Annotated in this window: 146 protein-coding genes, 1 tRNA gene and 1 rRNA gene (1 of these 148 cut by a window edge); 74 read left to right on the top strand and 74 right to left on the bottom strand. The window is 50.5% G+C overall.

Annotated features, from left to right (window positions below; all coding sequences use genetic code 11):
• Both BW972_RS06140 and BW972_RS06135 read right to left on the bottom strand, forming a co-directional pair.
• Nucleotides 1-88 (bottom strand): 16S ribosomal RNA (locus BW972_RS06140); the annotation flags it as partial.
• 946 nt (nucleotides 89-1,034) lie between these two features.
• Complete coding sequence (locus BW972_RS06135) at nucleotides 1,035-2,255, bottom strand: NAD(P)-dependent oxidoreductase (protein ID WP_076421439.1); 1,221 nt, start codon at nucleotides 2,253-2,255, stop codon at nucleotides 1,035-1,037.
• Between the two features lie 256 nt (nucleotides 2,256-2,511).
• Here BW972_RS06135 and gcvP point away from each other — a divergent pair, with 256 nt between their 5' ends.
• Together gcvP and BW972_RS06125 are read left to right on the top strand one after the other, a co-directional pair.
• A complete protein-coding gene (gcvP, locus tag BW972_RS06130; protein ID WP_076421438.1) occupies nucleotides 2,512-5,430 on the top strand; it encodes an aminomethyl-transferring glycine dehydrogenase in 2,919 nt (972 codons plus the stop codon).
• 215 nt (nucleotides 5,431-5,645) lie between these two features.
• On the top strand, nucleotides 5,646-6,248 hold the full coding sequence (locus tag BW972_RS06125; protein ID WP_076421437.1) for a DUF4136 domain-containing protein: 603 nt from the start codon (nucleotides 5,646-5,648) through the stop codon (nucleotides 6,246-6,248).
• Between the two features lies 1 nt (nucleotide 6,249).
• Here the strand turns inward: BW972_RS06125 and BW972_RS06120 are convergent, their stop codons facing one another.
• Nucleotides 6,250-8,550 (bottom strand): TonB-dependent receptor domain-containing protein, encoded by a 2,301-nt coding sequence (locus BW972_RS06120; protein ID WP_234986307.1) that lies wholly within the window; start codon nucleotides 8,548-8,550, stop codon nucleotides 6,250-6,252.
• Nucleotides 8,551-8,705: 155 nt separating this feature from the next.
• Between BW972_RS06120 and BW972_RS06115 the strand changes: the two genes are divergently transcribed.
• Nucleotides 8,706-9,929 (top strand): PQQ-dependent sugar dehydrogenase, encoded by a 1,224-nt coding sequence (locus tag BW972_RS06115; RefSeq protein ID WP_007659106.1) that lies wholly within the window; start codon nucleotides 8,706-8,708, stop codon nucleotides 9,927-9,929.
• Between the two features lie 99 nt (nucleotides 9,930-10,028).
• On the opposite strand, the gene BW972_RS20160 is transcribed toward BW972_RS06115, so the two are convergent.
• The 9 genes from BW972_RS20160 to BW972_RS06070 form a co-directional block, all read right to left on the bottom strand.
• Nucleotides 10,029-12,011, bottom strand: coding sequence for an OmpA family protein (locus tag BW972_RS20160; protein ID WP_317042626.1), 1,983 nt, complete (start codon nucleotides 12,009-12,011; stop codon nucleotides 10,029-10,031).
• Between the two features lie 18 nt (nucleotides 12,012-12,029).
• Nucleotides 12,030-12,965: a PorP/SprF family type IX secretion system membrane protein gene (locus tag BW972_RS06105; protein ID WP_076421435.1), complete on the bottom strand. Its 936-nt coding sequence runs from the start codon at nucleotides 12,963-12,965 to the stop codon at nucleotides 12,030-12,032.
• A 31-nt stretch (nucleotides 12,966-12,996) separates the two neighbouring features.
• Nucleotides 12,997-17,058, bottom strand: coding sequence for an ice-binding family protein (locus BW972_RS06100; RefSeq protein ID WP_076421434.1), 4,062 nt, complete (start codon nucleotides 17,056-17,058; stop codon nucleotides 12,997-12,999).
• Between the two features lie 496 nt (nucleotides 17,059-17,554).
• The gene (gene lipA, locus BW972_RS06095) at nucleotides 17,555-18,457 is read right to left on the bottom strand and encodes a lipoyl synthase (RefSeq protein ID WP_076421504.1); all 903 of its coding nucleotides are present in this window, start codon (nucleotides 18,455-18,457) and stop codon (nucleotides 17,555-17,557) included.
• A 133-nt stretch (nucleotides 18,458-18,590) separates the two neighbouring features.
• Nucleotides 18,591-19,319: a hypothetical protein gene (locus tag BW972_RS06090; RefSeq protein WP_234986306.1), complete on the bottom strand. Its 729-nt coding sequence runs from the start codon at nucleotides 19,317-19,319 to the stop codon at nucleotides 18,591-18,593.
• Between the two features lie 163 nt (nucleotides 19,320-19,482).
• Nucleotides 19,483-19,824: a bacillithiol system redox-active protein YtxJ gene (ytxJ, locus tag BW972_RS06085; protein WP_007658546.1), complete on the bottom strand. Its 342-nt coding sequence runs from the start codon at nucleotides 19,822-19,824 to the stop codon at nucleotides 19,483-19,485.
• A gap of 16 nt (nucleotides 19,825-19,840) precedes the next feature.
• Entirely contained in the window at nucleotides 19,841-20,197 is a 357-nt protein-coding gene (locus BW972_RS06080; protein ID WP_007658545.1) for a hypothetical protein, read from the bottom strand.
• A 54-nt stretch (nucleotides 20,198-20,251) separates the two neighbouring features.
• On the bottom strand, nucleotides 20,252-20,458 hold the full coding sequence (locus BW972_RS06075) for a hypothetical protein (protein WP_007658543.1): 207 nt from the start codon (nucleotides 20,456-20,458) through the stop codon (nucleotides 20,252-20,254).
• A gap of 35 nt (nucleotides 20,459-20,493) precedes the next feature.
• Nucleotides 20,494-22,473, bottom strand: a complete 1,980-nt coding sequence (locus tag BW972_RS06070) for an alpha-ketoacid dehydrogenase subunit alpha/beta (RefSeq protein ID WP_076421433.1) — start codon at nucleotides 22,471-22,473, stop codon at nucleotides 20,494-20,496.
• Between the two features lie 297 nt (nucleotides 22,474-22,770).
• Here BW972_RS06070 and BW972_RS06065 point away from each other — a divergent pair, with 297 nt between their 5' ends.
• The 9 genes from BW972_RS06065 (at nucleotide 22,771) to BW972_RS06025 (ending at nucleotide 31,879) form a co-directional block, all read left to right on the top strand.
• Nucleotides 22,771-24,036 (top strand): M16 family metallopeptidase, encoded by a 1,266-nt coding sequence (locus tag BW972_RS06065; RefSeq protein WP_076421432.1) that lies wholly within the window; start codon nucleotides 22,771-22,773, stop codon nucleotides 24,034-24,036.
• Nucleotides 24,037-24,184: 148 nt separating this feature from the next.
• On the top strand, nucleotides 24,185-24,634 hold the full coding sequence (locus BW972_RS06060) for a PepSY-like domain-containing protein (RefSeq protein WP_234986305.1): 450 nt from the start codon (nucleotides 24,185-24,187) through the stop codon (nucleotides 24,632-24,634).
• Between the two features lie 230 nt (nucleotides 24,635-24,864).
• Nucleotides 24,865-25,305 carry a PepSY-like domain-containing protein gene (locus tag BW972_RS06055; RefSeq protein WP_040574407.1) on the top strand — a complete coding sequence of 147 codons (441 nt, stop codon included), beginning with the start codon at nucleotides 24,865-24,867 and terminating at the stop codon, nucleotides 25,303-25,305.
• A gap of 108 nt (nucleotides 25,306-25,413) precedes the next feature.
• Entirely contained in the window at nucleotides 25,414-25,863 is a 450-nt protein-coding gene (locus BW972_RS06050; protein ID WP_007658524.1) for a MarR family winged helix-turn-helix transcriptional regulator, read from the top strand.
• A 59-nt stretch (nucleotides 25,864-25,922) separates the two neighbouring features.
• A complete protein-coding gene (locus BW972_RS06045; protein WP_076421431.1) occupies nucleotides 25,923-26,741 on the top strand; it encodes an aldo/keto reductase in 819 nt (272 codons plus the stop codon).
• Nucleotides 26,742-26,879: 138 nt separating this feature from the next.
• A complete protein-coding gene (locus BW972_RS06040) occupies nucleotides 26,880-27,980 on the top strand; it encodes an alkene reductase (protein WP_076421430.1) in 1,101 nt (366 codons plus the stop codon).
• A 203-nt stretch (nucleotides 27,981-28,183) separates the two neighbouring features.
• A complete protein-coding gene (gene ispF / locus BW972_RS06035; protein WP_076421429.1) occupies nucleotides 28,184-28,669 on the top strand; it encodes a 2-C-methyl-D-erythritol 2,4-cyclodiphosphate synthase in 486 nt (161 codons plus the stop codon).
• A 33-nt stretch (nucleotides 28,670-28,702) separates the two neighbouring features.
• Nucleotides 28,703-30,352 carry a M28 family peptidase gene (locus tag BW972_RS06030; protein ID WP_076421428.1) on the top strand — a complete coding sequence of 550 codons (1,650 nt, stop codon included), beginning with the start codon at nucleotides 28,703-28,705 and terminating at the stop codon, nucleotides 30,350-30,352.
• A 150-nt stretch (nucleotides 30,353-30,502) separates the two neighbouring features.
• Nucleotides 30,503-31,879 (top strand): LutB/LldF family L-lactate oxidation iron-sulfur protein, encoded by a 1,377-nt coding sequence (locus BW972_RS06025; RefSeq protein WP_076421427.1) that lies wholly within the window; start codon nucleotides 30,503-30,505, stop codon nucleotides 31,877-31,879.
• 353 nt (nucleotides 31,880-32,232) lie between these two features.
• On the opposite strand, the gene BW972_RS06020 is transcribed toward BW972_RS06025, so the two are convergent.
• Nucleotides 32,233-33,186 carry an asparagine synthetase A gene (locus tag BW972_RS06020; protein ID WP_076421426.1) on the bottom strand — a complete coding sequence of 318 codons (954 nt, stop codon included), beginning with the start codon at nucleotides 33,184-33,186 and terminating at the stop codon, nucleotides 32,233-32,235.
• A gap of 154 nt (nucleotides 33,187-33,340) precedes the next feature.
• Between BW972_RS06020 and BW972_RS06015 the strand changes: the two genes are divergently transcribed.
• Entirely contained in the window at nucleotides 33,341-33,805 is a 465-nt protein-coding gene (locus BW972_RS06015) for an Lrp/AsnC ligand binding domain-containing protein (RefSeq protein ID WP_007658349.1), read from the top strand.
• Nucleotides 33,806-33,899: 94 nt separating this feature from the next.
• On the opposite strand, the gene BW972_RS06010 is transcribed toward BW972_RS06015, so the two are convergent.
• The 3 genes from BW972_RS06010 to sdaAA all read right to left on the bottom strand — a co-directional run bounded on the left by BW972_RS06010 (nucleotide 33,900) and on the right by sdaAA (nucleotide 37,603).
• Nucleotides 33,900-35,156 (bottom strand): pyridoxal phosphate-dependent aminotransferase, encoded by a 1,257-nt coding sequence (locus BW972_RS06010; protein WP_076421425.1) that lies wholly within the window; start codon nucleotides 35,154-35,156, stop codon nucleotides 33,900-33,902.
• A 73-nt stretch (nucleotides 35,157-35,229) separates the two neighbouring features.
• Entirely contained in the window at nucleotides 35,230-36,405 is a 1,176-nt protein-coding gene (locus BW972_RS06005; RefSeq protein ID WP_076421424.1) for a DUF4407 domain-containing protein, read from the bottom strand.
• A 280-nt stretch (nucleotides 36,406-36,685) separates the two neighbouring features.
• A complete protein-coding gene (sdaAA, locus tag BW972_RS06000) occupies nucleotides 36,686-37,603 on the bottom strand; it encodes an L-serine ammonia-lyase, iron-sulfur-dependent, subunit alpha (RefSeq protein ID WP_076421423.1) in 918 nt (305 codons plus the stop codon).
• A gap of 204 nt (nucleotides 37,604-37,807) precedes the next feature.
• On the opposite strand from sdaAA, the gene BW972_RS05995 reads away from it, so the two are divergent.
• The 4 genes from BW972_RS05995 (at nucleotide 37,808) to BW972_RS05980 (ending at nucleotide 40,358) form a co-directional block, all read left to right on the top strand.
• Nucleotides 37,808-38,095, top strand: coding sequence for an acylphosphatase (locus BW972_RS05995; RefSeq protein WP_007658346.1), 288 nt, complete (start codon nucleotides 37,808-37,810; stop codon nucleotides 38,093-38,095).
• A gap of 66 nt (nucleotides 38,096-38,161) precedes the next feature.
• Nucleotides 38,162-39,154, top strand: a complete 993-nt coding sequence (locus tag BW972_RS05990) for a hypothetical protein (RefSeq protein ID WP_040574379.1) — start codon at nucleotides 38,162-38,164, stop codon at nucleotides 39,152-39,154.
• 8 nt (nucleotides 39,155-39,162) lie between these two features.
• Nucleotides 39,163-39,714, top strand: a complete 552-nt coding sequence (locus BW972_RS05985) for a Crp/Fnr family transcriptional regulator (RefSeq protein WP_083674084.1) — start codon at nucleotides 39,163-39,165, stop codon at nucleotides 39,712-39,714.
• Nucleotides 39,715-39,800: 86 nt separating this feature from the next.
• The gene (locus BW972_RS05980) at nucleotides 39,801-40,358 is read left to right on the top strand and encodes a DinB family protein (protein ID WP_143731879.1); all 558 of its coding nucleotides are present in this window, start codon (nucleotides 39,801-39,803) and stop codon (nucleotides 40,356-40,358) included.
• A gap of 26 nt (nucleotides 40,359-40,384) precedes the next feature.
• Here the strand turns inward: BW972_RS05980 and BW972_RS05975 are convergent, their stop codons facing one another.
• On the bottom strand, nucleotides 40,385-41,065 hold the full coding sequence (locus tag BW972_RS05975) for a hypothetical protein (protein ID WP_007658038.1): 681 nt from the start codon (nucleotides 41,063-41,065) through the stop codon (nucleotides 40,385-40,387).
• Between the two features lie 30 nt (nucleotides 41,066-41,095).
• Nucleotides 41,096-41,647: a hypothetical protein gene (locus BW972_RS05970; protein WP_143731877.1), complete on the bottom strand. Its 552-nt coding sequence runs from the start codon at nucleotides 41,645-41,647 to the stop codon at nucleotides 41,096-41,098.
• A gap of 285 nt (nucleotides 41,648-41,932) precedes the next feature.
• Here BW972_RS05970 and BW972_RS05965 point away from each other — a divergent pair, with 285 nt between their 5' ends.
• A complete protein-coding gene (locus BW972_RS05965; protein ID WP_007658040.1) occupies nucleotides 41,933-42,565 on the top strand; it encodes a YczE/YyaS/YitT family protein in 633 nt (210 codons plus the stop codon).
• 66 nt (nucleotides 42,566-42,631) lie between these two features.
• Here BW972_RS05965 and BW972_RS05960 read toward each other — a convergent pair whose 3' ends face one another.
• Nucleotides 42,632-44,056 carry a thioredoxin-like domain-containing protein gene (locus BW972_RS05960; RefSeq protein ID WP_076421422.1) on the bottom strand — a complete coding sequence of 475 codons (1,425 nt, stop codon included), beginning with the start codon at nucleotides 44,054-44,056 and terminating at the stop codon, nucleotides 42,632-42,634.
• A 200-nt stretch (nucleotides 44,057-44,256) separates the two neighbouring features.
• Between BW972_RS05960 and BW972_RS05955 the strand changes: the two genes are divergently transcribed.
• The 3 genes from BW972_RS05955 to BW972_RS05945 are packed head-to-tail and all read left to right on the top strand — an operon-like array spanning nucleotide 44,257 to nucleotide 46,071.
• Entirely contained in the window at nucleotides 44,257-44,769 is a 513-nt protein-coding gene (locus BW972_RS05955) for an NADH-quinone oxidoreductase subunit A (RefSeq protein WP_076421421.1), read from the top strand.
• A gap of 49 nt (nucleotides 44,770-44,818) precedes the next feature.
• Entirely contained in the window at nucleotides 44,819-45,442 is a 624-nt protein-coding gene (gene nuoB / locus BW972_RS05950) for an NADH-quinone oxidoreductase subunit NuoB (RefSeq protein ID WP_007658043.1), read from the top strand.
• A 29-nt stretch (nucleotides 45,443-45,471) separates the two neighbouring features.
• Complete coding sequence (locus tag BW972_RS05945) at nucleotides 45,472-46,071, top strand: NADH-quinone oxidoreductase subunit C (protein WP_007658044.1); 600 nt, start codon at nucleotides 45,472-45,474, stop codon at nucleotides 46,069-46,071.
• 12 nt (nucleotides 46,072-46,083) lie between these two features.
• Here the strand turns inward: BW972_RS05945 and BW972_RS05940 are convergent, their stop codons facing one another.
• The 3 genes from BW972_RS05940 to BW972_RS05930 form a co-directional block, all read right to left on the bottom strand.
• Nucleotides 46,084-46,536, bottom strand: coding sequence for a GNAT family N-acetyltransferase (locus tag BW972_RS05940; protein ID WP_076421420.1), 453 nt, complete (start codon nucleotides 46,534-46,536; stop codon nucleotides 46,084-46,086).
• A 46-nt stretch (nucleotides 46,537-46,582) separates the two neighbouring features.
• Nucleotides 46,583-47,263, bottom strand: a complete 681-nt coding sequence (locus BW972_RS05935) for a 2'-5' RNA ligase family protein (protein WP_076421419.1) — start codon at nucleotides 47,261-47,263, stop codon at nucleotides 46,583-46,585.
• 127 nt (nucleotides 47,264-47,390) lie between these two features.
• Nucleotides 47,391-47,723 carry a hypothetical protein gene (locus BW972_RS05930; RefSeq protein WP_076421418.1) on the bottom strand — a complete coding sequence of 111 codons (333 nt, stop codon included), beginning with the start codon at nucleotides 47,721-47,723 and terminating at the stop codon, nucleotides 47,391-47,393.
• A gap of 217 nt (nucleotides 47,724-47,940) precedes the next feature.
• On the opposite strand from BW972_RS05930, the gene BW972_RS05925 reads away from it, so the two are divergent.
• The 4 genes from BW972_RS05925 to BW972_RS05910 all read left to right on the top strand — a co-directional run bounded on the left by BW972_RS05925 (nucleotide 47,941) and on the right by BW972_RS05910 (nucleotide 54,300).
• The gene (locus BW972_RS05925; RefSeq protein WP_007653318.1) at nucleotides 47,941-49,146 is read left to right on the top strand and encodes an NADH-quinone oxidoreductase subunit D; all 1,206 of its coding nucleotides are present in this window, start codon (nucleotides 47,941-47,943) and stop codon (nucleotides 49,144-49,146) included.
• 146 nt (nucleotides 49,147-49,292) lie between these two features.
• Nucleotides 49,293-50,150 carry a phosphatase PAP2 family protein gene (locus BW972_RS05920; RefSeq protein WP_076421417.1) on the top strand — a complete coding sequence of 286 codons (858 nt, stop codon included), beginning with the start codon at nucleotides 49,293-49,295 and terminating at the stop codon, nucleotides 50,148-50,150.
• 78 nt (nucleotides 50,151-50,228) lie between these two features.
• A complete protein-coding gene (locus tag BW972_RS05915) occupies nucleotides 50,229-52,643 on the top strand; it encodes a DUF5686 and carboxypeptidase-like regulatory domain-containing protein (protein ID WP_076421416.1) in 2,415 nt (804 codons plus the stop codon).
• 145 nt (nucleotides 52,644-52,788) lie between these two features.
• Nucleotides 52,789-54,300, top strand: coding sequence for a bifunctional ADP-dependent NAD(P)H-hydrate dehydratase/NAD(P)H-hydrate epimerase (locus BW972_RS05910; protein ID WP_076421415.1), 1,512 nt, complete (start codon nucleotides 52,789-52,791; stop codon nucleotides 54,298-54,300).
• Here the strand turns inward: BW972_RS05910 and BW972_RS05905 are convergent.
• The 11 genes from BW972_RS05905 to BW972_RS05855 all read right to left on the bottom strand — a co-directional run bounded on the left by BW972_RS05905 (nucleotide 54,297) and on the right by BW972_RS05855 (nucleotide 63,567).
• Nucleotides 54,297-55,181 carry a UbiA prenyltransferase family protein gene (locus BW972_RS05905; protein WP_007653326.1) on the bottom strand — a complete coding sequence of 295 codons (885 nt, stop codon included), beginning with the start codon at nucleotides 55,179-55,181 and terminating at the stop codon, nucleotides 54,297-54,299. The genes BW972_RS05910 and BW972_RS05905 overlap by 4 nt on opposite strands.
• Before the next feature lie 113 nt (nucleotides 55,182-55,294).
• Nucleotides 55,295-55,867 (bottom strand): inorganic diphosphatase, encoded by a 573-nt coding sequence (locus BW972_RS05900; RefSeq protein WP_007653328.1) that lies wholly within the window; start codon nucleotides 55,865-55,867, stop codon nucleotides 55,295-55,297.
• Between the two features lie 47 nt (nucleotides 55,868-55,914).
• Entirely contained in the window at nucleotides 55,915-57,618 is a 1,704-nt protein-coding gene (gene pafA / locus BW972_RS05895) for an alkaline phosphatase PafA (protein ID WP_076421414.1), read from the bottom strand.
• 169 nt (nucleotides 57,619-57,787) lie between these two features.
• Complete coding sequence (gene atpG, locus BW972_RS05890) at nucleotides 57,788-58,675, bottom strand: ATP synthase F1 subunit gamma (protein ID WP_076421413.1); 888 nt, start codon at nucleotides 58,673-58,675, stop codon at nucleotides 57,788-57,790.
• A 68-nt stretch (nucleotides 58,676-58,743) separates the two neighbouring features.
• Nucleotides 58,744-60,324: a F0F1 ATP synthase subunit alpha gene (atpA, locus tag BW972_RS05885; RefSeq protein WP_007653339.1), complete on the bottom strand. Its 1,581-nt coding sequence runs from the start codon at nucleotides 60,322-60,324 to the stop codon at nucleotides 58,744-58,746.
• Between the two features lie 2 nt (nucleotides 60,325-60,326).
• Complete coding sequence (gene atpH, locus BW972_RS05880) at nucleotides 60,327-60,884, bottom strand: ATP synthase F1 subunit delta (RefSeq protein WP_076421412.1); 558 nt, start codon at nucleotides 60,882-60,884, stop codon at nucleotides 60,327-60,329.
• A gap of 53 nt (nucleotides 60,885-60,937) precedes the next feature.
• Nucleotides 60,938-61,432 (bottom strand): F0F1 ATP synthase subunit B, encoded by a 495-nt coding sequence (locus tag BW972_RS05875; RefSeq protein ID WP_007653343.1) that lies wholly within the window; start codon nucleotides 61,430-61,432, stop codon nucleotides 60,938-60,940.
• Between the two features lie 133 nt (nucleotides 61,433-61,565).
• Nucleotides 61,566-61,829 carry an ATP synthase F0 subunit C gene (gene atpE / locus BW972_RS05870; protein ID WP_007653345.1) on the bottom strand — a complete coding sequence of 88 codons (264 nt, stop codon included), beginning with the start codon at nucleotides 61,827-61,829 and terminating at the stop codon, nucleotides 61,566-61,568.
• Nucleotides 61,830-61,866: 37 nt separating this feature from the next.
• The gene (gene atpB, locus BW972_RS05865; protein WP_007653346.1) at nucleotides 61,867-62,904 is read right to left on the bottom strand and encodes a F0F1 ATP synthase subunit A; all 1,038 of its coding nucleotides are present in this window, start codon (nucleotides 62,902-62,904) and stop codon (nucleotides 61,867-61,869) included.
• 44 nt (nucleotides 62,905-62,948) lie between these two features.
• Nucleotides 62,949-63,332 (bottom strand): hypothetical protein, encoded by a 384-nt coding sequence (locus BW972_RS05860; protein WP_007653347.1) that lies wholly within the window; start codon nucleotides 63,330-63,332, stop codon nucleotides 62,949-62,951.
• Nucleotides 63,333-63,336: 4 nt separating this feature from the next.
• Nucleotides 63,337-63,567: an AtpZ/AtpI family protein gene (locus BW972_RS05855; protein ID WP_007653348.1), complete on the bottom strand. Its 231-nt coding sequence runs from the start codon at nucleotides 63,565-63,567 to the stop codon at nucleotides 63,337-63,339.
• Between the two features lie 296 nt (nucleotides 63,568-63,863).
• Between BW972_RS05855 and porW the strand changes: the two genes are divergently transcribed.
• Genes porW through uvrC form a run of 3 tightly spaced genes read left to right on the top strand, consistent with a single transcriptional unit; the run spans nucleotide 63,864 to nucleotide 70,908 of the window.
• The gene (gene porW / locus BW972_RS05850) at nucleotides 63,864-66,767 is read left to right on the top strand and encodes a type IX secretion system periplasmic lipoprotein PorW/SprE (RefSeq protein ID WP_076421411.1); all 2,904 of its coding nucleotides are present in this window, start codon (nucleotides 63,864-63,866) and stop codon (nucleotides 66,765-66,767) included.
• A gap of 1 nt (nucleotide 66,768) precedes the next feature.
• Nucleotides 66,769-69,075: a penicillin-binding protein 1A gene (locus BW972_RS05845; protein ID WP_076421410.1), complete on the top strand. Its 2,307-nt coding sequence runs from the start codon at nucleotides 66,769-66,771 to the stop codon at nucleotides 69,073-69,075.
• Between the two features lie 12 nt (nucleotides 69,076-69,087).
• A complete protein-coding gene (uvrC, locus tag BW972_RS05840; protein WP_076421409.1) occupies nucleotides 69,088-70,908 on the top strand; it encodes an excinuclease ABC subunit UvrC in 1,821 nt (606 codons plus the stop codon).
• A 217-nt stretch (nucleotides 70,909-71,125) separates the two neighbouring features.
• Here uvrC and porN read toward each other — a convergent pair whose 3' ends face one another.
• The 9 genes from porN to lipB form a co-directional block, all read right to left on the bottom strand.
• Complete coding sequence (gene porN / locus BW972_RS05835; RefSeq protein ID WP_007658785.1) at nucleotides 71,126-71,983, bottom strand: type IX secretion system ring subunit PorN/GldN; 858 nt, start codon at nucleotides 71,981-71,983, stop codon at nucleotides 71,126-71,128.
• Between the two features lie 25 nt (nucleotides 71,984-72,008).
• Nucleotides 72,009-73,607, bottom strand: a complete 1,599-nt coding sequence (gene porM, locus BW972_RS05830) for a type IX secretion system motor protein PorM/GldM (protein ID WP_076421408.1) — start codon at nucleotides 73,605-73,607, stop codon at nucleotides 72,009-72,011.
• A 51-nt stretch (nucleotides 73,608-73,658) separates the two neighbouring features.
• The gene (gene porL / locus BW972_RS05825; protein WP_007658787.1) at nucleotides 73,659-74,459 is read right to left on the bottom strand and encodes a type IX secretion system motor protein PorL/GldL; all 801 of its coding nucleotides are present in this window, start codon (nucleotides 74,457-74,459) and stop codon (nucleotides 73,659-73,661) included.
• Between the two features lie 77 nt (nucleotides 74,460-74,536).
• Nucleotides 74,537-75,556 carry a T9SS ring complex lipoprotein PorK/GldK gene (gene porK / locus BW972_RS05820; protein WP_007658788.1) on the bottom strand — a complete coding sequence of 340 codons (1,020 nt, stop codon included), beginning with the start codon at nucleotides 75,554-75,556 and terminating at the stop codon, nucleotides 74,537-74,539.
• A gap of 225 nt (nucleotides 75,557-75,781) precedes the next feature.
• Nucleotides 75,782-76,741: a PorP/SprF family type IX secretion system membrane protein gene (locus BW972_RS05815; RefSeq protein WP_076421407.1), complete on the bottom strand. Its 960-nt coding sequence runs from the start codon at nucleotides 76,739-76,741 to the stop codon at nucleotides 75,782-75,784.
• A 156-nt stretch (nucleotides 76,742-76,897) separates the two neighbouring features.
• A complete protein-coding gene (locus tag BW972_RS05810) occupies nucleotides 76,898-77,689 on the bottom strand; it encodes a uroporphyrinogen-III synthase (protein WP_007656327.1) in 792 nt (263 codons plus the stop codon).
• A gap of 61 nt (nucleotides 77,690-77,750) precedes the next feature.
• Nucleotides 77,751-78,878: a DUF4271 domain-containing protein gene (locus BW972_RS05805; RefSeq protein WP_234986304.1), complete on the bottom strand. Its 1,128-nt coding sequence runs from the start codon at nucleotides 78,876-78,878 to the stop codon at nucleotides 77,751-77,753.
• Between the two features lie 71 nt (nucleotides 78,879-78,949).
• The gene (locus tag BW972_RS05800; RefSeq protein WP_076421406.1) at nucleotides 78,950-79,354 is read right to left on the bottom strand and encodes a hypothetical protein; all 405 of its coding nucleotides are present in this window, start codon (nucleotides 79,352-79,354) and stop codon (nucleotides 78,950-78,952) included.
• Complete coding sequence (lipB, locus tag BW972_RS05795; RefSeq protein ID WP_040574151.1) at nucleotides 79,355-80,071, bottom strand: lipoyl(octanoyl) transferase LipB; 717 nt, start codon at nucleotides 80,069-80,071, stop codon at nucleotides 79,355-79,357. It abuts the gene before it with no gap.
• Nucleotides 80,072-80,239: 168 nt separating this feature from the next.
• Between lipB and BW972_RS05790 the strand changes: the two genes are divergently transcribed.
• Nucleotides 80,240-80,602 (top strand): YraN family protein, encoded by a 363-nt coding sequence (locus BW972_RS05790; protein WP_076421405.1) that lies wholly within the window; start codon nucleotides 80,240-80,242, stop codon nucleotides 80,600-80,602.
• On the opposite strand, the gene BW972_RS05785 is transcribed toward BW972_RS05790, so the two are convergent.
• Together BW972_RS05785 and htpG are read right to left on the bottom strand one after the other, a co-directional pair.
• Nucleotides 80,599-81,501 (bottom strand): toxin-antitoxin system YwqK family antitoxin, encoded by a 903-nt coding sequence (locus tag BW972_RS05785; RefSeq protein WP_076421404.1) that lies wholly within the window; start codon nucleotides 81,499-81,501, stop codon nucleotides 80,599-80,601. The two genes, BW972_RS05790 and BW972_RS05785, sit on opposite strands and share 4 nt — an antisense overlap.
• 226 nt (nucleotides 81,502-81,727) lie before the next feature.
• Nucleotides 81,728-83,551: a molecular chaperone HtpG gene (gene htpG / locus BW972_RS05780; RefSeq protein ID WP_076421403.1), complete on the bottom strand. Its 1,824-nt coding sequence runs from the start codon at nucleotides 83,549-83,551 to the stop codon at nucleotides 81,728-81,730.
• A gap of 298 nt (nucleotides 83,552-83,849) precedes the next feature.
• Here htpG and BW972_RS05775 point away from each other — a divergent pair, with 298 nt between their 5' ends.
• From BW972_RS05775 to BW972_RS05760, 4 genes are all read left to right on the top strand, one after another.
• Entirely contained in the window at nucleotides 83,850-84,176 is a 327-nt protein-coding gene (locus tag BW972_RS05775; RefSeq protein WP_007656335.1) for a hypothetical protein, read from the top strand.
• Between the two features lie 147 nt (nucleotides 84,177-84,323).
• Nucleotides 84,324-86,780, top strand: a complete 2,457-nt coding sequence (locus BW972_RS05770; RefSeq protein ID WP_083674083.1) for a TonB-dependent receptor — start codon at nucleotides 84,324-84,326, stop codon at nucleotides 86,778-86,780.
• A 55-nt stretch (nucleotides 86,781-86,835) separates the two neighbouring features.
• Nucleotides 86,836-87,402, top strand: coding sequence for a hypothetical protein (locus tag BW972_RS05765; protein WP_007656337.1), 567 nt, complete (start codon nucleotides 86,836-86,838; stop codon nucleotides 87,400-87,402).
• A 231-nt stretch (nucleotides 87,403-87,633) separates the two neighbouring features.
• On the top strand, nucleotides 87,634-88,200 hold the full coding sequence (locus BW972_RS05760) for a hypothetical protein (RefSeq protein ID WP_071530872.1): 567 nt from the start codon (nucleotides 87,634-87,636) through the stop codon (nucleotides 88,198-88,200).
• Between the two features lie 139 nt (nucleotides 88,201-88,339).
• On the opposite strand, the gene BW972_RS05755 is transcribed toward BW972_RS05760, so the two are convergent.
• Nucleotides 88,340-88,972, bottom strand: coding sequence for a YdeI/OmpD-associated family protein (locus BW972_RS05755; protein WP_076421402.1), 633 nt, complete (start codon nucleotides 88,970-88,972; stop codon nucleotides 88,340-88,342).
• Nucleotides 88,973-89,098: 126 nt separating this feature from the next.
• Between BW972_RS05755 and BW972_RS05750 the strand changes: the two genes are divergently transcribed.
• Both BW972_RS05750 and BW972_RS05745 read left to right on the top strand, forming a co-directional pair.
• Nucleotides 89,099-90,340, top strand: coding sequence for an MFS transporter (locus tag BW972_RS05750; protein WP_007656344.1), 1,242 nt, complete (start codon nucleotides 89,099-89,101; stop codon nucleotides 90,338-90,340).
• Between the two features lie 162 nt (nucleotides 90,341-90,502).
• Nucleotides 90,503-90,829 (top strand): DUF4286 family protein, encoded by a 327-nt coding sequence (locus BW972_RS05745; protein ID WP_040574153.1) that lies wholly within the window; start codon nucleotides 90,503-90,505, stop codon nucleotides 90,827-90,829.
• Between the two features lie 152 nt (nucleotides 90,830-90,981).
• Here BW972_RS05745 and BW972_RS05740 read toward each other — a convergent pair whose 3' ends face one another.
• The 4 genes from BW972_RS05740 to BW972_RS05725 form a co-directional block, all read right to left on the bottom strand.
• Nucleotides 90,982-91,455 (bottom strand): GNAT family N-acetyltransferase, encoded by a 474-nt coding sequence (locus tag BW972_RS05740; RefSeq protein WP_076421401.1) that lies wholly within the window; start codon nucleotides 91,453-91,455, stop codon nucleotides 90,982-90,984.
• A 298-nt stretch (nucleotides 91,456-91,753) separates the two neighbouring features.
• Nucleotides 91,754-92,497 carry an acyl-[acyl-carrier-protein] thioesterase gene (locus BW972_RS05735; RefSeq protein ID WP_076421400.1) on the bottom strand — a complete coding sequence of 248 codons (744 nt, stop codon included), beginning with the start codon at nucleotides 92,495-92,497 and terminating at the stop codon, nucleotides 91,754-91,756.
• 119 nt (nucleotides 92,498-92,616) lie between these two features.
• On the bottom strand, nucleotides 92,617-93,060 hold the full coding sequence (locus BW972_RS05730; protein WP_007656352.1) for a hypothetical protein: 444 nt from the start codon (nucleotides 93,058-93,060) through the stop codon (nucleotides 92,617-92,619).
• A 149-nt stretch (nucleotides 93,061-93,209) separates the two neighbouring features.
• Complete coding sequence (locus tag BW972_RS05725) at nucleotides 93,210-95,405, bottom strand: prolyl oligopeptidase family serine peptidase (RefSeq protein WP_040574155.1); 2,196 nt, start codon at nucleotides 95,403-95,405, stop codon at nucleotides 93,210-93,212.
• A 437-nt stretch (nucleotides 95,406-95,842) separates the two neighbouring features.
• Here BW972_RS05725 and BW972_RS05720 point away from each other — a divergent pair, with 437 nt between their 5' ends.
• The gene (locus tag BW972_RS05720; RefSeq protein WP_076421399.1) at nucleotides 95,843-96,499 is read left to right on the top strand and encodes a 2OG-Fe(II) oxygenase; all 657 of its coding nucleotides are present in this window, start codon (nucleotides 95,843-95,845) and stop codon (nucleotides 96,497-96,499) included.
• A gap of 100 nt (nucleotides 96,500-96,599) precedes the next feature.
• Here the strand turns inward: BW972_RS05720 and BW972_RS05715 are convergent, their stop codons facing one another.
• Nucleotides 96,600-97,601: a sugar phosphate nucleotidyltransferase gene (locus BW972_RS05715; RefSeq protein WP_007656357.1), complete on the bottom strand. Its 1,002-nt coding sequence runs from the start codon at nucleotides 97,599-97,601 to the stop codon at nucleotides 96,600-96,602.
• A gap of 164 nt (nucleotides 97,602-97,765) precedes the next feature.
• On the opposite strand from BW972_RS05715, the gene BW972_RS05710 reads away from it, so the two are divergent.
• From BW972_RS05710 to BW972_RS05695, 4 genes are all read left to right on the top strand, one after another.
• Nucleotides 97,766-98,344, top strand: coding sequence for a LemA family protein (locus BW972_RS05710; RefSeq protein WP_076421398.1), 579 nt, complete (start codon nucleotides 97,766-97,768; stop codon nucleotides 98,342-98,344).
• A gap of 92 nt (nucleotides 98,345-98,436) precedes the next feature.
• Nucleotides 98,437-98,874: a TPM domain-containing protein gene (locus tag BW972_RS05705; protein ID WP_076421397.1), complete on the top strand. Its 438-nt coding sequence runs from the start codon at nucleotides 98,437-98,439 to the stop codon at nucleotides 98,872-98,874.
• A 6-nt stretch (nucleotides 98,875-98,880) separates the two neighbouring features.
• Nucleotides 98,881-99,663, top strand: a complete 783-nt coding sequence (locus BW972_RS05700) for a TPM domain-containing protein (protein ID WP_040574157.1) — start codon at nucleotides 98,881-98,883, stop codon at nucleotides 99,661-99,663.
• Between the two features lie 166 nt (nucleotides 99,664-99,829).
• Nucleotides 99,830-102,562: an ATP-binding protein gene (locus tag BW972_RS05695; protein ID WP_076421396.1), complete on the top strand. Its 2,733-nt coding sequence runs from the start codon at nucleotides 99,830-99,832 to the stop codon at nucleotides 102,560-102,562.
• On the opposite strand, the gene BW972_RS05690 is transcribed toward BW972_RS05695, so the two are convergent.
• From BW972_RS05690 to BW972_RS05680, 3 genes are all read right to left on the bottom strand, one after another.
• A complete protein-coding gene (locus tag BW972_RS05690; protein ID WP_076421395.1) occupies nucleotides 102,559-103,938 on the bottom strand; it encodes a sigma-54-dependent transcriptional regulator in 1,380 nt (459 codons plus the stop codon). The two genes, BW972_RS05695 and BW972_RS05690, sit on opposite strands and share 4 nt — an antisense overlap.
• A 184-nt stretch (nucleotides 103,939-104,122) precedes the next feature.
• Nucleotides 104,123-104,698: a hypothetical protein gene (locus tag BW972_RS05685; RefSeq protein WP_076421394.1), complete on the bottom strand. Its 576-nt coding sequence runs from the start codon at nucleotides 104,696-104,698 to the stop codon at nucleotides 104,123-104,125.
• Between the two features lie 205 nt (nucleotides 104,699-104,903).
• Complete coding sequence (locus tag BW972_RS05680; protein ID WP_234986303.1) at nucleotides 104,904-105,482, bottom strand: hypothetical protein; 579 nt, start codon at nucleotides 105,480-105,482, stop codon at nucleotides 104,904-104,906.
• 281 nt (nucleotides 105,483-105,763) lie between these two features.
• On the opposite strand from BW972_RS05680, the gene polA reads away from it, so the two are divergent.
• Nucleotides 105,764-108,610, top strand: coding sequence for a DNA polymerase I (polA, locus tag BW972_RS05675; protein WP_076421393.1), 2,847 nt, complete (start codon nucleotides 105,764-105,766; stop codon nucleotides 108,608-108,610).
• A gap of 106 nt (nucleotides 108,611-108,716) precedes the next feature.
• On the opposite strand, the gene BW972_RS05670 is transcribed toward polA, so the two are convergent.
• Both BW972_RS05670 and BW972_RS05665 read right to left on the bottom strand, forming a co-directional pair.
• Nucleotides 108,717-110,156 (bottom strand): SGNH/GDSL hydrolase family protein, encoded by a 1,440-nt coding sequence (locus tag BW972_RS05670; protein ID WP_076421392.1) that lies wholly within the window; start codon nucleotides 110,154-110,156, stop codon nucleotides 108,717-108,719.
• A 19-nt stretch (nucleotides 110,157-110,175) separates the two neighbouring features.
• Nucleotides 110,176-111,414, bottom strand: coding sequence for an OmpP1/FadL family transporter (locus BW972_RS05665; protein ID WP_076421391.1), 1,239 nt, complete (start codon nucleotides 111,412-111,414; stop codon nucleotides 110,176-110,178).
• Between the two features lie 234 nt (nucleotides 111,415-111,648).
• On the opposite strand from BW972_RS05665, the gene BW972_RS05660 reads away from it, so the two are divergent.
• Nucleotides 111,649-112,557 (top strand): NAD(P)/FAD-dependent oxidoreductase, encoded by a 909-nt coding sequence (locus BW972_RS05660; RefSeq protein WP_007655492.1) that lies wholly within the window; start codon nucleotides 111,649-111,651, stop codon nucleotides 112,555-112,557.
• On the opposite strand, the gene BW972_RS05655 is transcribed toward BW972_RS05660, so the two are convergent.
• A complete protein-coding gene (locus BW972_RS05655) occupies nucleotides 112,554-113,399 on the bottom strand; it encodes a cyanophycinase (RefSeq protein ID WP_076421390.1) in 846 nt (281 codons plus the stop codon). The two genes, BW972_RS05660 and BW972_RS05655, sit on opposite strands and share 4 nt — an antisense overlap.
• Before the next feature lie 343 nt (nucleotides 113,400-113,742).
• On the opposite strand from BW972_RS05655, the gene BW972_RS19860 reads away from it, so the two are divergent.
• The 3 genes from BW972_RS19860 to BW972_RS19850 are packed head-to-tail and all read left to right on the top strand — an operon-like array spanning nucleotide 113,743 to nucleotide 114,365.
• Nucleotides 113,743-113,919 (top strand): hypothetical protein, encoded by a 177-nt coding sequence (locus tag BW972_RS19860; protein WP_155800719.1) that lies wholly within the window; start codon nucleotides 113,743-113,745, stop codon nucleotides 113,917-113,919.
• A 52-nt stretch (nucleotides 113,920-113,971) separates the two neighbouring features.
• Nucleotides 113,972-114,148, top strand: a complete 177-nt coding sequence (locus tag BW972_RS19855; RefSeq protein ID WP_155800721.1) for a hypothetical protein — start codon at nucleotides 113,972-113,974, stop codon at nucleotides 114,146-114,148.
• 52 nt (nucleotides 114,149-114,200) lie between these two features.
• Entirely contained in the window at nucleotides 114,201-114,365 is a 165-nt protein-coding gene (locus BW972_RS19850; RefSeq protein WP_159439848.1) for a hypothetical protein, read from the top strand.
• A gap of 178 nt (nucleotides 114,366-114,543) precedes the next feature.
• Here the strand turns inward: BW972_RS19850 and BW972_RS05650 are convergent, their stop codons facing one another.
• On the bottom strand, nucleotides 114,544-115,191 hold the full coding sequence (locus tag BW972_RS05650; protein WP_076421389.1) for a hypothetical protein: 648 nt from the start codon (nucleotides 115,189-115,191) through the stop codon (nucleotides 114,544-114,546).
• A gap of 204 nt (nucleotides 115,192-115,395) precedes the next feature.
• On the bottom strand, nucleotides 115,396-115,812 hold the full coding sequence (gene arfB, locus BW972_RS05645; protein ID WP_007655499.1) for an alternative ribosome rescue aminoacyl-tRNA hydrolase ArfB: 417 nt from the start codon (nucleotides 115,810-115,812) through the stop codon (nucleotides 115,396-115,398).
• Nucleotides 115,813-115,947: 135 nt separating this feature from the next.
• Between arfB and BW972_RS05640 the strand changes: the two genes are divergently transcribed.
• From BW972_RS05640 to BW972_RS05625, 4 genes are all read left to right on the top strand, one after another.
• The gene (locus tag BW972_RS05640) at nucleotides 115,948-116,856 is read left to right on the top strand and encodes an alpha/beta fold hydrolase (protein ID WP_076421388.1); all 909 of its coding nucleotides are present in this window, start codon (nucleotides 115,948-115,950) and stop codon (nucleotides 116,854-116,856) included.
• Nucleotides 116,857-116,988: 132 nt separating this feature from the next.
• Nucleotides 116,989-117,969: a TIGR03885 family FMN-dependent LLM class oxidoreductase gene (locus tag BW972_RS05635; protein ID WP_076421387.1), complete on the top strand. Its 981-nt coding sequence runs from the start codon at nucleotides 116,989-116,991 to the stop codon at nucleotides 117,967-117,969.
• An 88-nt stretch (nucleotides 117,970-118,057) separates the two neighbouring features.
• Nucleotides 118,058-119,137 carry a site-2 protease family protein gene (locus BW972_RS05630; protein ID WP_076421386.1) on the top strand — a complete coding sequence of 360 codons (1,080 nt, stop codon included), beginning with the start codon at nucleotides 118,058-118,060 and terminating at the stop codon, nucleotides 119,135-119,137.
• Between the two features lie 136 nt (nucleotides 119,138-119,273).
• The gene (locus BW972_RS05625) at nucleotides 119,274-121,496 is read left to right on the top strand and encodes a T9SS type A sorting domain-containing protein (protein WP_083674082.1); all 2,223 of its coding nucleotides are present in this window, start codon (nucleotides 119,274-119,276) and stop codon (nucleotides 121,494-121,496) included.
• A 49-nt stretch (nucleotides 121,497-121,545) separates the two neighbouring features.
• Here BW972_RS05625 and BW972_RS05620 read toward each other — a convergent pair whose 3' ends face one another.
• On the bottom strand, nucleotides 121,546-122,010 hold the full coding sequence (locus tag BW972_RS05620) for an Hsp20/alpha crystallin family protein (RefSeq protein WP_007652092.1): 465 nt from the start codon (nucleotides 122,008-122,010) through the stop codon (nucleotides 121,546-121,548).
• A 612-nt stretch (nucleotides 122,011-122,622) separates the two neighbouring features.
• Here BW972_RS05620 and BW972_RS05615 point away from each other — a divergent pair.
• The 5 genes from BW972_RS05615 (at nucleotide 122,623) to BW972_RS05595 (ending at nucleotide 129,807) form a co-directional block, all read left to right on the top strand.
• Entirely contained in the window at nucleotides 122,623-123,540 is a 918-nt protein-coding gene (locus BW972_RS05615) for a DUF3667 domain-containing protein (RefSeq protein ID WP_071530808.1), read from the top strand.
• Between the two features lie 18 nt (nucleotides 123,541-123,558).
• Nucleotides 123,559-124,941 (top strand): dGTP triphosphohydrolase, encoded by a 1,383-nt coding sequence (dgt, locus tag BW972_RS05610; protein ID WP_076421385.1) that lies wholly within the window; start codon nucleotides 123,559-123,561, stop codon nucleotides 124,939-124,941.
• 249 nt (nucleotides 124,942-125,190) lie between these two features.
• The gene (locus BW972_RS05605) at nucleotides 125,191-126,153 is read left to right on the top strand and encodes a hypothetical protein (protein WP_143731873.1); all 963 of its coding nucleotides are present in this window, start codon (nucleotides 125,191-125,193) and stop codon (nucleotides 126,151-126,153) included.
• 220 nt (nucleotides 126,154-126,373) lie between these two features.
• Nucleotides 126,374-127,711 (top strand): M16 family metallopeptidase, encoded by a 1,338-nt coding sequence (locus BW972_RS05600; RefSeq protein WP_076421383.1) that lies wholly within the window; start codon nucleotides 126,374-126,376, stop codon nucleotides 127,709-127,711.
• A gap of 11 nt (nucleotides 127,712-127,722) precedes the next feature.
• Nucleotides 127,723-129,807, top strand: a complete 2,085-nt coding sequence (locus tag BW972_RS05595; RefSeq protein ID WP_076421500.1) for an insulinase family protein — start codon at nucleotides 127,723-127,725, stop codon at nucleotides 129,805-129,807.
• An 86-nt stretch (nucleotides 129,808-129,893) separates the two neighbouring features.
• Here the strand turns inward: BW972_RS05595 and BW972_RS05590 are convergent, their stop codons facing one another.
• On the bottom strand, nucleotides 129,894-130,808 hold the full coding sequence (locus BW972_RS05590; protein WP_007652614.1) for a DUF72 domain-containing protein: 915 nt from the start codon (nucleotides 130,806-130,808) through the stop codon (nucleotides 129,894-129,896).
• 318 nt (nucleotides 130,809-131,126) lie between these two features.
• Between BW972_RS05590 and BW972_RS05585 the strand changes: the two genes are divergently transcribed.
• Nucleotides 131,127-131,771 (top strand): septal ring lytic transglycosylase RlpA family protein, encoded by a 645-nt coding sequence (locus tag BW972_RS05585; protein ID WP_007652616.1) that lies wholly within the window; start codon nucleotides 131,127-131,129, stop codon nucleotides 131,769-131,771.
• Between the two features lie 99 nt (nucleotides 131,772-131,870).
• Here BW972_RS05585 and BW972_RS05580 read toward each other — a convergent pair whose 3' ends face one another.
• The 5 genes from BW972_RS05580 to BW972_RS05560 all read right to left on the bottom strand — a co-directional run bounded on the left by BW972_RS05580 (nucleotide 131,871) and on the right by BW972_RS05560 (nucleotide 136,543).
• Nucleotides 131,871-132,578 (bottom strand): DUF4097 family beta strand repeat-containing protein, encoded by a 708-nt coding sequence (locus BW972_RS05580; protein ID WP_076421382.1) that lies wholly within the window; start codon nucleotides 132,576-132,578, stop codon nucleotides 131,871-131,873.
• Between the two features lie 26 nt (nucleotides 132,579-132,604).
• Nucleotides 132,605-133,462 (bottom strand): DUF4097 family beta strand repeat-containing protein, encoded by an 858-nt coding sequence (locus tag BW972_RS05575; RefSeq protein WP_234986302.1) that lies wholly within the window; start codon nucleotides 133,460-133,462, stop codon nucleotides 132,605-132,607.
• A 50-nt stretch (nucleotides 133,463-133,512) separates the two neighbouring features.
• The gene (locus BW972_RS05570; RefSeq protein WP_076421381.1) at nucleotides 133,513-134,301 is read right to left on the bottom strand and encodes a HEAT repeat domain-containing protein; all 789 of its coding nucleotides are present in this window, start codon (nucleotides 134,299-134,301) and stop codon (nucleotides 133,513-133,515) included.
• Nucleotides 134,288-134,800 carry an RNA polymerase sigma factor gene (locus BW972_RS05565; protein WP_076421380.1) on the bottom strand — a complete coding sequence of 171 codons (513 nt, stop codon included), beginning with the start codon at nucleotides 134,798-134,800 and terminating at the stop codon, nucleotides 134,288-134,290. Before BW972_RS05565 ends, BW972_RS05570 begins: the two co-directional genes overlap by 14 nt.
• 114 nt (nucleotides 134,801-134,914) lie before the next feature.
• Complete coding sequence (locus BW972_RS05560; protein WP_143731870.1) at nucleotides 134,915-136,543, bottom strand: hypothetical protein; 1,629 nt, start codon at nucleotides 136,541-136,543, stop codon at nucleotides 134,915-134,917.
• A gap of 389 nt (nucleotides 136,544-136,932) precedes the next feature.
• Between BW972_RS05560 and BW972_RS05555 the strand changes: the two genes are divergently transcribed.
• From BW972_RS05555 to BW972_RS05495, 13 genes are all read left to right on the top strand, one after another.
• The gene (locus BW972_RS05555) at nucleotides 136,933-138,579 is read left to right on the top strand and encodes a TldD/PmbA family protein (RefSeq protein WP_040573421.1); all 1,647 of its coding nucleotides are present in this window, start codon (nucleotides 136,933-136,935) and stop codon (nucleotides 138,577-138,579) included.
• A gap of 140 nt (nucleotides 138,580-138,719) precedes the next feature.
• On the top strand, nucleotides 138,720-140,036 hold the full coding sequence (locus BW972_RS05550; RefSeq protein ID WP_007652633.1) for a TldD/PmbA family protein: 1,317 nt from the start codon (nucleotides 138,720-138,722) through the stop codon (nucleotides 140,034-140,036).
• A gap of 69 nt (nucleotides 140,037-140,105) precedes the next feature.
• Entirely contained in the window at nucleotides 140,106-140,339 is a 234-nt protein-coding gene (locus BW972_RS05545) for a DUF4160 domain-containing protein (protein WP_040573425.1), read from the top strand.
• Nucleotides 140,323-140,556: a DUF2442 domain-containing protein gene (locus BW972_RS05540; protein ID WP_007652636.1), complete on the top strand. Its 234-nt coding sequence runs from the start codon at nucleotides 140,323-140,325 to the stop codon at nucleotides 140,554-140,556. Before BW972_RS05545 ends, BW972_RS05540 begins: the two co-directional genes overlap by 17 nt.
• Nucleotides 140,557-140,580: 24 nt before the next feature.
• Nucleotides 140,581-141,198 carry a DUF4159 domain-containing protein gene (locus BW972_RS05535; protein WP_007652638.1) on the top strand — a complete coding sequence of 206 codons (618 nt, stop codon included), beginning with the start codon at nucleotides 140,581-140,583 and terminating at the stop codon, nucleotides 141,196-141,198.
• A 42-nt stretch (nucleotides 141,199-141,240) separates the two neighbouring features.
• Complete coding sequence (locus BW972_RS05530) at nucleotides 141,241-143,535, top strand: S41 family peptidase (protein ID WP_076421378.1); 2,295 nt, start codon at nucleotides 141,241-141,243, stop codon at nucleotides 143,533-143,535.
• A 6-nt stretch (nucleotides 143,536-143,541) separates the two neighbouring features.
• Nucleotides 143,542-144,537, top strand: a complete 996-nt coding sequence (locus BW972_RS05525) for an AAA family ATPase (protein WP_007652642.1) — start codon at nucleotides 143,542-143,544, stop codon at nucleotides 144,535-144,537.
• 89 nt (nucleotides 144,538-144,626) lie between these two features.
• On the top strand, nucleotides 144,627-145,166 hold the full coding sequence (locus BW972_RS05520; RefSeq protein WP_007652644.1) for a hypothetical protein: 540 nt from the start codon (nucleotides 144,627-144,629) through the stop codon (nucleotides 145,164-145,166).
• 11 nt (nucleotides 145,167-145,177) lie between these two features.
• On the top strand, nucleotides 145,178-146,077 hold the full coding sequence (locus tag BW972_RS05515; protein ID WP_007652646.1) for a DUF58 domain-containing protein: 900 nt from the start codon (nucleotides 145,178-145,180) through the stop codon (nucleotides 146,075-146,077).
• Between the two features lie 42 nt (nucleotides 146,078-146,119).
• Nucleotides 146,120-146,860, top strand: a complete 741-nt coding sequence (locus tag BW972_RS05510) for a class I SAM-dependent methyltransferase (protein WP_007652649.1) — start codon at nucleotides 146,120-146,122, stop codon at nucleotides 146,858-146,860.
• Between the two features lie 30 nt (nucleotides 146,861-146,890).
• On the top strand, nucleotides 146,891-148,408 hold the full coding sequence (locus BW972_RS05505) for a BatA domain-containing protein (RefSeq protein ID WP_083674079.1): 1,518 nt from the start codon (nucleotides 146,891-146,893) through the stop codon (nucleotides 148,406-148,408).
• Nucleotides 148,408-150,594: a DUF4175 family protein gene (locus BW972_RS05500; RefSeq protein ID WP_076421376.1), complete on the top strand. Its 2,187-nt coding sequence runs from the start codon at nucleotides 148,408-148,410 to the stop codon at nucleotides 150,592-150,594. Before BW972_RS05505 ends, BW972_RS05500 begins: the two co-directional genes overlap by 1 nt.
• Nucleotides 150,595-150,640: 46 nt before the next feature.
• Nucleotides 150,641-152,446 carry a hypothetical protein gene (locus BW972_RS05495; protein ID WP_076421375.1) on the top strand — a complete coding sequence of 602 codons (1,806 nt, stop codon included), beginning with the start codon at nucleotides 150,641-150,643 and terminating at the stop codon, nucleotides 152,444-152,446.
• 97 nt (nucleotides 152,447-152,543) lie between these two features.
• Here BW972_RS05495 and BW972_RS05490 read toward each other — a convergent pair whose 3' ends face one another.
• Both BW972_RS05490 and BW972_RS05485 read right to left on the bottom strand, forming a co-directional pair.
• On the bottom strand, nucleotides 152,544-153,368 hold the full coding sequence (locus BW972_RS05490) for an alpha/beta fold hydrolase (RefSeq protein WP_076421374.1): 825 nt from the start codon (nucleotides 153,366-153,368) through the stop codon (nucleotides 152,544-152,546).
• A 366-nt stretch (nucleotides 153,369-153,734) separates the two neighbouring features.
• On the bottom strand, nucleotides 153,735-155,900 hold the full coding sequence (locus BW972_RS05485) for a sensor histidine kinase (RefSeq protein ID WP_076421373.1): 2,166 nt from the start codon (nucleotides 155,898-155,900) through the stop codon (nucleotides 153,735-153,737).
• Nucleotides 155,901-156,020: 120 nt separating this feature from the next.
• On the opposite strand from BW972_RS05485, the gene BW972_RS05480 reads away from it, so the two are divergent.
• The 5 genes from BW972_RS05480 to BW972_RS05460 all read left to right on the top strand — a co-directional run bounded on the left by BW972_RS05480 (nucleotide 156,021) and on the right by BW972_RS05460 (nucleotide 162,892).
• Nucleotides 156,021-156,785 carry a LytR/AlgR family response regulator transcription factor gene (locus BW972_RS05480; protein WP_007659889.1) on the top strand — a complete coding sequence of 255 codons (765 nt, stop codon included), beginning with the start codon at nucleotides 156,021-156,023 and terminating at the stop codon, nucleotides 156,783-156,785.
• 128 nt (nucleotides 156,786-156,913) lie between these two features.
• Nucleotides 156,914-158,470: a sodium:solute symporter family transporter gene (locus BW972_RS05475; RefSeq protein WP_076421372.1), complete on the top strand. Its 1,557-nt coding sequence runs from the start codon at nucleotides 156,914-156,916 to the stop codon at nucleotides 158,468-158,470.
• Nucleotides 158,448-159,500 (top strand): alpha/beta fold hydrolase, encoded by a 1,053-nt coding sequence (locus BW972_RS05470; protein ID WP_076421371.1) that lies wholly within the window; start codon nucleotides 158,448-158,450, stop codon nucleotides 159,498-159,500. Before BW972_RS05475 ends, BW972_RS05470 begins: the two co-directional genes overlap by 23 nt.
• Nucleotides 159,501-159,539: 39 nt before the next feature.
• Nucleotides 159,540-162,041: a TonB-dependent receptor gene (locus BW972_RS05465; RefSeq protein WP_076421370.1), complete on the top strand. Its 2,502-nt coding sequence runs from the start codon at nucleotides 159,540-159,542 to the stop codon at nucleotides 162,039-162,041.
• Between the two features lie 83 nt (nucleotides 162,042-162,124).
• The gene (locus tag BW972_RS05460) at nucleotides 162,125-162,892 is read left to right on the top strand and encodes a 3-hydroxybutyrate dehydrogenase (protein ID WP_007655102.1); all 768 of its coding nucleotides are present in this window, start codon (nucleotides 162,125-162,127) and stop codon (nucleotides 162,890-162,892) included.
• An 87-nt stretch (nucleotides 162,893-162,979) separates the two neighbouring features.
• Here the strand turns inward: BW972_RS05460 and BW972_RS05455 are convergent, their stop codons facing one another.
• The 7 genes from BW972_RS05455 to BW972_RS05425 all read right to left on the bottom strand — a co-directional run bounded on the left by BW972_RS05455 (nucleotide 162,980) and on the right by BW972_RS05425 (nucleotide 177,638).
• On the bottom strand, nucleotides 162,980-164,974 hold the full coding sequence (locus BW972_RS05455; RefSeq protein ID WP_143731868.1) for an OmpA family protein: 1,995 nt from the start codon (nucleotides 164,972-164,974) through the stop codon (nucleotides 162,980-162,982).
• Nucleotides 164,975-164,993: 19 nt separating this feature from the next.
• A complete protein-coding gene (locus BW972_RS05450; RefSeq protein ID WP_040573989.1) occupies nucleotides 164,994-165,947 on the bottom strand; it encodes a PorP/SprF family type IX secretion system membrane protein in 954 nt (317 codons plus the stop codon).
• Between the two features lie 26 nt (nucleotides 165,948-165,973).
• Nucleotides 165,974-170,170 carry an ice-binding family protein gene (locus tag BW972_RS05445; RefSeq protein ID WP_076421369.1) on the bottom strand — a complete coding sequence of 1,399 codons (4,197 nt, stop codon included), beginning with the start codon at nucleotides 170,168-170,170 and terminating at the stop codon, nucleotides 165,974-165,976.
• A 465-nt stretch (nucleotides 170,171-170,635) separates the two neighbouring features.
• Complete coding sequence (locus BW972_RS05440; protein ID WP_076421498.1) at nucleotides 170,636-171,595, bottom strand: PorP/SprF family type IX secretion system membrane protein; 960 nt, start codon at nucleotides 171,593-171,595, stop codon at nucleotides 170,636-170,638.
• Between the two features lie 5 nt (nucleotides 171,596-171,600).
• Entirely contained in the window at nucleotides 171,601-175,116 is a 3,516-nt protein-coding gene (locus tag BW972_RS05435) for an Ig-like domain-containing protein (RefSeq protein WP_159439847.1), read from the bottom strand.
• Between the two features lie 559 nt (nucleotides 175,117-175,675).
• Nucleotides 175,676-175,752 (bottom strand) — tRNA-Met (locus BW972_RS05430).
• 83 nt (nucleotides 175,753-175,835) lie between these two features.
• Nucleotides 175,836-177,638, bottom strand: a complete 1,803-nt coding sequence (locus BW972_RS05425; protein WP_234986301.1) for a BamA/TamA family outer membrane protein — start codon at nucleotides 177,636-177,638, stop codon at nucleotides 175,836-175,838.
• Nucleotides 177,639-177,816: 178 nt separating this feature from the next.
• Here BW972_RS05425 and hemW point away from each other — a divergent pair, with 178 nt between their 5' ends.
• A protein-coding gene (hemW, locus tag BW972_RS05420; protein ID WP_076421367.1) for a radical SAM family heme chaperone HemW crosses the window boundary here: on the top strand, nucleotides 177,817-178,684 show its 5' portion. The gene runs 260 nt beyond the window's last position; 868 of the gene's 1,128 nt are visible here — the first part of the coding sequence; the start codon lies at nucleotides 177,817-177,819; its stop codon lies beyond the right edge, outside the window.

Raw genomic sequence — 178,684 nt, 5'->3', positions numbered from 1 at the left:
ATTCCCGAAGGAATCAGATCCGTTCGACTTGCATGTATTAGGCCTGCCGCTAGCGTTCATCCTGAGCCAGGATCAAACTCTCCATTGTAGTGTTTACTTTTCAGACTGCCCAAGGCAGCCAATGTGTCCGTTCGACCCGCGGCCCTTTCCTTTTAATTCCGTGAACAAGTCACGTGCTTGAATTGACGCGGTGGGAATCCGAAGATTCGCCCGCGCGGATGTACCTATCTTAATTTTTCTTTTTCTGTCTCAACAATCTCTCAAAGAACTTTTCGGAAGACTTTTTCTTCCGTTAGACGCTTTACTGTTTAAAGCGCGTGTTGCTTGTGTCTCCGCTTCGAGCTTTCCTCGTTTTCGGTGTGCAAAGGTCGGAAAAATTTTCCAACTTCCAAGCAATTTTTCAATCTTTTTTTTCCTCTTCTTTTCGGCTCGTTTAACCGATCAGCACTCCTCGCTTTCGCCTTCCGAAACCCTCGCTTCGGAGCGGGTTGCAAAGGTAGGAAGACTTTTTAAATCCGCAATAACCTGGCAAAACTTTTTTTCCTTTTTCCTGCGGCCCCTGTTAGGAGCCTTCCGGAATCCGTTTCATTTCGAAGCGGGCTGCAAAGGTAAGCAGATCTTTTCAACCTGCAAGCACCAAGGCAAAGTTTTTTTTCAGTCTTTATTTCCAGTGCGTCGCCTCTCAACTTTGACACCGGTGGCCGCCCTGCCGGCCGCCTCTCACTCTCGTTTCCCGACCCGTTGTACCGTGTTGGGAGTGCAAAGGTCAGAAAAAAATCCGATTGCGCAAGGGGTATGTTATAACATTAGCTAGCGCGTCAAGACGGTTCCGTTTAACTGTCTGAGTTGCACCATCAAAATTTTAAAAATAACTTCAAAGTTTCTAAGTATTTCTTCTCAAGCAATTATATTTCCCTTCTTTTAGCTCTATTTCCTTTACCAGTGCCCTTACATTACACTCTTATATAATAGGAGAGGTATAGCTAAACTAATGGCTATACCTCTCCTATTATATTATTAAAGTCGTTTGTTCTTTACACCGCCGCTGCCTCGGCATACTCCTGCAGGTACTTATACCTTTCGGTCAGTTCTCCCCCTTTTGTAATGGTAGCTCGCTCCAGCATACCTCCTTCATCGTTATTAAAGAACTGCGGGAATACATTGTCTATAAGATGGCGGCCGAAATCCCGGGAAGCGTTGCGGGGTAGTTCACAAGGCAGGTTGTCGACAGCCATTATGGTGATGTTGTCCTTTTTATTATAAGGAGGTTCGAGCTCGCCCGTCTCTGGATTGTAGTCGTAGGCAGGTTGCGTAATTGTGGTAGCACGTTTGGTGGTAGGTATAGAGCCATCCACATCGCAGGTGATGTCGGCGATGGTGTCAATTTTGAAGTCGGGCTGACGGGTGTCCTCTTCGGAGAACAGTTTTGGGGCACGTGGGTCCCAATAGGCGCATGCCATCAGCAAATCGGTTACCTTAGTGAACTTGCGGAACGTGGATTGGTATAACTCAGGGTGCGCATAGAAGTCTGGCGAGTCCCATACCTCTACATCAGGGCGGTTGTTGTAATCGCCGGAATGCAGTTGGGCATACACGGGTTCTTTGAACTGCTTATATAAGTAGTCGAATACGCTCACTTTTTTGATGCCCATCTTATCGAGCACTTCCATGGCGCCGCTTGCCACGCGGCCACCGCCTGTCACAGCAATTTTGATCGGCGGCAGCTTCACTTTAAAGTACTCCTCCTGCATGTCTTCCATCTCGTGGCAGAGGTAGGCGGGCTTCAGGTCGAAGAGCTTCCACTTCTTGCCGTAGGTTAATATACCGTTGTAGGCACCCACTATACCTGCATACCTGCCAAAAGCCACTACCCGCTGCCCCTGTGCATTGGTCAGGAGTTCGTAATCTATTAAAGTAATGTTCTTGTCGAGCACAGCCCGCAGAAGTTTGGCGTTGTGCGGCTGCTTCTTTATCGTGTGGGAGAAAAAGAAATACGTTTTGTTTGGAATCAGTAGGTCGATGGGCACTTCCTTTACGCCCATCAGCACATCGCAATCGTTCAGATCCTGCTGCAGGCTTATACCTAGCTCGGCATATTCTTCGTCGGTAAAACAGCGCACGTCGCTGGGCTGCACCACCACCTCCGCTCCCGGAAACTCCTGCATGGCCTCCACACATTTTTTCGGGGTGAGCGGTACGCGCTTGTCAACTGGTATTTTGCCTTCCTTGATGATACCGATCTTAACTTTTTCCATAGGTGCGTGTTTCTGAATTGTTCTGCTGCAATTTATGTTTGTCAGTCTGGGGAAAGCCAGGCGCTACACCTTATATAGAGGTACACTATATAATATAGTGTGAAAGGCCAGTCGCCACACCCCGAACTATTTAGCTTTCATGCTTCAATATAATAAACAATTACTATTACTTTTGTAGAAAATATTGAAAGAGAGCCTTTGGCTTGTCTTCCACTGGAAAGTAAAAACCCAAATTCCCAATCAATACTTCATCGTTATGATACTTAAAACAAAACCTGCTGACACTTTTAAGGAGCGCCACAACGGTCCGGACAAAGAGCAAATGCAGGACATGCTTAAAACCATCGGGGTAGACTCGCTGGATCAACTGATTGAGGAGACCGTACCGGCCGCCATTAGACTAAAAAAGCCGCTGAACCTGCCAAAGGCTCTTTCTGAAACAAACTTCCTGAAGCAATTCGGACAGATCGCCAGAAAGAACAAGGTATACAAATCGTATATCGGTCTGGGTTACAACGACACCATCATGCCTCCTGTGATTCTTCGCAACATTATGGAGAACCCGGGTTGGTATACCGCTTATACCCCATACCAGGCTGAGATCGCGCAGGGCCGTTTGGAGGCGCTGATCAACTACCAGACCATGGTAATGGACCTGACCGGTATGGAGATCGCCAACGCATCGCTGCTCGACGAGGGCACTGCCGCTGCCGAGGCTATGGGTATGTTCTTTGCCCAGCGCAAAGGTGCACGCAAGAATGCCAACCGCTTCTTCGTATCCAACCTGGTGCTGCCGCAGACACTGGACATTCTTACTTCACGCGCTATACCTATCGGCATTGAGCTGGTAATCGGTGATCACCGCGAAGTAGACTTCAATGACGAGACATTGTTTGGCGCCCTGGTGCAGTATCCTGCCGCCGACGGTGCCATTTTCGATTATACTGACTTCATCAGCAAAGCACACGCCCAGGACATCCTGGTAGCTGTAGCTGCTGACATTCTTTCTTTGACGCTGCTAACACCTCCAGGTGAAATGGGCGCCGACGTAGTGGTAGGTACTACCCAGCGTTTCGGCGTGCCGATGGGCTTTGGTGGTCCGCATGCGGCTTACTTTGCTACAAAAGACGCCTTCAAGCGTGTAATCCCGGGCCGTATTATCGGTATTTCGGTGGATGCCGCCGGTGACAGAGCCTACCGCATGGCCCTGCAGACACGCGAGCAGCACATCCGCCGCGAGAAAGCGACTTCTAACATCTGTACTGCGCAGGTACTGCTGGCGGTAATCGCAGGTATGTATACTGTGTACCATGGCCCACGTCGCCTGAAGTACATCGGTTTGAACACACACTCGCTGGCGCAGCAGCTTGAGAAAGGCCTGAAGGCACTTGGCTTCGAACAGCTGAACGAGCAATACTTCGACACGCTGAAAATTGCGGTGGAGAGCGCTGACATGAAGAACGCCATCCGCACCGAGGCGGAAGCGGCGGGTATTAACTTCCGTTATTTCGAAGAAAACTTCATTGGCATTTCCCTGCACCAGAACACTGAGCTGGAAGATGTGAAAGACATCCTGGCGGTGTTCGCGAAAGTAGCTGGCAAGTCGGCTGACGTGCTGGGTATAGACGAACTGCCAGAGGAGACTGAAATCACTTGGTCAGATAAACTGATCCGTACAAGCGAGTACCTGACGCACGAGGTGTTTAACAAGCACCACTCCGAGCACGAGATCCTGCGTTACATGAAGCACTTGGAGAACAAAGACATTTCTTTGGTTCACTCGATGATCTCGTTGGGCTCTTGCACCATGAAACTGAACGCCACAGCCGAGATGATTCCGGTAACCTGGCCAGAAATCGGGCAGTTGCACCCGTTCGCTCCTGCCGACCAGACACAGGGTTATGCCGAGATCTTCAAGAACCTGGAGGCCTGGCTGTGTGAGATCACCCGTTTCGACGCGATGTCGCTGCAGCCAAACTCAGGTGCTCAGGGCGAGTACGCTGGTCTGATGGTGATTCGTGCTTACCACGAGTCACGTGGCGACCATCATCGTAACGTAGCACTTATACCTTCTTCTGCACACGGTACCAACCCAGCCTCTGCTGTAATGGCCGGCATGAAAGTGGTGATCGTGAAGTGCGACGAGAAAGGTAACATCGACGTAGCCGACCTGCGTGCGAAAGCAGAGCAATATAAGAATGAACTGTCTTGCCTGATGGTGACTTACCCATCTACACACGGTGTATATGAGGAGTCTATCATCGAGATCTGCCAGGTAATTCACGACAACGGTGGCCGTGTATACATGGACGGTGCCAACATGAACGCCCAGGTAGGCCTTACTTCGCCAGCGCACATCGGTGCTGACGTGTGCCACCTGAACCTGCACAAGACCTTCTGTATCCCTCACGGTGGCGGTGGTCCTGGCATGGGCCCGATCGGTGTGGTAAAAGATCTTGCTCCGTTCCTGCCGGGTCACGCTGTGGTTGACCTGGGTCGTCCGGAAGCGATCAACGCTATTTCAGCTGCTCCTTGGGGTTCTGCTTCTATCCTGCCTATCTCTTATGCCTACATCGCGATGATGGGCGGCGAAGGTCTGACAGAGGCTACTAAAGTGGCGATCCTGAACGCGAACTACATCAAGGCGCGCCTGGAGAAACACTATCCGGTGCTGTATGTAGGCAAGAACGGTCGCTGCGCACACGAGATGATTCTCGACTGCCGCGAGTTCAAGAAGTATGGCGTGGAGGTAGAGGATATCGCGAAGCGTCTGATGGACTACGGTTTCCATGCGCCAACTGTATCGTTCCCGGTAGCGGGTACGCTGATGGTGGAGCCAACCGAGTCGGAGGCACAGGAAGAACTGGACAGATTCTGCGACGTGATGATCTCGATTCGTGAGGAAATCCGTGAGATCGAAGCGGGCAAGGCTGACCAAAAGAACAACGTGCTGAAGAATGCACCGCATACCTTGAAAGTGGCGATGGTGGAGAACTGGGAGCGCCCTTACTCTCGCGAGAAGGCGGTATTCCCGATGGCTTACCTACGCGACAACAAGGTATGGCCAACCGTGAGCCGCATCGACAGCGCTTACGGCGACCGTAACCTGGTTTGCTCTTGCGCTCCGATCGAAGCCTACAACGAGAATGAAAATGAGATGGTAGCCATCGGCTAATCTATCTTAAGCTTATACCTGAAAAGCCTGGCCACATCGGTCAGGCTTTTTTGTTTTTAGGCCGTGCAAATCGCCTTCGCCTGTACCTCTTCATACCTTGACTTAGCTGTACCATTTTAGCGTGCACCTGGCAACAATCTCCACAGCTATACCTACTAATTATCCAGCACCGTATACCTGTTTTAGAAATGTCCTGTACTTAAACCAACAGCTCTATGCGAAACGCTTTACCTCACTTCAAACACTGGTTATACCTGATCCCTGCCTTCCTGATCGGCCTGAGCGGCTGCATACCTTCTATAGTAGCTGACAGCACCTACGACCGCAGCGTGGATTTCCAGATATACCGCACTTTTGCTTTGATGGAACCCGAGATGGCCAACACCTCCGCAGATCCCAATCTGTACGAGCCGCTGCTGGACAGACGGGTGCGCGATGCTATCGCAGCTGAGTTGGTTAAGAAAGGTATGCTGCTTGACGTCGAAAATCCAGACCTGCTGGTTGCTTATGATGTGTCAGTAGCACAGGATGCCGCTACTGCTTCCCCTGATTTTGGCTACGCTTACTGGTTTGGCTATCGTTTCAATTATAACTCTGCCGATTTTCCGGGATACAGACCAGTCGCACAATATATACCTGGAACCATGCTGATCGACCTGATATCGTCCAGTACCAACGAGTTAGTGTGGCGCGGCGTGGCAGAAGGCGATATTAATGTGACACAGACAGACGAGAGCAGGATCAGAAGGTCCATTATCAGTATCCTATCACAATATCCACCTAACAGACCCGCATCCAGCAGGCCAAGTTCACGATAACTTACAGGCGATAAGACAGACTGAAGCCGCCGTAGTAGTTGCGCGGTGATGCCGGTTGGAAGTAGCGGCCGCCAAATGCGTTAAGGTCATTACCCAGACTATACTTCTGATCCGTCAGGTTTTCAGAGCCTGCAAATATGTCCAGCACAAACTGTCTTCCCAATTCCCTTCTCAACCCTAAACGAGCACCTGCTACGAGGTAAGCATCGGCGTACACTGTGTTTTCATCCGTAAGCGGGATCTCGTCTACATAGTTGGCCGTCAGGTGCAGGTATAGGCCGATGCGGGTAGCCAGGTCGAGGCCGGCGGTTAAGGTATGCGGGGCTACGCCGGTGAGTTGGTTCCCACTCAGGTCGGTGTCATCTTTCTGATAATCACGGAAACGGAAGTGGCTGTAGGTATAACTGCCCCAGACTTTGAGCAAAGTCACTGGCTGGGTGATGTCCTCCAGCAAGGTATAGCCCAGCGCAGTTTCGAGTCCGCTTTGCGAGGTAGCCCCCACATTTTGGAACACGGCTATGCTCGACAAATCCTGTCGACTCACGATCGTTTCGCGCAACCTGAAATGAAAAGCCACTACATCAAAGCTGAGTTTTCTGCCCAAGGTATAGCCGCGTATACCTGCTTCGTAGTTTATACCTTTCTCTGCTTCCAGCTCTTGGTTAAGGGCACCGTCGGAGGTCAGCAACTCCTCCTCGGAAGGTGGCGAGAAGCCTGCACTCACACTGCCATGTACCGATACCTGATCAGTTAAGCGTTTCAATAAAGCCACTCGTGGCGAAAGCACTGCACTGAAATCCCGAGTATACAAATAAGGACCGCCGCTCGGAGCCTGGTGCAGGCGTGTGATCTCATACCTGGTATCGTTTAGGCTTAGTGCGGCAGTTGCGATCCAGTTGCCGGGCAGTTCGAACTCAGCCTGCGTGAACAGCAAGCCGGTCTTGGCCAGCACTTCGTCGTCGGTGCGCAGCGAGTCTGTTCTGCCTTGGTTATTGTCGTAGGTGCGGGCCGCTTCGAAGCCGCGCTGGTATTCGCCACCAAAAGTGATTGTAGTAGCTGCAGGGCCGAGCTGTGTATTGTATACAAAACGGCTTCGGCCTCCATATTCCTGGTTGGTGTTGCGTTCATAGTCGGTGTTAAACGGATGGTCCCTATACCGGAACAAGCCATATAGAGCAGTCATGTTTTTCCAGCTGTCGCTGAAGCGGTATTCCTGTGACAAACCGATGTTGACACCTTGCTGGTTCATCGAAGCATTTTGAGTGACGCTCCCAAACATTCCACCCCGTGCCTGCCGCGGATCCTGCTCATACTGCTCCTGTGTAAGCCCGCCGGGCAACTGGTAAAACAGGTCGGAGTAAATCAGGTTGGCTTGGATGGTGCTCTTGCGGGATGGATTGAAGGTAGAGGTGAGCAGGAGCGTTTCGCGGTCCATGCCGGACTGCTCCCGGTAGCCGTCGAGTTGCTGGCGGGTATACTGCAGGTATAGGCTCTGTTTCTCGCCGCCCACACTGGCACTGGCGGTATAGCGCTGTAAGCCAAACGAGCCAAAGGTAGCACCTGCCTGAAATTGCTTCTCTCCGGGAGCTGCTCTGCGGGGTTCCAACAAAACTGTTCCGCCTGTACCTGCTCCGTAAATACTGCCTGCCGGACCTTTCAGTATTTCCATACTGTTGAAGTTGGAAGCATCATACAGGTTCAGGTTGGTGATGCCATTTGACTCGGTGAGGGGAATTTCACCCAGGTATAGCTTCACGTTGCGTATACCATAGGGTGAGCGCAAACTGCTGCCCCTGATGGAAAGCCGGTAGCTGGCTGTGGCCCGTTCCTCCATTCGCACCCCCGGTACTGTATTTACGGCACGCACCAGCGAGCTTTCGTCAAAGCGCTGAATCACTTCCCGGCCTACTACGCTCAAGGCTCCGGCTGTTTCCAGCAAAGGCCGGTTGCTTTCATAGCCAGTCACCACTACCTCTGAAAGACTAGCCGTCAGAGGCTGTAGGTACACCCGAAGAGCCGTACCTGGCTGGATGCGCTGTAAGAAAATAGTATCGGCCTTATACCCAATGTGCGAGATCAGCAGGAAAGTCGCTTGGTCTGCAACCGACAAATCAAAGCGCCCGGAATTATTGGTTAGCGCCTGTTCGCCTGTGTTGACTGTCACCGTCACACCTTCCAGCGCCTGGCGGGTCTTGGCGTGCAGTACCTGGCCGTTGACCTGTTGCTGAGCGTAACTCAGAAAAGGCAGCAGCATGAGGGTAGTCAGAAAAAGGGATCGGAGCAGGAGTAGTGATTGATTCATGTATGCAAGTTAACTGCTAACAAAACGGGTTATACCTTTTGAGGTTTAGATTTATGCAGGAATTGCTATGTTCTGCCCGTTTGTAACAATCAGAGCTGGCATTCGGTTAAATCAAAATACAAACCATATCTGTGAAATTAAACCTACCCATAACTATGAAAAAACTACTTACAACTACTGCTTCGCTAGCTTTGGCACTGACGCTTATTGGTGCGCCAGCCCTTGCGCAGGGAGGTGAAAAACCAGTGAGTGCTTCCGTGGAAGGCCATATCTTTAAACCTGCCCGGGTAGATGCTACCGACGCCCGCGTGAAGCAGCTAAAAGTTCCAGCCGGTTTCCAGATCACGAAGTTTGCCGAAAACCTCAACAAGCCCCGCATGATTGCCGTGAGCAACGACGGTGTGGTGTATGTGACTGACCGTGACAAGGGCACCGTGACCATGATCCGCGACTCGAACAAAGACGGGAAGGCTGACGAGCAGAAAGTAGTGGCCACCAAAGAGCACATGCACGGCATTGTGATAAAAGACAATCAAGTGTGGCTGGCTACTATAAAGGAATTATACACCGCTAACATCAACAAAGACGGGTCGCTATCTGAACTACAAATGCTCCTGGATGACCTACCCGATGGCGGCCAGCACCCGAACCGTACGCTGCGCATCGGCCGCGACAACAAGCTTTACATTTCTATCGGTAGTACCTGCAACTCCTGCGATGAGCCAAACAAGGAGCACGCCACTATTCTGCAAGCTGACCTTGACGGCAAAAACCGCAAGGTATATGCCAAGGGTCTCCGCAACACACTTGGCTTTGACTGGCACCCGCAAACAGGGGAAATGTTTGGTATGGACCATGGCATAGACTGGCTGGGTGATGATGAGCAGCGCGAAGAGCTGAACAAAATCGAGGAAGGCGCTGACTATGGCTGGCCCTACATATACGGTGAAGGAAAAGAAAACCCCGGCGACCAGCCCGATGATATGAGCTATGAAGAGTATAAAAAGAAAACCAAGTATCCACTGCTCACCTATACCGCCCACGCCTCGGGCCTTGATATGATTTTCTATAAAGGCACTCAGTTTCCGAAAGAATATACCGGCGATGCCTTTGTAGCTTTCCACGGATCATGGAATCGCTCTAAACCAGCCGGCTACAAAGTGTCTCGTATTCGCTTCGAGAATGGTCAGCCAAAAGAGTTTGTGGACTTCGTGACAGGCTTTCTGGTAGATGACAACAAGTCGCAGTTTGGCCGAGTGGTAGGTGTCGCCACGCACACTGATGGCTCACTACTGGTAACTGATGACTCAAATGGAGTAGTGTACCGCATTGCCTATACTGGCGGTAAACAGCAACAAAACCAGCGCAACAAACGCTAAGGCTCGCAGCTGAAAAATAAAAAAAGGCTCCGTAGAATCTACGGAGCCTTTCCAAACTATGAAAGCTAATGAAATTTTTAAATCCTGTTAAAGGAGCTCTTACTTGATTCGGAACTCGGTTCTTCTGTTTTGCTGGTGCATTTCCTCCGGACAAGACACCCCATCGGTACACTTGTTCACCAACCTTGTCTTACCATAGCCTTTGGCAGTCAGCCTGTCTTTGGCTATACCTTTCTCAATCAGGTAATCCACGGCGGCCTGGGCTCTGCGCTCAGAAAGCACCTGGTTATACTTCAGACTTTCACGGCTATCGGTATGCGAACTCAGCTCAATCTTGATCGTAGGGTTTGCCACCAGTACTTCAGCCAGCTTATCAAGCTCTTTGGCAGCATCCGAGCGGATATCCCACTTGTCAAGGTCGTAGTAGATGTTCTCCAGCACAATGGCTACGTTCTTCTCGTCGCGGTCGAACACCATCGCTACCTGTAGGGTATCCGGAGCGGTTTTTGGAACCACCACCAACGAATGCTGATTCAGATAGCCTTGCTTAGAGCCCTGCATGACATAGGAATTTCCTTTACGGCCATCCATAAAGTACTGCCCTTTTGTGTTTGTCAGAGCTGTACTGCTATCATTCTGGTTCTGCTGTGCGATCAGGAGCTGCACCTGCGGCAATGGAAGCTGCACGTTCTTTTTCTGCTCGTTCTGCTTGCGCTCCAGCGTAGTCACAGCTATCACAACAGGCTTTTGCAGTACTTTGAAGCTGTAGATATCGTCAGTTCCGTTGCTGCTTTCGCGGTTAGACGACAGCAGACCAGTTTCTTCGTCTTCATTGAACATGATACCATAATCGTGCTTCGAAGAGTTGATCGGGTGGCCCATGTTGTTCACGGCCGTCCAGGCAGCGTGCTTGCCCTCGGCTGCAAAAATATCCAGACCGCCCATTCCCATGTGTCCATCGGATGAGAAATACAGCTTGCCATTCTGATCCACATAAGGGAAGCTCTCACGACCCGATGTGTTGATCAGTATACCGGCATTGACAGGCTCTCCCCAGCTACCATCAGGCTGACGCAGGGTATAGTAGATGTCCGTCTCGCCCATACCACCCGGCATATCTGACACGAAGTACATGATCTTACCGTCAGGTGACAGGGCCGGATGACCAACGGAGTATTCTGCTACATTGTTAAAAGCAAACGGCTTTATATCTGTCCAGGTAGCACCTTGTTTTTTGGATGAGTAAATCTCCAATCGGTTGATGTATTCGTTCACCTGCGACTTGTCTACCCAACTAGTCGGGTCAGCATTGCCAGACTTACGCTGCTGCACCAGTTGCGTACGGGTGAAGTAAAGTGTCTGCCCGTCTTCGGTAGCCGAGGCTGTGGCATTGTGGTACTGGTCGTTGATCATTTCGTGCAGCGCAGTGGGTTTGCCCCAGTTGCCATTGCCATCGCGGCTGGCCATAAAGAGCTGCAGGTACGGGCGACCGGTCCAGCCATAGGTGCCGGCTGATATTCCTTCCTGATCCACACCACGGTCTGATGTAAAGATGATCGCGTCTTTGCCATAATTCATCGGGCTGAAGTCAGAGAAACCCTGAACGTTCAGTCCGCTCAGGCGCTGCACCTCGGCCAGCGGCATTTTCTGGTTGGTCCAGCTTATTGCCTTGTCGCAAGACGCCATCAGGTGCTGGGCACGCTCATCCATTTGCGGTACTTCCTCAGCCCACTGCATGTACTGTTGCTTGGCCTCTTCGTACTTGCCGTTACTGCGCAGCGCTTCAGCATAGTGGTAAATGTTCTGCGGGTCACGACCTGGCATGGCCACTACCTGTGCATACCAACGCTCTGCCTCCACGGTCTGACGTGTCAGGCGGTAGGAGTCGGCAATGCGCTCAGCCGTTTTCACATCCGGCTTGCGCTTCTCAGATGCTTTCTTGTACTGCTCTAAAGCCAGCGCAAATTCAAACTTTTCGTAGTGCTTGTTTGCCTTGCGAAGCTCCTGCTGCGCTTCGGCTACAGGGGCAGCGCCCAGCATCAGGGCAGCGGTGAGGTATAAGGGTATATGTCTGAAATTCATATGCGGTAAGAGCTAATATTAAAAGTATTGCGGCGTCAGCATTTTCGTGTCCTGCTTCTTGAAGAAGTAGTAACCTACCGATATCTCGTGCGATTGAAAACCGCTCAGGTCGTTGAGCATGCGGTCGTAAGAGTAACCCAGGCGTAAGGCGTTGGTTACCTGTAGTTCGGCGATTAGGGCCAGCGCAGTGCGCTTGTTCACCGGATCAGCCACTTCATTCTTATTGAAGAGGTTCATGCTCGTACGGTAGGAGCTACCCAGCCACAGACGGTCACCCAGCAGCACGAAACCATTCAGGTCCACATTGGCCGGTGCGTTGAAGTCTTCTTTTACCAATATGCTTGGTTTCAGCTTCACGAAGTTGCTAACTTCAAACACGTAGCCCGTCGTGAAGTAATAGTGACGGATCGGCTCGATCTGGAAAACATCTTTGTATTGGATCAGGTCAGAGGCAGACAAACCTGCGTAGAAACGCGGTGTGTTAAAGTAGATACCCAGTTTCACATCCGGACGGTAAAACACATCTCTGCCCGCAGGGATGCTTGGATCATCCGGCACACCAAGTTCCGAACCGTCCAGCACACTCTGTACTACGCCAGCCGCTATACCTAGGCTTAGTGTTCCGCGGGCACTCACGGATATACGTGCAGCGGCATTAGCATAAGCCGAGGTGGTAGAGTAGGCACCGATCTTATCGCGGGTAAAGTTCAGGCCCAGGCCCAATCGCTCGTGGCTGGTCAGGCCGTCTACGCTCAGCGCCTGTGTAGTAGGCGCTCCGTCTATACCTGTCCACTGCGAACGGTGGAAGGCGTTGATGTTGAGTACACCTTTAGTACCGGTATAGGCCGGGTTGATGGCCATACTGTTGAAGATGTACTGCGAGTACTGCGGGTTTTGCTGGGCATTAGCTGCAAAGGTGAAGAGCAGCGCCAGCAGGGTATAAAGTATTCTCATGGTAATAAAATTTTCAAATGAATGCACTCGCTTATCGGAAGATGGTCACGTAGCCGCTGTAGTCCTGGTACTTGCCATCGCATAGCTTCACCCTTACTTTGTAGAAGTAAGTACCTTGTTCCAGCCCTTTGGCGGCCCAATCGTTCTTGTAGTTCTTCTGCTTGAATACCTCTGATCCCCAACGGTTAAACATCACCATTTCATTGTCAGGGAACTTGTCCAGGTTCTTCACCAGCCAGGTATCGTTCTTGCCGTCACCGTTCGGGCTAAAGGCTTTCGGGAACTCCAGTTGGCCGTCAGCTACCCTGGCGTCCATGTCGATGCTGTATTCAGCAGAGCCAACGCAGCTGCCATTGTAGGCGATCACACTCACGCGGCCCATGGCAGTCGGGCTATTGGCTTTCACCTTGATAGTAGTTGTGCCCTGTCCAGACTCGATCGTGAAGCCTTCTGTTACCGTCCAGGTATATGAAGTAGCTCCTTCTACCGGATCGGCAGTATAGATCAGGCCTTCGCAGACGCTGCTATTATCTGTGATGCGGGTAACTGGAGCAGGAGGCATGGTAATATCAACCTGAAGTACTGACCAGTCGCTGTTACCGCAACCGTTAACGGCGCGTACACGCACGGTACCGCCAGTCTCTGCAGCAGCCACTGTAATGCTCGTGCCGTTGCTGGCCCCTTCGATCGTCAGACCACCGGTAGTTTCCCACTCGTATGAGGTAGCGCCAGTTACAGCCTCGATGCTGAAGGAGTTGCCTGTACTGTTGAGGCACACATTCATGTTGCTGTTAATTGCTCCCGGAGTTGCCGGCTTCAGTGTTGGCGAAACAGCTACTTTGGATACAGCACCCGCACCGCAGTTTTTCACCATGTTGGTAGCGTATACCTCTATGTCACCGCTTGTCTCACCTACTGTTACGATTATGCTGGTACCAGTCAGTGTGTTGGCGCTCCAGCCCTGCGGCACTGCCCAGGTATAAGTCATGCCTGCTTCCGGAGATTGTATGCTGAACGTAAGCGTAGCCCCGATACATCCCGTCGTAGCTGTGCTGGCGATGGATGGCGCTGTTGGTTTGTTGGTTACTTTTACTTCCCGGCTGAAGGCAGCGCTTGCGTTACAATCGTTGCCGGCTTTTACGCTGATCTGTCCGCCAGTCTTGCCAGCTTTCACGCGGATGATTCTGCCGTTTTCCTCTTCGCTCACGATGGTCCAGTCAGCTGCCGGCAAGGTCCAGGTATAGCTGGTCGCTCCTGCCACTACCGGTGTGCTGAAGATTGTCTCCTCTTCCTCGCACAGATCCACGTTGCCGATGATGGCAGTTGGCACCGCCGGAGTTGGCGTCACAATGATGGTGGCTTCAGTTGTTGTGCTGAATCCGCAGGCGTTGGTCACTGTCAGGTATACCTTGCCACCTACCAGGCTCTGGCCCTTAGGTCGAACACTTACGCTTGTGCCGGCATCGTTTGTGCCTTCCACAAACTCAAGGTTGCTACCTAGTGTCCACTTATAAGTGAGGCCTTCTACAGAAGCGGCGCTCAGGGCTATACCTGTATTGCTGTTGAAGCACACGGCACCAGCTCCGGTGATAGCTACTTCAGTTGGTTCGCCGATCACATTCACCGTTGTTTCAGCCGTCTTGTTAACGTCCTTGCACTGCGTGTTCACAGTTACTTCAACTTTCTGGTTGCCCAATGCGGTGCCAGCCTGAACCGTTATGGTGCTGCCGTCCTCTGACTCACTTACAGTTCTCCAGCCTTCTGGGAATTTCCATTTGTAAGTGCCACCAATCACATCCGATGTTACTTTGAACGTAAGCTCACCTCCACGGCAAACCGAAGTTGGCGCTTCTACAAATAACAGCTCAATGTTCGGATTACATTTCACATCCGGAATCACTACAACGTCCTCGTCATTGTCAGGATCAGAATCCTCATGGTCGCCTGGATCTCCTGGGTTATTTGGATCGCCTGGGTTATTCGGGTCACCCGGATTGTTCGGGTCGGTCGTATCTCTGCTGATGATGCGAGCTATGTTGCGTACAAGGCCTGCTTTCACAAGCTGAGCATTGATAACAAGCTCAGCAGTAGCCTTTGCCTCCAGTGCAGGGATTTTGAATGCTCCGGTAGCCGGATCGTAGGAAGCACCATTGCTTACAGTGAAGTCTACCAACAGAAGACTTTCTGGCAGTTTCTCACCTACGACAATGTTCTTCTCTGATGCTGCGCCATGGTTTGTTACCACAATGCGGTACTGCACCATCTCGCCGACCATGTATTCAGCCTTGGCATTTACCAGTTCTTTTGTTACGCCTAAGTCTGGCAGCAGAATTATTACTTCTTCCTCGTTGTTATCCGGATCCTTATCATTGTCCGGTGTGCGGTCGATGATCGTGGCTACGTTGCGGATGGCACCCGTACGAACGATCTTCGCATACACAATCAGTGTAACAGAAGTGTTTCCTGCCAACGTCGGGATGTTGAATATACCTGTCGAGGCGTCGTAAGTCGTTCCTTGAGTAGCAGTATGACGCACATACTCCAGCTCCTGTGGCAACTGCTCACGCACATTAATATTTGTCTGAGGCGTAGAGGCGTTGTTTGAAACCTTGATTTCGTAGGCTACCACATCGTTTATCTTATACTCCTCCTTCGGATCAACGATTTTCTTGGTTATTCCCAGGTCAGGCAGGATGATCTCTACCTCTTCCTCATTGTCATCCGGGTCTTTATCATCAGGGCGGTCGATGATCGTGGCCACGTTGCGGATGTTGCCCGTGCTTACAATCTCAGCATATACGATTAGCGTAGCTGATGTATTACCGGCAAGTGCAGGAATGTTGTAGATGCCTGTCGTTGGATTATAGGTACTGCCAGGCGTCTCCTCGTGACGCACATATTTCAGCCCATTCGCCAGCTGCTCACTGACATTGATGTTCTTTTCTTCTTTTGAAGATGTGTTTATGATCTTGATTTCGTAGGCAATCACATCGCCCAGATTATAGCTTGATTTCTGATCAATGATGCGTTTGGTCAAGCTCAGGTTTGGAAGCACAATTTCTTCATCGTCTTCTTCATCACCTGGTTCCGGATCTGGGTTATCACCAATAATAATGACTTCGTTTCGGATATTACCTGTACCAATCACTTCAAATACCAGGCGAATGCTCTGCGTTTCATACACATCCATATCGCCAATTACCCATTCGTTTTTCTCCCGGTCGTAGCTTCCCTTTGTAGCGGGCTTTACTTCTACCAGCTTCAATCCGGTTGGGATGCGCTCTATTACAGTCACGTTGCGGGCAACACCCGGACCATTATTCTTGGCAGTAATGGTATAGGTCACGCGCGAACCCAGCGATACGTCTTTGTTATCTACATTTTTCTCTACTGTCAGGTCGGCATTCGTCACGTTCTGAAGTACAGTAGGGTTGTTTTCGAAATAAATAGTGCCCCCTATGGAGATGGCTCTGCCGTACAGGGATACACCTTTCCCGAATGTGATATCACCTGTAGCGATGATATTGCCATAAAGACTACTAGGAGCCAGGATCTCTACGTCACCGTCAACTACCCAGTAGATGTTCTTCGTCTCTACACCTACACCGGACAAGCTAAGCGCTCCCGGATTCACTCTCAGGTTACCGTCGATTTTGAAAACAAAGACTGGTGAGCTGCCACCCTGTGACACGAGTAGCGAGATACCATTGATTGTGGCATCGCCCGTGATGCTGTATACTCCAGGATAGATTTCACGCCCATTACCTAAATTGGGGTTCAGGTTTTCCACTTCCTGAAAGGCCATCAGTTCCTGGTACAGTCTGTTTGCATCGACCATTGCCTCAGCAGCCAGTTCTGTTCCTTTCTCTTTCTTGCCTGTTACTTCAAGAAATTCCTCCCCGATAATTACTTTGCCAGGGCTGATGCCGATATCACCGCGGATCCATGTTTTGTCAGGGCCTTTAACGACGATTTGCTCATTGGCTAAAGCAATGAACCTGTTCACGCGGCCCAGGTTGATTTCCGTCTGCCCAAAACTAAGGGTGGTAGTGGCAGTCAGAAAAAGGGTGAGAAGCAGTAAAATTCTACTCATAGGGAATATGTAAAAAAGCGTAATAAATCAGGCATAAATATAAATGTATTTTCATAATCTTTTACTATATCCTGATACTTATATATTCAAGATAAGTTTAATACAATATAAAAAATACAATATATATCTTTAAATAAAATGTTATAACAGTAATCTTGTAAGACTATTCTAATATGACTCCTGTGAATATTTTTTTCAAGAATCTACTTTTCCAGTACAATGTTCAGAATATGGGCATATATAAGTGTATTAGTAGCTAAATATTCGAATATACTAATTCAACAACCTTTAAGTTGCCAAAATGCTGCATTTATACACCTTTTGTTATATGGGCGGACAAAGGAAATGAAAATTATTTAAATAGAATAGGGAAATTTAGGGAAGGAAAGTAGTGCAATAAAAAAGTGCTCTATCAGAATTCACTTTCCGATAGAGCACTTTTTATATTAAATTAAACTTTCTAAAAAATCTTTGAAAGTTAATAACTTAACAGAGCCTATACATGCACGTGACGCTCAGCATGGTAGGAAGAGCGAACCAGCGGACCAGACTCCACATATTTAATTCCACGCTTTAGTCCTTCTTCTCTGTAATGATCAAATAAATCCGGGTGAATGAACTCAGCCACCTCGATATGGAGCTTGGTTGGCTGCAAATACTGGCCCAGCGTCAGAATGTCGCAACCATTGGCAGCAAGGTCGTCCATGGCCTGGTATACCTGCTCGCGGGTTTCGCCCAGCCCCAGCATGATACCGGTTTTGGTACGCTTGCCATACTCCTTAGTGCGGCGAATCTGCTCCAGGCTGCGGTCATACTTAGCTTGTGGTCGCACACGGCGGTACAGCTCTTTCACCGTCTCCATGTTGTGCGATACCACTTCCTGGCCCGGCGAGATCATCGTAATCAGGGCATCCCAGCTAGCTTTCACATCTGGGATGAGAGTTTCAATCGTAGTGGCAGGAGAAAGCTCTTTTACCATCCGTACAGTTTCATGCCAGATGGCGGCACCGCGGTCTTTGAGTTCATCGCGGTTCACAGAAGTAATTACAGCGTGCTTCACGCCCATTAGCTGAATCGCTTCAGCCACACGGCGCGGCTCGTCTTGGTCGTATTCGTTAGGGCGGCCCGTGGCCACGGCACAGAAAGAGCAGCTGCGTGTACACACATTGCCCAGAATCATGAAAGTAGCTGTACCAGCTCCCCAGCACTCACCCATGTTAGGGCAGTTACCACTCTCACAGATGGTATGCAGCTTATATTCGTCTACGATGTTTCTTACCTTCGCATACTCTTTCCCTACCGGCAGCTTTACGCGCAGCCAGTTTGGCTTGCGTGGCTGACCCAAAGCATTGAGCCCCTCGGGCTTCACGTTAGGTTGTATTACCGGAAGTGTCATCATTTCATCCATGCTGCAAAGATAGGTATAATGCGTTAAGACTTCAGCAAAAGCATCCGGAAATTAAGGCTATGCCGCCCATCATCAGGTGCTTTCCTCTCAACAAGCAATTGCAGGAAATTGTTCTCGGCCCCTCTTACTTGCGGCGGCCGTAGTAGATGTTCAGGTACACGGAGGTAAACAGGCTGTAGTTCTCTGTCTGCGGGATCATGACCATGTCTTTGAAGAACTTCTCGACCATAAAACCGACTTCCACACCTGTAATGCTCTCGCGGTAGCGACCATACTCAAAGCTCAGGCCTGCTTTGGCGTGCACACCTAGATTGATGTTCGTCTCGCCCAGGCCGGTAAGCACGTTTGCATTGCCCAGCGTGTTTTCGAAGCTCAGGTGCTTATTCGGGTCATAGGCCTCGGTGCGAATGTCACTTCCAAGGCCACCGGCATAGTCGTAGCGGATGTAGTAAGGTATGAGCAGTCCCAGCGAAGGACCTATTGCGCCCAGTGCATTCACCTGCACGCCACTTTCGGCAGCTTTACGGAACAGTACATGCTCCAGCCCATAATGCGGGCGCACCGAAAAGAAATGGTTTTGCTTGCCTGCTATGAAATGATCACCTGACCCTGGGTTGTAAAGCCTGTTTTCCTTCGGGTGCTTGATCTCCACGATCTCGAGGCCACCGAAACGGTAGAGCCGCTCTTTCATGAACCAGGAGCTACGCACAAACACGCCACCCAGCAGGCCGCCGTTCGAATTCAGGTTGATGCCGTAGCTGAGTTCATTGCTAAAGTCATCGTCAGACTGAGCTGTAGCCGGCAAAACCAGCACCAGTGTCATAGCAATTGTGAGTAACAGGTTTCTTGCCACCTTTATACAATTTGGGTTAGGTATGTTCTATCCAAAGGCCGGAACCAAAAGCAGGCGGTATCAGGCATCCGAAGCCATACAGCCCAGCTTAGAACTCTGGTCAGGATGGCTACTATCAAGGAATACAGGTTATCGATGGGGCTGGATTAACGGCTCTGAATTATCAGGCCACCAAGCTCTTCTTCATCGAGTCAATGCTGATGCTCAAATGTGAGGCATCATATGCGCACATACCATCCTGGATAAGCAGCAGTTGGGGCGACTGGTGCTGTACCTGAAACACTTCCGCTATTTCATTCGAAACCGGTCGGTAGCGTAACAGGTCAAGATAATAAGGCTTAATATGGTCTACACCGGCACCATCCCACTGGCGCTCCAGTCTGCTTTTGGCAGTGGAGCTGATAGAACATGATGTACTATGCTTAAATATTACCACCGGGGTGTGCTTCGACTCTTCAATTATGGTATCTAATTGCTCTACGCTTGTAAGCGGATGCCAATTCATAGCTATCTGGTTAGGTTTACTTTTCCTTCTTCCGGAAAAGCCTGAATTTCTTTTTCTCGCGGACAGCCGGGTCACGCTGCACGGCTTCTTTCGTGCCATCGTGCTTTGCTTTGAATAACCCCAGCATCGGGCGCTGTCTCACTTTGCCAGACTCGCCCTTTTTCAAGGTATAGGCGTCCATGTTCAGGTGGGTTTCCTTATAGGTGGTTGCCTCTACCTGGTTGGCTTCCCGCAGCGACTGACGCAGCAAGCGACCGTGCTTATCTGTCATGGTATAACTGATCTGACCAAATGCAGGCCATGCCGCTAGAAACAGCATACCTGTCATTACCACCAAACGTTTCGTTTGCTTTTCAAATCCCAACTTTTCCATAACAGCTTTCCATCTACAGTTGTTATACTGAATTCGGGAATAGGAGTTGCTCCCCTAAAAAATTCCCATTCGCTTCTTCTTCACACGGCCGTTTTTGTCCATGTCCACCCGCACGGCTTCCAGTCCGGAGGCGTTTTTACCCGACACTTTACTCGTCTTGCCAGGCTTCGGGCAAGGTATAATTCCCTTGCGCTGACAGCCCGACCCGAACAGCAGTGCCATGCACAGCAGGCCTAACACCCAATATCTACTTTTCTGCATCACAAGCAATATACGTTTATTTCCTCTATTTTCCGCTAAAATGCCATAGTGCTCTCCACCTTCTCGCGCAGGCGCTGCTTCGGCAGGAACTCCTGCTCCAACGGCGGCGCAAATGGCACGGCTGTATCCAGACTGGCAACACGTGTTACTGGCCCGTCGAGCAGCTCAAAGCAATTCTCCCCGATCCAGGCCGCTATCTCGCCGCCTATACCGCCCGTCATGGTGTCTTCGTGCAGAATGATCACGCGGCCGGTGCGGGCCACAGTATCGCGTACAGCTTCTTTGTCCCAAGGCAGCAGCGAGCGCAGGTCCAGTATATCGAAGCTGATGTCCGTCATCTCCTGCTGCAGTTGCTTGGCCCAGTGCACACCCATACCATAGGTGATGATCGAAATATCCGACCCTTCGGCCACCAGTTTGGCCTTGCCGATCTCGATAGTATAGTAATCGTCTGGAATCTCCTGCGAGATGGAGCGGTACAGCAGCTTGTGCTCAAAGTACATAACCGGGTTCGGGTCTTCGATGGCGGCGTTCAGCAAACCTTTGGCATCGTAAGGCGAGGATGGGTAAACGATTTTAAGCCCCGGTGTGTGGAAGAACCACGCCTCGTTGCTCTGGGAGTGGAAAGGACCGGCGGCTGTACCGGCACCCGTTGGCATGCGTACCACCACATCGGCGTTCTGCCCCCAGCGGTAATGGCTCTTGGCGAGGTTGTTTACGATCTGGTTAAAGCCACAGCTCACGAAGTCCGCAAACTGCATCTCGACCATGCTCTTCTTGCCCTTCACGGACATACCCAAACCTATACCTAGAATAGCCGATTCACAAAGCGGGGTGTTGCGCACGCGGTCTTTGCCAAACTGATCAACAAAGCCTTCTGTGATCTTGAACACACCGCCGTACTCGGCAATATCCTGTCCCATCAGCACCAGTTCCGGATAGCGCTCCATGCTCTGGCGCAGTCCGTCCGAAATAGCGTCTACATAGCGTCTTTCAGTTTTGGCATCCGAAGCAGGCTTGATCACTTCTTGCTCGAACGGGCGGTACATATCCTCCAGTTCCTCCTCGCGGTTAACTTCCGGCATCGGCGTGGCAAAGGCCGTCTGCAGCCCTTCCTCGATTTCGGCCTTTATCTCCTCGCGAATGCTGTCAATAGCTTTCTGCGTCAGGATCACTTCATCGAGCAGGTATTTCTCAAAGTTTTCCACCGGATCCTTCTTGGCCCACTTCTCAAACAACTCCTGCGGCACATACTTCGTACCGCTGGCCTCTTCGTGACCGCGCATGCGGAAGGTGATGGCCTCGATCAGCATCGGGCGCGGGTTCTTACGCATGCTGTAGGCAGCTTGGCGCACCGTGTCGTATACCTCCACAATGTTGTTCCCGTCGATCTGCAGGGCGTCAATCCCATAGGCCGGGCCTTTGTCAATGAAGTGCTTGAACTTAAATTGCTCGTTGCTCGGCGTAGACAAACCGTAGCCGTTGTTCTCAATCATAAAGATGACCGGCAGGTTCCAGACAGCCGCCACGTTGAGCGCCTCGTGGAAGTCGCCTTCCGAAGCACCACCGTCGCCGCTGAACACCAGCGCCACTTTTTCTTTGTTATCGAGCAGGTCGGCCAAGGCTATACCGTCGGCCACCGCCAACTGCGGACCCAGGTGCGAGATCATGCCCACGATGTGGTGCTCGTTGGAGCCGAAGTGGAAAGAGCGGTCGCGGCCCTTCGTAAAGCCGGTCTTCTTGCCCTGAAACTGCGCAAAGAGTCTGTCAAGCGGCACTTCGCGGCTCGTAAACACACCCAAGTTGCGGTGCAGCGGCAGGATGTACTCGTCTGACTCCAGCGCCATGGCCGAGCCTACTGAGATAGCCTCCTGCCCTATACCTGAGAACCACTTGCTCACCTTGCCCTGGCGCAGCAACACCAGCATGCGCTCCTCGATCATGCGGGGTTTCAGTATGCCTTTATATAAGGCGATCAGTTCGTCGTCAGAGTATTCTTTGCGGTTATAGTTCATCTTGTGATGCGGAAAATTCGTTGTGGTATGGCAGCATAACGTTTGCTTTAGCCGCCGATTATGGTGCTAATTTATAAATTTGTTCGGTACTTCGTGTCTTACCGGCTCCGGCACACGCAACAAGCGGCGTCCGAAAACCCGTAAAGAAAGCAAAAGCTACAGAAAACCTGTCAGGCCTGCAAGTATTTGCCGGTTTTGGTTGAACAGGCTACAAGGTATACCTGTTGAAAAAGAAAAGACAGGAAAGAAATCAGGCAAAGGTAACATCAGTTGCCGCCCTTTAAAGAGAAGAAAATTATGATACAGTTCGAGGAATTTACGCTGGATAACGGCCTCCGTGTGATCGTGCACGAAGACCATACCTCTCCCATGGCCGTGCTGAACGTGCTCTACGACGTGGGCTCCCGCGACGAGGTAGAGCAGCACACCGGCTTCGCGCATTTATTCGAGCACCTGATGTTCAGCGGCTCCAAAAATATACCAGTTTACGACGAGCCCCTGCAGCGGGTAGGTGGCGAGAATAACGCCTTCACCAGCCCCGACATCACCAACTATTACCTCTCGCTGCCGGCTCAGAACATCGAAACCGGCTTTTGGCTAGAGTCGGACCGCATGCTGGACCTGGCTTTTAGCGATCACGGACTGGAAGTGCAGCGCAAGGTGGTGGTAGAGGAGTTTAAGCAGAACTACCTGAACCAGCCCTACGGCGATGTGTGGCTGAAACTGCGACCGCTGGCCTATGAGCAGCACCCTTATAAATGGGCGACCATCGGCAAGGAGATCGCCCACATCGAAGACGCGACCATGGACATCGTGAAAGCGTTCCACAGGAAACATTACTCGCCAAGCAATGCCATATTGGTGGTGGCCGGCAATGTGACGTTTGACAAGGCGAAGGAGCTGACCGAAAAATGGTTCGGCCCTATACCTGCCGGCGAGAAGTACGAGCGCGCTATACCTAACGAGCCCAAGCAGCAGGGGCCGCGTGTGCTCGAAACCAGTGCCGACGTGCCCTTGAGCGCCATCTACAAGGCTTACCACATGCCACACCGCACCCACGAAGACTACTATGCCGTCGACCTGATCAGCGATATACTGGGCCGGGGCAAATCGTCGCGCCTATATGAGCAACTGGTGAAGGAGCAGAAGCTGTTCAACTCCATCTCCGCCTCCGTGACCGGCTCCATCGAACCGGGCTTGCTGATCATCCAGGGCAAACTCAACGAAGGTGTGGACCTGCAGGAAGCCAATGCTGCCATTGAGGCTATCAACAAAGAGTTGATGGAAAAGCTGGTAGACGAGGAAGAACTGAACAAAGTAAAAAACCAGGCGGAGACCTCTATTGTGTTCTCGGAGATCGAGCTGCTGAACCGGGCCATGAACCTGGCCTACGGCAAGCTACTCGGCGACGCGAACTTCGTGAACACGGAGGGCGAAAGGATACAGGCCGTGACGCCGCAGGACATCCTGCGCTGCGCCAAGCAGGTGCTTGATCCTAACAATTGCTCTACTTTGCTTTACAAGGCGGAAAAGAAAGCTCAACCAGTAGCACATGAGGCCTAGGCAAGTATAGCTTATATAAATAGGAGCGGCTGTGGTGAAAATTGCAGCCGCTTTTTCTTTTTCAAAAATACCCCTCTTCTTCAGAATTCCTCCAAAATCGATCCGTAAGATGCTATACAACCGATTTGTAAAACCTAAATTGAAGAAAATGAAAAAGACTGCATTTGCTATGCTTTTTATGGCAAGCACCCTGTTTGCTTGTGATAATAACTCAAATGACGTAAATCCTGATGACGTACCTGCCGCCGTAAAAGAAACATTACTCAGTAGTTTCCCTGATGCCGCCGACATTGATTGGGAGCAAAAAGGAGATAATTACGAAGCAGATTTCGATGTAAACAAAGTAGATTATAGTGCACTGTTTAATGCCTCGGGGGGCCTGATAAAGCATAAGCAGGATATACCTGAGTCTGAATTACCGGACGCTGTGCGAGCAGCCATCAACACAGACTATGCTGCCTATCGCCTGGATGACATCGAGCGACTGGAGGAAGGACAGACAATGCTGTACCAGGTTGAACTGGACAACAATACCAAAGACGAGAAACTGGTTTACTCCGCCGACGGCCAGCAGGTACAGCAGGCATACTGGGATTAAGGAATGACAAAGCTCAATTAATCAGAAGCCTGGGGTCCTATACCTCAGGCTTTTAAATTCCATGCAAGGCCGCTCAACTACCAAACAGCCTTCCCTGGCCCCTCCCGACAAATAATAGTCCCTGTGCTTCTTTACTGGGGTGATCATTAATAACCTATTCTACAAAGTTTCTTCAGATTTGCATGCTAAGCTTAGGACCAATTCATCAGGTTACCTTTCATTACATAATCATGAAGCTACGATTCGCCACCGTCACACTTTTTGCAGGACTTCTGGTTTCCTGTGACGATGATGTGTTGCCAGAGAAAGTGCCACTGGAGGTACGGCAAAACCTACTGAACACATTTCCACTTGCCTTTGATATTGAGTGGGAAAGGAGCGGTAAAGATTATGAGGCTGACTTCAACATGCATGCGGTAGCACATAGCGCACTTTTTCGACAATCGGGTGAGCTTATGCAGTACAAGCGTAACTTGCAATCCTCAGAATTACCAGAAGCTGTCGCCAGATCCATCGCCCAAAGCTACCCCAATTACAAAACCGAAGAGGCTGAAGTTGTTGTAAAAGGCGACACTACCACGTATCAGGTAGTGCTTAAGGGCAAATCAGGAGAACTTGAGCTAGCCTTCTCTGCAGAAGGCCAGCAGCTCCCCCAAGCATACTGGGACTAATCCTGCTAAAGTTTCGCTTCAGTCTGACAGATATGTGGCGTGCAACTTTTTAGGCATAACATTTGTATATACAAACAACAACACTACCTTTGTACCCATATTCAGCCTATGCGCATAGAAGACGAAATACAGCAGAAAGACTTCAAGGACGATCATCGTCGGATGGTCGTTAACCTGTTGTTTACAAACAATTGGCTGAATCAGCAGTTTATACCTTTCTTTAAGCAATTTGGACTTACGCTGCAGCAGCACAATGTACTGAGCATCGTGCGCGGTCAGCAACCAAAGCCCGTTTGCTTTGGAGAAGTGCAGGAGCGCATGGTGGATCGCAACTCCAACGTGACTCGACTGGTCGATAAACTGATTGAGAAAGGCTATGTAACCCGTGATATTTGCCAGGCAAACCGCCGCATGATCGAGCTAAGGCTTACTCCAAAAGGCACGGAACTACTTAGTCAGATAGACGAGCAGATGCCCACCTTTTTCCATCGCTTCCATAACCTGACGCAGGAGGAGGCCGTTTTAGTGAGCAAATTACTCGACAAGCTCAGAGGCTGAGCTATTTTTTTATACTAATATTTGTATACACAAATAATGTACAAACTGAAATATATTTTATGAAGCATATACAGATAAAAGATGCATCTATCCCTGCACTTGGGTTGGGCACTTTTCAATTGTCTGATGATCAGGCACGCGAAATCACAGCCGCTGCTATCTCTGAAGGTTACCGCCACATCGACACCGCACAGATCTACCAGAATGAGGCGGGTGTGGGCTCGGCCATCAAAAACGCAGGTATAGCACGCGACAAGATTTTCCTGACCACGAAGGTTTTTAGGGAGAGTCTGTACAAGAAAGACTTTATGCCGTCGGTAGAGGAAAGTTTGCGCAAGCTCAAAACCGACTATGTGGACCTCTTGCTGATTCACTGGCCTAACCGCAATGTGCCCGTGGCTGAGTACATGGACCAATTGATGGAAGCACAGCAAAAAGGCTATGCGAAGTACATTGGCGTAAGCAACCACCCCACTGCCCTGCTCGAAGAGGTATTGGCAACCGGCGCTGACATCATCACCAATCAGGTAGAGTACCACCCGCTGATTAACCAGACCAAGCTGTATACCTACCTGCGTGAGCACGGCATTTCACTGACAGCCTATAGTCCGATCGCGCAAGGCAAAGTGCTCGGCAACCCGGTTCTCAAAGGTATAGGCGAAAAATATGGCAAGAGTGAAGTGCAGGTATCGTTGCGCTGGCTGATTCAGCAAGAAGGCGTTATGGCTATACCTAGAACCTCCAAAGTAGACCGCTTAGCTGACAACCTAAACATTTTTGATTTTGAGCTGTCTGCAGAAGACGTATCTCAGATTGATCAACTTAAGAAGGATAACCAGCGAGTAGTCAATCCGCCTTTCGCTCCGGATTGGGATTAGTGAGTTTAGGAGTTATAAATCCATCAAACCTACCCTCGCTCGCGTCCCGCGAATGAGGGCAGAATGTAAGTCGACGATCAATCAACCCGAATCGCACACCAAACAATTTAACAATCAGCAATTTATCAATTGAAACATATGTCACAACCACTTTTAAGACCAATAAAACTACACGATTTAGAACTGAACAACCGCGTGATCATGGCACCCATGACACGCAGCCGTGCAGCTAACGAAGGCAATGTGGCCAACGACCTGATGGCAACTTATTATGCACAACGCGCAAGTGCCGGCCTGATCATTTCGGAAGGAACTCAGATCTCGGAGCAGGCTGTGGGCTACATCAACACGCCGGGTATGTATAGCCAAGAACAGGTGGCCGGCTGGAAGAAAGTAACCGACGCGGTGCATGCCGAGGGAGGCAGGATTTTCGCGCAGCTCTGGCATGTGGGCCGTATGTCGCACCCGGATTTTCACAATGGCGAATACCCGGTAGCCCCTTCCGCTATCAACCCGAATGCACAGGCCTACACTCCTGAAGGCTTCAAAAACACCGTTACTCCACGTGAGTTGACTATACCTGAGATCAAGCAGATCGTGCAGGACTACAAAGCGGCTGCCAAGAACGCGATGGACGCCGGCTTCGATGGCGTGGAGATCCACTCGTCGAATGGCTATCTGCTGCACCAGTTCTTTAATGGCACGTCTAATATCCGCACCGACGAGTATGGCGGTTCCAAGGAAAACAGAGCCCGTATTCTGTTCGAAGTTATCGAGGCAATTCAGGAAGTAATGCCAGTAGAGCGTGTGGGTGTTCGTCTGAACCCGAGCCTGCACGGTATTTTTGGAATGACGCTGGACGAGGAGACCATCCCGACCTTCGACTACATCATCGAAAAACTGAATAACTACAAGCTGTCGTACCTGCACCTGTCGGAGCCGTTCAACGACGTGAGTAACGTGCCGCATGCTGAGCAGAACGTAGCCAAGCGCTACCGCCCGATTTACAAAGGCAATCTGATCATCAATGCGGGCTTTACGCAGGAAAAAGGCAACGCCGTGATTGAAGCTGGCGAGGCAGATATGGTAGCCTTCGGGGTGCCCTTCATCTCTAACCCGGACCTGCCGGAGCGTTTCCGCCAAAATGAAAAATTGCAGGAAGCCGACAAAAACACATTTTACTCTCCTGGTGCCGAAGGCTACATCGATTACCCTTCTCTTGCGGAAGCAAAGGCCTAAGCCAAAGGCGCTTTTTCATATATAGTCTGTCAAAAGCCAGCTGCCCTAACCGGTGGCTGGCTTTTGCTTTTTAAACCTTTCCGTTCAATTTGAGTCTATACCCTTTAAAAATGCACCTGCTGCATCATGACAAAAGGGTAAAAGCACTATATTTACTTTTTATACCTGCCGTATAAGGCAGTGCTATACCTACAAAGCTTACTATGAAATTTAAAATAAGAACCGGTTTCGGCTACGACGTGCACCAACTGCAGGAAGGGCTGGACTTCTGGCTGGGCGGTATTAAGATTCCGCATACACACGGCGCACTGGGTCACTCTGATGCCGATGTATTGATCCATGTGATCTGCGATGCCCTGTTGGGTGCTGCCAACATGCGTGACATCGGCTTCCACTTTTCTGACAGAGACCCGCAGTATAAAGGCATCGACAGCAAGATCCTACTCAAAGAGGTTGTGCACCTGCTTTCCCGCGAAGGCTACGAGATCGGCAACATCGACTCGACCATCTGCCTGCAGGAGCCGAAAGTGAACCCGCACATACCGGAGATGAAAGCCTGCCTATCCAAAGTAATGGGCATACCTGAGCATGATCTTTCTATCAAAGCCACCACCACGGAGCATCTGGGCTTTGTGGGCAAAAAAGAAGGTGTAGCTGCTTTTGCAACCGTCCTGATCTATAAACAATAACAATCCATAACCTTACCTTCACCTTACACAGACATGAAGTATAACAAGTTTTATGTGTATGCGCTGGCAGCCTTCCTGACCACAGGTTGCGCCACCACGCCTACTACCACCAGCACCACTGCTGAGGCTCCCGTAACGGAAGCTGAGCGACTGCGCGAAGCCGCACCAAAGTATGCCTCCACCATCACGGCTGCTGACCTGTCCAAGCACCTGCACATACTCGCATCGGATGAGTACGAAGGGCGCGACACGGGTTCTAAAGGCCTGCAGATGGCTGCCGAGTACATCTCCCGCGAGTTTAAGGAAGATGGTCTGGTTGGACCAGTAAAGAACAATGCCAACCCTTACTACCAGCCTGTAGCGCTGGAGCGCAGCCAGTGGGGCGACGGCTACATCATGGTCGGCAAGCAAAAGTTCATGATGGGCCAGGACTTCTTCGTGTTGGGTGCCTCACCATACCAGACCGAACAAACTGCTGAAGTAGTATTTGCCGGCTACGGTATTGATGCTGACAACTACTCTGACTACGCCAACATCGATGTGACCGGCAAAATGGTTGTGGTGCTGGGCGGTGAGCCAAAAGGTGCCGACGGCAAGTTCCTCTTGAGTGGTACTGACAAGGCTTCCGATTGGGGCAATGACTTCCGTACCAAGCGCAATGCCGCCACCAAGCGTGGTGCCAAGAGTGTACTAGTAGTTACAGGCACCAATGCTGATGAATTTACCACCATGACGCAGCGCTACCGCAATTACCTGACGCGTCCGTCTATTGGCCTGAAGGGCAATGGCGCACAGGGCGGAGCTACAGCAGCCATGATGGTATCGCCACAGGTAGGCGCCTCTTTGCTGGGCACAACGCCAGAGAAAATGCTGGCCTACGCCAACGCCGTAGCGAAAGCAGGCAAGCCGACACCAGGTACTTTCACAGCCGTGAAAGATGTAAAGGTGAAGACAGAGCGTAAGAGCGAAGCACTTCCATCTGACAACGTACTGGGCTACATCGAAGGAACTGACAAGAAGGACGAAGTAATCGTAGTAACCGCTCACTACGACCACGTAGGTATAGAGGATGGTGAGATCTTCAACGGAGCCAACGACGACGGCTCTGGCACAGTAGCTGTCGTTGAACTGGCTGAGGCTTTTGCGCAGGCCAAGAAAGATGGCATGGGTCCACGCCGCAGCATTCTGTTTATGCTGGTAACGGCTGAAGAAAAAGGCCTGCTGGGTTCTGAATACTACGCCAATAACCCGATCTTCCCGCTGGAGAACACAGTAGCGAACATCAACATCGACATGATCGGCCGTATGGACTTCGACGCTGAGAAGACCAACGACCAGAACTACATCTATGTGATCGGCGCCGACAAGCTTTCTTCGGAGCTGCACCAGATCAACGAAGAGGTAAACCAGAAGCACGTAGGTCTACGTCTGGACTATAAGTTCAACGACGAGAACGATCCGAACCGTTTCTACTATCGTTCTGACCACTATAACTTCGCTAAGCACGGTATTCCGATTGTGTTCTACTTCAACGGTGTTCACGCCGACTACCACAAGGCAACTGACACGGTAGACAAGATCCTCTTCGAGAAAGCCGAGAAAGCGGCCCGTTTGGCGTTCCACGTGACATGGGAGCTGGCTAACCGCGACAACCGCATTGTAGTGGACAGCAACAAAAAGTAATACACTAAACCCGCACAAGCGGCCGTTTAACATAAAAACATTCCGCTTTTATTAGCTTTGAGGAAAACACCCTAACTTTAAGGGTGTTTTTCTTTTAATAGCACTTCCTGATCTCTAGCCGTTTTCGGGAAAACCGCAGGGTTTATTTATATGAGTAGACTAAAACAGTTTCTGCTGGACGCGGAGACGAAATCATTTGACCTGGGGCACCGCTCGACAATCAAGTTCAACATCGGCAAGTATAACGCCGCTGTGCAGCGTGGCCTTACCCAATACAGCGATCACGAGCTCGCCCGCGAACGGGCTTCTTTTATAAAAACAAACGCCATCAACAACCTGGACAAGTACCTGATGGAGTTTGAGTCGAATTTCACGGCCCGTGGTGGCAAAGTGATCTGGGCTCGTAATGCAGAGGAGGCATTGAAAGAGATCGGCCAGATTATGAAGCGCAAGCGTGCCCGTTCGGTGGTGAAGTCGAAGTCGATGACGACGGAGGAGATTCACCTGAACAACTTTTTGGAGAAGAACGGCGTGGAGACCGTGGAAACGGACCTGGGCGAGTACATTGTGCAGCTGGCCGAGCAACGGCCATACCACATCGTGACGCCCGCCATGCACATGTCTAAAAAGGACATTGCCGACCTGTTTGTAAAGAAGCTCAAGATCGCCCCAACCGATAGCGCCGAAGAACTGGTAGCCACTGCCCGCCGCTTGCTTCGTGCCAAGTATACAGAAGCCGAGGTAGGTATAACCGGCGGCAACTTCCTGCTGGCTGATATTGGAGGTGTGGCCGTAACCGAGAACGAAGGCAACGGCCGCTTGTCCACCGCTTTCCCGAAGACACATATTGCCATCGTAGGTATAGAGAAGATCCTGCCATCAGTGATGGACCTGGATCTGTTCTGGCCTTTGCTAAGCACGAGCGGAACCGGACAGCAAGTGACTATTTACAATACGATATTCACGGGCCCGCGCCAGCCAAACGAAAAGGACGGTCCGGAAGAGATGTACGTGGTGCTGCTCGACAATGGCCGTACGGAGCTACTGGCCCTACCAGAGAAGCGTGAAGCACTCAACTGCATCCGCTGCGGCGCCTGCCTGAATGTGTGCCCGGTATACAAGAACATCGGCGGCCATACCTACGAGAGCACCTACAGCGGCCCGATCGGTTCGGTAATTACGCCGCACTACAACGGCATGGCCGAAAACAAGCACCTGAGCTTTGCCAGCTCCCTTTGCGGCGCCTGCACCTCGGTATGTCCTGTCAAGATCAACATCCACAACCTGCTGCTGCTTAACCGCCGCCAGAGTGTGGAGCAGGGCTACACCGAAAAGAGCGAACGCACCACCTTCAAGCTGTGGCTGAAGGCCATGAAAAGCCGCAAACTGCTGAACATGGCGCCGGCCGGAGTGAAAAACTTCGTGCTGAAGCAAGTACTGAAAGACACATGGAGCAAGCGCAGAGAACCGCTGCAAGTAGCACCGAAGTCGTTCAACCAACTTTGGAAAGAGCGGGAGGGGAAGTAATAGTTGTCTGAATCAGGATTTTCAGGATTAAAAGATTTACAGGATTTCCGTGCATGATTGTCATCCCCCTGCCCCCTTCAAAGGGGGACTTTTCTGCTCCTACAAATTCGCGCATGTAAGCTCTATGGTGACTGTTACACACCACTGGCACACATTGAAAGAGTAATTTGAACTTAAGCAATGAAACAGATCACACCTGCCATGTGCACTTGAATGACGCTCGCGCCATAATAGCATGAACGCCATACCTTAATAAACGTAAAAGGCCTGCAAACTATAATTGCAGGCCTTTTACGTTCCATTCAGTGCCTGATCCCTCAGGCAATTATTACCATCATCCATATCTTATACCTTTAAAAAATTGCAGGAGTGCAGGGCTTACGCGAAAACACCGTTACTGCATCCACATCCTTCAAGCGACAAATAAACCGCGTCATACGCTCCACACCGAAACCAGCACCGGCGGTTTTAGGTAATAACCCAGCTTTGGCAACTTCCAGGTAGTGCTTGAACGTCTCTTGACTGGTTCCCACTTCATCCATGCGCTTCAGAATCTGATGATATTCGTGCTCACGTTCTGCACCTGACAAGCCTTCTCCAAAGCCTTCCGGCCAGATCACATCATAGTTCAGGTAGGTACCGCGGCGGCTTGGGTCTTCTTTGTCGTAAAACTCACGCTTGTGGTTGATCAGCCAGAACGGTTCCGTCGCTTCTTCCGACTTGATCTTTTCATAGTCCGGGCCAAGGGCAGCTTCCAGCTTTTCGGTGCGGTATACCGGCCACTTCTCGTACTGCGGCAATAGCTCACCGCGCAACTCGATCAGGAGTTCGGGAATCTCTTTGTTCAGACGGGCAAAGATGTAGTTCACCAGTTCCTCCATGAACTCCATCACGAAAAAGCGGTCCTTGCCTCGGAATTCAAAATCAACCTGAGTGAACTCGAAAAGGTGGCGCCCTGTGTCGGCACGGTCTGAGAACTCGAGGCGCACGTTTGGCGACACGATGTAGAGACTATCCAGTTCTTGGTTTACCAAAGCCAGCTGCTTGTGAAAGATCATCGACTTCGTGAGGCTCCAGCGTTGGTCAGCATAACCAATAGAGGCATCTACCACGCCATGGTTGAGTGGGTCCGTAATGGGCGAGAGCATGAGCGGCATCAGCTGCGTCAGACCTTTTTTGAACATAAAGTCGTGCGTGGCACGGATGATTCCCTGTTGTACCTGTAGTACTTTAGGCAGGGATGTACGGCTCAGGTGCTTCATCGTAGCTTCCAGTGCCGTCGGTTCTGTGAGTGTTTGCAATTCCATTTTATCTGATTATTAATGAATTGATGTATTACAAACATAACTATAGGTAATTTTTATTGAAAATTATTTAACATTTAAATATATTTGTTAAAAATTAAATAATATATAGTTTATATTTTTGACAAATCATTAAAACACAGGATAGATATCGGGAATGGATTTAAAAATTGATAAACTTGATCGTCAGATTCTGCACCTGTTGATGCAGAATGTCAACCGTGCATACACTGATATTGCCAAAGAACTCGGTGTTTCGGGTGGTACCATACACGTGCGCCTGAAAAAAATGACTGAGATGGGCATCGTGCAGGGAGCACAGTTACTGATCAATCCGGCTGCCATCGGTTATGACATCTGTGCCTTTATCGGGGTATTTTTGGAAAAGGGTTCGGCTTATAAAGAGGTGGTAGAGAAGATGCGCGTCATCCCTGAGATCGTAGAACTGCATTACACTACGGGCTCCTACAGTATGTTTGTCAAGATCATCTGCCGCGACACGAAGCACCTGCGCGAAGTGCTCAATGAGAAAATGCAAGGTATAGCAGGCGTGCACCGCACCGAAACGTTCATCTCGCTGGAGGAAAGTATAAGCCGACAGATATCGGTGGGAGTTGAGTAAGGTATAGAAACAGCAAAGCCGCCTCAAACTAATTTAAGGCGGCTCTGCTGTTATAAAGGTATAAATAATGGAGTGCCCTGCGGCATCAATCATCTTATTTCAACTTCCTCAATGCCTCTCTCAACCTGCCCAGCGAGTCTTTGATGCTCTCCAGCGAGGCACCGCCTACCGACAAGCGGAACCAGCCCAGTTCTGGCGCAGAGCCGAAGGCGGAGAACGGCACTACGGCTAATTTAGCTTCTTCAAGTATGTAGAAGCTGATGTCTTTGCTGGTTTGCAGCACCTGGCCTGATGGCGTGGTTTTGCCAGCTAAGTCCAGTTTGGCGGACAGGTAAATGGCTCCCATCGGTTCAATGGCATCTACGTTATACCCTTCTTTTTTCAGGTCTTTGAACGCGTGGTAGAGCAGATCCAGACTCTCGCGCACATTGTGCTTGAACTCGTCCATGAACACATCTACCGCATCCGTCTGGTGCAGGAATCGGGCTGTGGCCATTTGCTCAGCTTTTGGCGCCCAGGCACCTACGTGTCCAAGAATTGCCTTCATCTTATTAATCACCACCGTAGGACCGAATGCATAACCGACACGCACACCGGTAGCGGCGAAGCATTTAGACGTGCCGTCGATGTAAATGGTATAGTCGCGTAGTTCGGGGCGCAGGTTAACCGGATCATAATGCTGGTGCTCCCCGAAGGTCAGCATCCAGTAGATCTGGTCGTAAAGAATGTATAGCGGCTTCTCGCCTGCTCCACGGCTCTTGTTTTCGGCGATCACCAGGTCACAGATGTCTTCCAGGTCTTTTTTGGAAAACATAGTACCCGTCGGGTTGAGCGGCGAGCAGAGGGCCAGCATGGTAGCACCTTTCAGTTGAGAAGCTACATCGGCCGCAGTTGGCATGAAATTGTTGTCCGGACTCGTTTCCACCATCACTGGCGTGGCACTGGAAAGATGGCAATAGTGGTTGTTGTTCCACGACGGCGTCGGGAAGACTACTTTGTCGCCTGGGTCTACAAGGGCCAGGTAAGTCGCGTAAATCAGCGGTCGCGAGCCGCCGGCTACCAGAATATCGTTTTCGGAGTAAGTCAAACCTAATCGGTCGCGGGTGAAGTCGGCTACGGCTTTGCGCAGCACGGCCATCCCATTGGCCGGCGGGTAATTCGTATGTCCTTCGGCGTAGGCCTCGGCAATGCCGGCCCGCAGTTCGCCAGGTATAGGAAAAATCTTTGGGTCGAAGTCACCGATGGTAAGGTTGCAGATTTGCTCGCCTTTCGCAATCATTGCGTTCACTTCACCGGCCAGCTTGATAATCTCGGAGCCGATGAGGTTTTGGGCCATTCTTGAAACGGTCATGCGCCTGTGTGTTAGTACGCAACAAGATACTAACTTCTGGAAAAAGTACGTCGCTTGCTGAGCACAAAAAAGCTTACCACTTATAATAGCTGCTTTCCTCGCCATCATTCAGGATGTCGGCGGCGGTGTTTGGGCTGCGGCTGATATCGGCCAGTTTGCGTTCGCGCCACACGGCTGCTGATTCGCGGACTACATCCAGATGTGCATCCGACTTTATGCGCTCTTCTTCACGCTTGGCTTCGATCTCAAACTCCTGACGGGCTGCAAACTTTGCTTCGGCTACAGCCTGGCGGGTGTCGTACTGCTTTTGGCGCTCCTTTACCCGATGCATTTCCTGCGTCGTGCGCTCGTGTTCCAGACCTTTCAAAATGTCATCATAAGGACCTTTACTGGTAATCAGTTTGGTGAAGATCGGTGCCGTTTCCAGACAGATAAACAGCAAAGTGATAAAGAACACCGGCAACCATGGCAATTGGTTCAGGGCATCAATTCGGGCCATCAGGCCGTCGTAATTCGAGAAGCTTTCCTGCCCTTCTGCCACGGTGCTGTCATACTGCTTCATCAGGTCGGCAATACGCTGTTCCTTCACCAGAATCCGGTCGGCGGCGCTAGCCTGCAAAAGCTTCAGCTCTTCGTCTACTTTATCATACTGTTGCTTTTTCTCTTCATAGATGGGGCCCCTGCCTATTTTGCCGGTACCACCAGTACCATCGGCCTCTGCCGCTACCATCTCGTAGAGCTTGTTCCGCTCCTGCACTTTGGATTCCACCTCGGCCCGTATACCTGCAATCTCCGACTTCACCGAGTCCACCTCAGCAAACTGCTTGTTCACCAGGGCTTTGTGCTGAATCGCCAACTCTGCCTGCTTTTCTTTCAGGACAGCCTGTATCTCTTTGTCGAAAATCTTCAGCTCCAGTGGTTTGGAAATAACCACGGCTAGTACCAGGGCCAGCAGGATACGCGGCGTCACCATCAGCAGCTCTCGCCAGAACTTGCCTTCTTTGCGGATAGTGGAAACGATAAAACGGTCGAGGTTGAAGATAACGGCACCCCACAGCAAGCCAAAGGCCACCGCCATGGGCACCGCATCGAACACCGTGTAGAGGGCATAACCACCCGATATGCTGGCCAGCACACCCGTAAATAAAACAGTGGCGCCGACACCAGCATATTTTATGTGCTCCGACTTAGAGCATTTTTCAAGAATCGTATCATCGGCACCGGCGCACCACCAAAAAAATTTCTTCATGTAAAATCCTGTACAGGTTAAAGCTGACGCATGGACAGCTTGCAATTACAACGTGCAACCTACTGACTTCTATACATTTGCGCCTTAAAATGTGACGAAACACCGGCAAAATGTGATGAACTGGGTCACTTAAGCGGCAACAGCGATTTGAACGGCTTAAGTTCAACTGCTTTCGGCTACTCCAGGCTTCTGTTAGGTATATAGCAACAAAAAAGGCAGCGACCTCTCCAGTCACTGCCTTCTTCTATTGATCGAGCTACAAAAGAGTCCCCTATAGCTCTTAAACTCCTTCGCTGTTTTCGTCTTCATCCGGCAGAATCTCCACATCCTGCACCAACACGAACTTCTCTATTTCACGTGCTCTTGGGGTGTTGGCTAGTCCGCCGAGGGCTGTTTCTTTATACTTGCGCTCCATGCTCTCGCCTACTTCGCCGAGGGCTGCCACGCACTGGTCAACCGGAATAACGGCATTTACACCAGCAATGGCTAGCTGTGACGAAGAATAAGCGATAGCGGCTGCGCTGGCGTTTCGCACAATACACGGCACTTCCACCAGTCCCGCTACCGGGTCGCATACCAGGCCCAGCATACACTGTATGGTAATGGCCACTGCTGTAAACACCTGCTCCACGTTACCGCCGAGGCAGTACACAATAGCACCTGCCGCCATGGCGGCCGCACTACCTGTTTCGGCCTGGCAACCGCCTACGGCTCCGGCCAATGAGGCATTCTGTTCGATGATGAGGGCTATACCTGCTGCTACGAGCAAACCTTCGTGTATTTTTCGGTCTTCAAGTCCGTGTAGTTCCTGCAGCGTGGTCAAAGTACCGGGCAGTATACCCGAGGCACCCGCCGTTGGAGCGGCCACTACGCGGCCCATGCACGAGTTCACCTCTTTGGCGCCCAGCGCACGCGACACCAGCATCTGAAACTCCGGTGACAGCACTGTTACCGGCGACTTTGCTACTTTCTTGGCGCTGTTGTTCACCATGCCTGAGCGGGAAGTCATGTCTTCGGTGAGGCCGGTTTGCACGGCATCCTTCATCACCTCGTATGCCTTGGCGATGTTCTCCCATATAAAATCTTCGGTGCGGCCTTTCTGTTCTACTTCGTACTCCAGCACAGGCTGGTATAGTGGTTCGCCGGTTTCAGCGCAATGCTTTTCCCAGCTCTTAAAATCATTGAATAGTAATGACATATCGTATGGCTTAAATCTGCCCTGCGGCTTACCGCGAGGGGGCGTTAAAGATACTTTAAATTTCAGGAATCAGCTAAAACTCCTGCTCCATTTGATAACACGGCTTCCGGGGTTAATCGTTCTGTTTCGACTGTTACACCTGCTTACCTCAACCTATACCTGTCTGCCCCGTTTTTCTGAGTGAACAAGCGATATCTATACCTGATGGAAAACAAAGACAAGAAGCGTGTGGCCATGCGCATACATGGCCGGGTACAAGGCGTATTTTTCAGAGCCAGCACCCAAGGCAAAGCATTGGAGCTAGGCCTGTACGGCTTTGTGCAGAACGAACCCGACGGCACCGTATACCTGGAGGCTGAGGGAAAGTCCGAAGCACTGAAACAACTGGAGGAATGGGCACACCAAGGCCCGGATCGGGCAAGGGTAGAGAAAGTGGAGGTAGAGGAGAAGGAGGGGCTGAGGGGGTTTGATCGGTTTGAGCAGAGGAGGTGAAAGAGTTGGATGATGTGTAATTATACATTAACTTTATCCTATACATATCAGCCTTAATCCACGACTATGAGCACACGAATTCTCCATTGCTCAACATCTGTTGAAAACTACAATATCTGCATTGAGCATAATGTAGCAGGCTTTTCGCACCGAGGGCCTCAACAAAACGACGTGGTATACCTGGCTGTTAAAGTCGGAAAGAGAACTTTGTGTGGTGCACGCTTTAAACTAGATCAATTAACAAACCACAAGCCTTGGCAAGATGGTCAGCGGTATGTGCATACTCTAAGCATCAAGGAAGTTGAGTTTTGCAAGCCTTTTGACATGGCTGTACTATCAGAAACGGGAGGAAAGTATTGGAGTATCAAGTATGTGCAGTCCTCAAAACCTATCACTGATCAAGCTGCCTGTGATTTGTTAGACAGGCAGTTCAAGACCAATAAAATTGATCATTTCATTCCGTTGGAGGTTGCTCCGGCTGAAAACACTCCACCTGCAGTAGGTCCTGAGCCTGGCCCTACAGTCGACCCTGCACCACTTTCGCGTGACTCATTCAGAATTCAGGCATTACTTGCAGATATTGGTGACCGCATGGGGTATAGCATTTGGCTTCCGAAAAACGACAGAACCAGAGTTTTGGAGATATGGCAGCCAAAGAAGAGTTCTGTATTAAATGATTTGCCTCTCAATTATGACCTTGATACCATCCGAACGATAGAGAACATCGATGTGCTCTGGATAAAAGGTCGCACCATTGTTCGTGCGTATGAAGTGGAGCATACTACTTCAATCTACTCTGGCATACTCAGGATGGCTGATTTGATGGCGCTACAGCCGAACTTAAATATAAAAGCACACATCGTTGCTCCGGAAGAGAGAAGAGGTAAAGTAATGCAGGAGCTATCCAGACCTGTATTCCGGTTACTTTTGTCCCACTCGTGTTCTTTTATCTCTTACAATGCAGTCGAGGATCTGGCAAAAGAAAAAAGATTGAAGTTTATGACTGATGCTGTGATCGAAGACATTTCTGAGTCAGCCAAGGAGACCTTAGTTTTTTAACCTCCCCCATGCCCCTTTCCCTCCTCAACCAAATCCCTTACCTCACCCCCGACGACATAGCTGCTTTCCTGCCACTTTGGAAGAAGAAGATGCTGCTGAATAGGTATGACTTCCTGATACGGCAGGGGCAGGTGGAGCAGGGGCTATACCTGGTGACGAGCGGGGCGCTGCGCATTTACTACCCCTTGCCTGACGAAGAGATCTGCGTAGGCTTTGGCTACCCCCATACCTTGCTGGTGTCGTTTCCCTCTTTTGTCGATGGCAAACCATCTGACTACTACATACAGGCCCTCAAAAAAAGTGAACTGCTAGGTATAAGCAAAGCCGATTTTATGCGGTTGATGGAGGAGCGACCAAACATCAAGCGCTTCTGGTATGAGCAGCTCGAAAAGGCATTGGTTGGCAAGATAGAGCGGGAAGTGGATCTGCTATTGCCTGAGCCTGAGCAGCGCCTGCAGCGTGTCATGCAGCGGAGTCCCCACCTGTTTCAGCACATCCCCAAAAAGTACATCGCCTCATACCTGCGCATGTCCCCCGAAACACTAAGCCGGATCAAGTAGTCGCTTCGTAAATCTTGACGCTCATCAAGGATTGGACTTAGGCCACACTGTACCTTTGATGCGTACAATATAAAACGATGAACGCTATGAATACCCTAGACCAAATCTCCCGCACTGTCGAAAATCAGAAGCACACTGTTATCTCAGCTTTAGTGCCACTGGAGCTTGCCCTCCTCAACTTCAAACCAGCTTCGGATAGCTGGAGCATACTTGAGTGCCTCGAGCACCTGAACCGTTACAGCCGTTATTACAACCCGGCACTGGCAAAGGCCATTACGGCAAATTCCGGCAACAACTCCCAGCAGAGCATCAGCTATAGCTGGCTTGGCAAGAAATCGCTGGATATGGTGCGACCGGACAACAGCAAGAAAAGCAAAACCGTGCGCCACATGAACCCTAACAACAGCCAATTGAGTCGCCAAACGCTGGAGGAGTTTCTGGACCACCAGACCGAACTGCTACAGCTCCTCAACAAAGCCAAAAACACCAACCTGAATAAAAAGGCCATACCTGTCGAGTTCTTTAAGCTGCTGAAACTGCGCATTGGGGAGGCGTTGGAATTTATGGCGCTGCACCAGGAGCGGCACCTGCAGCAAGCCCTGCAAGTAAAAAAGCAGCTACCCGTCAACCAGGCAGCTGCTTAAATATCTTTAACAAACTTTACGAAAGCCTACAGCGAATTATAGTAGGCAACCAGTTTGGCCATGTCGCTGTCGTTGCGCAGGTTCAGCGCATTCGATTTGATGTAGGTTTCCAGGTAGTCTTTTTTGTCAGGTATAGCAGAGAGCAGGGAGCTTTTCGATTTCTTCACTTTTACTGCCTTGTCGCCCACTGCAATGTAATAATCCTCGCTTTCCTGCACCTCCCTGTCGATGGTGGCGGAGCTGTAGTGCTTGCGGTCGAAAATCTTTTTGGAAGTTCGTTTCAGGAGCGACACCTGCCCGTCAGCCAGCACTTCCATAAAAGCATTGGCCGAGATGCCGTCGCCGCTATATCCTGATCGGAAAGTGCGCTCTACGGGTTGGTTGTTTTCGATATACCCTATCTTAAACTCCTGCACCGGCTCCAGCAGCTCCTTCACGTCTCCGTTCTTCGCCTTGAAGATGATGGCGTCCTTCACCTGGTCATACATCAGATCGATGCCCTGATAAACGGTGCCGCTCTTGAGTGTCAGGGAACCTTTCGCCCATTCTTTGTGCAGGTACGGTGACCCTATCATGGTGATGGTGTTGTACTCGTGTACCGGACGGGCCTCCATGTCGTTGGTATGCGTGAACTGCGCATGCGCCTGAAGGCTAAAGCAGCAGCCAACCAGCATCACTAAACCGAATCGTAAGAAGACAGCTTTCATAGGGCGTTTGTTTTTAAGTTGAAAATAAGATTACAGGTTATTATAGTACGTTACCAGCCTGGTCATGTCCTGCTCCTGCCTCAGGTCCAGGCGATTGGCTTTGACGTACGCTTCAAGTTCAGTCTGCCTGTTGCCTATGGCCTTGATCAGCGACTTTTTGTCCTTTTTCAGCTTCGTCAGTTTACCCTCCCTATCGGCCAGGTAGTAGCTTTGCTGCTCTATAATGCTTCTTACTTTTGTAGCTGAGCTATAAGGTACCTCCTCATGCACCGTTTTAGTTGTTCGCTTCAAAAGCTGTGTGGGGCCATCGGCCAGTACTTCATAAAATGCATCTAAAGGCGTAGCATCTACGGGTTCATACCCTCTCATGAACAAGCGCTTCATCAGCTCAAATTCCACGACAGGCTGCACAAACAACTGCGCCTCCCCTTTCTTGTTGCTAAACATAAGCTCATCCGCAACCTGGTCGTACTTTAGCCGAACGCCGATGTACTCTTTCCCGTCCTCCAGCTTAACCCAGCCCTCCTGCCATTCGTCATCCAGATAAGGCGAGCCCTTCACGTCCAGGTACTGCTTTGCCATAATGGGGCGGCCCATGTAGTCGACTATCTCAGTTTGAGCAAATGCTCCGGAACCAAGCAGCAGACAAAAGCAACAAGTATACGCCCACCTCAACATCATAATTGCTCTATCAACTTAATAAGACTTTTCAGTCTTTGAATATAATACTTATTTGTTAAATCTGGTAACCACCCACTAGAATATGTATTTGGCTCCCTGGCTTCGTTCTTATTGCGGCCAAAATTAACTTTCTTGCGCCTGATTTTGTTCTAACCCGGCTCCTGCTGTAAACAGGGCCACCGTATTATGCGCGAAAAAGTAGTTAGCTATAGTTTTTTCTTCCTTGGATTGCTGCTGTTCGGCTTTGCCAATGCCATTGCCGTGAAGGTGAAGTACCTGGGGCTGCACCCCTGGGAGGTGCTCAATGTAGCGCTGTTTCAACATCTGGGCTTTACGATCGGAACCTGGAGCGTGATGGTGGGGCTGTTTTTTGTGGCTATCTCCTGGTTTATCAACCGAAAGTATATCAACATAGGCACCTTCCTTAATGCAATGCTTGTCGGGCCGTTCATGGACATGTTCCTCTGGCTCGACATCCTGCCATCGGCTACCAATACGCCACTCGACTACCTGAACCTGGCTGTTTCAGTGGTGATAGCAGGTATAGCCGGCGGAATGTATGTTGCAGGTGGTGTGGGCGCCGGTCCGCGCGACGGTTTCATGCTGGCATTGTCGGAGCGGCTGAACGCGTCTGTGAGTCGTACCCGCATTGTGGTGGAGTGTGTGATCCTGGGTATAGGCTATGTGCTGGGAGGACCGATCTTCATCGCTACCTTCTTCTATACCTTCATCATGAGCCCGATCTTCCAGGTGACGCTCCGCTTCTTCCAGAGAATGCGCAACAACCTGATTGAGGCTGAAGTTAGGGTAAAAGTATAGCTGTCCGTACAAATGCGCCCAAACAGGAAACGTCGCTATATTTTAACTCCTAAACTCCCAAACCCCTCAACTCTCTAACTCCTTTACTTTCACCTCTTCCTTTGCTCCTGTGTGCAGGTCGATCTGGTAGAGCTGGTGGCTGTTGGTGCTGGTGACCCAGAGGCGGCCGTTCAGGTATAGCAGGTCGTTGGGTTCGTGCAGGCCGTCAGCAAGGGTGCGCACACGGTGGCGCTCCATGTCGAGCACTTTGACCTTGCCGTTGTAAGTATCGGCAATATACACGTCGCTGTCGATCACCTCTACCCCCACGCAGTGCTGCAGCAGGGCGTCGTCCACATGACCGTCCTCATCGCCAAAGTCGAACAGACCGCGACCCAGCGGAGTGAGCACCATACCTGTTTTGAGGTTGACAGTGCGGATAGCACTGGCCTCAGCGTCGGCTACGTAGAGCACCTCTCCCCGGATGGAGAGTCCGCTGGGCTGGTTAAAGGCAGCTTCGTCCAGCAGACCATCGGTGAGAGCTTCACGACCACTTCCAGCAAATCGGTATACCTGCTCAGTTTCCAAATCCATGCGCAGGATCTGGTGGTTGCCCGCATTGGCGATGAACATGCTGCGCCCGTGTATGAGCAGGTCCCATGGGCTATTGGGGTTCACAGGCTCGCGTCGCTTATCGTCATGGAAGTAGTACTCCAGTTCACCGGTGCCGGCGGCTGTGCTCACCATTCGATGCTGCAGGTCTACTTTGCGAATGGCGTTGTTCTTGGCATCTGCCACATAGAGCGTACTACCATGCAGGGCAAGCCCGTGCGGTTCGTTAAAGGTCGCATCGGCATAGCCGCCATTGTTAAAGCCCCGTTCGCCACTGCCGATCACTTCGAGCACCTGCCCCTGCTGGCTCAGCTTCAGGATGCGGTTGTGCCCGCTGTCCGACAGGTATAGATTACCCGCTGCGTCGCTGATCAATTTGGAGGGAAAGGACAAGACACCTGCTTCTTTAACCTCAGTCTGCACAGGTATAGGCGTTTGGTTTAGCTCGTTTATAAACTCTTCTTTCATGCGCTGGATGTAAGGCCGCACCGTATCGTACACGCCTTCTCCGGCATGCTGCCCCACCACCTTTCCGTTCGGGTCGATGAGCACCGTAGTAGGCCATGCCCGCACACCGTACTGGTTCCAGATGGCAAAGTCAGCATCGTTTACCACCGGATGCTCCACCCCGAATTTCTGGATAGCCTGCCGGATGGTTTCGGTCTGCTTTTCGGCGTCGAACTTAGCAGAGTGTATACCAATCACCACCAGCACATCGGCAAACTCATCCTCCAGCCGCTTCAGGTCCGGCACAATGTGCTGACAGTTGATGCAGCCAAAGGTCCAGAAGTCCAGCAACACGATCTTGCCTCTGAAGTCTTTAATAGACCAGCTCCGGTCGGTGTTGAGCCAGCCATGCGGGGTGTTGATTTCTGGTGCATTGACGCGTCCGGTGAGCATTTGCAGTTTCGTTAAGTGTGGATTATCTCGTACAGGTATAGATGAGGAAAGGTTGTTTGTTTAACGCTGTCAGGGAGCATTTGTGTATGTGTGCTGAAGTCGTCTTGCTATACCTGTGCGTGGCCTTTGCCTGCAGCTAAAACAGCACTTATGCCAAGAAGTTATTTTATCGTAAATTTGTGTAAAACTGCTGCGGCGCTATGGAGGAAACCTACCTTTCTGATTTCGGAACGATCCTGCTTTTCCTGATTGGGGGAGCGATCTTTGTGGTGATCGGTCTGTTTACCGCCCGGCTTATCCGCCCCAGCCGACCCAATCCGGAGAAGCTGACCACTTACGAGTCAGGTGAAGAGCCGATCGGCAACTCCTGGGTACAGTTCAACCCGCGGTTTTATGTGGTGGCGCTTATCTTCATCATTTTTGATGTGGAGCTCGCTTTCCTGTTTCCGTGGGCTACCGTGTTTGGCCGCCGCGACCTGATCGAGGCTACTGACGGTGTGTGGGGCTGGTTTGCGCTGATCGAGATGTTCATTTTCATCGGTGTGCTGGCGCTTGGCCTGGCTTATGCCTGGGTAAAAGGCCACCTCGACTGGATCAGGCCGAAACCAGTGGTGCCGCAAAGCCGCTCCCGTATACCTAAGAAGATATACCAGCAAGTAAACGAGCGGAAGTACGAGGTAAGAAATACCTCTCCAGGAGAGCAGACCTCTTGACAAAAGAGTTTGTGACAAAGGAGAAAAACATTTAATTCATCATTCAGATTTGAATATACCACAGGACAAGACGGGAGAAGGCGGTGTGATCATCACCAAACTGGACGATCTGCTCAACTGGGCGCGACTCACATCTCTGTTCCCAATGGGCTTTGGTCTGGCCTGCTGCGCCATCGAGATGATGGGGGCCTATGCTTCCGGCTACGACCTCGATCGCTTCGGCATTATACCCCGTGCCTCGCCTCGTCAGTCGGATGTGATGATTGTGGCCGGCACCGTTACCTTCAAGATGGCTGACCGCGTGCGTCGCCTCTATGAGCAGATGCCGGAGCCGCGCTACGTGATTTCGATGGGCAGCTGCTCCAACTGCGGCGGCCCCTACTGGGAGCACGGTTACCACGTAGTGAAGGGGGTAGATCGCATTATACCTGTGGATGTGTATGTACCCGGATGCCCTCCAAGGCCAGAGGCGCTGATCGGTGGCTTCCTGCGCCTACAGGAGATCATCCGCCAGGAAACCATCCGCGAACCAAGAGCTGTGCAGCAGATCATGGCGAGGAGAACGAATAATACGGGAGCTAAGAAGGAGGAAACAAGAGCAACGAATGAGGCGTTAGCTGTAGATAACCAAGCAGGGTCAGGAACGAACGATCAGCAAATTCCAACCGCTTAATTCCAACATTCACTCAATCACTCAATACTATGACCTTCGGAGAGATAAAGGACTTTGTAGCAGCGCATTTTGGTGCGGAGGTGATCGTTTCGGAGCATGCCAATAACCTGCAGCCCTATCTGGTGCTTCAAACGAAGCGACTGGCGGAGGTATGCCTGGAGTTGCACGACAACGAGGCGACTTATTTCGACTTTCTCTCCAGCGTGACAGGTATAGACAACGGTCCCGAGGCCGGCACCATGGAAGTGGTGTATAATCTTTACTCTATACCTTACGACCACCACCTGATGCTCAAAGTGATCGTGCCGCGCAACAATACTTCGGAGCAGCCTATACCTACCGTGCCGACCGTGAGCCACATCTGGCGCACCGCCGACTGGCAGGAGCGTGAGATCTTCGACCTGGTGGGTATCCTCTTTAAAGATCACCCGGACATGCGCCGCATCCTCTGTGCCGCCGATTGGGAAGGCCACCCCCTCCGCAAAGATTACAAGCTACAGGACTACTACCACGGAATCAAAGTGCCTTACGACAACCACAACGAGTACAGCGGTTTCCGGGGTGAGCCAGTACAGCTGATTTCTTCAGAAGATCCGTTTGGTGATAAGCGAGAGAAGCCAGAGGCGTAGCAGGGTAAAAACTTAGTTCACCATCTTCTCAAAACACACACTATTCTCTACCCCGGCATACTGCCCGTAATTTGGGAATAGCTGATAGCCGTTCTTTTTGTAGAGGCTGATGGCTTCCGGCTGCTTCAGGCCGGTTTCTAGAATGCATCGGGTATAGGAAAGCTCCCGTGCCCACCCTTCTAATTCGGCCAATACCTGACTGGCTATACCTTTGCCTCGGCTGTCTGGCAGCACATACATGCGCTTCACTTCCATAGTACCCGGCTCGTACTCTTTAATGGCGCCGCAGCCCAGGGCTTTCCCGTCCTCGTAAGCCAGCACGACATACTTTATCTTGTCGATCTTGTTGTACTGTGCATAAAAGGCGTGCTCTTCTCCATCCCGAATAGCCAGGTCTGCATCGAGCAATCTGACGAACGCTACAAAGTCGGGATCATCCGAATCGGTTCTTTTCAGGTATAGCATGGGTATGTTGAAGAGTTTACTACGATCGAAGTTCGGCAGTATGCTATTACAGCTCAAATTTGCATAATGTTTTCACAAATTCCTTCCGCTGATACCAGTCATTGTATACTAACTCAATTGTATTGACAATAGATGTCCCAAAGGAATGCTCTCTGTGCTTCGCTATCATCCCTAAAAATTCGTTTCTATTTCTGAGTTCTTCCTTAAACCTGACGACTGTCGAGTGGGCTGTTTGTATGCTATAGCGTTTGTCAATGGACTGCTCTAAACCTGAATCCCGGAAGTTACTTCTCAGGTTATCACGAAGCCGACTAAGCGTATTATCCGCTAAAAACCCCTGCACCATCAGACAGGACGGAGAAGCAGTAAGCCCCCTGAATTCTACTTCAAAAGGACCCAGCCCATGTATACTTTTTCTGACAGTCTTTACGTAGTCTTCCACCCGAATCTGCCCCAGGTCGAAGCCATCATAACATGAAATGATCGACATCACGGTCACATGCAGATCTGAATTCCGATAAAAGTACTGGTTTGGTTCGATCAGCTTAAGCTTGTAGAGCAGCTTCTGAATTTCTCCTTTTACAACATCATCTGGCCGCAGCAATAGGGTGATCCCAAATCTGTTATCACTGGCAGCATCAATCAACTCGTCAATCTGATAAGCACCTGATTGTATCCTGCGAATCGAATCCTGATACAGTCGATCATAGTGCTCTTGTAAATGCATGCAGCTAATTGTTGTAGTAACTAGTGATAAGTTTTATCATGAGTGATTTGTAACCGATTAGGATAGGCTACGAACAAGGTGTAGCTAAGCATAGAGGCTGTACCTTGATTTATGAAGTACTTTTTTATTATTGATAGAAGTTTAGCTTTTTCATTAATTGTTCGTCCGACCCTGCTACTTTAACTACAATGACTCTTCCTGTTGTGCAGTTGCATGCATAACAAAACTGTTGTTTGGCCTGATCAAATTCAAACTCAATATTCTTAACATTCACGTTACGATTCTCTAAATATCTTTTTATTTCAACTTTTCTCTTCTCCTCAGTATCATCGCTGTTCTGTTTCCATGGATCAGCACACCCAGTTTCATCCCAATAGAAAATTGTTGATGCATCGTCCTTTTTACAAGAGGGAAGCACACCAAATAGAATCAGAATAATAATGATTAGTTGATTTTTCATGTATGTATATTTTGTACAACTAGTGCATAAACGGAATAAACATCCCGTTTTTGTCGTTTTCTACAAATAAACCAAACCGGATTACCGAATATACTATATATCCAGTAAACTATACTTTTCTTTCCTATTGTCTTCCGCAAAACTCTCCCTTCATAATTCACCCATTTTTCCGAACTTTGCTTAACTCATAACTATAACCTCTTAAGTAATTTCTCCCTTGTCTACCACGCACAAAGAATACCTGCTGCAGTCGGAGCCGAACAAGTTCAGCCTAGATAATCTGCGGGCGGGCGAGATGATCGTGAACATGGGGCCGCAGCACCCGAGCACGCACGGTGTCCTGCGCCTCGAGGTAGTCACAGACGGGGAGATCATTACCAATGTAGCGCCACACATCGGCTACCTGCACCGCTGCTTCGAAAAGCACGCCGAGAGTATGGCCTACAACCAGACCATCCCCTACGTGGACCGCATGGATTACCTGGCTGCCATGAACTCGGAGCATGTGTGGTGCATGGGCGTCGAGAAGCTGTTGGGTATAACCGACCAGATTCCGAAGCGGGTAGAGTACATCCGGGTGCTGGTAACGGAGCTCAACCGGCTGGCCTCGCACTTTTTGGCCATCGGTACCTACGCCATCGACATCGGGGCTTTCACACCATTTCTGTGGCTGCTGCGCGACCGGGAACACATCCAGCGCCTGCTGGAGTGGACCTCTGGAGCCCGCATGCTTTACAACTACATTTGGGTAGGTGGCCTGTACTATGACCTGCCTATCGGCTTTGAAGAGCGCTGCCGTGAGTTTATCAACTACCTACAGCCCAAGCTCGACGAACTCGATACCATCCTGCTAACTAATAAGATTTTCATTGACCGCACTGCCAATGTAGGTGTGCTGCCACTGGATGTGGCCATTAACTACGGCTGCTCCGGCCCGATGCTGCGTGGCTCTGGCTTGCGCCACGACCTACGTCGCGTCGATGGGTATAGCGTATACCCGGAACTGGAATTTGAAGTACCGATCGGTGAAGGCATCATGGGCAGTACTGGCGACTGCTGGGATCGCAACTACGTGCGGGCGCTCGAGTGCCGCGAGTCAGTCAAAATCATCAGCCAGTGCCTTGATGCGCTGCTCGGCGAGCACAAGCGCACCCCGGACTTTGATCCGCAGGCGGCTTGCCCCAAGAAGATGCGTATGACCGGCACACAGGAACTTTACTTCCGGGGCGAAACACCTCGTGGCGAGCTGGGCTACTTTTTCCGCACCACCGACCGAAGCGACGTACCTTTCCGCTGCCATGGCCGCTCTCCCTGCTTTGTGAACCTGTCTGTACTACCCGAAATAAGCCGCGGCTGCATGGTAGCCGACCTGATTGCTATTGTGGGCTCCGTGGATATCGTGCTGGGCGAAGTGGACAGGTAAACTACTTGCTGCTTCGGGCTGAAGTACATGCTACGGCGTGCTATGTACCCCCTTCTTAAAACTCATGCTACTCTTAATCGTTAAAAATTAGAGAGGCGTTGATTTATGCACTTCTGAATACCAGATGTATTTCCTATAGCAAGTATATGAGATTAAACCAGCTATTCACTGTACACTTACTTTGGCTCACAATCCTGCTAGGTCCTACCGTGGCAACTGCCCAGGTAAAACCTTCCAAAAAGCCCGGTCCTGATACGCTCCGGTCTATCTCCGTAGACCCACGTTTCTTCGTACCGCCTGGCGACACGGTACTCCCCGGTCAGAAAAAGCCTTTCACAGAGTCACAGCGACTGGAGGGTGACAACAAGCGTTACCTCAAGCGAGCCGTTATACCTGCCGTCGCGCTGATCGGTGCCGGTATCTATACCATGGGAGGAGATGGTATCCTGAACAGCGATGATGTCTTTAACTACCGGCACAGAGTATTCCCTAAGTTTGCAACCAACGCCGATGATTTTGCCATGCTGGCCCCTTTGGTAGGCCTCTATGGCTTCAACATTATTTCGTCTCAGAACAGGCACGAACTCGGGCGCCAAACGCTGCTGCTCCTTTCTTCCGGAGCATTGGCATCGGCTATCGTATGGCCCACCAAGAAACTTACTGACAGAGACAGACCTAACGGTAAGCCCTATGCCTTCCCCTCGGGTCACACGGCCTATGCGTTCACAATCGCCACTTTTATGGACAAGGAGTTTCGGCACAAGAGCCCTTGGGTAAGTGTGGTGAGCTATGGTATAGCTGGTGGTACCGGTGTGCTGCGTGTGCTGAACGATGCCCACTGGCTATCTGATGTACTGGCCGGTGCAGGTGTGGGCATTATATCCGTCAACACGGTCTACTGGGTACAGGCCAAACTCACCAAGGGTGGCGGTCTGAACACGGCCATGTACCCTACTGTGCTGCCAAATGGGCAAATGGGCATGGCCATGTCCGTGACTTTCTAAACATTCATCCTGTACATCAGGTATAGTTTGGCGTCTCTCTGTCTATGGGGAGGCGTCAATTCTTTTTATATTTACTGCATGCCAACACTCCGACTGCTCCTGCTACTGCAACTTCTGCTCTGTACCGTCACCTCCCTGGCGCAGGTATACAATGTGCAGGGCACCGTACGCGATGCCAACACCCGGGAGCGGCTTCCATTTGTGAGCATCGTAGTCAATGGAGGCGAAACAGGCACCACCTCAAACCTGGATGGCCAGTACCAGCTCCGGCACAACCGCCCCATCACCAGTCTGCGTTTCAGTTATGTGGGCTATAACCCGCAAACGGTACCGGTTGATTCGCTGTCACAGCTCGATATTCTCCTTCGCCCTTCAGCAGCCCAACTGCGGGAAGTCGTGATCCGGTCAGGTATAAACCCGGCGCACCGCATCATACAGCTGGCCAACCAGAACCGTGACCGCCACCGCCTCGAAAACATTCCGGCTTATACCTACCGCACCTATAACAAGTTTATCCTGACTGCCAACGCACCGGATGATCTCGACCTGCGCGATACGCTGCGCCTGGCAGAGCAGGACTCTTCTTTTTTGCGCATGCGTAACCTACTGACCAGGCAACACCTCTTCCTGATGGAGAGCATCACCGATTATGCGCAGCTAGGCAAGAACCTTTCAAAGGAAACCATCCTGGCAACCCGGGTGTCAGGGCTGCAGCAGCCTAGCTTTGGCGTTGTGGCCGCTGAGGCACGGGAGTTTTCAGTGTATGATGACATGCCGGTGTTCTTCGGGAAGCGCTACCTGAGCCCCCTGAGCAATGGCAGCACCAAGCGCTATGACTTTGTGCTCCAGGAAACGGCTGTGGTGGGAGCGGACACTGTTTTTATCATCTCCTATGCACCCCAACCCGGCAAGAACTTCAACGGCCTCAAAGGTCTGCTCTACATCAACAGCGATGGCTGGGCTGTGCAGAACGTGCTAGCCGAGTCGCACGCGGATGACAAACGGGGCTTGAAGCTGCAGCAGCAATTTGTGAAAGTCGATAACCGGCAGTGGTTTCCTGCGGAGCTGGATGTAGAGATTACCGTGCAGCAGATCTACATGCGGGGGCACCAGCCGTACGGGCACATCCGCACTTACATCACCAACGTAAACCTGGGCCCACCCCTGCGCCGGAGCGATTTTGGGGTAATTGCCCTGGAGCAGCGCCCGGATGCCTGGCGACAGCCGGAGCAACTCTGGCAGCAGTATCGCCCTGATTCGCTCTCCTCAAAAGAGCAGACCACTTACCAGCGCCTCGACAGTGTGGGGCAGGCGCAAAAGCTGGACCGCACCATCCGCACCATGGAGTATCTGATGGCCAAGCAGCTCCCCATCGGTCCTATTAGTCTGGACATGAACCGCTTGCTTAAGGTGAGTCGGTTTGAAGGCCTCCGGCTAGGTATAGGCGCCCATACCAACAGCCTGCTTTCAGAGCGCTTCACGGTGGGTGGCTACTGGGGCTACGGCCTGCGCGACATGGAGCACAAATATGGGGCTGATGCGGCCGTTAAACTGCACAAACCTTCTGAACTCACGCTTTCAGTTGCTTATGCTGAAGACGTAGAAGAGCCAGGAGGCCGTCGCATACCTTTCCGGGAACGTAGTCTGCTCAGCGACCTGCGTCCTGTTTTGTTGCCAAATCTGGACTATACCACCCAACGGAGCGCCGGTTTGAGTGGGCGTATGCTGCGCTATGTACAGTGGCAGGCAGGTATACGGCAGGAGCAGCGCCGGCCTACTTTACCACTTTTCACGCCCGAGTCAGGTATAGCCGCGCCGGAATTCAACCTGGCCGAAGCGAGGGCAGGCTTGCGCTTTGCCTATGGCGAGCAGTACATGCAGCTCTTCAACCGCACAATGCCCATGCCAAGCCGCTATCCTGTGCTCTGGCTGCAATACACCAAAGGCATTGATGCCCTTGAAAGTGACGGTTACACCTACAACAAGTTCGATTTGCGTGCTGAAGGATCCTTCCGGCAGCGTAGCCTCGGCGAGACCAGTTTTGTGCTGGCAGGCGGTTTCGTGCAGGGCGATGCCCCTTTTGTGACCCTATACAATGGCTATGGCAGCTATAGCTCCAGCTACAATGTGTATGCCGGCGAGGGCTTTGAGACGATGCGCCCTTACGAGTTCTTTTCTGATCGCTACGTAGCCCTGTTCCTGCGTCAGGACTTGGGCAAGCGCCTGCTCAACACCAAACTCTTCAAGCCAGACTTGGTGCTCGTGCAGAACATGGGCATTGGCGACCTGCGCCAGTCTATACCTGATTTGGAGCCGCTCGAGTACAGCAACATGCGCAAAGGCTTTTTTGAATCAGGTTTGATGCTCAACAATATCATCAGCTCTGCCTTCTCGGGTGTCGGGGTAGGCGCTTTTTACCGCTACGGCCCTTACGCCCTCCCTCAGGCTAAGGATAACCTGAAGCTGAAGCTCACAGCGACGCTGGCATTTTGATATTAAAAGCTTTGTTAGCTTTAAGCCTGCTTTCCGACGCTATACCTGTCGGCCTTCGCTGCTCACCTCACAAAGGTGTGCCGTCAGGTATAGGAACATAAAATGCGTACAACTATCTACTGATTCAGAAGTATAAAAATAACGTATGAAAATCCTATCCGCTCAACAAACCCGTGAAGCTGATGCACAGACCATCAGCGAGGAAGGTATTGCTTCAGATGAATTGATGGAACGGGCAGCAAGGGCTTTTGCAGGCTGGCTGGAAAACAAGTTTACGCCGGAGCGCCCTGTCTGTATCTTCTGCGGCCCCGGCAACAATGGCGGCGATGGCCTGGTAGTGGCCCGCCTGCTACACCAGCGCCTCTATGATGTGCAGCTATACCTGGTTAACGATGGCCAGGAGACATCCCGGGATTTTCAGATCAACCTGGAGCGACTGCCGCACGAGGTACCACCACACCACATTACGAGAAAAGATGACCTGCCTACCATACCTGACAAAGCCTGTGTGATCGATGCCCTGTTCGGTACCGGTCTTTCCAGACCTGTTACCGGACTTTATGCTGATGTGATCAAGTGGCTCAATAAGCATAGTAACTGCACTGTTGCTATCGATATACCTTCAGGTTTGTACACCGATAAGCAGACACCATCCGAGGGAGCCATCGTACAGGCAGATTATACAGTGAGCTTTGAGTTGCCGAAACTCGCTTTTTTTCTGCCACAGCATGAGCAGTACGTGGGAGAATGGCACACTGTACCCATTGGTTTGAGCCCGTCGTACCTGGCAGAGGCTAGCTCGAACTTCCACTACATCATACAAAAAGAGATTCAGCAGCTGATAAAGCCACGTACCAGGTTTTCGCACAAAGGTACCTACGGACATGCCCTGCTGCTTTGCGGAGGTTATGGCAAAATAGGAGCGGCTGTGCTCGCGGCCAGGGCTTGCCTGCGTAGCGGAGTAGGCTTGCTCACTGTACAGGCTCCCGCTATTGGTTATGACGTTCTGCAGACGGCCGTGCCCGAAGCCATGCTTATCCCTGACAACAACCGCAAGCACCTGTCCAGGCTGCCGGAGTCCATGGAGAAGTTTAATGCCGTAGGTATAGGTCCGGGTATAGGGACTGAGCGTGTCACCAAAACCATGCTGGGCCAACTACTGGCTACCACTGATCTGCCCCTGGTCATCGACGCTGACGCCATCAACCTGATCGCCAGCAGCGACAAACTCAAGGCGCAGCTTCCAAAAGAGAAGGTCATCTTCACGCCGCACCCCAAAGAGTTTGAGCGCCTTGTCTGCAAAAGCAACAATGAATATGAAAGGCTGGAGGAGCTGCGGGAATTCTGCCGGGTATACCAATGCTATATGGTGCTCAAAGGAAGCCATTCGGCCATTGCCACGCCTGAAGGAGACATTTACTTCAACACTTCAGGCAACGCAGGTATGGCCACAGGTGGTACAGGCGATGTGCTGACCGGCATTCTGACAGCCCTGGTAGCGCAGGGCTATACCCTGAAGGAGGCTTGCCTGCTGGGCGTATACCTGCACGGGCTGGCCGGTGATCTGGCCAAGGGAACGGTAGGAGAGATCGCTATGATCGCCTCCGATGTCATACAGCATTTGCCACAAGCCTATCAGCACCTGAGCCGCTCTTAGCTCACAGCCAGGTATACGAAGGCAAAATGTACCAGCATGGCACCATCGGCTAATAAGGCATAGTAGATTCGGGGCTTTTCTTCCGAGGCATTCCACACGATCAGTCCGGCTACCAGAGCAGCACTCATTAAGCTGATCAAGATTGCTCCTTGCTCAGTCAACAGTACCAGCAGCAGATATAGCAGGAGGAGCCCGAGGGACAAATACCGCGTATAGTGCTCCCCTAGCAAACCTGGAAAGGTGAGGGTGCGGGTGCGGCGGTCGTAGGTATAGTCGCGGATGTCGAACAGCAAGGCCAGCGCCAGTATAAACAGGAAGCGCCGTAGCCATATAAGTATTACCTGGCTGCCCAACTGCACAGCAGCATCGATCAGAGGAAACAGCACCGTAACGGCAGACCAGACCAGAGCGATCAAGAACACCTTCAGCAGCGGCACGCTCCGGAAAGGCTTTATCCGGTTACTCCCCAACGGCACAGTATAACCTATTGAGATAAGTGCCAGCGTCAGCACAAACCACAGGTTGATCCGGAGTTGGTACATGAAGAACAGGACTACCGCCCCTGCTAAACTAAGCAATGCCAGCATGGTCAATTCCCGCTGATGCCGTATGCTCCAGGATTGCCCCGCTATACTTGTCCCCCACCCGCGCCAGGTGCGCTGCAGGCTGCTGGTGTTGTAGGTGAAGAGCGTTGCCAGAAACACAAAGCCCGCCATTGGGAGTGATACTTCATTACCTGTCAGCAGATAGGTTTCTACTGTCAACCCGAAAGCGCAGAGTGAAATGAACACACTGCTGTAGAGAAAGGCTTCTATACCTGCTCTAAGCCAACTTGCCAGTGGCTGTTGGCGCCTTATCCCGCTGTGTTCTTTTTCTGGCATTCTTCTCTGCAAGTTCGCAATTCAGGTACGGCTTTCAAATGCTGAACGGCTGTAAATAAAAAAGCCTGACACAGGTTTTATCCCACATCAGGCTTTACAGGAAAAGTAAAAGTCTAGATTGTGCTCTTTGGTGCAGCTTCACCGAAGGTAGCGTCATACAGTCTGATGCTTTCTTTGATGATCTCGTAAGCTGGCTCGCGGCCCAGGAACTGCTCCACGATCACTTCTTTGTGCTCCAGCTTCTTGTAGTCTTCAAAGAAACGGCGCATCTCCAGCAGAGTGTGTGGAGGAAGCTCAGAAATATCGTTGATGTGACGCACAGACATATCGTTATTAGCCACAGCGATGATCTTGTCGTCTTCTTCGTTGTTATCGATCATACGCATCACACCGATCACCTTCGCATCGATCAGGCACATGGGCACTACGTCAAGCGAACAGATCACCAGGATATCAAGCGGGTCTTTATCGTCGCAGTAAGTTTTAGGTATAAAGCCGTAGTTGGCTGGGTAGTTCACCGAAGAGAAAAGTACGCGGTCCAGTTTCAGCATACCACTTTCCTTGTCCAGCTCGTACTTTGCTTTCGAACCTTTCGGGATTTCAATAATAGCAGTAACGACTGCCGGGGCCTCTTCACCATAGCTCACACTATGCCATGGGTTATTTTTTTCTAAATTCTCCATCATATATTCTTTCTTAAAAGCTGTCGTCTACTTCGTCCCGACAGGTATTGTTACTTCATAAATTCTTGTAAGGGGCGCCCCACACTGCCATTTGGCTCCTGTATGTATAGCCATGAGGCAATCGTAGGGGCGATATCCGCTACCGCTGTTTCAACTGAGCTTTCGCCCGGCTTTACTTTCCAGCCGTACCATACCAGCGGCACGTGGGTGTCATAGTTACTGTAAGAACCGTGCGTAGTGCCTTTCTGCGGACCGCTGCCATAGCCTTCAAACCAACCTGGCTGTAGTACTACGATCACGTCGCCGGAGCGCTGTGCATTGTAGCCGCTCTCCAGGCGTGACATCATACCGCCAGCCCAGCCAGCACGCTGTATGGCTTCGCCTGTTATAGCTCTCGCCACACCATCAAAACGCATCACATAGTTGGCCGCCGCCTCCTGTACTTCTATTCTTGTCAGCTTTTTGCCTTCTATTGTCTTACGGTCCAGGTATACCTGCTGGTTAGTGTAGCGTTCCACCCAGCGGCCTTTGCCAAACAGTTTGGTCAGGTGCTGCTCCAAAGAATCGCGCATGATACCGGAAGTAGCTATACCCGCCGGGATATTAAGCGACTCCATGTAAGCCGGCACATGGGCTGCTCCGTGGTCTGCTGTCAGGAAAATCAGGACGTTGTCTTTGCCTATTTCATTTTCAAGCAGGTTAATCAGTTCTTCTATTTCGCGGTCGAGGCGCAGGTATACATCCTGCACTTCAATGGAATTAGGGCCAAAGGAGTGACCGGTATAGTCAGGTGTGGAGTAGCTCAGCGCCAGGAAATCGGTGAAATTGCCTTTGCCTAAGTTCTCGCCACGTAAGGCTGCCTTGGCAAACTCGGTTGTCAATGTATTGCCTGCAGGTATAGAACGGATCAGCTCGTAATCCTTGCCACGAATGGCCGGGATGTTATGCGGGAACACCGGTCTTTCTTCACCTGGCAATGCACGCTCCCAGTCCATATCATCTGCTGTGCTCTCGGTGTACTGCTCTATTGGCAGCAGTGTGTTCCATACCTCACTCAAGAGCTTATCCGGATGCTTTTGATTATTAAACTCCTGTACCCAGTTAGGCAGGGCATCCGCATAGAAGGTACTTGTAATCCAGTTGCCGGAAGGAGAGTCAAACCAGTAAGCTCCATTTGCGGTATGGCCAGCCGGTAGAATCGATCCTCTGTCTTTCAGCGCTACACCGATTACCTTTGACTGCATGTTGTTTGATAGTCGCAATTCGTCGGTTATGGTGGTGGTCAACAGATTTCGAGGTGACATCAGTCCAGCATCAGACGTACTGCCAACTGTTTTCACGCTCCTGTCTTCCACGCAGTACATGGATTTACCTGTTGTTCTATCATACCAGGAGTTTCCAATAATGCCGTTAAGGGCGGGTACGCTGCCGGTATATACCGAAGCATGGCCTGGCCCCGTGTAAGTGGGCACATAACTGTACTGGTTGTTCTTGAAGTTAAAGCCCTGCCTTACCAGTCTTTTGAAACCGCCTTCGCTGTACTTGTCCCAGTAGCGGTACAGAAAATCGTAGCGCATCTGGTCCACCACAATACCTACGATCAGTTTTGGGCGGCCTTCGACGCCTATCACAGGTTGGTTTCCCTGCTCCCTTGCTACGCTTGGGCTGTTAGTTGTCGTGCAAGCCTGCACAGCAATTAATAGTACTGCTGCAACTAATGTCTGTATGCCGGATTTAAAACCGCTTAACTTCATGTGTATGTTGTTGAGTTTCTCAAATATAGGGAACACTTTCCATCTAATCGGCTAGCATACATTCCTGTACTCGATGTTTTAACAAAAATATAACACACTGTATTATATCCCCAAAAAAAGAACGCCCACCTGGTGTGATGGGCGTTGCTTCAATATTTGGTATTTGCTTTTATTTTGCTGCAAGCGCCTCTGCACCACCCACGATCTCGAGAATCTCTTTGGTGATGGCCGCCTGACGCGTCCTGTTGTAAGTAAGCTTCAGCTCTTTCAGCAGTTCGCCTGCGTTTTCCGTTGCTTTGTCCATGGCAGTCATACGGGCGCCATGTTCTGAAGCGTTTGACTCCAACACCGCTTTGTATACCTGTATCTTAAGCGACTTAGGGATAAGCTCCTCAATGATCTGCTCTTTAGACGGCTCAAAGGTATAATCAGATACCATGCTGCTGGCGGTTTCCTCTACTGGCTTGTCTTCAATAGGCAGAAACTGCTCGTTACGTACGATCTGAGTCGCTACGTTTTTGAACTCGTTATAAATGATGTCTACCTGATCAAACTCACGTGCCACAAAACCATCCATGGCACGTTCCGCGGCAAGGCGTACGGTGTCAAAAGAAAGGTTTGCGAAAGTGCCGGTGAAGTCACCAATCACTTTGTAACCACGCTTGCTCAATGCTTCAGCACCTTTACGGCCAATCGTCAGGAAAGTAAGGTTACCTGACTCCAGTTGGTTACGGTATTTGCCTTGGGCCAGTGTATTGGCTGCCTTGATGATGTTTGAGTTAAAAGCGCCAGCCAAACCACGGTCAGATGTTACCACGATTACAAGTACTCTGTTTGCCTCACGCTTTTCAGAGTAAATGTTCGATACAGAGCCTTCCGTCAGCTGAGAAAGATTGGTCAGGATGCCGCTCAAACGCTGCGCATAAGGGCGCATACGTAGGATGTTGTCCTGAGCACGTCTCAACTTGGCAGCCGCCACCATTTTCATGGCCTTGGTGATCTGCTGTGTTGACTGTACCGATGTGATGCGGCTTCTAACCTCTTTTAAACTTGCCATATTATGTATGTTATGAGCATAAAGTTAGAGACCGCCTTTATCAGCAGTCTCTAACTCATAACCAACTATTACTTTTTGTAACGGGCAGAAAGCTCTCTGGCTACCTGCTTGATAACACCTGTTGTCTCGTCGTCCAGCTTACCAGCCAGCAGCGCGTTCAGTGTGTCCTGATGCTGAGCACGCATGGTGCGCAGGAAGTCTTTCTCGAAAGTTCTAACTTCAGATACAGGCACGTTGTCCAACAGACCATTCGTTGCGCAGTAGATGATGGCTACCTGCTCAGAAACTGATACTGGAGAGAACTGTGGCTGCTTCAGGATCTCGAGGTTACGACGACCACGCTCAATTGTCAGCTTAGTCGCAGCATCCAGGTCAGAACCGAATTTCGCAAACGCTTCCAGTTCACGGAACTGCGCCTGATCCAGCTTCAACGTACCAGATACTTTCTTCATCGCCTTGATCTGAGCGTTACCACCCACACGCGATACTGAGATACCTACGTTGATCGCAGGACGGATACCTGAGTTGAACAGGTTGGTCTCGAGGAAGATCTGACCGTCAGTGATCGAAATTACGTTTGTTGGGATATAGGCAGAAACGTCACCAGCCTGTGTTTCGATGATTGGAAGAGCAGTCAATGAACCACCACCTTTCACGAGGTGCTTGATAGACTCTGGCAAGTCGTTCATGTTACGAGCGATCTCATCAGATGCGTTCACCTTAGCGGCACGCTCCAGAAGGCGCGAGTGCAGGTAGAATACGTCACCAGGATAAGCTTCACGCCCTGGAGGACGACGAAGAAGCAGAGACACTTCGCGGTAAGCAACGGCCTGCTTGGAAAGGTCGTCATAAACAACCAGTGCAGGACGGCCGGTATCGCGGAAGAACTCACCTATGGCAGCACCAGTAAATGGAGCAAAGAACTGCATTGGAGCCGGATCAGAAGCAGAAGCCGAAACTACCACTGTGTAATCCATTGCGCCACCTTCAGTCAGTGACTTTACTACCTGTGCTACTGTAGATGCTTTCTGACCTACGGCTACATATATACAGAATACAGGCTGTCCTTTTTCGAAGAACTCGCGCTGGTTCAGGATCGTGTCAATCGCAACGGCAGACTTACCTGTCTGACGGTCACCGATGATCAACTCACGCTGGCCACGGCCGATTGGAATCATGGAGTCGATCGCCTTGATACCAGTCTGCATTGGCTCGTTTACTGGCTGACGGAATACCACACCAGGTGCTTTACGCTCCAGTGGCATTTCGTACAGGTCACCAGCAATCGGACCTCTACCGTCGATTGGCTGGCCCAGTGTGTTTACCACACGGCCGATGATGCCATCACCTACTTTTACAGAGGCGATACGGTTCGTTCTTCTTACAGTGGCACCCTCTTTGATTTCGCTGTAGTCGCCAAGCATTACGGCACCTACGTTGTCTTCTTCCAGGTTCAGAACAAGCGCCTGAAGTCCGTTCTCAAACTCTAATAGCTCACCAGACTGTGCTTTGGAAAGGCCATAGATACGAGCGACACCGTCACCCACTTGCAGTACTGTACCTACTTCTTCCAATTCTGCCTCAGAACGGAAGCCAGATAGCTGCTCTCTTAGTATGGCTGATACTTCGTCAGGTCTTACTTCTGCCATGATTATAATTTATTGATATAGGGGTTGTCTTTAAATTTATTTCTCAGCTTGTTCAGGTTATACTTCACAGAGCTGTCAATCTGCTGATCGCCAACACGGAGCACGAAGCCACCGATCAAGGACGGATCAATTTTTTCTTCTAATTCTACGCGCTGGCCGGTCTGGGCTACCAGACGCTTACCTAGTTCGTTGCGCAGTTCTTCTGTCAATGGCACCGCTGTGGTTACGCTGGCAGTTGTAATGCCTTTGTACACATTGTACTGACTCACGAACTCCGACGCGATAAACTCCAGCACTGACTCACGGCCTTTGCGGGCCACAATGCTGAAGAAAGCCAGGGTCAGGTCATTTACCTTGCCTTTGAACAGTGCATTGATCACTGCCAGCTTCTTGTCTGATTTCACAACCGGGTTGCGCATCAGGAGTCTCAGATCTCTGCTCTGGTCAAGCACTTTGGCGAACATATCCATGTCCTCCTTCACTTGCTCCAGAACACCTTTCTCCTGTGCCAGTTCAATCAGTGACTTTGCGTATCTCGAAGCAACTCTTATTTCTGACATATTGCTTTATTATGGCCTTCGCACTTAAATAGTGACAGGGCTATGTGATACGATTAGTTAAGCGTTACTTCGTTGATATAATCTTTAGCCAGCTCTTGCTGTGCCTGTGGGTTGCTCAGTTCTTTGCGCAGGATACGCTCAGCGATATCCACAGAAAGAGCAGCAGCCATGTTCTTCACTTCTGTGATAGCGGCACGCTTCTCATTCTCGATAGACTCACGGGCTTGTGCGATCATGCGTGAACCTTCTTCGTTTGCCTTCTGTCTTGCAGTTTCCACTAGGGCGTTACCAGCATCAGAAGCTTCTTTCAGGATCTTGTCACGCTCCATACGGGCTTCAGCCAGCAGTTTTTCGTTCTCTGCCTTCAGACCCTGCATCTCCAGCTTTGCTTTTTCAGCAGCGCTCAGTGCATTTTCAATAGAAGTCTCACGCTCGTGCAGGGCGTTCATGATCGGCTTCCAGGCGAACTTGGAAAGCAGGAACAGCACGATGATAAACGTCACCGTCTGCCAGAAAATTAAACCTATACCTGGGGTTACTAATTCCATTGTGTATGAATTTGAATAATTAGGTTCTAATCAGTTCACCGGTTCTACACCGGCATTGCTTTTAACTATTTAACTATTTTGGACCTCTCCGTCCGGACCATGCGTCCGGACGAGAGACCAATTACAAAGGATATTAGCCTTTGAAAGAGATTAGCAAGCAAACTACCACACCGAACAGTGCAACACCTTCGATAAGGGCAGCCGCGATAATCATAGCAGTCTGGATCTTACCACCAGCTTCTGGCTGACGCGCGATAGACTCCATGGCTGAACCACCGATTCTACCGATACCCAAACCAGCGCCAAGGGCAACCAGACCAGCACCGATACCGGCACCCATGATAGCCAAACCGAAATCGGTTGTAGCTGCTACTGCTTGAAGCAAAATTGCTAACATAATTATAGTTATATATAGTTAAAAAATAAAAAACAGATTAATGATGCGCACCATCTCCATGACCGTGGTCACCTACATGGTCATGCTCTTCCACTGCGCCACCGAAATACATCGCTGACAGCAGCGTGAAGATATACGCTTGAAGCAATGCCACGAACAGCTCAAGGAAGTTCATGAAAGTAGCAAACGCCACACTCAAAGGACCTACTGCAATGCTCTGGAAAATAAAGATCAAGCTAAACAGCGACAGGATGATAATGTGACCTGCCGTGATGTTGGCAAAAAGACGAACCATCAGGGAGAATGGCTTGGTAATGATACCAATCAATTCAACCGGGATCATGATCGGAGCCAGCCACACAGGAACACCTGGTGTAGCGAAGATGTGCTTCCAGTAGTTTTTGTTGCCGCTAAATACGGTGATCAAAAGTGTCAGTGTAGCCAGTACCAGTGTAACTGCGATGTTACCAGTCAAGTTAGCGCCACCTGGCATCAAACCAAGCAGGTTGTTGAACCAGATAAAGAAGAAAACTGTCAGCAGGTATGGCATGTAGCGCTCATACTTCGGACCGATGTTCGCCTTGGCAATCTCGTCACGGATAAAGATGATGATTGGCTCAAAGAAAGACTGAATGCCTCTTGGCGCTTTGCCGTTGTTTTTCTTATAGCTTCCAGCGATTGTGAAGAAAACTGCAAAAAGCAGGGCCACACTAAGGAAAAGAGAAGCAACGTTCTTTGTAATAGATATGTCAATCAGAGAAGACTGGTCCGCGGCTGGCTGTCCGTTGGCATCAGCACGATAGATGTGACCATGACTCACCATGTAACCTTCATAAGGCACCAACTCGTGATTCTCGTCATAGAAGTTACTTGATGAAAACACCTTTGGTGTACCGTTATCGATCAGGATAACAGGAAGGTAGAGCGTTACACCATCGGCAAAATGCCAGTTGTAATCATCCGCGATGTGATGGGTGATCATATCGCCTGGCTTGAACTCGCCGCCTTCAACCGGAGCCTCTGCAGAAGCAGTGATCGTCAGGAAGGAAAACAGTAAAATAAATAACTTCTTCATTAAGAGAGATTTAGAAGCAAATTTAAAATCCGCAAATGCTATTCTTAGTTTTGCTTTTTCAATTGCGGTGCGAAGTTAGTTATTAAGCTGTAGATTTCAAACCCGGTAAATAGAAAATATAAGGCAAAGAAGTTGAAAACGAACTGCAGCTCATTTTCAGAGTACATGAACACATAAATAAAAATAACCGCTATACTGAGGATCATCCGGAAACCCATCGAGCCAAAGTAATACAACTGAAAGTTATCGGGGTCGTAGCCAACGCCCAGTCGCGACACATAAAAGGCCAGCGCCGTAACTACCACCATAAAGCCTAATATAAACCAGATCAGTGGGTGCAATAGCGCCGTGCCGGTATAAAAGGAGAGCAAGCCAATACCGATGCTCACGACACCAGTAAAAATGAGGAGGTTTTTGAAGAATTTCACTGCTTTACTTTTTACTTAATGAGATAATTACCAATACCATAGAGGCTACTACGGCCACTACGAGCAGCACAATCGTCATCCAGGGGTTCTCGTTGCCCATGTAGTCGTCCAGCTTGGAGCCTGCCCAGGCGGCCAGCACCATCGCCCCGATCATCTGAAAGGCCAGCCCCGAGTACTTCAGGTACGATTTAAACGATTCTTCGCCCTTTGGCTTTTGATCATCTGCCTGTGACATGCGCTGCTTTGTTTTTCAAGGATTTGTAAAATTACGCTTTTTTCATGGGCTTCTCTGCAAATCAGTTTTATTTCGCCAGCTTTTTAAGGTGCCTCAAATGCCTTCTGAGGGCTGAAACCATTTCTTATTTTCTATAGTTCAATACCGGGCTTCAGGCTTTATCCACAGCCCCTTACATAATTGGCATATTATTGTATTTTTGTAGATGGCTTGAGGCTTAAGCCTCATCCTGGCCCAGATACTTTCAGGTATAGCCAGGCCGTTATAATGGAATAGGCGGCCGGACTGCCTTATATATGCTGCACACGATCGATACTTTGAGCAAAAACCCATCATATATTCTCTTCTTGCTGTCCTGCCTTATACTGGCTGGCTGTTCTGCTGAGCGCAATAATCCGCTCAGTAAGGCCTATCATAACACAACAGCCCGCTACAATGGCTATTTTCTGGCTAAAGAGAAACTCGAGGCGATTGAAAAGAGCATACAGGACCAGACCGTGTATGATTACAACCGCCCACTGCCCATCTTCCCGCCCATCGACTCCGCTACTTATAAAGCACACGCCGCCGACCTGGAGGATGTGATCAAAAAGGCCTCTTTCCCGATCCAATACCACCCGAACAGCAAATGGATCGACGACAGCTACCTGGTCATCGGCAAGGTGCGCTTTTACGAGCTTAATTTCCCGGAGGCCGCACAGACCTTCCGCTATGTAAACTCCACAGGCAAAGACCGCCACGTTAAACACGAGGCGCTGGTATGGCTGATGCGTGCTTTCCTGAAGCTTGGTGAGACGGACAATGCCTGGCAGGTGTCAGAATTTCTGCGCAAAGAGCGCTTGAACCGTGACAATGCCCGCGAGCTATACCTGGCCCGCGCTGAGTACCACCTGATGCAGGGCGATACCGCCGCCGTGATCGAGAACCTGGACCTGTCCCTGCCGAACTTCACGGAGCGGGATGACCAGTCGCGCGTACGTTTCTCACTGGCACGCCTCTACCAGGACCGTGGCCAAAGCAAGGAAGCCTACCAGCAGTACAGCCGTATTCTGCGTCGCAATCCGCCTTACGACCTAGGCTTCTTCAGCCGTCTATACCTGGGCCAGGTATCGGAACTGGACGATGCGCAAGACCTGAACCGCATCGCTGGCTACTATCAGAAAATGCTGCGCGACGAGAAGAACACCGAGTACCGCGATAAGATCTACTACGAAATGGCCGTGTTCGAGCGTCGCCAGCAACACTACGACAAAGCGCTGCAGAACATTGAGCAATCTCTGAAAACTCCGGGCTCTATACCTAACCAGAAAGCCTATACCTACCTGCTGGCTGGTCAGATCTATTTTGAGAACCTGAACAAATATGACCTGGCTCAGGCTTACTATGATAGTGCCGTGCAGGTATACCCGCAACAGGCTATAGAATATGAGCAAGTACTCGAGCGCCGCAATGTGCTGGCAGATTTCACGAAGCAGTATAACACGATACAGTTACAGGACAGCCTGCAGCAGTTAGCCGCAATGAGCGAAGGTGAACGCCTGGCCTTTGTGCAAAACATAGTGCAGCAGGAAGAGGAAATGCGACAGCAGGAGCAGGCTCGCCAGTTGGAACAGGATAAGCAACGCAAAGCCCGACGGGCTCAGGAGCAGCAGGCAGCCGTAACAGTCGGAGGCCGCAATAATCCCAATGCAGCCTTAGGCGCCGGCAATACAGGAGGTGTATTTTATTTCGATAACCCGGCGGCGATGGCTACTGCCCGCTCTGAATTCGTAAGGCGCTGGGGCGACCGACCGTTGCAGGACAACTGGCGACTCCTGAGCCGTGGCGAAATAGAAGGTGGCCAGGATGAAGCCGTTGCAATGGAGGCCCCTGTTGAATCCGCAGCAGAAGCTGAAACAGAAGAAAGTCGTTCTGCCCGCCTGCAGACGCAGGTGGAAACATATTTGCAGAATATCCCGACCACGACACTGGCCATACAGCAGTCAGAGAAACTGCTGGAGGATGCCATGTTCCGCCTGGCCAACATCTACTCACAAAAGCTCAACTCACCTGATCAGGCCACTGCTACCTATGAGAAGTTCCTGCAACGCTTCCCGCAATCCGAACATGCAGCCGAGGCGCACTACAGCCTATACCTGATCTACAGTCGGGCAGGCAGCGAACAGAAGGAAACTTATTACGCTAAGATCAAGCAGCAATACCCCAACACAATCTATGCGAAGCTGGTAGACGACCCGAACTACATGAGCCAGAACGCACTTGACAACATCAAGGCACATGCGCTCTATGATTCTGCTTATGCACAATACGAACTAGGCGAATACCAGCAGGCAACTACCCTGCTCAAAGAACTGAGCCAGGTATACCCGCTCAACGACATACCTGATAAAGTGGCTTTCCTGCATGTCATGATCACCGCACGCTCCGAAAGGCCCGAATTGCTGCAACAGCAGCTGCTGGCATTTAAGCAGCAGCACCCATCCAGTCCGCTAACCCCGCGTGCCGACGAGTTGCTTAAGCGCTACCAGGACCTGGAGAGCAAGCAACAGCTCCGCCAGGAAGCTCCCGCTCCCCCTACAGCACAGCTAACCGACGAGCGCACACCGGAGCAGCGGGTCAACAACAGCATCGCACTGGCATCTGCACGTGAGCGCAATGCGGCCCTGCAACAGCAGCGTCCCGCCACGGCGCTTCCTATACCAGATACCACGGCAACCAACCGGCCTGACACGACAGCCACTACTCAGGTTGGCACGCCTTTGGATGTAGCTGCAGTAGCACAGGATACAGCAACGGCTCAGGCTCCAGCGGTACAGCCACCAGCCGCTGATCCGCTGGCTTATACCAATGCTCCCGATTCGGCATATTATTTTGTGATGCTATACCCGACAGAGCATGCTGCTTTTAAAGATATTGAGGCAAAATATGAGAAGTATAACAACACCTATTTCCGTAATCAGAAGCTAATGCTGGACCAGCAGCCTTTCGACGTCAACAGAGGTGTACTGCTATTGCGCGCCTTTCCTAACATGAAAGAGGCGCAGGCTTATAACATCAAACAAAAAGCACCTCAATCCCCGATTGGCAAGATTAGAGGCGTAGAATTCATTACCTTTGCAATATCATCCGACAACTGGCAGAAGTTGCTTCAGAAGAAGGATGTAGAAGAATATCTGAATTACTTCAGAACGAATAATTAACATGGCAACAACCACCCGCCCAAAACCAAAAACGGTATTCCCCAAGGTCATTTCCACACTGTGGCTTCTCTTCCTGAGTGGCCTGGCTATGTTCATCCTGTATATTTATGCGGTCAGCGTCAATTTCCTGAACCTTTTCGGAGATCTGCCCAACATGCGCACACTCGAGAACCCGAAGAGTGCTCTTTCCTCTGTGCTTTATTCCGCCGATAACAAAGAGCTAGGCAAATATTTCCGCGAAAACCGCACCCCGATCGAGTACGCTGACCTGCCCGAAAACTTTGTGCATGCCTTGATGGCAACAGAGGATATCCGTTTTGAAGAGCACTCAGGTATAGACCCGGAGGCCATGGCCCGTGTTGCCGGAGGTATACTGATAGGCAGTTCCAAAGGTGGTGGCAGTACCCTGACACAGCAGCTTGCCAAAAACCTGTTCCGCACCCGTGGTGAAGAGCTGAACAACGGCTACCTGAATGACAAGCCAGGCTTCCGTACGCTTATCCACAAAACAAAGGAGTGGATCATGTCGGTGAAGCTGGAGCAGTCCTATACCAAGCAGGAGATCATGATCATGTACCTGAACATCTTCGAGTTTGGTAGCAATGCCTTCGGATTGCAGTCTGCTGCCAAGACCTTTTTTGGTAAAGATGCGAAGGACCTGGAGGTACAGGAGTCAGCTGTGCTGGTAGGTTTGTTTAAGAACCCGAACCACTATAGCCCGAAGTTTAATCCGGAAAATTCGAAGCATCGCCGCAACGTAGTTTTGTCGCAGATGGTGAAGTACGGCTACATGACACAGGCCGAGTACGACAGCCTGAAAGAAACTGATATCAAGCTCAAATACCGTGTCGAGAACCAAAACATTGGTCTTGCACCCTATTTCCGTACCGAAGCCAGTAAGTTTTTGCTGAAGTGGTGCCGCGAGAATGGCTACGACCTGTATGCCGACGGTCTGAAGATCTACACCACCATCGACTCACGCATGCAGACTTATGCAGAGCAGGCAGTGGAGGAGCATATGAAAGATCGCCAGAAAGAGTTTTTTGCACACTGGAAAGGCCGAAACCCCTGGATCGATCGCCAGGGCAAAGAAATCCCGAATTACCTGGAGAACGCTATTAAGCGTACCGACCGCTACCGCAACCTGAACAGACGCTTCGATGGCAACCAGGATTCTATTAACTACTACCTGAACAAGAAAATCCCGATGACCATCTTTACTTATGATGGAGAAAAGGAAGTTCAGATGAGTCCGCTTGACTCGCTCAAGCATTACAAACATTATCTGCAAACTGGTTTCATGGCTATGGAGCCGCAGACGGGGCACATCAAAGCTTGGGTAGGTGGCATCAATTACAAGCACTTCAAGTATGACCACGTGAAGCAGGGTGCTCGTCAGCCGGGCTCTACGTTCAAACCGTTCCTGTACACTGCCGCTATCGAGAATGGCTATTATCCTTGCTACGAGGTACTCGACACGCAGGTATGTATACCTTTGGGTGACGGCACTATGTGGTGTCCTAACAATGCCGATAATAAATTCTCCGGCGAGAAGTTCACGCTGCGCAATGCCATGGCAAAGTCCGTTAACTCGATCTCTGCTTTCCTGGTGAACAAACTTGGAGCAGAAACGTTGGTTAAGACCGCCAAACGTATGGGCATCTCAACACCACTGGAGGCTAATCCATCGTTGGCGCTTGGTGTAAATGACGTAACACTTTATGACATGGTGGGTGCGTATGGCACCTTTGTGAACAGTGGAACTTGGGTAGAGCCAAACTTTATCACCCGTATTGAAGACAAGCATGGCAATGTGCTGCACGAATTTGTGCCGAAGACGGTAGATGCCCTGAGTGAAGAAACTGCTTATATGATGGTGCACATGCTCAAGGCTGCGGCAGAGCCTGGCGGTACTGCTTACTACGGCCTGCGCCACCGCAACGGACTTAAGAACGAGATTGGCGGTAAGACTGGTACAACCCAAAACTACTCTGATGCCTGGTTCATGGGTATAACGCCGGACCTGGTAGCTGGTGCCTGGGTTGGTGGTGACGACCGTTCTATTCACTTCCGTACCATTGCGTTGGGTCAGGGCAATAAACTGGCCATGCCGATCTATGGAAACTTCCTTCAGAAGGTATACGCCGACAAGACCTTAGAAGCTACAAGAGATCCTTTCCCTAAACCTTCTACGCCTTTATCGGTAGAATTAGATTGTTCTAAGTATAACAACGGCATGTCAGTAGACTCCGTTCAGCAGGATCAGTTTTATCAAACACCTGCCCCGATCGACTTAGATGCTTTCTAATGAAATTTGAGCATGGCTGCAAACGAGAAGCTACGGGAGAAGATTTCCCATTTACCACATAAACCGGGCATTTATAAGTTCTTCGATGATGAAGGCATCATCTATGTAGGCAAAGCGATTGATATCAGGAAGCGTGTCAGCTCCTATTTCAATCGCTCTGCCCAGCATAATAAAAAGACGCTGAAGCTTATCTCCAAGATCAAGGACATCGAATTCACGATTGTGGATACGGAAGCTGATGCCTTTTTGCTGGAAAACAACCTCATCAAGCAGTACCAGCCCAAGTATAACATCCTGCTTAAGGATGGAAAAACTTACCCTTACATTTGCATTGTAAATGAGCGCTTCCCCCGTGTCATCAGCACGCGTAATAAGATCAATGATGGTTCCCGCTACTTTGGCCCATACCCTAGCGGCACCACCATGCATATTGTACTGGACCTGATTCGGACTTTATATCCACTCCGTACCTGCACCTATAACCTGTCTCCAGAAAACATTGCTGCTGGTAAGTTTAAGGTTTGCCTGGAGTATCACATCGGTAACTGTAAAGGCCCTTGTGAAGATTTGGTAGATGAAACAACTTACAACCAGTACATTGCTCAGATCAAGAACATTCTCTCGGGTAATCTTTCGATAGCGAAAAATTACTTTAAAGAGCGAATGGCAGAAGCAGCAGCTGATTACCAATATGAGCAGGCCCATCGCTACAAGCAGAAGCTCGATCTCCTGGAAGACTATCAGGCGAAGTCAACTGTTGTTAGCAACACACTCTCCAACATCGATGTCTTTTCGATTACATCAAACGAGAAGTGTGCTTTTGTGAACTACCTGAAGGTAATGAACGGCTCTATTATACAGACACAGTCCCTGGAGCTACACAAAAAACTGGATGAGTCTGATGAAGAGCTATTGGCTTCTGTGATTGTACAGCTGCGTCATGAGTTTGAAAGCACTTCCCGAGAGATTATCACCAATATTGAGCTTTCCCTGCCGCTCGATAACATCACCATCACGCAGCCACAGATAGGCGATAAGCGCAAGCTCTTGAACCTTTCGATGAAGAATGCCATGTACCTTCGTAAAGAGCGTGAAGGACGTCAGGAGCAGAATAAGAGCCTTGGCGAGCAACGTGAACTCCGTGTGCTGGAAACTTTGAAGAAAGACCTCCGGTTAACTGAGCTTCCTCGCCAGATCGAGTGTTTCGACAACTCCAACTTTCAGGGTGATAATCCGGTTGCATCGATGGTATGCTTCAAAAACGGCAAACCAAGCAAAAAAGACTATCGTCACTTTCATATCAAATCTGTCGTTGGCCCAAATGACTTTGAGTCGATGTACGAGGTGGTGACACGTCGTTACCGCCGTCTAATTGAAGAGAAGCAGCCTCTACCGCAGCTAATTATCATCGATGGTGGCAAAGGGCAGCTGAGTTTTGCTGTGCAAGCCCTTAAGGATCTTAATTTATGGGGACAGATCGCTATTGTAGGTATAGCAAAGCGGCTCGAAGAGATTTTCTACCCGGGTGATAAGCTTCCGCTTTACATCGATAAGAAGTCAGAGTCATTGAAACTTATTCAACGCTTACGCAACGAGGCACACCGTTTTGCGATTACCTTCCATCGCTCACGCCGTGATGCTGGTACCTTGAAGACCGAATTAACAGAAGTGAAAGGAATAGGTCCGAGCACGGCTGATGCATTACTTCAGAAATTCAGGTCAGTAAAGAAGCTCAAAGAACTTACTTTGACGGAATTAACTGCTGAGGTGGGTCAGCGTAAGGCCCAGATTCTTTACGATTATTTTCATAATGCCGAAGGCCCTTCTTCTTAATTAGTTTTTCCAATTTTTAATCTTCCATTGATCTTGCAGTTATTCCATACTGTATGGTTTTTACTGGAAGTGCCTACTGCTCCCATAAAATAATCTATACTATTAATACGAACGCAGCCAGCTATATTCTGCCTTTCCAACCTCCAATAGGTTTTTTATAAACAAAAAAAGGGGGAGATCTGAAAAGATCTCCCCCTTTTTTATGATTGTCTTACAATTAGTAGCTCCAGAGGCTGTATTCGTACTCGATCAACGCTTCAAGCGCTTCCTGAGCAGCTAACAGTCCTTTCTTACCACCACCGTAGATATCGCCCAGAGCTCTGTCGTTCGGGTTAGATATTTTGGTGATATAAGAGCTGAACAGCCACAGATCAAATGCATCAGCCAGGTTCTTGTGCTGTGCATCGTTCTGAGCGTTGTACCAGATAGCAGTTTCAGGATTGTTTCTGAACACCTTTACCAGATCACTCATTTTAAAGCTGCCTACTGTCTGCTCGAAACCAAGTGGGTTAAGTGTAGATGGCACTTTAATGCTAATTGTCTGAATATCGTGGTACATACGAGAGCGTTTCTTGTCGAACACTACGTTCTCTTTCAGCTCCAACAGGTATAGCTGCTTTGCAAAGTACTCGTTGCTTACAGGACCAGTCTCTTGAGTAGCAGTTGTACCCAGGGCAGCGCCCCAAGCATCATCATCTTCCTCTTCCTGACCGAAACCAGCTGCGATTTCTTCCTCAGTTAATCCACCGCCCATATCTTTGGCAGTCATGTTAGCCAGGAATTCCTCTCTGGTTAGCGGTACATTTACAGAGTCTGTCTTATAGGCCACCAACTCGCCGCTTTTTACAGCATCGATCAAAACTTTGGTGATCTCTCTGTTTTCAGAAAACAAAGGTCTGTTTTGCTTTTCGCGCAAGTCGATCTTACGCCAAACCGTTTTCTTGAACAACACATCAGACTCCGGAATAGGTCTTGCTGATGGATTACTGGACTGCGTGGTAGACACTTGCTGTGCTACTGCTCCGTAAGAGAGCATCATACCAGCTGCTACACCTATTACTTTGATAAGTTTCATACTCCTTGTAAGCTTCTAATCTTAATTAGTTAAGTGGGATAGTGAAGATACCGTCGCCTGTTGGTTTCGCGTCTACCGGATTGCCCTGGTAGTTCAGACGCTTCACTTCCATTACTTCGATCGTAACACGGTCGCCTTTGGCAGCTTTAGAGGCAAAACGGCTCAGGTCACCTGTTGGGCTAGAAAACTCAGCCTGATCAACTGGGTTAGAACCTCTTACCAGGAATGCTCTCCACTTCGTTACCCTATAACGTGCTTCCTGTGGCAAAAATTGCTTGAAACCTTCGTCAGCGATCGCCTGTATCTCTACAGCTCTGATGCCTTGTGCTGGCAAACCTCTCTTCTGGTCTACTGGTCTTCCGTTCACTACAGTTTGTAGAGATGGTCTTGGCACTGGACGAACTTTGAAAGTTTCTGTACCAATGGCGTTACCACCGCTGCTCACGTTAAGCTTCACTTCAGTAGTAGTAGGGATTACGGTTACCTGGCCTTTCTTAGCACCTTTGATGGCAGAACCACCTGAAGCAGAGAAGCTAGGATCGTAAACCGCACCAAGAGCTGGTACCTGTACGTTCAGTTCGTTAGCACAACCCAGGTATAGGGCCTGTACTGCTGCAGATTGTACCTGAATTACTGGCTTTGCTACGATGTACTCTTCTGTTACGTCAAGTACTTCCTGCTCACCATTTTTGTCGATGATCACCTGACCTTTCCAAGTCTGCTTTGAGTTACCATCAGCGTCGTAGTTTGAGGCAGCAGCCGTGAATTCAATCTGACCTTTACCGTCTACTACGTTGATTGGCTTACCCTGGAACGTCATCTTTGGTGTGATCGCATCAGAAGAAGCGGCAATAAACATGTCAGCCTTATACTTAGTACCAGCGGCTACTGTTTTAGACTCAGCACGAGCCATCGCGAAGATCTTCTCAAACTTGATGATGTCAGCACCTACTCTTTGAGCAAGGTTCTGCAGGGCATCAGCCTCGTACTTCAGAATCTCTGCTTCTTTCTGAGAAAGTGTTGCTAGGGCAGCTACCAGTGGAGTAGCTTCGAAGTTCAGCTGTGCAAAATCTTTGTTGCGCTGGCTACGATCTTTGGCAGCCATTGGGTCAGTCTTACCATCACGTGCCAGGATGTCCGGCATGCTTGGGTTATACTGCTTCATGAACTTTGCGTAGTTGTTCAAACGCTGCTCCAGCTCGTAAGCGGCACCGTTCTTAGCACTAGCAGGCCCAATCATAGTCATAGCAACCTGATCTTCTGCACTAGGGTTTGAATATCCGGTTTTCTCCTCATTCTCACCACCTGTTCTTTCGATCAGAGTCGCGCGAAGGCCACGGATATACTCTACCAGTTCACCTGTTTCTTTTCTAACAGCATTGGCGCTCTCGAGTACAGTTCTGTCTTTGTCTCGGTTACCACCTTCGCTGACCTTGGATTTAATATTCGTTACAACTCCGCTATTGTCAGTCTGCGTTTTATTGTTGACGTCCATAAGACTCTCATCAATAAACTGAAACTTTAACAGGATAGCAGAGTTCACTTGCAGGGCGAGAAGTGCGGTCAGTACCAGGTACATCATACCGATCATCTTCTGCCGTGGTGTCTCTTTTCCTCCAGCCATTTTCTACTTAGTTACTGTTGTTTTCTTGTTGATTTAGGAAATGTTGCGCAATTAGCCTTTCATAGCTGTCAGCATGTTACCATACACTGTGTTCAGTGAGTGTAGGTTATGCGTCAGTTTAGAAACTTCTTGCTTGAACTGCTCTGTGTCCTTGCTTGCATCGGTCAGGTTCTCCATGGCCATGCTCAGGTTTCCGTAGAACTTGTTCATTGCTTTCAGGTGGTTGTTGGCATCCTGAAGCTCCATTTCGTAAACAGCATTTAAAGCACCTAAGTTTCTTGTCATGCTCTGTACTTGCGTATGATACTCCTGCGCATCGTTAGTAGCAACAGCCATTTTAGACAGTGCATCTGCTGTTGTAGCATAAGCTTCTGTAATGCGGCCCAGCTGGTCACCGGCAGCTTTAACGCGTACACCGTACTCGTTTGTAGCAGCAGTAGCCTGGCTCAGGTCAGCCATTTGAGCGGCTGTTTCGCTCAGTCTGTTCAGACCAAGACCCAGTGAATTGATTGTAGCAGGCGTAATGTCTGCATCACGCATCATTTTGTCAAGTTCCTTCGTTGCAGAAGGACCGTTGTTTGAAGCTGTGGTTGGGATAAGCGCCTCACCTGCATAGTCATCAGCCAGCTGTGGGTATACTCTTGCCCAGTCTGGATCGTGTGGCTGTGGTTGGAATGCACTCAGGGCAAAGATTACGGCCTCTGTACCAAGACCAACAATCAGCATGATGTCGGCACCTGGCCAGTGCTGAATTTTAAACAATGCTCCGATAATTACGACTGCGGCACCAAGACCATACACTTTGGGCATCAACACGTCGTACAAGAAACTGCGACCTCTAGCTTTGCTCATTTTGTTTTCAAAAATTAAATGTGAACGATTGGGTATTAAATTGTTTAGTTTTTAACTGTAAAGAACACTTCTATTGACTATCTGAACTCTCTTCCTGAAGAACGTCCCAGGTAGATCATCGCGTTACGGAAACCGATATACGATCTGGCTGAGTCCTGATATTCGAAGTTACGGGTGCCAGTTTCAAGGAAGTATGCAATATCTTTCCAAGAGCCGCCTCTTACTACTTTGCGAGGCTCGTTATCATCATAGTAAACCGGGTTCAAGTCCCAGGTAATCGGAACTGTAGCATCAGCGTAGGCATCTTCGCACCACTCCGCTACGTTACCAGCCATGTCATACAGACCAAAGTCGTTCGGGAAGAACTGGGCTACAGGAGCTGTATAGGTAAAGCCATCGCTGTAGTAATCACCACGACCCGGCTTAAAGTTAGCTAGCAAACAGCCTTTGGCATTGCGCAGGTATGGACCACCCCAAGGGTATGTCGCCATATCACGGCCGCCTCTGGCAGCGTATTCCCACTCAGCCTCAGATGGCAGACGGAATTTAGGCATTGGGGCCATTCCGTTGTCAGCGTTGGCCTGGTTCTTATGCTTCGTTCTCCAGTCAGAGAAGTACTTGGCAGCAAACCAGTTCACACCCACCACCGGATACTCGTCAAACGCTGGATGAGAAAAATAGTATTCCATCAAGGGGTCACCCATATGGTAAGTGAAGTCACGCACCCAAACAGTTGTGTCCGGATACAGGCTTGTCATCACAAAGTCTTCGCCCAGAATATCGATTGAGTCATTGACCATTACTTCAATGAACTGACGGTATTCGTTATTCGTAATCTCGGTTTCGTCCATATAGAAGCCGCCTATTGTTACCTGCTTGTTCAGGTTCGCCATAGTGGCCGCTATGTCCTGATCAGCCTGGCCCATATGGAAAGTTCCGCCCGGGCAGGCGACCATGCCGTAAGGTACAGCTTGTGGATTGTAGTCTGGTCGATCCTCTGCGCCTACTAGGTCGCCTTGCGGTCCTCTTCTTAACCCACAACTCGCAAGCAGTACCACCGCCAAAGCGAAGGAAGACAGCTTTAATAGTTTGTTCATGATGACTTTGGAAAAAGTAAATTTTTTAGCAATGATTTATGCACACTATTTCTGGTGTAGCAAATATATTGAGAATTAGAAATAAAACAAAAACAATTAAAATTCTCACTTATTAATAATTTTCAAACGGTACAATATCAAGATTATTATACCATAGAAGAATTATTTTAACTGTATTTTTTCAAGAATACAGCTTTTCAGTGATAAATACAATATCATGAAAATTTATTTAGTGAAATTATAGCGTGGGGTTCGCACTGGCGGTCTGAACCGAACAACTGGCTCAGGTAATCGGTAGGAAACCATCACTTCATGTGATGTTGGGGCCTTGGCCACTTTATTAAATGTTGTGAGATCTAATGCATATCCTACCCGCAGCGCGTTGTCCTGCAACATCGCTATACCCACAAGCGCACTAACAGCTTCCTGATGCCGAAAATTCAATCCGCCCCAATATTTTTCATCAAATGTTACGCGGGCGCCTGCATCAAACGAAAATGTCTCTGTATCATGCTTTAAGAGGGCTGTAGGAGTAAGTACCAGCTGGTTGCTAAGCGGCAAATGGTAGCCGCCTGTCAGGTAGATGTGGTTCTCGCCGACTACGCGGCCGCCTCCTGTGTTATCGACGTCCATAAACTGGTAGCTGGAGCGCAGTAGACTGGTCACACCACCGCCTGCATAGAAGCGCTCTGATTCATACCAAAGTCCCGCGCCCATGTCAAACTTGGAATCGGAGCTATTGAATGGGATGTTTGGGTCGCCTTCGTCGATAAATCGGTAGCTGCCCTTTCTTATATTATTTATATTGCCCTGAACACCGATCCCTAACTTGCCTTCGCCCACATTCAGGTGAAAGGAGTAGGAGATGGCGGCTTGCTGAATGCGGGTGTTAGCGATCTGGTCCTGCACAAGCGTTATACCTACACCGCCCTTCAAAAGCCGCACCGGGGTATGAGCCGTCAGGAGCAATGTGCGTGGCGAACCGCCATCGTCAAAGGAGGCATCATAGTTCAGCCACTGGTAGCGGTAGATGGATTGTATTTCTGGGCGGTTGGTTATACCTGCGTAAGCCGGGCTGATATACATGCCGTTGAATCCGTAGTGGGTAAACTGGGGCTGCTGCTGCGCCCAGGAGTTGAGGTGGCAGAAAAACAGCAACAAAACGGCAGGTATAATCTTTTTCATAGAATGTTGCAGCTAAGCATGCGTTAACTGGACGTTAAAGAGCCAGAGTTGAACCAAATATATATATTAAACAGTAAAACGCAAAAGCAAGCAGATGGTTGATTCTACTTGCCTTTGCGTTTTACTGTTTTAATCCTGCCTGTTTAAAAGCCTGATTTATTTCTTTTGGTTCTGGATGTACACCTCAATCGCTCCCGTCATGGATGGTGCGTTTGGCATCGGTGCCTCAATGTCTAGCTCCAGCCCTGCATCGCGCACTGCCTTGGCCGTGGTTGGACCAAAAGCTGCTATGCGGGTATTATTCTGCTTAAAGTCAGGGAAGTTGATAAACAGCGAGCTGATGCCTGATGGACTGAAGAAAGCGATGCAGTCGTAGGTTACATCGTCCAGATCCGACAGGTCGGCTGCCACTGTCTTATAGATAACCGCCTCCGTGTGCTTGATCTTATTTGTCTTCAGGAATCCCGGGATGTCGTCTTTGCGGATGTTAGAGCAAGGGTACAGGAACTTCTCGTTCTTGTGCTTCTTGATCACCTCAAAGAGATCTTTGGCTGTTTTCTCACCTACAAACAATTTACGCTTACGCAGGGTGATGTATTTCTGCAGGTAGTATGCCGTCTGGTCTGAAATACAGAAATACTTCATATCCGCAGGCATTTCTATCTTGCTCTCCTGGCATATTCTGAAAAAGTGGTCTACTGCGTTGCGGCTGGTAAAAATAACAGCCGTGTGCGACAGAATGTCCACCTTATCCTTGCGGAATTCTTTGTAGGAAACAGGCTCTACCTCAATAAACGCCCTGAAATCAACCTTAATGCCGTACTTTTCTGCTATCGAGAGATAGGGAGAGTTGTCAGTGGTTGGCTGTGGTTGCGTTACGAGTATACTCTTGATCGGAATACTGTGTCTTTCAGGATTTGCCCAAGCCTTTTCTTTACTTTCAGCCATAGAGTATGGAAGTCTGTTTTTATAATATAAGCCGCCCGCCGAAACCGTTGATTTTGTGTTTTTAAAAGTTAAACACGATAAACTTCAGCATAATGGCTAACGGAATCACTTCTGTGGCGCAAAGGTAAGAAAATAAATGCAAATTTATCACAGAAGTCTGCTTATTTACTGTCACAAACACACGAATAATCGTGATTACCAGCAACAAGAGTACCGCCATGCTCGAAACAGTGAGCACTGTGTCGGGAGCCACCTGGTTAAGCGAAAGGTATAGCAGCATCACCACTGGCAGAAAAAGGCCCAGAAACAACAGAGAACGCAGAAACTCACTGAATTGAACCTGCACGATCTGCTCCAACCCAAAAATATAACCCATCACTTTCAGGAAAAGGTACTTTAGCAGGATGACGGCAAAAATCAGGAAGGTATAGAACAGGATCTTGGTCGTGATATCGGACTCAGACACCGGAAAAAGACGGTTAAAGATCCGCACATGCTGCACATTGGTATGAATAGCTGCTATCAGAAGCGCCATGGACATCGAAAAAGCAACAATAAACAACACACCTGACCATGTACCAAGCGGCTTGGTCAGGATTCCCTCATCCAGAGACCTAGTGCGCCAGAAGGATTGCACCCCAAATACTGCCTGAAAATCGGAAGGGAAAGTCGTTTTAAGGCTACCGTACAGCAACCCGATCAGCAGCATGAAAATGATAAAGGCATTCTGATTCACATACTCCCGCAGCCGCACTGAGAAACTCCCCTGCATTGTTTCGTTATCGTTTCGCTCTGCCTGCACCCGGTTGCGAAAAGACCCGACATTGGGATGCTGCGACGGATGCCACACTGACAAAAGATAGCGACCATTTACAGGCTTCACCCGTTTATTCCACGTGGCCAGGTCGAAGGTATAGTTGGAAGTGGAATCTGCCGTGAAGATCAACTGATTGTTCAGAAACAGGCACAGGTCCTTTTGGGCTGTAAATTCTATCACAAACGGCTTTGAGGGGGCCATAGTCACCCACTGGTGAACGGCACTGTAGCCGCCATGCAGAGCGGTGGCATAGGGCACCAGGTCACTGGATCCGGCATCGTATACCTGCCAGTTCCCGTTCAGGGTGTTCTTCTGCTCCAACGGCAGTACCTGTGCCTGCAATGGCCAGGTTAGCACAATTAACAGCAGCACGAGCCCTAAGCTATACCTTATGCGGTTTGTGAAATACACAGTCTGAATGAAAAAATTAGGGAAGCTATACCTTAAGAATGTAGCACACCCTGCATTTGCAGCATGCTGATGTCAATAAGATGCTCATCAGTGATGGAATCGGGCACGAACACAAAGCGCTTGTCATAGATCTTGCCGTCGATGTAGTAGCTCACCCAGTATTCGTTGTTAAGCTTGAACACGGACGGGTCGATCACCTCTACCTGCACAAAGCTCTTGGCCTCTACACGCTCAAACATGTGCCGCAGCACAGAGGTTTTTACTTCTTCGTCTTCTATGGTGCCATAGCCTTTGGATGTGACAAACACATTTTCGAGCGCCACATTATTGTTGTTGATCAGGTACACGTTCCAGGTGCGCTCTTCTGGCAACTCGCCTGTGAAAGCAATGGCCACGGCCACCCCCTGAACCGGAGTGAAATCAATATCCTTCTTCATTTAATCTTTTGTAATGCTTGCCTCGAACAGGTTTGCCAGGTGGCCTTTGAGTTTCTCTTCTACTTCTGCCATTGGCAATTCGTGGCCCAGTTCCTTTGCCAGCGACGTTACCTGCTTATCGGTGATGCCGCAAGGTACGATGTTATTAAAATAATCTAAATCGGTGTTGATGTTAAAAGCAAAACCATGCATGGTCACCCATCGACTGCACTTCACACCCATGGCGCAGATCTTGCGCGGGTTTTTCTGCTCCACATGGTCCAGCCATACGCCGGTGAGGCCAGGTATACGGCCCGCTTCTATCCCGTAATCTTTCAAAGTCAGGATAATCGACTCTTCCAGAAAGCGCAGGTACTTGTGTATGTCTGTAAAGAAGTTGTCGAGGTCCAGAATAGGATAGCCCACGATCTGCCCCGGGCCATGGTAAGTGATGTCGCCGCCCCGATTGATCTTATAGAAAGTGGCACCCTTTGCCTTCAGGCCTTCTTCGTTGATGAGCAGGTTGGACTCGTGGCCGCTTTTGCCCAGGGTATAGACGTGCGGATGCGAGCAGAACAAGAGATAGTTAGGCGTGACTTCTTGTGCCTCGGGAGCCGCATGGCGGTTGCGGGCCTTCATATCCAGTATACCTGTAAAGAGCTTGTCCTGATAATCCCAGGCTTCCTTATAGTCAATTAGCCCCAAGTGCTCAAATTGTATAGTCTTATTCTGTGACACAGTTTTCCCCCTTATATTAAAGTATAGCCTAACAGTTGGCAACAGTGCCGGACAGGCGTCTATACCCTTAATTTTCAGCAAAGATACGGCCGCCCGGGGGCATACGCAAACAGCATCTTGACTGCTGCTAATAAAACCACCCGGTACAATTATAAGTTTAAAGCTCTTATGATGACTCCGCAAGCACCCCATCTCTCTACCGGCGCCAACGGCGAAGACCTGGCCTGCGACCTGCTGCACCAGAAAGGCTACCGTATTCTGCAGCGCAACCTGCGCATGGGCAAAGCCGAGATCGACATTATTGCCCGCCAGAACGATACATTGGTGTTTGTAGAAGTGAAAACGCGGACGAATGATGATTTTGGCTATCCGGAGGAGTTTGTGAACCGGCGAAAGCAACGGATGATCCTAAATGCGGCAGACTCTTATATCCTGAAAACCGGCTGGCAGGAAGATATTCGTTTTGATATTATCGCCATCACAATGAGCAACCCGCCGGAGCTGTTTCATATTGAGGATGCCTTTCACTAACGGGCTGAAGCCCGCTTGTCCAGCTTATCTTTCTCAAATATAAGTGTGCCGTGGCGATCGTATTGCTTGACCAGGTATGGCTCTGCTTGTGGTTCGTAAGGGGTTTTGGGATACTGGTACTCATATTGGCGACGGGCTCTAAAGTCGAAGTGCTTCACCCAGAGGCCTACTTTGCGACCCTTCTGGTACTGCCCCATCCATTCTAACTGACCATTTTCGTAGAAGCGGTAATAAGTGCCCTGCACCTCGCCATAGGCATAAGGGATTACTTCTTTTATCTTTTTGGTGCCTTCGTAGTATTTCACCACGGCATCACGCAGGAAGCCTTTTTCAAAATGCTCTTTTGCTAATAGTATACCGTCACGGTTGTAGCGCTCCCAGCGCAGGTGCTTGGTACCGACATAAAAGTAACCTTCTTCCACCACTTCACCGCCCTGCTCTTTTTTGTAAGGTCCGTGGAGTACTTTGTGCTGCTCAGGATTCAGTTCGCCGCGCGTCTTGTAGAGTTTGCGTCGTTTGGTATCGTAATAGTATTTTTCGGGCGCATAAGGGTCAGGCTGCTGGAATTCGGCCAGGTAACTGAAAGACTCGATCACCTCCCGGTCGCCCCGTCCGCCTGACTTCACGAAGCCACGGGCTACTCTGTCGCCCATGAAATAGCGCTTGTCAGCTTTCTTCTTACGCTTTTTCGGCTGCTTTTCCTCTGCGTTTGCCAGCGAATCGCCTATCTGCACAGAAGGCCTGGCGGTATCGGCCAGAGCGATGGCTTCGGCTTTGGCACTCTGCTTCAGGGCTGCGCGGCTCAGGTTGTAGTCGCTGTTATAGGCTCTTGGCTTACAGCCTGCAAGTCCCACAACCAGCAACAAACTAAGCCAGACAAGTTGAAGAATGTGCTTCATGGTATACGTTTGAGTTAATGCGCTTTGGATAGGTGAATGTATAGAGTCTTATCTAAGCAACGTAAATATGCGGATAAATCATATACCTGCCAACCCACTATCAAGTTTAGCTCCTATAACTTTTCGTCGGGCGGCTTAGTTCACAAATTAAGCTACTACAAAACAAAAGCGGCGCCCAGTTGGGAGCCGCTTTTATACTGCTAAGTGTAATTATGAAAAGGTAATCTTATTCTTTATCAATCAGGTCCACACTGCGCTTCACGAAGGCAGTCAGGGCCGAGCCGGAAAGCATGTTCTGAGACAGCAACGCCAGGTCAAAGGCCTGACGGGCGATGCGCTCCTTGTTGTCGTCTTTCGCCTTCAGGATGCGCTGGTTGATGCTGTGGTTGGCATTGATGGTTACGTTGTAGGTGTCCGGCATGTTGCCCATGAACATCATACCGCCTCCGCCACTCTTGCTCATGTCCTTCATGCGGCGCATAAACTCAGGCAAGGTAATGATTACTGGTGCATCATCCGTAGCCATCGGCGCTACTTCTACCTGCATGTTCTGGTTGTTGATAGCCGTTTCGTAGATCTTCTTCAAGTCCTCCTTCTCGGTATCGTTTAGCACGCTATCGCTTGCTTCGTCTTTCTCAATCAGCTTGCCGATCGTCTCAGAGTCCACACGCTTGAGTGAGGTTTTCTCCAGCTTCTGCTCCAGCATACCGATAAAGTGACTGTCGATGATCGAGTCCAGCTTAAGTACGTCGTAGCTACGGTTCTGAGCGGCCTCTACGAAAGCATGCTGTTTGTCGGCGTCGGTAGTATAGAGTAATACCAGCTGACCGTTTTTGTCGGTCTGGTTTGCCTGTGTCAGCGCCTTGTACTCCTCCAGGGTATAGTACTTGCCTTCAGTGTTCTGCAATAGTACAAAGTCTTTGGCTTTTTCATAGAACTTGTCGTCGCTCAGCATGCCGTACTTCACGAACACGTTAATGTCTTCCCAGTTCTTCTCAAAGGTCTCTCTGTCCTTCTTAAAGATGTCGTTCAGCTTATCGGCTACCTTCTTCGTGATGTAGGTATTGATCTTCTTCACGTTCGAATCAGCCTGCAGGAACGAGCGGCTCACGTTCAACGGAATGTCCGGCGAGTCGATCACACCGTGCAGCAACATCAGGAACTCCGGCACTACGTCTTTTACCTCGTCAGTAATGAACACCTGCTTCGAGTAAAGCTGAATCTTGTTACGCTGAATCTCGAAGTCGTTCTTCAGTTTCGGGAAGTAAAGGATACCGGTCAGGTTGAACGGATAGTCCACGTTCAGGTGAATCCAGAACAGCGGCGCCTCCGAGAATGGGTATAGTTCCTTGTAGAAGTTCTTGTAGTCCTCATCGGTCAGCTCCGAAGGCTGTTTCGTCCAGATCGGGTTCGGATTGTTAATGATCTCTCCCTCAAACTCCACAGGCACCGGCAGGAACTTGCAGTATTTATCAAGAATGTTACGGATACGGGCTGTCTCCAAGAACTCCTCAGAGTCAGATGCCACGTTCAGAATCACGTTCGTGCCGCGGTCTTCTTTATGCGCTGGGGCAATAGCAAACTCAGTGCTGCCGTCGCAGGTCCAGTGCGCTGACTCGGTTTCGTCTTTGTAGGATTTGGTAACGATCTCCACACGGTCGGCCACCATAAAGGCAGAGTAGAAGCCCAGACCGAACTGACCGATGATCTGGTTCTGCTCGCCGGCGTCTTTGTAGCGCTCCACAAATTCGGTAGCTCCAGAGAAGGCAATCTGGTTGATGTACTTCTTGATCTCCTCGGCCGTCATCCCGATACCGTTGTCTGATATGGTGATGGTGCGGGCATCTTTGTCCACTTTCACGACTACTTTCAGCTCGCCCAGATCGCCTTTGTACTCGCCGATGGCGGACAGGCGCTTCATTTTTTGGGTGGCATCTACGGCGTTACTCACGAGCTCACGCAGAAAAATCTCGTGGTCTGAGTACAGGAACTTCTTAATGATCGGGAAAATGTTTTCGGTGTGAATCGAAATATTACCTCTTTCTTCCATGTGCTATACTTTTAAAATCTATATTTTAATAAGTGATGTCTTCTGAATCGATGCCTTTGAAAAAGGAAACCGGTGTTTCTGCTCAAGCGCTTTCAAATCCTGTTCCACAGAAAACTTCGCCGCTCAATTGTGACATGATGGCAGAAAACTGGCTCTGTGAAACTGTTTCGGGTATAGCCTTGGGCTGTTTTGGCATATTTTTCGTGATAGTCCGGGCATAACTTAACAAGCAGTGCGTTTGTGCGTACATGCAACATTGGCAAAAAAGTCCTATCTTTGTTTTAAAGCCATGCTTTAGGTGTACCGTTTCACAACATATATCGCCCTCTTTCTGCTGCTGCTGTTCACGCGCGCCATGGTGCCGGATCAGTTGCTGCTGAGCCTGCACAGCCATGCCCACACCGAGCATGCGCATCCAGGCGATCAGAAAAATGCGCATGTTGAGAAAAAGCACAGCCACTGCCCGGTAGAAGATCTGTTTGGGGCGCCCTATCAGAGCGCTGCCATCGTCTATACCTTCAAGGCTCCTGTTATGCTGCCGGAGTATACAGCTCGGTATACCCACCATTCGGCTTTTGATTCTTTTGCCCGCCTCAAACTTCGCGGCCCGCCCGCACTCGGCTAAACCTTCCGCTCCCTTTCCAGTCTTACGGCGTGTCGCCTCTCCCGACATCTGTTTTCAGACTGGCTTATCAGTATAGCATACCTGCTGTTTTCTTATCGGCATCAGGTACTGTCTCCTGGTATTCCTATTATTTATTTTCCTGGCATTATGGCTGTACCTATACCTGTGGCTGCTTTTCAGTTGGCGGGTTATCGGCAGGCTGTAGCCAACACCTTATACCTAAACTTTACACAAACTGTGTATAGATCCAAATTCATAATCGTGCTCTTGTGGCAGCTACTCCTCATAGTTCCTATGGCGGTAGCGCAGGGGCAGATGTACCTCGACGGCGACGACCCGGAGCAGGACTGCGGCCTTACCCTTTCGGGCAAGGTGCTGGACCATGACACCCGGGAGCCTCTCATTGGCGCTACTATTTACATAGAAGAGCTGCAGCGTGGCACTTTGTCCGATGAGTATGGCAATTACCATTTTCATCACCTGTGCCGGGGTAGCTATACCCTCAAGGTCACTTATATCGGCTATGTGATGGAGCGGCCTACGCTCCGCATGACCACTTCTACAGTGCGAAACCTCACGCTGCACGTAGATGCGCGGCAGCTCAAGCAGGTCGTGATCACGGGCGAGCGCCTGACCGAGGAGGTACAGTCTGCGGGCACACTTTCCGGGCGGGAACTGGAGACGACACGCGGCCTTTCACTGGCCGAGTCGTTGCAAAACCTCTCGGGGGTGTCTACTATGCAAACCGGCCCAACTATCTCAAAGCCTGTTATCCACGGCTTGCACAGCAACCGCATTCTGCTGCTCAACAATGGCGTACGCCACGAGGGGCAGCAGTGGGGGGCAGAGCATGCACCAGAGATCGACCCGTTTGTGGCCTCTGAGCTGAAGGTGGTGAAGGGAGCTGCCGGCGTGCGCTACGGTGCCGATGCCATCGGCGGAGTGGTGCTCGTGGAGCCAAAGGCGCTGCCTGACACAGCCGGCGTGAGCGGCGAACTGAACCTGCTGGGGTCCACCAACAACCGGCAGGGGGCTGTTTCGGCCACTGTAGAAGGTAAACCCGCCAGTATACCTGCACTTAGCTGGCGCCTGCAGGGTACTGCCAAGCGTGCCGGAAATGCCCGCACAGCCGATTATTATATGCAGAACACAGGCTTCCAGGAACTCAATTTCTCGGGAACGCTAGGGTATAAGAAGGAAAATTACGGGGCGGAAGTGTTTTACAGCCAGTTCAACACGAAGCTGGGTATTCTGAAGGCTTCGCACATCGGCAACCTGACTGATTTAGAGAATGCCATCGGGCGGGAGCGGCCCGAGCAGACCAGCTACGACTTTACCTATACCATCGATCGCCCATACCAGGACGTGAGCCACCATTTGCTCAAAACAAAAGCTTATTGGGACACCGGCAATGCAGGCAGACTGGAGTTTGTCTACGGTCTGCAGCGCAACATCCGGCAGGAGTACGACTTGCACCGGGCATCGAGCGCTGACCCTGAGCTGACACTGGACATTACCACGCATACGACCGAAGCGGTTTGGGAGCATGCGCCAGTAGGCAATCTTACGGGTTCGGCGGGTGTGAGTACCATTTACCAGAACAATACCTACCAGGGGCGCTACTTCATTCCGTTCTTCCGCAATTTCACGGCGGGGGCTTTTGTGAGTGAGAAGTGGCGCAAAGACAGACTGCAACTCGAAGGCGGTGTACGCTACGACTACAAAAAACTCAACATCACGAAGCGGGAGCGAAACTCTGACATTATCCGGCCGGAGTACCAGTTTCACAACGTTTCGGGTACCCTGGGTGCTTTGTATGACGTGGGCTACCACCTCACATTTGGCTTGAGCGCTACCTCAGCCTGGCGGGCGCCGGGGGCGAACGAACTGTTCAGTGACGGTGTGCACCATGGCTCAGCCAGTTACGAGCGCGGCAATCGCGACTTGAACTCTGAGCAGGCTTACAACTTCGAGGCTTCGGTTACCTACTATGGCAACCAGCGCCTGAACGGCAAGCTGAGTGTGTACAACAACTTCATCAACGACTATATCTACCTGGCACCGGTGCAGCCGCCGACACTCACCATTCGAGGGGCTTTCCCGACGTTTGAGTACAAGCAGGCAGATGCCATCTTCAGAGGTATAGATCTGGACCTGGAGTATCGCTTTACACCGCAGCTATACCTGGAGTCGCGCACTTCTATAGTACGTGCGCGCAACCTGGACCTGAACGACCACCTGGTGGGTGTGCCAGCGGACAGGTATAATAACATGCTGCGCTTCGACACGGATCGCCTGGCAGGTATAGGCACCAGCGACACATACTTTGCGCTGGGTGGCACCTATGTGGCTGAGCAAACCCGCGTGCCTACCGTGGCCGAACAGGATTACATGGCCCCGCCAGCGGGTTACTTCCTGCTTAACCTGGAGGCAGGCACTACGGTACAGCTCGGGCGACAGCCGGTGGAGTTGGGTATTACGGGCAGCAACCTGCTCAACACCGCTTACCGCGATTACCTGAACCGCTTCAGGTACTTTACTGACGATATGGGACGCATGCTGCTGTTCCGCGTGAAACTTCCGCTCAACTTCAGCGGTCGCTAGCCTATTTCGGCTTTATCGTTCAAATTTCATTTCAAACCAAAAAAGACTTTTTATCATGAACAAAATATTCAGACCATACCTGACACTAGCACTTTTCGGATCACTTGTAGCTTTTACCTCTTGCGACGACCATGATCATGAACCGCATGACCACGAGGAGGAGCTGATCACGACCGTGATGCTCACCATGACGCCGCAGGATGGCGGCCAGGCCATCACTGCCACTTACCGTGACCTAGATGGTGACGGTGGACAAGCCCCTGTGTACACTCCGGAAAACGTGGTACTACAGGCAGGTAAGGTATACAACACCACCATCACGCTGATGGACGAGTCGCACCACGAAGAAGATTTGACAGCAGAGATCAGGGAGAAAGGCAGCGAGCACCAGTTCTTTTTTGAGCCATCACCGGCTACACTGCTTACCGTGACAACTACAGACCGCGACAGCAATGGCCGCCCGATTGGCCTGGAGAACACTATCCAGACATCTTCAAATCCGCAAGCAGGTAAACTGAGGGTAGTGCTCAAGCACCAACCAGGCGGCTTAAAGACGGATAACAGCAACATCAGCACAGGTGGCACCGATGCGGATGTGCAATTCAACATTACATTACAGTAAGAAGAATCTATTTAGAACAGGCATTCAGATGGATGCCTGTTCTTATTTTCCCTTGATTTGCCACATATTTTGCCATCACAGCACCAGCAATAACAAGCTAAGCTGAATTGGCGTAATCGGGGTATTAGGCATAGACCAACAAGGCTATTCTTACAAAACTGTCGTATATTTGGCCAAAAGGCTATATATTTAAGTTCTAATTTATATCTATTACAACGAAATTCATTACTTATGAACAAGCTATTGAGGCCGTACATGGCTTTTCTGTTAATGGGGACCTTATTATTTACCACTTCATGCAAAGACGATGACCAACCAGGTCCGGATGAAGAAGAAGAGGTGATCACTGCTGTCACGATCTCGCTAACGCCAACAGGCAAAGGCCAGGATGCAGAAGCTACTATCAGCACGATAACAGGCACCCAGGTTCAGAATGCTCCCCTTACGCTAAGACCGGGCACAGAGTATACTGCCGTGGTGACATTAACTGATGAAAGCAAGACGCCAGTAGCTGATATGACTGCCGAAATCCGCAATGAGCGTGACGAGCACCTGCTTGTGTATACCTTTACGCCTGATGCAGGCAGCAATGCCACTGTGAACGTAACCATCACGGACATGGACCAAAACAACCGTCCTGTAGGGCTGGAGTCAACTGTGACAACTGGCGCAGGTACTGGCAACGGCAAACTGAAAGTAGTACTGAAGCACCAACCGGGTGGACTGAAGACAGGCACAAACACCACCGCTGGCAGCACAGACATTGATGTTGATTTTAATGTGATCGTGGCAAACTAAGCTACTTCGATTAAAAGCATAAAAAAGACCGCAACAGGTATAGCCTGCTGCGGTCTTTTGTTTTCTGGCTCTTTTTAAGCTACGCAGGTAATCCGCAGCGAAGCTCACCATTGTCGTACACAGGACTGCTATACCTGCTTTAACGGCCGAGCAGTTGTTGTCCCATCAGCATCTGAATGGTTTTGCCGATACGGTTGGCTCTTGTCTCGGGGCGCTTGGCTTCCTGTATGGCCAGCACATGCTCCTTGCGGTGCGTAAAGGCCAGCTTTTCAAAAGTCTCCAGCAACCCGGCTGACTCCAGTGCCTCACGCAGGTCCTGCGGAACTTCCACTGTTCTGCTCTTGCGGTCTATACCTGGGGCGTCTACTCCAAATTTAGAGGGAGCACTTCGTTCCGACTCGTGCTTAAAACGCAGCGAAGACCAGGTATCGTCCACCGCCACCTGCCGGACAGGAGCGTACCCCAGCCCCGACACAGCCTCCCAGCCATTGTCGCGGTTCAGATCCGACTTTACCCCCGGCGATTTCTTTGGATAAGCCACCCACAGCATGCCATTGCGCTTGAGCGATGGTACAGCCAAGGGTACATAGTAATTTAACTCCTTACTATTGGTAGCAAAAACCTGCACGGCATCATACTCCACACCTTTTTCAGGAGAAGTATGGGTGGTAATACCCTGGCTATGCAATGCTTCAGCTATACCTGCCTGCGCATTGAGCACCAGCACCTGCCATTCTGGTTTTAAATTTAATTTCCTGGCTATATCCTGCATGTTGGTTTCTGTTTGGATCGAACACACTAATCTAAGGGAAATCGTCAAAAGATTACACCTCCACGGCCAGGTCTTTCACAATTATCATCAAAACGCTATATTTAAAGCAGTCCTAACCTGCACCTTATGCCCACCCTGCAATCATCTCCTCAAAAGCACTACCTTTTTAACACAGCCGTAATCGTAGCGGCCCTGGGCTACTTTGTCGACATATACGACCTGGTGCTTTTCAGCATCGTGCGAATACCCAGCCTGCAGTCGCTGGGTGTAACGGATCCTACCGCCCTACTGGAAGACGGTGTGATGCTGCTGAACATGCAAATGGCCGGTATGCTGCTGGGCGGTATAGCCTGGGGTGTGCTGGGCGACAAGAAGGGAAGGCTATCGGTGCTTTTCGGCTCAATCTTTCTTTATTCCATTGCCAATATCCTCAACGGCTTTGTAACCACTATACCCATGTATGCGGTGCTGCGATTTGTAGCGGGCGTTGGCCTGGCCGGAGAGTTGGGCGCAGGTATAACCTTGGTATCAGAGGTGCTGCCGAAGGAGAAGCGCGGCTATGGCACCATGGTAGTAGCCACCATTGGCATATCGGGGGCCATACTGGCAGGTATAGTCGGCGAGTACTTTGGCTGGCGCACGGCTTACTTCATCGGCGGCGGACTGGGCATGCTGCTGCTCCTGCTGAGGGTGGGGGTTTACGAATCAGGCATGTTCAACAACCTGAAGCAGACCAATGTGACACGTGGCAATTTTCTGTCACTCTTTACCAATGCCAGGCGTTTCTGGAAGTACCTTAAGTGTATTCTGATCGGGGTGCCGATCTGGTATGTGGTAGGCATCCTCATTACCTTCTCGCCTGAGTTTGGCGTGGCCTTGGGTGTGAAAGACACGGTATCGGCGGCGCGGGCTGTTTCCTTCTGCTACCTTGGCCTCGTGTTCGGCGATTTTGCCAGCGGTTTCCTGAGCCAGCGCTTCCAGAGCCGACGAAACATTGTGCTGGCATTCCTGCTGCTTACGGGCATTTTCGTCGGCGTGTACCTGTTGGGCAGGGAGTTCAGCCTGACAGCCTTCTATACCTTGTGTGTGGCACTGGGTTTTGCCGGGGGATACTGGGCCGTGTTTGTGACCATAGCAGCAGAGCAGTTCGGTACCAATATCCGTGCTACGGTTACCACCACGGTGCCTAACTTTGTGCGGGGAGCAGTCGTGCCACTCACCATTGCCTTTACTTATCTAAAAGACGGTGTCGGGCTGGTACCAGGTGCCATACTACTGGCCGTGCTCTGCCTGGCCATTGCCATCTACTCTATCCTGACGCTGGACGAAACCTATGGCAAAGACCTGAATTACATGGAGCCGTTGTAATCGCTGGCAGTATCAAACATTGAGCTATAGCACATCGGAGATTGCATGTATACCTTGCCACATGCGTTACTGCTTGCCTATTGCCGCATTCACAGGTTAAGCATTTCAGCAAATTTTCAGCGCTATACCTTACAAAAAGCTGCCGAAATCGTAATTTTGAGTATGATTATATACAACGTAACTATTAACATCGACAACAGTGTGGCCGAAGAGTGGCTGGACTGGATGAAGAGCACGCACATACCGGAAGTGATGGCAACAGGCTATTTCCTGAACAATCAAATTGCCCGCCTGCTGCACGAGGAGGACAATGGCGGCACTACCTATGCCGTGCAGTATACCTGCCGTAACCTGGAAGACCTGGAGGAATACCAGCGCGAACATGCCCCGGAGCTGCAAGCCAAGGTGCTGGAGCGCTATCCGGAAAAATTTGTGGCCTTCCGCTCTTTGCTGGAGATTGTAGGCCGGGATGTGGAGAAAGATCAGTAAATCAACCTCTCCTATCAGCAAAAAGGCCCGTGCTATACCTGAGCACGGGCCTGTTCTTATTTAGCTGCGTTGGTAAGTGTCCGCGCAGGGTATAGCTATTACCAGATTCGCTGCATTTATGCTTCTGCAGGCCGCCTGAATCATGCCATACCTTAGTCCGCGGTGTAAGTTTTGATCTGCTCTTCGGTCATGTTGCAGTTTATCCACTCGCCGTCAAGGTTGGCACCTATTTTCCTATAGAAAGCAATTGCTGGTTCGTTCCAGTCCAGCACCTGCCACTTCATGCGCTTGGCACCTATCTCCTTCGCCTCGCGGGCCACGGCATTGAACAGCATTTTGCCAATGCCACTGCGGCGCAGGCGCTCGGTCACGATCAAGTCCTCCAGAAACAGCATCTTGCCTTTCCACGTGGAATAGGCAATATAATAAAGTGCTATACCTACAATGCCCTCTTCCGTTTCGGCCACAAAGAATCTAAAGATCGGATTCTCCCCAAAGCCGTCCCAATGCATATCCTCCAGCGTGTTGGTCACTTCGTCTGGCGCTTTTTCATATACCGCCAGCTCTTTAATTAAACTGTGTACCTCTGGCAGGTCATCTATGGTTCCTTTTCTGATGTTTAGCATTTGTCTGAATCAGGATTTTGAGGATTAGTGAAGATTTTCAGGATTAATCATGCTGTAGTTAAGCGCTGACCTCACAGTGTCTTTCAGATCTGTGAGTGTCTTGTTCCGACGAAGAGATTCCGTTCGGAACAAGTATACCAAACTGCCATACCCAGGCAGCCACTACATAAACCCAGGTATAGCGCTACAGCTAGCACAGACACTCACAGGTTTGGGAAACACTGTGAGGTCTTTTGCGCAACGGCTGTTGCAATTTAGTCGAAATTTTAACTTTATACCTCCCCAACCCTCAAACTCCTCAACTCCCAAACTTAGTTCTCGCCTGCACCAGTTCTTTGCCCGACTCGATACTCGTGAGTTTATGCAGAAACATATCGGCCTCCTCCGCTGGTCCTGCCGTGGCAAGCACAGTATCGCCGAGCGTACTTTCTGCTTTGAAGATAATATCTATTTCCCGTAGCTGCTGCGTTGTGAGTATTTCAGTTGATAAGGTTTCCAGCGCCCATTGCAGGTAGCGGGTGTTGGTGACGTGGCGGTTCAGGTCGATGTCGTGCCAGCGGACAGGCATTTGCTCCTCATACCTGATCTCTTCCAACTGCGGCAGTTTCCCTTTGGCAAAAGGCAATGGCTCCTCACCGGGCACTACTTCCACAGCTGTGATGAAATCGGGGACAGACACCATCTGGCGCTTCACCACATCCATCACCAGCCACACACTTGTCGCCTGCCCCAGCAGCTCCCGGTCGGCGCTGTATACCCTGAAGTCGCGGTGCAGGAACACCCGCTCCCGGCCAGAGGCCCAGGTTTCGACCGTAATCTTTTCGCGGTGCCGGGGGTAGCGAAACATCTCGACGCGCATGCGCTGCAGCACCCAGGTCAGGCCTTGTTCCAGCAGCTCGTACATGGAGATGCCCATGGTGGCTGTGTTGTCCCAGGCGGCTTCCTGCATGTACCCGACCAGTGCTGGTAAAGTCGCCTGCCCGTTTTGATCGGTTTCGGTGGAGCGCACGGTAAACTCGCTTTGCCCGGTTACTGATTTCATAGCGTGTAGAATGGTTCGTGTTGCAAGGTACGCAAGAATCAGGGAGGGGGCCAGGAGGTAGCGGTATAAAAAAAGCACATCGGAAGGATGTGCTTTTCTATTTTAGCATAAAGGCTGATTTAAATGGAAGAGCCAATAGCGACACCAAAGAACATAGCCAGCAGCGCCAGCGCATAAAATCCAAGGAAGACGATTGTAAGAACACCCATAAATTTGAAGAGGGACTTTAAATTCTTGAATGACGCTGCAATTGTCTCTTCGTCTCCAGTCATAAGACCTGTCTGCATATTGCTCGAAAACCTGTACAGGTATAAAACTGGCAACAAATAAAGCGCAGCAAACAAAAGATAGAACAGGCTCAGGAAGGTGCCACTAATGGCTCCACCGCCAAGGCTAGCTCCCATAGTTAAGGCTATTACCCCGAACAGGACCATGATGCCAACGCCTACAAAACCAATTATCGCTAAGAACTTGCCCCACTTTGCCGTGTTCTGCAAGAAATCTCTTGATTCTAAATTAATGCTTAACCCTTGAGGCTGCTCGTTGTAAAATTCTGTGTCCATTCAATTATTGTTTAAGGTTAATTGATTATCTAAATATAAGGATACAGCTATAGAAATCAAATGGAACAGAGGTGTGGCGCGAAACAAAAAAGCCAGCACCGCATTTCTGCAGCACTGGCTTTTCGTGATTCAGTTATCAGCTATACCTGTTATGGTTGCTGGTTTGCATACGGGTTCACACCCATGTTCTTGTACAGGAAGGCCCATGTATCAGCCCACTCCTGAATTACGAGTGACGTAGGCTTGCCGGCACCATGACCTGCACGCACATCGATGCGAATCAGGTATGGGTTGCCCGGAGCACCTTTATCCTGCAGTTCAGAGATGAACTTGAAGGAGTGCGCTGGCACTACACGGTCGTCATGGTCAGCGGTTTTCACCAGCGTGGCTGGGTACTTCACGCCTTCTTTGAGGTTATGCAGCGGCGAGAAGGTATACAGGTTCTTGAACTGTGCCTCGTCTTCTGATGAGCCGTACTCCGGTACCCAGGCCCAACCGATCGTGAACTTGTGGAAACGCAGCATGTCCATTACACCCACGGCAGGCACGGCTACTTTGGCCAGCTCAGGACGCTGTGTCATGAAGGCACCTACCAGCAGACCACCGTTTGAGCCACCGCCCACGGCCAGTTTCTCGCTGGAGGTATACTTGTTGTCGATCAGGTACTCGGCTGCCGCAATGAAGTCGTCAAATACGTTCTGCTTGTTCGGCGTCATACCAGCCTTGTGCCAGTCTTCGCCGTACTCACCGCCACCGCGCAAGTTTGGCATGGCGTATACGCCGCCGTTCTCCAGCCACAGCATGTTAGCGATGCTAAAGCTTGGCGTAAGCGAGATGTTGAAACCGCCGTAAGCGTACAGGTAGGTCGGGTTGTTGCCATCCAGCTTCAAACCTTTCTTGTGCACGATGAACATCGGCACTTTGGTACCGTCCTTCGAGGTATAGAACACCTGCTTGGTTTCGTAAGCTTCGGTGTCCACGTCCACTTCGGTCTTGCGGAACAGCGTTACTTTGTTGCTGGCCACTTCGTAACGGAAGATGGTTGGCGGGTACGTGAATGACGTGAAGGTAAAGAAGGTTTCTTTGTCGTCTTTCTCGCCGCTGAAGCCACCTACTGTACCAATGGCTGGCAGTTCTACTTTGTTCATTTGCTTGCCGTTGGTGTCGTACACCACCACTTCGCTGGCAGCATCTTTCATATAAGAAGCAATGATGCGACCGCCTACTAATGACACGCCTGTCATCACGTTCTCGTTCTGCGGTACCACTACTTTCCAGTTCTGCTCCTGCGGCTTTTTCGGGTCGATAAGCACCAAACGGTAGCGTGGGGCATTTTTGTTAGTGCGTACCAACAGCTTGTCGCCTACGTTGTCCACCACGTTGTATTCTGACTCAAAGCTATCTACAATCGGCTTTATAGTAGACTTCGCATCTGTCAGGTCACGGTAGTACAGGGCGTTGGCGCCAGCTGCACCTTCCGACACGTTCAGAATCAGGAAGCGCTCGTCGTCGGTGGTCTGACCATAGTAGTTGCGGAGCGGCTTGGTTTTGTCTTCATACACCAGTTGGTCCTGGCTCTGCGGTGTGCCTATTTTGTGGTAATACACCTTGTGGTACTCGTTCTTATTGGCCAGTTTGTTGCCTTCGGTCGGGGCGTCGTAGCGGCTGTAGAAGAAGCCGTCTTTATGCCAGCTTGGCCCCGAAAACTTCACCCACTCCACTTTGTCGTCGAGCTTCTTGCCTGTAGCCACCTCCATCACCTCGTAGGTGTTCCAGTCAGAGCCACCGCTTGAGGTGCCATAAGCCACATACTTGGCATCTTTGTCAAAAGAAAGCGCTGTAAGAGCAACCGTGCCGTCGTTAGAGAATTTGTTCGGATCGAGGAACACTTTCGGTTCGCTCTCCAGGGAATTCTGCACGTATAGCACGCTCTGGTTCTGCAGACCGTCGTTCTTATAGAAGTAGTATTTTCCGCCTTTCTTGAATGGTGCGCCATACTTCGGGTAGTTCCAGATCTTAGTCAGACGTTCTTTGATCTGGTCGCGGAACTCGATGTCTTCGAGGTAATCAAAGGTAACTTTGTTTTGTGCCTCTACCCACTGGTCCACTTCTTCGTTATGGGTTTCGAGCCAGCGATACGGGTCGGCTACCTTCGTGCCGAAATAATCATCTACATGGTCTACTTTCTTAGTTTCCGGGTAATTCAGTTGGGTTGCAGCCGTTGCAGGGGCTGTAGTCGTGGTTTCGGTATTCATGCCAGTGGCGGTATTCTCGGTTTGGGTGGATTTGCAGGCCGAGACAGCGGTCAGGCCGCCTGCCAGCAATAGAACAGTTGATTTTTTCATTGTTTAGAACCGTCAATTTTAAGGTTGAGTTACGGAAAAGCTAAGATAGGCAATTAACCTGAATCAGGCTATATCTGTCGTTTAACAGTGCTTATACCTATAAAGTTGCCTTGGTAGACGTAGCAGCTTTTGAGTTTAAGGTCAGTACCACATCTGACAAGCCTGTGTTATGGTTGAGTTCGCAGCGTCGGGCGCTATACCCTGATCTTGTATGGATGCTGCCACAAGTAGCCGTCAAAAGGATGAAACAGCACCAGTATAACAGCGATCATGCCTCCTGAAAGCAATGCTTGCACCACAGTGAAGGGGGTACTTTCCTTTTTGCTTTATTATCAGTTGGTTCCAGCCGAAAAATCTTTGTGGGCAGCATGTACAAGCGATGCATCTGCGCATTACATTTGCTGGCTTTTTATACAAAGGTTTTTATTCAGATTTAGATGATGGAAGAAGTAGAAGAGGAGAAGTTTTTACAGAAGTTCGAACAGATAGCCGATCGCTTATCTGATAAGGGCTATGCGATCATCGACAATTTTCTGGAGCCCGACGAGGTACGCAATCTGCTGGAGGTACTGCAACACCATCAGGAACAGGGCACTTTCAAAAAAGCAGGCATCGGCACGGCAGACCAGTTTACAGTGGACAGGCAGGTACGCGGCGACTATATCCGTTGGATTGAGCCATCGCAGGCGCTGCCGCCAACGCAGGTATTCCTGGACCGCATGCACGAGGTGATGCGCTACATCAACCGCACCTGCTTTCTGGGACTAAAGGATTTTGAATTCCACTTCACGGTATACCCGCCAGGCACCGTGTACCAGCGCCACCTTGACCAGTTCCAGACAAATGACCACCGGCGTCTGTCGTTTATCTGCTACCTCAACGAGAACTGGCAACCTGAGAACGGCGGTAATCTGCGCCTATACCTGCCTAAAGAAGATGGCTCGGAAGAAGAGGTGGATGTGCTGCCCATTGCCGGTCGTCTGGCCTGTTTTCGCGCCGACATCATCCCGCACGAGGTACTCGCCGCTAACCGTCACCGCTACAGCCTGACTGGCTGGATGCTGGATCAGTTGAACGAGCTGACATTTTTGTAGAATCGGCGCTTTGAAGAACACAAAGGCCAGTCGGCGAAGGGCAAAGTATTGTTGAAAGTTTTTTATCCTTTGCTGCACGGTCTTCCGTGGAGTAGCGCGGCTACTGCGCAAAGTTAATTTCTGTACTGTCCCCAATGTTGAGGCTATGGCTTAGTCCTTTAAAACTGGCATCGGAGCCAATGATGGAGTCGTGCATCACGGCGTTTTGCAGTTCAGAGTAAGCCCCAATGATAGAGTTGCTCAGTGAGGAGCGCGAGATGGTGGTATTATCGCCGATCGCTACATTGGGACCGATGATGGAATGTGTGATGTTACAGTTAGAACCGATGCTCACAGGCGGAATGATGATGTTGCCGGGATACTCGCTTGAGTAATCCAGCTCCCGGAAGCGGGAGTGCCGCAGCAGTTTCGCATTGGCTTCCAATAGCGTCTCTTTGCGGCCGCAGTCAAACCAGTTGTCCACGTTCCAGGTCACCATTCTCTCTCCCTGCCGGATCATGTGCATCAAGGCATCGGTGAGGTGATATTCGTTATGGGTGCGTATGTTTTCGGTGATGATATGCTCGAGCGAGCGCACCAGTTTTTCAGGCTGCATGATCTTATAGAGCCCCACCAGCGCAAAATTTGACTTCGGAATTTTTGGCTTTTCGACCACCTTCACAATGTACTCGTCCATACCCACCTCCGTCACCCCAAAAAGCGAGGGCTTGGCCACTTTCTTGACGCCGAGTACCGACTTAGGAGAAGCAATAATAGCAGGCAGATCCGCCTCTACGATGTTGTCGCCCAGCATAATGAGCACACTGTCTTCATGGCGATACGTTTCACGGGCGATCCAAAGCGCATGTCCCAAACCCTCCCGCGGCTCCTGCACCACAAACTCTGCACTGATCTGAGGATACTTCTGACGCACGTAGTTTTCGACCTTGTCACCAAGGTAGCCGATGATGAACACATAGTCTTGTACACCCGCCTGTATCAGTCGCTCCACAATGTGCCCCAGTATCGTATTGTCCGCCACCGGCACCAGCGATTTAGGCTGTGTGTGCGTGTGCGGACGGAGTTTAGAACCAACACCAGCGACAGGAATAACGACTTTCATATACCACACTTTTTCAGCAATATAGTAATTTTTGATTAGAGTTTTGAGGATTAGGGGGAGTAGTATAGTGTTTTAGCAATTTCACAACGTCATACTATGTTTTCCGTAATCATATCGCTTAGCTTTGTACTTATATCGTATACAAACTATACCCTCCCATAAACATGAAAAAAATCTTCTTTTACCTGATCGGATTTGTCATTCTGGCCTCTCAATCTTCTTGCGGTTACAACACCATGGTGCAGAAAGATGAGACCGTAGAAACCGCATGGGCCAACGTTCAGAATGCCTACCAGCGCCGTGCTGACTTGATACCAAACCTAGTGAATACTGTAAAGGGTGCTGCCAATTTTGAGCGCGAAACCCTCGAGAGCGTGATCAATGCCCGCGCCAAAGCAACCAGCGTACAGCTCAGCGCCGACGACCTGACGCCAGAGAACCTGCAGCGCTTCCAGGCTGCCCAGAACGAACTGGGTGGTGCCCTGAGCCGCTTGCTCGTGTCTGTGGAGCGCTATCCTGAACTGAAGGCAAACCAGAACTTCCTGGAGCTGCAGGCACAGCTGGAAGGCACCGAAAACCGCATTTCGGTGGAGAGGCGTAAGTTCAACGAGGCCGTACAGGACTACAACACCACGGTGCGTTCCTTCCCTAACAACCTGATGGCAGGCATTTTCGGCTTTGAGCGCAAAGGTCACTTCCAGGCCGACCCAGGTGCTGAACGAGCTCCTACGGTGCAGTTTTAAAGTATAGATTGTTGATTGTTAGTTGCTGATTGCTTTCCCTGCGAGAGTAAAAACAATTAACAATCAGCAATAAACGATCAACAATTCAAGTCATGCCTAAAGATACCATAACCGAAGCGGATGAAAAGGTCATCATGGAGGCCATTCAGGAGGCGGAGCGTAACACGTCCGGTGAAATCCGTGTGCACATAGAGAACAACTGCGAAGGCGATGTGCTCGACCGTGCCACAGAAGTGTTTGCCCAGCTCCACATGCACCTGACCAAGCAGCGCAACGGCGTGCTGTTTTATGTGGCCATCAAAGACCATCAGTTTGCCGTATTGGGCGATGCAGGCATCAATGCCATCGTACCCGACCACTTCTGGGAAGACATTACCGCCGAAGTGATCTCCCACTTCAAAAAGCAGGAATACGCCGCCGGTCTTGCCAAAGGCGTTATCATGGCGGGTGAGCAACTCAAATCACACTTCCCGTACGACGACAAAGGCGACCTAAACGAACTGAGCGACGACATATCGTTCGGAAAATAACGCACCATGAAACGATCCATTCTGTTCCTATACCTTACTTTGTTAAGTACCCTGGCGGTAGCCCAGAGCGATGATTTCCCGCCAAGGCCCAACCCACCTCGATTGGTAAACGACCTGGCCGGCATCCTGAGCCAGGGCGAAATACAGTCACTGGAACAGAAACTGGTCAATTACAACGACACCACCTCTACCCAAATCGCGATTGTCACCATCAAATCCATAGGCGACTATGACGCAAACCAGTACGCGGCCGAACTGGGTGAGCGGTGGGGCGTGGGCGGCAGCAAGAACGACAATGGCTTAGTTATACTTGTAGCGCTCAATGAACGCAAAGTGGCCATTCAGACAGGCTATGGCATGGAGCACATTATACCTGACGCCATTGCCAAACGCATTACCGAGCGCACACTCAAACCAAATTTTCAGCAGGGAGAGTTTTACAAAGGATTGAATGAAGCGACGAACCTGATCATTAGCCTGGCCAGCGGGGAGTACCAGGCCGATCCGCAGGCCAGCCAGGGCGAAGGCGAAGGGCCGTCGCTGATGGCCATTATCCTGATCGTGATCGTGCTGGTATTCGTTATGTCGCGCTTTAAGGGTGGCGGCGGCAGAGGAGGCCGCGGTGTGCGCACACTCGGGGGACCTATCCTGGGGCCAGGTTCTTTTGGCACTTTCCGTACTGGCGGCGGCATGTTCGGCGGAGGAGGTGGCTTTGGCGGCGGGGGCGGTGGCTTCGGCGGTTTTGGTGGCGGCTCTTTCGGCGGAGGCGGTGCCAGCAGCAGCTGGTAAGCTGCTATACCCGCAGGTTTCCGTCGGGTTATTACCTCAACACTGCCCGCAACATACTCGTACAAGCGGTGTTGCCATGAACATATGATTCTGGCTTTCTTATCGTTACAGAAAGTATAGCTCCCCAAAAATTAGTACCTTTGCAAGTGGAGGGGAATCTGCGCGCATGAAAATAAACAACGGAAACATAAAATCGAAGGTCGTTATTGGCTTTACACTGGCGCTTTCGGTGGTGGTTTTTGCCATATACCTTACATATAACAGCTTCACCCAACTACTCAGCTCCGTCAATGTGCTGGCGGAGCCAAATGCCAAACTAGCCAAGCTACAGCACACCCTCGCTGACATTGCCACAGCAGAAAGCGCTATCCGGGCTTATACCCTCACCACTGAAGACAAGCACTTCCGGGAGTACCTCGACAACCTGGGCAACATCAACAGCCAACTCGACTCGCTCTGCTCGCTCATGCAGGACAATCCGGCCGAACTGGCTCAGATCGACTCGGTGTCAACCTTGCTGCTGGCTCAGAGAAAGAGCCTGGAGGAGCACGTGAATAACAAAAAACAGCAGCGCGGCAACAACGCCTATACCGATAAAGCGCTGAAACAGATTGCCTCAGCAGCCTCCCGGCAGCCTGCCACTACCACGATCAACCAGCGCACCAAGACAATCATATCAGACAGGCTGACCTACAATACGGACTCCGTCACCAGCAGACCTGCCCAAAGCGAGAGTAAAAAAGGTATATTGCAAAAGCTCTTTGGCAAACGCAACGAATCCAAACAGCAGGAGCCGCCTCAGCCTGTAGTGGTTCCACAACTGAATGTAAAGCAGGAATATACCGCCGATACCAGCAAAGCAGTCCCAACCAACATGGCGTCCATTGCCAAAGTGCGCGTTGTGCTTAAAGATGTGGAGCGTGAGCTACAGCAGCAGCAGGATGCCATAGTAGCCAAAGAGCTGGCACTCCTGCAGCAGGACAAACAGATCATGGACCAGGTTCGCCGCATGGTATACGACCTGGAACGATACGAGCTGCAGCAGGCTCGCCTTAATGCAGCACAGGCTCAGGAAGTTGCTAAAGAAACATCGCTCGTGCTCTTGCTCGTCGGGATATTCGGTTTGGCCAGCGGCATTGCTTTTATTCTCATCATCCTGCGTGACCTCACCCGCAGCAGCAAGTATAAGGCTGAACTGAAGCGCTCCCGCAAAGAGGCTATACAGCTGGCTCGTGCCAAAGAGGCCTTCGTGGCCAACATCAGTCATGAAATTCGTACACCGCTCAACGTAGTGCTGGGCTTCTCTGAACAACTGGGCCATACCCAGCTACAGGAGCAGCAACAAGAGCACCTGCAAGCCATTCACGGCGCAGGCCAGCACCTACTGCACATCGTAAACGATGTGCTGGACCTCTCCAAACTAGAGGCCGGCAAGCTGCATCTGCACATGGCCCCTTTCGAAATGAAACAGCTCCTGACCGAGGTAGAGCGTACATTCCGACTCAAGGCCAGCACCAAAGGCATAGGATTCACCTGCACCATAGACAACCAGCTGAGCGGCCACCTGCTGGGCGACTCACTGCGGCTACGGCAAGTACTGTTTAATTTGGTGGACAATGCCATCAAGTTTACCCACGACGGCGAGGTACAGGTACGCTGCAGGCTTAAATCGCAACGTCGTAACCGTGTTGTGATGCTGATCGAAGTAAGCGACACAGGTATAGGTATACCGATGGAACAGACCGCGCATGTGTTCGGGGAGTTCAACCAGGCCGATGACTCGATCATCCGGAAATATGGAGGCACCGGGCTTGGACTGTCTATCAGCAAGAAGCTGGTGGAGATGCAAGAAGGCTCACTTACCCTCCGCAGTGTACCGAATGAAGGCACCACCTTCAGCATGGTGCTGCCGATGCAGCGGGTAGCTGCCCCTGAAGTTGAAGCTATACCTGAGCCTCAGCTATCTGCCACTAATGTACTGGCTGGCAAAGCCGTGCTGGTGATTGACGATGATGCCTACAGCCGCACCCTCTGCCAGCTGATACTGGGCCGCAAAGGTATGCAGGTCACGCTGGCTAACGATGGCCAGGAGGCGCTACAACTGATCAAGGAGAAGAGCTTTGACATTGTGCTCACTGATATTCAGTTGCCAGGCATGAGCGGTAAGGCCGTAGCCAGAGCCATCCGGAAAGAGAACGCTACTATACCTATCATGGCGCTCACAGCCAATATCATGAGCAGTAACAAGCGCTTTTTTGCCAAAACAGGTATATCAGAACACTTGCTCAAGCCTTTCACGGAACAGGACCTATACCTGAAGCTCAGCAAGGCCCTGTCTGCTCAGGCTATACCTGAGGCAGCGCCTGCAATTGAGGCTACAGTTGAAAAGGAAAAGAGCGTAAAAACAGCAGGTATAGCAGATGCTCAGGCTACACCCATACCTCCAGGTATGGCTGAGATGCAAAGCACAGCTGATAAAGCCGAACCAGAAATTGAAGTCAAAACACAACAGACAGGCGAAGCTATACCTGCAACTTATACCCTGGATGAGCTACGAGCTTTTGTGGGAGACGACCAGGAGGCGCTGTGGGATATTGTGGAGGTGCTGATAGCGGATAACCGTCGCTCTCTGGCGCAGTTGGAAAATGCAGCAGCCATTGCGGACTGGCAACAGGCAGGCGAATTGGCACATAAGATGAAAACTGCTTTCCGCCACCTGCAGGCGCACAATGTGCTGCCAGCCATTGATACACTCGAGCAGGTGCTGCACCAGCCGGACCTGCCAACCGACAGCCTGCCTGCCACAACTACAGCATTGCAGCACGAGGCTACTCTCGTGCTCACTGCACTAGAAGCCAAACTTAGCAAGCATAAAAAGCCCGCAGAAGCTGCCGCTTAGGCCTCAATGTTGTACTGCCGCATTTTGTTGTAAAGTGTCTTGCGGTCGATGTTGAGCAAACGGGCTGCTTTGGATTTGTTGTATTTCACGCGCTCCAGCATTTCGAGGATCAGTTCCTTCTCGCTGCGTTCAGTAGCCGTTCGCAAATCCGTCACAGGCATGGCTACCTGCGTGGCATCCGGCTGCGCCACGATGCTGGCTGGCTCCGGAATGTGGTAGGCGATCTCGGGTGGCAGGTCATCGAGGCTGATTTCGCTGCCCTTGGCTAACAACACGGCCCGCTTCACTACATTTTTCAACTCCCGCAAGTTTCCCGGCCAGCTATACCTTTCCAAAGCCATGGCTACGGCTGCGTCAAAACCTGCTATGCTACGCTCCAGTTCATGATTGGCCACCTGTAAAAAGTGGCTGGCGAACTGCATGATGTCGGCTGTGCGGTCGCGGAGTGGGGAGATGTTGATCTTGAACTCATTGAGGCGGTGGTACAGGTCCTCCCGGAACTCACCCCGGCTCACAGCCTGCACCAGGTCTTCGTTGGTAGCCACAATGATACGCACATCCACATCGAGGTCGGTGTTGCTGCCGATCTTGCGCACTTTGCGCTCCTGTATGGCCCGCAGCAGTTTCACCTGTATTTCATAAGACAGGTTGCCGATCTCATCCAGAAAGAGCGTGCCGCCATTGGCTGCTTCGAACTGGCCTTCCTTGTCGCCCATGGCGCCTGTAAAAGAGCCCTTTACGTGGCCGAACAACTCACTTCCTGCCAACTCCTTAGACAGAGCACCGCAGTCGATCGCTACAAAGGGCTTGTCGTGCCGCTTGCTGCGCTGGTGAATCTTGCGGGCCACATACTCTTTGCCCGTGCCACTCTCACCCTCTATGATCACCGACATGCTGGTGGGGGCTATCAAAGCAATGTACTCTTCTAACTGCGCCGACTGCGGACTGGCACCTTTTACGAAGGTAAAACCGCCCTGTGCAGGTATAACCGGCTTCGTCGCAACATTGCCTTCGCGCCCGTAGGTCAAGGCCTTTCGAATGGTCAAAAGAGTCTCGTCCGGATTGATCGGTTTTGCCAAATACTCAAAGGCACCCATCTTGATGGCCTTTACAGCCGTGCGAATGTCAGCGTAGTGTGTCATCAGGATGACAGGCACCTGGGTATCCAGCACGCGAATCTGCTCGAGCAGCTCCAGTCCGTTTTTGTCAGGCAGCCTGAAGTCGGTCAGGATCAGATCAAAGGAATCGGCTTTGAGCTGACTGAGGCCTTCACCTGCGGTATAGGCAGTTTTGACCTCATACTGCTGGCGTTTCAGGAACGTACTCAGCATCAGGCAAAAGGTAGGATCGTCGTCGATTAAGAGTATTCTGGGCATAATCTTCAGCAATATACACAACCGTGGGACAGTGGGGAAATTTTGCCCTTAAATTCGTACTCCGGCGTGCATTCCGACTGTTTACCGAAAAGCAGCTGCTAAGGTTGGCATAAAACAGAAAAGCCCCCGCTGGGCGGAGGCTCGTTCCATGATATTAGGGTCGCTAATATCTAATCTATGTGGCTTATTTTTGGTCGCGGATAATGTTACCTTGTTCATCAATGCGAACTTTCGCGCTCTGCTGCTGCTCGTTGGTGAAGAAGATCTCATACATTGTTTTGGCACCCTGGCCCTGCGCATTTGCCTGTGCATTGGTATTCTGCGCATTTTGAGTCGCCTGCTCGGCACGGTTTTCCATACCCTGTGCGTTAGCACCAGCGGCATTTCCGTTAGGTGTTACGCGGAACACCTCTACAATCTGCCAGCTGCTGAATGCCTCAGCAGTCAGGGTTTGCTTTACGGGCTCCGGAAGCTCTTCCTGCGTGATTGCTTCACGCTTTACATTTTCTTCCTGTGTTGCAGTCTGAGTTTGGGTCTGTGTCTGTGTTTCAGTTGTTACCTGTGTCTCAGTCTGTACTTGCTCTTCATAGTTTACCTGATTTCCAGTTTCGGCCTGCGCTTCAGTTTCTGTTTCAGTAGTTTGTTCTACTTGCTGCTTCTTCTTCGACTTCTTTTTGTTCTTGTCAGTCTGTGCGTTAGCGTCAAGTGAGGCAAAGCCAAAGAAAGCAATGGCGGCCGCCAGGTAGGTTATTTTTTTCATAGTTTTATTCTGTCGCTCAAGTTTAATTTTTCCTAAAGCCTATTAGTCAAAACTGTGCCAAAACCATATATTTAACTCAAGTTACTCACAATCAAACCATTACAAATTAAAACGAAAATCCCCAACCTGGGGAATTCACTATAGGGTGTAGCGAAAATTCCACAGGTTGGGGATTACAAACTGGGTAATCAGGTATAGGCGGGGTTTATGCGCCTAACATAAGAGCCAAGGCAATCAGTGAGCCAAAGCCTATTCCGAAACCAGTTGCGGCCTTGCCTACTTTACGCTTGTGGGCCTGCTTCTTGAAAGCCTCACGATAAACCGGCTCTTTCATTAACTGATAGTTCGGATGAAACAGGTTGTCGACATTAGGTGGTACTGCCGCCGTTACAATGCCAGTGACCAAACCGACAGGAGGAAGCAGGAAGGTCGCTCCGGCCGTGCCCCAAAGTGGTCCTTGTCCTTTGTAGTACATTAGCGCATCATGCCGGCCCTGGTACATCAGTTCTTCAGGTGTATAGTTACGTGACGCTCCGGTACCTGTTGGTATGGCGGAAGCGGTAGCATATTCATCGTTGCTCTGCGGCAACTGGTTTAGCTGTCGCTGTGAGGGTTGGGTTGCAAATTGCATAGAGGACACATCGTTTCGGAGCACAAACCGCAGTGGGCCTTTCTCTTCGCTTAGCATGCGATAATGGATAGTGTCTTCCCCCACTTTCACAATTTTCCCTACTACTTCTTCGCCGTTCTTTTTGACGATCAGATCCTGGCTGTGGCCAAGCATGGCGGTTAGTACGAAACATACACTTAGTACCGCTCTTTTCCATGTCATGAGGTGCATCATCCTGCTTTTCTAATTTTAATTTTGTTTATTTTCATTCCTGGACTAGGAAGATACAAAGACTATTCCATTTATTGTTTAATCTCTATATTTTATTTCTACAGCAAAATTAATTTCCTGACATGTTGTAGCAATGTGGCGTATAAAGCCCCAACGGTACAAACTTAATACCCTGGCGCTACCAGAAATTTGCAAAGCAAGCCGTCAGCCTATACCTTTATAACATGAGCGAACCACGTAAAAAATTATTCCTGCTTGATGCAATGGCCCTGATTTACCGGGCGCACTTTGCCTTCAGCAAAAACCCTCGCATTAACTCCAAGGGCATGAATACGGGCGCTGTGCTCGGCTTCACCAACACCCTGGTAGAAGTACTTCAGAAAGAAAGACCCACACACATTGGCGTAGCTTTCGACTCAGCGGCCAAAACTTTTCGCCATGATAATTTCGCTGCCTACAAGGCTAACCGACAGGCCATGCCCGAGGATATTTCACTGGCTATACCTTACTGCAAAAAGATTGTAGAGGCCTTTAACATTCCGGTGCTCATCATGGACGGCTACGAGGCCGATGACATCATCGGCACCCTGGCCTGCCGCGCCGAAAAAGATGATTTTGACGTGTACATGATGACGCCTGACAAAGACTACTGCCAGTTGGTGACGGAGCATGTTTTCCTGTATAAGCCTGCTTTCCTCGGCAATGCCGTGGAGGTATGGGATGTGGCGCGGGTACTGGAGAAGTTTGAAATTGAGCGGGTGGAGCAGGTGATCGACATACTCGGTCTGCAAGGCGATGCCGTGGATAACATACCAGGTATACCGGGCATCGGTGAGAAAACGGCTAAGTCTTTGATCCAGCGTTTTGGCTCCGTAGAAAACCTGATCGCTAATGCTGACCAGCTAAAAGGCAAGCAGAAAGAAAACGTGGTAAACTTTGCCGAACAGGGCATGATGTCCAAAGAGTTGGCCACTATCCACTGCGATGTGCCCGTGCCGTTCAGCGCGGAGGCGCTTCACTACGACGGGCCTAACGAAGAACAACTGGCTGAGCTGTTTGCCGAGCTAGAGTTCCGTCAGCTGATGCAGCGTGTGCTGGGTATCTCCATGGCCGAGGCATCCCCCGCCAAAGTTGCGACCCGACGTGGCAAGCCCGCTAACCAGCAGCAAACCTCGCTATTCGACTCGGCGGCTCCTGCCGACACTGCTGTAGCTGACGAAACAGATATAGCCACCGAGCATGTGCCGTTCCAGCGCTTCAGCAATACCCTGCAGGACTACCACCTGATCGACACGCCTTCCTTGCGCCAGAGCTTGATCCGCTATCTGCAGAAACAACAGGAGATTTCCTTCGATACTGAGACCAGCAGCATCGACCCAATTACAGCTAAGCTTGTAGGCATGTCCTTCAGTTACTTGCCCGGAGAGGCCTACTATGTGCCAGTGCCTCACGACAATGAAGAAGAGGCAGTTAGCATTGCAGCTGAATTCAAAGACATACTTGAGAACCCGAGCATTGCCAAGATTGGCCAGAACATCAAGTACGACATACTGGTGATGAAGAATTATGGCATCGAAGTGAGTGGTCCGATCTTCGACACGATGCTGGCACACTACCTGCTGGAGCCTGAAATGCGCCACAACATGGATGTACTGGCTGAGACCTACCTCAATTACAGCCCTATACCTATTACCGACCTGATCGGCCCGAAAGGCAAGAATCAGATCACGATGGCCGACCTGAAGCCTGAAGAAGTGAAGGACTACGCCTGCGAAGATGCCGATATCACGCTGCGCCTGAAGCAATACTTTGAGCCATTGCTGCAGGAGCAGGGACTGATGAAGCTGTTCAACGAAGTGGAAAACCCACTCGTGCAGGTGCTGGCAGGTATAGAGAAGGAAGGTATATCGATCGACGCCAATGCGCTGGCCGATATTTCGCTGCTGCTGGAGCAGGAGATTAAAGGGATAGAGACCCGTATCTTCGAACTGGCTGACACAGAGTTTAACATCGGCTCACCGAAACAACTCGGCGAAGTGCTCTTCGACAAAATGGGGCTACATGGCAAGGCCAAGATCAAAAAGACGAAGACCGGGCAGTACGCCACAGGTGAGGAGATCCTCTCCAAGCTGGCTGGCGAGCACGAGATTGTACGCCTGATCCTGGACCACCGCGAACTTTCGAAGCTCAAGTCGACCTACGTGGATGCCTTGCCGCAGCTCGTGTGCGAACTGGATAACCGCGTGCATACCTCGTTCAACCAGGCGGTAACGGCTACAGGACGCTTGAGCTCCACTAACCCGAATCTGCAGAATATTCCAATCCGCACCGAACGCGGCCGCGAAATTCGCAAAGCCTTTGTGCCTCGCAACAGCAAGCACCTGATCATCTCGGCGGACTACTCCCAGATCGAGCTGCGCATCATGGCTGACTTTAGTGGTGACCCAACCATGAAAGAGGCTTTCAAAAACGGGCTGGACATCCACGCCTCTACAGCCAGCAAGGTGTTCCATGTGCCGCTCGACCAGGTAGACAGCGAAATGCGTCGCAAGGCCAAGACCATTAACTTCGGCATCATCTACGGCATTTCAGCGTTCGGCCTATCCGAGCGACTAGGTATACCACGCCGCGAAGCTGCTGACATCATTGAGGCTTATTTTGAGGAGTTCCCAGCCGTGAAAGAGTACATGGACAGCGCCATTGAGAAGGCCCGAGAACATGAATATGTAGAGACTGTGCTGGGCCGCCGTCGCTACCTCCGCGACATTAACTCCCGCAACGCCACAGTACGTGGGTTTGCCGAGCGCAACGCCGTAAACGCCCCCATTCAGGGTACTGCCGCCGATATCATCAAGATCGCGATGATCAACATACACGAGTACCTGCGCCACGAAAACCTGAAGACCCGCATGATCCTGCAGGTGCATGACGAACTGCTGTTCGATGCACCGAAAGAAGAAGTGGACATCGTAACGCCGAAGATCGTGGAACTGATGACCAATGCCCTGCCGCTAAGCGTGCCGATGGAGGTGGGCTTGGGCGTAGGCAAGAACTGGCTGGAAGCACACTAAGGTATACAAGCCTATAAGGCTGCTTATACCTGCTGCTATACCTGATAAAAACAGAAAGGCGCCTCCCGCAAAGGAGGCGCCTTTCTTGTTACGGAGATACTGTGTGTTACTGCACAGGGAAAAGAACTGTGCGGTATTGAGTCTCATCTACGGTTGGCACATTGGCACCATATTTACTGTTAATGGCTCTGATCATTTCGTTGGCCACAAATGCATAACCACGAGGAGTTGGGTGCACGCCATCCAGCGAGAACAGGTTACCTGTAATGAAAGCAGGAGAATAAGCAACACCATTCTTGCCAAAGCCTGTTTTGACAGTATTGAAGTAGGCGTTCGCATCAAACAGAGCCAGGTTTCTGGCATCTGCCTGCGCCTTAATGATATTATTGAATGCTTCTGTAGCTGTTCTGACATTCTGCTGCTCTGCGGCATCCAGTATCAATGCGCTTGGCACTGGATTGCCAGCTGAAAGACCGAACATAGCAGTCGTATCAATTTGGAAGTTCGCCAACAGGCCAGCTAAAGTAAGTCTAACCACGTTTGCATCCTGGCTTGGGCTCACTTGTCTGGCTAATTCTCTCCAGTATCTGCCGGTAGGCTGTCCTACTAAAGGAGCGTAGGCAGAAGAAGTCAACAGGAAGTAGACACCATTCTGTGCAGCATTGATTTGAGATGTAGCAATCTGTATACGAGAGCTACCGGAGCCTGTTAGCGCAACCATACCAGGTATGTTGTTAGCTGTCAGCAATTGCTGCACAGACGGCCCTACTGTAGTGAAGAACGGAATGGCCGTTACATCAGGAATTGTAGCAATTATACCTTCCTGGCCACCAGCTGTCAAAGCAGTCAGTAATTCTGAGTAGTTAGCATCAAATGTCGCAGTTGGTGTGATTGTTCTCGCTGGAGAGTTAAGCATACCGCCTGAAAAAGCACCACCTGAAGTGGCATAAGAAAGCACATCGTTATTGCCTAGCCATAAGCTGAAGAACGTGTGATCTGTACTCTGCTGAACGCGCTGCAAATAAGTTTGCGAAGCGTTGTTATCAGGTGTGATACGCTCAAAATGAGGATTACCTTGTGTAGATCCGTATCCTGCTGTTTTTATATCCGCAACTTTGATATCTGGCACCGCCAGGTTATTGATAGGCTCTAAATACTTGGTGTATAAGCGTGGGCTTGCACTTCTTATGGCCAGGTTGTCAGTAACGTTAGCCGTAATAGGAGCCCCCTGCGCAGTAAAGCCCGCCAGACGAAGATATCCGGTGCCGTTGCGCTGCTCTTCTGTGAAAAGCGGCTGTGTAAACTCACCGCCACCCACAGTTCTGAACTGCTCCGCCATAATAGCTGGATAAGAGTTAAGCTGTCCCTCGCGGTACACACCACCATCACCTTGCCCGGCTGTAAGGGAGTTACCAACAGCTATATATTTCGTAAAATCAGCTTCTCCGGCACTTGACGCCGGTGTATCGATATCCGGGTCGCAGCTTGTTAAAAGTACGCCAGCAAGCAATGCAAGTGCACTCGATGTATATAAAGACTTTTTCATGTTACTTAGTCAAAAATAATTAAAACTTGAAATTCAGACCGATGCCAGGAATGTAGGCCACCGCCTTGAAAGTGCCAGGTATACCACCAGACAGGTTAGCGGCATCAGTTCTCTCTTTTCTGTTGATGTAAAGGAAAGATGCGTCGATGCTGAAGTTTTCAGAAACGGAGTACCCTATACCTGCAGAAAGACCACGTGAGTCTGAATCCGGCGTTTCTGGTGTCAGGTAGCCGTCCTGTACAGGTGTCTTGTCAAGGTAAGCACCGGCACGAAGGGCCAAGGCATCTGTTGCCATGTACTCACCACCGATGCGATAGATGAAAGCGTTCTCGTAGTTACGGCTAGCCTCTGAGAAAGGACTGCCACCCACGTTCTGGCTGAAATCGAAGCGCAGCTTCTCATAGGCATCCCAGCCTACATGGCTCACATCTGCAGCTAATGTCAGACGCTCGTTCGGCTTGAAGCCTATACCCACTGAAAGTGTTGAAGGCATTGGCAGTTCCGCGTTGAAAGTCGTGCCATCAGGGAAGTTGCCGCGTGCAGCCGCTGGAATGTTACTGAACATCACATCGCCACCTTCTACACTCAGGTTTACTTTGGAGCGGTAGTTCACACCGATAGAGAGTTTCTCTGTTGGCTGGAAGAAAATACCTGCGTTGAAGCCAAACGCTGATTCAGCGCTGCCATCCAGTTCAATACCGCCTTCAGTGCCGTCCTGGCTCTGCACAGGCAGCGAACGCTGCAGGTTTACACTTCCAATTACATACGAAAGACCTACACCTATACCCAGCTTGTCTGTAATAGCATAGCTAATAGTCGGCTGCACATAAATAGCCTGCAGTTTCAGTTGGTTCAATCCATAACGGCCGCTCCACTCATCGCCCCAGTTCACGGTGCTGCCAAACGGCGTGTATACACCAAGGCCTGCAGAGAATTTCTCATTTATGTTGTACACGCCATACACCTGGAAGGGAGTACCCAGTGGGTTATCTGTACGAGCCGTAACACCTCCAGACTCAGGAGCAGAATAGGCAATTCTGGAGACAAGCGCACTGCCGCCTATCGTCACGCCACTGTAGCCGATGTGGCTCATGGCTCCAGGGTTAAAGAAGATGCTGGACGTACCTGTCAGAAGGCCTGTACCCGTGTGGCCCATACCAATCTGGCGCTGGCTCGCCAGGTTTACCTGGTATCCGCCAGCCATGGCCGTACCTGTGAGCAGGGCGCTACCTAATAAGGCTAAGATTTTGCTTTTCATAAAATGCGACTTGTTTAAATATAGGGTGTTAATAAGGTAAAACAAATATATAAAACATTAATACTTCCTAAAGCACATGCACCACCTTTTTTCAAATAAAATCAGTTTTTGGTCGAAAAATTTTCTGTTCTATCCGGACAGCTTTGAACAAAGCTTACCGAAAGCAGTTTTTTTGATGCGAAAGCTATCCCAGAAAGGGATTCTGCGTTTATAGAGTCTCAACTTAAAACCCAAATGAAGGAACAATTCGACGTGATTATAATAGGCGGAGGGCCTGCTGGCCTGAATGCCGCCATGATACTGGGGCGTTCGCGCCGTAAAGTGCTCTTGTTTGACAGTGGCAAGCCCCGCAACCGGTGGGCCACCAGCATGAATGGCTTTTTGTCCAGTGACGGGGTAAACCCGCGTGATTTTATAAAGAAGGGACGAGAAGAACTCGTAAAATACGGCGTGCAGATAATAGACCGTGCCGTGAAAACAGCCACTTATAGCAAAGGCCAGTATGTAGTAGACGACGAGGACGAAAATGTATACCACTCACGCAAGATGCTGCTGGCTACCGGCCTCAGAGATGCTCTGCCTGAAGTGGAAGGCATAGAAGAACTTTATGGCCAGAGTGTGCACCACTGCCCGTACTGCGACGGCTGGGAGAATCGTGACAAAGCCATAGCTGTATACGGAAAAGACCGCAGCGGCATAGGCCAGGCCCTGGCCATGAAAAACTGGAGTGACGATGTGACCTTGTATACCGACGGCACCCAGAAACTCAACAACAAAGACATGGAATTGCTCAACCTAAACGGAGTAAAGGTATGCACGGAAGCGATTACCCGTCTGGAGGGCGATGACGGCATGCTACAACGAATTGTTTTGCAGAACGGCGAGTCGAAGCAACAGGGGGCCCTTTTCTTTTCGGGCGAAACCAGTCAGCAGTCGGATATCGGCCGGCAGCTGGGCTGTGAGTTTACCGGCAAAGGTGTCATCAAGACACGTCGTCTACAGCAAGCCAACATTCCGGGCCTTTATGTGGCCGGTGATGCGGCCCGTGATATGCAACTGGTGATTGTGGCGGCAGCCGAGGGCGCCAAAGCCGGGGTGGCCATCAACATGGAGTTGCAGCAGGAGGACAGAGTAAAACCTTAGGCTATGCTGGCAGTAGCATCGCTGGCCTCCTGGGCGGGGCTTGGCAGATGCTGCTCCACAGGCTGAAAAAGGTGCTCCTTCAGGCAATAGCGGTATCCCTCTACCAGCATGTGCATAATCAGGTGCTCTACGGCAATAGGCTCGTTTTCAGATACCTGCCTTGTATTGGTGAACCGGATCTTGCTGGCGTCAATGATTGTCACAACTCCTGTGCCGAACACTTCTATTTTATTCCCCTCTTTGATAATTATGCCCGTTTCCTCGCTCAACCCCACGCCAACATACGCCGGATCGTGCGCCACAGCATGGGCTAGTCGCCCGAAGCGGCCACGCTCCACAAAGTGCGTGTCGATGTATACATGGCTGATAAACCCGAAGCCGATCGTGGTTTTCATCTCTCCTTTGATAAGCGAGTAGTGTCCGTAGCCATCGTAGATCATACGGTCTGACATGATGGCGGCCCCTGCGCTGGTGCCGGCTATGATGATGGGCTCCTGGTGATAACGGCGACGCATGATCTCGAGTAGCTGTGTCCCGTTCAGAAACTCAATTAAACGAACCTGGTCCCCCCCCGTAAAAAAGATAACGTCAGCCTGCTGGATGCGGCTGATATACTCTGGCTGGTCAGCGGCGTGGTTTTCGTCGATGAGCATGAACTGCACACAGTCACAGCCTAGCTCTTCAAAGGCTTCTTTGTACGCCTTACCAGACTCTTCTGGATCACTGGTAGCAGTTGCTATTACTTCGATACGGGAATGTATCGGACATATCTCAGACCTGATCAACTTAATTAAGTCATCATCATACCCACCTCCGAGCGCTATTAAGGTACCTTTATACATTGGTGCTCCTGTTTATTTGACTATTCACGTTCTCCTCACGATAAACGCCTGTACACTTTACAATTGAGTGCCCGAAAAGATCTGAACGGCACAGCAGTCTGTTAAAATCCTGTTCGTTTTCGAACAAACACCTGTACGCTATTGGACGATTTAAGTAGACAAACCGTTAATCTAAATTCATAATCGCCTTATTATCAGCATTTTAACTGAATGGCACATAAAATGTAATATGCTAATCAGAAATAAAAAAAAATTTAGGAACGCCAAGCAACCTTTTACCTAACTCCTCTATCTATTAAGTACTTACAACATGAAACGAAAAACCTTTTAAATATCAACTATTATGAAAATCATCATCTTATTATTCGCCATAGTACTCGGCTTCGGAGCCACCTGCAAAAAGACAGCAGACGATATCAGAGTAACAGCCGCCAAGTACAAACTGCAGCAAGAGCAAAAAGAGCTACGCAGCTACCCTAACCTGTTGCCAGAAGTGCTGATCGTAGCACCAAAGGCCTAACATCCTAACTGATCTCAACCCAATATACACCATCATCTTAACCTGAATTACTATGAAAATCCTGATTCTTTTGTTTGGACTTACAGCCGCCTTCGGAGCTGCTGGCAAAAAAACTACCAGCGACCTGAAGGAAATGAAGCATCGCCAGGAGCTAAAGGAACTACAGCGTTATCCTAACCTGCTTCCTGAGGTAGTGATTACCATTTCGCGTGACTCTCTCATAAAGTAGCATTCCTGATTATACCTGTTTCCTAACTCCGCCATTAGTACTGAATAAAACCATGAAAATCATCATTCTTTTGTTAGCCCTGGTAGCCGCCTTTGGCTTCGCCTTGAAAAAAACAGTTGACGAGCGTGCGCTGCTGGCTGATCGCTTGCAACAGGAGCGCCTCACCTTGCTTTACAGCAACGAAGCTCCTGCTTCTCAGCCCATGGCCATGCTATAGTTCCGCACCTTTTTCAGGGCCTTTGCCAAACCGTATAACAAAGCTTATACCTGGGCCCAGCATTTACAAAGCCTTTTCCTGAACCACCGTTACGCTCTTGCACAGACAGGGCGAACAGAAAGACATTGCCCTTATAAAATAGCAATCGCCCGACCTGAATGGGGTCGGGCGATTGCTGCTAATTTTCCTTTTTCTTGAATATCTTGTTCAGGTCTATCCGCTTCTCAGGTTCAGGCTCAGGAGCAGGTTCCTCTTTCTTACCGAATGGCCATACCTTCTTTTTAGGGGTCTCCGGTTCTTTCTTCTTGCCAAAAGGCCAACCCGATTTCTCCTCTTCCACCTCTTGCTTGCCAAATGGCCAGATCCGTTTTTTTTCTTTCTTCTCGGGCACAATTACGTAGCGGATCGAGATGCCTGTGGCCAGGTTTACCCAGTCTTCGTGGTTGAAGTGCAGCGCCGGTTTTACATCAGCTGAGAGCAAAATAGGCAAGCCGTTTATCTTGTACTCCACTCCCACAATGGCATCCAAACCGGTGAACACGCCCTGGTCTTTCAGATTTCCGATGTGGCCGCCGCCGCCCAGGTAGTAGTTGAAGCGCTTGCCCAGCATGGGCCAGTGCCGCTGATAAAGCAAGGTGCCACTATACTCCCGCGACCCAACCAGCGCTATACCTTCCAGTGTGGTTTTCTCTGCAATGCGCTGCTGCACGGTGGCTCCAAACTGGTCGCCACCGAGTCGTATACCTGCTGCTGTTCTGTACTTCTGCGCCTGGCTGGCCGTAGCCGCTCCCGCCACCAATAGTATCGTAATAAAAATCTTCTTCATGGTTTGTATTCGGAGTCTGGCTCCTGCCGTTGCAAATATCTTACCTATTCTACACAAATAGAGCAGAGCAATGCCAGCATGCCGATGTTTTTTTGAAAAGAACTCCTGGCTACCGTAAGGCGCCACTGCGAGAACTGAACTATGGGAACGCCCGCATTTGCCAGACAGGTATACCTGAGCGGAGAAATAGATGATGGCTATACCTTAGTAGTCGCCTTTGAAACCGCCACGGCTGGCCTTTTTGTCGGATTGGCGGCGCTTGCTTTCGAGGCGTTTGCGCACGGATGCTCGTGTGGGCTTGGTGGCTTTGCGCTTTTTCTGTCGGGTAAGTGCCTGCCGGAGCAGCTCATAGAAGCGCTCAATGCACTGCTCCTTGTTCTGCAACTGGCTGCGCTCTGCCTGGCACACCACCTGCAGAAAGCCCTCATTGTTGATGCGGCTAGCCAGTTTCTCCAACACCAGTGCCTTTTCCTCGTCTGTCAGCAGTTCTGAGTCGCCCACATGGAAGCGCAGCTCAACCTTGCTGGCTACCTTATTCACGTTTTGCCCGCCAGCTCCCCCACTACGCGAAGCCTGAAAGCTCAGCTCCCGCTCAAAGTCACGTTCTCTAATATCTGTCATACCGATGCTATACCTTTCAAATCAATCTTGTAGCCAGCTCTTTATACCTGTTCACCAATAATATGCAGCAAATATGCGTCTTTTCATCTTTTCGAGCGTCTTTTGTGAAATTTTTGATCACCTCATACCTGTTCTATGAAAATGTTACGCTTTGTCTGCCTGTTTATGCTGCTTGCACTTACGCAAATCACGCAGGCTGTCAACAAGTCATTTTACTTCACTACTTCTGATGGTGTGCAGCTATACGTGCGCATGGCAGGCGAGGGCAAGCCCTGCCTCTTTATCCACGGCGGCCCCGGCTCCTGGACTAAATACTTTTATGCGTTGGGTGGCGATGTGGTAGAACAGGACATGACCATGATCTACGTAGACCAGCGCGGCTGCGGCCGTTCCTCCAGCTCCGAAACCAAAGACTACTCCCTGGCCCGCGTGGTGCAGGACTTTGAAGAGCTGCGTGAGCACCTGGGTTACAACAAGTGGATGATCATGCCGCACTCCTTTGGTGGCACCATCGCGACCGAGTATGCTTACCAACATCCGAAACGTATCAGCGCTGCCATATTTGTAAACTCCACGCTATACCTGAACGATGCCTTGGAAAGTTACATCAAAAATGGCGCTCGCCTGCTTGGCAAGCCTGAGTCTGACTTCCGTAAAACTGACGGCTCAATCGGTGAAGCACTGAACGGGGTCGCCTACCAGTTGAACCAGCAGGGCATGATGTACAAAATGATGTATCCTAAAAAGGAAATGTTTGACCAGATGAACGCCGTGATGGACACCACCCTCAACTGGGACTTTGGCAGCAAGGTATGGGACTTCCCGGAATACGCGCAGGACTTCACTATTAAGAGCGCATCGCTTAAAATGCCGGTACTGGTCATCTCTGGCAACAATGATTTATCAGTAGGGCCTGAGCATTACCGTCTGTTCAAGTTCAGGAACGCCACTTACCGCCCCATGGCCACAGGCCATTGCCCTTATCAGGAGCAGACGGCCCTTTTCCACAAGCATGTGAAAACCTTTCTGTCGAACGTAAAATAACCCGGACTATCTACCTGGGCAAGAAAGGGGCAGGCCATATCGGATTGCTCCTTTTTTTGTGTCCGTAGCTTCACGCGAAACCAAAGCGCAAAGCATCGCCGTATGCCATAGAATAAATTTGTGGCTATACCTATGAACCCAAACAATAATACGCTCCGAATCGGCTACCATGCCTCGCACGAACAGTTTAAGCCGAGTGAGCTCCTCCAGTATGTACAAAAGGCCGAGCAGGCGGGCTTCAATGCCTCCATGTCATCTGATCACTACGCCCCCTGGAGCCTCGACCAGGGCGAAAGCGGCTTTGCTTGGTCATGGCTTGGAGCTGCCATGCAGGCTACTAAACTGCCTTTTGGTATAGTCAATGCCCCAGGTCAGCGCTACCATCCTGCCATCATCGCACAGGCCGCCGCTACGCTTGCCGAGATGTTTCCGGAACGCTTCTGGGTAGCCATGGGTAGCGGGCAATACATAAACGAGCAAATTACCGGTGATCCCTGGCCCGTGAAGCAAGACCGCAACAACCGACTGAAGGAGTGCGTCGATATCATCCGGGCGCTTTGGGACGGCGAAACTGTCACCCACCACGGTCTTGTGAAAGTGGAACAGGCCAAGCTCTATACCCGCGCCAAGGTAGCTCCTAAAATCATCGGGGCGGCCATCACCGAAGAAACAGCAGAGTGGGTGGGCAGCTGGGCCGATGGTATGATCACCGTATCAAAGCCGCCAAAAGAACTTAAGAAAATGGTGGAAGCCTTTCACAGAGGTGGCGGCGAGGGAAAGCCCATGTACCTGAAAGTCCAGCTCTCCTACGACAAAGACGAGAAAGCGGCCTTGCAGGGAGCTCATGACCAGTGGCGATCCAACATCTTCCCGAGCGCTGTGCTCTCTGATATGCGTACGACCAAGCAACTGGAGCAGGCAGCCATGTTTGTGCGCGAAGAGGACCTTCGGGAGCATGTTCGGGTTTCAGCCGAACCAGGCCAGCACCTCGAGTGGCTGCAGCAGGACATCGACCTGGGCTTCAGTCAGCTGATTCTGCATAATGTGAACCTGGAGCAGGAGCGCTTTATTGATGTGTTTGGCGACAAGGTTGTGCCACAGCTTTTAGGATAGAGCATAGCACTGCCACAAAGCATGTTTTGTTATTAACTTATAGCGTATAAGCACGTTACAGGTATAACACGACTCGTATACACGCCCTATGAAATGGTCCCTTAACCTTGGCAGAATAGCGGGCATCAAGATCCTGGTGCACTGGACATTCCTGATCCTGATCGGTTGGATCGTGTTTTCGGAAATGCAGCGGGGTTCCGACATGACCACCACTCTTTTGTCGGTGGCCTTTGTGATGACCATTTTTTTGTGCGTAGTGCTGCACGAGCTTGGGCATGCGCTCACAGCAAGGCGTTACGGAGTCAGCACCAAAATGATCACGCTGCTACCCATAGGCGGTGTGGCCAGCCTGGAGCGTATACCTGAAAACCCGAAGCAGGAACTCATGATCGCCATCGCTGGCCCTGCCGTGAATGTGGTGATCGCCTTTGTGCTTTGGCTGATACTGCCTTCTCTGAATGAGATACCCGGCGAGGAGTTTTTTACACGTATCACACCGGCTAACTTCCTATACCTGCTATTCTTTGTAAACCTGATGCTTGTCATCTTCAATGCTATACCTGCGTTTCCGATGGATGGCGGGCGTGTACTGCGGGCTTTGCTGGCTTTTAAGCTAGGTCGGGTGCGGGCTACTCAGATCGCGGCAAACCTGGGGCAGCTGCTGGCTATCTTCTTTGTGTTTATCGGCTTTTTCTACAACCCTTTTCTGATCCTGATCGGCATCTTCGTTTTCTTTGGTGCCTGGTCCGAGAATATGATCGTGCAGCACCTTGATTTTCTGCGCGGCCATCTGGTGCGCGAAGGTATGATGACCAATTTCGTGACCCTGGCACCCACTGAAACCGTACGTGACGCCCTTGGCAAGCTTCTCAAAGGCTCGGAGCATGACTTTGTGGTGGAGCAGGACGGACAGGTGGTTGGCACGCTCACCCGGATGCAGCTGATACAAGCCGTAAAAGAAGAAAAAATAGAGAGCCCGGTATCGGATATCATGACACAGGAGGTTAAAGCTTTCAATGTGCAGGACAAGCTAGCTGAGGCCTACACGGAACTACAGAAAACAAAGGCGCCACTTTACCCGGTACTCGAGAATGGTCGCCTTGCCGGCGTGATCAACACAGATAACATCAATGAATTTATTCTGATTAAATCTGCCTTGGCTCATTAAATTTAAAACTATGGCTACCTGGCAAAAGCTATACTTGATTTACTGCTCCTGACACACAATTTTATTATATTTGGCATTAAACCACGCATACCTCTGCACATCCTTTTGCGTAATAGAACGTTATGGCCGCTTAGGAATGCGACATCCTGATTTTATCGATAGCAAAACTGACAATCCGCACCAGTCTATGACCACCATACTCCCAACACCTGACCGTCTGTGGTCACGAAGCGCTGCCATCCTGTTGGCATTACTTCTTTCGGTGATTTCCTTTGCGGCACAAGCCTCCGAAGACCTGCACATGGTGCCTATCCCACTTGAAGAGCGCATAAAAGCGGCTGACATCATTGTAGAGGGCGAAGTAGTAGCTCAAAGATCATTCTGGGATGCCAGACAGGAGCTTATCTATACAGCACATACTGTCCGGCTTTTCAAAATATTCAAGGGAGAGGTAAAGGAGCGTCAGGTAGAGGTGATCACGGATGGTGGTACCGTTGGCCTGGCGATGCATACCGTTTCATCAGCACTTCAGCTGCAAAAAGGGCAGCAGGGCATGTTTTTTCTGAGCAGAGGTGCTCCTACAGGTATAGTTGCCAGTGCAGCTTCAATTATTACCAGACCATACGCCAGCCGGCAGGGCTTTGTGCGCTATGATGTGGAACGGGGTACTGCTGCCGATCCTTTCAGGCAGTACAAGTCGGTGCAGGAGGTATACCAGGCGGTGACTTCCCGCATGGGGCAGCAATATAAAACTGTTGTAGTGAATGACAGGCTGGACTCAGGTCTGAAGGCACAGTTGAAGCAGCAGAGCACGCAGGCGACGCAGGCTGTCGTGGTAACCAGCTTTAGCCCTGCCCGCACCAGTGCCGGTACTAGCGCCATCCTCACCATTAACGGCACAGGCTTCGGCAGTTCACGGGGCAACGGATTTGTGGAGTTCCCCAATGCCGACGATGGAGGCACTACCATGGTCCGCCCCTATGCCTCTGACTACTTATCATGGAGCAATAACCAGATTAGATTAAGGGTGCCTTCTTATACCCAGACAGGCGGTACGGCTGGCACGGGTCAGATAAAAGTCACTGCGAATGACGGAACTTCAGGTATGAGTGCCGGCACGCTCATAATCGAATTCGCTTATTCCAATGTAGTAGCTGAAGGTGGCAACACGCCCTTCCAGCCTTTGCTGATTGATGCAAACAGGAGCGGCGGCTACACCATACAATTTGCCCCTAGCATGCAAAACAGAGCGGCTGCGCAGGAGGGTTTCAGACGTGCTGTGAACAATTGGGTGTGCACCACAAATGTAAACTGGATAATCGGAGCTGCTACCACAACGGAGAGTTCAGCTGACGATAGCCGTAGCGTCATTCGCTTTGCGTCCTCGGCTGTGACTGGCCAGGGTGTGCTGGCCCGCACAATAAGCAAGTATAGAGGCTGTGTGGCCATTAGCGGCACGCGTCGCGATACAACCTTCTGGCTCACGGAATTTGACATGGAGATCAACAGCAACATCAGCTGGCAGTACGGTCCGGGTGCTCCGGCCACCAATCAATTCGACTTCGAAACGGTGATCCTGCACGAGTTGGGTCATGCGCACCAGCTTGGCCACGTTATTTTGCCGAATACCCTGATGCACTATAATATAGGCCGCAGGACGCAAATCCGTGACCTGACTCCTCCTGATATAGCAGGAGCCAACCTGGTACTAAACCGGAGTCTTACCCCTCCTGCCTGTGGAGGGCGTTCTGCCATGACACCTAAGCTGGATGGCGAGTGCAACCTGGCTTCCGAAATCTTCACCTTCGACGCTGCCTTTACGAACGCTGGCGCCGTGGAGGTTATATGGACAACCAGCACGGAGCAAGGTATAGCCCGCTTTGTGGTTCAGCGCAGCCAGGACGGACAAACCTGGGAAGACGTAGGTCAGGTTCCGGCCTCCGGACAAGCCCGCGACTATACCTTTACTGACAGCAGTCCGCTACCGCGCCGTAGCTATTATCGCTTGCGTGTGGTCTACAGCAATAACTCAGAAGCGTTCTCAGGCAGAGTGCTTGTGCTTAACCCAAGCGACCTTCGCGTCTTCAGGGTATACCCTAACCCAATTGGGCTGACCACCAATGCCAATGGTTCGCCAGGCGAAACGCTGCGGATCGAGTACCTGGTGCGCAGCACCTCTACCCTGCAGCTGCAGCTATACGACATACAGGGACGACAGGTGCGCGATCTGGAAGCTACCGTAACTGATGGCACCGACATCATCGAAGTCAACGTATCTGACCTGGCGTCGGGCACATACGTGCTGCGCTGGAGTGAGGGCAACAACAGCGGCGTCACAAAAGTGGTCAAATTGCAATAAACTGAAAAAGGGGGCTGTAGAGCCCCCTTTTTCAGTTTAGATAAGCACCTTACTCAATGCTTACGCGCTTGCGATTGCTGGTATTTGTCTGCTCTTGTTTTGGTACCGTTATTTTCAGCACGCCCTCTTCATAGCGCGCTTTTATTTCTTCTGCCTTCACGGCGTCCGGCAGCTTAAATGAACGGCTGAAAGAGCTGTAGTTATATTCGCGGCGGGTATAATTATCCTCTTCTGTTGTAGCATCATGCTCCTTTTGGCTGCTGATGGTCAGCATACCTTCATCCACGTTTACTTCGAAATCATCTTTCGCCATACCTGGGGCAGCCAATTCAATGGTATATTCTCTTTCATTCTCACGAATGTTGGTGGCAGGCATGTTCCGCATAATCTGCCGCCCAATCTGCGCCGGCATTCTTAGCAGGTCGTTCTCAAAAAAACGATCTACATCGCTGAAAAAGTCTGTAAAGAAAGACCTGGGAGTGAGACTCTCACCTCCTGTGCGTTCTTTTTTCATTGGCTTCATAGTGGTACCTCCTTTTGTTTTGGTTGAACATCTGGAGTCATCTGGCTCACTGGGATAGAGTGACTCCCCTATTTTTACGCCTTGATTTTTTTATAGTTTACCTCTGAATAAAAATAAAAAAAGCAGCCAGAAACAATAATCTGTTTCTGGCTGCTTTTCAGGGTTAAGGTTTGTTTTCAGATGTCAGGGCATACACTCCAGGAGCATAAGCGCATACCCGACGCAGGGTTTAGTCAGTGGCTCGCATGTTGTTTTCACAGCTTGGAAAGGGACAGTCTGTTTTTCATTGCTCGGAATAGGCTCGAGTAACTATACAAATGTTGCGAAACATCAGCAGCACAAAAAGGAGAGTTTACCTTTAAAGGTAACTTTGATAATAGCTGTATAAATCTTAATTTTCAAATTACAAAGATGCTTGACAGGCTGGCAACACACATAAACACTTTAAAACACTTATAAAAAGTAACATTCCAAATTACATTTATATTGTTACAACAACAGACTATTATACATACCTAAAGCCCTTAGGATGAAAGCTATGGTAGTTTTATTATAGTGAGTATGCTATATTTGACTTTCAAGTATGTTACCTAACGCATACCTATGGCCAAAAAAAGACGAAAATTTGTGCAATGCCCTAATTGCGGCTATACCTTTGAAGAGGTTAACAATTACTGCCCTAACTGCGGGCAGGAAAACCACGACCTGAATGTTCCTGTTAAGCATTTGGTAGAGGAGTTTTTTGAGAGCACCCTGCACTACGATACAAAATTCTGGCTCACTTTTAAGTACCTGCTTACCCGCCCCGGCTACCTGACAGAGAAATTCAATCTGGGCAAAAGGGTATCCTACGTACCGCCTTTCAGGCTTTATGTATTTGTAAGCATCTTTTTCTTTACCGCCGTTGCCTTGTTTGCTTCAGACGGTCTTGTGATCAGTGACGCTCAGAGTGCAAAAAATCAACTGGAAACAACTAACCCGGAAGCTGTAGCTCAGATATTGCAAGCAGACTCGCTGGCCAGAGTCAAGGCTGGTCTTCCGGCCAACGACACCTCGTCTTTCATTGCAGGTGACACATCATCTGTTATCATCAATGAAGAGGTGGATAATAAGTTTAGGAATTTCCTCAAAAATGAAGAGCAGTCGAGGCAAAAGCTGCTAAAAAACATCTCTTTTATGATGTTTGTACTTATGCCGTTCTTCGGGTTTATCCTATACCTGTTTTACAGATCACAGCGTCGCAATTACGTGGAACACCTGATGTTCTCTGTTCATTTCCATACCTTTGTTTTCCTGCTGATCATGTTTGCCATATTGGTAGAAGTGATTTTCAGTAATATTGACACCAATGGCTGGGTATTCCTGATTAGCATGGTCTATTTGTTTTTTGCATTGCGCTATGTGTATAAAGAATCCTACCTGCGCACAGCAGTTAAACTGATCCCGATCGGATTAACTTATCTGATCTCATTGGCCATATTATTTATAGCTACTGTTGGCATCAGCGTGCTCTTCAGTTAATTTATACCCTCTTATTACATGACTACTACTTCCTGGGAACGCTTAATTTCAAAGAAACGCTTCGAGACGTCGGATAGCAGGTATAGCTCTGATGAATCGGTGCGTGGCGAGTTTCAACGTGACTACGACCGAATTGTATTCTCCTCAGCTTTTCGCCGCCTGCAGAACAAGACGCAGGTTATGCCGATGCCAGAGAGTGACTTTGTGCATACCCGTCTCACGCATAGTTTGGAAGCGTCAGTTGTAGGACGCTCACTTGGTCGTATCGTTGGCAAAAGCATATTGGAGCGCTACCCCGAACTGACAGGAGATAAGAATATACAGGAGGCAGACTTCGGCGATATAGTTGCGGCTGCCTGTCTGGCGCACGACATAGGCAACCCGCCATTTGGTCACTCCGGTGAAGACGCCATTTCGGCTTATTTCCTGAGCGAAGAGGCCCAGCCTTTCTTAACAAACCTGACAGATGCGCAGAAAGCCGACCTGCAGCGTTTTGAAGGCAATGCGGCTGGTTTCAGAGTACTTACCTATACCTACCCGGCACACTGCAAGCTACCTGATGGCGTCAGTCACAGTGGTCTAGCCCTAACCTTTACGACGCTGGCAACATTCACCAAGTACCCCAAGGAGTCGCTGCCAGAAGTGAAAGGCACGAAAAGTACAAGCGAAAAGAAGTATGGCTTCTTCCAGACCGAAAAGACGTGGTTCGACACCATTGCACAGGAATTAGGCCTGTTGGGGAAAGGAGCTGACGACCAAGTATTTTATCATCGTCACCCGCTGGCATTTCTGGTGGAAGCCGCTGACGACATTTGCTACCGCATTATAGATTTTGAAGATGGGCTACGGCTTGGCCTGGTTCCGCACCAGCAAGGCATAGCGCTGCTGCGCCAAATTCTCAACGATGACCCCAACCGCGTTTCCAGCCTTACTTTTTATGACTGGCGCGAAGAGATCGGCTACCTGCGGGCCCGCATCATCGGAAAGCTGATACAAGAAACCTCGCAAATATTTTTGCAGCATGAAGATGCTATATTAGCCGGCACATATGACAAGCCACTGATTAACGAACTCACCTGCAAGCCCGTACTTGACGAAATCAAAAGTCTGTCTGTAGAATTGATATACCGGAATAAACCGGTACTAGAGATCGAAGCAGCGGGCTTCGAAGTGCTGGGCGGCTTGCTGGATGCCTGCATGAAAGCCGCGTTTCGCCAGGAATCAAAGCACCACCGCAAAATAGCTGACCTCATACCACAGCACTACCTCAAACTACCCGAAGGCGCCTCCGACTACGAGCGCATCATCCACATCACCGACTACGTGACCAGCCTCACCGACCAGGCCGCACTCGGGCTGTATCGGAAGATTAAGGGGATCGAGTTGCCGAGGATGTATTAAGTTGTGGGGATGTTGAAGGATGAATTAAGAAGGGCAGATTTGTTGCTGTTGCTGCTATACCTCGCAACAGCAGCCATTATACTTCTTCGAATCAACGCAGAAGGAACTGGCTATATTAGCCCTGACTCGACACATTACCTTGGCCTTGCACAGAATTTGAAAGATGGACATGGCTTTTACGTAACAAGCGCAACAGGCACTAGGACCTACTTCTCAACCTGGCCTGTCGGTTATCCGGTATTAATCTACTTGTTTTCAGAACTTAGCACGCTGGATGTTTACTGGTCCTCTAAGCTCCTAAACTTCATACTGCTGGCTATAGGCTTTGTTTTCCTAAGACAGCTAAGTCGCCCCTACGCTTTTATCATTGCTTCTGTTTATGCAACTTACACCTATATGGAAGTGTATAGCTTCACATGGTCAGAGGCTCCCTTTCTGTTGCTTGGGTTGTTGCTGGCAGGTATAACTTATCAGATCTTTATTGGCAACTGGTCAGGTAAAAATGTTGTGCTGCTGTTCGCCGTTTGCCTTGCGTTATTTCTTATCCGCTATATCGGTGCGTTTTCTTTTGCTGTGCCTGCTCTTCTGGGACTATACTTTGCTTATAGAGGCAGCTACAAGCCTGCTCTGTACTTGTTCACAAGTTCAATTGTACTCGCAATGCTGGCAGGAGCGTATTTATATATTAATTACAGGCTTAGTGGTTTTACTACTGGGTTCGACAGGCTGGAAGATGAAACGGAAACGATAGGCGCATTTATTGTCATGCTTTTCAGAGGCCTCCTTAACGAGTTCCTCATCATCCGCGAGTACAGACCTCAGAACCAACCAGACTACTTACTTTATGTAACAGCTACTATCCAACTGGCAGTATTGACCTTCATTTCCTTTAAGATAAAAAAACATTATAACTTCTGGCAAGAGCTCAGGCAGAATAGCTTTTCGATGATATGCATCGGTATAGCACTCCTATACCTGACTGCTATTTTAGCACTCCGCTTTGTCTCTTACTTTGATGCACTAGACTACCGGTTACTGTCTCCGTTTAGCTTTCCGTTGTTCATTGGCTTAATCTATACCTTTGTCGCCCTTCCTGACAAGCATAAAGACATTGTACAAGCCAAGTATACGCTTTTTGCATTCTTCCTTCTATCACTCCTGCTTAACTTACCCAAGAAGTTTATTTTACAACAACTGCAGCAGGTACTGTAGCAAGAGCTTAGGGAAAGTCCCACTCAGGCACAAAGTACAAGTGTTCGTATTTACTCTATTCCCCCAAAATCCCCCGATTCATCTGCTTCTCTCCCCGGTTAGTAGAGCAATCGCCTGTGTTCGGCTATTTGTGGAAAACCCCTCCACGATTTAGATTAATTTTATAGTTTCTATAACACATGTTGTGTATAGAGCTTTACTATTCCTAAACAATCATTTTATGAAACGTAAGCTTATCCTTTGCCTTATGTGGTGCGCTACGGGCTTCGCGGCCTTCGCCCAGACTAAGAGCAATAAGATCGAATTCACGGAGTATACGCTCCTGAACGGGCTGCATGTGATCCTGCACCAAGACAACTCTACGCCCAACGTGGCCGTGTCGGTGCTATATCATGTGGGTTCTAAAAACGAGGTGAAAGGCCGTACAGGCTTTGCTCACTTTTTCGAGCACTTGATGTTCGAAGGCACTGAAAACATTGAGCGTGGCCAGTACATGAACATGGTACAGGCAGCCGGTGGCTCCCTCAATGCCAATACGTCGTTCGACCGTACTTACTATTACGAACTGTTGCCTTCTAACCAACTGGCGCTTGGCCTTTGGATGGAAGCTGAGCGTATGGTAGGCGCTAAGGTAGACGAAGTGGGCGTAGAGACGCAGCGTAAAGTAGTGCAGGAAGAAAAGCGCATGCGCGTAGACAACCAGCCTTACGGTACTATCCTGGAGAATACGTTCGGTCTTGCTTACACAGAGCACCCATACAAAATCACGCCGATCGGCACGTTCGAAGACCTGAACAATGCGAAAATCGAGGAATTCCGCGATTTCTATAAGACCTTCTATGTGCCAAACAACGCGACGCTTTCTATCGCCGGTGACATCAACATCGACGATACGAAGAAGCTAATTGAGCAATACTTCGCGAAGATCCCGAAAGGCACGCAGGAGATTCCAAGACCAAACATCGTAGAGCCAGCTCAGACAGAGGAGCGCCGCAAAGTGGTGTATGACAACATCCAGTTGCCAGCCGTTATTCAGGCTTACCACATCCCGGCGCAGGGTACTGAAGACCATTATGCACTGTCTATGTTAACTACTTTGCTTTCCGGTGGTAAGAGTGCGCGTATGCCGAAGGCCATCGTGGACAAGCAGCAGAAGGCAGTTGCAGCCCTTTCTATCCCTTTCCCAACTGAAGATCCGGGCTTGTTCCTGACCTATGCCATCGCCAACATGGGCGTGGATGTGAAGGATCTTGAAGCAGCTGTGGATGCAGAGATTGAGCTGGTAAAAAAGGAGTTGATTAACGAGCGTGAGTTCCAGAAACTGCGCAACCAGATGGAAAGCCAGTTTGTGCAGCAGAACAGCACCGTGGCCGGTCGTGCCGAGAACCTGGCCAACTACCACGTTTACTACGGTGATGCCAACCTGATCAACAACGAGATTGACCGTTACATGAAAGTGACGAAAGAAGACATCCAGCGCGTGGCCAACAAGTACCTCACCAAGAACAACCGCGTGGTGTTGCACTACCTGCCTAAGTCAGCTCAACAAAGCAATTAATTTAGATGATCATGAAGAGAATATACAACATACTCCTTTTGATGCTGGCGCTTACCACGGTAGCCACAGCTCAAACAAAACAAACGCCTCCTCCGGCTGGTCCGGCTCCTAAAATTGAGCTGGGCAAGTACGAGCACTTCACCCTGAAAAACGGCCTGAAGGTATACGTGGTGGAAAACCACAAACTACCAGTAGTAAACATGTCGCTGGTTTTGGACCGCGACCCGATTCTGGAAGGCGACAAAGCAGGCTATGTAGCCATGGCAGGCCAGATGATGCGCACAGGTACCAAGTCGCGCACCAAAGACCAGCTCGACGAGCAGGTAGATTTTATCGGTGCTAATCTTTCATTTAGCTCTACCGGTTTCAGCGCTTCTTCCCTTAAGAAGAATCTGCCTACGTTGCTGGATCTTACTGCTGATGCTCTTCTAAACCCAAACTTCACACAGGAAGAGCTGGACAAGGTGAAAAAGCAGATGGCTGCTAATCTTGCTTCTGAGAAAGACAACCCAGATGCTATCGCAGGTAAAATCCGTAACACGCTGCTTTTCGGCAAGAATCACCCAAATGGCGAGCTGATGACCGAGAAGTCGATTGAAAGCGTAACGCTGGCCGATGTGCAGAACTACTACAACACTTATTATCGCCCGAACATCGGCTATCTGGCTGTAGTAGGCGATGTGACACCGAAGGAGATGAAAAAGCTGCTGAACAAATCGTTTGGCAAGTGGAAAAAAGGAAATGTTCCTTCTCACAACTACGACCTGCCAAAGCACGATGGCAAAACTCAGGTAGTGATTGTAGACCGTCCGAGCGCCGTACAGAGTGTGCTTTCATTTACAAACCCGGCCGAGTTGAAGCCAGGAGCTGACGATTTCGTAGCTACTCAGGTTATGAATACCATTTTAGGTGGTGGCAGCACAGCCCGTCTGTTTATGAACCTTCGTGAGAAGAATGGCTATACCTATGGAGCTTATTCTACGCTTTCATCTGATAAAATTCTCGGACGCTTCAATGCTTCTGCCAGCGTTCGCAACGCCGTAACTGACAGTGCCGCTGCGGAATTCATGAAAGAATTCACTGACATCAGAACAAAGCAGGTAACCGACAAGGAGCTTGCTTATGCGAAGGCTTACATCACCGGCAACTTTGCACGTGGTTTGGAGAACCCGGGTACCGTGGCGATGTATGCCATTTCTACTGCCCGTTACAAACTGCCAGCTGACTACTATGCCAACTACCTGAAGAAAGTAGAGTCTATTACAGCAGCTGATGTGCAGCGTGTAGCACAGAAGTACGTGCGCCCTGACCAGCTCTACATCCTGGCCGTAGGTAACGCTGCTGATATCGCTGATAAACTGGTAGCGTTCGACAAAGACGATAACACTATTACTTACTTTGACGCTACTGGCGAAAAGGTAGACAGAGCAGCTGCCAAAGCGGTACCGACTGATGTAACTGCAGATCAGCTTATCGCAAAATACATTCAGGCGATTGGTGGCAAAGCGAACATCGAGAAAGTGAAAGATGTCACCGTGACTATGAATGCCAGTGTACAGGGCATGCCACTTGTTTTCAAGCAGCAGCAAAAAGGCGCTGACAAAATGCTGATCCAGATCCTGATGAACAACAATCCTATGCAGCGTGTGATCATCAACGGTGACAAAGGCAAAATGGAAGCCCCGATGCAAGGTGTAAACAAAGACATGTCTGCTGAAGAACTTGCTTCTTCTAAAGCGGAATCTGACATGTTCTCCATGACTCGTTTTGAGAAGTTCGGTATTAAGACAGCCGTATCTGGCCAGGAGAAAGTGGATGGAGCCGACGCCTACATCGTGGAAGCGATAGCTGCTAACGGTCAAAAGACACTGCACTACTTTGACAAGGCAACAGGCCTGCTTTTGAAAGACGTAAAAAGCATGCAGACGCCACAAGGCGCAATCACACAGACCAAGAGCTACAAGAACTACAAAGAAGTAGACGGCGTGAAATACCCGCACGTGATCGAGACCGTTGTTGGTCCTCAGGTGATCAAAGCCGAGGTACAGAGCGTGGAAGTGAACAAGGGCATCAGCGACGACGCCTTCAAAATCTAATTACCCTTTATCCAATAACCCAAAGTAAAGCGGCGTGTCTATCTGGACACGCCGCTTTTGTGTTTTAGCCATACCTGTTTGGTTTGTTAAAACAACTCGCCCTGCACCGCCTGCACATATTTTTTGGGTGGTTTTACATCCAGTCCACATACCTTGTTTAGCTTCTCGATCAAATAAGTGGCCAGCTCGGGCGAAGTAATATTGTCAGGTTCGTGCACAAAGAAGTAGAGTTCTTGCAAGCCAGCTTCCAGCCATACCTTAATTCTTTCCACCCAGTCGTTGATGCGGGTATAGTCGGTGGGGTGCAATCCGTTACCCACAAAGCGTACCATGGCCATGGGCGTGGTCAGGCGCATGTGCAGCACATCGCGACGGCCGGCCACATCGGTGAGCACTGTGCCTACGCGGAATTTCTCCAATACCTCAAACAGCTCCAGCGAGGCCACATTATCCACGAACCAATCCGGGTGGCGGAGCTCTACTGCCAGCGGTACGCTCTCAGGTATGTACTGTACAAACTTTTCCAGATCAGGCAATTGCTTCGGGCCGAAGTAGGGAGGCAATTGTAGAAAAGAACAGCCCAACTTGTCTTCCAGCCCGGCGATGGCTTCGCAAAATGTGGCTGTAAGGTCAAGTGAACTTACTAGCGGTCCCTCGTGGCTGATCAGTTGCGGAAACTTGGGGCAGAAGGTAAAGCCTTGCGGCACGGTATGACGCCAGCGGTCTATTGTGTCCGGTCCAGGTATGTGGTAGTGCGTACTGTTGAGTTCAATGGTGTTGAACTGTTTGCCGTACCACAGCAGCGACTCTTTCTCTTTCATACCGGCCGGATAATACTCACCTATCCAGGGCTTGTTTACCCAAACCGGCAGGCCGATGTATACCTTTGGCTTCTGCAGCAGGTCTTGCTTGTACCTGCTGAGCATGTTCAGAGTATCTGGATGGTCAGGTGGTAACGTGAAATCTACACGGCTTATATCTGAGAGTTTTCCAAAGTCCATGGTACTATGCTTTTATAAAGTATACGCTTTGGCAGAAGATTCGGCATAAACAAAATATCCCACTTAAAGTTCCCGTTAATGCTGCAGTGATCGTCAAAATCAAAAATATTTTGCGGTCATCAGAAATAAACATATCGCTGGGAATATATATGAAAATATGCTCATATAAGCTATAAATGGCATTTTTCGCATTATATGACTTATAGCGATTTTGTGAGGCAGCGTGTATCCCCCTACAACCAGGGCCACAATCGCACGTATAAGGCCTCGTTTGAAAATATTTCCGTATCTTTGCGGATTCACCAACTAAAAAACTATATGAAGAACGATAGAAAGTGCTTTATCTTAACAGTAATCATTTTTCTATTTATCGGAGTTAGTCAACCAACTTTCGCACAAAAGAACGACAAAACCCAAATTGGTTCTGCCTCCTGGTATGGCAGTAAGTACCATGGCAGAAAAACCAGCAGCGGCGAGCGCTATAACAAGAACGAGATGACCGCCGCGCACAAAACTCTGCCTTTCGGCACGATGGTCAAAGTGACCAACCCAGCCAACGACAAATCTGTAGTTTTGCGCATCAACGACCGCGGGCCTTTTGTAGGCAAACGCATTATTGATGTGTCAGAAGCAGCGGCCCGTAAACTGGGCATACACGCTACAGGTGTGGCAAAGGTAGAGGTAGAGGTACTTGATAAGCATGAAGTAGCTGCAGCTAATGCAGAGACAAAGCCAAGTGCCTTTACGATCCAAACAGCTGCCAACCACCAGCAGGCTGAAGAATTAAGCCGTAAACTGAAAGCCTTTGACAAGCACCTTCCGTTGGAGATAGCAGAAGAGCAGGTAAACGGCAGAAAAGTGGTACTGGTGAAAGCCGGTAAATTCAACAGCAAAAACGAAGCTGAGGCCTTCAACGAGTTACTCGAAGAAGAAGGCCTGGCAGGTAAGGTTAGCGAAGCCTAAACGACTAAAAGATTACTGATAAACAAAAAGCGGAAGGCCTGTAGAGGCCTTCCGCTTTTTGTTTATGTACTCCGTGTTGATTAAGGATGACAGCTATACCTAATCCTTTTTACGGAGGTAGATATCGTTGCTGATGCTTTCTAACTTAATTGGAGATCCACCACCGCTGACGTTGCCTTTCAGTTCGTATCCTACCATAGGCGCTTTTTGTTTACTACCGCCCAGGTCAATGGCCAGATTGGAGTAAACCTCCCCTGTGATGGTTTTCAGAGCCACCGCAGCGCCCTTGTTCGGAGCCCAGTTCATATCTACAAACCCACTGATGGATTTGGCGTTTACCGGACCTGTCAGGCCTCTTATCTCGATGTTGCCATTAATGGTTTCTACAGTCAGGTCTGCATTAGCGGGCAGAAAGACTTCGTAATTGATCTTCGCACAGACAAAGTTGCGGTTGCCGTTCTTACTGACATTGTATTGGCTGTAGTTATTGTCCGGGCAATCCCCTGCCTGTCCATTTTTCGTCAGCTCCTTGTCCAGGTCCACATTTACGCGGGCGCTGGTGTTGTCGCTCTCAAAACCCAACTGCAGCGCTTCGTTCAGCTTGCCGCTGTTTATCTCGTAGGTGACTTTGATGTAGGCCTCTTTCTTGTTCCAGGCACTGATCTTGATGTCTTCGCCAAACTTCAGATTCAGTTCTACTTTATTACTCGCGGGCACGGCCAGGGTTCGCTCCACTGTCTTGCTCTGGGCCCAAACGGTGGTCGTAAAACCAAACCATAGTAGAGCAAGGATAAATGACTTTTTCATAGTCTTAGAATGTTAAGTTTGATGAATTACTTGCTTTTGCGGATATACATGTCGCCACTGATGGTATACAGGTTCATCTCGACGCCACCACCATTCGTTTTACCGTCAATGTTATTGCCGCCTGTTACACGCGGCAGATTGCTCTTGGAGTCACGGGCAATGTTCATATCGAAGTCTGAGTAGATCTCGCCCTGGATGGTCTTCAGCTTAAAGTTAGCTTTAGTGCTCGCCGGCAGGTGGATGTCAACGGTGCCTGCCACAGTCGAAATGGCGCTCGGTTTGGACTGGTTCAGGCTCGAGAACTTGATCACCATGTCACTGCTGGTAGCGTTTGCCACAACCGGCCCCGTGATATTGGAGAGAGTAGCATTCCCATTATTTAACTTAAGCTCGATCTCACCCTGCATGTCGGCAATGCTTAGGTCACCGCCCATCCAGTTTGTCTCTTCGTACATGACAGATGCATTCTTAGGCACCCGAATGGTATACTTGCCATCCTGCCTGGATGCTTTCGTTACAGTCAGCGTGTTTCCTTCTTTTGCCACAGACAACCCCATTCCTGTATTATCCTCGGCCTGATTGTACAATGGTTTCAGTCCGGCAGCACGGGCAGGAGGAGCCTGGTGGCTAGCAGCCTCTATTACCACCTCGTCTGAGTTATGCCCAATGACCTTTACATCGCTGTTGTGCATCATAATGACCACCTTGTTGCCTTTGCCGTTACCCAGCTTGCTTTTATAAACAAGTGGTTTATCCTGCAAGGTCTCTTCCGGGTCTACAGTCCCGGCCACTGTTGTGGTATGGGCTTCATTTCGTTCATGCGCACTTGCTGGCGCTGCGGAGAGCAGAAGATAGGCAACTGCTACTAGTGTTAATCTTTTCATATGGCTCTAATCGCTCTAGTGGTAAGTAAAATTTTTTGTATTGAGTTCTGTTATATCAGTATGCCCAGCCCTTCTGCTGCCTTGCTTTTCACGATAGGAAGCAGGTCTTTCCGGTTTGCCATTTCCTCCAGCTCGCCAACTGCCTCTTTCTCTTTTATGCTGACGAGCATGTCAATCAGCGTAAGCTGCATGATAGGGTCAGTTTGCAGTTTCAGCGACTCAACCAAGGCCTGGCGTACTATTTTCTTGTGGCTGAACTTATAAAGCGCTTCTGAGGCAGCTACCCGCACATTCACGTTCGGGTCCTGGTTCATGGTCGTGATCAGCACTTGTATGATCTCGTCGGGCTGCTCGGTGTCGAATTCCTGGCTGACTAACTGTATGCGCTCACTGGCAGAGGCTCCTGTGGTCATGGCCAGCTTCATTTCCTCCACTTCCTCCCGCAGGGCGGCCAGCTCGGCTCGCTGTTCTGGGGCTATACCTTGGTTATAGTTCCGGCCTAGCCAGAAGGCACCCAGGATGAAGATGATGCCAGCGGCTACACGCCAGTAAGTGGCATATTCCTGCAAGATCGGGAAGAACACCTGCTTCCCTTCTGGCTCCTGTTGCTCCACTTCCTCCTGCTCGATCTTTTCAAACAACCAGTCATCAGACAGTGCCCTGATGGATTGTTGCTGCTGCTGTTTGGCGTAGTACTGAAATGGGGCAGCGTGGGCCTTCAGGTGCTCAGGCAGTTCTGCTGTTTCGTTAAAGAATGCTTGCAGCTCCTTTTCTTCGGCTACTGTCGTTTCGCCTTCGTAATACTTCTGCAGCAGTTCTTCTATGTTATCCAACTTCATAATTCTCTAGTTTTAGAAAGCCATCCCGTACGCTTTTGCGGGCCCTTGACAGGATTACCCGCAGGTTGTTCACGGTCAGGCTTGTGATCTGCTCTATTTCTTCAAAAGTGTAGCCTTCCACATCTCGCAGGTGCAGCACCAGTTTCTGCTGCTCAGGCAGTGCTGCGAGCAGCTTCTGCACATTGCCCATGCTGTCTGTCAACTCCGAGTGCTGGTAGGGGTTCATATCTCCTGAGCTCAGATCTATACCTGTCACGTCGACCATCTGTTTTCGCTTGGCTGCTTTCAGCTTATCCAGGCACAGGTTTTTGGTGATGCGCATGCCCAATGCCTCGATGCTGTCGTAGGCGTGCAGCTTGTCTTTCTGGGTCCAGAGTTTGAGGAATACATCCTGCAGGATATCCTCCGCTTCATCTTTGTCATGAAGCATGAACAGCGCCAGCCTGTAGAGCTTTTGCTTCGCCGGAAGTACCTTTATTTTAAACTCTTGCAGATCCATTCAATTACAAAGACGACCTAGGGTGAGAAACATTACAGCATATTATCAAAATTTTATGTGTTCAAGGTATAGCAGCTAGCAATTTCTTCTTAACAGCTTGTATCCCAGCATATTTCACCCTTTAGATGATCTCTTTTTGATGGTCGTTAACAATTCCTTTGCCTGTTTATTAGCTGGCTGCAACCGAATTGCCTTCTCCAATGTGTCGGTAGCTTTCTGTCGTTCGTCACTCAGCAGGTGCGCCTTTGCCAACCCAACCAACGGCCAGGCTTCTTCTTTGTGCCGGCTACTGATATGGCTATACCAGGCAATGGCCTCCGGTGATTTTTTAGTCTGTAATAAGTATTCGCCGAACTTCTCTTCTGCCTGTGTGATCTCTTCGCTATTGGCACGGGCATCCTGTACGGCACGGAAGTAGACCCAGGTAGCCGACCGGAAGCCTGCCCGCTCGTATACCTGCTGCATGGTGCTAGCCACGGTGCCTGTTGTTGGCATGGCTAGTACGGCCTCCAGCACAGGGTCTCTGCCCTGTAGGTAATCTGTAGAGGTATAACCAACAGGTATATCGGGTGCTGTCCAGGGTCGCTTTTCGTCCACGTCCCAGTCGCGCCAGTAAATGGTGGACACACGTATGGTCAGTTTACTGTTCGGTAGCTGCATTTTTCTGGAATCACCGTAGGCGCTGGGTGACGAGCCCGAGGGCTCGCCCACAAACAGGGTATTGGTGTAGTATTCCAGGTCATTGGCCAGCATCTGCGCCGCTGAAAAAGTTTCCCGTCCGATCAAGGTATAGAGTCTTCCAAACCGGTTAATTTGCTCCGACCGTGCCAGAGCTAGTACCAGGGAACGATTGAGATGATTATTTCCGCCAGGGTTATACCTTAGGCCAAGTATCAATTTCTCTACTGGAAATCCGGTGACGATGCGCTCTATCTTCGCAACAAAAGCGGCTAGCGACTCATCGTCCTTGTCATTGCTTTCATTCAGCTGCACATACAGCGTCTTCTCCTTCTCCAGCATGTGGAGCCAGAACTTTTCCTTTCTATTCCATTGGCTCATAGGTGCTGCTATACCTAGCGCCTCATTCGCCCCTACAAAGTATACCTGTTTAAACTGCGGGATTGGAGAAAGCGCTACCGCTGCCGTTTTTCCATCGCGTGTTTTTACCTTAAGCACTATCTCTTGCACATCATCGGCTATACCTAGCGTAGCCAGAAATTCAGGCACTACAAGAAAGGTGGGCGCCAGCTGCTTAAAACCCATCTCGTTATCATAGTGCACTACGGGTCTTACTTTTTCCAGAGCTTCATTTGCTGCAGTACTTCCGATCTGCAGTACCTCGGCACCAATCAGGTCCATCAGTTCAGGCGTTGTTTCCCGGATGAACAAACCATCATCAAACAGAGCAAGCTTCACAGGCAGGTGGTTCAGAAACAAACTGGAGTCAGCGGGCGGAGGTGTAGCAGAGTGCGCCCGACTGTAGGCCACTGCCATATCCTGCGGCAGCGTCAGGCGGGTATGGCCATCGCCGATCATGGCAACCAGGCGCGTGAGGCCCACTACTATTTCATGATCCCGCAACTTGGGCACCTGAGCGTGCAGTACTGCAACAGCACTGTCGAACTCTTGCTGCGACACCTTATTATAAGGAGATCGGTGCATTTTGGGCATTTGCTCAGCCAGAGCCCTGATATCCTGTTGCCATTGGGCTACGCTCAGCACATCGGGTTGGGCCTGAACCAAGCTATGGCCGAGCAACATCAACAGAAGGCTGCAGCAGGTTAAGAATCGATTATTCATAGTAACAAAGGCAGGTATAAACGCAAGGCACAGAAACTGCGGCTGCCCCTCCAATTACAAAGACGACTCAGGCCTGGAAACATTACATATTTGGTTGCTATACTTAGCTAATCCCTTATCGGCCGACTATGCGAAGCGTAGCGCGATTAAACCTTCTCTACTTATCCCCTTCTAAGTACCTGGCAAAGCTTTCATAGAGATATACACCTGCTTGATCGATTAAAATGCCCTCTCAGGCTTATAACTCGTGTCAGCACTTTGATTTAAGCATGTAAATGCCTAAACTTAGTTACCTAAAACTAAACTTCTCTAAACCTTAACCTTAAAAGAACTTGAAAAGACGTCATTTTATCGAGCTATCGGCGCTCGGGTTTGGTGGGCTTATGATGCCCTCTATACCTGTGTTCGGCGATATCATCTCACCCGAGAGAGCGCTGGAACAGGTAGATCCAGCCTTAAAGAAGCGTCTGGCTGATGTAGCCCTGAACGCAGCCAAGTCAAGCGGCGCTTCCTATGCCGACGTGCGCATAGGCCGTTACTTGCAACAGTATGTTTTCACCCGCGAGCAACAGGTACAGAACATCGTGAACGCTGAGTCTTACGGTGTAGGTGTACGGGTACTGGCCAACGGTACCTGGGGCTTCTCTGCTACCTCCGATGTAACCGACAAAGGTATAGCCAAAGCAGCCCAAGAGGCGGTAGCCATTGCCAAAGCCAACTCGAAGCTGCAGAAAGAGCCGGTGAGGCTGGCTCCTGTGAAGAGCTACGGCGAGGTGAGCTGGAAAACCCCGATCGAAAAGAACGCTTTTGAAGTGCCTGTAAGTGAGAAAGCAGACCTGCTGTTGGCTGCCAATGCCAAGGCCATGGAGAACGGCGCCAGCTTCGTGAATTCTGCCCTTTTCCAAGTAAACGAGCAGAAGTATTTTGCCTCTACCGAAGGCTCTTACATCGACCAGGACATCCATCGTATCTGGCCAAACTTTACGGTGACAGCCGTGGACAAAGCCTCTGGCAAGTTCAGAACCCGTGAGGCCCTGAGTGCGCCAATGGGTATGGGCTGGGAGTACATGGTACCGAAAGCGGGCGAAAAGATAAAAGGGCCGGAAGGAACTGGCCTGGTGGGCTATCGCTACGCTTACGACATGCTCGAAGACGCCGCCCTGGCCGCCAAGCAAGCCAAAGAGAAACTGACGGCTAAGTCTGTGGCAGCAGGCAAGTACGACCTCATACTGGATCCGAACCACCTGGGCCTGACTATTCACGAGTCAGTGGGTCACCCGCTGGAGCTTGACCGCGTGCTCGGCTACGAAGCCAACTACGCCGGCACTTCTTTCGCCACACTCGACAAGTGGAAATCCAAGAACTTCAAATACGGTTCCGATAAGGTGCACATCTTCGCTGACAAGACCCAGAAGGGCTCACTTGGCCTCGTAGGCTGGGATGACGAAGGCGTGAAAACTAAGCAGTGGGACTTGATCAAAGACGGCATACTGGTGAACTACCAGGCTATCCGTGACCAGGCGCACATCATCAACGAGCCGGAGTCGCATGGCTGCTGCTATGCCGATAACTGGAGCTCTGTACAGTTCCAGCGTATGCCAAACGTGTCGCTGGCACCAGGTAAGCAGAAGATGAACGTGGACCAGCTAATCAGCGGCGTTGACAAAGGCATCTACATTGCCGGACGTGGCTCTTACTCCATTGACCAGCAGCGCTATAACTTCCAGTTTGGTGGTACGGCGTTCTACGAGATCAGTAAGGGCAAGATTGTGGGCATGCTGGAGGACGTGGCTTACCAGAGCAACACGCAAGAGTTCTGGAACTCTTGCGCGGGTTCTTGCGACGAGAGCGACTACCGCCTGTTCGGTTCGTTCTTCGACGGCAAAGGCCAGCCAAGCCAGGTAAGCGCTGTATCGCACGGCTCAGCCCACACTCGCTTCAACGGCGTGAATGTGATCAATACAGCTCGTAAAATCTAAATCAGTAAAGAGTTAAAAGTTAAGAGTTCCTATTTTGGACTCTTAGCCTGGATAAGCCTAGATGATCGGTAGAGCTGATTTATACCTGCTTCTGCTTTTTAACTTTTAACTCTAACTCATAACTCTTAACTAAGATTAAAATGGCAATATATACAAGAGAACAAGCAGAGGCTTTGCTGAAAAAGGCTCTGGCTTACTCAAAAGCCGACGAGTGTGAGGTCACGCTGAGCGGCTACAATGGCGGCAACATCCGCTATGCCCGTAACGAGGTATCGACAAGTGGGGCCGAAGAGAACGTGGCCATGTCGGTAGAGTCACGCTTTGGAAAACGATCCGGCGTGGCAACGATCAACGAGTTCGACGATGCCTCTCTGGAGAAAGTAATACGTCGTGCCGAGGAGATCGCGCGCATTGCACCGGAAAGCCCGGAGTACATGCCCATGCTGGGCCCTCAAAAGTACATCACGACCAAAGCTCACTTTGACTCCACCGCCAAAATAGACCCGGCCTACCGTGCCGATGCAGCCGCCAAGAGCATCAAAGCCGCTGCCGACAAAGGCTTGACTGCCGCTGGCTTCCTGGAACACTCGACCAGCTTTATGGCGCGACTGAACTCCAAAGGCCTGTTTGCTTATCACCCGTCTACTGTCGTGGATTTCTCGGTGACCATGCGTACAGAAGACGGCACAGGTTCCGGTTACGTGACGCAGGACTTCAGCGACGTGAGCAAACTCGACACGGCCAGCGCCTCACAGATTGCAGCTAGCAAAGCCGTGAATTCCCGCAATGCTAAGGCCTTGGAGCCAGGCAAATATACCGTTATTCTGGAGCCGGCTGCTTCTATTGACCTGTTGCGCAACATGTTCGGCAACATGGATCAGCGTAACGCCGAAGAAGGCCGCAGCTTCCTGAGCAAGCCTGGTGGCAAGACTAAACTGGGCGAGAAACTGGTAGACGAGCGCATTACGGTGTATTCAGACCCAATGCACCCGGAGATTCCATCTGCTCCGTTTGCCGGCGATGGTCGTCCGCGTGAGAAGACAACCTGGATTGAGAAAGGCGTCATCAAGAACCTGTACAACTCCCGCTTCTGGGCTGAAAAAACTGGTGCCAAGTCGGTGCCGAACCCGGGCGGTGTAGTGATGGAAGGCGGCAACCAGACGCTCGAAGACATGATCAAGAGCACGAAGCGTGGTATCCTGGTGACGCGCTTGTGGTACATCCGCTCCGTAGACCCGCAGACGCTGCTTTACACCGGCCTTACCCGTGACGGTACCTTCTACATCGAGAACGGCAAGATCCAGTATCCGGTGAAGAACTTCCGCTTCAATGAAAGCCCGATCATCATGCTCAACAACCTGGAAGCTTTGGGAAGACCGCAACGTATCAACGGCAACCTGGTACCGCCAATGAAGATCCGCGACTTCACCTTCACCAGCTTGTCTGACGCGGTGTAGTCACTACAGCTTATACCTTGAATGCCGTATGCAGCGCTTTGTGTACGGCATTCATTTTACAAAAAATTTATGCCAACTATACTTCGGATATTTGGATACAGATTTTTCTTCTTCAGCAATGAAGGAAATGAGCCGCCACATATACATGTTGAGAAGGCAGAAGCTTATGCTAAATACTGGCTGGAGCCAGTTGAGCTCGCAAGTTCTTATGCTTTCAATGCTAAAGAGCTTAATGAGCTTCGTAAATTAGTAATTAGTAATAAAGAGCTCTTTGAGCAAAAATGGCATGAGTATTTTAGCTAAGAAATCTACACCGCAGGCGCAAAAAGTCTGGTTCACAGACACCAAGATGTACGTGCTATTGACCGATGGTCGTGAGTTGGGTATACCATTAGAATGGTTTCCCAGACTGCGTGATGCATCTGAAAGCGAACGTATGAACTGGCGTTTAATTGGTGGCGGAATAGGTATACACTGGGAAGACATTGATGAAGACCTGTCTGTGGCAGGGTTACTCTAAACAACTTAACTCTTAACTTTTCAAGTGCAACCATTCACCTTCGTCCGACTGCAATACCGCTCCGGCAACTGGGATACTGACCCGCGTATGCCGAGCAATCTGTTGCATTCGCTCATCGAGTACACGACCGTGAAGGTGAACGAGCAGGAGAAGATCATTCCCTTAGACAGTGCCGAACTTTTCAACTACCCCTTCAGCTACATGAGTGGCCACCGGCTGGTGCAGTTCAACCAAAAGGAGCGGCAAAACTTTGAGACCTACGTGCGCAACGGCGGCTTCGTGTTTGTCGACGACTGCAATCACGACATCGACGGACTTTTTGCACGGTCTTTTGAGGAGCAGATGAAGCAGATTTTCGGGCAGGGCGCTTTAAAGAAGATCCCCAACAACCACAAGATTTACCGCAGCTTCTTCACTTTCGAAGATGGTCCACCGACCACTTCGTTCGAGCTCAACGGCTGGGGCGATGACCTGGTGCATGACTACCTGAAAGCGATTGAAATCAATGGAAGGATTGGGGTGCTGTATAGTAACAAAGACTACGGCTGCGAATGGGACTACGATTTTCGGAACAAGCGCTGGCTGGCAGAGGATAACACGAAATTTGGAGTGAATATAATAATGTATGCCCTGACGAGTTAGTATATTAGCAATACCTAATATATAACGAATAAAATATAATCTATGAAACAAAGAGCATTCTTCCTTCTTCTGGTTACACTCGCCTTTGGCCAAGTCTATGCCCAACAGGACAGAAAAATAGAGAATGTCGCGGCCTTTACGCAACTATATGGCTATGTGCGCTACTTCCACCCAAGCGACGAGGCAGCAGCTATCGACTGGGACCGCTTCGCCGTCTATGGCAGCAAACAAGTAGAGGGCTGTAAAAACCCCGAAGAACTAAAAGCTACCCTTGCCGCTTTATTCCAACCAATCGCCCCGACAGTTCAGGTATACCTGGAGAATGAAGAGGTAACGTTCAATGTTAAAGAGATTACCCCTGCCAAGCCTAAGAAACATAAAATAATTGCCTGGCAGCATGCGGGCATGGGACAGGGCGATAAGAATAGCCCTTATCAGAGCATCCGCCTCAACAGGCCAGTAGTATACAGAGCCTCCAGTAACCCGTTTGGCCCTGTTATGAAACCCATAGAGGCTTCTGCCTATCAAGGCAAGGAATTTGTATTTACTGGAAGAGTAAAACGCACAGCAGGATCAGGCACTGGCCATCTGTGGGTCAGAGTAGATAAGAAAGATAATTCCAAAGGGTTTTTCGACAACATGGGAAGCAGGCCGATAAAATCGGACCAATGGGCGACCTATGAAATCAAAGGCAAAGTAGACGATGGTGCTGAGAGAATTGTTGTTGGCGCCTTCCTGCTAGGAGAGGGCGAGGTGTTACTGGATGACTTCAGCCTGAAAATCAACAATAACGGCAACTGGGAAGAAGTATATACTGAGCAATTTACGGGCGAGAAGGAAGGTAAAATAAACAAATCACTCAGCAGTGGCTTAGCTACCAACACCGAAAATGGCTACTTTTTTACAATTCAGCAAAACAAGGAAGCTGATAAATGGCTGGCTATAAGCAGCAATCCGGGAGGCAGTGAAAAGAGCCAGAAGCCGGCGCGACTCTACGATGCCCAGCCGAAACCAGGTGAGTATGTTACCAAATCGCTAAGTGGCGGTTTAAAAGTGATCGTGCCGCTGACACTCTATGGCACCGACACACAAACATACCCTGCCGCCAATAGCAACGCTCTTTCTGAACTCCGAAGTAAATTGGAGGCTATACCTGCAAGCGATATCAATGGCTCCAATCTGTATACTCGACTTGGCGGTGTCACAGTCACCTGGAATGTCTTTCAGCATTTCTATCCTTACTTCGATTTTGCCAAGACGGACTGGGGCAAGGATCTCCGCCTGGCCTTATCCAAAGCCTACACTGACAAAACAGCAGTTGATTTCCAGAAGACGCTACAGTTGCTTACCGCCAAACTAAAGGATGGCCATGTATGGGTAACCACTGCTGAAAGCAAAGCTACACATCAGCCACCAATTACCTGGGAGTGGGTAGAAAATAAACTCGTGATCACAGATGTGTTTGATAACACGTTACTCTTGGTGAAAGGTGATGTTGTAACAGCCATAGATGGTGCCGCACCAGAGGCTGTTTTTGAAGAGCTGCACCAGTATATTTCTGCAGCAACCGAAGGCTGGCTCCACTACAGGGCACAATCTGAATCGCTCCTCGGTGAGCCAGAATCCATACTACAGTTGACGGTGCTGAAAGCTGACAATTCTACGGCAGACTTGCAGCTCAAAAGGACTTTATCACGCCAACAGGCCTTTGCCGCTATGCCTTCTCCAGAAGGTATAAAGTCGCTGGCAGACGGCATTATGTACATCAACATCGGGAAAGCACCGATGAAGGATATCCAGACAGCCATGCCGCAACTGCAGCAAAGCAAAGCCATTATCTGCGATCTGCGAGGCTACCCGAACGGTAATCATGGATTGATCGAGTACCTGTTGCCTGAGCCTGACAATTCTAAGAAATGGATGCAGGTGCCCTACATCATATACCCTGACCAGGAGAAGATAGCTGGTTACAGAGAAATGGGTTGGGGCATGAAACCTAAATCGCCACGCCTTACTGCCAAAGTAATCTTCCTGATCGATGGGCAGGCCATCAGCTACGCAGAGAGCTACATGAGCTTTATTGAGCATTACAAGCTTGCGACCATTGTGGGCCAACCAACGGCGGGCACTAACGGCAATATCAACCCATTTACACTACCGGGCGGCTACAGAGTATCCTGGACAGGCATGAAAGTACAGAAGCATGATGGCTCTCCGCTTCATGGTGTAGGCATTATACCGGATGTGTTTGTGGAGAAGACAATTAAAGGCGTTCGCGAGAGTCGCGATGAGTTTCTGGAGAAAGCCCTGGAGCTCGTTGCGAGTGAAACACTATAAATAAAGATGACTGAACAAGACATTCAACGGCTCCTCGGCAAGCTGCCACAGCTCAAGCAGGAGATACAGAAAGTGATTGTAGGCCAAGAGGAAGTACTCGACGAAGTGCTGATCACGCTGTTGGCCGGTGGCCATGGCTTGCTCGAAGGCGTACCGGGTCTGGCGAAGACTTTGCTGGTACGCACACTTTCCAATGCCATGGACCTGAGCTTCCGCCGCATTCAGTTCACCCCAGACCTGATGCCGACTGACATACTCGGTACCGAGGTGCTAGAAGAGGACCATGCCACGGGCAAACGTTTCTTCAAGTTCAATGAAGGGCCGATCTTCGCTAACATTGTGCTGGCCGATGAGATCAACCGCACACCGCCCAAAACGCAGGCGGCACTGCTGGAGGCCATGCAGGAATATGAAGTGACCTATGCGGGCACGACCTATACCTTGCCGAAGCCCTTTTTCCTGCTCGCCACCCAAAACCCGATCGAACAGGCTGGTACTTACCCGCTGCCTGAGGCGCAGCTGGACCGCTTCCTGCTCTACATCAAAATAAAATACCCGTCAGAGTTGGAGGAGCTCAACATACTGACCAGTACCACCGGCACCCGGCAGGCACAGGTACATCCGGCTATTTCGGGCGAGGAGGTACTGCAACTGCGCCAACTGGTACGGGAAGTGAGCATCAGCGACGATCTGCTGACTTACGTGAACCAACTCGTGCGGGCTACACGCCCTGACACGACATCAAGCGACCATATCAAGAGTTATGTGCGCTGGGGAGCAGGCCCGCGGGCGGGGCAGGCACTCATTCTCACTTCTAAGGCCAGGGCTTTGTTGCAAGGTCGCTTCGCCGTAACGGCCGCCGACGTGCAGACCATGGCCTTCCCGGTGCTGCGCCATCGCATACTGGTCAACTTTACGGCCGAGGCGGAGCGAATCACACCAGACAGAGTGGTAGAAGAATTATTGCAGCATATCAAGTTACCCCAAACGGTACTGGTATAGGCTGCTATATGAGATTGAAGTCGCTCGTTGCGAATTAGCTGGAGTACCTGATACAGCAGGTCGACATGGCAATCAGAAACTGAAAACAGATGGAAGAAATAGAGAACGTAAAACTGAGTGACGCTGGCACGCAACTCCTAAAAAGGATTGTAGGGGAGAGAATCTGTTATTTCTTTACTGATAACATAAAAGTACAGGCTACAGGAGGCAAAGTCACCTACTGGGCGCCTGAGTTTGCCATTGGCCTGACCAAAAACAAGCAGGACCAGCGCTTTATCAACGTCAGTGCTGACTATAAGCTGACATCCCGTTCCTCTACCACGTTTTATGAATTTGAGATCGGAGAAAGCCGGACACCACTACGCTGTGAGAAACTCCTGCAGTCAGGTCAGCACTCTGAGATACGGGTATTATCAACCCCCGTGCTGATGATCGAGGTATACCAGGACTGGAATCAGGAGTTTGATGAAGCCATTGCCTACGATGCCGCTATCGTACTGTACACTGAATCGCAGAAGTACATGCTGAAAGTGCGTGAAGAGCTTATCGGCGGCCTGGATATCATACTGGATGAAGCGACAATCGAAGCGGAACTGGTTGATCTGAAACTGCGCCAGAGTTTGGTTTAAAGCATTACGGTATGTCACAAACAGGGCACAAGTTTATCGATCCGAAAGTACTGGCTACTATCAAGGATCTGCCGCTGCTGGCCAAAACGGTAGTGGAAGGTTTTCTGAGCGGTCAGAACCAGAGCATCAGACGGGGAGCCGGACTAGAGTTTAGCCAGTACCGCAGCTACCAGCCTGGCGACGACCTGCGCCAGTTGGATTGGAAAATGTTTGCCCGCTCCGACCGCTACTACATTCGGGAAGCCGAAGTAGACACCAACATCACCGTGCGCTTTATTGTGGATGGCAGCGCTTCGATGGCACACGAGGACGAGAACGGCCTGACCAAGATGGACTATGCCCGTTTTTTGGTGGCCTCACTGGCATATCTGGCAACCACGCAGGGCGATGCCGTGGGCCTGTATGTGTTGCATGAGCAACAGCTGATCAACCTGACGCCCCGCAGCGACAACATGCACCTGCAGCGCTTCTGGCATCAGCTAGCTGAGATCAAACCCACTGGACGATTCCCTAACGCCGAAACAGCCGCCAACCTGTTTTCGGACCGTCGCCAGAAAGAACTGACCGTGTTTGTAACCGACCTCTACGAGCACGAGCATGAAATAACAGACCTGCTCTACAAATTGGGCGCACAGCGGCACGAGTTGTTGCTATGTCACCTGATGAGCCGTAACGAACTGGATTTTAAGTTTGAGGGCACACTTACGTTCGAGGATCTGGAAACCGGCCAGACCATGCAGGTAGGCACCGCTGAGCAACGTAAAACCTACCTGGCCAAGCTGCAGGACTGGCTTCAGCAAACCGAAAAAGCCATGCGCAACCGCCAGATCGCCTATGACCGCTTCGTCACCGATGAGCCACTGGACAAAGCACTGCGGGCATTTTTAAAGAACAGGCTGGTGTTGAGTTAGTAGGTGAGCGAATGAGTGATTTTTGAGTGAATGTTAAAAACGATGAAAGATAACTTTTCCGGACACGCTGTTGACTACGCCAGGTATAGGCCCACCTATCCGCCTGAGCTAATTGCCCAACTGGCAAGTATGGCGCCAGCACAGCAGCTAGCCTGGGACTGTGCGACTGGCAATGGTCAGGTAGCCGGTATGCTTGCTTCTTTTTTTGACCAGGTGGTTGCGACTGACATCAGCGAGAACCAGTTGAAGAATGCCGTGCAGCTGCCCAACATCAGCTATAGAGTAGAGCAGGCCGAAGAGTCTTCGCTCCCAGATCATGCCGTTGACCTGGTTGTGGTGGCGCAGGCTGTGCACTGGTTTGATTTCGATCGTTTTTATCAGGAGGTGAAGCGGGTACTTAAGCCCGACGGCCTGATTGCCGTGATCGGGTATGGTCTGCTTAGCACGCACCCATCATTGGATAAAGTAATCAGATACTTCTACAGCGAAGTGCTCGACGGCTACTGGGATCCGGAGCGCAGCTACCTCGACGAGGACTACCGCACCATCCCGTTTCCTTTTCAGGAAGTGCAGCTGCCACAGTTCAGCAGCAGCTATACCTGGACACCCGAAGACCTGATCGGCTACCTGAACACCTGGTCGGCTGTGAAACACTACGAAAAGCAGCAAGGTCATAACCCGGTGCAGTTGGTGGAAAAGCAGCTATGTGCTGCTTTCGAGGCTCCGACAGCGACTATCACATTCAATATTTTAACCCGAGTAGGCAAAGCCAACAACTCCTAAACTTTCTAACTCTCAAACTCCTAAACCCCCTTGACATTCCTCTCCCCATATTGGCTTTTGGCAGCGTCGGCGATACTGGTCCCGATTGCGATCCACCTGTGGAACAGGCGGCAGGGGAAGACTGTGAAAGTAGGAAGCCTGCGCTGGCTCGAGCCATCGGCAAGCAGGCGCTGGAGCAGCATCCGGTTGAGTGACGTTTGGCTCTTAGTGCTGCGTTGCTTTATCCTGATACTTTTGGCTGTTGCGCTGGCAAAACCTGTTTGGGAAGGTAGTCCTACAGCCCAACCAGCACAGAAAGCGGTGTTCATCAGCCCTGAACTGTTGCATAGTTCCACCCTTCGAGACATTAAACCAACAGTTGATAACCTGTTGCAGCGGGGCTATACCTTGCATCGCTATACCCCGGCATTTGAAGCTATACCTGTAGAACAATGGCAGGCGATGAGCAGTGAACCGACAGATTCTGTAGTAACTAATGGCAACCACTGGGGCTTGTTACCTGCCTTGGCTCAACGATATGACCAAGTTCAAGACAGCGTCTGGCTCTTCACTTCAGATCAGCAACGGCACTTCACAGGCACACCCGCTCCTTTGCAGGAGAATATCCGCTGGGTACCTGTCGCACTGGAGCAATCTGTTAACTGGGCACAGGCCGCGTATATCTTGCCAACGGACAGCCTGCTGCTGATTACCGGTCGAAGTGATCGCAATGGCACAACCTATCAGAAACAGCACTTCTCCCGATCAGGACAGTCCAACACATTCTACACAAAACAAGCACGCTTCACTCTAAACGATAGCAGTATTGTTGCACAATGGGGCAATAGACCTACGCAGCAGGTCAACATTCGCAAGGAACCGCTTTTGCTAGGTATAGTACACGACGAAGCGCAGCAGCCGGAAGTGCGGTACCTGCGAGCGGCCGTGCAGGCGATAAGCGGCTACACAGGTATACCGATCCAGTTCCGTCAACTCACAGCAGACGCTCACCCGGACACCACTGCAGGCTGGTTATTCTGGCTTAGCAGCGAGGAAGTGCCGGCAATTTGGCTGGAGCAGGTACAGAAGAAGGGCACGCGACTTTGGTTACAGTCAACTACCGAGCCTGTAGCTACTAATGCGATGCTAACCTCAACAGGACCTGAAAACATCAAAATACGCCAGTTCTCAACAGCAGGTATAGACCAAGCCACGGCAAGTACGGTTTGGCAGACTACAACTGGAGAGCCTTTGCTTACTGTGCAAAGGTTAGGGCTGGGCAAGGTCTATCATTTCAGGAGCGGTTTTGGTCCGGCCTGGAGCCAGCTGGGGCAGAGCGCACAATTGCCGGAGCTCTTACTGCCTTTACTTTTACCGCACCAGGTTGCCAACCAGTTTGATGCCCGTGCGCTAGACGAATCCCAGCTGAAGCCAGCCGTGGTGCACCCCACTAGCAAGCAGGACAAGCAGGAACGACAACAGTATAGCCTTATACCTTGGCTGGGCCTGCTGACATTTCTGTTGTTTTTAGCAGAGCGAATAATCACTACTAAACGAAAGACTGCCTAATGTCAGCGCAGGAGAGCCTCTATACCTTGCAGCGTATCCGCCGGGAGTACATCCAGGCGAAGGGATGGCTGTATACCTTACAGGCCATGGCTGTGGCCTTGGTGGGAGCTGCCATTTTGTACAAATGGCGACTGGAAGTGCCTTTGCTAGCGGCGATGGCTGTTTCGCTGATCCTGGGCGCTTTGTTATACCTGCTCTGGGCCTGGCGCAAGGTGCGACAGACGAACCTACAGCAGGTGGCGCGGCACCTGGACCGCACCTATCCACAACTCGAAGACAGCGCAGAGCTGTTGCTCCGCCCTATCGCTGAGCTCAACCTGCTGGAGCGCCTGCAACAGCAGCGGATAGCCAGTCAGTTACAGACCGTTATACCTAAACAGCAGTCTGTATTTCAGCTTCATAAAAAGCCTACTTACACGGCATTAGGTATAGCCGTGCTGATAGCGGCAGGTATAGCGGCATTGCCAGCCGACTCGGTTGCCGACGCTGCTACAACTGCTCCCCTGCAACTCGACTTTCCTGACACACCCGCAGCTGTAGCCGACACCGCTGTGACCATCCAGAAGATCGAGATCACCATCACACCGCCTGCCTATACCGGCCGCAAAGCCTATCAGGCCGAGCAGCCTAATTTACGAGTGGAACAGGGAGCCCGGGTGACCTGGCGTATTGCAACCAACCGGCCCGCCCGCACTATGGAGCTTATTCTCAATGAAGGAAAGCCCATTTCGCTATCAGCTCAAAACGGCAGCTATACCTCATCACAGACATTCACAGAACCTGCGCTGTACCATATCGCTGTAAACGGGCAAAAGTCGGCTTATTATACCCTGGAAATCATTCCAGATGAAGCCCCAACCATCCAGATTACGAAGCCCGAACAGTACACCGAAATTCTGTTCGGCGACCCGCAGCGTGTGACCATCCGGGCCGAGCTTTCCGATGACTATGGCCTGCGTGACGCCAATATGATTGCCACGGTGGCCAAAGGCACGGGCGAGGCCGTGAAGTTCAGGGAAGAGAAGATCAGTATTGGCTTTGGTGGACAGCGTCGTAGGTTCAGCGTGAACAAAACCATCGACCTCCAAAAGCTGGGTATGAGCTACGGCGACGAGCTCTACTTCTATGTGCAGGCATGGGACAACCACCGTGGCTATACCCGCTCCGAAACCTATTTTGTGCAGATCGAAGATACCACCATCGTGGAAAGCATGGATGACCTGACGATGGGCGTGAATCCAGTGCCGGAGTACTTCCGCAGCCAGCGCCAGATCATCATTGACACCGAAAAATTGATCAAAGAACAAAAAACGTTGAGCCGGGCAGTTTTTGAAGAGCGCGGCAACAATCTGGGTGTGGACCAGAAGCTGTTGCGTCTTCGCTACGGCAAATTTCTGGGCGAGGAGTTTGAGTCAGGTATAGGGCCGGGCGGCGGTATACCGGAGGGTGAAGAAGGCCACGATGAAGAAGAGCATTTCGCAGGCGACGGCCATGACCACCCGGAATTCGAAGACCAGACCAGCGTTGAAGCACTACTCGACCCCTACCTGCACAAGCATGATCAGGAAGAGGCAGCCACCTTTTTTGAGCCCGCCGTGAAAGCCAAGTTAAAAGGCGCACTGGCCCAGATGTGGGAAGCTGAACTGCGGCTGCGCACCCATCGCCCGAAAGAGGCGCTGCCTTACGAGTACAAGGCCCTGCGCATGCTCAAAGAAGTACAGCAAAGTACCCGCGCCTATGCCGCCAAAACAGGTTTCGACCCGCCGCCGCTTAAGGAGCCTGAGAAGCGCCTGACAGGAGAGTTAACCAAAATAAAAGCGCCAGCAGAAAGGCGAACTATAGAAACAGAGACGAAAATGCCCCATACCCGCCAGGCCCTGCAGTGGCTGGAGCGACAAAAGCAAGGCAACAGGTATAGCCAGCAGGATGTAGCACTACTCGAGCGGGCCGGACGGGAACTGGCACAGGAGGCACTAACCAAACCCGGCCGCTACCTCCGTGCCATGCAAGACCTCCGCACCCTCATTGCCGACATCAATGCGAACCGAGCGTTATGCAAAAATTGCCTGATGACGGTAGAGCATGCCTGGTATGAGCTATTGCCACCTGCCAAACCATCACCACAGAAGCAGAGCACGACGAGAAGTCGGTTGGCAAAGGGGTATCTGGAGAGTTTGAGAGATTGATTAACCGACAACATTCCTATTTAGCAGTAAAACTTGAAACTATAGTATGACCCTATACCTGCCATACCTTCTCGCTATTGTAGCTGTGCTTTTGCTTGACTGGCTGGCTTGGCGGCGCCCTGACCGCAGGCGGCTGGTATGGCGGTTGTTAGCCAGTGCGGTGGCAGGTGTGAGTATAGTGTTGTTAATCTTCCCGCCTAGCTATCAACGGGCACTTGACCCAAGCACTGCGATCCTATTGACTAAGGGTTATGAGCCAGATTCTCTCAATGCCCTGTTACAGAGAATGGGGCCTAAACCACTGGTCTATACCTACCAGACAAAAGCACCGGAGACGATTCCGATTACCGACTTCTATACCTTCCGGCAAGAACAGCCGCAAGTACAATCAGTGCATGTGTTGGGGTATGGCCTGGAAGAACAGGAATTACAAGCGCTTCAGGATATTCAGGTGATGCCGCATCTAATCGGTATGCCGACAGGTATAGCTTCTGTTACCTGGCCGGAAAGCATCTCTTTAGGAGAGCCGGTGACGGTGTCAGGGCAGTATACCTTGCCTTCCGCAGATGAGACAATTATATACCTTCGGGCCGCCGGGCGGGCACAGGACTCTGTTACTCTGAAGGAAGCTGGCCTGCATACCTTTCAGCTGCGTTACACCCCGAAACAAGAAGGCCGCTATACCTATACCTTAGTCGCAAGATCAAGCCACAATACAGATACACTTGGTCAGGTGCCGGTACAGGTACATCCTACCACTAAACCGGCAGTGCTATTGGTTTCATCTTTCCCTTTATTTGAATTCAAGTTTCTAAAGAATCACCTTGGACAGTTGCAACACAGAGTGGCGATGCGCAGCACTGTCAGCAAAGGGATGTACCAAAGCGAATGGCTCAACATGGCGCAAACCGATCTGAGTCGCATCACGCATAAATTACTCCGGCAGTTTGATGTAGTGATCACTGAGCCGCAGGCATTACAGGAGCTAAGCAGTGCAGAACGTGCTGCCCTGCAGCGTGCCGTAACTGAAGACGGACTGGGCGTGCTGACTATTGCCGGCGAACAGCTGGGCAATCGCAACACAGCCTTCTTCACCAACTTCCAAAGCAAACGACTATCGCAACAAGATTCCCGCACGGCTCGAGCCAATTGGATAACCAGATCAACAGACAAAGCCATACCTGCATCGCCTTATACCTTGGTGAGTAGTGATGCCGTTACGGGGCTGATAGAAGAGCAAAGCAACAATCTGTTGGCAGCAGGCCGCAGAGCAGGTTGGGGAACCGTGGCCATGACCGTGGTGCCGCAAACTTTTAGTTGGCAGCTCGAAGGCAAGCAAGGAACCTACGCCAGCTACTGGGCGCATTTGCTTTCGTCGGTAGCCAAACAGGAAGTACGGGAGAAGTTCTGGCAACTGGCAAAACCGCAGATCCCACAGCTGCACCAGCCTGTTACGCTAAAGCTCACTGATTATACTCTAGACAATCCCGTTGACGTTCCTAAAGCCACTGTGCGAACCACAGCCGACACGACGCTAACAGGTATAGCACTGCAACAAGGAGTTCACCAGCCAGAGTTATACGAAGGCACTTTCTGGCCGCAGCGTACGGGTTGGCATGTGGTAGAGTCGCAGGGGGTGGAACCGTTTTATTTTCTGGTGCAGGACAGTGCCGCCTGGACTCATCAGGGCATACAAGCGAAACGGGAGGCCACTCTACAGTTTGCCACACAACAGCAGCGAAAACAAACAGCAAGCACGACGGCCTATACAGAAGAGCAGGTTCCGGTGATCTGGTTTTTCTTACTATTTGTGCTGAGCAGCGGGTTCTTGTGGCTGGAGGAGAAGCTATGATAAGGGAAAACGTAACACAGCAATCATAATCAGGGCAGAATTCAGCCTGATCATGACTGGAGGTGCTTACTGTATTTTGCAGTTATCGTAATAAATCCTATCGGTGATCGACTGGTAAGGCCTTTGCCGCAAAAGTATCGAGCAGCTGGATCAGGTCAGGTATACACTCGAGGTTAAGCGTATGACCCACGTTAGGGAGAATCTCCAACTCACCGTGTGGCAAGGACTGATACATAGCCTGCCCCATTTCGGGCGTACAGAGCATGTCTTCTTGGCCATGCACCACCAGCACCGGCACCTGCACTTTCTTTAACTCTTCGAGGTAGTTGCCGCTCTCTTCCGTGGCTCGAACCAACTTAAGCAGGCGTTCCGGGGTAGGACTTTGGCTTGTTTTGCTGTTCTTGAGATTCTCGATCGTAATGACCGGGTTGAGAAAATAACTACGTCCCAGCACAAAAGGCAACATCACATCAAGCATCAGGGAATAGCCGCCCGTTAGCAAAGCCTGTTTCCAACTAGCCCCGATGGCATCGAAATAGGCATCTTTGTAAGGGAAGGTAGAAAGCAGCACGCCCCGCTGCACCAGCTCGGGATAATGCACCAGGAAACGCTGCGCCACCGCTCCGCCATAGGATATGCCGACCAGTATCGTCTCGCCGGGCAACTCTATAGCCTTGAGCAAATCAGCCAGATCGGCTGCATGCCCTTCAAAACTCCGATGCTCCGGAGCTTCATCCGACTGCCCCTGAAAAACCAGATCCACCAGTACCAGTCGATATTTCTTGCCCAAATTATGCACTAGTCCCGCCCAAGCTGCGGTTGATTGAGAGAGCCCGTTCAGGAACACCATCGCTTGCGATGCGTCAGCGTTTCCATGCAGTTCGTAGTGCAGTTCCAATCCGTCGGGTAGGCGATGTCTCATGGCTTAGTCTGTTTAAATTGAAGGAATGATACCTGAATTTAAAATAAAATTATAACCCACAACAGGTGAAGTATGGTCAAATTGTACAGGTTTCAGGTGTAATCACAGATTTTCGGGGTAAACCACTTGTGACAAACCGACTGTCTATACTCATACTAATTATAGTATCTATGTAACCTGTCGGCTTTTGCAATGCTAGTTTGCAAGCGACCTATGACCTATACCTTAAGCTGCCTGATTTTTCTATTAACAACATGAGCCTCTATGCTTAAACAGAAGATAGGCATGGGTATAAAATTTAGTGGCTGTAGCTCCTCAAGTCATAGTTTAAGGACATGCAAATGTCAGTTTCAGGGATAGACGTGTTTAGCAAATCTCGCCTTCCAGCTGCAGTTGTCTACCGGTAGACTGTTCAGGTATAACCAGCGGTACGGTAAAATAAAACCGACTGCCCTGCCCCAGCTCGGTTTCTACCTGAATCTTACCACCATGACGCTCCACAAAATCGCGGCAAAGCAGCAGACCCAGACCAGTCCCTTTTTCATTAATGGTGCCTTTGGTAGCTTTGGCAGGTGTCTCCAGCTTAAAGAGCGTGGCCAATACATCTGGGCTTATACCGGTGCCCTGATCAGTTACGGCGATTGTCACCATGTTGCCAGGACCTTCTGCAGCAGTTACCTGGATAAGGCCACTTGGGTAAGAGAATTTAATAGCGTTGTGCAGCAGGTTCCGAATCACAAAGTCAAGCATGTGGGCATCGGCACGAACCTGCAATGCAGTTGGCACCTCTACCTGCCAGCTAATTTGCTTGGTGTTGGCAGTGTCTTTAAGCAAGGTCACGTTGCGGTTCACTAGTTCTTCTACCGCCAGTACCTCCGGCTCGAAGCGCACATGATGCCCGGAGACTGTTTGGGCCGTCGACCACTGCAGCAGATTCTCGAGCAGGGCCTGCAGGTTGCGTACCGATACCTGTGTGTGCGTGGCCAGTTTCTGCATCTGATCCGGCTTCATCTTATCCGAGAAGTTCACCAGTATGTTCAGAAAAGACTCCAGCGTGGCCAGCGGCGTACGGATGTCGTGCGAGATGATGGAGAAGAAGCGATCCTTAAAGTAATTGAGCCGCCGCAGCTTGTGCTCCGAGGCCTTTAGTTTGCGTACTGTGTCTTTGAGTTCCTGCGTACGGTGGCGGAGCGCAGCCGTTCGGTTGGCAACCGTCACTTCCAGCTCATTTTTCTGTTGCTCGATCAGCAGCTTTCGTTCGGTCTCTTTCTCCCGCTCGAGTCGTTCTTTCTCAAGCACTTTGGCATTGAGCTCACTTGTCACGGTGTTCAGCCTGTAGGCCAAACCGAGCGAGAACAGCACCACCTGCGCCACCATACCTACTTGGGCGGCATACACTGTTACGATGGTATCAGGTACCAGATGGTTCTCCTTCAGGATAAACAGCAAGGCGCCAACCACAAAGAATATGTTGGCGATCAGGAAGTAAAGTGCCGGCCTGTACCCTTGTCGCAGCGACTGTATACTTGTCAGCACCATCGCAACCAGCACCAGACCACCTATGATGCCGATCAGGCTCACGCAGGCCTGCAGTAGATCAAGCGGGGTGAGGTATGACAGCAGGCCCATCCCTACTGGCAGAATGTAAAGCAACGCCAGCAGCGTGAGCGCCTTGTCCCAGAGCGGCATGGTGCGCTGCGTGTTGAGGTAGTGCCGCGTGAACAGCACCCGAAACAGTCCGTTGAAGGTCACGATAAACGGAAAGCTGTGCGCATTCCAGAGTGGGGCATTTGGCCAGAGCAGCTCGATGGCGAAGCCGTGGTAAAACATGAAGTACAGCCCTGTACCCAGCAGCGCCAGCACATAGTAGAGGTAACTGCGGTCGCGTACCGAGGCAAATAACACCAGATTATAGAGCGTCATCACGAGAATGATCCCGATGAAAATGCCCTGTCCGAACAACCTGTCGCTGTTGGCGGCGCTCACCTGCTCTGGCAACAGCAGCTGTACCCGCAGCACCTGCGGCTTATACAGGTTGATGTCGCCCTGCAGTCGCAGGTATAGCGTGGTAGTGCTGTTGGGCAGGAGCTCTAATAGGACATAAGGTTTATATGAAGGTACGTCACGTTCCCCTATAGGCAGGAGTTGCCCTGTTCGCTTCAAGGTATAGCCTGTTTCACTTTGCTGATAAAGCTCCAGGTGGCTCCAATCGCCGGCATAGAGCAGGCGAGTTAGTTCGCGGTTGGTCGGGTTTCGCAATACCACCCGCACCCAATGCACCGTTTTACCAGGCTCCAGCACAGCATCAGGATTGTTGGCCGCAAAAGAGCGGCTCTGCACCTGATCCACGTTCAGGCTGGCGCCCGGATCATGGTATACCTGTAGGGCATCCGCCACTATTTGTTCTGAAGCCGTTACATCCACTGTATTTGGTGCCTGGGCTCGTACGTGCAATGCTACCGAGAGAAACAGCAGCAAAGCGAGCACCTTGAGCAGGTGCAGTAAACAACAGGTATAGCGGAGCAAGTGCATACGTCAATTTACAAAATAATCTCAGTTATACTATACTTCCGTAAGTTGAGCATTTCACCTATAGAATCATTTTGCTATATTTAGCTGACGTACCTGACCAATTTCACTTATACCCTACCTATGGCTCGCCTGAAGTTAATGATTGCAGAAGATGATGTGGTGATTGCCCAGAACTTGTCGCTCTCGCTCGAGTCGATGGGGTATGAAGTGTGTCAGGCGGTAAGTTCAGGCGAAGAGTTACTCCTGCAGGTACATCAGCACCAACCGGACCTGATCATCCTGGACATCACACTCGACGGCAAACTCGACGGCATCGAAACAGCTGCTATGCTGGCCAAAGCGACCAAGGTGCCTTTTATCTTCATGACGGCTTTCTCGGATAAAGACACCATCGACCGCGCCAAACAGACCAATCCACATGCCTACCTGGTAAAGCCTTTCGATGCCCGAACCCTGCAAAGCAGCATCGAGCTGGCCATTCACAATGCCGGCACCCGCCAAGTGCAACCAGATCAAGCCGTGGCTATACCTGCCCAGCCTACCGATACGGTGGAAGCCGACAATTTCTTGGTGCACGACGCCCTGTTTGTAAAGGTGCGCAACCGCCTCGAGAAGGTCATGCTCGAAGACATCGTCTGGGCAGAAGCGCAGGACATCTACTGCAACATCAAGACCCGCACGCACCTGCATTTAGTGAGCCAGAGTCTCAAAAACCTGGAGCAACGCCTGCCTGCCACACAGTTCATGCGCGTGCACCGTTCCTATATTGTGCAGCTCACCGCCATCGAAGCTATCGAAGACAACACCATCCTGATCGGAGGCAAGCAAATCCCCATCGGCAACACGCACCGCGATGCTTTGCTGAAGCGACTGCAGATACTGTAAAAACACCCCACCTCAACTCTCACCGATTTCACCTCAAATTATTCCCGTTTGGCAAGTATAGGCTTCTGTTAATGTTTATTATTAGCTAAATTATTTCAAGATTTCCTTAGCAATAATACCATTCGCACATGAATAGTCTGGCATCATCGGAGCTTGTTACAGCTGGTTGGGTACTTGTAGTTGCTTACGCAGGTATTATCCTGTTTTTTGTGATACGGGGTGCGCTGCGTATTCGCTCCATTTCTGATTACGCCCTCGGCAATGTGGCTTTCTCGCCAATTGCCGTGGGGCTGGCATTAGCTGCTTCTATGACAAGTGCCGCTACTTTTATCATCAACCCGGGTTTTGTGGCACTCTATGGTATAAGTGGTGTTATCTCTATGGCTATCGCTTTGCCTTTGGCGGCACTGGCGTCGCTGGTAGTACTCACCAAGGGTTTCCGCAAGATGGGCACTGCCGTCAAGGCACAGACCATGGCCCAGTGGATGGGCCTGGTTTACAAGAGCCGCGGCTATGCTATGTTCTTCGCTTTTCTGTCGCTCTTGCTGATTACCTTCATTGTATTGATCTGTGTGGGCCTCACTAAAGTATTGGCCAGCATGCTCAACCTCAACGAACTACATGTATGCGTGGGCATCGTCGTATTTGTGTTTGGCTATATGATGTTCGGGGGAGCCAACTCCATGGTGTATACCAATATGATCCAGGCGACGCTTATGCTGATCGTGGCCTTTATACTTTTAGGCTCCGGCTATCAGCATTTCAGCGACGGTGTGCACGGCTTTCTGGACAAACTGGCCGCCATCGACCCGTTGCTGGTTTCCACAACCAATCCACAGAGTTTCCTTTTCCGTGATAATTTCGAAATCATTTTCTGCCAGATGATCATTGGGGTGGCCATTGTTTGCCAACCGCACATCATCACTAAGTCGCTCTTGCTGAAAAATGACAAGGACGTCAACCTATACCTGTTGACAGGCGTGCTGGTAGAGGCCCTGTTCTTTCTGGTGGTGTTCGCCGGTCTTTATGCCCGCCTTTCTTTCCCCGACCTGATGGTGAATGGGCAGCCACTGCCCGTGGATGGCATCATGTCGGCATATGTGGTGCGGGAGTTTCCGGTGTACGTGGGGCTGTTGCTGGTACTCGGACTAATCTCAGCCGGCCTTTCCACTTTAGAAGGCCTGATCCAATCACTCTCCATCACCATTACCTCCGACATTCTCACCCCAATTCTTGGTGATAACATCACGGCACGTGGTGTTATGGTGAACCGACTCGTTATTGTGGTGTTGGCTGCTGTTACCATCTGGCTGACTTTTGACCAATTGCAGAACCCGAATCTGAGTGTGGGCATCTTCGCTCAAAACGGGGTATACGCTTACTTCTCAGCGGCTTTTGTGCCGGTACTCTTTGGCATGTTCCTAAAGCGTGTCCCGCTCATTGCACCGGTGGCGGCTTCTCTTACATCAGTCATCGTGCACTTTGGCGTGTACTACGGCGGACTCACCACTTACATGCAGGCGCCCGTGCGCAATCCAGGTATAGCCGCCGCATTGGCTATACTGGCATCGGTGGCAGTAGGCCTTATCTTTTACTATGTATTCCGGAAGCCCGCCTTAGAACCAGTAACCGAAGAATCTTCACTTTTAACAGAACCGACTTATGAAAGTGAGCTCAAAAACTAAGCTTGTCCTAACCGCGCTCGTCTTGCTATACCTGCACACGGCCTGTCAGTCAGCACAGCCTGCCGCAGCTTCAACAGGTATGCACAACACCACCAGTACAGAAACAGCCAGCACGCAAGCGACTGCCAGCACATCAGCCACTGCCCTTGCACCAGCTGCTGACCCTGTATTCGAGGGCCTGAGCTACAAGTATGCGGTCAATAAAGTGACGCTGCCCAACGGCGTGCGCATAGCCTATACCGACGAGGGCAAAGGTCCTGAGACGCTTATTTTCATCCACGGGCTGGGAAGCTACCTGCCCGCCTGGGATAAGAACGTGGCCGCACTCAGCCAGCACTACCGCTGCATCGCCATCGACCTGCCCGGCTACGGTAAGTCCGACAAAACAGGTGTAACAGCAGGTATGGCGACTTATGCGGAGGATGTGTTAGCCCTGATGGATGCCCTGCAACTGGAGCAAGCCACGCTGGTCGGCCACTCCATGGGCGGACAAATCGCCATTACCGCCGCCCTGAAAGAGCCTCAGCGCATCAAACACCTGGTGCTGGCCGCTCCTGCAGGTATAGAGACTTTCACGGAGCAACAGAAGCAGCTTTTTAAGATGACGGTGACACCGGAAAGCGTGCAGAAAACTACCCCGGAGCAAGTAGTGGCCAACTTCAAAGTGAACTTCCACCAAATGCCTGCCGATGTGCAGTACATGATCGACGACCGCCTGAAAATAGCCGAGTCAGCTGAGTTCGGGGCTTACAGCGCAGCTGTGGCAGGCAGCGTGGCTGCTATGGTCGATGAGCCGGTATACGAGCAGTTGCCACAGGTGCAGGTGCCCACACTGATCATCTTTGGAGCACAGGACGCCCTTATACCTAACCGCTACCTCAATCCAAACCTGACAACCCAAGCCGTAGCCGAAGCCGCCCGACAGCGCATACCTAACAGCCAGTTGGTGGTGTTGCCCGAAACAGGGCATTTTCTGCAGTACGAGCAAGCCGATGCATTTAACAAAGCTATCCGGGAATTCCTGAAATAGCACCTAAACGATAACCTTAAACATCTAACCTACATTGCCATGAAAAAAATTTACACTCTCCTGTTTGCACTCCTTGCAGTGACTCAGGTAGCACTCGCCCAAAGCGGCAGTGTCAAAGGCCGCGTGCTCGGGGCCGACACCGGGGAGCCCCTGACCGGGGCCACTGTTTTGCTCGAAGGAACAACCAAAGGTGCTTCCACCAATGCTGCCGGTGAGTTCAGCATCATGGACGTGCCTGCCGGTACCTATAATCTGCGCATTTCCTATGTAGGGTACAATTTCCCAAGGCAGCCTATTACCGTAACCTCAGGCGGGACCACCGACATCGGCACTGTCACCATGAACATGACTAATATGGTGGGCGAAGAGATTGTAGTAACCGCTTCCCGCAGGCCCGAGAAACTGACCGAAGCCCCTGCTGCCATCAGCGTGATCTCCTCGCGTGACCTGACGGAGCTGCCTTCTTTCAACGTGGGTGAATTGCTCAACAAGGTACAGGGAGTGGAAGTGGTGCGATCTGGTGTGGCCGGTATCGGCATCAATGCCCGTGGCTTCAACAATGCCTTCAACGTAAAGATGTTCCAACTGACCGATGGTCGAAATTCCATGCTGCCAGGTGGCACCGGCCTTCCGGCTGGCCTTTACAACACCGTGATAAAAGAGGATATTGAGCGTATGGAAGTAATTCTGGGTCCATCTTCAGCACTGTACGGCCCGAATGCGCACAACGGTATCATCAACACCATCACCAAAGATCCGCGGCGCTATCCAGGCACAACCGTAACACTAGGCGCCGGTAATCAAAATGTGCTGACAGCCCGTGCCCGCCATGCCGGTGTCATCAACAGCAAGTTCGCTTATAAGGTAAATGCAGAGTATACCGAAGGCAAGGATTTTGAGTTCATTGACACCGTTTACAATGCCACCCTGGGAGCATTGCCTGAGTACGACGTGGATTTCAACTTCAACTTCAAGCGTGCCAATGCCGCTGTATACTACACCCCCAGACAGAACATGGACATCATTCTGGACTATGGTATCGGGCAGGGCTCAAACATTGGCGTGACGAACAACGGTCGTAACCAGATCAATGGCTGGACCTTTCAGTACCTGCACGGCCGCATCGTAACGCCGCGCATCTTCGCGCAGGTATACAACACCTGGAACGATGCCGGTGATACTTACCAGATTAATGCCCGCACGACCAACTACCATACCTTGCGTGCCCTGGGCCAGTCGCAGGAAGTTGCGCACGAAAAGTCTAAAACCGGTGCTCCGGCAGGTTCACTATACCCTGGCTCACCTGCCATCGCTTTCCCAGGCTTTATCGACAAAAGTCACCGTCTGAACGGAGAGGTGCAGTACAACAATAGCTACGCCGGCTTTGATGTGATCACGGGCTTGAGTTTCCAACGCGATGTCGCCTATAGCCGCCAAACCTACCTCGATGACCGCAACGGCAACATCATCCTGAATCAGTATGGTGCCGTAGCCCAAATTGAGCGAAGCCTGGGTGACAGAGTGCGCGCTGTTGTAGGCGCCCGCCTGGACCGCCACGACAACTATGGTACGCAGTTTAGCCCCAAAGCTGCCCTGACGCTGAATGCGCTGGCAGGTACCTTCAGAGCTACCTATGGCCGTGCTTATGCAGCTCCTTCTATCCAGTTTCAGGAGTTTTATCTGAACAACGGCGCCCTGGCCATACTGGGTAGCGGCGCTGGCCTGACAATTCAGAATACGGAGACAGGTGCTACTCGCGAGATCCCGAAACTGGAACCGGAGCGTGTGCAGACTTTAGAGCTCGGTTACAAAGGCACTCCTACCGACAAGTTTTATGTTGATCTGAGCACCTGGTACTCCATGTCACAGGATTTCATTTCTCCACTAACGGGCATCACCCCGATCATGGGCAAAGAGAAAGTGATCCGTAAGGGCTCAGAAGATGTAACAGAAGCTGCTTCTAACGCCCTCAACTACTACCTCACTTATCTGAACTATGGTAATGTGAACTCTTGGGGAACAGACCTTGGCCTGAACTATTACCTGAGCAATAATTTCAGCATTGGTGCCAAGTATTCTTATTTCAATTCCGATATCACGGACCGTGATAACCTGGACAATGACGCGAACGGTGACGGCAAAGTAACGCCGGCGGAGAGCAGTCTGAATGCACCAAAGCACCGCTACAACTTCAACTTCACTGCCCGCGACCTGTTCAACAACAAGTTCTTTGGCTCGGTGAATGTGCGCATCCTGCCGGAATATGATTTCTTCTCGGGCTCTCAGGTGGCATCCCGCGAAAACCGCGAGCAGCGTGTGGCACCGCTCCTTTACAACTACGGTCCGCTTGGCGGCTTCACATCTGTAGACTTGAGCGCTGGCTACCGCTTCACACAAATGATCACGCTGGGTGCCAGCGTATCCAACCTGTTTGATGCCGAGCAGCGCGAGTTTGTAGGCTCACCGGTGATCGGACGTCTGTACTCAGTTGAGCTTCGCTTCGACTTCGGTGGCAAGAAAAATAAAAACGACGTTAGGTAGATAGATTAAGGTGAGAACAGGGCGTCCCGCAAGGGCGCTCTGTTTTTTTTGTTTGTCAACTTTCCATTTTTAAGATCTTACAAATGAAGAATGCAATCATCACAGGCGGCACCAGTGGCATTGGCTTAGGTATAGCCCGCTTGTTTGCGGCCCAGGGCTACAACCTGCTATTAAACGGACTGGAGAAATATGGTCAGCAGATTGCCGATGAACTGGCGCAGGAGCACGATGTAAAAGTAATGTTCTCATCCGCTAACATGCAGTACTCAGACCAGATCCGGGAGATGGTGCAGCAGGCCGAGCAGGAGTTTGGCCAAATTGATGTCCTCATCAACAATGCAGGTATACAATATGTCGCTCCTGTAGACGAGTTTCCGGAAGATCGTTGGGATGCGATCATCGCTATTAATATGTCGGCTACTTTTCATGCTTCCAAAGCCGTATGGCCCGGTATGAAAGCCCGTGGGTTTGGCCGCATCATCAACATCGCCTCGGCGCATGCCCTGCGTGCATCGGAGTTTAAAGTGGCCTATGTGGCAGCCAAGCACGGTGTGGCAGGTATAACCAAAGTCCTGGCGCTGGAGGGAGCTCCTTACGGCATTACTTGCAATGCCATTTGCCCCGGCTATGTGCGAACCCCACTGGTAGAAGCACAGATTGCCGATCAGGCACGTGCCCACCAGATGTCAGAAACTGAGGTCATCGAAAAAGTGATGCTGAAGAAACAGCCCATCAAGCAATTTGTAGAAGTTGAAGCGCTCGGTAACCTGGCGCTATACCTGGCATCCGATGCGGCCAGTCAGTTGACAGGTGCCATGCTGCCCGTAGATGGTGGCTGGTCTGCACAATAAGCTATACCTTATTTCGGTTTACAGTTGATCTTAAAGCAAAAGCCCCGGCTCCTGAAAGAGCCGGGGCTTTTGCTTTACCTTAATTTATTACTTGCTGATGATCTTGAACTCGGTACGTCGGTTCACCTGATGATCTTCTTCCGAACATTCTACATAGTCGGCGCATTTGTTACGCAGCCTTGTTTCGCCGTAGCCTTTCGCTACCAGTCGGTTGCGCTCTATACCTTTCGATACAATGTAATCCACGGCTGCCTGCGCTCTGCGATCTGACAGATCCTGGTTATACTTGCGGGTCTGGCGGCTGTCGGTGTGTGAGCTCAGCTCGATGCGGATTGTTGGGTTGGCCTTGAGTATACGCACCAGTTTGTCTAGTTCAATGGCAGCATCCGGACGAATGTCATGCTTGTCGAGGTCGTAGAAGATGTTCTCCAAAACGATTGGTACGTTAGGCGTGTCACGGTACATGATCATCTCCACCAACAGCGAGTCTATGCTGAAGCGGCAATCCGGTGTGAAGAGGATCGTCTGCGTCAGGTAACCTTTCTTACTACCACGGATGGTGTATTGCATACCTGCCTCCACTTTGTAATTGAAGTTACCAGTTGAGTCAGAGTGCGTTTCAACCATGGAACCCACGTTCTCTTCAAACAACTGAAGCAGCACATTATCCACCATCACACGTTTCTTGAGGTGTGTTCCTGGCTGATCTACCATCTCGTAAGTCTGTCCAACCAGCGTACATTCCACGTTCACTTCTCTGAACTTGTAAATATTGTCGTAGCCGGTTTCGCTTGTTCTGCCTGATGACAACCAGCCTTTGGTTCCAGAGCTGTCTACTACAATACCTAAGTCGTCGCGGGAGGTGTTGAGCGGGTACATCAGGTTCTGCACGCGTGTCCAGTTACCGTGCTCTCCCTCCGCTTTAAATATGTCCAGACCGCCAAGGCCTACATGCCCGTCAGACGAGAAATAGAGTTTGCCATCACCGCCTATACTTGGAAAACTTTCACGGCCGCTCGTGTTTATCACTTCGCCTGCGTTTACAGGCTCGCCCCAACTGCCGTCCGGCTGACGCTCACTATAGTAAATGTCTGTTTCGCCCGCTCCTCCTGGCATGTCAGACACAAAGTAAAGGACCTTCCCGTCTGGCGTAATGGCAGGATGCCCTACAGAATACTCTTGTGGCTTATTGTATTTGAAAGGCTTCACATCTACCCACTCATCGCCATTGCGACGCGCCATAAATATTTCGTGCCGGTTAATGTTACCGGTGCCCTTGCCATCACCTCTATTCACCCAGCTGGTTGGGTCAGTATTCACTTTGGCATGGCTACGCTTCACACTGTTGGTCCGTGTAAAGTAAAGGATATTCTCCTGCGGCAGGAAAGATGCCGGGCCGTTGTGAAAATCGGTGTTAATCTCATTGCCAAGCGGGCTCGGCTCATTCCAGGTAGAGTCCTCGTTCATGCTGGCGTAGTAGAGCTGCACAAAGCCATTTCCGGTCCAGTTGAAGCGCTCTTTTTTCTTGCTCTCGTCGGTTGGTAGCCTGTCTGACGAGAACACCATATCGCCATTTGGTAGCTGAATAGGGCTGAAGTCAACCCCAGAGGAGTTAAGGCTTTGCTCGGTAGAAATTTCGTAGGAAAGTGGTCTGTTCGTCCAGAATATTGCTGAGTCGCATGAGGCCGCCAGTGCCATGGCTTTGTTGGCCTGCTCCGGCACACGGCGGGCATAGCTGGTATACAGTTCTTTTGCCTTCTCATAGTTACCATTGCGCTTGGCTGCTTCGGCATAATAGTAAATGCTGGCTGGCGTTACATTCTCAAAGCCGGCAGCCTGTGCATACCAGAACTCTGCCTCCTTACTGTTGTTCATCAGGCGGTAGCTGTCTGCTATGCGCTCGAGCAGATAAGCGTCTGGCTCTTTGCGCTCCATCAACTTTTTGTAAGCGTCGAGCGCCAGGGCATACTCAAAACTATTGAAGTGTTTGTCAGCCTCCTTTATCTCTTTTTTCTGCGCAGCAAGTGGCTGCGCGCACACTGTCGCCAGAAGAATCAGTAGGTATAGGAATCGTAATCTCATGTCTGCTTTCTGGGTGAATTTAGAAGTAACGTGGTGTCAGCATTCGGTTATCCTGCTTTTTGAAGAAGGAGTAACCCAGTGAAATTTCGTGACTGGCATGCTGGCGCAGTGCATTTAAGCTTACATCGTAAGAGTAGCCTAGTCGCAGCTTAGGCGTTACATAGAGCTGTGCGATAGCTGCCCAGGCATTGCGGCGGTCCAGTTCGTATTCGTCAGAGTAGTTGCTGTGCACTTTCACAGCCGTGCGGTACGAGCCTCCCAGCCAGATGCGCTCTCCCAACAGGAAAAATGCATTCAGATCCAAACTTGTCGGGCTGTTAAAATCCTCTTTTACCAAAAAGCTAGGCTTGAAGATAAGCGTTGACGAGAGGTCCATCACATAACCTGCCGACAGGAAATAATGGCGGTTCGGCATGGTTACTTCCAGGTTATCATCTCCGGTATTGATCAGGTTGGCTACTGAAAGTCCGGTATAGAAGCGCTCCGTATTGAAGAAGGCTCCGATACGAAAATCAGGCATCAGTTCTGAAACGCGACCCGGGTTCAGCGCTTGGTCAGGTCTTGTGTTGCCGGTGTTGAGCTTGGTGCCATCGAGTGTATACTGCGCCAAACCTGCCGCAAAGCCTAGCGCCAGTTTGGATGTCTCGCTCATCTGCAGTCGCACGGCCAGGTTGCCATGAAGCCCCATCTGGCGCTGAGCTCCAAGCTCATCATTCATCGCATTGAGGCCAAAGCCCAGCAGACCGCTGCGCGAAGAACCATCCACACTGAAAGTCTGTGTAGTGGGAGCTCCCTCTATACCTACCCACTGGCTGCGGTGTGTCAGGTTCGCATTGATAATCTCTTTGCTACCCGCATAGGCCGGGTTGATGATCAGCTCGTTGAAGATGTACTGTGTGTATTGCGGTGCCTGCTGCGCATAGCCCTCCCAGGACAGCAGCAGTAACACCAGAAGTACCCCTATTTTTCGCATGGTAATCACTTAATTCGTTTGTTTTCTTATCGGACGATCATCACATAACCCTTGTAGGTCTTCTCAGAGCCATCGCACAGCGTGAGACGTATCAGGTAGTAATAAGTACCCTCCGCTAATTTGTCTCCATTCCAATTGTTCTGATAAGCTTTGCTTCTGTACACTTCATTGCCCCAGCGGTTCACGACTACCACCTCATTATCCGGATAGTTTGTCAGATTCCCGACTACCCAGGTGTCGTTTTCACCATCGTTGTTAGGCGTAAACACGTTCGGCACATTCAGAGCCGCTTCGCGCATGCTTGGGTCTGAGATCATGGTTACCGGGTCGCTCTTACACTCACCGTTGTCAGCCACTACAGTAATCTCTCCTCTGGCATTACCCTGCATCACGGTGATCACGCTAGTGCCCTGCCCTGACATGATCTCCCAGCCAGCCGGAACTTCCCAGGTAAACAGCGCTGATGGGTTGTTAGACTCGAGCTCGAAAGTAGCGATATCGGAACAAGCCAGAGTGCGGTCTACAATGCGGCTGATCACAGGAAGCGGTCTGGTAGTGACAGCCAGTGTTGTGGCATCACTCTTATCGCAGTCGTTCTCGGCCTCAACGCTAATGACACCTGAGCTCGTACCCATCTGTACTGTGATTTGTGTCGTACCCTGACCTGAAGAAATGATCCACCCGGCAGGCACTTTCCACGAATAAGAAGATGCATGCGCAACTGGTTCTATAGAGTAAGTGGTTATGCGTGTTGCACAGGTCAGCGTTTCGCCGAGTATGGCAGCTGGTGCAAGCGGTGGTGAGGTTACAACTTCAACTGTGAGTTTCGCCTCAGACGTGGTTCCACAGGCATTCTCGGCTTTCACCTTCACATCTCCTCTGCCTGTAATTTTCACTGTAATGCTGTTAGTGCCTTCCCCTTTCAGTATCTCCCAGCCGGCAGGCAGTGTCCACAGGTATGTTTCGGCACCACTGATGGCAGGTATTGAATAAACAGCGTCAGTTCTGCCCACACATGCCAGCTCCGGTCCCTTTATAGCTTCCGGGTTCATAAGTGGACGCTGAGGCTCTGTCAGAAGCTTCACACTCTGGCTCTTTCCGCAGGAGTTAACAGCCACTACGGTTATCTCTCCTCCGCTTGTGCCGGCTGTTGCTTTAATTTCTGTTGTTCCTTGCCCTGATGTGATTGTCCAGCCTTGTGGCACAACCCACTCGTAGCTGATTGCCGTTGGAACAGCTGCGATGCGGAAGGTAAGTCCAGCTGTATTGCCACAGTAGGTTTCATTGTCAGCTATGATAGCAGATGGTGAAGGCGGCACTGAACCTACAGACTGTACTGTCAAACCAGTGGCAGTGCTTCTGGTTCCGCAGTTGTTTACAGTAGCTACACTCACTTTACCTTGCGTTGTTCCGGCCTTCACCGTCACGCGGGTAGTTCCCTGTCCCTCTACGATCACCCAGTCTTCGCCAGGGAAGCTCCAAAAGTAAGAGCTTGCACCTTGCACCGGATCGATAGAGTAAGTTTGGTTAAGACCGGCGCAGTACTGGGCGTTTCCGGTTATTGGTCCCGCTTGCGGAGCCGGTACGTCAGCCACTGGCGCAACGCGCAGTCTGGCAGGCATACTGTTACCGCATGGGTTAGAAGCCGTCACAGTGATATCACCAGCCAGTGTACCTACTTTCACTACCACTCGCGTCGTACCCTGGCCTGACAAGATAGTCCAGCCAGACGGCACGGCCCAGATGTACTCTAAGGTATGGTCAACCGGCTCCAGCATATAAACTACCTCGCTCTGGCCTATACATACTTCGTTAGGACCCTTAATGGCAAATGGAGTTGCTGGCACTGTTGGGAATGGTCTCACGGCTTTGGTGGCAGGGCTACTCTGACCGCATGAGTTCACCGCGATCACACTCACATTTCCTGATTGGCTACCAATCGTTACGGTGATGCGGGTAGTGCCCTGGCCGCTGATAATGGTCCAGGTAGCAGGTAGTGTCCAGGTATAGCTCTGAGCTCCTACAACGGGGTCTATTTCATATACCGTCGTTTTAGCCGTACAGCCAAACTCTTCTCCTTTTATCACGACAGGAGCAGATGGTGCACCAGTTGCGGTCGTTACATCTTTACGGGTGATGCCGCTTGCGCCGCAGTCATTGACAGCCTGCACACGTAACTGGCCACCGCTGGCATTTTCGCTCAATGATACGGTGATCTCGTTTGTACCCTGACCAGCAGTGATCGTCCAGCCATCCGGCACATACCAGGTATAGCTGGTTGCTCCTGGCACTGGTGCTACGGAGTATTTTGTACCTACACTGTTCTGGCAAACCGGAAAAGCTCCTGAGATGTCACCCGGATTAACCGGCGGGCCTGGAATAGGCACCACATTAAATGTTCTGGATGGGCTCTGTCCGCAGGCATTGATGCCTTTTACAGTTACCGTACCACCTACGCCGTTTGGATTAAAGATAACGGTATTGGTTCCCTGTCCCTCTATAAGCGTCCACTCAGCCGGATATTCCCAAATATACTCTGCTACATCGCCGCTGGCTGTCACACTGAATGTCACACGATCTGTTGTAACACAGAAAGGCATCGTACCTGATCCAGAGATGTTAGAAGGCTGATTCGGCGCCTGTAGGAATGGTTTTACGTCAATCTCTGATGCATTCGGGCTTTCGCCGCAGACGTTCTTTGCTTTTACAGTTACTTTTCCGGCTGTTTCACCTACACTTACTGTTATTTGTGTGGTACCCTGTCCCGATACAATTCCCCAGCCTTCAGGCACTGCCCATACATAGGAAGTGGCATCTTTGACTGGCTCTATGGAGTATGTTGCGCCTTCACCGGCACATACACCTTCATTAGCCGTGATTGGCCCCGGTGTGGCAGGTGGATCCGGGTAGTTGTTTACTTTCAGGCGGCTTGGAGGGCTGGCGCCGCAGCTGTTGTTCACCGAAACCTGAATAAAGGCATCGTCATTACGTGATGTTGCTCTTACAACAACCTTCGTTGAGTTTCTAGCTCCAATAATTTCCCATCCGCTGGGTACGTTCCAGGTATAGCCCGTGGCACCTACCACTGGCTCTATACTGTACTCTGCGTCAGTCCCCACACACAGTTCTACCGGACCAGTAATAACCCCTGCATCTGGCAGTACCGCGCAAAAGTTAATGTCAACCGTGTTGTTCTGCTGGATTTCATCCTCAGCCGCACCTGAAATAGTACCACGTACAAAGCCCGGGCCTGTTTCGTTGATAGTTGCAGTGAGCGTAAGGGTATAGGTCTGTCCAACTTTCAGGCTCCCGATGTTCCATACCCAGTTGCTGTTCACAAGCGAGAAAGTAGAATTGGGCGCATCAGTAGTGAAGCTGTGGTTTGCTCCGGAAAAAAGAATGGGGGTTACCCGTACGTTTTCGTCGTCTACAGGTCCTTTGTTCGTGACAGTGAAGGTATAGGTGATTGTCTGACCTACAATGTAGCGGTCAACACCGGCGTTGCCTTCCGATTTCTGTATTTTGATCTCTAGGTCAGTTGGCAGGAAGAAGTTGTTGTTGTTCAGCCTCACTTCACTTTGGAGGGAAGCAACCCGGCCCCTTACAATCGTACCATCACCCAGGGTTACGGCCTGCTGCGCCAGATACTGACCTTTAATTTCCGCACCATTGGCTACGGTGAGTGCATTTTCCACAACCCAGAAAACATTGCCGATTTTGGCATCCCGAATCAGCTCAATATCCACTCCGGCGCTTATACTAAGATTTCCCTTGATGACAAAGATGAAAACTGCATTTGGGTTGTTACCACCGTCTAATGTAATATCATTGGCGACAGTGGCATCTCCATTGAACAGGTATACACCAGGAGTATAAGTACGGCCACCAAGTTCAGGATTGGTTAGTGTAGCAGTAGGAGCAGTGGCAGCGGCCGTATTGTAGACTGCAGTGGCTGCGGCGAGGGCCTCATTGGCAGCGGCATTTACGTTTTCGATGCCACGCCATACAGAACCGTCGTTAAAACCCTGGGCGGTTCTGCCAACGGAGGCCACTTTTGCGCGAACAACTGTATTTGTGTTGTTCTGGTTTACAACCCTATCGCCACCTACTACGTTATAGTCGTAAAAGGCCCCCAGTGTGGGCGCTTGTTGCGCATTTACGCCAAACGTAACCAGCCATAAGCCCAGCACTAAGAGCAAGGCTCTACTTAAGAAGCTTGTCATGAAATCAATGAGTATAAGTTTGTTATAGAACTTGGCGTTTAAATATTCAACAATTTGCAGCTACGGACAGCCATTTCCGTAGCTCTTCTCTTTCCATCCCTCTCAGCCAAATAAGTCGCAAGTATATACTTAAAAAAGTACATTAAGAAGCTTCAAAAGTATATTGCATATATTTGGGGCTATATTAACCTCTAAAATTTAACAAAATTTGTTAAGCACCAAATTTTAAGTTAAAGTTTAAACTTAATTGCGGCAAAGTCCTATATTATTTCTACTACTTCTCAAGTGCGCCCAGCACTTAATTATAAACTGTCTGATCGCATCTCACAAGCTATTGTGCAATAGTATTTTTAGACTCGGGTGCAAAAGTAGGCACAATCGGGCACACTCTGTATCAGCAACATAAAAAAAATATCCCCTCACAGGTTCTTTCTGAATTGCACTAAAGCTAAAAGTGCTCTTACGCTACCATACCCACTGCGGACATATGATGCGACGGTCATTGAACAGCTTAAAACCTACTACTACCTCGTGGGTTCCGGCGCTTACCCGGTTGAGGCCTGATGTGGTGGCGTCGTATGAATAGGAGATGTCAATCAGTGGGCTAACATATACGCCCACCATGCCTACTATGGCATCGTTGTGGCGGTAGGAAGCACCTACCCAGAAGCGCTCATCATAAAGCGCACGAAGGTTTACGTCCACAGAAAGTGGGCTAGGCGAGGCTAGTTTGAGCATCACAGAAGGGATCAGGTCTATACGACCTCCAGGAGCAAAGCGGTAGCTACCCGTCAGGAAGTAATGGCGCTGCAGGTCAAGTGACACATTGTTATCCTCAGCGGAGCGGAAAGCGCCCGCATTCTCCAGCAGCTGAGCCCCCGCCAGACCTACAGAGAAGTTACGGGAGTACACCCACAGCCCCAGCGAAAGATCCAGCACATTTTGATTCACCTGGCCACCACCTATCAGGGGCTCTGCCGGGTTGGTGAACTCCAGTTCTGAACTGTTGATGGTATTGCGCACCAGGCCCGCTGCCACGCCTGCTGACACATTGATGGTGCGCGTAACGGGTAAGTGGTAAGCATAGGTGCCTGATAGCCCCGTTCTGCGCAAGGGCCCTGTTTTATCGGTATGAAGAATAATACCTGCCCCATGGTGGGCGAGCGCCTTGGCATACTTGGTACTGGCCGCACCTTTATTCAGCGGCATGTGGGCGGAGGCGTAGTAGGTAACAGGCGCTCCGTCTAGCCCCACCCACTGCTGCCGGTTGCTTATGCGTATGTCGGCATAGTCTTCTATACCTGACAGGGCGGGGTTGAGCAGAAAGTTATTGACCATGTACTGGCTGTACTGCGGACGCTGCTGTGCGAAAGCCTGCGTGACAACACCTACCAATACAACCAACAGGAGAGACAGCTTCTTCATAGTCATTATCTAATAATGGTCACATGCCCTGAAATTGGTTTTTCGGAGCTGTTGAGGTAAATGATGTAGTAATAAGTCGCCACTGGCAGGGACTCGCCATTGTAGGTACCGTCCCAAGGTGTAGCATAGCCGGTTGAATTGAAAATCTGGTTGCCCCAGCGGTTGAAGATCTCGACGCGTGCATCCGGATAGTTCTGAATGTTCTCAATCTCCCACACATCATTCACCCGGTCGCCGTTTGGAGAGAATGCGTTAGGCGCTGTGATCGCAGGTATAACCGTCACGGTCACTTCATCGGTTGCCGTACAGCCTTCTTCGGTCGTGATAGTCACCGTGTAAGTAGTAGTCACATCCGGCCTGGCCACCGGGTTGGACACATTGGCGTTGCTCAGGCTGGCAGCAGGCTCCCACTGGTACGACACCCCGCCTGAAGCACGCAGCTCTGCAGGACGCCCCTGAATGATTTCCACATCTGGACCGGCATCAGCGACAGGCTCCACTACGGTCACGTTTACCGCCGTGCGGGTAGCATTTGTACAATTGTTATTGTTTCTGGCCTGTACATAGAAAGTGGTGTTACTACTAAGCTCTGGTGTAACGAAAGTAGTGCCGACAAAGAGCGGCGACCCGCCAGTTGGAGCATCATACCACTCAATGGTATTGCCGTTAGCATTGGCTACCGTTAATGTGGCAGACCCACCCACACAGGCGCGGGCGTTTTGCACTGTCAGGATAGGAGCGTTTGGCAAAGGCAACATGGAGATCAGCACTGCTTCTGAAGGATTTTCACAACCTCCTGAAATAACCACTCGGCGGAACCAGGTGTCACGGGTCAGTACAGGCGGAGAATAACCTGCTCCTGTATTCTGACCAGGCGCAGGATTGAAACCTGCATTCGGGCCGCTAATACTGCTTTCCCAAAGGTAAGTAAAACCGCCGCTGCCACCGGAAGGGGTCGTGCCCATCAAAGCGGCTGGCTGCGTGCCTGAGCATATCTCCTGGGCAGCTGAAATGGAGTTGCCCGTAATGGCAGGCCGTATGCGTATCTCCACCACATTACTCTCGTTTGGTGTACATTGTCCGGAACGCACTATTCGCTGGAAATAGGTAGTCTGGGTAATAGCACCCGGGGTATAACTCTGCTGGTTGTTAGTACCCGGTGCAGGCACAAAGCTGCCGGCATTTCCTGTTCCACTGATCAGCCATTCGTAGGTATAGTTGCCGCTGCCGCCAGATGGGGCAGAACCGGTGATGGCACCTGGTGCGGCACCCGAGCACTCATCCTGGGTCGGCGCTGTAATGGTGTTGTTGGCAAGAGCAGGGAAGACGGAGATTTTAACTGCTTCAGACACCACTGTACAGCCGCCCGATGTAACTGATCTCCTGTACCAGGTATCCTGGCTTAGTGCGGAAGTAAAAGTATAGTTCTCCCCTGCATTGTTGCCTGATGCTGCTACAAACCCGGTGTTAGGACCAGTTGTGCTTTCCTCCCAGCGGTAGGTATAGGGCTCTCCGCTACCTCCTGTTGGTCTTGATCCCACCAACTGTGCTGGCACTTCACCTCCACATATCTCCTGGTTCGAACTGATAGTGTTGTTCTCAACACGCGGTACAGTTTGTATTTGTATTACATTACTGATGCTTGGCTCACAATCCCCCTGCCGCACGACGCGCCGGAACCAGGTAGTGGCGCTGATGGCCTCCGGACTATAATTCTGATTGTTATTGACTCCAGGCGCCGCCGTAAATCCATCATCCGGGCCAGTAGTACTCAGTTCCCAGGTATAGGTATAGTTGCTGTTACTGCCGCCTGTCGGTTCGCTTCCTTCCAGTTCAGCGGGACGGTCGCCCACACAGATGCCCTGATCTTCGCTGATGGTATTGTCAGCTATACCTGGCACCACGTTCACCACTACAGTGGCACGTGGGCTCACGCAATTATTTGTGTTTACACCTTCCACATAGAAGTTTGTGGTTGAGGAGAGTGGCTCCGTTGTGAACTGCGCTCCCTCAAACACAGGGTCTCCACCACTGGGCTCAGTATACCAACGGTAAATCAGGCCACTTACAGGTCCAGAGGCACGTAAAGTAGTTGTACCTCCAATACAGGCAGGTTCTGGCTCCGCCACAGTAGGAGCAGCGGTCAGTGGGGGCAGCACAATCACCTCTTGCTCTGTAGGGCCCTGGAAGTCGGATCTGCCGCACTCGTTCACACCGAGCACCCGCACCCGCCAGGTACCTATCTGGTTGAAGTTTATCGTCTGGTCTTCTCCTGTTCTGTTGGATGTGGAACCGTCTGGGGCTGTGATCGTCCAGGTCACAGTGAACTCATTGCCGAAGTTGCGGTCAAAAAACGAGTTCGTACTGTTGAACGTAAATTCATCTGGTCCGCAAAATGGCCCTACAGGCGGCAGCTGAACCTGCGGGTAACCGACTACCACGCTTTCCTCTGCTTCGTCGGTACCGCATGCATTCTCAACTGTTAACTTTATCTGGTAGACGCCATTGTCAAAGAAGATTACCTTAAGGTCTTTTTGGTCCAATCCACCTTCCACTATCTCGTAGGGAGTAACTCCCGGCGGAGAGGTAATTTCCCAGGTATAAGTCAAGCCACCTCCTGTAGACTCTTTCGCCTCCTGATCTTCTGTCTCCTCAGTTTCCGTCATGGTAACATAAACCGGTCGACAGCCAATGCCTGGCTCTATTTCAGCAGGTTTTTCAGGATCATTCTTTGCAGGGTTGAAACCGGCTTTAGGCTTCTGCAGAAACTCAAAAACCTCTTCATAAATAGTGGAGCAGCCATTGTTGTTAACCGCTCTGATCCGGATGGTATAGGCACCCAGCTCTTCATACACAGGCCCTTCAACAGGAAACGTAGTGACACGCTGCTCTTCCTCGTCTTCGCCAAGCCCCCAGGTGATATAGTATTCAGTGATGTTGTTAAGTTGCGGTGACTGTGGATCCGATACCACGGCACGTACCTCAGCTTCAGCAGGGTCTTCATCTTCCGGGAGGCACTGGGTAAACGTTTCGCCATCTTTATCTTTGCCCTCTATAGTATAGGTCACTTCCGCCTGCTGCTGCACCGACACTGCAGCCTGGCCCTGTGGAGACGGGCAGCTACCCGTTCTGCTAATAGCGGTAACTCTTACTGTAAAAGGCTGTCCAGTGGTTCCAAAACTCTCATAACTATGCGTTTCAGTCGCACTTCCCCTTGCGATTACATTGCCGTCTCCAAAATCCCAGTCAAATGTGTAGTCTTCATCCGAAAGGTTAGTAACATTAAAAGCAAACTCCTGTCCTGAGCAAATAGGCCGATTAGGGTCAACCACAATGGTAGGCTCAGGAGGGGTTGCTGCCACCACAACCGGATTCGTACGCAGCGGCGTAGCGTTGTCACAAGCGCCCGGAGCAGGTGTGGCGATGGCGTAATAAGAACCGGGTTCGCTAACTGAAAGCGTGTTGGCATTCGGAGCGCCGCTTATTGGCTGCTCATCTTTGTACCATTGCCAGGTTTGCACAGTAAATGTAGCGTTGGCTGTAATTACCGCAGGCTGACTTCCAAGACATACACTTACATTGTTATCGATTGTTGCAGTCGGAGAAGGGCAGTTGTCCACACTTCCAGAAGCCTGCTGGACTATAGCGAGGAGAAAGAGTAAAAACCAGGTAAAAGTCTTATACGAAGTAAACCGCATCAGGAAAGCTTTAAGGGTGAATTTGGACCGCGCCTAAACTATAACGATATAACCTTTATTTATGATTTATCAGAGCATGACAATAAAGTAAATAATGCTTAAATATAAGCAAAACAATTAAATAACAGCATATACACCCTGATCAGTGATCTATAAAGCCACTTTCCAGAATTGACTTACAAACTAGGCGTATTATTGTTTAGGTTTTACTGCGATATTCCATCATAGTAGAAGACCCTTATCTACGACAACAGGTATAGTTCTGTTCAAATATAGTGAAGATAATATCTGATTGTGAGGACTATTATATTAGAAAGGGAAGGCTAAGAAGAATGGATTAAAAAACAAAAACCCTGAACCGTTTCCGATTCAGGGTTTTTCTTGGGTAGCGGGAACAGGACTCGAACCTGTGACCTTTGGGTTATGAGCCCAACGAGCTACCAACTGCTCCATCCCGCACTGTTATTGTGTTACAAAAGTAGTATAAACATACTTACAATGCAAGCTTTGGTTACCAAAAACCTCAAAAAAATTGCGCTCTGCTAGAATTTGCTCGTGATTCCGAAGTGTATCTTCGAGGCTCTCAGCGACATAGGCTGCTGTTCCGATTTTCCGACAGAATACACTAATTGGAAAATTCCGGCGCCAGTACTAAAACTTATACCTCCGCCAACACCCAGTGGCAGGCCTTCGGCTTTAGATTGCTCCAGGTCGCTGCGGTAGTAGCCCTGATCGTAGAAGAGCAGCACGTAGGAGTCTTCGGCCGTGAACAGACGGTATTCAAGCGTGCCAATGCCGTAGGTGGACGCAAAAAAGAAATATTCATCAAAGCCCCGCAGGGATGCCAGGCCGCCTATGCGGTACATGTCGTTGAGAAAGATCTGATCATTGAGCAGTGCCTCGCCTCGCACTCTTGCCAATAAGGCGCTGTTTTTGCCAACCCTGAAGAAGTTCTCCAGACGCACGCCCAGACTAAGCTGGGTTGTATTCACCTCCAGCGTATCGTAAAACTCCTTCTCCAGACTCGGATTGCGCAACAGTTTTTTGCGTCCTGCTGCCAGTTGCAGCTCTACCAGGCGACCTTTACGGGGGAAATAGAAGTCGTCGAGGTTGTTCCAAAGGTAGTTCAGACCATAGGTATTGGTACGAGCATCGGCCAGGTCGAGCGCACGCAGGCTCTGTGGATTGGCCGTGGAGAGAATGCGGGAATTACGCCACTCTGTGAACACACTAAAGCGCCCATACCGCATGGTATTATAGGCCAATTGCACTCGCGGCTGTATGGTGATAAAGCTGGAATCCTGCTTCAGCAGCCCGAAGCGGGTGCCTAGCTCAAAAGGAGTTCCGAAAAGATTAGGGTGCAGGTACTCGCCGTTCAGGATAACTGACCCCTTATTTACCCGACGCCATTGCAGGCCGAGCTGCTTGCCGCTGCCTTTGATGTTGCGGATGTTCATATTGGCCTCGCCTGTGATCAGCAGTTTGTTGCCGGAGCGGCTTGGGTCGGGCAGGAAGCCGACCACACCGTCTATCTGGTTTGTCTGGCGGTCTTCCAGGAAATAAACCACCCGCGCCTTGTCCCGATAGAACTGCACCTGCGGGGGCCGCACTACTTTCAGGTATGGCAGTGTAGTGAGCATGCGTTGCGAAGCCTCCACCTGATCCTGGTTATAGGGTTGCCCAGGGTATAGCTGCAGGTAGCGCATCAGAAACTTAGGTTGCGTTTTGCTGCCCCCCATCACTTGCAGGGAGTCGTAAGTGACGATGAAAGCTTTCTCAACCATCAAGGCGGCTCTTATCTTGTTATCCACTATCTGAATGGAGTCGAGCCATACAGAGGCAAAGGGGTAGCCATTGCGCTCAGCGTAGTCGAGGATGCGCTGCTGCAGACGGGCGTACTCAGCCGGCTTGAAGGGTGTGTTGCGGTAAAACTTCTCCCGGAAGCCAGATTCCACCAGTATACCTTCGCTCAGGTTGCCGTTGCGCAGCTCAGCCCAGTCGAAGCGACTGCCGATGTGCAGTTTCACGTGGAGCGTATCACCGTGCTTGTACGAGCTGTCAGCCGAGGCCAGCAGGTAGGCATCCTGATGCAGCCGGTGCACCAGTGCCGTGACTTCTTTGCGGGCTTCTACGGTATCGGTATGCTGGGTGCGGTAATTATACTGTCGCAGTACGGAGCGCTCTGCACTTGTCGTGTATACCTTTAGCGCTGCTTTTGTCTGGTTTATCAACTTAGGCGTTGGCGGCTGTACCTGCTGCTGTGGCAAAGGCGGCTTGTCCTGCGCCTGCGCCAACGTGGGCAGCCATAGGAATAAGCACCAGACTAAGACAGCGATTTTGTACATTTGTACGCTAAATGGTTGAATTGTTTAAGGGCTAAATTGTTTCTCTATTAACAAGAAGCATCTGCTCAATGGCTTGCCTGCAAAGGTAAGACTGCCTGAACGGTTTGTCGCATGCTATTTTTACATATCACACGAACTGAACAGTAATTTAACCATCAACAATTTAACAATTAAAAAATTGTCCGGCATCTACCTCCATATTCCTTTCTGCAAGCAGGCCTGCCACTACTGTGACTTCCACTTCAGCACCTCCATGGGGCACAAGGAGGTCACCATACAAGCCATTGCCCGGGAACTGGAGCTGCGTCGAGAGTACCTGCAGGGGCAAGAGGTCGGCACGATCTACTTTGGCGGCGGCACACCCTCGTTGCTCACCCAGCAAGAGTTGCAACTTCTACTGCAAACCATCAAAGACTTGTTTATAGTTTCGGAAGACGCAGAAATAACACTGGAGGCCAATCCGGATGACCTGTCACCGGAAAAGCTGCGGGAGCTAAAAGCAGCAGGTATAAACCGCCTGAGCATTGGCCTGCAGTCCTTTCACGAGCCGCACCTGCGCATGATGAATCGCGCTCACAACGCAACTGAGAGCCTGCAGTGCGTAAAAGACGCCCAGGCCGCCGGCTTCGACAATATCACCGTGGACCTGATCTATGGTATACCCGCCACGGATCACAGCATCTGGCTCGAGGACCTGAAAACGCTATTCTCCCTCAACGTGCAGCATGTTTCCTGCTATGCCCTAACCATAGAGCCCGACACGGCCCTAGGACGCTGGAGCAAGAAAGGAACCTTTAAACCGTCGGAAGACGAGTTTACGGCGGAGCAGTTTGAGATCCTGCTGGAGCAGATGAAGGCGCAGGGCTTTGTGCAGTACGAGGTGTCTAACTTCAGCAAGCCTGGCTGCGAATCGCGGCATAACAGCAACTACTGGCGAGGGGTGCATTACCTGGGGGTGGGGCCGAGTGCGCATTCCTTTAACGGGCATAGCCGGCAGTACAATGTGGCCAACAACCGCAAGTATACCGCCGCCATAAGCGAAGGCA

The sequence above is a fragment of the Pontibacter lucknowensis genome, assembly GCF_900156415.1.
In the GTDB taxonomy this organism is placed as follows: domain Bacteria; phylum Bacteroidota; class Bacteroidia; order Cytophagales; family Hymenobacteraceae; genus Pontibacter; species Pontibacter lucknowensis.
The sequence above is the reverse complement of the archived record's forward strand: the minus strand, read 5'-3'. Positions and strand labels throughout refer to the sequence as shown.

Coding starts and splice junctions, on each gene's coding strand:
- BW972_RS06135 (WP_076421439.1), bottom strand. CDS start 2,255: ATGGAAAAAGTTAAGATCGGTATCATCAAGGAAGGCAAAATACCAGTT.
- BW972_RS05665 (WP_076421391.1), bottom strand. CDS start 111,414: ATGAAAAGCAAAATCTTAGCCTTATTAGGTAGCGCCCTGCTCACAGGT.
- BW972_RS06045 (WP_076421431.1), top strand. CDS start 25,923: ATGAAGCATATACAGATAAAAGATGCATCTATCCCTGCACTTGGGTTG.
- BW972_RS05705 (WP_076421397.1), top strand. CDS start 98,437: ATGCCTAAAGATACCATAACCGAAGCGGATGAAAAGGTCATCATGGAG.
- BW972_RS06075 (WP_007658543.1), bottom strand. CDS start 20,458: ATGCAGAAAAGTAGATATTGGGTGTTAGGCCTGCTGTGCATGGCACTG.
- BW972_RS05590 (WP_007652614.1), bottom strand. CDS start 130,808: ATGGACTTTGGAAAACTCTCAGATATAAGCCGTGTAGATTTCACGTTA.
- BW972_RS05710 (WP_076421398.1), top strand. CDS start 97,766: ATGAAAAAAATCTTCTTTTACCTGATCGGATTTGTCATTCTGGCCTCT.
- BW972_RS06030 (WP_076421428.1), top strand. CDS start 28,703: ATGAAGTATAACAAGTTTTATGTGTATGCGCTGGCAGCCTTCCTGACC.
- BW972_RS06080 (WP_007658545.1), bottom strand. CDS start 20,197: ATGGAAAAGTTGGGATTTGAAAAGCAAACGAAACGTTTGGTGGTAATG.
- BW972_RS05745 (WP_040574153.1), top strand. CDS start 90,503: ATGATTATATACAACGTAACTATTAACATCGACAACAGTGTGGCCGAA.
- atpA (WP_007653339.1), bottom strand. CDS start 60,324: ATGGCAGAAGTAAGACCTGACGAAGTATCAGCCATACTAAGAGAGCAG.
- BW972_RS05815 (WP_076421407.1), bottom strand. CDS start 76,741: ATGAAAAAGATTATACCTGCCGTTTTGTTGCTGTTTTTCTGCCACCTC.
- BW972_RS05985 (WP_083674084.1), top strand. CDS start 39,163: ATGCCCCTTTCCCTCCTCAACCAAATCCCTTACCTCACCCCCGACGAC.
- BW972_RS05440 (WP_076421498.1), bottom strand. CDS start 171,595: ATGAAGAAGCTGTCTCTCCTGTTGGTTGTATTGGTAGGTGTTGTCACG.
- BW972_RS05725 (WP_040574155.1), bottom strand. CDS start 95,405: ATGAAAAAATCAACTGTTCTATTGCTGGCAGGCGGCCTGACCGCTGTC.
- BW972_RS05990 (WP_040574379.1), top strand. CDS start 38,162: ATGAGCACACGAATTCTCCATTGCTCAACATCTGTTGAAAACTACAAT.
- BW972_RS05810 (WP_007656327.1), bottom strand. CDS start 77,689: ATGGCTGAAAGTAAAGAAAAGGCTTGGGCAAATCCTGAAAGACACAGT.
- BW972_RS06105 (WP_076421435.1), bottom strand. CDS start 12,965: ATGAGAATACTTTATACCCTGCTGGCGCTGCTCTTCACCTTTGCAGCT.
- BW972_RS05785 (WP_076421404.1), bottom strand. CDS start 81,501: ATGAAGCACATTCTTCAACTTGTCTGGCTTAGTTTGTTGCTGGTTGTG.
- BW972_RS05595 (WP_076421500.1), top strand. CDS start 127,723: ATGAAGAGAATATACAACATACTCCTTTTGATGCTGGCGCTTACCACG.
- BW972_RS05740 (WP_076421401.1), bottom strand. CDS start 91,455: ATGCTAAACATCAGAAAAGGAACCATAGATGACCTGCCAGAGGTACAC.
- BW972_RS06020 (WP_076421426.1), bottom strand. CDS start 33,186: ATGGAATTGCAAACACTCACAGAACCGACGGCACTGGAAGCTACGATG.
- BW972_RS05855 (WP_007653348.1), bottom strand. CDS start 63,567: ATGTCACAGGCAGATGATCAAAAGCCAAAGGGCGAAGAATCGTTTAAA.
- BW972_RS05955 (WP_076421421.1), top strand. CDS start 44,257: ATGGAGGAAACCTACCTTTCTGATTTCGGAACGATCCTGCTTTTCCTG.
- BW972_RS05550 (WP_007652633.1), top strand. CDS start 138,720: ATGGCAATATATACAAGAGAACAAGCAGAGGCTTTGCTGAAAAAGGCT.
- BW972_RS05640 (WP_076421388.1), top strand. CDS start 115,948: ATGAAAATGTTACGCTTTGTCTGCCTGTTTATGCTGCTTGCACTTACG.
- BW972_RS05750 (WP_007656344.1), top strand. CDS start 89,099: ATGCCCACCCTGCAATCATCTCCTCAAAAGCACTACCTTTTTAACACA.
- atpB (WP_007653346.1), bottom strand. CDS start 62,904: ATGAAGAAGTTATTTATTTTACTGTTTTCCTTCCTGACGATCACTGCT.
- BW972_RS05495 (WP_076421375.1), top strand. CDS start 150,641: ATGACCCTATACCTGCCATACCTTCTCGCTATTGTAGCTGTGCTTTTG.
- porW (WP_076421411.1), top strand. CDS start 63,864: ATGCTGCACACGATCGATACTTTGAGCAAAAACCCATCATATATTCTC.
- BW972_RS05635 (WP_076421387.1), top strand. CDS start 116,989: ATGAACCCAAACAATAATACGCTCCGAATCGGCTACCATGCCTCGCAC.
- ytxJ (WP_007658546.1), bottom strand. CDS start 19,824: ATGAATTGGCATCCGCTTACAAGCGTAGAGCAATTAGATACCATAATT.
- BW972_RS05655 (WP_076421390.1), bottom strand. CDS start 113,399: ATGTATAAAGGTACCTTAATAGCGCTCGGAGGTGGGTATGATGATGAC.
- BW972_RS05680 (WP_234986303.1), bottom strand. CDS start 105,482: ATGCTTGGCCACAGCCAGGATCTGATCGTCAAAAAGAACGGCGAAGAA.
- porM (WP_076421408.1), bottom strand. CDS start 73,607: ATGGCTGGAGGAAAAGAGACACCACGGCAGAAGATGATCGGTATGATG.
- BW972_RS05960 (WP_076421422.1), bottom strand. CDS start 44,056: ATGCTCACCGGACGCGTCAATGCACCAGAAATCAACACCCCGCATGGC.
- BW972_RS05460 (WP_007655102.1), top strand. CDS start 162,125: ATGAAGAATGCAATCATCACAGGCGGCACCAGTGGCATTGGCTTAGGT.
- BW972_RS05650 (WP_076421389.1), bottom strand. CDS start 115,191: ATGAAGAAGATTTTTATTACGATACTATTGGTGGCGGGAGCGGCTACG.
- BW972_RS06125 (WP_076421437.1), top strand. CDS start 5,646: ATGCGAAACGCTTTACCTCACTTCAAACACTGGTTATACCTGATCCCT.
- BW972_RS05540 (WP_007652636.1), top strand. CDS start 140,323: ATGAGTATTTTAGCTAAGAAATCTACACCGCAGGCGCAAAAAGTCTGG.
- BW972_RS19850 (WP_159439848.1), top strand. CDS start 114,201: ATGAAAATCATCATTCTTTTGTTAGCCCTGGTAGCCGCCTTTGGCTTC.
- BW972_RS05530 (WP_076421378.1), top strand. CDS start 141,241: ATGAAACAAAGAGCATTCTTCCTTCTTCTGGTTACACTCGCCTTTGGC.
- BW972_RS05450 (WP_040573989.1), bottom strand. CDS start 165,947: ATGCGAAAAATAGGGGTACTTCTGGTGTTACTGCTGCTGTCCTGGGAG.
- BW972_RS05695 (WP_076421396.1), top strand. CDS start 99,830: ATGAAAATAAACAACGGAAACATAAAATCGAAGGTCGTTATTGGCTTT.
- BW972_RS05470 (WP_076421371.1), top strand. CDS start 158,448: ATGAAAGTGAGCTCAAAAACTAAGCTTGTCCTAACCGCGCTCGTCTTG.
- uvrC (WP_076421409.1), top strand. CDS start 69,088: ATGGCTGCAAACGAGAAGCTACGGGAGAAGATTTCCCATTTACCACAT.
- BW972_RS05490 (WP_076421374.1), bottom strand. CDS start 153,368: ATGAGACATCGCCTACCCGACGGATTGGAACTGCACTACGAACTGCAT.
- sdaAA (WP_076421423.1), bottom strand. CDS start 37,603: ATGTCATTACTATTCAATGATTTTAAGAGCTGGGAAAAGCATTGCGCT.
- dgt (WP_076421385.1), top strand. CDS start 123,559: ATGACTACTACTTCCTGGGAACGCTTAATTTCAAAGAAACGCTTCGAG.
- BW972_RS06120 (WP_234986307.1), bottom strand. CDS start 8,550: ATGAATCAATCACTACTCCTGCTCCGATCCCTTTTTCTGACTACCCTC.
- BW972_RS05715 (WP_007656357.1), bottom strand. CDS start 97,601: ATGAAAGTCGTTATTCCTGTCGCTGGTGTTGGTTCTAAACTCCGTCCG.
- BW972_RS05965 (WP_007658040.1), top strand. CDS start 41,933: ATGCGCGAAAAAGTAGTTAGCTATAGTTTTTTCTTCCTTGGATTGCTG.
- BW972_RS05790 (WP_076421405.1), top strand. CDS start 80,240: ATGATGACTCCGCAAGCACCCCATCTCTCTACCGGCGCCAACGGCGAA.
- htpG (WP_076421403.1), bottom strand. CDS start 83,551: ATGGAAGAAAGAGGTAATATTTCGATTCACACCGAAAACATTTTCCCG.
- BW972_RS05475 (WP_076421372.1), top strand. CDS start 156,914: ATGAATAGTCTGGCATCATCGGAGCTTGTTACAGCTGGTTGGGTACTT.
- BW972_RS05620 (WP_007652092.1), bottom strand. CDS start 122,010: ATGAAAAAAGAACGCACAGGAGGTGAGAGTCTCACTCCCAGGTCTTTC.
- BW972_RS05845 (WP_076421410.1), top strand. CDS start 66,769: ATGGCAACAACCACCCGCCCAAAACCAAAAACGGTATTCCCCAAGGTC.
- BW972_RS06025 (WP_076421427.1), top strand. CDS start 30,503: ATGAGTAGACTAAAACAGTTTCTGCTGGACGCGGAGACGAAATCATTT.
- BW972_RS20160 (WP_317042626.1), bottom strand. CDS start 12,011: ATGAATTTCAGACATATACCCTTATACCTCACCGCTGCCCTGATGCTG.
- BW972_RS05570 (WP_076421381.1), bottom strand. CDS start 134,301: ATGAAGTTGGATAACATAGAAGAACTGCTGCAGAAGTATTACGAAGGC.
- BW972_RS05760 (WP_071530872.1), top strand. CDS start 87,634: ATGAACAAGCTATTGAGGCCGTACATGGCTTTTCTGTTAATGGGGACC.
- BW972_RS06050 (WP_007658524.1), top strand. CDS start 25,414: ATGCGCATAGAAGACGAAATACAGCAGAAAGACTTCAAGGACGATCAT.
- pafA (WP_076421414.1), bottom strand. CDS start 57,618: ATGAAGTTAAGCGGTTTTAAATCCGGCATACAGACATTAGTTGCAGCA.
- lipA (WP_076421504.1), bottom strand. CDS start 18,457: ATGATGACACTTCCGGTAATACAACCTAACGTGAAGCCCGAGGGGCTC.
- BW972_RS05575 (WP_234986302.1), bottom strand. CDS start 133,462: ATGAAAAGATTAACACTAGTAGCAGTTGCCTATCTTCTGCTCTCCGCA.
- BW972_RS05545 (WP_040573425.1), top strand. CDS start 140,106: ATGCCAACTATACTTCGGATATTTGGATACAGATTTTTCTTCTTCAGC.
- BW972_RS05900 (WP_007653328.1), bottom strand. CDS start 55,867: ATGATGGAGAATTTAGAAAAAAATAACCCATGGCATAGTGTGAGCTAT.
- BW972_RS05945 (WP_007658044.1), top strand. CDS start 45,472: ATGACCTTCGGAGAGATAAAGGACTTTGTAGCAGCGCATTTTGGTGCG.
- BW972_RS06055 (WP_040574407.1), top strand. CDS start 24,865: ATGAAGCTACGATTCGCCACCGTCACACTTTTTGCAGGACTTCTGGTT.
- BW972_RS06065 (WP_076421432.1), top strand. CDS start 22,771: ATGATACAGTTCGAGGAATTTACGCTGGATAACGGCCTCCGTGTGATC.
- BW972_RS05525 (WP_007652642.1), top strand. CDS start 143,542: ATGACTGAACAAGACATTCAACGGCTCCTCGGCAAGCTGCCACAGCTC.
- polA (WP_076421393.1), top strand. CDS start 105,764: ATGAGCGAACCACGTAAAAAATTATTCCTGCTTGATGCAATGGCCCTG.
- porK (WP_007658788.1), bottom strand. CDS start 75,556: ATGAACAAACTATTAAAGCTGTCTTCCTTCGCTTTGGCGGTGGTACTG.
- BW972_RS05500 (WP_076421376.1), top strand. CDS start 148,408: ATGTCAGCGCAGGAGAGCCTCTATACCTTGCAGCGTATCCGCCGGGAG.
- BW972_RS05670 (WP_076421392.1), bottom strand. CDS start 110,156: ATGAAAAAGTCTTTATATACATCGAGTGCACTTGCATTGCTTGCTGGC.
- BW972_RS05585 (WP_007652616.1), top strand. CDS start 131,127: ATGAAGAACGATAGAAAGTGCTTTATCTTAACAGTAATCATTTTTCTA.
- BW972_RS05455 (WP_143731868.1), bottom strand. CDS start 164,974: ATGAGATTACGATTCCTATACCTACTGATTCTTCTGGCGACAGTGTGC.
- BW972_RS05935 (WP_076421419.1), bottom strand. CDS start 47,263: ATGCATTTACAAGAGCACTATGATCGACTGTATCAGGATTCGATTCGC.
- BW972_RS05995 (WP_007658346.1), top strand. CDS start 37,808: ATGGAAAACAAAGACAAGAAGCGTGTGGCCATGCGCATACATGGCCGG.
- atpH (WP_076421412.1), bottom strand. CDS start 60,884: ATGTCAGAAATAAGAGTTGCTTCGAGATACGCAAAGTCACTGATTGAA.
- BW972_RS05690 (WP_076421395.1), bottom strand. CDS start 103,938: ATGCCCAGAATACTCTTAATCGACGACGATCCTACCTTTTGCCTGATG.
- BW972_RS05735 (WP_076421400.1), bottom strand. CDS start 92,497: ATGAAATCAGTAACCGGGCAAAGCGAGTTTACCGTGCGCTCCACCGAA.
- BW972_RS05975 (WP_007658038.1), bottom strand. CDS start 41,065: ATGAAAGCTGTCTTCTTACGATTCGGTTTAGTGATGCTGGTTGGCTGC.
- atpG (WP_076421413.1), bottom strand. CDS start 58,675: ATGGCAAGTTTAAAAGAGGTTAGAAGCCGCATCACATCGGTACAGTCA.
- BW972_RS05565 (WP_076421380.1), bottom strand. CDS start 134,800: ATGGATCTGCAAGAGTTTAAAATAAAGGTACTTCCGGCGAAGCAAAAG.
- BW972_RS05915 (WP_076421416.1), top strand. CDS start 50,229: ATGCCAACACTCCGACTGCTCCTGCTACTGCAACTTCTGCTCTGTACC.
- porL (WP_007658787.1), bottom strand. CDS start 74,459: ATGAGCAAAGCTAGAGGTCGCAGTTTCTTGTACGACGTGTTGATGCCC.
- BW972_RS05425 (WP_234986301.1), bottom strand. CDS start 177,638: ATGTACAAAATCGCTGTCTTAGTCTGGTGCTTATTCCTATGGCTGCCC.
- BW972_RS05755 (WP_076421402.1), bottom strand. CDS start 88,972: ATGCAGGATATAGCCAGGAAATTAAATTTAAAACCAGAATGGCAGGTG.
- BW972_RS06005 (WP_076421424.1), bottom strand. CDS start 36,405: ATGAAGAAATTTTTTTGGTGGTGCGCCGGTGCCGATGATACGATTCTT.
- BW972_RS05685 (WP_076421394.1), bottom strand. CDS start 104,698: ATGAAAAAAATAACCTACCTGGCGGCCGCCATTGCTTTCTTTGGCTTT.
- BW972_RS05720 (WP_076421399.1), top strand. CDS start 95,843: ATGATGGAAGAAGTAGAAGAGGAGAAGTTTTTACAGAAGTTCGAACAG.
- BW972_RS05485 (WP_076421373.1), bottom strand. CDS start 155,900: ATGCACTTGCTCCGCTATACCTGTTGTTTACTGCACCTGCTCAAGGTG.
- BW972_RS05520 (WP_007652644.1), top strand. CDS start 144,627: ATGGAAGAAATAGAGAACGTAAAACTGAGTGACGCTGGCACGCAACTC.
- ispF (WP_076421429.1), top strand. CDS start 28,184: ATGAAATTTAAAATAAGAACCGGTTTCGGCTACGACGTGCACCAACTG.
- BW972_RS06100 (WP_076421434.1), bottom strand. CDS start 17,058: ATGAGTAGAATTTTACTGCTTCTCACCCTTTTTCTGACTGCCACTACC.
- porN (WP_007658785.1), bottom strand. CDS start 71,983: ATGAAACTTATCAAAGTAATAGGTGTAGCAGCTGGTATGATGCTCTCT.
- BW972_RS06060 (WP_234986305.1), top strand. CDS start 24,185: ATGAAAAAGACTGCATTTGCTATGCTTTTTATGGCAAGCACCCTGTTT.
- BW972_RS05510 (WP_007652649.1), top strand. CDS start 146,120: ATGAAAGATAACTTTTCCGGACACGCTGTTGACTACGCCAGGTATAGG.
- BW972_RS05600 (WP_076421383.1), top strand. CDS start 126,374: ATGAAACGTAAGCTTATCCTTTGCCTTATGTGGTGCGCTACGGGCTTC.
- BW972_RS05875 (WP_007653343.1), bottom strand. CDS start 61,432: ATGGAATTAGTAACCCCAGGTATAGGTTTAATTTTCTGGCAGACGGTG.
- atpE (WP_007653345.1), bottom strand. CDS start 61,829: ATGTTAGCAATTTTGCTTCAAGCAGTAGCAGCTACAACCGATTTCGGT.
- BW972_RS05920 (WP_076421417.1), top strand. CDS start 49,293: ATGAGATTAAACCAGCTATTCACTGTACACTTACTTTGGCTCACAATC.
- BW972_RS05660 (WP_007655492.1), top strand. CDS start 111,649: ATGAAGGAACAATTCGACGTGATTATAATAGGCGGAGGGCCTGCTGGC.
- BW972_RS05770 (WP_083674083.1), top strand. CDS start 84,324: ATGGCTGTACCTATACCTGTGGCTGCTTTTCAGTTGGCGGGTTATCGG.
- BW972_RS05515 (WP_007652646.1), top strand. CDS start 145,178: ATGTCACAAACAGGGCACAAGTTTATCGATCCGAAAGTACTGGCTACT.
- BW972_RS05970 (WP_143731877.1), bottom strand. CDS start 41,647: ATGGCAAAGCAGTACCTGGACGTGAAGGGCTCGCCTTATCTGGATGAC.
- BW972_RS06040 (WP_076421430.1), top strand. CDS start 26,880: ATGTCACAACCACTTTTAAGACCAATAAAACTACACGATTTAGAACTG.
- BW972_RS05905 (WP_007653326.1), bottom strand. CDS start 55,181: ATGCCAGAAAAAGAACACAGCGGGATAAGGCGCCAACAGCCACTGGCA.
- BW972_RS05480 (WP_007659889.1), top strand. CDS start 156,021: ATGGCTCGCCTGAAGTTAATGATTGCAGAAGATGATGTGGTGATTGCC.
- BW972_RS05980 (WP_143731879.1), top strand. CDS start 39,801: ATGAATACCCTAGACCAAATCTCCCGCACTGTCGAAAATCAGAAGCAC.
- BW972_RS05765 (WP_007656337.1), top strand. CDS start 86,836: ATGAACAAAATATTCAGACCATACCTGACACTAGCACTTTTCGGATCA.
- BW972_RS05940 (WP_076421420.1), bottom strand. CDS start 46,536: ATGCTATACCTGAAAAGAACCGATTCGGATGATCCCGACTTTGTAGCG.
- arfB (WP_007655499.1), bottom strand. CDS start 115,812: ATGACAGATATTAGAGAACGTGACTTTGAGCGGGAGCTGAGCTTTCAG.
- BW972_RS19855 (WP_155800721.1), top strand. CDS start 113,972: ATGAAAATCCTGATTCTTTTGTTTGGACTTACAGCCGCCTTCGGAGCT.
- BW972_RS06015 (WP_007658349.1), top strand. CDS start 33,341: ATGGATTTAAAAATTGATAAACTTGATCGTCAGATTCTGCACCTGTTG.
- BW972_RS06010 (WP_076421425.1), bottom strand. CDS start 35,156: ATGACCGTTTCAAGAATGGCCCAAAACCTCATCGGCTCCGAGATTATC.
- BW972_RS05630 (WP_076421386.1), top strand. CDS start 118,058: ATGAAATGGTCCCTTAACCTTGGCAGAATAGCGGGCATCAAGATCCTG.
- BW972_RS05700 (WP_040574157.1), top strand. CDS start 98,881: ATGAAACGATCCATTCTGTTCCTATACCTTACTTTGTTAAGTACCCTG.
- gcvP (WP_076421438.1), top strand. CDS start 2,512: ATGATACTTAAAACAAAACCTGCTGACACTTTTAAGGAGCGCCACAAC.
- BW972_RS05730 (WP_007656352.1), bottom strand. CDS start 93,060: ATGGACACAGAATTTTACAACGAGCAGCCTCAAGGGTTAAGCATTAAT.
- BW972_RS19860 (WP_155800719.1), top strand. CDS start 113,743: ATGAAAATCATCATCTTATTATTCGCCATAGTACTCGGCTTCGGAGCC.
- BW972_RS06070 (WP_076421433.1), bottom strand. CDS start 22,473: ATGAACTATAACCGCAAAGAATACTCTGACGACGAACTGATCGCCTTA.
- BW972_RS06115 (WP_007659106.1), top strand. CDS start 8,706: ATGAAAAAACTACTTACAACTACTGCTTCGCTAGCTTTGGCACTGACG.
- BW972_RS05910 (WP_076421415.1), top strand. CDS start 52,789: ATGAAAATCCTATCCGCTCAACAAACCCGTGAAGCTGATGCACAGACC.
- BW972_RS05580 (WP_076421382.1), bottom strand. CDS start 132,578: ATGAAAAAGTCATTTATCCTTGCTCTACTATGGTTTGGTTTTACGACC.
- BW972_RS05615 (WP_071530808.1), top strand. CDS start 122,623: ATGGCCAAAAAAAGACGAAAATTTGTGCAATGCCCTAATTGCGGCTAT.
- BW972_RS05930 (WP_076421418.1), bottom strand. CDS start 47,723: ATGAAAAATCAACTAATCATTATTATTCTGATTCTATTTGGTGTGCTT.
- BW972_RS05625 (WP_083674082.1), top strand. CDS start 119,274: ATGCGACATCCTGATTTTATCGATAGCAAAACTGACAATCCGCACCAG.
- BW972_RS05445 (WP_076421369.1), bottom strand. CDS start 170,170: ATGACAAGCTTCTTAAGTAGAGCCTTGCTCTTAGTGCTGGGCTTATGG.
- BW972_RS05800 (WP_076421406.1), bottom strand. CDS start 79,354: ATGAAGAAGGATATTGATTTCACTCCGGTTCAGGGGGTGGCCGTGGCC.
- BW972_RS05465 (WP_076421370.1), top strand. CDS start 159,540: ATGAAAAAAATTTACACTCTCCTGTTTGCACTCCTTGCAGTGACTCAG.